This is a genomic window from Streptomyces sp. NBC_01016, from assembly GCF_026341035.1.
In the GTDB taxonomy this organism is placed as follows: Bacteria; Actinomycetota; Actinomycetes; order Streptomycetales; family Streptomycetaceae; genus Streptomyces.
Genome location: NZ_JAPEOQ010000001.1, coordinates 3,303,868 through 3,534,553, shown reverse-complemented (window position 1 = coordinate 3,534,553; position 230,686 = coordinate 3,303,868). Strand labels below are relative to the sequence as shown.

Sequence of the window (230,686 nt, the reverse complement as noted above, 5' to 3'; positions counted from 1 at the left end):
GCGGCGACCGCGGGGCGCGCGCGTACCTCAAGGAGCGCGCGGGGGTGCTGGAGCTCGTGGAGTGCGGGGACATCGCCGAGGCGTACGACATCGACACGGAAGCGGATCTCGAGCACCTTGAGTAACGGGGCGTGGCACGCAGAGCCACGTTCTGTCGACTCTGAGAATCTCGACGTCAACAAACCATTGAACTTCCACAATGAGGAAACTAATATCCACTGTTGAGAAGGGCCGGTCCCCCAAAGCGGGGCCAGCAGCCATACCCACGCGGCCCCGGCACCCAGTGCCGCAGGCGCCGTTCGCTCGCTGAAGGAAGTGACAGCCACATGTCCGCACCAGCGCCGTCCCCGCTGGCCATCGTCGACGCCGAGACCCTGCCCGGACAGGGCGAGGTGCTCACCGAAGCGGCCCTCGCCTTCGTGGCCGAGCTGCACCGCCTTTTCACGCCCCGGCGTGACGAGCTCCTCGCCCGTCGCACCGAGCGCCGCGCCGAGATCGCCCGCACCTCCACGCTCGACTTCCTCCCGGAGACCGCCGCCGTCCGCGCGGACGACACCTGGAAGGTCGCCGAGGCCCCGGCCGCCCTGAACGACCGCCGCGTCGAGATCACCGGGCCGACCGACCGCAAGATGACGATCAACGCGCTCAACTCCGGCGCGAAGATCTGGCTCGCCGACTTCGAGGACGCCTCCGCCCCGACGTGGGAGAACGTCATCGGCGGCCAGCTGAACCTCACCAACGCCTACAACCGCTCCATCGACTTCACGGACGAGCGCTCCGGCAAGTCGTACGCGCTGAAGTCCGCCGACGAGCTCGCCACGGTCGTCATGCGCCCGCGCGGCTGGCACCTGAACGAGCGCCACCTCGTGGACGGGAACGGCAAGGCCGTCCCCGGCGCGCTCGTCGACTTCGGCCTCTACTTCTTCCACAACGCGAAGAAGCTGATCGAGCTCGGCAAGGGCCCGTACTTCTACCTCCCGAAGACGGAGTCGTACCTGGAGGCCCGCCTCTGGAACGAGATCTTCGTCTTCGCGCAGGACTACGTCGGCATCCCGCAGGGCACCGTGCGCGCCACCGTCCTGATCGAGACGATCACGGCCGCGTACGAGATGGAGGAGATCCTCTACGAGCTCCGCGACCACGCCTCCGGCCTGAACGCCGGCCGTTGGGACTACCTCTTCTCGATCGTCAAGAACTTCCGTGACGGCGGCTCGAAGTTCGTCCTGCCGGACCGCAACCTGGTGACGATGACCGCCCCGTTCATGCGGGCGTACACCGAACTCCTCGTCCGCACCTGCCACAAGCGCGGCGCGCACGCGATCGGCGGCATGGCGGCCTTCATCCCGTCCCGCAAGGACGCCGAGGTCAACAAGGTGGCCTTCGCGAAGGTCCGCGACGACAAGGACCGCGAGGCCGGCGACGGCTTCGACGGCTCCTGGGTCGCGCACCCGGACCTCGTCCCGATCGCCATGGAGTCCTTCGACAAGGTCCTCGGCGAGAAGCCGAACCAGAAGGACCGCCTGCGCGAGGACGTCTCGGTGGCCGCCGGCGACCTGATCGCCATCGACTCCCTCGACGCGAAGCCCACCTACGACGGCCTCGTCAACGCCGTTCAGGTCGGCATCCGTTACATCGAGGCGTGGCTGCGCGGCCTCGGCGCCGTCGCGATCTTCAACCTCATGGAGGACGCGGCGACGGCGGAGATCTCCCGCTCCCAGATCTGGCAGTGGATCAACGCGGGCGTCGTCCTCGACAACGGTGAGACCGTCACCGCCGAGCTGGCCCGCAAGGTCGCCTCGGAGGAGCTGGCGAACATCAAGGCCGAGGTCGGCGAGGAGGCCTTCACGGCCGGCAAGTGGCAGCAGGCCCACGACCTCCTCCTCCAGGTCTCCCTGGACGCGGACTACGCGGACTTCCTGACGCTGCCGGCGTACGAGCAGCTCGGCTGACGTTTCGCTGTGTGTGAGGGGCCCGGCGCCGGAGTGGCGCCGGGCCCTTTCGCGTCCTCAGCCCAGGTCGTCGGAGTGGCCCGCCGCGAGGCGCGGCCAGTGCGGGATCGGCCGGCCGTCGGCGCGCAGCCGGATGTCCTCGGCCGGTTCGCCCTGGCCCTGCGGCCAGCCCTCCGGGGAGTCCTCCCACAGCTCCTGGCGCCCGTAGGCCGTGAGGTCCATCAGCCGGTAGCTGTTGTCCACCTGTTCCACGCCGCGCAGCGTGGTCCACCACGTCTCGAAGACGCGGTCGCCGTCCCGCAGATAGCTCACCAGGTGCATCATGCCGACGTGCCTGCCAACCAGCAGCTGCTCCAGGGACGGGACCGCCGAGTACCAGGGCATGTCCCAGCCCATGAAGTCCCGGTAGCGCCTGCTCTCCTCGTACGGACCCTGGCACAGGACCGCGTACGTGATGTCGCGCGAGTGCAGATACGACAGCTCCCTGACCTGGCTCGCGCACCAGGTGCAGCCCTCGCACTGCTCGGCGGCCGGGTGGCCGTCGTGCCACATGAAGTAGTACGCGAGGAGCTGTCGGCGGCCCTCGAAGGCGTCGAGCAGCGTGATCGGCCCGTCGGGCCCGGTCAGTTCGAGGCCGCCGTCCACCTCGACCATGGGAAGCCGCCGCCGGGCGGCGGCGATCGCGTCGCCCTCGCGGGTGTGGGCCTTCTCGCGCAGCCGCAGCTTGTCGATCCCGGCCTCGAATGCGGCCCGGTCGGTCACCGGCGGCAGCGCCGGGGCGTGGTCGGTCATGGCTCCTTCTCCCCTCGTCCGTCCGGCCCTTCGGCCAGTTCCTTGATGCGCAGCAGGCGGGTCTCCCAGGAACGGCCTATTCGGTCGAGCTCCCGGGCGAGCGCGCCGAGCCGGGCGCCGACGGCGATGTGGACCACCTCGCGGCCGCGCTGCTCGGACTCGACGAGCCCGACCTCGCGCAGCACCTCCAGGTGCTTGACGATCGCCTGCCGGCTCACCGGCAGCTCGCGGGCCAGCGCGGACGCCGACATCGGCCCCTGCCCGAGCCGGGTGAGGATCTCCCAGCGGGTCGCGTCGCCGAGCGCGGCACACACGGCGGGCGGCGCGGCGGTCACGCCCCGGCCTCGACGAACTCCTTCGCCGCGGCGAGTTCGGCGAGCCAGCCCTTGTCGTTGCCCTCGCGCTCCTTCAGCCATACGGCCGGGTCGTCGGCGAGACCGGAGAATCCGCTTTCGACGACGCGCAGCGTCACCCCGCCCTCCGCGCGTTCGTCGATCCAGAACTCGACGAGGGTCGAGCCGGTCGTCTCGCCGCGGTGCGGGGTCCCGATCCAGCGGAACGCGGCGTAGCGCGGCTTGTCGAGCTCGACGGTCCTGAACCGGAACTCACCCAGCGAGGCGTGCCGCACGACGGCCACATCCCCCTCGTACCGGATGTCGGGCTCGGCCTCCACGGTGCCGTCGTTGACGTACCAGCCGGGGCGTACGACCAGTTCCCAGACCCGCTCGGCGGGGGCGTCGATGTCGATCCGGCGGGCGATGCGGTCGAGCTCCGCGAGGTCGTCGGCGGTGTGGGTGGCGTGTGCGTCGGACATGGGGTCCTCCTAGCTACGTTGCCTGCAACCCAAGGGTTGCACTTGCCGAGCCGGGATGCAACCCCTCGGTTGCAAGTGGGGCCCGTCGGGGGCTGCGCTTCGCGATGTCGCAGTACGGGCGTCAGCCCACGTGGCGGGACCAGTCCTGTTCTGCCGGGGGCTTTCCGTGGAGGTCCGGGACGCGCTTCAGCCACGCGGGGCGGCCGCGCTCCGTCGCCGCCGCGCGCTTCGCGTCGGCCGCCGCCAGTTCGTCGCGGGACGGGAAGTCCGTGGGCAGCCAGGAGGCGGAGGAGCGGGCGCGGGCGAGGAGGTAGGTGACGTAGGCGTCGCGTGCCTCGTCCGGTGTGGCGAAGTCCGTGAGCCACGCGTCCGGGACGAGGGAGAGGATCTCCCGCAGCAGCTCCTCCGTCACCTTCGGCGCCAGTTCCGCGTCGGCGCCGCGCGTGTCCGGCCCGTACCCACCGAGCGCGTGATGCCGGAAGTCGTACGCCTTCGCCGGGTCCGCGCCGTCCCAGCGGTGGTGGAAGACGAGCGCCGCGCCGTGGTCGATGAGCCACAGCTTCGGTTCGGCGATGCCGAGGGCGGGCCAGACCATGAGGTTCGAACTGTGCACCGTACGGTCCACGTTGACGGTGAGCGCGTCGAGCCAGACGATGCGGCCCGCCTCCAGCGGGTCGACGGGAAACGTCTCCGCGATCTCCGGCGTGAAGTCGACCGCGCCCGGCAGGAAGTCCATGCCGAGATTGAGCCCCGCGCTGGCGTCGAGCAGCTCCTTGACCTCCTGGTGCGGCTCGTCCGCGCCGAGCGCCGGGTCGAAGTGCGCGAGCACCAACTCCGGGAAACGCAGCCCGAACGCGCGCGCAAGCTCGCCCACGACGATCTCCGCGACGAGCGCCTTCACGCCCTGCGCGGACCCGGTGAACTTGACCACGTACGTGCCCAGGTCGTCCGCCTCGACGACACCGGGTACGGAGCCGCCGGTGCGCAGCGGGTTCACATAACGGGTCGCGGTGATTTCTCTCAGCATTTCCTCACCTCACCCCTCCGCCGGCCTTGCAGTCCAAGGTTCTTCCCCAGCAGTCCGTCCATGGCCGTTCGCCCCTTGCTTCCGGCCTCCGGCATGAAGCGAGCATAAACCGAGGGTGATCGCCGGCGAGGAGCGCCCGAGCCCCCCGCCCCGGCCTCAAAGCGGCTGACGCTCGGCCGTGGTGCTCCACGGCCACGTCACGAGGGTGGTGTGCATCAGTCGCGCCGCCGTGGACAGGCGGCTTCCCGACCTGCTGTGCAGGGTGAGGGTGCGGCGGCAGGACGGGGCGTCGACGGCGATCCAGGCGACCGGGCTGACCGTGTCGGCGGTACGGGCCATGGCAGGGATCAGGGTGAAGCCCACCCCGGCGCCGACCAGGGCCGCCGTGGCGGCCGGCTCATCGCCTTCGCAGACGATGCGCGGGGTGAGGTTGGCCGCGGCGAAGAGGTGGTCGAGCAGGTGGCGTTGCCAGTGGCCCGGTCGGGCGATGACGAAGGGCTCGTCGCGCAGTTCCTCGACCGCGACCGAGGACCGGGCAGCGAGGGGGTGGTCGGGCGGGGCGGCCAGCCACACCGGCTCGTCGTGCAGGCGGACGCTGTCCAGGCCGTCACCGGAGATCGGCTGCGAGGCCACGCACAGATCGACCTCTCGGGCGTGCAGCGCGCGGTGCATCTCCGCGGCCGCCATCTGGTGCAGCTGCACATCGATGCCCGGGTGGGCCTGCTTGTACGCCCCCAGCGGACCGGTCACGGTCAGGAACGTCTCCGAGGCCAACCGCACTCCGCCGATCCCCTCGCGGGCGGCCTCGGCCACCGCGCGCCGCCCCTCCTCCAGCTCACCGAGGGCCCGTTCGACGTGGTCGCGGAAGAGGCGGCCGGACTCGTTGAGGCGCAGCCGCCCTCCGCGGTCGAAGAGCGGGGCGCCGAGCTCCGCTTCGAGGCGGGCGATGGTGCGGCTCAACGACGGCTGGGCGACGCGGAGTTGTTCCGCGGCCCGGCTGAGGTGCTCCAGGCGGGCGATCACCAGGAATTGGCGCAGTGCGTGCAGGTCCATGACGTCCCCTTCCCACCTGGGCCCATAGCACCCAGGGCATAACAGATTAGCAATATTGATCTTTGACGGCATATCTCTGCAAGCATGACCGTGGAGGCATGACCAGCACTGATGAAGCTCCGTCGGCCACAGCGGGGCGCGAGGCCCCGAGCACCGGCGTCACCGGCGTCACCGGCGTCACCGGCGTCACCGGCGTCACCGGCGGGATGTTCCGGGCGGCGGTGACACTGCACACCGTCGTGGTCTTCGGCCAGCCGGTGTTCGCCGGCGTGTATCTCTCCGGGGACATCGGCGGGCTCGGCCTCCATGCCCTCGGTGCCGATGCGGCATCTTTCCTGGGTCTCGCCCAGGCCATCGTGGGCGTCACCTACTCCGTGCGGCAGCGCGTGTGGTGGCCGGCGCTGACGTCGCTGCTGCTGGTGGCGGCCGAGTCGGTGCAGTACGTCGCGGGCATGGACGGGGCGCTGTGGCTGCACCTTCCGCTCGGGGTGTCGTTGATCGCCGGGCTGGCGGTGCTCTTCACCGTGGCGTGGACGCGGCCGCTGCGCGGCAGGGGGCGGGGTGGCTCCGATGCGTAGGCAGACGGGCGTACGAGCCGCGCCCTCGCGCCGCCGGATCCTCGCGGTCGGCGGGGCCCTGGGGCTGCTGGCAGGCGGCGGACTCGGCCTCTCGGGCGCGCTCGCCAACCGCCCGGCACTGACCGGCGGAATGCTGCGCAGCGCGGCGCCGCTGCCCGAGCCGTACACCGTGCCGCTGCCGATCCCGAAGGTGCTGACCCCGGCGGCGACCGGGAAGGGCGCCGACCGGTACGAGATCACCCAGCGCGAGACGACCGCGGAGATCCTGCCCGGGACCCGGACCGGGCTGTGGACATACAACGGGACCTTTCCCGGCCCGACGGTCGAGTCCCGCCGCCGCCGTACGGTCCGGGTGCGGCACCGCAACGAGCTGCCGGTGCCGACCGCGGTGCACTTGCACGGCGGCCGCACACCGGCGGACTCCGACGGCTATCCCACCGACCTGATCCTCCCGGACGGCTGGCCGGACCCGGAGCATCATCACGGCGGGGGCCACGGCGCGGGCAGCCACCAGATGGCCGATCCTCGCGCCGTCACCAGCCGCGTCACCCGTGACTACACCTTTCCCAACGACCAGCGTGCCGCGATGCTCTGGTACCACGACCACCGCATGGACTTCACCGCCCCGGCGATCTGGCGCGGTCTCGCCGGGCTTCACATCATCCGCGACGACGTCGAGGACGCCCTGGACCTCCCGCGCGGTGAGTACGAACTGCCACTGCTGATCTGCGACCGCTCCTTCGAGGCGGACGGATCGCTGCGCTACCCGGCCCTCGACCCGGCCCTGCGCGAACGCCCCGGCGTGCAGGGCCCGTACGCGGCCGGAGTGCTCGGGGACGTCATCCTGGTCAACGGTGCCCCCTGGCCGGTGCACGAAGCGGACGCCGCCCGCTACCGGCTGCGGCTGCTCAACGGCTCCAACGCCCGCCACTACGACCTCGAGGCCGTCACCGACGACGGCAGCCGCCTCGACCTGGTGCAGATCGGCTCCGACCAAGGCCTGCTGGCCGCCCCCGTCACCCACACCCGGGTGCCGATGGCGCCGGCGGAACGATACGACGTCGTCGTCGACTTCCGCGGCCTGAAGCCCGGCAGCAGGGTGCGGCTGCGCAACCGGCTGGGCAGCGGGCGCACCCGCGAGGTGATGGCCTTCCGCATCGCACGGAAGGCCAGGGGCGGCGAGCGGAACGGCGGCCGGGTACCCGACCGGCTCGCGGACGACCTGCCAGGCCGGCACCGCTCGCAAGCGACCGCGGTCCGCGAATTCGCCTTCCGCGCCGGGCACATGCAGCACGGCCGCGGCTGGCTGATCGGCGGCCGAGCCTTCGATCCGGTGCGTACGGACGTGTCCACCCGGCTCGGCAGTGTCGAGGTGTGGCGGCTGGTCGCCGACGTCCACCACCCCATCCACCTGCACCTGGTGGGCTTCCGGGTGCTCTCACGCGGCGGCGGCCCACCGCTGCCCCAGGACGCCGGGCTGAAGGACACGGTCTCGCTGCGGCCCGGCGAGTCAGCGGAGATCATCACCCGCTTCGACGGCTACCGGGGGCGCTATCTCTTCCACTGCCACAACGCCGAACACGAGGACATGGGAATGATGGCGAACCTCGAGATCGCCTGACCTCCATTCCGCTTCCCCCCGTCCGAACCGACGACGAACGGATCACCACGCATGCCCACCAACAATGGAATCGCCATCGTCGGCGCCGGCCTCGCCGCCGCCAAGACCGTCGAGGCGCTGCGCCTGACCCACGGCTACGAGGGCCCGCTGACATTGATCGGCGACGAGCCCCACCTGCCGTACGAGCGCCCGGGACTGTCCAAGGGCTATCTCCTCGGCACCGTCGACGCGGCCGGTCTCGATGTCCACCCGGCCGACTTCTACGCCGCGAACGACATCAGCCTGCTCAGGTGCGAACGCGCCACCGACCTCGACCTCGCGGCCCGTCGCGTTCGCACCGACGCCGGCACCGAGATCGCCTTCGACCAGGTCGTCCTCGCCACCGGGGCGCGGGCGCGCCGGCTGGACGTGGCAGGCCGTGGCCTGGCCGGCATCCACTATCTGCGCAACCGCGACGACAGCGACCGGCTGCGCGAAGCGCTCGGCTCCGCCGGCAGCGTGGTGATCGTCGGCGCCGGTTGGATCGGCCTCGAACTCGCCTCGGCCGCCCGCACCCTGGGCCTGACCACCACTGTCATCGAACCGCTGCCCACCCCGCTCTACACCGTGCTCGGCCCCGAGATCGGCGGCTTCTTCGCTCAGCGCCACCGCGACCACGGCGTGAACCTGCGCACCGGGGACGGCGTGGAGAAGTTCCTCGGCACCGGCAGGGTGGAGGCCGTCCGCACCACCACGGGCAAGATCATCCCCGCCGACCTCGTCATCGTCGGCGTCGGCGCGATCCCCAACACCGAACTCGCCGAGCGGGCAGGCCTGAAGACGGACGCGGGCATCCTGGTCGGCCCAGACCTGCGCACCTCGCACCCCGCCGCGCTGGCCACCGGCGACGTCGCTCGCCAGTGGCACCCACGCCACCTCAACCCGATCCGGGTCGACCACTGGGACAACGCCATCGTCCACGGCACCGCCGCCGCGGCCACCCTCACCGGCGTACCGAAGATCGTCGACATGGTGCCGTACTTCTTCTCCACCCAGTACGACTCGACCCTCGAATACGTCGGCCGCCCCCTCCACTGGGACCGCGTCATCACCCGAGGGGACCCGGACGCCCCGGGCTTTACGGCCTTCTGGCTGGACGGCGGGACCCCGGTCGCCGCGATGACGCTGGACAACTGGGGCGCGGCAGAACACCTGCGGGCCCTGGTCGCCGCCGCCCGGCCGACGGACACCGGCCGGCTGGGAGATCCAGGCGTCCCGCTGCCGGCCCTGGCCCGCGCTGCGGCTTGACCGGACGACCTGACGGTGGCAGGTCTCCGTGCCCCGCCCCCCGTTCTCGGAGCGGCCGTCGCCCGCCCGTCCCGCCCGCGAGCCGACCGACTGCGGGAGCGGCCCAGGGGGCGACTTCTTCGCCGGCTTCAAGGCGTGCCTCACGATCAACCGCCAACACGATGAGTTTGTGGCTCGCGGCCGGTCCAAACTCATGACACCTCAGGAAGGGAACCGTCATGTCAGAGCTTCTCGTCGACTTCATCACCTCCCTCGACGGCTATGCATCGGGAGAGGGGTGGCCCGGGTTCTGGGGCCTCGAGGGCCCGGAGTACCTCGCTTGGCTGGGTAAGCAGCCCGAGGTCACCTACCTGATGGGAGCGAACACCTACCGCCTGATGTCGGGCTTCGCCGCAGGCGAGGTCCCGAGTGGCCAGGACGAGTTCAGGCCCGAGGAAGAGGAGTCCGTCGACGAGCTCACGCAAGCGTCCAAGGTGGTGTTCTCCTCCTCACTCAAGGATCCACTGAAGTGGGCCAACTCCACGCTCGTGCGTGACGATGCCGTCGAGGCGGTCCGCGCCATGAAGTCGAGTGGCACGGGGCTCCTCAGCACGATCGGCAGCCTCAGCCTGTGCCGTTCCCTGCTACGAGCCGGACTCGTCGACCGCTTCCGGGTCGTGATGTTCCCGGTGATCACCGGGGCCACGGGTGAAGAACGCATCTACGACGGCTATCCGGACGTCGCCCTCGACATGCTCGACCACCGCACCTTCGACGGCCGCATCCAGCTGGTCGACTACAAGCCCCGCGTCCTCGAACACCCCCCGCTCCACGTCCCTGCGTGACCTCGCCCCGCCCGCCGGCCCGGACGGCCGCGGGTTCACACAACGGGTCGCGGTGATTTCTCTGAGCCTGGGCACCAGGTCAGGCTCATACGGGCGGTCACGCGTCCCGGCGCAGCACCTGCTCGAGGAGCGAGATCAGCGTCTCCTTGCCGGACTCCCTGTCCCGGGCGTCGCACAGCATCACCGGGGTCTCCGGGCCGAGGTCGAGCGCGCGGGAGACCGCTTCCGAGGAGTGGGAACGTACGCCGTCGAAGCAGTTCACCGCGACGATGAACGGGATGCCGCGGCTCTCGAAGTAGTCGACCGCCGGGAAGCAGTCGGCGAGCCGGCGGGTGTCCGCGAGGACGACCGCGCCGAGGCAGCCCGTCGCCAACTCGTCCCACAGGAACCAGAACCGGTCCTGGCCGGGCGTGCCGAACAGATACAGCGCGAGGTCCTCGCGCAGGGTGATGCGGCCGAAGTCCATGGCCACGGTCGTCGTCGACTTGGTGGTGACGCCGTCGAGGTGGTCCACGCCGCGCGAGGCGACCGTGAGCTCCTCCTCGGTGCGCAGCGGGCGGATCTCGCTGACCGACTCCACCATCGTGGTCTTGCCGACGCCGAAGCCACCCGCGATCAGCACCTTCAGGGCCGTGAAGTCGGTGCGGGCGGGTGTGGTCATCGGGTCAGAGTGCGCGAAGGCCATTGATCACTTCTCGGAGGAGGTGGGCGTCTGGGCGGGCGTAGCCGGCGGGTTCACCCGTGGCGGAGTCGGTCGCCGGGGCCTGTGGCGGCGCGACGGTGACGAGGGACTTCGCCGTCAGGTCGCCGAGCAGGACGCGGACGACGCCCAGCGGGAGGCCGGAGTCGGAGGCCAGGTCGACGAGGGGGCGCGGGCCGCGCAGGCACAGGGCGAGCAGCTCGCGCTGTTCGGGCGGCAGCGGACCGTTCGGCCTGGTGTGGGTGGGGCGGACGATGGCCATGAGGTCCATGCGTTCCGCCCCGTTGCCGGTGCGGGCGCGGCCCGAGGTCATGGCGTAGAGCCGGACCAGGGGCCCCGCGTCCTCGTCGTAGCGGTCGGACCAGGCGTCGTCCGTGCGGTCGGGGCGGCGGCCGGGTGGTGGGGGCGGCGTCGTCACGGGGCATCGCCGTCCGAGCGGGTCGGTACGCCGAGGTGTTCGCGCACGCGGTCCACGAGCAGCGCCATCTCGTACGCGACGAGGCCGATGTCGGCGTGTCCGTCGGTGAACACGGCGAGGCAGGAGCCCTCGCCCGCGGCGACCACGAACAGGAAGCCGCCCTCGAGTTCGACCATCGTCTGGACGACGCCGCCCGCGTCGAAGTGGCGGCCCGCGCCCTTGGCGAGGGAGTGGAAGCCGGAGGCGATCGCGCAGAAGCGTTCGGACTCGTCGCGGCCGAGGCCGGTGGAGGCGCCGACGCAGAGGCCGTCGCCGGAGAGCATGACCACGTAGCGGACCTCGGAGACGCGGGCGGCCAGCTCGTCGAGGAGCCAGTCGATGGCCATGGCGCCGCCGGTGTCCCCCAGGCCTGTGACGTTGTACGTCGGGGGCGTCGTGTTCATCGGGGACCTCCGTCGTTCGGGGCGGCCGGGCCGCCTTCCTCGCGTGCGGCGCGGGCGCGTCTGCGGCCCGAGCTCAGCGACGTCATGGTGGCGCGGGCGGCCTCCGGCGAACGGGCGGTCCCGTCCCCCTGCGCGGGCGCGCTGTCCCGCAGCTCGGGGCTGATGCTGGCCTGCCGGACGCGCCGCGGAAGCCCGTCCGGGCCGGTGTCCGGGGTGTGCGCGTGCGGCACCGGGGTCTCGGCCGGGCCGGGGTCGGCGTCCTGGCTGTAGGTGCGCTGCACCGGGGGCTCCGCCGGGCCGGGGTCGGCGTCCTGACTGTGGGTGCGCTGCACCGGGGGCTCCGCCGGGCCGGGGTCGGCGCCTCCCGTGAGGGGCGCGCCGCGCCGGGGTGCCGCCTTGCCCACCCTGCCGCCCAAGGCGGCAGATTGCCCAAGGCGGGTGGGCTGCTGCGGCGCTTCAGGCCCGGCATGGTTCCGCATTTCAAGCCCCTCCGTTTGCCGACGGCGGGTGGGCACATCCAGCCCGCTCTGAGGACGAGAGCCCGCGGGGTCCGGGGCGGAGCCCCGGGGCGTAGGACGGTCGGCCGGTGGGGTCGCGGTGCGTTGTGGGAGGGGGGCCGCCGGTGGCGTCGGGACCGGGCGCAGCCCCGGATGCGACGCCTCCAGAAGGTTCTGCGGGATGAAGACGACCGCGGTGATGCCGCCGTAGATGGAGCGCCGCAGCGTGACGTCCAGGTGCTGCCGCTCCGAGAGCCGGTTGACCACGAAGAGCCCGAGCTTGCGGGAGTCGAGCAGGTCGATGTCGGTGGCGTTGATACGCGCGTTGGCGTCGGCGAGCGCCTCGTCACTCATACCGAGGCCACGATCCTCGATCTCCAGGCAGGCACCCGCGCCGACCGGCTCACCGCGCACCACCACGGGAGTGTGCGGCGGCGAGAACGCCGAGGCGTTCTCGGCGAGTTCGGCGACGAGATGGACCACGTCGGCGACGGCCGAGCCCGCGAGGAGAAGGTCGGGGATGTCCTGGAGCTGGACCCGGTCGAAGTCGGGCGTCTCCGCGAGTCCCGCCCGGATCGCGTCGATCAGCGGCACCGGGTTGCGCCAGGCACGCCCAGGAGCCGAACCGGAGAGGATCAGCAGCGACTCGGCATGCCGCCGCATGCGCGTCGTCAAGTGGTCGATGCGGAACAGGTCTTCGAGGTCCGTGGGGTCCTCCGTACGACGCTCCATCGCGTCGAGGAGGTCGAGCTGGCGGTGCAGCAGCACCTGGCTGCGCCGGGCCAGCGACACGTACACACCGGAGACACCCGTGAGGACCGCCGCCCGGTCCGCGACCGCCCGCAGCGCCGCGCGCTGCACGGTGGTGAGGGCCGCGCCGACCTGCCCGACCTCGTCGCTGTGCGGCGTCTCGTCGAGCGGCGCCTCCTTGTCGAGGTCGACGTCCTCGCCGTTGTGGATGCGCCGCATGGAGGCGGGCAGCCGGTTCGCCGCCATGTCGAGCGCCGTGTTGCGCAGCCCCGTGAGGTCGGCGACGAGGCCGCGCCCGATGCGTACGGAGAGCAGCAGCGACACGATCACACCGAGCAGACCGAGGATCACGGCGATGCCCGAACTGCCCAGGGAGGAAAGGGAGTACGGCTCCGCGCCCGCGGCCTCGTCGATCGCGCGCGACCCGGCCTTGTCCAGGGCGGTCAGGGTGGACCGCGCATCCGACTGCCAGCGCCCGGCGGGCACCGCGTCGACGGCGTTCCGCGCGCCCGCGGCGAGGACCATGTCCTGCACATGGCTCAGGTCCTTGGCGCCCGCGGTGCCGAGCGCGGCACGGAACGCGGTGGCGTCGCGGCCCGACAGGTCGGGCAGCGCGGCCTCCGTGAGGCTGCGCTGCACCGCCACGTCGCCCACGAAATCGCGGTACTGGCCGGCCGTCATCTCCCCGCCGGCCGCGTGCGCGGCACCGAGCAGCGCGTCCTGGCGGCTCAACGCATCGCGCGCGCGGGCGAGTTGGAGCAGCGTACGGGCGGTGTCGCTGTCGGCCGCGGCGAGTCCGGACCGTACGGACATGGCCCGCTGGACCGCGGTGTCGTATCCGCCGATGCCCTCCGCACCGCCCCGCGCCTGCGCCTTCTGACGCGGTCCGGACAGCGAGTCGGCGCTGAACTTCAGCTTCTGGATGCGGTCGGGCAGCGACGCGTCGAGGTCGGCGAGGTCGGTGCTGATGGAGCGCAGACCCGCGTTGAGGGCGTCAACAGCCTTGTCCGTACGGTCCGTTGCCTCGGTGAAGTCCTGCCGCGTGGTGGCGTCGTGCGCCACACGGTACTTCATGGCGGCCGCGCGCTCGTCCTGCACCGCGCCGGTGAACCGTGAAATCGGCGTGACGAGAGCCGAGTTCACCTCTTTCAGCTGTTCCTTGTCGGATATCTGGGACGCCGTGGTCACCGCGGCGTGGCCCCACAGCGCCATCACGGAGACGACGGGGACCGTGAGCAGGGTGACGACCTTGGCTCTGATCGATTTGGAGCGCAGCCGTTCGGGCAGCGGAAAGCGCGCGGGCATGGGGGGACAGCTCCTCGGCCGGACCTGAGTGGTGTGGTGGGGGGGTGGGGAACGCGCGCCTACGTGGCGGGCAGTTCGACCTCGTGCAGCGGACGGGCCGCGGCCTCGCTCCGCGCGCGCTCGTCCGCCGTCGGCGACAGCGCGACGAAGGCGCAGGTGAGGAAGAGGAACGAGCCGAGCACGACGGCCAGCGGCAGGATGAACGCGGTCGCGGTGGCGCCGGACAGCGGCGCGGTTCCCGCGTGCACACTGACCTTCACGGCGGCCATTCCGGTGTAGTGCATGCTGCTCACCGCGAGGCCCATCACGAGCGCGGCGACGGCGGCGACCACGGGCCCGCGCACGGACAGCGCGGCCCACAGTGCGGCGGACGCGGCGACGACGGCGATCACCACGGAGACGGCCACGAGCACGGGGTCGTAGGAGAGGGACCCGTTGAGCCGCACCGCCGACATGCCGATGTAGTGCATCGCGGCGACGCCAAGACCGGTGCCGAGACCGCCGAGCACGACGGAGAGGGCGCGCGACCTGCCGTACCCGGCGACGAACATGCCCGCGCCGACCACCAGGATCGCCACGAGAAGGCTCAGCAGGGTGAGGGGGATGTCGTAACGGATCGCGGTGCCGTCGACGGCGTAGCCGAGCATCGCGATGAAGTGCATCGTCCAGATTCCGGCGCCGATCGCGACGGACGCGGTGAGCAGCCAGTTCCGCTTGGACCGCTGTCCGGCGTCCTGGGCGCGCGCGGTGCAGCGCAGGCCGAGCGCGGATCCCACGACCGCCATCACGTACGACAGGACCGGAGTGATCCAGCCTCCTGCCATGTGGTGCATGTGCCCCATATTCGCTACGGGTCCCTCTCACTCTTCACATCGGCCCCCCGGTCGACCGGGACGCTAACACGCATGTCACGGCTTGATCGGAGCGGTAATTGGCCTGAATGAGAGGGGTTACCGACCGGTAGAGCCCGAGTTCATGGGGTCTTCACAAAGTGGCGCGTCCTGTGACCGCGGATGATGTTGCGACTCTTGTCACGCCGCGCCTCGGGACGGTCCGGACATTGCCGCCGTTCCTCGCGGGACGCCTATGAGGAGAGGTTTCAGGAGGTGCCGCCGCGCCGGGGAGGTGCCGCCTCTCCGGGAGGGGCACGTCACGAAGTTTCGTCACGAAGCCTCGTCACGGAGCCCCGTCACGAAGTCCCGTCGCGCAGCGCCTTCGCCAGCGCGCCCTCGCCCACCACGGCGACGCGCCCGCCGCGCACCGCCTCGACCAGACCGACCGCGCCTCGGGCGACCTCGTCGCACACCTCGGCCTCCAGGGTCAGCCGCACGTCCGGCTCCCCGTCCGGGTACGCCCCCTCCCCGTACACGGGCTCCCCGCCCAGCCGGACATGGAACGCCCCCTCGTCGACCCGGACCTCCACCGCGCCCGACTCCCCCAACGCCTCCAACTGCCGCGACAACGGAAGCGCCAGCCAGTGCGCCCGCACCGCGTCCGTGGGCCGCCGCTCGGCGAGACCCGGCGCGCCCCACTCCCCCAGCGCCTGCAACACGGGCAGCAACTGGCGTCCGCGCGGGGTGAGTTCGTACACGTACACAGAAGCGGGCGGGGGCAGCCGCCGGCGCACGGCGATCCCGTCCCGCTCCATGCCCTTCAGACGCGTGGCCAGCATGTCCGTACTCACACCCGGCAGATCGGCGTGCAGGTCCGTGTAGCGGCGCGCCCCGGCGAGGAGTTCGCGCACGATCAGGAGGGTCCAGCGGTCCCCGACGGCGTCGAGGGCGCGGGCTGCGGCGCAGTACTGGTCGTAACTTCGGCGTGGCATGACGCGCAGTCTATGCAACTTGTTGGACTTTCCAAGCACCCACTTGGTAAAACCAAGCAGCAACGGTTCAGCACAGTGGCACCTGGTCCGCCTGGAGGGCAAGCGCATGGAGTTCCGGCAGTCGAGCAAGCTGAGCGAGGTCTGTTACGAGATCCGCGGCCCGGTGATCGAGCACGCCAACGCGCTGGAAGAGGCGGGCCACAGCGTGCTGCGCCTGAACACCGGCAACCCCGCGCTGTTCGGCTTCGAGGCGCCGGAGGAGATCGTCCAGGACATGATCCGGATGCTCCCGCAGGCGCACGGCTACACGGACTCGCGCGGCATCCTCTCCGCGCGCCGCGCCGTCGCCCAGCGCTACCAGGCGCTCGGCCTCGACGTCGGAGTGGACGACGTCTTCCTCGGCAACGGCGTGTCCGAACTGGTCTCGATGGCGATCCAGGCGCTCCTGGAGGACGGCGACGAAGTCCTCATCCCCGCCCCGGACTTCCCGCTCTGGACCGCCGTCACCACGCTCTCCGGCGGCAAGGCCGTCCACTATCTCTGCGACGAGCAGTCGGACTGGTACCCGGACCTCGCCGACATGGAGTCGAAGATCACCGACCGCACGAAGGCGGTCGTCATCATCAACCCGAACAACCCGACGGGCGCGGTGTATCCGAAGGAAATCATCGAGGGCATCCTCGACCTGGCCCGCCGCCACGGCCTCATGGTCTTCGCCGACGAGATCTACGACCAGATCCTCTACGACGACGCGGTGCACCACACCGCCGCGACCCTCGCCCCGGACCTCGTCGTCCTCACCTTCTCCGGCCTCTCGAAGACGTACCGCGTGGCCGGGTTCCGCTCCGGCTGGATGGTGGTCACGGGCCCGCAGCAGCACGCGCGCAACTACCTGGAGGGCCTGAACATGCTCGCCTCCATGCGCCTGTGCCCGAACGCACCCGCCCAGTACGCCATCCAGGCCGCGCTCGGCGGCCGCCAGTCGATCCATGAACTCACCGCACCCGGCGGGCGGTTGCTGGAGCAGCGCGACAAGGCGTGGGAGAAGCTGAACGAGATCCCCGGTGTCAGCTGCGTGAAGCCCAAGGGCGCGCTGTATGCCTTCCCGCGCATCGACCCCAAGGTGCACAAGATCGTGGACGACGAGAAGTTCGTCCTCGACCTGCTGCTCCGCGAGAAGATCCAGGTCGTCCAGGGCACCGGCTTCAACTGGCCGAGCCCGGACCACTTCCGCATCCTGACCCTCCCGTACGCCGATGATCTCGATGCCGCGATCAGCCGGATCGGTCGCTTCCTGAGCGGATACCGTCAGTGACGTGATCTCTACGACCTCGTGCAGCACCTGTGGGCACGCCAGCCACACCCAGTTCGCCTCCCCCGACCTGGTCGGGCCCATCGTGTCCGGACGCTTCGACCGGGCGCGGGATCCCGCGTGGCGCCAGTCGGGCGCGGCGACGGTAGAGGACTACGCGCGCTGGTGCGGGCACCTGTGCGGGGCGACGTGTCTACGCATGGCGCTCGGCCCCGGCGCCCCTTCGCTCTTCGAGCTGCGCGACGGGGCGCTGAAGTTCGGTGCGTACCGGGTGGACGCCGAGGGCGAGATCCGCGGCATGATCTACGCGCCCGCGGTGGAGTACGTACGGGAGATGCACGGCGTCGACGCGGCGGTGCACCGCACCCTGCGCGCGGACGAGATCGGCGAACTGCTCGACGCGGGACGCCTGGTCATCGCCTCCGTGCACTACGCGATCCGCCGCCCGCACGAGCCGGCTCCCGGCCGCGGCGGCCATCTGGTCCTCGTCACGGCCCGCACACCGGACGGCTCCGGCTACCACTTCCACAACCCCTCGGGCACGGACGCGTCGACGCGCACGGCCGACCTCCCGGTGGAACGCTTCGAGGAGTTCTTCGCCGGGCGCGGCATGTCGCTGGCCCGATCAAGCCCCTGCGGCGTTTGAGCAGCGGGGTCCGGGGCGGACCCCCGATCTTTCCAGCCCCGCCGGCGTTTGAGGCGCGGGGTCCGGGGCGGAGCCCCGTGGTCGGGGGAACGGGTCAGCCTGCGCCCAGTAGGGAGTCCAGCGCCGACACCGGGTCGCGGCCCGGCTCGCCTCGGGGCCACCAGTCGTCGCGGTCCGGCTCGGACTCGTACCCGTACCACCAGCCGTCGCGGCCCAGCCGGAGCTGGACGGACGCCGTCGACAGATGGTTGCGGTGGGGGCGGAAGTCCGGGTGCCCCACGGCAAGGAGGGCGGGGCGGGCGCGGTCGAAGGGGCCCGCCGGCGGGTCCCACTCCTCCTCCAGGACCGAGAGGCCCTCAAGGCCGCCCTGACGCCAGGCGGCGACCGCACGCGCCAGATCGGTGGGCGTACGCCCGGTGCCACGGGACAGCGACGCGTACAGCGCGCGGGTCGCCGCCGTGAGGCCCGAACCCGGGTGGGCCGCGGCGAGCCGGACCGCGTCCTGCCACGGGGAGAGCGGGGCGATCGGGTCGGCACCGGTGGTGAGCAGCGCGTGGGCGCGGACACCCGCCTCCGTGGCGAGGAGGTCGAGCGCGAGCGGGTCCGGGGCGTCCGGCGCCTGCGGGTAGGAGGGCGGGCGCTCGGGATACCGCGGGGCCGGGAACTCCGGTGGAAGTGGCGGCAGTTGACCGCCCCGCGCGCCCGCGTACGCGTCCTTCGCCGGGAGCGAGTCGAGCTCGGGGGCCCGCGCCTTGGACCGCTCCTCCGCCTCGTGCACCGAGCTGCGCCGCGTCAGCTCCCGCAGCAGCTCCTGCTCGCCGCGGCCGCGCAACAGGAACAAGACGAACGGGTCCTCGTCGAGGATCCGGGCCGTCTGGTAGCAGAGCGCCGCCGCGTGCTTGCAGGGGTGGCCGCGGTCCGGGCAGGTGCACTCGGGGGTGATGTCGTCGACCGTGGGCAGCAGATCGGCGGCCGCCGCCAGCGCGTGCGGCACGTCCTTGTCCAGGAGCGACGCCAGGTGCTCGGGGCGGGCCGCGGCCGTGCCCAGGAAGCGGTCCCACGCCTCCTCCGGCAGGGTGCGCAGGCGCAGTTCGGCCCGGTAGGGGCGGGGGCGCGAGCCGTGCACGTACGCGACGACGCGGCCCGGGGTGACCGTGATCGCGTCGACGTGCCCACGGTCCGCGTAGGCGCGACCGCGGGCGAGGCGGCCCTGGTCGAGGGCCGAGTCCTCCAGGGCGTCCACCCAGGCGTTGCCCCACCACGTCAGGGCGAAGCTGCCGCCCGGCTCTGCGCGCGGCGGCAGCGGCGGGAACGTGCGGCGCGCGTCGAGGTGCCGGGCCCGCGCCTGCTCGTCGGCGCCCGCGCGCCCCGGCACGTGCGGCCGGTGCGTCCTGGTGGGCCTGCGCGTCGGGCTCATCGCGTCGCCTCCCTGCGCAGCGTCACGAGGTCCGTGAGCTCCCGGTCGGTCAGCTCGGTGAGCGCCGCCTCGCCGGTGCCGAGCACCGCGTCCGCCAACGCCCGCTTGGTGGCGAGCAGTTCGGCGATCCGGTCCTCCACCGTGCCCTCGGTGATGAGCCGGTGGACCTGCACCGGCTGGGTCTGCCCGATGCGGTACGCACGGTCCGTGGCCTGCTCCTCCACGGCCGGGTTCCACCAGCGGTCGAAGTGGATCACGTGCCCCGCGCGCGTGAGGTTGAGTCCGGTACCGGCCGCCTTCAGGGAGAGCAGGAAGACGGGCACCTCGCCGGACTGGAAACGGTCGACCATGCGCTCCCGCTCGACGATCGTGCTACCGCCGTGCAGAAGCTGGCTGGGAATGCCGCGGGTGGTCAGGTGCGTGGCGAGCAGCTTGGCCATGGCCACGTACTGGGTGAAGACGAGCACCGAGCGGTCCTCGGCCACGATCGTGTCCAACAGCTCGTCCAGGAGGGCGAGTTTTCCGGAGCGGCCCGCCAGGCGCGGCCGGGAACCGTCGCCCTGGCCCTCCTTGAGGTACTGCGCCGGGTGGTTGCAGATCTGCTTCAGCGACGTCAGCAGCTTCATGATCAGGCCGCGCCGGCCGATGCCCTCGGCCTCCTCGATCTGCGCCATCGACTCGCGCACCACGGCCTCGTAGAGCGACACCTGCTCGCGGGTGAGCGGCGCGGGGTGGTCGGACTCGGTCTTCGGGGGCAGTTCGGGGACGATGCCGGGGTCGGACTTCCTGCGGCGCAGGATGAACGGGCGCACCAGCCGGGCGAGGCGCTCGATCGCCTCCGGGTTCGTCCCGCCCTGGCCCTGCAGCGGGACCTCGCCCTCGACCACGCGCGCGTGCCGGGCGCGGAACGCCTTGAGCGGACCGAGCAGCCCGGGTGTCGTCCAGTCGAGCAGGGCCCACAGCTCGGACAGGTCGTTCTCCACCGGAGTGCCGGTGAGCGCCACGCGCGCGGGCGTCCCGATCGTGCGCAACGCCTTCGCCGTCGCCGAGTTGGGGTTCTTCACGTGCTGCGCCTCGTCGGCCACGACCATGCCCCAGGTGTGTCCCGCGAGTTCGCCGGCGCGGGTGCGCAGGGTGCCGTACGTGGTGAGGACGAAGCCGCCCTCGACGCCGGTCAGGGTGCGGTCCACGCCGTGGAAGCGGCGCACCGGGACGCCGGGGGCGAACCGCTCGATCTCCCGCTGCCAGTTGCCGAGCAGCGACGCCGGGCAGACGACGAGCGTGGGCGAGGGCCGGGCGCGGCGCAGGTGCAGCGCGATGAGCGTGACGGTCTTGCCGAGGCCCATGTCGTCGGCGAGGCAGCCGCCGAGGCCGAGCGAGGTCATGAGGTCGAGCCAGGCCAGGCCGCGCAGTTGGTAGTCGCGCAGCGTCGCGTGCAGGCCCTCGGGCGGCTCGACCGTGTCGATGCCCCGGGTGAGCCGGTCGCGCAGCTCGGCGAGGCGGCCCGCGGGCACGGCCGCGACCCGCTCCCCGTCGATCTCGGCCTCGCCGGTCAGCGCGACCGCCAGCGCGTCGACGGGCTCCAGCAGGCCCAACTCCCGCTTTCGGGCCTTGCGTACGAGATCGGGGTCGACGACCACCCACTGGTCGCGCAGCCGCACCACCGCGCGGTGCGACTCGGCGAGCAGGTCCATCTCGCGCTCGGTCAGCGGGTCCCCGTCGAGCGCCACCTGCCAGTTGAACTTCAGCAGTTCGTCGCTGTCGAAGAACGGCGTCCCGTCGGTCGCCGAGCCGGGCGCGGCCTGCGCCCGGACCACGGCGGTCGCGGTGAGGGAGCGGGCGATGTCGCGCGGCCAGTGCAGGGTGACGCCGGCCTTGGCGAGGCGCGCCGCGCCGGGCCCGAGCAGATCCGTCAGCTCACCGTCGGACAGGGCGAGCACGTCCGGCACGTCCTGCTCCAGGAGGCGGCCGAGCGGCGGCCAGGCGAGCGCGGCCCGGCGCACCGCGAGGACCGCGTCGATCCGGGCGCGCGGCCCGAAGTGCTCACCGGCCTCCCCGGCCCACAGTCCGGCGGCGTCGACCACGCGCGTGGGGTCGGCGAGGCTGTGCACCTGGACGATGGCGGCACCCGCGCGGCGTGCGCCCACGCCTTCCTCGGACCCCGACTCCGGCTCTTCCTCCCCGTCGAATTCGTCCCCGTCGAACAATGCGGCCTGCGACAGGTCGAGCCGCAGCGACACCTTCACGCCCGCGTCGAGACCGGCCGCCGCCTCGACCGCCCAGGGACGGGCCCGCGGAATGTGCTGGGCGGCCGCGGCCGCGAACGGCGCGCCCGCCGCGTGCGCCGCGGCCGGGGTGCGCGGCAGCGCGTCCGCCACCGCGTCGAGCAGCGCCCGCACCAGTGCCTCAGGCTGCGGGACCCGCAGCGGTTTGCTCCCCGGCACCGGCGTCGCGTACCCCTCGGGCGGCAGGGCGGCGGCGATGCCCCGCACCTGCGCCACGTCGTCCTCGTCGAGCGGGCCCGCGCGCCACGCGTCGTGGTCGGAGGCGGTGAGGCCCGGCAGCAGGCGGCCCCGCGCCACCAGGTGCAGGGCGTGCGCCGCGGCCGCACCCCAGGCGGCCGCCGCCGGGTGGGCGCCCCGGGTGCGGCGGGCCCGCAGCAGCAGCGGCAGCGCGTCGAGGACCGGCAGCACGAGGGCGGGAACCTTGTGGCTGCGCACAGTGGAGCCGTGCGACCGCACGAGGGTCAGCTCGCCGTCGGCGCCCGCAAGGCCCGACCAGCCCGCCCAGTCCGACCCGCCCTGCCCGTTCGGAGTGTCCGGCGCGTCCGGGGACCAGAAGGCGATCCGCCCCGCGCGGGGCAGCGGATCGGGCAGGAAGACGGCGGCGGCGCTCAGCGGGACACCCGACAGCTCCGGCACGCTCACGCCACCTCCCTTCCATCTCTCCGCTCAGGCCTCGATGACCCCTAAGACCTTACGGGGCGGGTCTGACAATCCTTGATCCCATGCCCAGTGCGCAGCGTCCGGTCCCTGTTGCCCGCTCCCCGGTGCCCGGCGGCCCATGCGGACTGCCCGGACCGGCCCGGTCCGACCCTCCCGCCGGGCCCGTACGCCCCCGCCCGGAGACAATGGACATGCCTCTGCCCACCTCCAAGCGAACAGGCGCGAACCTTGGGTGATCTGCTTCTCGTCCGGCACGGCGAGACCGAATGGGCCCTGACCGGGCAGCACACCGGCCTCACGGACATCCCGCTGACCGACAACGGCCGGGAGGAGGCGCGCCGCGTCGCGCCCCTCGTCGGCAGTTACCACGTGGGGGCGGTCTTCGTGAGCCCCCTCCAGCGCACCCGCGAGACCGCCGAGCTCGCCGGCCTCACGCGCTACACCGTCGATTCGGACCTGCACGAGTGGGACTACGGCGCGTACGAGGGCGTCACCACCCGGGAGATCCAGCGCACCCGGCCCGACTGGTACCTCTTCGACGACGGGGTGCCGCCGGGGCCGCCCGAGCATCCCGGTGAGACGCCGGAGGAGGTGGGCGAGCGGGCCGACCGGATGCTCTCCAAGGTCGACGCGGCGCTCTCCAACTACGAAGGCAGCGTCGTCCTCGTGTCGCACAGCCACTTCCTGCGCGTCCTGACCGCGCGGCGCCTCGGCCTGCCGCCGTCGGGCGGCTCGCACTTCCTGCTGTCGACGGGCACGGTCAGCCGCCTCACCTTCGAGCACGGCAGACCGGTGATCTCCGGCTGGAACCTGCGGCCCTGAGCCCAGCCGCGCGCTCGCCCCGCCCCGCTCGCCCCGGCCCGTTGTCAGACCCGTCGTGCACCATCGACTGGAGAACCACCGGCCGGGGAGCCCGGCCGACGAAGGGATCCAGGGAGCACCGGACGGGAGGCACGCCGTGACCAGACCGCCGACTGCCGCGCAGCGCCGCATCATCGAGGCCGCCGATCCGGAGACCGGCCGGGTATCCGGCAGCCCCGCACAGCTGGCCCGGCTCGTCGTGCTGAAGCTGGCGTTCCGGCACCCGCGTCCCCCGCACGACCACTTCCTGACACCCGCGGGGCACCGGGTGCGCGAGGCCGGGGACGAGCCACCGGCCGCCGAGCCACCCGGTGAACCGGCCGCGCCAGGTGGCCCGTTCGCCGCTCGGCTCGGCGGCGAGCAGGAGGCCGACACGGGCCCCGCGCGGGCGCGCGAAGTACGGACGGCGTGGCAGGGCCTGTTGGAGATACGCCGGATGACCAACCCGGACGGCGCGACGGACCGGCCGTGCGCCTGGGAGCGGGGCCGCCTCGCATCCTCCGCAGCGCTCGCCCTGGAAGCGGCGGGCTGCGCTCCGGCCGGCGGGACCTCGCCCGGTTACCGCGTGCGCGACACCCCGCAGCCGGAGGCCGTCGCCGTACAGGATCCGGAGCCGGACGGGCTTGCGGCGTGCGCGGAGGCGCTGCGGGAAGCGGGCTGGCAGGTGAGCGAGCACGCGCAGCCGCGCGGCGGGGCCCGCTACCTCCTGGCGTCGCCCAGACGTGCGTAACGCACCTCACGGCGGCCGGAATCCCCTCCCCCGCCCGACTGTTGGCATGATCGGCGCAACGCCCCCCATCGAGAGGAACGTCGTGGCAGAGCAGTTTTCCGTGCCGGTCGAGGTGCGCGGGTACGAGATCGACGTCAACGGACACCTCAACCAGGCCGTCTATCTGCAGTACGCGGAGCACGCGCGCTGGTCGTTCCTGCAGCACGCAGGACTCGACGACAAGGCGCTGCTCGGCCGCGGCGTCGGTCCGGTCGTCCTGGAGACGAACATCCGCTATCTGCGGGAGCTGCGCGCGGGCGAGGTCGTCGACGTGAGCTGCGCCTTCGAGTTCGGCGACGGCAAGGTGTTCCGCGTCCACCAGAAGATCCGCAAGGCGGACGGCACGGTGGCGGCCGAGGTGTCCGCGGTGAGCGGCGTCATGGACCTCACCGAACGCAAGCTGGTGAAGAACCCGGGGGAGATCTTCAAGGAGCTGGCCTCCGCCCCGGCCGTCCTCGGCCTCTGACCGGCGCCGCCCCTGCCCCGCCCATGAACATCCGCAGCCGTTCCTACGGACACTCCGACGCGGCCTCGCTCAGCAACCAGGTGCAGGCCGAGTACCGAAAGCGCTTCGGCTACGACGACTTCACCGATCTGCACCCCGCGCACTTCGACCCGCCGCAGGGCCTGTTCCTCGTCGCGTACGACGCCGGGGACCCGGTCGCCTGCGGAGGCTGGCGCGCGCAGGACCGCGACGGCGAGGGCTATGCGGACGGTGACGCCGAGTTGAAGCGGATGTTCGTCGTGGAGCGGGCGCGCGGCCGGGGCCTCGCGCGCCGGATCCTGGCCGCGCTCGAGGGGAGCGCACGGGACGCGGGCCGTACGCGGATGGTCCTGGAGACGGGCGTGCACCTGCCGGAGGCGATCGGCCTGTACGAGGCCGACGGCTACCGCCCGACACCGCCGTTCGGCCCGTTCCGCGCCTACGGCGACAGCCGCTTCTACGCCAAGTCGCTCGCGCTGCCCGGACGTTGAGACGGCCTGCCCCGGCAGTGGGGGCGGCGTCACCCCCTTGCCCCGTATCCCGAAGATCGCTACGGTCCCCGTCGACCCGGTTTTCTACGCGCGTCAACCTCGTGCTCAGCACCGGCCGAACGTCCCCTACGCGAGAGGCCCCCGCCCATGCAGTTGCGCCACAAGTCCCTGCTCTGCGCCGCCTTGGTGACCCTGGCCCTCGCCGCGCCGGCCCGCGCGGACGCCCCGGCGGACACCGCGCCGCGGACCGGCGGTTGGCAGCAGGTCGGCGACGACGCCACCTCCGGGGTCAGCGGGCTCGCGCTCTCCGGCAGGGCCGCGGCGGACGGCGCCGTGGACGCCCTCGTCGTCCACGACAACAAGAAGCCCGGACAGTCGCGGATCAGCCGCGTCACCTTCCACCCGTCGGCGCCGAAGGACACGACGGTCGCCCCGGTCGCGTGGGACGGCATGGAGCCCAAGGACCTGGAGGCGATCGAGGCGGTGCCGGGCACGGACGGCGAGTTCATGGCGCTGGCCAGCAGGGGCCTCGTGTACCGGCTGCACGTCGACGGGAACACCGCGCGGGTGCTCGACCTGACGCCGCTGCCCGCGATCCCCGAGGGCGCGGACTTCGAAGGCTTCGCGCTCGGCACGGCGCACGGGAAGACGGTCGCCGTGTGGGCGGACCGGGGCGCGGGCGCGGACCGCCCGGCGACGGTGTTCGCGGCGCCGTTCTCCCTCAACGAGTACGGGGAGGCGGAGTTCGGGAGCGTACGCAAGGCGGAGTTCCGCGCGGCCTACCCGAAGGGGGATGTGCGGCACGTCTCCGACATATCCATCGCCAAGTCCGGCCGGATCATGGCGAGTTCGGCCTCGGACGCCGGGGACGACGGACCGTTCGCCTCGGCGGTGAGCGAGGCGGGACGGGTGTCGCTGAACGCCTCGGGCAGCGCGGCGACGCTGCGGATCGGCGCGCCGCGGAGCGCGCCGGACAGGTTCGACGGCCGCAAGATCGAGGCGGTGGAGTGCCTGCCGGGCGCGGACGGCCGGGCCCTGCTCGGTACGGACGACGAGAATCTGGGCGGATTCGTCAAGTCGGCGTCCGTGTGCGGCGGTTGAGGCGCGAGCGGGGGTGGCGCCGTCGGCCGCGCCACCCCCGCCGCGTAGCTCAGTGCGCGCCCGCCGCCGTCGGCTCGGTGCGCTGGCTCGCGATGTCGCCGCCCGACTCCATCGGATGCGTGACGTCGTCGGCGTCGCGCCCCTTGCCGATGTGGTTGAACAGCAGGTTGAGGACGACCGCCGCGACACAGCCGGTCGAGATGCCCGAGTCCAGGATGATCTTCGCGTTCTCCGGGAACGCGTGGTAGAACTCCGGGACCGCGATCGGGATCAGGCCCACGGCGAGCGAGACGGCGACGATGAGGACGTTGTTGTCCTTGTCCAGGTTGGCCTTGACCAGGGTCTGGATACCGCTGGCCGCGACCGAGCCGAACAGCACGACGCCGGCGCCGCCGAGCACCGGGCGCGGCACGACGGCGATCAGCGAGGCCGCCATCGGGCACAGGCCCATCAGGACGAGGAAGCCACCGCCGACCGCGACCACGAACCGGCTGCGGATCTTCGTCATCGCGACGAGGCCGATGTTCTGGGCGAACGCACTGCACATGAAGCCGTTGAACAGCGGGCTGATGGCGGTGCCGAGGGTGTCGGCGCGCAGACCGGCCGCGATCGTCTTCTCGTCGGCCGGGCGCTCGACGATCTCACCGAGGGCGAGCATGTCGGCGGTCGACTCGGTCATCGAGACGACCATGACGACGATCATCGAGACGATGGCCGCGCCCGCGAACTGCGGGGCACCGAAGTGGAACGGGGTCGGGAAGCCGACGATGTCCGCCTCGCCGACCGGCGAGAAGTCCGTGACGCCGAACGGGATCGCGATCACCGTGCCGATCACCAGGCCGAGCAGGACCGCGATCTGCTTGACGAAGCCCGCCGTGAAGCGGCGGATGATCAGCACGATCACGAGCGTGATGCCCGCGAGCGCCAGGTTCTTCATCGAGCCGTAGTCCGGCGCCTTGGCGTCGGGCCCCTGTGCCCAGCCGAACGCGACCGGCATCAGCGAGACACCGATGAGCGTGATGACCGTGCCGGTGACGACCGGTGGGAAGAACCGGACCAGCTTGGAGAAGAAGGGTGCGGCTATGAAGCCGAGCACACCCGCGACGATCACCGCGCCGAAGATGATCGGCAGCGCGTCGTCCTTGTCCTTCGTCGAGCCGACGACGGCGAGCATCGGGGCGACGCCCGCGAAGGTCACGCCGTTCACGAACGGCAGCCGGGCGCCGATCTTCCAGATGCCGAGCGTCTGAAGGAAGGTCGCGAGTCCCGCCGTGAACAGGCAGGCGCCGGTCAGGAACGTCAGTTCCTTCGGGCTGAGGCCGATCGCCGCGCCGACGATGAGCGGGGGCGCGACCACGCCCGCGTACATCGCCGCCACGTGCTGGAGGCCGGTCGTCGCCATCTTCAGCGGTGGCAACTTCTCGTCGACCGGATGTTTGGTATGCCCCGCACGCGCCTCTTCGGGCTCGTCGGGGGTGGTGCCTTGCTTGGTGAACCTGGGCTTCGTCGCCACTGCGGCTCCTCCGGTTGTTTTCCAGCCCCGGCAGGCCGCCGGCGCTTTTCGCTTCTGGGAGGTGGTGCAAGGTGCAAGGTCGTACTGGTGGTGCTGCGGTATTCAGTTGTTGTGCGCCCAGGTACTACTGCCGCCCCGGGAACGTGAAGCTTTGGGCCACGTTCCCGGGGCGGCACTCGAGCAGCCCGCTCGGCAGCTCGAGCCCCCGGTCAGGGGCCGTCCCCCCTGACCGGAGTCTCAACAACTCAGCTCTCGGCGGTGATCCGCGCGAGTCGCTGCGCCTCCGCACGCGTGGAGCGTGCGATGGCGTCCTCGTCGACGTGCAGCAGGCGGCTGTCCTCGACCACCGGCTTGCCGTTCACGAGGGAGAGGGTGACCGGTGCGGCCGCGCCGAAGACGAGCGCGGTCACCGGGTCGGCGATCGATGCGTGGGCGAGGGTGTCCATCTTCCACAGCACCAGGTCGGCCAGCTTGCCGGCTTCGAGCGACCCGATCTGGGTTGCCCTGCCGAGGACTTGGGCGCCTCCGTACGTCCCGAGGCGCAGCGCCTGACGGGCGTTCAGGGCCGCCTCGCGGTGCGCGCCGAGGCGGTTGATGAGGAGGGCGTTGCGCAGTTCCGTGTGCAGTTCGCCCGACTCGTTGGAGGCGGTGCCGTCGACGCCGAGGCCGACCGGGACGCCGGCCGCCAGCATGTCGGGTACGCGGGCGATTCCCGCCGCCAGTCGGGCATTTGAGGACGGGCAGTGCGCCACACCCGTCTTCGTACGCCCGAACGCGGCGATGTCGGAGTCGTTCATGTGGACGCTGTGCGCCATCCACACGTCCTCGCCGAGCCAGCCCGTCGACTCGAAGTAGTCGGTCGGGCCCATGCCGAACAGCTCGTGGCAGAACTTCTCCTCCTCGACCGTCTCGCTGCCATGGGTGTGCAGCCGCACCCCGAGGCGGCGCGCCAACTCGGCGCCCTGCTTGAGGAGTTCGGTGGAGACGGAGAACGGCGAGCAGGGGGCCACGGCCACCTGCGTCATCGCGTCGAAGGAGTCGTCGTGGTGCTTCTTGACGGTCTCCTCGGTCGCGGCGAGCGCGCCGTCGAGGGTCTCGACGGCGAAGTCGGGCGGCAGGCCGCCGTCCTTCTCGCTGCGGTCCATGGAGCCGCGCGCCAGGGTGAAGCGCACGCCGGTCTCGGAGGCGGCCCGGATGATCGATCCGGAGAGGTCGCCCGAGCCCTGCGGGAACACGTAGTGGTGGTCCATGGCGGTGGTGACACCGCCGCGGGCCATCATCGCGAGGGAGCCCTGCGCCGCCGCGTATGTCATCTGCTCGTCGATGCGCGCCCACGTCGGGTACAGCGCCACCAGCCAGTTGAACAGGTTGTGGTCCGTCGCCAGGCCACGGGTGATCCACTGGTAGAAGTGGTGGTGCGTGTTGACGAGGCCGGGCGTGGCCAGGTGGCCGGTGCCGTCGATGCGTCGGACCACGTTCTCGAGGCCCTCGGGCGCGGGGCCCGCGCCGATGGACTCGATCTTGTTGTCCGCCACGACGATGTGGCCCGAGGCGTGCTCGGTGTCGTGCGCGTCGACCGTCGCGATGGCGACGTTCTCGATGACGATGCGGTTTGCCGTGGCAGGAGCCATGGTGCTGCTTCCTTCAGTCGGTGTGACGTGTGGGCACGGCAGGACCCTAGGAAGATTTGAGTGCCGCGGCAGGTGCGCCACGGGTGCCGAGATGGTGGAAGAAGAGGTTCAGCGAGACGGCGACGAGCGCGCCTGCGCTGATTCCGGAGCCGAGCACGGTCTGCGCCCAGGCCGGGAAGTCCGCGTAGAAGCTCGGTGCGGCGAGCGGGATGATGCCCGCGCCGAGCGAGACGGCCACCAGGATGATGTTGGAGCTGTCGTCGAGGCCCGCTTCGGAGAGCGTACGGATGCCGCTGACGGCGATCGAGCCGAACAGCACGATGCCCGCGCCGCCCAGGACCGGCATGGGGACCAGGGAGACGACCGCGCCGAGCATCGGGAAGATGCCGAGGATCAGGAGGGTGCCGCCCGCGACGGCGACGACGTAGCGGCTGCGCACCTTGGTCAGCGAGACGACGCCTACGTTCTGGGCGAACGCCGAGGTCGGCAGGCCGCCGAAGATCGGCCCGAGGAAGGTGGCGATGCCGTCGGTGCGCAGGCCCCGGGTGATGGTCTTCCCGTCGCACTCGCGCTCGCAGATCTCACCGATGGCCAGCATGCCGGCGCTCGACTCGGTCATCAGGACGAGCATGACGAGGCAGAGCGAGATGATCGCGGCGGGCTGGAACTCGGGGGCGCCGAAGGCGAACGGCGTCGGGAGCGCGGCCACGGGCGCCGACTTCAACGAAGAGAAGTCCGCCATACCGAAGGGGATCGCGGCGAGTGTTCCGATCAACATGCCGAAGAGCAGGGCGACTTGCTTGACGAAGCCCGTGGCGAAGCGCTGGATCAGCAGGATGACGACGAGCGTGAAGGCGGCGAGGGCGAGGTAGCGCATGTCGCCGTAGTCGGCGGCGGTCTTGTCGCCGCCCTGGGCCCAGCCGACGGGCACGGGCATCAGGGTCACACCGATGAGGGTGATGACGACGCCGGTGACGAGCGGCGGGAAGAACCTGAGCAGCCGGCCGAAGAACGGGCCGATCGCGAGACAGAAGACGCCCGCGACCATGACTGCCCCGTAAATGGCGGGGAGTTGGTCGCCTTTGGCGTTCGTCTCGGCGATGGCGAGCATCGGTGCGATGCCCGCGGAGGACGCGGCGTTGACGAAGGGCAGCCGGTTGCCGACGAAGCCCTTGACGCCGAGCGTCTGGAGCAGGGTGGCAAGACCCGCGATGAGCAGCGACGCGGCGATCAGCCGGGTCTGGCCCGCGGTGTCGAGGCGGACGGCCTGGCCGATGATGAGCGGCGGGGTGACGACGCCGGCGTACATGGCGGCGATGTGCTGGAGTGCGGCGGGCGCGAGCCGCGACGGGTGGAGCTTTTCGTCCACCGGGTGCACCTGCGATGCGGTGCTCTCCGATGGGGTGGAACACGGGCCCTCGGCTTCAGCCGGCCCCTTTGCTGGCACTGCCATTGCTTTATGTTCCCTCCGGGTGCTGCGCGCCCCCGCCTACTGCGGGTGGGAAGGGGCGCGCTGCCGCGTCAACTACGCACAGAGCGTCAGAGGTTGGTCATGTCGACCGGGATGCGCTGGTCCGCGCCGTCCCTGAGGATGGTGGCCTCGATCAGGCCGTAGGGGCGGTCGGCGGCCCAGTACACGGCGCCGTCCTTCGCCTCGTTCTCCAGGCCGAAGGCCGAGAGGTCCTGCCGGAAGTGGTGCTTGTTCGGCGCGGAGAAGCGGATCTCGTCGATCTCGCTGCGGTTGTTGATGACGCGCGAACCCATCTGGAAGAGGGTCTGCTGCAGCGACAGCGAGTACGTCTCGACGAAGGCCTGGAGGATGTGCTTCTTCGACTGCTCGTACGACTTGTTCCAGTTGGGCGTGCGCTCGTCGTCGACGCCCGTCCAGTTGTGCCGCCACCAGGTCGACAGCGACGTCGCGAGGATGCGGTCGTAGTCCTCCTTGAGCGTCGTGTACTTGTCCTTGATGTAGCCCCAGAACTCGGAGTTCGTGGTGTTCATCACGGTCAAGTCCTTGAGCCCGGACAGGACTTCGAACTTCTCACCGTCGTACGTGACCTGTACGAGCCGCGTCTCCTGGCCCTTGCGGACGAAGGAGTGCTTGACCTCGTCGGCGCCGATGAACTTGGAGCCCGCGTCGGAGCCGGCGATGCGCTCCCACGAGTACTCCTCGATGCGGATGCGCGCCCGGTGGATGGACGGCTGGCTCTCGACGAAGTGCCGGGCGAGCTCGATCCCGTACTGCTCCGCCGACTCGATGCCGTGTTCCTTGGCGAAGGCAAAGCAGGTGTTCTTGGTGGTGTCCGTCGGCAGGCAGTTGGCGTTCGACCCGGTGAGGTGCACGTCGTCGAGGTCACCGCTGAGGGCGACCGAGACGTTCAGGTCCTTGATGTGGTGGGTGTCGCCGTCCCGCGTGATCTTTACGACTCGGTTCTCGGCCTTGCCGTACTGGTTGTGACCCAGGATCGTGGGCATGTCTGCTAGCTCCCTCGGTAAACGGAGTAGCCGAACGGGTTGAGCAGCAGCGGCACGTGGTAGTGCTCGCCCGGCTTGACGGCGAACGTGATCGCCACCTCCGGGAAGAACGCTCCGGTCGTGTCGCTGTCCCGATTCGCGGGGGCGTCCTGCGTCGCATCGGCTTGCTGGTTGGCGGACTTCTTGTCGAAGTACGCCTCGGTCTCGAAGTCGAGGCGTACGTGGGTGGTGCCCTCCGGCAGCGCCGGCAGGTCCTTGCAGCGCCCGTCCGCGTCGGTGGCACTGCCGCCGAGCGCCTGCCACTCGGCGCCCGAACCGGCGCGCGCGGCAAGGGAGATGGCGACGCCCTCGGCGGGGCGTCCGATGCTGGTGTCCAGAATGTGCGTGGACACCGATGCCGTGGTCTCGGTGCTCATCAGGCGTTCGCTTCCTGTTCTTACGGTGCTTCTACGATGCGGGTCAGGCGGATGCGGTTGATCTTTCCCAGTTCGGTGCGGACGATCTCCCGCTCCTCCTCGGCCGTGTGGCCGATCCGGTCCTTGAGCGCATCGAGCATCTGCTCCGCGGTCGCGCCGGTGGCGCAGATGAGGAAGACATGACCGAACCTGTCCTGGTACGCCAGGTTGAGCTCGAGCATCTCCTTCTTGAGCTCCTCGGAGGCTCCCGCCATGCCGCGCTGCTCGCGCGAGGACGTCGGGTCGCCGGGCTTCGGGCGGCCGATCGGCGGGTGCCCCGCCATCGCCTCGGCGAGGTCGTCCGCGGTCAGCTCGGCCATCGCGGCGTCACTGGCGGTGAAGAGGGTCTCTGCGGAAGCGAAGGGGCGCTGGGCGAGAAGCTTGCTCCCCCACGCCGATGAAGCACACACCTCGTGGAGCTCGGCCTGGGCCGCGCTCTCGTCCGAGGTGTTGAACCGGGTCAGACCCGGCGTGGAACCTGAAGTCACGGGGTGCCTCCGTGGCCTTGTGCTGGACGGGCTGCAGATAGCTAACGCCCCCGGAAACATCACGTCAACACTTTGTTGAAAACTCGGAGTTACAAAAAACCGCCGTCCGGATATCGGACGGCGGCGTGGAGGCGGGCGCCTGGCTCGGTATCGTCCCAGGTCAGGGGGTCTTGTCCCGGTTGAGATAGTTGTAGACGGTGAAGCGGGAAACGCCGAGGGCGCCGGCCACTGTCTCCACACCGTGCCGCACGGAGAACGCTCCGCGCGCTTCCAGGAGCCGTACCGCCTCCTGCTTCTGCTTGCGGTCGAGCGCGGACAGCGGCATCCCCTTGGTGCGCTCCATGGCGGCCAGGATGTGGTCGAGCGAGTCCGCCAGCTGGGGCAGGCGCACGGCCACGACATCGGCCCCCTGCCACGCCAGCACGACGTCGTCGGGGCCCGCGCCGTCCGGCGGCACCATCTCCCCGCCCATGGCATCGACCAGTGGCTTCACCGCCGTGATGAAGGCGTCCCCGGTGTCGTTCACGCGTCGTCACCCTTCCCCTGGGGGTCCCCCACCACGTTGACCTGCAGCGAGATGCGCGTCGCCCCGCTTCCGAGGCTGCTGCGCAGCAGGGCGTCGACCGCGGTCAGGACCTCGTCCGCACCGCCCTCCGCCGTGTTGCCGAACGGCCCCACGTCGACCTCGTCGAGATCGGCCGCCTCGATGACCCGGCGCGCCGCGAGCGCGTGCTCGGGGGCCTCCTCCAGGTCGAAGGGCTCCGTCGTGAACTCCACTCTCAATCGCACGCGTTCAACCTAACGTGCGTGGGGCGGTCACCGGGAGCCACCGTGGGGATCAGAGCGGAGGTCAAGGCGGGGATCAAGGTGCGGGGCATGTGCTGCTCGCGCTCTCGCAGGTCCGGTAGAGCGGCGTTGCGCGTCCTGCGGGCTGCCATTGCGCAGCTGGGCGTTGGAGGGCGACACCTTGAACAGGTACGGGTTCTCCATGTCGGTGGCGCTCAGCGCGGCACTGACCGGGATCCGCCCATCTCCCCCAACTCCCGTGACCGGCAACGGGCGTTCACCTTCCCCGAACTCCACGGCCAAACACGTGTCACGCACCGGTTTCTTGAGGCCCGGACGAACGCGAGGGCGGGGCGAAATTCGACGACCCCCCTTGACAGCCGCGAGCCCTTGCAGGCAATCTTCCATCAAGTAGAAACGAACTTCCGCAATACGGAATCATCGGGTGGCTCGCACCCGGCCCCGTACCGGACACCGACCGGAAGGGAGCGCCGACCCTGATGGGCTTCGCTGACCAGCGCTTCAACGTCAACCTGTCGATCCTCTTCACCGAGCTCCCGCTCCTGGAGCGCCCCGCGGCCGCCGCCGCGGCGGGCTTCACCGCGGTCGAGCTCTGGTGGCCCTGGGTCGACGCCCCCACCCCCGAGCAGTCCGAGCTCGACGCGCTGCGCGCCGCGATCAACGACGCGGGCGTCCAGCTCACCGGCCTGAACTTCTACGCGGGTCAGCTGCCGGGCCCGGACCGGGGCGCCCTGTCGATCCCCGGCGAGGAGAGCGAGAAGTTCCGCGCGAACATCGACGTCGCGGCCGACTTCGCGCAGTCCCTCGGCTGCACGGCGCTCAACGCGCTGTACGGCAACCGCGTCGACGGCACCTCGGAGCAGGAGCAGGACGAACTCGCCCTGGAGAACCTGGTGTTGGCGGCCCGCGCGGCCGACCGCGTCGGCGCCGTGCTGCTGATCGAGGCGCTCAACGCGCCCGAGTCGCCGAAGTGCCCGATCGTGAGCGCCCCGAAGGCGATCGAGATCGTGGACAAGGTGAACGCGGCGACCGGCCTCGGCAACGCCAAGTTCCTGATGGACCTGTACCACCTGTCCATGAACGGCGAGGACCTGACGGCGATCATCAGCTCCTACACCGACAAGACGGCGCACGTGCAGATCGCCGACAACCCGGGCCGCGGCGCTCCGGGCACCGGCTCGCTGCCGCTGGAAGACCTGCTCGACCAGCTGAAGAAGGCCGGCTACGAGGGCTACGTGGGCCTGGAGTACAAGCCGGGCGACGCCCCGAGCGCCGAGGCCTTCGACTGGCTGCCGCGCGAGCACCGCGCGGCCTGAGCCGAGCCTCCGGCGGACGCGCGGCGGACGCCAACTCATAGACGTATCAACGCTGTTACGGCTACAGCGTTGCAGCTAAAGCCTTAGGAGCAACCCTCATGAGCAACAACCTCCCCAAGGTCGCGTGGATCGGTCTCGGCATCATGGGCTCCCCCATGTCGGAGAACCTGATCAAGGCCGGTTACGACGTCACGGGCTTCACCCTGGAGCAGGACAAGCTGGACCGCCTCACGACCGCGGGCGGCACCGCCGCCAAGTCGATCGCCGAGGCCGTCAAGGACGCCGACGTCGTCGTGACGATGGTTCCGGCCTCCCCGCAGGTCGAGGCGATCGCCTACGGTCCCGACGGGATCCTGGAGAACGCGAAGAGCGGCGCGCTGCTCGTCGACATGTCCTCGATCACCCCGCAGACCTCGGTCGACCTCGCAAAGGCCGCCAAGGACAAGGGAATTCGCGTCCTGGACGCCCCCGTCTCCGGTGGCGAGGCCGGCGCGATCGAGGCCGTCCTGTCCATCATGGTCGGCGGTGAGCAGGCCGAGTTCGACGAGGCCAAGCCGCTGCTCGACGCGCTCGGCAAGACCATCGTGCTGTGCGGTCCGCACGGCTCGGGCCAGACCGTGAAGGCCGCCAACCAGCTGATCGTCGCCGTGAACATCCAGGCGTGCGCCGAGGCCGTGGTCTTCCTGGAGAAGTCCGGCGTCGACCTGAAGGCGGCCCTGGACGTCCTGAACGGCGGCCTCGCCGGCTCCACCGTGCTGACCCGCAAGAAGGACAACTTCCTGAACCGGGACTTCAAGCCGGGCTTCCGCATCGACCTGCACCACAAGGACATGGGCATCGTCACCGACGCCGCCCGCAATGTCGGTGCCGCGCTGCCCGTCGGCGCCACGGTCGCCCAGCTGGTCGCCTCGCTGCGCACCCAGGGCGACGGCGGCCTCGACCACTCGGCGCTGCTGCGCGCGGTGGAGCGCCTGTCGGGCAACGACGTGGCGTAACGCCCAAGACTTCCGGGCCGTGGCGGCGCTGACACCTGTCCTGTCGCGCCCAGGCGTCGCCGCGGCCCGGAACCACATTCGCGTACCCATAACTTCAACAAACTGTTGACGTAGCTGTTCAGAGGTCCTTACGCTCCGAACACCTCAGCAGTCACAGCACGGAAGGTCACGATGTCGAAGCGCGTGCTTACGACCGAGTCCGGCGCCCCCGTCGCCGACAACCAGAACTCCGCCACCGCCGGCGTCGGTGGCCCGCTCCTGCTCCAGGACCAGCACCTCCTGGAGAAGCTCGCCCGCTTCAACCGCGAGCGCATCCCGGAGCGCGTGGTGCACGCCCGTGGCTCCGGCGCCTATGGCTACTTCGAGGTGACGGACGACGTCACCGACTACACGTACGCCGACTTCCTGAACTCGGTCGGCAAGCGCACCGAGGTCTTCCTGCGCTTCTCGACCGTGGCGGACAACCTCGGTGGCGCGGACGCCGTCCGTGACCCGCGCGGCTTCGCGCTCAAGTTCTACACCGAAGAGGGCAATTACGACCTCGTCGGCAACAACACCCCGGTCTTCTTCATCAAGGACCCGCTGAAGTTCCCCGACTTCATCCACTCCCAGAAGCGCGACCCGTTCACGGGCAAGCAGGAGCCGGAGAACGTCTGGGACTTCTGGGCGCACGCCCCCGAGGCCACGCACCAGATCACCTGGCTGATGGGCGACCGCGGCATCCCGGCGTCCTACCGCCACATGAACGGCTACGGTTCGCACACCTACCAGTGGACGAACGACAAGGGCGAGGCCTTCTTCGTCAAGTACCACTTCAAGACGAACCAGGGCATCCGCAGCCTGTCGGCCGAGCAGGGCGCCGAGCTCGCGGGCAAGGATCCGAACTCGCACCAGACGGACCTGCTGCAGGCCATCGAGCGCGGCGTCAACCCGTCCTGGACCGTGCACGTCCAGCTCATGCCGGTGGCCGACGCGGCGGACTACCGCTTCAACCCGTTCGACCTCACCAAGGTGTGGCCGCACAAGGACTACCCGCTGCAGCGGGTGGGCCGCCTGGTCCTGGACCGCAACCCCGACAACGTCTTCGCCGAGGTCGAGCAGGCCGCGTTCTCCCCGAACAACTTCGTTCCGGGCATCGGCCCCTCCCCCGACAAGATGCTGCAGGGCCGCCTGTTCGCCTACGCGGACGCGCACCGCTACCGCCTGGGCGTCAACCACACCCAGCTCGCGGTCAACTCCCCCAAGGCCACGGCCGCGAACAACTACGGCCGCGACGGCGCCATGGCCACGAACGCCTACGCCCGCGCCCACAAGAACTACGAGCCGAACTCCTTCGACGGCCCCGCCGAGACCGGCCGCCCGCTGGCCGCGCCGCTCGCGATCAACGGCCACACCGGCACGCACGAGGCGCCGGCCCACACGAAGGACGACGACTTCTTCCAGGCGGGCGAGCTGTACCGCCTGATGTCGGAGGACGAGAAGGGACGCCTGGTCGCGAACATCGCGGGCGGCCTCTCCCAGGTCTCGCGCGACGACATCGTCGAGAAGAACCTGGCCCACTTCCACGCCGCCGACGCCGACTACGGCAAGCGCGTGGAGGAGGCGGTCCGCGCCCTGCGCGAGGACTGACCTCTTCGGGCTGGGCCCCCAGACTGCGTACGAGGGTCGGCGGGAGGTCTTCCCCCGTACGCAATGGCCCGTGGCGTTCGCGTGACCCGGATGAGGGGTGGTCACGGGAACGGCTACGGGAGGACGAGGACCGCGGCGGCTTGTGCAGCGTACGAGCCAGTGCGGTGGTAATGGTTCCTCCGCTCCCCTTTCGACCTGAGGGAGGGGAACGGGCGAACCGTCGTACGACAGCCGCCGCGGTCCCAGCCAATTCCCTGACGGGGCAAGCCCGTTGGGGTTTCGGTTTCCCCGATCTCCGTCCGGTGGCGCGCATGCATGTTCCGCCAGTCGCGCGCCGTCGGACGGCAACAACTCCTCCTCCCACGGCATCCCGAACCAGAGCCCCGGATACGACGGTCCGTATCCGGGGCTCTTCGCCTGCGTACGGCAGGGACTTACGGCAGGGGCCGGGCAGGCGTCACCTCCTGCGTATGAACGACGACGTCGAACCAACTCGCGAGCGACCCACCCGACAGGTGATGGTCCTCGTCATTACGGGGGTCGTAGAACGGTCCGACCAACCGCGTACGGGTCGGGGCGTCCAGGAAGCGGCGGACCTGCGCGGGGCGCGGGAGGCCCAGATCCAGGAGGTACCCGGCCCGGTTCCCGGCGGCGCTGCCGAGGAAACTGTCCACGAAATCCGCGCTCGGAGCAGGCAGGGCCTGCGCAAGAGAACCCTGCGCAAGCGACCCCTGCGCCATGGTCAGCCCGACGGACCGGTAGTCCTCACCCAGCAATTCACGCAGGTATCCACCCATGTTCCGGTGCGTCTGCGGGGGCTCGGAGGGGGACACGGTGCGCGGGTCGCCGACGGCCGTGTGGGCCATGCCGCCCCAGTAGACGACCTTGTCGCCACTGTGCCGCTGCCACCAGGCCGCACCGTCGGCGAGTTCGCGTTCCAGTCCGGCCAGGCCGTCGAGCCGCGTGGTGTGGCGCACCGGTTCGGCGAGGGGCCGCGCGAAACGTACCGGGTCACCCGGGTGACGCTCGTTGTAGGACCGCATCCAGCGGACGAGTTCGAGGATCTCGGCGGTCCGCAAGAACGACCGCGCCTCGGCCAGCAGAACACGCGGGTCCCCTTCACCGGTGGCGACGTAGGCGTCCAGGCCCAGCCGGCCGGGGTCGTCGCCCTCCAGGGCCAGACTCCGGAACCCCTCCTCCTCCACCAGCAGCCGCACGATGCGGTGTGCCACGTCGGCCAGTTCGCGCGTCTGCCGGGCGGCGGCTCCCAGCGCCACGATCTTGGCGTCGCGCACCAGCGGGGCGAGCGGCCGCAGTTCGTCCAACGGTTCGTCGGGCTTCCTGGACGTGAGCGAGTGCGAGTACCTCTCGATCCACTCGCCGGCCGTCGCCATCGCCGTAGCCGTAGCCGTCTCCATGGGCCTGCCCTTCCCCTCCAAGCTCCGCCTCTTGCGGACCACTTGAGGAGATCGTCCAACCTCAAGATTGCTTGAGGTCAAGCGTGGCGCCGACGCTTCGCCTTGAGTGGAAGGATGCTAGGCAAGGCCGCACACGGTGCCGGGCACCACAACGGAACGCCGCCGACCTCGACACGGATCCGGGCCTCCCCGGAGGGGGCGGGCTGGTGGGAGAGGAGCGGGTGTCGGCGCAGCCGGAGCGTGGGCCGGCGCAGCGCACCGGCGACGCAGACGCCAACCCCGGCACAGGACCAGAACCCCGGTGCCGCGCACCCGCCGCCACAGACGCCAACCGCGGCACGGCTCCAGAACCCCGCCCCCGCGCATCGATGACGGCAGGCGTCCACTCCGGCAAAGCCCCGGTGCCGCACACCGATCACGTAAAGCGCCCACCCCGGCGAAGCCCCCCCCCGGCCCCGCGCAACATACCCACCCGCACAACCAAGCGCGGGCCGCCGGTTCGCGTGGAACCGGCGGCCCGCCCAGGGGCGTACGACTCAGACCTTCAGCGGCCGGATGGCCGTCGGTGCGTGGCCCGGCTCCGTGGCCAGCTCCTCGAACTCCTTGACCGCGCTGATGTCCGCGGTCGGGCTCATGGAGATGTTCGTGATCCGCTCCAGGATCGCCTCGACGACGACCGGGACCTGGAACTCCTGGGCCATCTTCTTGGCCTGCTCGAAGGCCGTACCCAGCTCGTTCGGGTCCGTCACCCGGATCGCCTTGCAGCCGAGCCCCTCGGCCACCTTGACGTGGTCGACACCGTAGACACCCAGCTCGGGGCTGTTCTGGTTCTCGAACTCCAGGTTGACCTGGAAGTTGATGTCGAGGCCGATCTGAGCCTGGCGGATCAGGCCCAAGTAGGCGTTGTTCACCAGGACATGGACGTACGGGATGCGGTGCTGCGCCCCGACCGCCAGCTCCTCGATCATGAACTGGAAGTCGTAGTCGCCGGAGAGGGCGACCACCTGCGTGTCCGGGTCGGCCTTGGAGACGCCGAGCGCGGCCGGGATGGTCCAGCCGAGCGGGCCGGCCTGGCCGCAGTTGATCCAGTGGCGCGGCTTGTAGACGTGCAGCATCTGCGCGCCCGCGATCTGCGACAGACCGATGGTCGTCACGTACCGCGTGTCCTTGCCGAACGCCTTGTTCATCTCCTCGTAGACGCGCTGCGGCTTCATGGGGATGTCGTCGAAGTGCGTACGACGCTGCAGCGTGGACTTGCGCTCCAGGTGCGAGGCGACCCACGCGGAGCGGTCCGGCAGCTTGCCCGCGGCCTTCAGCTCCTTCGCGACCTCGACGAAGAGCTCGAGCGCGACCTTCGCGTCGGAGGCGATCCCGTAGTCCGGCGCGAAGATCTTGCCGATCTGCGTCGGCTCGATGTCGACGTGCACGAACTTGCGCTCGCCCTGGTAGACGTCGAGCTTGTACCCGGTGTGCCGGTTGGCCCACCGGTTGCCGATACCGAGGACGAAGTCCGACTCCAGGAACGTGGCGTTGCCGTACCGGTGACCGGTCTGCTGGCCCACCATGCCCGCGTTCAGCTCGTGGTCGTCGGGGATCGTGCCCCAGCCCATCAGCGTAGGAATGACAGGCGTGTTGGTGACCTCGGCGAACTCGACGAGCAGCTCGCTCGCGTCCGCGTTGATGATGCCGCCGCCCGCGACGATCAGCGGCCGCTCGGACTCGACGAGGAGCTTGACCGCCTTCTCGATCTGCGCGCGGCTCGCGGCCGGCTTGTAGACCGGCAGCGGCTCGTACGTCTCCGGGTCGAACTCGATCTCCGTCTGCTGGACGTCGATGGGGAGGTCGATGAGGACCGGACCCGGACGACCCGAACGCATCAGGTGGAAGGCCTGCTGGAAGATGCCCGGGACCTGCGCGGCCTCCAGGACCGTCACCGCCATCTTCGCGACCGGCTTGGCGATCGAGGCGATGTCGACGGCCTGGAAGTCCTCCTTGTGCAGCAGGTGACTCGGCGCCTGACCCGTGATGCACAGGATCGGGATCGAGTCGCCCGTGGCGGAGTACAGGCCGGTGATCATGTCGGTCCCCGCGGGACCCGAAGTGCCGATGCAGACACCGATGTTGCCCGGGTTGGCCCGGGTGTAGCCCTCGGCCATGTGCGAGGCGCCCTCGACGTGGCGGGCGAGCGTGTGGTCGATGCCACCGCTCTCCTTGAGCTCCTTGTAGAAGGGGTTGATGGCGGCACCGGGCACGCCGAACGCATTGCTGACGCCCTCGCGCTTGAGGATCTCAACGGCCGCGCGGGCGGCGGTCATTCGAGCCATGAGTGCTCCCGACTCCTGCTGTGACTGTGTACGGCTGTGCAGCTGTACAACTACGGCTACGGCTGTGGCTGTCGGATTCGCGCTCCCGTCGCGCCCCGCGGCGAGCTCTGAATTCCGTCGCCTAGTCCCGCGCTCGCTTCCCGATCGATCCCTCGATCACTTTCACGATGCGGAAACTAGGTTCTGCTATATGGAAGCAATGTAGAGGGGCGCTTTGGAGGCCGTCAAGGTGGATGATGAGACAGACGTCGATCCGTTTCCGGGGCAGGACCGAGGGGGAGTTGCCATGGCCGAGCCCACCCACCTGCGCTGCCCCACCTGCCGGCGCGAGCATCTGTACGCACCCCAGGCCCTGCCCTGCGCCTGTGGCGCGCCCGTCGCGCCGCCGATGGTGCGCGGCGCGGCTCCCGTCCCCGTCTCCGAGCGCACCTGGGACGACGACTGGGTGACGCTGCGCTGCCCCATGTGCGGGCGGCACGACCGGTGGCCCCGGCCGGAGCTGGGCTGCGCCTGCGGCTCGGTGCTGCGCGTCCCGGTCCACGACGACCAGGCGCCCGCGCCCGCCCACATCCCGCTGCCGCGCACGGCCGCGCCCCCGCGCCCCGCGTTCCAGCCCGTCGCCATCCGCACCGCGCGCGACGCCGTGACGGCCGTGGCGCTGTATCTGCGCTGGCTCGGCTACGACGACGTACGCAGGGCCGACCAGCGCCCGCCCTCCGGCATCGGACTCGCGGCGCGCGGGGTCGTCGTCCAGGTCGAGCCGTCGGTGCGGCCCGCGACGCTGCGCGACGTGGAGTGCCTGTGGCTGCAGTCGATGACGGAGTCCGCGGCCTGCGCCTATTTCTCGCTGGCCGGTTACGCGGACGAGGCCAGCACCCGCGCCGACGCCCTCGGCGTCCCGCTGTTCGTCCTCGACCTCGCCGGGGTTCCGCAGCCGGTGAACAGCCCGGCGGACGAGCTGATCGCGGGCGGGGCGTAAGCACGTAGGCGCGCGGCACATAGACGCACGACACGTAGGCGCGCCGCACATAGGCACCCGGCACATAATTCCGGTGACCCGGCGCCCCCACCTCGGCATACTCTCCGGGTGATCATTCGCAGCGCCGAGCCCGCCGACCTCCCCCGCCTCCAGGCGATCGAGTCGGCCGCGGGCGAGATCTTCCGTACGGTCGGCATGGCCGCGATCGCCGACGACGCGCCACCCACGGTCGCCGAACTGGAGCGGTTCCGGCGGGCGGGGCACGCCTGGGTCGCGGCCGAGGACACCGGAACCGTGGTCGCCTACCTGGTCGCCGAGGCCGTCGACGGCGCCTTCCACATCGAGCAGGTCACCGTGCACCCGGACGCCGCCCGCCGCGGCGTGGGTCAGACCCTGATCGCGTGCGCCGCCGACTGCGCGCGCGACCAGGGCCTGACCGGCCTCACCCTGACCACGTTCGCCGACGTTCCGTGGAACGCCCCGTACTACGAGCGCCTCGGTTTCCGCCGGCTCTCCGGGGCCGGGCTCACACCGGGGCTGCGCGCGATCCGCGCGGCCGAGGCCGAGCACGGCCTGGACCGGTGGCCCAGGGTGTGCATGCGAAGGGAGCCGTGAGCCCCCTTATTGCGGTTGCCGGTTCTACAACTCCCCGTACCCCTCTCGGAGTTCCACCTTCCGGACCTTCCCGCTGACGGTCATCGGGAACCGTTCGAGAAGACGCAGACGGCTCGGGATTTTGTAGTGCGCGAGCCGGTCGCGACAGAAGGCGCGCACTTCGTCGAGGGTCAGCGCCTCCACGGGGTCGCGCAGGATCACACAGGCGAGCACCTCCTCGCCGTACTTCTCGTGCGGCACGCCCACGACCTGCACGTCGGCGATCTTCGGATGCCCGTAGAGGAACTCCTCGATCTCGCGCGGGGAGATGTTCTCGCCGCCGCGGATGATCATGTCCTTGATGCGCCCGACGATCTGCCCGTAGCCGTCCTCGCGGATGACCGCGAGGTCGCCCGTGTGCATCCACCGGCCGGCGTCGATGACCTCGGCGGTCTTCTCCGGCTCGCCCCAGTAGCCGAGCATCACGCTGTACCCGCGCGTGCACAGCTCACCGGGTTCGCCGCGCGGCAGCGTGACGCCGGTGACCGGGTCGATCACCTTGACCTCGATGTGCGGCAGGACGCGGCCGACGGTGCCGGTGCGGCGCTCCAGGTCGTCGTCGCGGCGCGTCTGCAAGGAGACGGGGGACGTCTCGGTCATGCCGTAACAGATGGAGACCTCAGCCATGTGCATCTCGGCGACGACCCGCTTCATCACCTCGACCGGACACGGGGAGCCCGCCATGATCCCCGTACGCAGACTGCTCAGGTCGTACGTCGCGAAGTCGGGCAGGTTCAACTCCGCGATGAACATGGTCGGTACGCCGTACAGCGACGTGCACCGCTCCTGCTGCACGGCGCGCAGGGTGGCGGCCGGTTCGAAGGACGGGCCGGGGATGACGATGCACGCACCGTGCGAGGTGGCGCCGAGGTTCCCCATCACCATGCCGAAGCAGTGGTAGAAGGGCACGGGCAGACACACCCGGTCCTGCTCGGTGTAGCCGACCGTCTCCCCCACCCAGTACCCGTTGTTGAGGATGTTGTGGTGGGAGAGCGTGGCGCCCTTCGGGAAGCCGGTCGTGCCGGAGGTGTACTGGAGGTTGACCGGGTCGTCGCAGGACAACTCGGTTTCCCTTGCCGCCAGTTGGTCATCCGTGACGCCGTCCGCTGCCGCCACCAGGGCGTCCCAGCTGTCCGTGCCGATGAAGACCGGCTCGCGCAACTGCGGGCATTGGGGAGCCACTTGCCGTACGAGCTCGCGGTAGTCCGTGCCCTTGTGCTCGGTCGACGAGACGAGGAGCGAGACACCCGACTGCTTGAGCACGAACGCCAACTCGTGCGCCCGGTAGGCGGGGTTGATGTTCACCATGATCGCGCCGATCCGCGCGGTCGCGTACTGCACGAGCACCCACTCGGCACAGTTGACCGCCCAGATGCCGACGCGGTCCCCCTTGGCGATCCCCCGGGCCATCAGCCCGCGCGCCAAATTCCCTACCGCGTAGCCGAATTGGGCGTACGTCCAGCGGCGCCCGTCGGCCATGTCGACCAGCGCCTCGTTGTCGGGCCAGGCCTCGACGGCCCGCCGCAGGTTGCGGCCGACGGTGTCGCCGAGGAGCGGCGCCTCGCCGGCCCCGTGCGTGTACGACAACTCCTGCGGTGCGGCGCTCACTTGAAGTCCTCCTCGCGGTACTCGGCGACGGAGCCCTTGGCCGTGGCCTCGCGCAGCTCGATGCGGCGGATCTTCCCGGAGACCGTCTTGGGCAGCTCGGCGAACTCGATGCGGCGCACGCGCTTGTACGGGGCGAGGACCGCGCGGGAGTGCTCGAAGAGCAACTCGGCGGCGTCCGGGCCCGGTTCGAATCCCTCGGCGAGCACGACGTACGCCTTCGGGACGGCGAGCCGCAGTGCGTCGGGGGCGGGCACGACGGCCGCCTCGGCAACCGCCTCGTGTTCGAGCAGTGCGCTCTCCAGCTCGAAGGGGCTGATCTTGTAGTCGCTGGCCTTGAAGACGTCGTCGGCGCGGCCCACATACGTGAGGTAGCCGTCGGCGTCGCGGGAGCCGATGTCGCCGGTGCGGTAGTAGCCGCCCGCCATCGACTCCGCCGTGCGCTCCGGGTCGCCGTGATAGCCGACCATCAGGCCGACGGGGCGGGCGGAGAGGTCCAGGCTGATCTCACCCTCGTCCGCGCCGGGCGCACCGGTCACCGGGTCGAGCAGCTCGACCTTGAAGCCGGGGCTCGGGCGCCCCATGGAGCCGGACTTGAGGCGCTGGCCGGGGCTGTTGGAGACCTGGACGGAGGTCTCGGTCTGCCCGAAGCCGTCGCGGATGGTGATGCCCCAGGCGCGCTCGACCTGCTCGATGACCTCGGGGTTCAGCGGTTCGCCCGCGGCGACGACCTCCCTGGGCGGCGTACGCAGGGCGGTGAGGTCGGCCTGGATGAGCATGCGCCACACGGTGGGCGGCGCACAGAAGGACGTCACTCCCGCGCGGTCCATCGTGGCCATCAGGCGCCCCGCGTCGAAGCGCGTGTAGTTGTAGAGGAAGACGGTCGCCTCGGCGTTCCACGGCGCGAAGAAGTTCGACCAGGCGTGCTTGGCCCAGCCGGGCGAGGAGATGTTGAGGTGGACGTCGCCGGGGCGCAGGCCGATCCAGTACATCGTCGCCAAATGCCCGATGGGGTACGAGACATGGGTGTGCTCGACCAGCTTGGGGCGGGCGGTCGTGCCGGACGTGAAGTACAGGAGCAGCGGGTCCTCGGCGCCGGTCACCCCGTCGGGCTCGAAGGTGTCGGCGGCGCCGGCGGCGTCCTCGTAGGCGAGCCAGCCCTCGTCGGCCGCGGCCGCGCCGACCACGATCCGGGAGTACTCCCCCGGCACCTCGCCGAACTTGGCGACGTCCTCGGGGCGGGCGACGACGTGCCGGGCACGGCCGCGCTCCACGCGGTCGGTCAGATCGGCGGGGCCGAGCAGCGGCGTGGCGGGGATGACGACGGCCCGCAGCTTCATCGCGGCGAGCATCACCTCCCACAGCTCGACCTGGTTGCCGAGCATGAGCAGCACCCGGTCGCCCGCGCCGACCCCGTGCCCGCGCAGCCAGTTGGCGACCTGGTTGGAGCGGCGGCGCATGGTGTCGAAGGAGAACCGCGCCTCGGAGTCGTCCTCCTCGACGATGTGCAGGGCGGTCTTGTCGTTGCCTTCGGCGATGACGTCGAACCAGTCGAGGGCCCAGTTGAAACGCTCGGGGCGGGGCCAGGCGAAGCCCTCGTACGCCGACTCGTAGTCCCGTGCGTGCTGCAACAGGAAGTCACGGGCTGTGCGGAACTGTTCCGTGGATCCGTTCGCCGCGGATCCGTTCGCCGTCGGTCCGTTCGCCGTCGTCATCTGCGCTCCGTATGTCCTTGGGTGGCCCGGGATCCACCGCATGTCCCGCACCGTCGCGGGACGTGTCTGCCATCGTGTAGGGAGTGACGCAGGTCTCACCACCCCCATACGGGGGTGAACAGTGCGCGGCGAGGTGATGGACGGTGGGCGCAGGAACGGCCGAGGCGGTCGAGATGCGGGCTGCGCTGGTGCGGCTGCGCCGGGGCACGGGGCTTCCCGTGGCGTTCGGCGGGCTGACCGCGAGCGCGGGCCGGGCAGCGGGGCAGGTACGGATCGCCGAACTCAGCGGCGCGTCGACCGGCGCGCTGCGCGGCCTCGGCATCACGGCGGGCAACGGTCTCGGCGGCAAGGCCCTGAGCCTCGCCAGGGCGTGCGCCGTCACCGACTACCAGGGCTCGCGGCACATCAGCCACGAGTACGACGCCGCGGTCGCGACCGAGGGCCTGCACTCGGTCCTCGCGGTGCCCGTCGTCGTACGACGCCGGGTGCGGGGCGTCCTGTACGGGGCGCTGCGCGCGGCCCGGCCGCTCGGCGACCGGGCGCTCGACGCGGCGATGGCGGCCGCGCGGGACGTGGAGCAGGCGCTGGTGGTGCGCGACGAGGTCCAGTCCCTGCTGGCCGTGACGCGGGCTCCGGCCGCCGACGACGCCGGGTCGTGGGAGGAGGTCCGGGAGGCGCACGGGGCGCTGCGGGCGCTCGCGCCGAAGCTCGTCGACCCCGGGCTGCGGGGCGAGCTGCTCGCGGTGTGCGGCAAGTTGGCCCTGGCGTCGGATCCGGTGCGGCCCGCGGAGGCGCCGGTGCGGCTCACGCCGCGCGAGGTGGACGTGCTCGCGTGCGTGGCGGCGGGCGCGACGAACGCGGGGGCGGGCGAGCGGCTCGGCCTGCGCCCGGAGACCGTGAAGGGGTATCTCCGCTCCGCCATGCGGAAGTTGGGGACGCACACGCGGGGAGAGGCCGTGGTGGCGGCTCGGCGGGCGGGGATATTGCCGTAGGGGTGACGGCGGGTTGATGGTGGGGCCCGGCGATTGTCAGTGGCGTGGGCTTCAATGGTCTGCGTGGGGTTCTACGTGCGGTTCTGCGTGGGGTTCCGCGTGCGGTGAGGGACGAGGCGGGAGGGGGCGGAGGACCATGGCGGACATGGTGTCGATGGACCGGTACCTGGCGTTCGCGGCGATGTCGCTGCTGGTGATCGTGGTTCCGGGGCCGAGCGTGCTGTTCGTGATCGGGCGGGCGCTCGCGCACGGGCGACGTACAGCGGTGGCGACGGCGCTCGGCAATGTCGTCGGCTCGTACCTGCTGGTGGTGGCGGTGGCGCTCGGTATCGGCGCGCTCGTGGAGCGGTCGGCGTCGCTGTTCCTGGCGGTGAAGTTCGCGGGCGCGGCGTACCTCGTGTACCTGGGCGTGCAGGCGTTCCGGCACCGGCGCGACCTGAAGGCCTCGGACATACGGGGCCCGGCGGGACCACCGCGCGGCGATCTGCGCACCGTGGCCGACGGAGTGCTCGTGGGAGTCACCAACCCGAAGGGCATCGTGTTCTTCGCGGCGGTGCTCCCGCAGTTCGTGAACCACGACGTGGGTCATGTCACCACGCAGATGCTCCTGTTGGGCCTGATCCCGATCTCCATAGGCCTGGTCACCGACACGCTGTGGGGGCTCACCGCGTCGGCGGCGCGCACCTGGTTCGCGCGCTCGGACCGGCGGCTCTCGATGATCGGCGGGACGGGCGGCTTCGCGCTGATAGGCCTCGGCGTGACGGTGGCGGCGACGGGCCGCGCGGACTGAGGAGCGCGTACAGGCCGTGGGTCATGTGCGGACGGTGCCGAAGTCCACGGTGACCGGTCCCGGAGCTTCCAGGACGGCGGCGGTGCGCTCCGCTTCGGCGACGAGTTCGTCCTGCTGGGTGGGCGTGAGCTTCCGGAAGGGTTCGAGGGTGAGCACGCTGCCGACCGCCCCCTCCTTACTCTCCTTGCCCTCCTTGAGGGTCCACAGCCCCGCCAGGAATCCATCGACGAGGAACGTCAAGTAGGCGGTGTTCACCTGCCAGTTGCGGCCCCGGTCGACCTCGTGGATCACTCGGGTGCGGTCGGCGTGCGACAGGAGGAGGTTGTCGAACTCGGCGAGCAGCCGCGGCGGCGCGGGCGTGTCCTCGTCGGGGCGGGGAGCGTCGGGCAGGTCGAACAGTTCGACGCCGTGCTCGTCGCGGAAGGTCACGAGCCGGGGCCGCAGCCGCTCGAAGGCCTCCTTGGTCCGGGTGATGCCGGCCCACTGCTGGAAGTCCTTCACCGAGGCGGGCCCGAAGGCGCCGAGGTAGCGGAGGATCGTGTCGTCCGGGGCGGGCGTCGGCTCGGTGGTCCGGCCGAACCACTGCTCGGCGGTGGTCAGCCGCACCCCGCCGCTGCGCCGCCACAGGCCGCGCGGTGTGACCTGGACGAGGGGGAGGCAGCCGCGGGCCGCGATGGTGAGGGCCTGTGGGTCGGCATCGGGCCAGTGCCCGAGGAGCAGCTCGCGGATCTCCTTCGGGGTGCGCGGCTCCTCCTCGACGTACCGGCGGGTCAGCTCGGTGAGCCGGTCGAGGTCGACGCCGACGAGGCCCTTGCGGAACATCCGCAGCTCGCGGTCGCGGGCGGGCTGCACGAGGGGACGCAGCGTCATGCAGTCGTCGGCGGTGTGCATATGGATGGTGGAGCGCATGGTGACGAGCCGGGCCACGCGGCGCGCTTCCAGGGCGGTGGAGAGCGCGGCGGGGGTGAAGTCGGCGAGGCGCGCGGCGAGCGCGAGATACGGCGGCCGTACCTCCTGCGCCTGCAACCCGACCAGCCGGTCGATGGTGTCCTCGGCACTCAACGGGCGCCGTTCGAGCAGGAGTTGGCGCTCCAGGGTGGCGCGCCCCAGGGCGCGGGCGGACATCGGCTTCGTCGTCATACGGGGAAGGTAACGGGAAATTAGGTCGGATGCGGTCCGCGATGCGCTGCACCGTGATGTCACCTTCGCTGGTTACGCTGCCGGGGACCCGGCAGCGTAACCACGGAGGGAGGCGGCGATGACACGACGGCAGGGACGAGCCGGCCGGAACGAGCACGGTGGGGCGCGCCGCTACTCCTGGCGCCGGTCGGCCGACCAGACGCCCCCACCGTCCGATCCGCCGACCGCGCCCGCGACCGCCCCGGCGCCGCAGGACCAGGACACCGTGGTGAACGCGGCGCTGTACCGGGACGGGGTGCGGGTCGCGACCCCGGAGACCCTCACGGACACCTACCGGCAGCTGCGCGAGAAGCCGCGCACGATGGCGTGGATCGGCCTGGCCCGCCCCTCCGACTCGGAACTCAAGTCGCTGGCCGCCGAGTTCGACCTGCACGACCTCGCGGTCGAGGACGCGCTGGAGGCACATCAGCGCCCGAAGCTGGAGCGCTACGGCGAGACCCTCTTCGTCGTCCTGCGCGCGGCCCGCTATCTGGACGCGCAGGAGGAGGTCGACTTCGGCGAGCTGCACGTGTTCGTGGGCCCCGACTTCGTCATCACGGTCCGGCACGGCGCGGCCCCCGACCTCTCGGCGGTCCGCGGCCGCATGGAGGCCACCCCCGACCTGCTCCGGCTCGGCCCGGAGGCGGTCCTCTACGCCATCCTCGACGCGGTCGTCGACGGCTACGCGCCGGTGGTGTCCGGCGTCCAGAACGACGTCGACGAGATCGAGACGGAGGTCTTCTCCGGCGCCCCCGCCGTCTCGCGCCGCATCTACGAACTCTCCCGGGAAATGGTCGAGTTCCAGCGCGCGACCCGCCCCCTGGTCGGCATGCTGCACGCCCTGATGGCGGGCTTCGCGAAGTACGGCACGGACGAGGAGCTCCAGCGCTACCTCCGCGACGTGGCCGACCACGTCACCCACACCAGCGAACGCGTCGACTCGTTCCGCCAGGCCCTCGCCGACATCCTCACGGTGAACGCGACACTGGTCACCCAGCAGCAGAACGCGGAGATGCGGGCACTCGCGGAGGCCGGCTTCGAACAGAACGAGGAGATCAAGAAGATCTCCAGCTGGGCGGCGATCCTCTTCGCCCCCACCCTCGTCGGCACCGTCTACGGCATGAACTTCGATCACATGCCGGAGTTGCACTGGGTGCTCGGATACCCGCTCTCGATCGCCTTGATGGCCACGGTCTGCGTCAGTCTGTACTTCATCTTCAAGCGACGCGACTGGCTCTGAGCGACCTCTCTCGGCTCACGCCATGAGGCGGCCGATGTCCTGAGGGTCCAGACCGGTCAGCCGGGCGATCCGTTCGCCCGGAACTCCTGCCTCCAGGGCCCGGTGCACGAGCGCCTCCCAGCCCTGCGTCGTCTGCCGGAACTCCAGCAGTTCGCTCTCCATGTCCGTGACCGACTGCGGGGCACACTCCTGCTCGACCCGCAGCGCTTCCTCCTCGCTCAGCGGAACGGGCAAGTGCTCCGCGCCCTCGGGCAGGAAGGCCTTCGCCTGGGCCGGAAGGATCCTGACCTGATCCGACGTCACCGAGACGCCATGCGCCTTCAGCCACCCGCGTACGGCAGGTGTCTCCGCGCACTCCAGGTCGCCGACGACAGCCAGCGGCGCCCCCAGCCGGGGCCGGCGGTCCGGAAGAAGAAACAGGTATGCGTCATCGGACATCTCGCGGAATCGCCTTCTCGATCGGACCTCAGCGGGCTCACTGATGCTAGCGCCCCTGGCCTCCCGCGGGACCGCACCATGGTGCGGCACGGCCGGCCCACCTGAACCTAGGAAGAGCCACCCACCGCCGCGGCAACGGCTCCGCCGATGGCCTTCGAGCCGGCGGCGTTGGGGTGCAGCGGGGCGGCGATGTGGGTCGGGACCAGGCCTTCGAGGTACCGGTCGGCGGGTGCCGCGCAGCTGTCGTGGCCGACGCCGAGGGGGTAGGTGTCGACGAAGGTCGCTCCGTGGTCCTGAGCCGTCTTCTTCAGGGTGGCACCGAGGTGGTTGACCGTGTTCTGGATGTAGGTGGCGTCGACGTCCCAGATGGGCTGGGTGGGGAAACAGCCGCCGGGGCGGATGTAGTTGCCGTATCCGATGACGAACACATCGGCATTGGGGGCCAGTTCGTTGACGCGGTCCAGAGTGGCCGCGAACTTCGGCGCCCAGGCGTCGATGTCGGCCTTCAGTGTGTCGACGCCACCCTTGGTGTAGGCGGCGGCGCAGCTGCTGCCCAGCGGCTTGGCCGCGACGTTGACGCAGCGGAGGGTCGCGGCGACCAGGTTGGTGTCGTTGCCGCCGATGGTGAGGGTGACGAGGTCCGTGTCCTCGTCGAGGGCGTCGAATTGGGGTGCGGTGCCCGGGTGTTGGGAACTGCTGAAGTTCTCGACGGTGGCGCCCGAGCAGCTGACGTCGGTCAGCTTCGCCCCGAGCGCCTTGGCCGCGATGTGCGGGTAGTCGGCCAGGGACCTCAGGCACAGCAGATTCGAGGTGTCGGTCGGGAGCACCAGCGGGGCGGCGGCGTACGAGTCCCCCATCGCCACGTAGTCGAGGGGGTCGGCGGCCGCGGCCGTGGCCGTGGGGACGGCGGCGGGAGTCGCCAGAGCGGATGCGGCGATGACGGCTGTCAGCACGGCGCGCGAACGGGAGAACACGGGGCTCCTTCGAGGGGTTGGCGGTGCGCGCGAACGCACCGGTCGACGCGGCTCTCGCCCGGCGGGCAGACAGACGGGCACGCCGTTTACCGGCCGGTAAGTTTGTGGTGGGATACATCATGTCGGCGCACCGGCTCCCCGCTTCCGGTCGGGAGAACAGCGTTTCGCGAGGTGTTTTGTGGCTGCGTACAAACCCGAAGGCATCACCGTCGGCGGCGAAGACCTCCAGCACTACCTCCTGAGCTCCCTGCACCGGCTCCAGGGGGAGGTCGTGGAACGGCTGCGGGTGCGGCTCCCCGTCTACGGCAAACTTCCCGCCGAACAGCTCACGGGCGATGTCACACGCATGGTCCGGCGCGGGATCAACGGCTTCGCCCAGGTACTGACCGACGGCCAGATGCCCGGCCCCGAGCAGCTCGCCGAGCTGAGCGGCTCGGCCGCACGGCGCGCCGAGGAAGGACTGCCCGCCGAGGCGGTGGTGGCCGCCTACTTCCTCGGCGCCCGCCTGTGCGTGGACGAGGTCGCGGCCAGGGCGCGCGGCGAGGACCTGGCGGCTCTCACCACGCTGCACCGGCTGATCCTCGAATACCTGCAACTCGTCACCACCGCCGTCACGGCCGGCTACCTCCAGGAGATGCGGTCCACGGCCGGTGAGCGGCACAGCGCCCAACAGCTGTTGCTCAACGCCCTGTTGGAGGGCCGGGCCGACTCGGCGACCGCGAGTGGGGCCGGCCCGCCCCTGCCGCCCGGCTACCTGGTCCTCTCCCTCTCCCTGTCCCTCGCCCCGCACCCGGACGAGCGGGCCCCCGACGTCGACCCGGCCGTCGCCGCTCAGCGCAAGCTCCGCCGCGTACGCACCGAACTCGACCTGCACACCCGAGGTGCCGCACTCACCTCACTCACCACCGACGGCGGAATCGCCCTGCTGCCCTGCGAGACCGATCCCGACGGCCTCACCCCGGCCCACTGGGACAACACCGCACAGCTGACAACCCACCTCGAACGGGCCGCCGGCAGCCCCGTCCACGCCGCGGCCGTCCCCGCGCTCCCCCGCGACATCCCCGAGGCCTGCCCCGTCGCCGCCGAACTGACCCACATCGCCACCGCCTCGGCCCGGCCGCCCGGCCTCTACCGGCTGGAAGACCTGGCCATCGAGTACCAGCTCTCCCGACCGGGCCCGGCCCGCGACCACATGGCCCGGCTCCTCGATCCGCTGCACGGTCACCACGACCTGCTGCTCACCCTCAGCACCTACCTGCGGCACGACGCGGACCGACGCCGCACGGCCCAGAACCTCAACGTGCACCCCAACACCGTGCTCTATCGGCTGCGCAGGATCACCGACCTGACAGGCATGGACGCCACCCGCCCCGCCGACGTACCCACCCTCCACGCCGCACTCACCTGCCGCACCCTCCGGCAGGCCCCCGACACCGGGCACCACTGAAGCCGCTCAGAGGTGGCCGTCCAGGACCTTCCGTACCTCGGCGGTGGTCATGGGCCCCGTGCCGTGCGCCACCGCCTCTCCCACCTTCAGCAGGACATACGACGGAGCCCCGGTGACCCCGTACCGCTCGGTCGCGGCCGGACAACGCGTGATGTCAACGCGGACGACCGTCAGGCGGCCCGCGCAGTCGTCGGCGATGCCACCCACGACGAGGTCCATCACGCGGCAGGGCTCGATCGCCTTGGGCCATGTCCCGGTGAAGTATGCGAGGACCGGAACTCCGCTCATCCCGAGGATGAAATCGAACTCCGCGTCCTCACGGGGTCGGTGTATCCGGCTCGCCATGGAAGCTCCTGCTCTCACGTTCCGTCATTCCGTCCCCATCATCCCGCGTCATCCCGTGTCATCCCTCGCGTCACCCCTCACGCAGCCCGACCGCCAGCGTCAGTTCGAGGACCCGGTGCGGCGACGCGAGATCCGGAAACAGCTGCCGCAGCTGCGACATCCGGTACCGGACCGTCTGGGGATGGACGAACAACGCCGCCGCCACCTCGTCCCGCCTGCCCTGGTGCAGCAGCCACTCCCGCAGCGTCTCCTCAAGCCGCCGTGCGGTCGCGACGGGCAAGGTCCCGAGCGGTGCGAGGGCTCGGGCACGCAGGTCCGCGAACGCGTCCGCGTCGGCGCTCAGCACCAACTCCGGCAGGTGGTCCTCGGTGTCGTGAATGTCAGGGGAGAGGGAGCGCGCGCGGACGGCTCGTGCGTACGAGGCGGACGCCCGGGCCCACGGCCGGGCCGGGCCGACCACAGCGGTGCGGTCGGTCAGCTGCCGCAAGAGATGTGACCGGTCGGCATCGGGGACGAGCAGCACACCGGTGGCGTCCGGCAGATCGTCGAGGACGAGGGTGCCCGGGTCGAGCGTGCGGTAGGCGGGCCGGGCCTGGGCGGCGGGCAGCAGGACCGCGGTCAGCGAATCCGGCGGCTGCCACCCGGCCCGTTGAACGGAGGCAAGGAGCACATCCGGGCTCGCGCCGGCGAGGAGGTCGCGGGCCAGGTGTTCCAGGTGGCGCTCGTGGGCCCTCCCCCGGGCGGCCAGCTCGTCGGCGTGGCCCGCGGCGCTCGCGGCGGAGAGCTCGTCGATGTAGGCGAAGGTCAGCTCGGCGAACTTGGCGACCTCGGCGGCGGGCAGACCCGCGGGTACGGCACCCGCTGCCAGGCATCGCCAGGCCACGCGGGCGCCGACGCGATAGGCGCTGAGCAGGGCGTCCATCGAACGGCCGTCGCGCACCTCGCCGCGGCCCAACTCGTAGGCCGCGTCACCGCCGTCGCCGCCCGAGGCGTTCCCGCTCGCGAGGTCCAGGTAGTGCCCCAGGGCGGTGCGGACGGCCCGGCGGATGGTGCCGCCCATGCGGCCCGAAAGGGCGTTGGCGTAGGGAGGGACCTCGTCGATGATCGCCTGGACGACCTCGTCGGCGGTGGTCTTCACCGCGGCCCGAAGCGCGGTGACCGTCGTCTCGTCCAGGGCCAGTTCGCTGGCCCTCCGGATTGCATGGTTCACGTTTTTGTTCCCTGCGAACAATTCGGCCAGCCAGATTTACGTCCTGCGGTCAGGACTTTACGCCTTGCGGCACAGCAGGCTGGAGCCATGACGAGTACGGCCCTCCGTAGCAGGGCTTGGAAACTGCTGGAAATGGTCACGACGCCGCTGCTGCCGTCGGACTACCTCGACCTGGTCAGCCCGCTGCGTGCGGGCGCCGACCTGCGTGGGCGCATCGAAGCCGTGCGCCCCGAGACGGGTGACGCCGCGACCGTCGTGATCAGGCCGGGCCGGGGCTGGCGCGGCCACACGGCCGGTCAGTACGTGCGGATCGGGGTCGACGTCGACGGGGTGCGCCTGTGGCGTGCCTACTCCCTCACCTCGCCGACCGACCGCCACCGCCAGGACGGCCGCCTCACGATCACCGTGAAGGCGATCCCGGACGGCAAGGTCAGCAACCATCTGGTCCGCAAGGCGAAACCGGGCACGCTGATCCACCTCGACCAGCCGACCGGTGACTTCGTGCTGCCGCGGGCCAAGCCCGCCAAGGTGCTCTACCTGACGGCCGGCAGCGGCATCACGCCCGTGATGGGCATGCTGCGCGACACCGAGTTCGACGACGTCGTCATGGTCCACAGTGCGCCCCGGCCGCAGGACGTGATCTTCCGTGACGAACTGCACGCACTGGCCGCGGAGAAGAAGCTTCAGCTCACCGAGGTGCACACCGACACGGACGGCACGCTCGACATCGCCCGACTCGACGAACTCGTGCCCGACTGGGCCGAGCGCGAGACCTGGGCCTGCGGGCCCGCCGGCCTGCTCGACGCCGCCGAAGCGCACTGGACCGAGCACGGCGTCCTAGAGCGCCTGCACACCGAACGCTTCCGCCCCAGCATCGCCGCTGTCGGCGACGGCGGCGAGGTCACGTTCAGCGCCACCGGCAGGACCGCCGACGCGGACGGCGCCACGCCGTTGCTGGACGTCGGCGAGGAGGCCGGCGTACTCATGCCCTCCGGGTGCCGCATGGGCATCTGCTTCGGCTGCGTCACGCCGCTCAAGGCGGGCGCCGTCCGCGACCTGCGCACCGGCGAGATCACCGAGGCCGACCCCGGCGTCCTCATCCAGACCTGCGTGTCCGCCGCGGCGGGCCCCTGCGACATCGAACGGTAGGAGCACCTTGACCGCCATCGACCCCACCGCCCACCTGACCGCGGAGCAGATCGAGGAGCTCGGCCGCGAGCTGGACGCGATCCGCGACGAGGTGATCGCAGGACGCGGAGAGAAGGACGCCGCGTACATCCGCAAGGTCATCTCGGCGCAGCGCACGCTCGAACTGGTCAGCAGGGGCGTCCTGTTGTTCTCAATCTTCCCGCCCGCGTGGCTGCTCGGCACCGCCGGGCTGTCCGTGGCGAAGATCATGGACAACATGGAGATCGGCCACAACATCCTGCACGGCCAGTGGGACTGGATGCGGGACCCGAAGATCCACTCCACCACCTGGGAGTGGGACCACGTCTCGCCGTCCGACCAGTGGAAGCACTCGCACAACGAGCTGCACCACACGTACACGAACGTGATCGGCAAGGACAACGACCTCGGCTACGGCATCATGCGCGTCGACGAGGACCAGAAGTGGCACCCGTTCCACCTCGGCCAGCCGGTGTGGAACTTCATCAACGCCTGCTTCTTCGAGTACGGCATCGCGGCGTACGACCTGGAGCTCGGCAAGAACCTGAACAAGCGCCGCCGCAAGAACCCGGAGTTCCGCGCCCGGGCCAAGGCCGTGGGCCGCAAGATCCGCAAGCAGGTGCTCAAGGACTACGTGATCCACCCGCTGCTTTCGGGCCCGTCGTTCCTCCCCACGCTCGGCGCCACGTTCACCGCGAACCTGGTCCGCAACATCTGGTCCCACTCGGTGATCATGTGCGGGCACTTCCCCGAGGGCGTGCAGGTCTTCGAGCGCCGGTCGATCAAGGGCGAGACGCGTGGCCAGTGGTACCTGCGCCAGATGATGGGCTCGGCGAACATCAGCGGCAGCAAGGCCATGCACTTCATGAGCGGCAACCTGTCGCACCAGATCGAGCACCACCTGTTCCCGGACCTGCCGAGCAACCGGTACGCCGAGGTCGCGGTGAAGGTGCGCGCGCTGTTCGAGAAGTACGAGCTGGACTACGTCACAGGACCGCTGCCCAAGCAGGTGTTCTCCGCGTGGCACAAGGTCTTCCGGCTCTCGCTGCCGAACAAGCCGAACAAGAAGCCCAAGGCCGAAACGCCGGACCGCGAGCGGGAGCTCGTCGCGGTCTGACCCCCGGCACGTATCCGGACAAGTAGCGCCTCTACGACCATCCGGGTACATACATCACCGAACCCCCCGAATGCCGCTCAAAATACAACGGAATATCGCGGATCGGCGTTGACTGTGAACAGATCCCTGTCTGTTCACAGCCGACCGACCGATGGATACGCCCTTGCCCCGCTTCAGTGTGATCGTCCCCGCACATCTGGTTCAGGCGTATCTGCATGCCTGCCTCGATTCCGTGCTCAGCCAGTCCTACACGGACTACGAGCTGATCGCGGTCGACGACGCCTCGCCGGACGCCTGCGGCGAGATCATCGACGCCTACGCGGCGCGCGACGCGCGCGTGCGGGCCGTGCATCTCCCGGAGAACGCCGGGCTCGGCCCGGCCCGCAACGCCGGCCTGGAACGGGCGAGCGGCGAGTACGTCATCTTCCTCGACAGCGACGACACCCTCGCACCCGGCTCGCTCGCCGCCATCGCCGACCGGATCAAGGAGACCGACGACCCGGACATCCTGGTCTACGACTACGCGCGCGCACACTGGGACGGCTCGCTCGCCCGCAACCAGTACGCGCACCTGCTCGAGGAATCCGGCCCGGCCCCCTTCACCCTGGCCGAACGCCCGTCGCTGCTCCGCCTGTTGATGGTCGTGTGGAACAAGGCGTACCGCCGCGAGTTCCTGGTCGACTCCGGCCTGACCTTCCCGCCCGGGTACTACGAGGACACCCCCTGGACGTATCCGGCGCTGATGGCCGCCGGATCGATGGCCACGCTCGACCGGGTCTGTGTCCACTACCGCCAGCGCCGCCAGGGCAACATCCTGTCCACGGTCAGCCCGAAGCACTTCGACATCTTCGACCAGTACGACCGGGTCTTCGCGTTCCTCGACGCGCATCCCGAACTCCCCGCACAGTGGCGGCCATTGATCTTCCGGCGGATGATCGACCACTTCTGCACGATCTTCACCACCCGCGGCCGTCTGCCCCGCGGAAGCCGGGCGGACTTCCTGCGGCGCGCGCGCCGGCACTACGCGCTGTACCGCACGCCGAGCACACCGGGCACCCGCGTGAAGCCCCCCACCCGGATGCGGCACGGCCTGGTCCGGCTCGGCGCGCACCGCTCCTATCGCACCGTCATGGGGACCCGTAACGTACGCGCCCTCGCCCTGCGCCATCTCAGACGCGCGGCCCACGCGGCCCGCGGCGCGACCCTGCAGACCCACTACCGCATCCAGTGCCTGCTGCCCGTCAAGGACGATCTCGCGGTCTTCTCCGCCTACTGGAACCGCGGCTACTCATGCAGCCCCGCGGCGATCGAGTCCATGGTGCGTGACCTGGTCCCCTCGATGCGTACGGCCTGGATCGCACGCCCCGACTACACCCACACCGTGCCGACCGGAACCCACCGCCTGACCCCCGGCACGTTCTCCTACTGGACGGCCCTGGCCCGCGCGAAGTACCTGGTCAACAACGTCAACTTCGACCGCAGGCTGCGCAAGCGCCCCGGTCAGATCCTGCTGCAGACCCACCACGGCACGCCCCTGAAGAAGATGGGCCTCGACCTCCAGGAGCACCCGGCGGCGGCCGGCGGAATGGACTTCGCGACCCTCCTGACGAACGCCGACAAATGGGACTACAGCCTCTCGGCGAACCGGCATTCCACCCTCACCTGGGAACGCGTCTACCCGGCCGGTTACACCACCCTGGAGTACGGCAACCCGCGCAACGACATCTTCGCGAGGGCGAGCGGGGCCGACCGCGACCGCACCCGCGAACTCCTCGGCATCCCCGGGGACGCGACCGTCTTCCTGTACGCCCCCACCCACCGCGATTACCAGCGCACCCAGACACCTCGCCTGGACCTCGCCCGTCTGGCGCGCAACCTGGGACCGTCGCACGTCGTCCTGACCCGCGCCCACTATCTGGCGGCCACCGACAAGAGCGCCGCGGAATCCCACCCGCGCGTGATCGACGTGTCGGACCACCACTCGGTCGAAGAGCTCTGCCTGGCCTCCGACGCGCTGGTCACCGACTACTCGTCCCTGATGTTCGACTACGCGGCCCTGGACCGTCCGATCGTCCTGTTCACCGACGACCACACGGCCTACGAGGCGGCCCGCGGCACCTACTTCGACATCCGCGCCTTCCCGCCGGGCCCGTTCGCCCGGACCCAGGACGAGCTGATCGACGTCCTCGTCACCGGCCACTGGAACGGCTCCCGCTCCACCCAGCTCCGCACCGCCTTCCGCGCGCGCTTCTGCCCGTACGACGACGGACACGCCACGGAGCGGGTGGTGCGCAGGGTGTTCCTGGGAGAGCCGACGCAGCCGCCGGAGCCGTCGGAGCCGAGCCCCGTACAGCGCGAACAGCGCGACACCCCTGCCGACGTGCGTCCGAACCGCTCCCTGTCCTTGGAGCCCTGATGCCCGCGCACATAGCCACGCCGTCGAGCGCTCCTCCACCCGCTCAGTGTTGCCACTGACGTCTGACATCCACTCGGGAAGTACACGTGAAGCTCTTCAAAGCCCTCGCAAGGCCGCAGGCCGCAAAGCCGCAGGCAACCGTCGTCAAGCCGGCGGAGCCCGTACTCAGCGCCGCCGACACCGAACAGGTCCTGCGTGCGCTCCAGCAGCAGACCAAGACGCTGACCGCCGCGCTCACGGGCATCCGCAAGCAGCTCGAGCACCAGCCTTACGTGGTCGCCGAGTTGATGCGCCGCTACAACCACCTCATCGACGGCGACATGCCGATGCCGGTGCTCGGCGCCAACTGGGCGGCGATCGCCCCGACGATCCTGTTCATCGTCGACGAGGTGATGGGCCGGTCCGCCCGGCGCACCATGCTGGAGTGCGGCTCCGGCGCGTCGACCCTGTGGACTGCGGCGGCGCTGCGCAAGTGCGGCGAGGGGCACGTGACCTCCGTCGAGCACGACCGGGAGTTCGCCGAGGTGACCCGGCAACGGCTCGTGGACCACGGCCTGGAGTCGTGGGCGACGGTCGTCGACGCCCCCCTGGTCGACACCGAGGTCCCCGGCCTCGGCACCCAGCCGTGGTACGACCTGTCAGGACTCGGTGACATCGCCGACGTCGACCTGCTCTTCATCGACGGCCCGCCGCGCCCGACGGCGCCGCTCGCCCGCTACCCCGCGGTGCCGCAGCTGCTGCCGCGCCTGGCCAAGGGCGCCCTGGTCGTCCTCGACGACACCAACCGCAAGGTGGAGCGCGACATCACCAAGATGTGGGCGTCCGACGGCGCCTTCGACCGACGCGTCACCTTCGTCAAGGACGTGGCCCGCTCCACCGTCCTCCAACTCGACTGACCGCACCGCTCGCCCGCACCGTGCGTCAAGAGAGTGGAGACATGCGTATCCCCGAGACCGGCTGCGCCCATACGGGAGGCCTTCGCCGGCAATCTGGCAGGCTCCCGACACACTCATGTCTGCGCTGCCTGCGAGGACGCGACCACGCACATCCATAATCGGCCCCGGCACTGCCCGGGCGTCCGGTGCAGCGCCTTCGGTAACTGGAGTGAGGGAACAATGACTTCTAGGGCCATCGACCGCACTGCCATGGCACTCCCGCCAGAGCCGCCTGGCGACCTGAGCGCAGAGATCGCGCGGCTCAAGCTCCGCGTCGCCCAACTGGAGGCCGACAACGACCGGGCCCCACGGCCATCCGGACCACTCACGCTCGAAGAGTTCCTGCGGCCGATCCGCCGCGCCAAAGAAGCCTGTGACCTGCACTGTCCGGCCGACAACTCGGAGTCAAGAACCGTCAAGGTCGTACGGCCGACCGGCATGACGCTCCCGGAAAGCTCCGCGCTGCGCCGTGATCCGCCCCGCGAGCCGGCTGATCGACAGCCTGGATACCTTGACGAGTTCGACAGCCGAACACTGTTTTACGACGCATTTCGGTTTGGCAATGACGTGTGGCTCTGCGGCCCGCCGCTGAACAATCTCAAGTCGGAACTTGAGGGCGCCAACTGGCGATTGGACGGCATGAACGTGAGTGGCTCGCTCCAACTCGGCGACTGGGACCGCACACAGCGCTCGCGGATTGTTGGCGGCCACCCCGGTAAACATTTGTCACTCGACCTGGCGGACTCGCGATTCGACATGGTGATCGCCCCCGACGAATCGGACCTCTTCGCGGGGCAGCGCACCATCATCACAAAATCCAAGGACAACGACCTTGTCTGGATCAAGGATTTCCTGCACTACTACCACGTGGTTCACGGCGTGACAGGCGTGGTCTTCTATGACAACAACTCCACCCAGTACAGCCCCGAAGACGTAGCCGAGGCCATCTCCTCGGTACGCGGAATTTCAACGGCCGTAGTTGTCTCCTGGAATTATCCGTGGGGCCCCGAGGGCGGTCCGAAGAAGGTCTGGGATTCCGACTACTGCCAGTACGGCATGCTCGAACACGGACATTTCCGTTACCTCAGCAAGGCGGCGGGGGTCATCAGCGCGGACATCGACGAACTGGTCCTCACCAGCGATGGCCGGACGGTGTTCGACCATGCCGCCGAGTCGGAGTCCGGCGCTGTGGGCTACCACGGATATTGGATCGCCAAGGCGACCGTCGAGCCGATGCACGCCATGCGCCAGCGCCGGTTCGTCGACTACCGACATCGCACGGGCCGTATGACGACGAAGAAGTGGACCATCATTCCTGGGATGCAGGACTGGCAGACCACACAATGGCGCGTGCACAGCGTCCCCGGCGTCAACGCCGAGATCAGCGAACAGATCCACCACCGCCACTACGAGGGTGTGAACAACGGCTGGAGATACAACCGCACGGAAGACGTGGTAACTCCCGGAACCCACTTCCACGACGTTCGGATGAGTCGTGTCCTTGACATGGTCTTCGGATCGTGACGCATCGCTGTGGGCCGCGAATCTCCCGCTGGCCGAGGGGGCTCGCGTCTGAGCAGGCATATGCGAGGGTCACTTCCAACTCGCGCGTGAATGTGGCTCAGCGTGTATCCAAAAGTTCTGCACGTAAAGGCAGTTGAGGCTACTTGCTGCGCGAGCCATTGACATGACCCTCGCCGGGCAGCGCGGCGCACTGGGCCCCGGCAGGCTCCAACGCCGGTGCGGCCACCGCATCAGCTGCGGCAGCGAATGGCCTGCGGGGTCCGATAGCCGGTCAGCAGAACCAGAGCACCCTTGTGGCTGGAGTAGTCGAAGGCCCGCTCCAGCGAGGGGAAGGCGCCAGTCAGGACGTCCCGCAGCCGATTAATCATCCGGGCCCGGTCGGCAACCATGCCAGTGCGGTGCGCGGTCAACAACGCGAGATCAGCGTCGAGTTGTGTCGGCATGCTAGTCGCGGCGCTGACGGCGGTTTCAGCGATGACGCAGGCGTCGCGAGCGTCGGTCTTGGCCTCGCCCTGACAGGCCCGGACATGCGGCTGACGGTGCGTCCGGGTACGTAGACGGCCTGCTGACCGTAGGCCACGAGTAGCGCCGAGGTGGTGCCGGAGATGGCCACTGCCCAGTGGATCTCGTCCGCGAGTTCGAGAATCTCGCCGATCGCGGTCAGGATCGCAGACTCGTCATTGTCAATCTCATTGGAGCATAGAGCCGCTCCGGTCTCAGCCACCACCGCTCCCCAATGGTGCCCCTTGCCCACATCGATGCCGGCCCATCACCGGACCTGCCTGGTGATGTCCTCTCTGGTGCCTCGTGCCGTGAGACTCACTCGTCGGCCCGAGGAACACCCCGCCGTCAGCTCCGTAAACAGCGACGCGCGTACTTGTCCGCCCGTCGACCGCCGCCACCGACCACCGGGAGATCGGTGGTCGGTGGTCGGTGGCGGCGGCCGACTCCGCGAGCCAGGCCCTGCTCGCGCCGACGCTCGACAGGGCGATGTCCAGGGCTCGCGCACAAGCGTGCGTGACCCTGGACGGAACCGTGCTGCCGATGGGTGGCTCGCCGCTACCGCATCATCCCTGGTACTTGCCTGCCGTGGCCGAGCCGGGAGTGAGGTTCGGCCCACAGCGCTGGAGGTCATGGGTGAAAACCACAGGCAACGTCCGCCGCATCAGGGCGCGTACGGTCGGCAGCTGCTCGGGTTGTCGCACAGCGTCGGCCCGCACCCAAGCGCCGGTGCCGTCAGACGCGCGGTAGAGCGGCACGTAGCCCTTGGAGAGGAGCAGTGGCTCCTTCATGCCGGTCCTGTTGCCCCAGTCGTCGGTGGCGTCCACAAAGGTCGGGCGCAGCTTGTCGAGTGCATATGTCTGCAGTCCCGTGATGTCCTCGGCCGCCAAGTAGTCGGCGATGCGTGGCTCGGTCAGTCCCGCGAGGTCGTAGACCTTGAGCTTGCTGGTGAGCAGCGTACCGCCGAGGCTTGGCACCAGCAGTGACCCGTTCCGCACGCCGAGCCGTTCGGCGATCTCGTTGATGAGTACCCCGTGGCGCTTGACCACGGTACACAAGGACAAGGTCGGCTTGGCACGGAAGTCGGCGGCGGCTTTCCACTGGGCCACGACGGAGAACAGCAGGCTCGCTCCCACGGCGGCCGAGAGCAACGCCCTGCGGTGCGGCACGGCCTGCTCGGCCAGCGATACGGCGGCGAGGCTCAGGGCCATGGCTCCGAGGGCCCATACGGGGGTCGCGAACCGGTACATGCCCATCCAGTCCGGATCCAGGACGCCGAACGCGAACAGGGTCAGGCCGAGGGGGACCAGGACCCCGAGCAGTCCCGCCGCGAGGCGCCCGCGCCGGGCCAGCGCCACCGCGCACACGGCGACGGTGACGACGACGATCGGCCAACCGGCGAAGGAGAGCAGCTCACCGGAGGTCTGCGCGAACGTCCGGATGTCGGGCAGCCCTTGTGACTTGGCCACCGCCGTATTGGGCACGATCCGCCCGAACTCGGCGTGCCGCAGGACGAGGAAGAGGGCATACGGCAGCGCGAAGGCGCCGATGCCGTACGCCGCCGCCCGTAGCCGGGCGGGGAGTTCGGGGCGGCGCAGTGTCACGAGCAGCAGGAGCGGATAGGCGCCCGCGAGGACCACCCCGTCCGGTCGGGTCAGCGCGGCTGCCAGTGCGAGGAGACCGCAGGTGATCGCCGTGCGCCGGGTCAGGAGCGCCCCGCCCGTGACGGCGCGCACGAGGACCGCCGCGAGCACGGCGGCGAGCAGCGCGTACAGCGGGTTCTCCAGACCGGAGAACATCCAGGCCACGAAGGAGAGATTGGCTGCCAGGAGTACGCCGGCGAGTCCGGTCACCACCCAGGGGCGGGCGACCAGCCGGTGCGCCGCCCAGGCGATCGCGAGCAGAATGCCCGCCGCGCACAACACTGCGAGCAGCTTCGGGAACAGCACGAGGTCGGGCACGCCGAACCAGCTGCCGCGGTCGAACAGGCCGAGCCTGCGGCCGATGACCAGCAACGCGAGCCAGGTCGGATTGGAGTAGCCCTCGACCGGCTCGGCCCCGGGCTGTTGCACGGGCCCGAGGCCCTCGTCGATGCTGCGGGCGTACGCGAAGGTGATCGCGGCGTCGTCCACGAGCCAGCGGCCGAGCGACGTGCCGTGCCAGGTGATCAGGAGCGTGCCCACGACGACGGCCACGGCGTCGGGCCAGCGGCGGGTGGGTGCCGGGCGATCAACGGACGGGCCGGCTGTGTGCTCGGACTGCCCCGGGGCCGTGGCGGTGTTCGTTGTGGTCATTGCAGGGCCTTCTTCGGAACGGACAGGACTTGCGGTGCGCTGTGCGCTACACGGGCAGTCGCCGGAACACCGACCGCGGCACATGGCGCAGGCCGGACATGACGTAACGGAGCGCTCCGGGAACCCACACCGTTTCCGTGCGGCGGCGCAGGCCCGTGACGATGGCGTCGGCGACGGCCTGCGGAGTCGTGGCCAGTGGGGCTTCCTCCATGCCGGCCGTCATGCGGGTACGGACGAAGCCGGGGCGGACGATCATGACGTGGACGCCGGAGCCGTGGAGGGCGTCGCCCAGGCCCTGGGTGAAGGCGTCGAGGCCGGCCTTGCTGGAGCCGTAGATGAAGTTGGCGCGGCGGGCGCGTTCACCGGCGACCGAGGAGAGGACGACGAGCGAGCCGTGTCCCTGGCGCCTGAGCGCGTTCGCGCAGATCAGGCTTGCCGACACCGCGCCCGTGTAGTTGGTCTGCGCGACCCGTAGCGCCGACATCGGCTCGACCTCGTCGCGCTCCTGGTGGCCCAGGAGGCCGAAGGCGAGCAGGACCATGTCGATGTCGCTCTCGGCGAAGACCTTGTCGAGGGCCGTCTCGTGGGTGTCGGGGGCCAGGGCGTCGAAGTCGACGATGTGTACGACGGCGCCCAGGTCCCTCAGTTGGGCGGCGCCGTTCTCCAGGGCCGGTGACGGTCGGCCCGCGAGCCAGACGGTGCGGGTGCGGAGGCCGACGAGGCGGCGGGCGGTGGCAAGGCCGATCTCGGAGCTGCCGCCGAGGACGAGCAGGGACTGCGGGGCGCCGAAGGCGTCTTTCATGAGCGTTCTCCAGGGCGTACGGGACGGGCTGCGGCTACAGGTGCAGGCGGCGGGCGAGGTCCGAGGTGAAGACGCCCTCCGGATCCAACTCGGCGCACAGGGACCGGAATTCGGCGAGCTTGGGGTACATGCCGGCGAGCATTTCCGGGCGCACTCGGGAGTCCTTGGCGAGATAGATGCGGCCACCCGCCTGGGCCACTTCGTCGTCGAGCGAGTCGAGGAAGGGGCCGAGCTCCGGGAGGTTCGCGGGGATGTCGAGGGCGAGTGTCCAGCCGGGCGCGGGGAACGACAGCCAGCCCGAGTCCCCCGGCCCGAAGCGCTTCAGCACGGCGAGGAAGGACGGGCAGCGCCGGGCGGAGATGCGCCGCACGATGCGGTGCAGGGCGTTCTCCTGGTCGAGTCCGACGACGAATTGGTACTGCACGAAGCCGCTGCGTCCGTAGATCCGGTTCCAGTGCGGCACACCGTCCAGCGGGTGGAAGAAGGTGGAGATCTTCTGGAGTTCGCCGGTACGCATGCGGGGCGCCTTGCGGTACCAGAGCTCGTTGAAGAGTCCGACGCTCATTCGGCCGAGCAGCCCTTCGGGCACGAAGGCGGGCGGGGCGGGCAGTTGCCCCGGCCGGAAGCGCAGGGGCGCCGCACGCGCCCGTGCGGGCAGCGCCTCCAGGGGCGCGTGGTCGCCGCGGGTGAGGACCGAGCGGCCCAGGGCGGCGCCGTGGGCGAGCAGGTCGATCCAGGCGACCGAGTAGCGGTAGCGGTGGTCGGTGGCTGTGAGGCGGGCCAGCAGGTCGTCGAGGTCCCGGGCGCGCTCGGTGTCGACCGTCATCAACGAGGTCTGCACGGGCAGCAGTTGGACGGTCGCGCGCAGGACGACGCCGGTCAGGCCCATGCCGCCCGCGGTCGCTTCGAAGAGCGGCTCGCCGCGCCGCACCGTGCGCACCGTTCCGTCGGCCGTCAGCAGGTCGAGCGATGTGACGTGCCGTGAGAACGCCCCGGAGACGTGATGGTTCTTGCCGTGGATGTCGGCGCCGATCGCTCCGCCGACCGTCACATAGCGGGTGCCGGGGGTCACGGGGACGAACCAGCCGAGCGGAAGCAGCACTTCCATCAGTCGGTGCAGGCTGACTCCCGCGTCGCACTCCACCACGCCCGCGTCCGCGTCGAAGCGGTGGACGCGGTCGAGCCCGGTCATGTCCCAGACGGCGCCGCCCGCGTTCTGCGCCGCGTCACCGTAGGCCCGCCCCAGGCCGCGGGCGATGCCGCCCCGCGCGCCGCAGCTGAGGACAGCGGCCCTGACCTCGTCGTATGTACGCGGCCGTGCGAGCCGGGCGGTGGTCGGCGCGGTGCGGCCCCAACCGGCGAGCGAAACAGGCAGGTTGGTGGATACGGGTGGATTTGATGTCGTCTGGGATGACATGGGGGCGACAGTAGCCGCCGACGGAATGGAAACCGGCACTACTAGGCCATGCAGGTGGCCACCGGGCGGGTCGCGGTACGGCTCCCGGTACGGACCGCCCACGGTCTGGGTAGATGAAAAGAATCTTTTGGGCTGATTTGGGCAGGTTTTAAGGAAGGCTCCCTTCATGCTCGACCTGGACGACAGACTCCTCGCGGCGCTGCGTGAGTGCGGCGGTGACCGGCATGTGGCGTCCGTGGCCCGCGCACTCTCCCTCAGCGGTGAGCACGGAGCGCTGTGGATCGCCGCCGGACTCACCGGGGCCGTACTCGACCGCGAGCGGCGCGGCTGCTGGCTGCGGGCCACGGCCCTGACGGCGACCGCGCACCTCGCGAGCATGGTCATCAAGCGAGTGGTGCGCCGCGCACGCCCCGAGGTCGAGCCCCTCGTGGCGACGGCCGGCCGGCACTCCTTCCCCAGTTCGCACGCCACATCGGCCGCCGCCGCCGCTGTCGCCTATGGAGCGCTGCGCCCGGCCGGGGCGCGGATCGTGCCCCCGCTCGCGGCCGCGATGTGTGTATCGCGGCTGGTCGTCGGCGTGCACTACCCGAGCGATGTCGCGGCGGGCGCCGCGCTCGGGGCGCTCACCGCGCGCGCGGGCGCCGCATGGGCGGGCCGGGGAGGCGGGCATGCCTGAGCCCACCGCGCTGCTCGATTCCAGCGGCCGCCCGGACGGCACACAGCGCCCCTCCCCGATCGGCCTGCCCCTCGGTCTGCTCAGGACCGCGCGGCCACGCCAGTGGGTCAAGAACGGCTTGGTGGTGGCCGCCCCCATCGCCGCGGGCGAGCTGTTCTCGAGCGGCGCACTCACCCAACTGGCTCTCGTCTTCGCCCTGTTCACGGCCGCCGCGTCCGCGATCTACCTGATCAACGACGCGCGCGACGCCGAAGCCGACCGCGCCCACCCGCAAAAACGTCACCGCCCGGTCGCGGCGGGCCAGGTACCGGTACCCGTCGCGTACGCGGTCGGCGGCGTCCTCGCCGTACTCGCCCCGACAGCGGCGGCGTACCTGTGCACCCCCATGACCGCAGCCCTGCTGGCCGCGTACGTGGGGATGCAACTCGCGTACTGCATCAGCCTCAAGCACGTACTCGTCGTCGATCTCGTCGTCGTCACCACCGGCTTCCTGATGCGCGCGATGATCGGCGGAGTGGCGCTCGAGATCCCGCTGTCGCGCTGGTTCCTGATCACGACGGGCTTCGGGGCGCTCTTCATGGTGTCGGCCAAGCGCTACTCGGAAGCCGTGGGCATGGAGGGGAAGAACGGCGCCACGCGCGCGTTGCTCTCCGAATACTCCACCGGCTACCTGCGGTTCGTATGGCAACTGGCGGCCGGGGTCTCGGTGCTCGCGTACTGCCTGTGGGCGATGGAGTCCAGAGGCTTCTCCGAGGCGACGCTGCTGCCGTGGCGGCAGCTGTCGATGGTGGCCTTCATCGTCGCGGTCCTGCGGTACGCCGTCTTCGCCGACCGGGGCAGCGCGGGCGCACCCGAGGACGTCATCCTGCGGGACAGGCCGTTGGCCCTGATCGGCCTCTTCTGGATCACGCTCTTCGGCCTCGAGGTCGCGAAGCTGTGAGCCCTCACACGAACCGGCGGCCACCATGGCTGTGACGCGCTCGGAGGTCATCGGCTTCGCGGCGGCAGGACTGTGCGCGTACGCCGCCGATCTCGCCGTCTTCGTCTGGCTGCGCGGACCGGCCGGCTGGGATCCGCTCACCGCCAAGGTGGCGGGTTTCGTGGCCGGCTGCACGGTGGCATACGTGGGCAACGCCCTCGGTACCTACCGACGGCGCGGCCGCGAACAGGCTTCCCGCGTCAGGCAGTACGCGGTCTTCTTCGCGGTCAACCTCGCGGGCGCCCTGGTCCAGCTCGCGTGCCTGGCGGTGTCGCACTACGGCCTCGGCTTCACGTCGCAGCGCGCCGACACGATCTCCGGAGCGGGCATCGGCATGGTGCTGGCCACGTTGCTGCGCTTCTGGGGGACCAGGACGCTGGTCTTCCGGGGCGAGCGGCAGCCCGCCTGAGTACGTCGGCGGGCCCGCCCGCTCAGACTTCCGCGGCCTGTTCCAGCATCCGGTCGACGACCCGGGCGGCGGCCCTGCCGTCGTCGAGGTCGCAGAACAGGTGTTGGAAGCGCGCGAACCGGTCCTGGTGCGCGATGTGCACCTTCTCGATGTCACGGATCGCCTCGATCAACTCCGGCGAGGTCCGCAGCAGCGGCCCCGGGGAGTCGGCCTCGAAGTCGAAGTAGAAGCCGCGCAGGGTGTCCCGGTAGTGATCCAGGTCGTACGTGAAGAACAGCATCGGCCGCTCGAGGTGCGCGTAGTCGAACATCACCGAGGAGTAGTCGGTGACCAGGAGGTCGGCGGCCAGGTAGAGGTCGGCGATGTCCGGGTACTCCGAGACGTCCCACACGAAGCCGTCGCCGGCCCCCGGGACGACGTCGACGATGTTGGAGTGGCGGCGGATCAGCAGGACGTGGTCCTCGCCGAGCTGTTCGCGGGCCTCGGCCAGATCGATCCGGAGGTCGAACCTGAACTGGCCGGCGCTGTGCGCCTTGTCGTCACGCCACGTCGGCGCGTAGAGGACGACCTTCTTGCCCTCCGGCAGGCCGAGTTCGCGGCGCACCTGAGCGGCGGCCTGCTCCCGGTCGGGTGCGTAGAGACGGTCGTTGCGGGGGTATCCGGCCTCCAGGATCTCGCCCTGGAAGGAGAAGGCGCGGCGCAGGATCGGGGTGGAGAAGCGGTTGGACGAGACCAGGAGGCTCCAGTTGCCGGCCTCGAGCGCGAGCCGGTTCTGGTACTCGCGGTCGAAGTGCAGGGTCTCGATGTCGTGGCCGATCTTCTTCAGCATGGTGCCGTGCCAGGTCTGGACGATCACCTGTCCGGGCCGGCGCTCGATCCATTCGGGCAGGTGCCCGTTGGTCACGATGTAGCGGCTGGACGCCAGCGCCTCGAACCATTCGCGGCCCCACATCCGGACCTTCTCCGCCCCGTCGGGCAGTTCGATCTGGCCGTCCCTGACCGCCCACAGGTGTCGCAGGCCCGCATCGCGCCGGACCAGTTCCTCGTACATGGCGCGCGGGCTGTCGGAGAACTGCTTGCCGTTGTAGCTGAGGTAGAAGACCTGGTCGCGCAAGGGCTCGTTCGCGCGCATCGGCGCGTAGACCTCGCGGTGCAACTGGAGTTGGCGGTACGGGCCGCGCTCGTCGTCGGCCAGCTCGGAGCGGCAGTTGAGCTGCGGGAAGTCCTCCCACCGGTTTTCCAGCCAGTAGCGGCGGCCCTTCAGTTCGCTGTGCAGGGGGAACCGCGGCAGGGCGAGGCGGTCGATGACGAAGGGGGTCCGCGGCTCGCCGACCTCTCCCACGAGGAAGAGGTTCCAGCGGCCGGCCTTCAACGGGAGACCACCGCCTGCCCCGCCCATGACGGACGGGTCGAAGGAGGCGGTGAAGGTTCCGTCGGGGCGCCAGTCGATGCGGCCCGGGCGCTCGTCGGCACGGTTGCGGGCGCGCAGCACCAGCTCCCTGCCGATGTCCCGCAGGCTCGCCCGGCCGGAGAAGACGATCTCTCCGTCGAGTTCGGCGACACGGTCGATGATCGCGCGCCGGTTCCTGCTGGAGATCTTCAGATAGCCGTTGGCTCCGGCCGTGACGGCGATCTCGGCGCCCTCGCCGGCCGCGCCGAACTCTTCGGACAGGTCGGTGGTCAGGTCCGCGAGACCTTCGCGGACCACAGTGGAGAAGCGGCGCTCCGTACCCTGCTCGTCCGTGGCGACCCACTCGGAGCTCCAACGGCGCTTGCCGGGGCGGGTGTTGCCACCGTCCGGATCGACGAACAGCGCGACCTCCGCCAGCGGGACGGTGACGGCGAGCATCCCGCCCCGGCCGCGGCCGGCCACCTCCGCCGGATAGTCCATCCGGTCTCCGGTCGCGCGATTCCGCAGCCGCAGCGACATGCGCTCGTCCGGGCGCAACTCGGTGCGGAGTTCGCCCTCCACACGCAGGACGTCGCCGTCGAACCGGCGGTCCGTGATCAGTGCGCGGACCCGCTCGACGCGGACCTTCAGAGCGCCCCGGACGCCGTGGGGCACGATCCGGTGGTCGGCGTCCACCCAGTGCACGGGCGGGTAGTTGGCGGAGGCGGCGCCGCGTGTCCACACCGCACCGGCGCGGAACAGGCCCGCCGCGTACACGTGGACGCCGACGTGCCAGAGGCCCTCCTGCCAACGGCCGCGCCTGCGGAACTTGGCGGGGTCGATCTCCACGCGCCAGCCGGCCCAGTCGTAATTGTGGGACTTCTGGCCGGAGTCGGTGGTGGCCTGCGGATGATGGACGTTGGCGGCGGGCAGCAGGGTGCGGCGGCGGCTGCCGTCCCGCTTGAGCTGGATCGCCTTGACGCTGCCGCGGCGGGTGGGCACGTCGATGCGGCTGATCCAGGCGTCGCCCTCCAGGACGAGCTTGCCGCCCTGCCACTCGGCGGCGCGCAGCGGGGAGCGCAGCTCCAGCTCCTTGTCGATGCGCAGCGCCGCCTTGGGCAGCGTGAAGCCGCGGTCGGTGAGCGGGGCGAACTCGGCGTACTTGTGGCGCCGTCCGGTGACGGTCACCGGGTCCTTGCGGCGCCGGGAAGCGAGCAGCGCGAGGAGTTCCGCCATGGCGTGCTTGCGCACCAGGATCCACTGCACCCGCAGCACGGCGGGCAGGCCGAGGACCAGCTTGGGGTCGATCTGGTCGAGGAACCGGTTGGCCTCGTGCAGGAAGGCGCTGCGGAACTCCGCGTCGCCGTCGGGCAGGACGCGCAGGAAGAGCCGGAGGTCGTCGCGCAGCACCCGCTCGTCGTACTCCCGCTTGAACCTCTCGGCGCGCGGGTCGGGCAGCGCGCCGAGGAAGGAGGAGACGGTGAGGACGGCGGCGACCCGGTCTCGGACGGCCTGTGGTTCGGTACGGCGCTGGGTGATCGAGGGGGCGGACTCGCCCTCGCGCAGCCGCCAGTAGTAGACGGGTTCGCCGACGATGTCGACGGCCTCGGCCCGGTAGTAGGCGGTCAGCACGACGGAGATGTCCTCGTGCAGCACGCCCTCCGGGAAGGAGAGGCCGCATCCGTCCCAGAAGGCGCGGCGGAAGACCTTGTTGCAGGCGATCCGGTCGGCGATGAGGCGCGAGTCGTCGGCGATGTGCACCCGGCGGCGGAGGTCACCGGACAGCATCCCGAGGAGCGGCACCTGCCAGGTCTTCTCCCCGCGCAGATGATGCACGTTCCCGGTGGCGAAGTCGGAGCCCGACTCGTCCAGGCTCCCGACCATCGTCCGGTACGCGTCGGGCGGTACGACGTCGTCGCTGTCGACGAAGGTGACGTACTCGCTCGACGGGGAGACGTTCGCGAGACCGGTGTTACGGGCCGCCCCCAGCCCCGCGTTCTCCTTGCGCACCAGCCGGAACCGCCCGTCGCGGGCCGCGTACTCGGCTGCGATGGCGGCCGAGTCGTCCGGTGAACCGTCGTCGACCATGACGACCTCGAGGTCCTTCATGCTCTGCCCGGCGAGCGAGTCCAGGCAGGCGGGCAGGTACTGCTCCACGTCGTAGATGGGGACGATGACACTGAGGCGGGTGCTCATCGGGCTCGTTCTTCCTTCGCTGCCGGAGTGCGTGGGATCTCGGTGCCCACACATGCGGGCCGGGTGGGAGCGGGGGCGACGGGGCGCAGGTCGAGCGGCGTCATCGGCACGGGGGCGTTGTCGTCGAGGAACACCCGGCGCACGACGCGTTCAGCGGCGCGGCCGTCGTCGAACTGGCAGAAGCGGCGGCGGAATCCGGCCCGCAGGGCGGCGGCCTCGGGGCTGTTCCAGATCCCTTCGGTGAGCAGCGCCTCCAGGTCGTCCTGGGTGCGGGCGACGACGCCCGGCGGCTCGTTCAGCAGGTCGAAGTAGGTGCCGCGGACGGCGGAGTAGGTCTCCCAGTCGTCCGCGTAGATCATGATCGGCCGGTCGAGGACCGCGTAGTCGAACATCGCGGAGGAGTAGTCGGTGATCAGGCCGTCGGCGGCCAGGTAGAGGGTCTCGACCCTGGGGTGCCCGCCGACGTCCCTGATCCGGCCGCTGCGCCGCAACTCGCCATAATCCGGGGCGGAGTTGTAGAAGTAGTGGCCGCGCACGAGCAGGACGGTGTCGGGGCCGAGGGTCTCGGCGAGCCTGGCGAGGTCGAGCCGGGGCGCGAAGGAGCTCTCGTACTCGCGGTGCGTCGGCATGTAGAGCAGCGCGGTCACGCCCTCGGTGAGGCCCAACTCCCGTCGCGCCCAGTCCACTTCGGTGGCACCCGCGCGGGCCAGCACGTCGTTGCGCGGGTAGCCGGTCTCCAACGTGGTGTGGGGCGAGGGGTAGACCCGCTCCCAGACGGCCGTGGAGTGGGTGTTGGAGGAGAGGCCGTAGTCCCAGCGGTCGCAGCGCCTGAGCATCCGGTCGAAGTCCATGTCGGTGGAGGCCGGGTAGCGCCGCTGGTCCGTGCCCATCGTCTTCAGCGGGGTGCCGTGATGCGTCTGGACGTGGATCTGGCCGGCCCGTTTGACCACGGAGTCGGCGAAGTTGACGTCGTTGACGAAGTACCTGGCACGGGCCATGACCGACCAGTACGCGCGCGAGCCGACCAGCACGTGATCGGTGCCGTCCGGGACCCGGTCCACGCAGTCCGGCCGGATCAGCCAGACGGGGCGGATGTGCGGGGCGAGTTCGGCGAGCCGGTCGGCGATCGCGGCCGGGTTCCCGGTGACGCCGCGGCTCCAGTACGAGGAGAAGACGGCGAGGTCGTGCTCGACGGGACGGTGCAGCTCGGCCCAGTAGTGGGCGGCCATCGCGGCCCGCTTGGCACCCCGGACCGCGCCCACGGCCCGGCGCTGCGCGGCCCGGGTGCCGCGCACCGTCTCGTGCAGGCCGCGCATGGCCAGGTGGGCGTCCTGTTCGAGGAGCGCGTAGCGGTGGCCGCGTCGGCCGCCGGGCCGCCGGTATCCGTCGGGCCGGCGCGTCCGGTAGTGGCGGGCGGCCTCGTGGAAGAACTCGGCCTTGTCCTGCTCTGGCAGCCGGCCGGGCTTCGTGTAGATGGTGAGGTAGTGGTCGACCATCTTCTCGAACAGCCGCTCCCGCCAGGGTTCGAGCTCCGGGTGCGCGTCGAGGTGTGCGAAGACCAGGTCGTACTGGCCGAAGGCTTCGAAGTGCTTGCGGCTCGTGGCGCTGAGGATGTTGCCGCCCTGGCGGCGCTGGCGGTACTCGATGCACACCCGGTCGAGGACGGCGATCCGCTCGGCGGTGATCAGCGCGGTGAACGTCCACGGGACGTCCTCGTAGTACCCGGCGGGGAAGGTGAAGCCGTGCCGGGAGAGGAATGCGCGCCGGTAGGCCTTGTTCCAGACGACCTGCAACAGCCCGAGCAGGCTGGGGCGGTCCACGAGCAGGAAGACGTCGGGGCCCTTCTCGGCCAGGAGGTGGGCGACGCCGTTGGGCCGTCGGCTGTCGTCCCAGTAGGTGCGCGTGTAGTCGAAGACGAGGAGGTCGGGGTCAGCGGTGGCGTCGAGCCGGGCGGCCATCGCGGAAAGGGCGCCGGGGGCCAGGGTGTCGTCGCCGTCGAGAAAGACGACGTAATCGCCGACGGCGCGCTCGAGACCGGCATTGCGGGCCCGGCCGAGGCCCACGTTCTGCTCAAGGTGTACGGCATGCACGCGCTGGTCGGCCGAGGCGAATTCGTCGAGCAATGCGCCACAGCCGTCGGGCGAGCAGTCGTCGACGGCGATCAATTCGAAGTCGTCGTACTCCTGTCCCAACACCGAGTCCAGGCACTCACGCAGGTATCCCTGCACGCGATGGACCGGGACCACAATGCTGAAACGCGGCATGGGCAACGACTCCTGCCTGTCTGTTGTCGGGTGACCGAATGGCACCTTCCGTAACAAACCGACACATTAACCCATAAATTCGTGCGTAATTCGCTACACGTCGCTACACGCATTGATGCGCCCATTAGGGCGCATATCAAAGACGGAGGCCGTGGCCCGACCCCGGTCACCCCGGGTGTCGCACCACGGCCTCCGCCGCGAACCGCCTCAGCGCGTCAGTGGCTCAGCTCCACGTCCGCGTCGTTCCTGCCGTTGCCGTTGAGAGCCAGCGGGAGGGCCTGCGGACCGTAGCCGCTGGCGACGACGGTGTACTGGCCGGCGTCGAGGTCGTCGAAGGCGTAGGCGCCGTCGATTCCCGTGACGGCCGTGCCGACCGTGTTGCCCGCGGCGTCCAGCAGGGTGACGCGGGCGTCGTTCAGCGGGTCGCCGGACGCGCCGCGGACCACGCCGTGGACGCGGGCGCCGGGGACCAGACGGACCTCGCAGCGGTTGGGGCCGCCGGTGGCGACCTCGACCGCGAGGGCCGTGGGCCGGTGGCCCTCCGCGCTGACGGCGAGGGTGTAGCTGCCGGGGGCCAGGTCGCCGAAGGCGAAGTTGCCCGTGGCGTCTGCGGCGCCGGAGGCGATCACCTCACCGCGCACGTCGGTGGCGATCACCAGCGCGCCGGGCACCGGGAGTTCGCCCGCCGCCTGGACGACGGTGCCGGTCAGGCCCGCCGCCCCGGCCAGCATCAGGTCGAAGTCGAGGAAGCCCTCGCCGACCGTCAGCGTCGTGGCCTGCGGCTGCCGGGAGCCCGCGGAACCGATCAGGACGTACGTGCCACCGGCGGGAGCCGCGAGCAGGTACGCGCCGTCGGAACCCGTGGTCGTACGGCCCAGTTGACCGCCCCTGAGGTCGATCAGCGTGACGACCGCGCCCACGAGCGGCGAGCCGTCGCGTTCACGGGCGTGGCCCTTGATGCCCGAGGTCGCGTCGACCGGCTCGGCCTGCGCGGGTACGGGTGCCGCCTGCGCGGCCGCCGCTGCCGGAGCGGGGACCGGGGAGTCCGCGGCCTCCGATGAGGCCTCGCCCTTCTCCGCCGCTTCACGCGCCTGAAGGCCCGACATCTTGCGCAGCGGGACCTCCTTGGTCCACAGGACCATCAAGAACGCGAGGACGATGACGCACGCCGCGATCAGGAACACCACGTGCATGGCGTCCGCGAAGCCCTGCTTGAACGGCTCCGCGAGGCGCGGGTCGAGGTGCTGGATGAACGAGGAGTCGGACAGCACGTCGCCGCCGCCACCGCCGGAGCCCTTGACCATGTCGAGGACCGGCTTGTTAGCGGGGTCGGAGACGACCGACGGGTCGTGCAGCGCGGCCTGGAAGTCATGCGTCTTCGCGGCCGACTTGAAGGCCTCGGAGATCTTGTCGCCGACGTTCGAGAAGAGAACGGAGAGGAAGATCGCCGTACCGGCGGTGGCGCCCATCTGCCGGAAGAACGTGGACGACGCGGTCGCCACACCCATGTCCTGCGGCGGCACCGCGTTCTGCACCGCGAGCACCAGCGTCTGCATGCAGCAGCCCAGGCCGAGGCCGAAGAGCCCCATATAGAGCATGGTCTCCCACAGCGGGGTGTCCCACTGGACCTGGAAGTGGAAGAGCAGCAGCGCCGCCACCATGAAGAGGGTGCCGATGGTCGGGAAGATCTTGTAGCGGCCCGTCTTCCCGGTGAGCTGACCGGAGATGATGGACGCGATCATCATGCCGGCCATCAGCGGCAGCATCTCGAGACCGGACTTGGTGGGGCTCGCGCCCTTCACGATCTGGAGGTACTGCGGGATCATCAGCATGCCGCCGAACATGCCCGCGCCGATCAGCACGGACAGGAAGCTGGTCTTGCTGAAGATGGCGTTGCGGAACAGCCGCATCGGGATGAGCGCGTCGTCGCCGACCCGGCGCTCCACGAGGATCCACGAGACGATGCCGACGCCGCCGAGGACGTAGCAGACGATCGAGCCGGTCGAGCCCCAGCCCCACTCGCGGCCCTGTTCGGCGACGAGCAGCAGCGGGACGACGCCGAGCGCGATGGTGAACGCGCCCCACCAGTCGATCTTCCGGTCGCGGCGGACGTGCGGGATGTTGAGCACCTTCGCGACGACGAACAGCGCGACGATGGCGATCGGCACGTTCACCAGGAACACCCAGCGCCAGCCGGTGACGCCGAGGATGCTGTCCTGACCTGCGAGGGCGCCGCCGATGAGCGGGCCCGCGACGCTGGACGTGGCGAACGTGGCGAGCATGTAGCCCTGATAGCGGGCCCGTTCACGCGGCGGCACGATGTCGCCGATGATCGCGAGCGCGAGCGACATCAGACCACCGGCACCGATGCCCTGCACCGCGCGGAACGCGGCGAGTTCGGGCATCGACGTCGAGAAGGTGCACAGCGCCGAACCGACGATGAAGATCGTGATCGCCGCGAGGAAGTACGGCTTGCGGCCGTGCAGGTCGGACAGCTTGCCGTAGAGCGGCGTACAGATCGTCGACGTGATCAGGTACGCCGTCGTCGCCCAGGCCTGCTGGCTCAGGCCGTCGAGGTCGTCCGCGATGGTGCGGATCGAGGTGGAGACGATGGTCTGGTCGAGCGCGGCCAGGAACATCCCCAGCATCAGGCCGCTGAGGATGGTCAGGATCTGCCGGTGGCTCAGTCCACCGGACGTCTGTTGAGGGGTGGATATGGCTCGGGTAGCGGTGTCTCCGCGGGACGCGGACACGGCCTCAGTCATTCTTGCGTTGCTCCCTGCTCGCCACCGGGCCCGGGGACTTTCCCGGACTCGGGACGCGCGTATTCAAACTCTTCCAGATCGTCATTGAGGCGGGAGAGCAGCCGGATCAGCTGGTACCGGTCCTCGGCGGGCCAGGTCTCCAGCAGCTCCGCGAGTCTCGCGTCGCGCTGGCGCCGGTACTCCTCGAACGTGGCCCGCCCGGCGGCGGTGGCGCGCAGCAGCGCACCCCGCCGGTCCTCCGGGTCCGGACGCCGTTCGACGAGTCCCTTGTCGACCATGGCCCGCACCTGGCGACTGACCGTCGACAGGTCGAGAAAGGTCTCGGCGGCCAGGTCGGTGGCACGGCGTTCGCCGTCGCGCACCAGCTTTGCCAGCAGTACCCGTTCGCCGGACCGGCTCTCGAGCCTGGCCTTCTGCCGGTAGGCAGTCAGCAGTCTCGAGAACCGCACCAGTTGCGTGCCGAGTCCCGCCGCGGCGTCCTCGGCACTCGCGCTTCCCTTCACTGGGTCGGCGTCCGCTGCTTCACGGCCATGGACCGTCCCCTTGTCCATGTCCCGCCTTCCCGTTCACATTCAATTGCTTGTATCGAGCAAGTGAGTGTAGCCGCCATTCGCGGGTCCCCGACCCAGGGGGTACGAGAGTATTTGCGCAGGTCAAAGCGGGGTCAAGCCCGGGTCAGGCGGAGGTCAGGCAGGGGTCAAGAGCACTGCGGCGTTGTGTCCGCCGAAGCCGAAGGACGTGCTGAGCGCGAGGGAGGTGGGCCGCTGACGGGCCGCGCCCGCGACGGCGTCGATGGCGAACTCCGGGTCGAGTTCGGTGAGCCCGGCCGTGGGCGGCACCACGTCGTCGCGCAGCGCCAGGACCGTGAGTGCCGCCTCGATCGCGCCCGCCGCACCGAGCGTGTGCCCGATGGCGCCCTTAGCGGAGGTGACGGGCGGCCGGTGCGGGAAGACGCGGGAGAACAGGGTGGCCTCCATCGCGTCGCCGCGCGGGGTCGAGGTGCCGTGCGCGTTGATGTGGTCGACGTCACCGGGGGCGGCGCCGGCCTCGGCGAGCGCGGCCCGCACGGCGCGTTCGGCCTCGCGGCCCTCGGGGTGCGGGGCGACCAGGTGGTGGGCGTCGGTGCTGGTGCCGTAGCCGACGAAGGACGCGAGGCGGGGCGCCGAGCGGGCGTCCGCGTGCTCGGCCCGCTCCAGCACGAGGACGCCCGCGCCCTCGCCGATGACGAAGCCGTCGCGGTCCGCGTCGAAGGGGCAGGACCGCCGGTTCGACAGCGCTCCGAGCTGGCCGAACCCGGCCACCATCAGCGGCACCACCGCCGCGTCCACGCCGCACACCACGGCGATGTCGCACTGCCCGGAGGTCAGCAGCTGCCGCGCGACTCCGAGCGCGGTACCCCCGGCCGCGCAGGCCGTCGCGACGGGGAGGGTGGGCCCGGTGATCCCCAGGTGCAGCGCGATGGTGGCACACACCATGTTGGGCAGGAAGCCGGTGAGGAAGTACGCGGAGACGCTGCCCGCCCCGCCGCTCGCGAACCGCTCGGCCGCGGCGATCCGGGTGTGCTCGCCGCCCACGGACGTGCCGGTGACCACGGCGACGCGCGAGCCGTCCCACTCGGCGGGGTCCAGCTTGGCCCGGTCGAGCGCCTCGCCCACGGCGGTCAGCGCCATCCGGGCCGCGGGGTCGATGCGGGTGACGCCGCGCGGCCGTACGGGCAGTTGGTCGGCGCCCTCGACCCGGCAGCTCAGGGTCACCGGGAGCTCCGCGAGCGTCGGGTCGTGGCGGGCGGCGGAGCGCCCCGCCAGGACGGCGGCCCAGGTGCTGTCCGCGTCCCGGCCCGCCGCGGTGACCAGGCCGAGCCCGGTCACCAGGACGGCGTTCACCGGCCGCGCCGCGCGTCGACGCGGGAGCTGAACTCGGCGAAGGGCAGCTCGCGCAGCTCGTCCTCGGTGACGGTGACGCCGAGCTGGTCCTTGAGCGTGACGGCCAGCTCCACGGCCATCAGCGAGTCGACGAGCAGGTCGGTCATCAGGGCGTCCGAGGTGACGGCGGCACGGTCGACCTCGAAGGTGTCGACGAGCATGCCGGTGATCAGGTCGGGGGTCGCGAGGGGTTCCGGGGGCGCGAGGGCCTCGGCAGCCACGGGGGGCTCGGTGGTCGTGGGGGTCTCTGGGGACGCGGGGGTGCTCATGGCCTGAAACAAACCACCCCAACAGGACCCTTAGCCTTGCGCTCGCCCATATTCAGCACAAAGTGGGACTTTGTGAGCAACCTTGAGACCAACGTGGACGACGCCCTCGGCTGGCTGGCCGACGACTATCTGCGCGTCGAGACCTCGGGCATCGAGCACATCCCGGCGACCGGCCCCGCGATCCTGACCGCCAACCACTCCGGAGCCTGGGGGTTCGACGGCTTCGTCCTGAACAAGGTCCTGCGGCGCGAGCTGGCCCGGCCGGTGCACCTCTACGCCGACAAGCTGGTCTTCCGGCTGCCACCGCTCGCCGCGTACGCGCGCCGGCACGGCGTCTTCAGCGACGATCCGACGCTCGGCCGCGACCGGCTGGCGCGGGGCGGGCTGACCGCGATGTTCCCCGAGGGCATGGACGGCGTCGGCAAGGACTTCTCCTCCCGCTATCGGCTACGGCCCTTCAACCCCGGTTTCGCCGCCGTCGCCGTGCTCACCGGGGCGCCGGTCGTGCCGGTGTCCATCGTGGGGGCTGAGGAGACGTTCCCGAAGCTCGGCGAGATCGGGGCGCTCGCCCGACGGTTCGGGCTGCCGTACTTCCCCGTGACCACGCCGCTGCCACTCCCGGCGAAGTGGCTCGTCACGGTCGGCGAGCCGATCCCGGCCCCGGCCGCCGACCCTTCGTACGCCCGGCGCTCGGCCGCGGCGCGGCGGCTGTGCGACGAGGTGTGGTTCACGGTGCAGGCGATGGTGGACCGGGACCGCGGGCGCAGGACGACACCGTTTTGGTAGGCCAACTGCCGCGCCCGCGTGCTTAGTTGGCGAGCCACTCCGCGGCTCTACGGGCGTCGGCGGCGGCCGTGGCGCAGCGTTCCGCGTGCGCGAGCAGGGTCATCCGGCACCGCTCGCCGAAGGCGTCGTGGTTCCAGCCGGGCTGCCGCGCGCAGTCGGCGAGGCGGCGCGCGTGCTCCTGGAGGTTGCGAGCCCCTGCGGTGGCGAGAGCGGCGTAGTGGGCGGGGTCCGCGCCCATGACGGGCCCCGCACTCACGTCGGGCGCCTCGCGCGCACCCGTGGGAGCGTCCGCGCCGGCCCGGTCGGCGAGGGCGCGGACGAGTTCGGTGACGGCGAGCACGCCCAGGTCGGCCGCGGGGCAGGGGACGCGGGCGGCGCACAGGTCGGCCGACAGGTCGTCGAGCGGATCCGCGCTGTCCAGGCCTCCGGAGCCCCAGCCCGCGGTGTCCAGGCCCCCGGAATCCCGGCCCTCACTGTCCGGCCCCTCGGAATCCCGGTCCTCGTCCAGATCCCGCAACCACGCGGTCGCGCACAGGATCTCGGTGTCCGCCCCGACCGTCAGGTCGTCCCACCGGAACGGCGCGACGACCGCGTGGATCGTCGCGGGCAGCGGCGGATGGCGGCGCACCGCCTCGGCCACGCTCCGCTCCACTCCCTCGGTCGCGAGCAGCGCGAAGGCCCGCGGCGCCGTCTCGGCGAGGGCCCGGGTGACGACCTCCAACGCGTGCTCCAGGTAGGCCGCCTCCGGGCCGGCGCCCGCGCCCGCCCGCGCACCCTCATGAACGTACGGCTCGATCCGGCGCCTCAACGCCGCGCTGCGGGCGCCGTGTTCGGCCTGGTCCGCGGAGCGTGCCGTGGCGTCGAGGATCTCGCTGACGAGGGTGTCGTCGGCGGCCCCTGCGCCGAGGACGAGGCGCCGGGCGAGCCGCCGGGTGACGGCGCGCCACTCGGCCCGGCCGAAGGCGCCGTCCGGCTGTCGCGCGGCAAGCAGTGCGGCGGCCGCCTCGGTGGCGGCGGAGCGCACGGCCACCGGGTTGACGGTCGGCGGCGGCGCGGCATGCGGCGTCAGGATCGTGCGCCGCCCTTCGGCGTCGAGGGCGGTGACGGCGCCAAGGGCCCCTGCCTCCTGTGCCCGCCGCAGCAGGGCGTCGGCGTCCGCGCCGGAGAACGGCATCAGGAACGCGCCGAACGCCGTGGCCATCCGCGTCGGCCGCCCCGACCCGGCCCGCCGTGCCTGGGCCAGCGCCTGCCGGGTCAGCTCCCGCCGGGTGAACGACTTGAGACCGAGCGCGCGGGCCGGCGCGTCGATCCAGGAGACACGCTGGGCCGCGAGCGCGGCGCTGACCAGAACGTTCTCCAGGGGCCGGGCCGTCGCGAGCCGACGGGGAGGGGTGCCGGTGTCCATGGCGTTCATCGCCGTTCTCCTACGCGTCGGTGGTGCCGGTGGGTCGGTGGGTTCGGTAGCGGTCTCGGTGGTCGTCACTTGTCGAGCAGTTGGTACGGCTGGTTGCCGACGATCTCGCCGTCGTACGCGGTGATCAGCTCGTTGACGCGGGCGCGGTGCGGAAGGTCGTCGCCGCTCAGGGTGTCGGCGTACGCCTGCGGGGCGTGCGAGAGCGGGTAGTCGTACGTCTCGTCGAGCCAGGCGAGTTCGAGCCAGGTGTCGGGGACGTCGCAGGCGGAGGCGGGTCCGCGTCCGTCGAGCCCCGGGATCACGTCGTGCTTGTTGACGAGGCTGACCACCTGGACCGCGGGGTCGAGCGGGCGCTTGTTGTCGATGGGCGAGCCGACGGTGACCACATGCGTGAGCCGGTACGTCGACACGACGTCGAGGTCGCAGGCGAGGTTCATCGCGGTGATCCCGCCGAGGCTGTGGCCGACGATCATCAGCTCGGACCCGACCGGCACCCCCGCCCGTACCAGCAGGTCCTTGACCGCGCGGCTGTACGTGGTGTCGGTGCGCAGCGCGGCGTCGAACGCGCCGACGAGGTCCTGCGGGGTGCTGTTGCTGACCCGGCCGAAGCTGGTGCCGGGCAGCAGCAGGACGTGCCGCCGGGCGCCGTCGGCGCAGTCGATGCGGCGCAGCAGGGCCAGGCCGTGGTTGCCGAGCGCGGAGATGTCGTCGATATAGCGGACGATGTCGTTGCCGGAGCGGGTCAGGACGCGGCTGAGCATCGCGTCGGGTTCGACGCGTTCGGCCCGGCCAGGACCCGGGTTCAGATGCCGGATGACCCCGGCGGGCAGGCCGAGGAACGGGTCGGTGCCGGGCACTCCGCCGGACAGGGTGACCCAGGAGAAGTCGTCGTTGGCGGGGTTCTCGTCGAGGAGTCCCTGCAGGGCGAGCAGTTCCATCATCACGGGGCTGAACGTGGTGAGGGTGCGGGTGAGGCCGAGCAGATCGATCAACTCCCGTGCGGCGCGCAGCGCTTCGAACCTGCGGCCCGCGATCACCGCGTCGGTGAGCCGCTTGGCGAGCGGCTCGGTCAGGTTCGGGTGCTCGCGGGCGGCGGCCTCGATGCGCAGCGCGAACGCGTCGACGGCCATCGCCACGGCGGCGGGCCTGCGGCGGGCGACGGCGCCGAGGGAGCGGACGGCCTCGCCGACGACGCCGCCGTTCGCGGCGAAGCCGAGCCCGGCCGGGTTCGTCACGGCGCGGGCCGCGGACAGGGCGGCGCCGAACGCCCACGCGGGCCGGCGCACCGCCTGGAGCCCCACTCGCCAGCTGGATCCCGCCGCGGTCAGCTCCGCGCCGGTGCGGCGCGCGGCGAGCGCCGCGTCGGCGAGCAGCACCGACGCCGCGACGAGCAGGTCGGCGTCGGTCCGCTCCGCCGGCACCTGCGCGGCCCTCGCGTCGTCACGCCTTGCCACGTCGCGCGCGTGGACTGTCTGGACTGCCATCCCGGCCACCTCGTCCCTGGAACGCGTCGGCGGGGCCGACCCGCCACTCATCAGCAGTAGACGCAGACCGACCCGGCCCCGGCAGGGCCGCTGCCCCCACTCGGGTGACTCACGGAGCGTGCCCACCGCACCCCCGCGCTGCAAGGCCTCCCACATAACCGCAGGCCACAGCGGCCCACCGAGCCCGGGAGCCGCCCGAGTGAATCACCGAGCGTGTGCGCGCGCCGGTCTCCCACGGGACGCACCCCGCGACAGCATGCCGGTGTGATCATCGGGAGGTTTGTCGAAAGGGCCCCACGGCGGCTGCGTAAGGAGGTGAGCCCTCATCGAGAGCCGGCTTCGGAGGCAAGCCCACATCGCCGGCCGCGTACGGAGGTGAGCCCCATTCAAGCCCGTCCGGCGATCGAGGACCGGGGCCCGGGGCAGAGCCCCGTGAGCGCAAACCCGCCGGGCGCCCCGGTCGCACCGGGGCCGGGACCCACCGTCGGACCACTCGGAGCGACGCGCACCCGCAGGGCACGGCGGCTGCTCACCGCCCTCTGCCTGGCGGCCTGCTGCTGGTCGGCCACGAACTGGTCCACGGCAGGCCCCTCGGCCGCGGAGGCCGCAAGGCCACACCGCACCATCGCCGACGGCACCGGCGCACACGGCCTCGCCCTCGACGTCACCGTCAACACCCGCCCCGGAACCACCGCCCTGCGCCCCGGCATCCGCACCGGCGGCGAGGTCGTCGCCTCGTACCGCCTGACCAACCGCGGCGGCGCCGACCTGCACGACCTGCGGGTGCACGACCCCTCGATGCCGGGCGCCCGGCTCCACTGCCCCGGCGGCCGCGACCTCGTGCCGCTGCTCATCGGCCTCCGTTCGGTGCGCTGCACGGCGACCGGGCCGGCCCGCCCCGGCAGATGGGTCGCACAGGTGCGGGCCGCCGGGCGCCAGCCGTATCTGCGCGCCACCGTGCAGGCGACCGCGCGCTCCGGGTACGCGGGGGTGGGCGCGGCCCTGACGCTCCGTCAATCGGCGCGTCCGACCGGCCCCGACCGGGCCCACGTCACCTACACCGTCACCAACCCCGGCAACCGGCCCCTGCACGACATCCGCGTCACCGACCCGGGCCTCGCCCCCGACCGCATCGACTGCGCCCACGGCCGCCCGGTCGTGCCGCGCCTGGCGCCCGGCGCCACGGCCGAGTGCGGCGGTGACGTGCGGCGCGCCCCCGGCACGTACACCGGTCGTGGGCTCGCCGAGGGCAGCGACCTGATCCGTACCATCGGCGCGCGCGGCGAGGAGGTGGCGCCGCCCCGGTTGTCGGCGCGCGCCACGACGCGGCTCGTGATCCCGGGGGCGCCCGCACCCCGGCCGAAGGAACCGGCGTCACCGAAGCCGCCCGGCGGACCCCCGGCCGAGCCGCCCGCCGCACCACCGCTGCGGCCGCCCGTGCCGGCCGCCGCACTGCTGCTGGTGGCTCCCCCGCCGGGCATCGCCGCGCCGGACCCGGCGCCCCGACCGCCCCGACTCCCCCTCCCCCCAAGGCAACCCCGGCAGCCCGAGCCCCCAACCGAACCCGACCCCGAGGCACGTACGCAGGCGAAGAAGTCCGGCCAGGAGGACCGACTGCCCCCGCTGCTCCGCCGTTTCGTCCACGACAACGGCCGGCCCACCGGGCTCGGCCTCATGGCGGCGCTGTTCCTCGTGCTGCTGCCCGCCGCGATCGCGGCCGCGGTGCTCGGCTCGGCCCGCAGACACTGACCGAACGGCCCCCGAATCGGAGCGGACTCCCGAATGATCGAAAGCCTGGCCATCGTCGTCGGCGTCGCCCTGCTCGCCGCCGCGATCGTCCTCGTCAAGCACCGTTACTGGCCGCTCAGCCCGGACGAGGAGCCCCGCGAGGACGTCGCCGAGTACATCTCGATGATGGTCGGCGTGCTCTACGCGCTGGTGCTCGGCCTCGCCCTCGTGTCGGTCTGGGACACCCACTCCGGGGCCGAGGACCACGCGGCGGCCGAGGCGAGTGCCGCACATCAGATCCATCTGCTCTCGGCCGGTCTGGCACCCACCCAGGGCGAGCGCGTGCGCACGGACATCGAGCGGTACATGACCCACGTGTCCGACACGGAGTGGCCGGCCATGGCCGAGGGCGGTCCGCTGGGGGCGGAGGGCTGGCGGCTGTTGGGCGACGTACGCGCGGCGAGCCAGGTGCCCGCCGACGCCACGCCCTCCCAACAGGCCACCGTTCAGGAGGCTTTGGCACAGCTGAGCGTGCTCGACGAGGCGCGCAGGGGCCGGGAGAGCGACGCGGGCGAGCGGCTCTCGCCGGTGATCTGGTTCGGCCTGATCGTCGGGGGCGGTCTCACGGTCGCCTTCATGTTCATGTTCGGGGTGCAGCGCAGCTTCACCCACGTCGTGATGGTGATGGGCCTGTCCGCCCTGATCACGTTCACCGTGCTCCTGATCTACCAGCTCGACGGCCCGTTCAGCGGTCTGATGGCGGTCGACCCCACCCCGTTCACCCGCACCTTCTGAGCCGCCCCCCTCCCGGACCGGTGGCGCTACAGATCCGCGCCCAGCTCGCTCCTGACCACATAGCTGCACTGCGTGTACGAGTACCCGGACTGGATCCGGCCGCCCGCCGCGCGCCCGCTCGCCGTCGCGTCGCGGCCACCCGGCTTGTGCAGGAAGTGGTACGTGCCCGCGGGCAGCCGCAGCGTCCGCTTCGGGTAGCTCTTGCCGCTCGCCTTGCACGCCTTGCCGCGGCCCGCCGTCTCGGTCGGATACGTCTTGCAGGACCCGCAGGCGGCGATGGTGATCCGGCCGGTGACCGGTCCCGTGTAGAGGACCTCGACCGGGTCGGGCCCGTCGTTGCTGATCACCATGTCCATGCGGGAGCCGCCCGGCGCGCCCTTCGGCGGCAGCCGGTCGCCCGCGGTGGGACGCAGCTTCGCGATCTCGGCGGCGATGGCGACCTGCTGGGCGCGGGCCCGCCGCTCGTCGTTCTTGTACGTGCCCGCGAAGTCGGTCAGTGACGCGTGCGCCGCGCTGAACTTCTTGTCCTTGAACTGGTCGATGCCGCAGGCGTACGCCCCGTCCTCCACGGCCGTCGCGACGCCGCCGCGCAGGTGCGCGGGGACGGGCGCGGGCAGGCGCTTCGCGGTGTCGCCGATGCGGCGCAGCGCCCGGGTGGCGGTGCACGGGTCCGCGCCCTTCAACTCGCCCGCACGCCGCTCGACGGCCGCGCGCACGGCGGGCTCCACCTGGTCCGCCTGCGCCGACTCGGGGAACGTACGCAGGAGTTGGCCGAGTTCGCCGCCCTTGCCGTCGGACTCCGCGGCGCCGAGCTTTCCCGTACCGCACTTCAGGAGGGAGGCGGCGAGCGGCTTGTCGGGCCAGCTCGCGAGGGAGCCGAGGACTGCCCGGTCGACGGTGCCCGGCACCGACCGCAGGTGTTCGAGGGGCGCGACGGCCGCGCAGTGCTCGCCGTCGGCGTACGGCGCGGAGACCGCCTTGTAGTAGGCGTCGAGGCTGTCGTGCACGCGGTGCGCCGCCCTGGAGTCCGGGTGGTCCTCCGCGAGGTCGCGGTACCGGCCGAGCGCGGTGCGGTAGTCGGCGCGCGCCTCGGCGAAGTCTTGACCCGAGGCCTTCTTGACGAGGGCGTCGGCGCTGTCGAGCCGGTCGAGCAGCCGCTGCTCGACGGCGTCGTCGCGCAGACCGCCGTACGCGACGGCTCCCCCTGCGGGCACGGCGAGCAGCGCGAGACCGAGCACGATCGCCGCAACCGGCTTGATCTGTACGGCAGTTGCTGGCGCCCGCAGCCCGATCCGCGCGCCGTCCGCGACCGCGGCGAGCAGCAGCACCCCGTACCCGATCAGCGCCCATCCGGGCACCCCGTCCGGGTCGGCGGGCAGCGCGAGGGTGAGCAGCGCGGCCGTGGCGGCGACGCACAGCAGCGCGAGCAGGCGGCGGCGTACGAGGACGTATCCCAGGCCGAGCCCGCTGAGGTTGAGCAGCCCCGCCGCGACGGCGCGCGCCGGATCGGCGGGCCCGGCGGGCGGCCGGGCAGGGGGACGGTCGGACGGCTGGACAGGGGGTCGGCCGGGCGGCCCGAACGCGACTTCCTGCGCGGGGCCGAAGGCGGGCGGGCCGGCTGCGGGCGGATCGAAGGCGGACGGGCCGGCCGCGGGCGGGCCCGGTGGCATCGGCGGAACCGGCGGTACCGATGGCTCAGGCGGCCCCGATGGCGGTGGCCCCTGTGACGGCGGCACCGATGGCATCTGCGGAGGCGGGCCGAACCCGCCGCTCCCCTGCCGCTCCGCGTCGCCGGACGACGCGCCCCCCTGCCACCTCATCGCGGTCCCCCAACCGTCAGGTGTCACACCCCGAAGCAAACGATCGGGGGCGGCGCCCCGGCTGTCAATCGGTCACAAGTAGCCAACCCGACGCCATCGGGCCGCCAACTCCCTTTACGTTCCGAACCCTTGACGCCCCCACTACGCCCCCTTTAACTCAAGTCTTGAATTTAGAAACGGCACGACGCACCACCAGCACCCGCAACGGGATCACCGGGAGGGCACCTTGCGTCACACCGACACCACCACCAGATCCGGCCGCAGAAGGCGCGGAAGACGCGCGGCCTTACTCACCGTCTCGGCGCTCGCGGCAGGCCTGCTGCCGCTGACCGGCACCGCGTCCGCCTCCGCCGCCGACGACCCCGCACCCACCCCCGTCGACCGCTTCGAGGGCGAGGTGCCCTTCGCCACGCAGCCCGCCGAGGGCATCTTCACCTGGGGCGGTGACACCGACGACCATCCGAAGCTCGAACTCAAGGAGCGCGCGGACGCGCCCGAGGGCGCCAAGGTCCTCGAAGGCGCCTACGACATCAGCGGCTACGGCGGCTTCAGCCACGACTACGCCGCCGACAAGCCGGCCCACGACTGGTCGGCGCACAAGGGCATCCGCCTGTGGTGGTACGGCGACAACTCGGGCCGAAAGCTGACCTACGAGCTCAAGGACGGCGGCGCGCACGGCGAGGCGTCCGAGCTGTGGACGACGTCGTTCACCGACGACTTCACCGGCTGGAAGCAGGTCGAGCTGCCCTTCACTCAGTTCGAGTACCGCACGGACTACCAGCCCGTCGGCGGCATCGACCACGTCCTCGGGCTCGACAAGATGTGGGGCTACGCGGTCACGCTGCCCACCGGCACGAAGAGCCAATTCGCCATGGACGGCGTGGAGTTGTACGGCAAGGCCGACCAGTCGCTGCGCGCGCAGGTGGCGACGGACGCGGCCGTGTACCCGGTGAAGGAGGGCGGTTCGGCGGCGGTGAAGCTGTCGGTCACCACCACAGGGAACGTGCCGATCGAGGACCCCGTCACCATCGAGTACGCCACCGGCGGCGGCACCGCCGACGCGGGCAAGGACTACACACCGGTCACCGGCAAGGTCACCTTCCCGGCGGGCACCGCGTCCGGCGCGGCCAAGACGGTCACGGTCGCCACCAGCAAGGACTCGGCCAGGTCCGAGACCGCCGAGACGATCCCGCTGAAGCTGACCGTCACCGGCGCCAAGCCGCCCGCCGAGTCCCCGCAGGTCGTCATCGACGCGCACGGACTGACGTACCTCGATGCAAAGGCCCCGATCAAGAAGCGCGTCGCCGACCTCGTCTCCCGGATGTCCCTGGAGGAGAAGGTCGGCCAGATGACGCAGGCCGAGCGCGCCGCCCTCAAGTCTCCCGGCGACATCGCGAGCCACAACCTCGGGTCGCTGCTCTCCGGCGGCGGCTCCGTGCCGACACCGAACACGCCCGACGCCTGGGCCAAGATGATCGACGACTACCAACTCCGGGCGCAGGCAACGCGGTTCCAGATCCCGCTGATCTACGGCGTGGACGCGGTGCACGGACACAACAACGTCGTCGGCGCCACGATCATGCCGCACAACATCGGCATCGGCGCGACCCGCGATCCCCAACTGGCCGAGAAAACCGGGGCAGTCACCGCTTCCGAGGTGCGTGCGACCGGCGTCCCGTGGGACTTCGCGCCCTGCCTGTGCGTGAGCCGCGACGAACGCTGGGGCCGCTCCTACGAGGCGTTCGGCGAGGACCCGGCCCTCGTCGAGTCCATGGAGACCGTGATCAAGGGCTTCCAGGGCCGCGCGAACGGCAGCGACCTGGACCGCAACGACAAGGTGCTCGCCACGGCGAAGCACTTCGTCGGCGACGGCGGCACCGAGTACGGCTCCTCCACCACCGGCTCGTACACCATCGACCAGGGCGTCACGAAGGTGACGAAGCAGGAGCTGGAGGCCGTACACCTGGCACCCTTCGGCGACGCCGTGAAGCGCGGTGTCGGCACGGTCATGCCCTCGTACTCCTCGCTCGACATCATCGGCGACGACCAGGGCCCCGTGAAGATGCATGCCAACGCGGCAATGATCAATGGGGAGTTGAAGAAGAAGCTCGGCTTCGAAGGCTTCGTGATCAGCGACTACGCGGGCATCGACCAGATCCCCGGCGACTACGCCTCCGACGTCCGTACGTCGATCAACGCGGGCCTCGACATGATCATGGTGCCGAACGCCTACGCCGACTTCGAGAAGGCCCTGCTCGCCGAGACCACCGCGGGCCGGATCAGCGAGGCGCGCGTGAACGACGCGGTCTCCCGCATCCTCACGCAGAAGTTCAAGCTCGGCCTCTTCGAGGAGCCGTACGCCGACACGAGCAACAGCGACCAGATCGGCGGCGCCGCGCACCGCACCGTGGCACGGGAGGCGGCGGCGAAGTCGCAGGTCCTGCTGAAGAACGACGGGAACGTGCTGCCGCTGAAGAAGTCCCAGAAGGTCTACGTCGCCGGGTCCAACGCCGATGACATCGGCAACCAGACCGGTGGCTGGACCATCTCCTGGCAGGGCTCGTCCGGGAAGATCACGGACGGCACCACGATCCTCCAGGCGATGAAGAAGGCCGCGCCCGGCGCGACGGTCGACTACTCGAAGGACGCCTCGGCGCCCACCGCCGGGCACGACGTCGGTGTGGTGGTCGTCGGCGAGACCCCGTACGCGGAGGGCGTCGGCGACGTCGGCAACGGGCACGACCTGGAGCTCTCCGCGGCCGACAAGGCGGCGGTGGACAAGGTCTGCGGCGCCATGAAGTGCGTCGTGCTCGTGGTCTCGGGGCGGCCGCAGCTGCTCGGCGACCGGCTCGGGGACGTCGACGGGCTCATCGCGTCCTGGCTGCCGGGCACGGAGGGCGACGGCGTCGCCGACGTCCTCTACGGCAAGCGGTCCTTCACCGGCCAACTCCCGGTCACCTGGCCGAAGTCGGAGGCCCAACTCCCCATCAACGTCGGGGACGCAGCGTACGATCCGCAGTTCCCGTACGGGTACGGCCTCACGACGAAGGCGACCGGCGGCGGGAGCGGTGAGCAGGGTCTGGTGGACAAGGCGCGGCTCAAGGTCCAGGAGAAGGCGGGCGGCAAGGTGACGGAGGCGTGGGCCAAGCCGTTCGCCGAGGCCGAGCACCTCGCCCTCACCGGCGACTACAAGGGGGCGCTGAAGAAACTGGCCGCCGCGTACAAGGCGGCCTGACCGGCCGGGGCGGGGCAACTGTGCGCGCGGGGCGCCGAGTTGGGGCTTCGCATTCGGGTCCCGCGCGACACGCCGCCCGATCCCCGGCACGGACCCCGCACCCGGACGTGTGCATACCATCGCGACATGAGCGCCCATATCAGCATCGTCCGTGACACGTCGCTGCGCGCCTCCGAGGCGTGGCGGCGGCTGACCGACTGGGAGCGGCACGGGGATTCCGTGCCGCTCACCCGTGTCACGGTGACGACCCCGCCGCCGGACGCGGCGGGCACGGTGTTCGTGGCACGCACCGGTGTCGGCCGGTTCGGCTTCGACGACCCGATGGAGGTCGTCGCCTGGCAGCCGCCGCGGCGCTGCCGGATGGAGAAGCGCGGCCGGGTCGTCACCGGCTGGGCCGAGTTCGAGGTGCGGGCGCTCGGGGACGGGGGCTCGCGCGTCGAGTGGCGTGAGGAGCTGCGGGTACGCGGAGTGCCCCGCGCCGCGGACCGGGTGGTCGCGGCGGCGGGGCGGTGGGTGTTCGGGCGGGCGGTGGACGGGTTGCTCGACGACACCTTCGACGACGCCCTCGATGTCACCGGGGAGGGCACCACCGGGGACGGCACCACCGGAAACGTCACTGGAGAAACGTCACCGCACGGGCAGTGACCGGGACCAGGTGTGCGTCACTTCGCGGGGAGCAGTGGCGGCTTGGCGTACCGCACCAGTTCGAGCGCCTGCTGCGGGAACCAGTCGCCCGCCTTCGGGTCGACCGTGCCCCGCTCCGGGTCCTCGGGGCCCTCGGTGCCGCGCAGGCACAGGCCGTCCGACTCCCCCGGCGTCTTGATCCACAGGCGGGCGTCCTGCAAGGGGTCGCCGGTGCGCAGGGCCGGGCGGGCGCCGAGGCCACGGTTCGGCGGGTTGCACCAGTCCTGTGCGTCCGTGTACTTGCCGGCGGGCGGGGTCCACGTGCCCTGACCGTTGCGGCTGGAGTCCGTCACGAAGTGCGGCATTCGGGAGGCGGGCACGCGCACGTGGGCGTCGATCCAGGACTGCGCCTCGGTGCGCGGGGTCGATTGGTTCGGGCAGTCGGCGGCGTTCCCTGAGGACTTCTCGACGTACGCGATACAGGACGAAATCAGCTTGCCGTACCAGGAGTTGGCGTCGTCGGTGAAGTAGTTCGAGGCGTTGGTGTAGAAGCCGGCGGCCCGCTCGACGCCGCCCTTGAGCAGGCGGGGCACGATGGAGTTGACGCTGTGCCAGCCCGGGTGGCCGGTGTCGAGGTAGACGCGGGTGCCGCGCAGCGGCTCCAACTCGTCGACGGCGTAGTTCACTTCGGCGTACCGGGCGGCGGTCTTGGTGCCCTGGGCGTCGTCCTGACCGCAGTCGGCGGGGAGCAGGGCCAGCGAGTCGGGTTCGAGGACGACCATGGCGTCGCGGGAGCCGATGCCGCGGGCGACGGCGTCGATCCAGGCCTGGTACTCGGCGGTGGTGGCGGCGCCGCCGGCGGAGTAGTTGGAGCAGTCGCGGCCCGGCACGTTGTAGAGCGCGAACACGGGGAGGGCGTCGCGTCGGTCGGCGTCCCTGACGACGTCACGCGTGAGCTTCTCGACCTCGGCCGGGCTCTGGTCACCGAACCAGACGGCCTGCGGTGTGGCGATCATCGCGGTGACCTTGGCGGCGTCGCGGAACTGTCCCGCGCGGGCGAGCGCGGCGATCTGCCGGAGGGCGTCCGGGTTGGGGTCGGGCGTGTAGAGCTTCGGTCCGTGTCCGCTCGTCGACGTCTGCGGCTGCGACTGCGGCTGGGCCTGCGTCTGCGACTCGGCGCCGGTGGCCGTGGCCTGCGGCGCGGTGATGAGCAGGGTGGAGAGGGTGAGGGCGGTGATCGCGGCGCGTCTGAAGGGTCTTCGCACGGTGACTCCTGGGGGCCGGTCGGGCGGCGGGGCGGCGACGGGTCGGCCTTGCGGGAGGCTCCCGGTCGTCGCTGCGGGAGCGCTCCCACAGCGTCGGGTGCCATACCCCGGACGTCAAGTACGCGGGGCGGGCGGCACGTTGATGTAGCCCGATCCGGCCTACGCCACGGGCTCCGCCCCGGGCCCACGTGGCGCACGGCCAATTCACGTGAGCGCACATGCACCTACGACCGTTCCCGGGAGAGAGCGGTGCGGCAGGCGAAGCTCTGGTGGTTCCCGAGCTTCGAAGGTAGTTGTGTGCCCGTCCGGATTCGGCACCACGTAGCCGGGAAACAGGGATTGGCCGTCGCATCGCGGACAGAATCCGACCTAAATGCCGCCTACTGTCGTCTGCGGCCGGCAACGGGACAGTTCGACCACTGTGCTTGGCGCGGTGCCCGAGCCGCCCATCTCGGGAGACAGCGGACAGGGAGCGACATGACGATTCTGGTGACCGGTGCGACGGGAACTCTGGGGCGCCAGGTGGTCGAGCGGCTTGGGCGAACCGGACACAAGGTTCGAGCACTCACCCGTGACCCGGCCGGGGCGATCTGTCTGCCCGACGGCGTCGAAGTGGTGGCCGGCGATCTCGCGAGGCCGCAGACGCTGGCGGCGGCTCTCGATGGAGTCTCCGCCGTGCACCTGCTGGGGGCAACCGGGCACGACCACACTCCGTTGGCCGCAGGGCCGCAGATCGTGTCGATGGCAGTCGAAGCGGGTGTACGGCGACTGACGGTCCTGTCGCCCGGAGAAGGAGGAGAGTTGGAACAAGCCGTGCGTGACAGCGGCTTGGAGTGGACGTTCATCTGGCCGATCGACTTCATGTCCAACGCATTGGGGTGGGCTGAGGTCATCCGCGAGACCGCAGAGGTCCGTGAGCCGTATGGGAACCGCAGGACCGCTTCCGTCGACGAGGCGGACGTCGCGGATGTCGTCACCGTCGTGCTTGCCAAAGGCGGCTACGCGGGAAGGTGTCTCACCCTGACGGGGCCCGGAGCACTCACCCCGGCCGAGAAGGTCGCCGCTGTCGCGGCGGCGACCGGCCGTGAGATCGGATTCACTGAGCTTACCGACAGCCAGGCGCGTCGGCAGTGGCAGGCTGAGGGCTGGCCCGAGGACGGCATCGAGTTCATGCTCCGCATGTGGGCGACCGTGCCCGACTCGGTGGCCACGGTGACTTCAGCGGTCGAGGAAGTCGCCGGCCGCCCGCCGCGGACCTTCGCGCAATGGGCCGCCGCACACGCCGATGCCTTCCGCCCCTGAGGCCGGCTCGCATGCGCCTCGTTCCGTCGCTCATCGCATTGCCGTTCGTCGTGATCGCTGCGGGAGTAGACCGTAGCGGTACGTGAAACGCATCGGTCACCCCACAGATAGTGGCCATAGATCGAAGAGACACGGCCCAATTGGCCCACCCGGCGCGGGGCCTGAGCGCGCCGACGCCGCCGTGGTGCTTGAGGGTGCCGCCCCTGCCGTGGGGCTTGACGGCGTTCACGCCGTGGGACTTGAGGGGCCGCCACCGCCGTGGCGCTCGAAATGCCCGCCGTCGGATCGCTCATCTCCCACCACCCGCCCCCTCCGGGGGCGTCGGCCCGACGGGGTGCGGGCGACCACCGTCCCGCCACGAGTGAGCGACCGCAACGACGCCTCCCCACCCGCGACGACGGGCCGCCCCCGCCGTGGGCAACCTGCCGCCCACCCCGACTGCCCACCCGTAACGGTCTACCGCCACCGCCATGGACAATCTGCCGCCTGGGGCGCCAGGGTGGGCAAGGCGGCACCCCGGCGCCGCTCACCCGTGACGCGGGGCCCGACCCCGGAACGGCCGGCACCACACACACCGGCCCGGCGAACCCCCGCCCCCGGCCGAAGCCCCCGCAGGGGGCGGGCGGAGGGAGATGACCGGGCACCGGCACAGCCGGACAAGGCCCGGCGCCGCGCGACAGTCACCTCAGACGTCGGCCACGGCACAGCCCCGCACCCACGGTGCCGCGCACTCCTCACCGCAGGGCAGGCGTCTCCGCACGACGGGCGTTGGCCACGTCACAGCCCCGCCCCTCACGAGGGGCCCCGCCCCGGCACAGCAACCCGGACCCCGGGACTGGCCCAAGCCCCCGGCGGGGGCGGGCGGTGGGAGACGAGCGGGCAACGGCGCAGCTGAACAAGGACCGGTACCGCGCGCCGAGCGCATCGGCGTCGACCCCGGCAAGGCTCCAGGACCCGGCGCCGTGTCCCAGCACTACAAGCCCCGGCCCCGGCACAGCAACCCGGCCCCGTGGCTGACCGACGCCCCCGGAGGGGGCGGGCGGTGGGAGACGAGCGGGCAACGGCGCAGCCGGGCCGGGGGGACAGGTGCCGAGCAGGCCGCATCGCAGGCGCCACCCCGCAAACCACGGTGCCGCGCACCGTAGGCGCCACCCCACAGCCACGGTGCCGCGCACCCCGCACCGCAAGCGCCACCCCGCAACCGCGGTGCCGCACGCCCAACACGACAGGCGCCCACCCCGGCACGGCCCCCAAACCCCCGGCTCACGCCACCGAATCGATGCGGCGCGCCGCTCCCGGCTCGTGGTGGATCGGGGTGTGGGCGCCGGTCAGGGACACCCCGGTGCCGCCGCGGCGGTCGGCGACGATCTGCGAGGCGATGGACACCGCCACCTCCTCCGGCGTACGCGCCCCCAGGTCAAGCCCGATCGGGGACCGCAAGCGCGCCAACTCCAGCTCGGTGACCCCCACTTCGCGCAACCGGTCGTTGCGGTCCAGGTGCGTGCGCCGCGAGCCCATCGCCCCCACGTACGCGACCGGCAGCCGCAGCGCGAGCTGGAGCAGCGGCACGTCGAACTTGGCGTCGTGCGTGAGCACGCACAGCACCGTCCGACCGTCGACCCCGGTCCGCTCCAGGTACTTGTGCGGCCACTCGATGACGATCTCGTCGGCGTCGGGGAAGCGTGCCGCCGTCGCGAACACGGGGCGCGCGTCGCACACGGTGACGCGGTAGCCGAGGAATTTACCCATCCGTACCAGCGCCGACGCGAAGTCGATCGCGCCGAAGACGATCATCCGGGGCGCCGGAACGGACGACTCGATCAGGACCGTGAGCGGGGATCCGCATCGCGAGCCCTGTTCGCCGATCTCGACCGTGCCGGTGCGCCCCGCGTCGAGGAACGCCGCCGCCTCCCCCGCCACGGTCCGGTCGAGCTCCGGGTGGCCCCCGAACCCGCCCTCGTACGAGCTCCCGGGGCGGACGAGCAGCGCCCGCCCCGTCAGCTCCCCCGGCCCCGACACGACGCGCGCGAGCGCCGCCGCCTCCCCCGTGGCGGCGGCGCCGAGCGCGCTCGCGAGCACGCCACGTACAGCCGTATCGGACGCCCGTACAGGCGTGACGAGGATGTCGATGACGCCGCCGCAGGTGAGCCCCACGGCGAAGGCGTCGTCGTCGCTGTAGCCGAACCGTTCGAGGACCGGTTCCCCGTCCTCCAGGGCCTGCCGGCACAGCTCGTACACCGCGCCTTCCACGCAGCCGCCGGAGACCGAGCCGATCGCGGTGCCCTCGCTGTCGACGGCGAGCGCCGCGCCCGGCTGCCGGGGCGCGCTGCCGCCGACGGCCACCACGGTGGCCACGGCGAAGTCGCGCCCCTGCTCGACCCACCGGTGCAGCTCATCGGCGATGTCCAGCATGTCTCGGTCTCCTTAACAGCTCGTGGAACGGGCGGGCCGGCAGGGCTACTTGACGCCGAGCCAGCTCTCGATCGGGTGCAGGCCGAAGTACACGAGGAAGACGAGCGTCAGCACCCACATGAAGACGCCGATCTCGCGGAACTTCCCCTGCGCCGCCTTGATCGCCGTGTACGCGATCACTCCGGCTCCGACGCCTGCGGTGATGGAGTACGTGAACGGCATCAGGGCGACCGTGAGGAACACCGGCACGGCCACGGACCTGTCGGACCAGTCCACGTGCCGGGCGTTCTGCATCATCATCGCGCCGATGACGACCAGCGCGGCGGCGGCGACCTGGCCGGGCACGATCTGCGCGAGCGGCGTGAAGAACAGGCCGAGCGCGAAGAGGAAGCCGGTGACCACCGAGGACAGGCCGGTGCGGGCGCCTTCACCGACGCCCGTGGCGGACTCGACGAAGACGGTCTGCCCGGAGGCCCCCGCCACACCGCCGATCGCGCCGCCCGCGCCGTCGATGAACAGCGCCTTGGACAGGCCCGGCATGCGGCCCTTGTCGTCGGCGAGCCCGGCCTCGGTGCCGACGCCGATGATGGTGGCCATCGCGTCGAAGAACCCGGCGAGCACGAGCGTGAACACGATCATTCCGACGGTCATGCCGCCGATGGAGTCCCAGCCGCCGAACTCCACATGTCCGAAGAGCGAGAAGTCGGGCATGGAGACGGCGCTGCCGGTCAGCTCGGGCGGGCTGCCGCCCCAGACCTTCGGGCTGAGGTCGAAGACCGCGTTGACGATGACGGCGAGGACGGTGCCGGCGACGATGCCGATCAGGATCGCGCCCGGGATGTTGCGCGCCTGGAGCATGAAGATGAGCAGCAGGGTGACCGCGAAGAGCAGCACGGGCCAGCCCTTGAGCTGTCCGCCCGTACCCAGGGTGACCGGGTTGCCCTTGCCGACGAACCCGGCGTTGACCAGGCCGATCAGCGCGATGAACATGCCGATGCCGATGGTGATGCCGTGCTTCAGGGCGAGCGGGATCGCGTTCATGATGATCTCGCGCAGGCCGGTGACGACCAGCAGCACGATCACGATGCCGTACATCACGCACATGCCCATGGCCTGCGGCCACGTCATGTTGGGTGCCACCTGGGTGGCGAGCACGCCGGAGACGGACAGGCCCGCGGCGAGCGCCAGCGGCACCTTGCCGAGGAAGCCCATCAGCAGGGTGCACACGGCGGCGGCGAGCGCGGTCGCCGTGATGAGTCCGGCGTGGCTGAGCTTGTCGCCCGCCGCGTCGGGGCCGCCGAGCAGCAGCGGGTTGAGCAGGAGGATGTAACACATCGCCATGAAGGTGGTGATGCCGCCGCGCACTTCGCGCGCGAACGTCGATCCTCTGTCGGATATGTGGAAGTAGCGGTCGAGCCAAGACCTGCCGGCCGGCTGACGCGAGCCCGCGCCCGCGTCGTCGGCGGTGGTCTTCGGCTCCACGGACTGCTGGGTCATGGTGCCTCGTTTCCCAAGGTTCAAAGGGGCTCCCGTGAACTGCCTTACGGCACACGGGGTTTGGGATGGCTGCACGACCCGGGGGACGGCCCGAGACGCTTTGGTACGGACGGGGTGCCGACGCGGCGGCCGGCACCCCTGGGGAGGCCGACTAGGCCTGCGGGCCCGTGCCCGTGAGGTGCTCGGGCCGCACCGGGGTCCGGTCGAGCTCCAGACCCGTCGCGTTCCGGATCGCCGCGAGGACGGCCGGGGTCGACGACAGGGTCGGGGCCTCACCGATACCGCGCAGCCCGTACGGGGCGTGGTCGTCGGCAAGTTCGAGCACGTCGACCGGGATGGTCGGCGTGTCGAGAATCGTGGGGATCAGGTAGTCCGTGAAGGACGGGTTCCTGACCTTGGCGGTCTTCGGGTCGACGACGATCTCCTCCATCACCGCGACGCCGAGGCCCTGTGTGGTGCCGCCCTGGATCTGGCCGATCACGGACAGCGGGTTGAGCGCCTTGCCGACGTCCTGCGCGCAGGCCAGTTCGACGACCTTGACGAGGCCGAGTTCGGTGTCGACCTCGACGACGGCGCGGTGCGCGGCGAAGGAGTACTGCACGTGCCCGATGCCCTGCCCGGTGTGCAGGTCGAAGGCCTCGGTGGGGCGGTGCCGCCACTCCTCCTCGACCTCCACGGCCTCGCCCTCGAGCACCTCGGCGAGGTCGGCGAGGACCTCGCCGCCGTCGGTGACGACCTTGCCGCCCTCCAGGAGGAGTTCGGCGGTCGCCCACGCCGGGTGGTAGGTGCCCATCTTGCGGCGGCCGAGGTCCAGGACCTTCTCGCGGACGAGCTCGCAGGCGTTCTTGACGGCGCCCCCGGTGACGTACGTCTGGCGGGACGCGGACGTCGAACCGGCCGAGCCGACCTGGGTGTTGGCCGGGTGAATGGTCACCTGCGTGACGCCCAGCTCGGTGCGGGCGATCTGCGCGTGCACGGTGACGCCGCCCTGGCCGACCTCGGCCATCGCGGTGTGCACGGTCGCGACGGGTTCGCCGCCGACAACCTCCATACGTACACGGGCGGTTGAGTAGTCGTCGAAGCCCTCGGAGAAGCCGACGTTCTTGATGCCGACGGCGTAGCCGATACCGCGTACGACGCCCTCGCCGTGCGAGGTGTTGGACAGGCCGCCGGGCAGCTGGCGCACGTCGGCGCCCTCGCTGGACTCCCACTGGCGCTCGGGCGGCAGCGGCATCGCCTTGACGCGGCGCAGCAGTTCGGCGACCGGTGCGGGCGAGTCGACGGGCTGGCCCGTCGGCATGATGGTGCCCTGCTCCATGGCGTTGAGCTGCCGGAATTCCACCCGGTCCATGCCCAACTTGTCGGCCAGTTTGTCCATTTGGGCTTCGTACGCGAAGCACGCCTGGACCGCGCCGAAGCCGCGCATGGCGCCGCAGGGCGGGTTGTTGGAGTAGAGCGCGAGGGCCTCGATGTCGACGTCGTCGAGCACGTACGGGCCGACGGCGAGGGACGAGGCGTTGCCGACGACGGCCGGGGAGGCGGAGGCGTAGGCGCCGCCGTCCAGCACGATGCGGCACTTCATGTGCGTCAACTTGCCGTCGCGCGTGGCCCCGTGCTCGTAGTACAGCTTCGCCGGGTGCCGGTGGACGTGCCCGAAGAAGGACTCGAAACGGTTGTAGACGATCTTGACGGGCTTGCCGGTGCGCAGTGCGAGCAGGCACGCGTGGATCTGCATCGACAGGTCCTCGCGGCCGCCGAACGCGCCGCCGACGCCGGACAGCGTCATCCGCACCTTGTCCTCGGGCAGGCCGAGGACGGGGGCGATCTGGCCGAGGTCCGAGTGCAGCCACTGCGTGGCGACGTAGAGGTCGACGCCGCCGTCCTCGGCCGGCACGGCGAGGCCGGACTCGGGGCCGAGGAAGGCCTGGTCCTGCATGCCGAAGGTGTACTCGCCCTTGACGACGAAGTCGGCCTTCTTGGCGGCCTCTTCGGCGTTGCCGCGGATGATCGGCTGGCGGTGCACGATGTTCGGGTGCGGGACGTGGTCCGCGTGGTGGTCGGTGCGGCCCTCGTGCACCAGCACCGCGTCGGGCGCCGTCGCGGAGGCCTCGTCGGTGATGACGGGCAGCTCGCGGTACTCGACCTTGATCTTGGCGGCGGCGCGCCGTGCGGTCTCCGGGTGGTCGGCCGCGATGCAGGCGACCGGCTCGCCGTGGTGGCGGACCTTGCCGTGGGCGAGGACCGGGGTGTCCTTGAACTCCAGGCCGTAGTTCTTCATCGCGGTGGGGAGGTCGTCGTACGTAAGTACCGCGTAGACACCGGGAGTTGCGAGGGCCTCGCCCGTGTCGATCGACACGATCTCGGCGTGCGCGGTGGTGGAGCGCAGAATGTGGCCCCACAGCATGTCCTCGTGCCACATGTCGGACGAGTACGCGAACTCGCCGGTGACCTTGAGGGTGCCGTCCGGGCGGAGCGTGGACTCGCCGATGCCGCCCTTGGTCTGCGACCCCTGGGTGACCTTGCCGGGGATTCCTGTCGTACCCATGCTGCTCAGACCCCTTCCGGCTGCGTCTGGCGCGCGGCGGCGAGCCGGACCGCGTCCATGATCTTCTCGTAGCCGGTGCAGCGGCAGAGGTTCCCGGAGAGCGCCTCGCGGATGTCCGCGTCGGACGGGCTCGGGTTCTGCTCCAGCATCTCGTCGGCCGCGACCAGCAGACCGGGCGTGCAGAAGCCGCACTGGACGGCTCCCGCGTCGATGAACGCCTGCTGGATCGGGGCGAGTTCGTCGCCCTCGCCGGTCTGCGAGTCGGTGCCCTTGGCGGACCAGCTCTGCGCGTCCTGAAGCGTCGTACCGCTTTCATGGGACGCACACGTACGGGACTTGGCGTGGTCGGCGAGCCCCTCGACGGTGACGACCTCGTGGCCCTCGACCTGTCCCGCGGCCACCAGACACGAACACACGGGCACCCCGTCGAGCCGAACGGTGCAGGATCCGCACTCCCCCTGCTCGCACGCGTTCTTCGAGCCCGGAAGCCCCATCCGCTCGCGCAGCACGTACAGAAGGGACTCGCCCTCCCAGACGTCGTCGGCTTCCTGCTTACGGCCGTTGACCGTGAAATTGACGCGCATTACGCGGCTCCCTCCGTGCGAACGCCCGAGCCGCGGTACGACTCCCAGGCCCAGGTCAGCGTGCGGCGTGCCATGACGCCGACCGCGTGACGGCGGTACGAGGCGGTGCCCCGCACGTCGTCGATCGGGTTGCAGGCGCCGGAGCAGAGCGTGGCGAACTGCTTGGCGACCGACGGGGTGATGATCTTGCCGTTGTCCCAGAACCCGCCTTCTTCCAAAGCGGAGTTGAGGAATTCCTCGGCCGCCTTGGCACGGACCGGAGTGGGCGCCGCCGAGCCGATGCCGGTGCGCACGGTCCGGGTCTCCGGGTGCAGGGCGAGGCCGAAGGCGCACACCGCGATGACCATCGCGTTGCGCGTGCCGACCTTGGAGAACTGCTGGGGCCCTTCGGCCTTCTTGATGTGCACGGCGCGGATCAGCTCGTCCTCGGCGAGGGCATTGCGCTTGACCCCCGTGTAGAACTCGTCGATCGGGATGCGCCGCGAACCGCGCACCGACTCCACCTCGACCTCGGCGCCGGAGGCGAGCAGCGCCGGGTGGGCGTCACCGGCCGGCGACGCGGTGCCGAGGTTGCCGCCGACGCCGCCGCGGTTGCGGATCTGCGGCGAGGCGACGGTGTGCGAGGCGAGGGCGAGACCCGGCAGCTCACCGCGCAGGTGCTCCATGATCTTGGTGTACGGGACGGAGGCGCCGAGCCGGACGGTGTCGCTCTGAGGCCCCCCGCCCACCTCCCACTCGTTCAGCTCACCGATGCGGTTGAGGTCGAGCAGGTACTCGGGGCGGCGGTGGTCGAAGTTGATCTCGACCATGACATCGGTGCCGCCTGCGATCGGCACGGCTGTGGGGTGCTCGGCCTTCGCGGCGAGCGCCTCCTCCCAGCTGCCGGGGCGAAGGAAGTCCATAACGGCTCTCTTCTCCGTGAGGTTCGTGGATCGGGCAGGGATCGTGCGTGGTTCGTGCGTCGTGGGGGCGATGCGATCGAGCCACGGGACGTGCGGATCACAGGGGCTCGTTCAGTTCGGTTCCAGGTGCTGTTCACGCGGAGTGAAGCCAGTACACCGCCTGTGCTCCGGCAGTGTCAGTCACGGAAAACATGAACGCGTTGGCTGGCCCACGGGGGTGTCTTGTAGATTCGTATGAACGGGTGGCATCAGTAACCTCACCGTTTTCTTCTGGAAACTACGAACACAGCTCCCCGGGACACCCTGGGCAGCGGTCCGTGGGTTCCACTCCGGTACGACTTCAAGACAGATCGGCGGCGACGAACACATGCGGCTGCGCGCATTGCTGGACACGGACGCGCTGGGCCTCAGCCTCCTCGGCGGCGAGGACGAGCTCGACCGCACCGTCCGCGGCGTGATGACCACGGACCTGCGGGACCCCAGCCGCTACCTGTCCGGCGGCGAGCTGGTCCTCACGGGCCTGGCCTGGCACCGGGAACCGGCCGATTCCGAGCCCTTCGCCCGGCTGATGGCCGCGGCGGGCGTCGCGGCCGTCGCGGCGGGCACCGCCGAGTTCGGCTACGTCCCCGAGGACTTCGTCGAGGCCTGCGCCCGGCACCGCGTCCCGCTGTTCTCGGTGGCCCAGTCCGTGGCGTTCGGGACGATCACCGAGCACGTCGTGCGTCAGGTCTCGGGCGAGCGCGCCGGGGACCTCGCGGCGGTCGTCGACCGGCACCGGCGCCTGATGACCTCGGGGCCCGCGGGCGGCGGCCCCGACGTCGTCCTCGACCTGCTCGGCAGCGACCTGGACCTGCGGGCCTGGGTGCTCTCCCCGACGGGGCGCGCGATAGCGGGCTCGTCGGCGGCCGGGCCCGCGCTGCCCGCGGAGATCCGCACCCGGCTGGCGGCCGAGCACCTGGCGGCCCTGCGCACCGGGCGGCGCAGCCCGCACCGGGTGACGGTCGAGGGGGTCACGTACTCGCTGTTCCCGATCCGCTCGGCGCCGAAGGACGGGCCGGCCGCCGCGCCCTCCGCCGACGCGCGGGCGAGCGTCCTCGCGGACTGGCTGCTCGCCGTCGAAGCGGACGCGGGCGACTGGCCGGAGGAGCGGCTCGACCTGCTCCAGGGCGTCACGCAGCTGATCTCGGTGGAGCGCGAGCGCCGGGACGCGGCGCGCACGGTGCGGCGCAGGCTCGCGCAGGAGGTCCTTGAGCTGGTGCAGGCGGGCGCGGCCCCCGCGGAGATCGCGGCACGCCTTCGCGTCGCGGCGCCCGTGCTGCTGCCGGGGCTCGGCGCGGCCCCGCACTGGCAGGTCGTCGTGGCGCGCGTGGAGTGGGCGGACCAGCAGGGCGAGAAGGCCGGGGGCGGGGCCGTGGCCCAGTCGCTCCTGGAGGAGATCCTCATCGCCCCGGAGGCCGGGGCGCGCCCCGACGCCGCCGAGCCGTCCGACCGGATCGCCGTGGCGCACAGCGGGGACGAGGCGATCGCCCTGGTGCCGCTGCCCGCCGTGGCCGCGGAGCACGACGGCTCGGAGCAGGGCCTGCTCGCGGACACGCTGCTGACCGCCGTACGTGAACCCCTCGCGGCCGGGCTCGCCGACCAGGGGCGCCTGTCGATCGGCGTGAGCGCCGCGGTGCACTCCGCGGAGGGGCTGCGCGGCGCCCTGGAGGAGGCGCGGCACGCACGGCGCGTGGCGGCCGCCCGCACGGGCGTGGTGTGCGCGGCGGGCCACCAGGAGCTGGCGTCCCACGTCCTGCTGCTGCCCTTCGTCCCGGACGACGTACGCCGCGCGTTCACGGCCCGGCTGCTCGACCCCCTTCGTGACTACGACCACAAGCACCGCGCCGAGCTGATCGCGACGCTGGAGGCGTTCCTCGACTGCGACGGCTCGTGGACCCGCTGCGCGTCCCGGCTGCACCTGCACGTGAACACGTTGCGGTACCGCGTGGGCCGCATCGAGCAGCTGACGGGTCGTGATCTGTCGCGCCTGGAGGACAAGTTGGACTTCTTCTTGGCGTTGCGGATGAGCTGACGTCCCATCAAGCCCACGCGCATCCCCTTAGCGATCTTGGGAGCGCTTGGGAACCCCATCCCTTTGTGAAATCTTTCACCCACCCCCTTGGCCGGGCGCCTTGATCCGTGCTGAGATGCCCACGGCAACTCGGCTCGATGGCGTGCTCGGGAGGGCAATGTGGCGTCTACCGCCATGTCTGGTACCGGAACGAACACAGCGGACGATCCACTCCAGACCGCGGTATGGCGGTTGCGTTCGCGCGGCTGCTGGACCGACGCCGCGGCACTCCTCGACCATCACGCGGCGGCGGACGCGGGGGCGGCCCTGCAACGGGCGGCGCTGCTGGTGGAACGGTGCCTGTACACGGAGCAGGGGTGGGCGGACGCGGAGGACGCGTTGCGTGCGGCGGAGGCGCTGGCCCACACGGACGAGGAACGGGGCGCGGCGGCGTGCGAGCGGGGTCAACTCGCGTACGAGGCCACGCTGTTGAAGACGCAGGACCGGTCCGACGAGGCGCGCTCGGCGTTCGGCAGAGCGGCGGCGCTCATCGCTCCGGGTGCGGCAGGGCGCGCGCTGCTCGACTTCCGGCGCGGCCTGATGTCGGAGAACCTGGCGGACTCGCCGCAGGCGGCCCGGTCGGCGTACCGCAGGGCCCACGCGGGCGCGACGGCCCACGGCGACGCGCTCCTGCTCTCCTTCACCTGGCGCCACCTCGCCGGACTCGCCCTACGGGAGGGCGAGTTGGCGGAGGCGCGGCACGGCTTCACGGAGTCCCTGCGCATCCGTGAGGAACTCGGCTACCTGGTGGGCACGGCCCCGGCCCTCGCGTCCCTGGCGGAGGCCGAACCGGAACCGGACACGAAGGCGCGGTTGCGCGCGGAGGCGGGGCGGTTGTTCCGGTTGCTGGACGGTGTGCCGACGTGGTTGGCGGGTGTGTTGCCCGCCGCGGCGTAGGGCTGTCACGTCACGGGACTCCGCCCCGGACCCCGCTGCTCAATCGCCGCAGGGGCTCAAATGGCTGACCCGAACGCCGCAGGGGCTTGATGCACTAACCCGCAACGTGCTCCTGCACCAACAAGGTCACCGCACCGCAGTCCTGCGCCTCCAACGCATCCAGCAACGCGCCATGCTGCCGCGCGTCAACCGCGAGGTCGGACGTCGACCACCCCACCTGCCGATGCAGATCGTCGGCGACCCGGATCACCTGGTCGTTGCCCGCGAACGCGAGAACGGCCCGGTGGAAGGCGCGATCCGCCTCCGCATACCCCGCCCGGTCCCCCATCGCGGCGGCCACCGCCGTCGCACGGACCAGCGGCCGCAGCTCGGCCCACCGCGCGGGCGCCACCGTGCGCGCGAGACGCGTCACCACCGGCACCTCGACGAGCGCCCGCACCTCCGCGAGCTCGGCCAGCTCGCGGTCCGAGCGCCGGGTCACCCGGAACCCCCGGTTGGGCACGACCTCGACCGCACCCTCCCGCGCCAACTGCTGCATCGCCTCGCGCACCGGCGTCGCCGAGACCCCGAAGCGCTCACCCAGGGCCGGCCCCGAGTAGACCTCGCCGGGCGCGAGGTCGCCGGAGACCAGCGCGGCCCGCAGCGCGTCGAGCACCTGGCCGCGCACGGACGTCCGCTCGACCACTCCGCGCGCCACGAGCCCGGGTGCGGGCGGCTCGCTGTGGGTGTGGTCACCACGGCTCTGCTCGGGGACGGAGACCGGTGCGGATACGGGCGCGGAGGGCCGCGGCGCCCAGGCCGGCATCGACCGCTGCTCCGGCACTCCCATGGAGGGGTCGCGTGCCGCGCGTGGTCTCGTCCGCTCCACCCCGGTCATCCCCTTCGCCGCCGTTCCTTGCCGTTTGTCCGAAGCTCAACGACGAACGATAGAGGGCCTTGCCGACAGTTCAAACCCCACCCCGGTCGGGTAAGGTAAGGCTTACCTGTAAACGATCAGGAATCGGTGGCCCCCTCATGCCCCTCACCACGTCGGCGCTCGGCGCGCCTCCCAGCGCGGTCTCGGCCGCGTACGCCCGCCTCACCGAGGTGTTCCCGGGCCTGGGCGTCACCGAGGTACCCGCTGGTCAGGCGCTGCCCGAGGGTGCGGGCTGGGTGCACACCGAGCGGCTCGCCGAGGGCGGCGCCGCGCTCGACGCCTTCCTCGCGTGGGACAACGCACAGGTGCTCAAGGACTACGGCACCGGCGCCCGCCCCGACGTGATCGCGAGCTTCGGCCTGCACCGCTACGCCTGGCCCGCCTGCCTGCTCATCACCCTCCCCTGGTTCCTGCACCGCCGCGTGCCCCGCTTCCCGGCCTCCGAGGTCGCCTTCCAGCGCACGCTCGGCCGGCTCGCCGTCCACGTGACCGAGTTCGCCTGCCTCCCCGACGACCCGGCGGCGAAGCTGCCCGGCGCCCGCGTCGTCCCGGACGAGGAGGCCCTGCGCGCCGAGGTCCGCGCGGCCGTCGCCGAGCACCTGCAGCCCGTGCTGGCCGGCTTCGGACCGCGGATGCGGCGCGGCCCGCGCGCCCTGTGGGGCATGGCGACGGACGAGATCGTCGAGTCCCTCTGGTACGTCGGCCACCTCCTCGGCGAGGAGCGGCGCGCCATGGCCGACCTGGAGGCGCTGCTCCCCGGCGCCACGAAGCCGTACGTCGGGAAGGCCGCGTTCCGCGAACTGACGGGACCCGACGGGGAGTTGCTGCCCACCCGCGACCGCGCGAGCTGCTGCATGTTCTACACGCTGCGCCCGCAGGACACCTGTGTGACGTGCCCGCGCACCTGTGACGCGGACCGGGTCGGCAGGCTCACCGCGGCCGCGGCGGCCTGAACCACCCGTTCGAGTGACGTAATTCGAACTCAACTTCCGTTTTCCCGGCGGGAGTTCGAGCGTACGACCGCTTTACGCGCCCCCTTGCACACCAATGGCGTTCTCTTGCCCCGAAACCCCCTGCGGGGTCGGGCGACTGGGCCAATATGGCGCCGTTCCGCCCTATCGCGATGCAAGGGACCCTTGATGAGACTGACCGACATATCGCTGGACTGGCTGCTTCCGGGCGCCGTACTGCTCCTGGGCATGCTGGCGGCGGTCGCAGTGCTCGCGCGCGGCAGGCGCGCCGGGGGCGCCAAGAAGGACGCGGGGATGTTCTCCGACGATTCGTGGGAACGCACCGAGGAGCGCCGCAGGCGCAAGGAGGCCGTCTACGGCACCGCCTCGTACGTGCTGCTGTTCTGCTGCGCCGCCGTCGCCGCCGCCCTCTCCTTCCACGGCCTGGTCGGATTCGGCAAGCAGAACCTGAACCTGTCCGGGGGCTGGGAGTACCTCGTCCCCTTCGGGCTCGACGGCGCCGCGATGTTCTGCTCGGTGCTCGCGGTGCGCGAGGCCAGCCACGGCGACGCCGCGCTCGGCTCCCGGATACTCGTGTGGACGTTCGCCGGCGCCGCCGCCTGGTTCAACTGGGTGCACGCGCCGAGGGGCCTGGGCCACGCGGGCGCCCCGCACTTCTTCGCGGGGATGTCCCTCTCGGCCGCCGTCCTCTTCGACCGTGCCCTGAAGCAGACGCGCCGCGCGGCGCTGCGCGAACAGGGCCTGGTGCCGAGGCCGTTGCCGCAGATCCGGATCGTGCGCTGGCTGCGCGCACCTCTGGAGACGTACAGCGCCTGGTCGTTGATGCTCCTGGAGAATGTGCGCACCCTCGACGAGGCCGTGGACGAGGTGCGCGAGGACAAGCGGGAGAAGACGCAGAACCGGATGCGCCAGCGCGAGCACCAGAAGCTGGAGCGTGCCCAACTGAAGGCGCTGAGCCGGGGTTTCGGCGCCCGCGACCCCCGGCAGGTGGAGGCCGGCAGCTCCGGGCAGAGCGGCCCGGAGTCCGCCATATCGGGGGCGGCCCCGCAGTCGGAACTACCGCAGGCGGCGCCCGCACCGGAACAGCTTCCGCTGCGCGCCCGCCCCTCCCTCCAGGCCGTCAAGGGAATCCGTAGGTCCCGTGACCAGAAGGCGCCCGTCACCGTCGATCTGACGGCGGAGGACGATACGCAGGCGCTGCCCCGGCTCGACTCTCTGGAGCAGAAGCTCAAGGACCTTGAGCAGCAGCTCGGTTGAGCCCGTCCGTGGTACGGCGGCGTCGTGGGATCACACGACGCCGCCGTCCAGTTCGAACCAGACCACCTTGCCCGTGGCATCCGGGCCGAGCGCCGCGACGCCCCAGGCGTCCGCGAGCGACTGCACCAGGATGAGTCCGCGCCCATTGGTTCCGTGCGTACCGTCGTCGGCGTGCGGTACGCGTGGCTTGGGCCTGCGCGAGACGAAGTCGCGGACCTCGACCCGTAGGGAGCGCGAGCCCACGGTCGCCGTGAGTTCCGCCTCACAGTCCGTGTGCACCAGCGCGTTCGTCACGAGTTCGCTGGTCAGCAGCTCCGCCACCTCCGATCTTCCGGGCCTTCCCCAGTGCAGGAGGAGTTCGCGCAGCGCGCGCCTCACCTCCGGGACGGCCCGCAGGTCCGCCTTGCCGAGCTTGCGCTTGAGCTGCCTCGGCGGCCCGTCCCCCCGATCCGCCGTACTCACGGCGGCCCCCTTCTCGTACGTCATGGAGCCCCTGTCACCCACTGGGGCGCCCCCTCCTCGTATCTGCCGTTTCATGGCCCCCGCCCACACGCGGCTCGCGATGCCTTCCTCGCTCCGGCCTCCTGCCGCTCGGCGTGCCCTCGAACGCGTACACGGGGATGAATGCCCCGCTGCCTGATCGGCACGCTTGTTGATTGGTCCACCAGTTGCCGGGGTGTCCGGCGCCGCGCCGGGTAAGGAAGCGTGGGGACGCCGCCGGGGACCGGCACAGTACGAGCAGCGAACAGCACCGCAGGAGCACCGAAGGAGACGCCGTGCACGACGACCGACACCTCGTGGAAGGCCGACTCGACCGCGCGATGCGCCAATTCGTGCGGCCCGCGCAGTACGGGGCGCGGGTACCGCTGAGCATGAGCGTCTGGCACGCACCGGGGGAACCGGTTCCGGTGGCCGAGGCCCTGGACGGCACGTACGAGCCCTTCGAGACCGGCACCGCGTGGGGAAAGCCGTGGTCGACGAGTTGGTTCCGCCTGGAGGGGCGGGTGCCCGAGGAGTGGGAGGGGCGGCACGTCGAGGCGGTCGTCGACCCCGGATTCTCCGGGCAGGGGCCCGGCTTCCAGGCGGAGGGACTGCTGTACGACGCGTCGGGTGTACCCCTCAAGGGCATCCACCCGCGCAACCGGCATCTGACGATCGCGGCGCGCGCGGCCGGCGGGGAGCCGGTGCATCTGCTCCTCGAGGCGGCGGCCAATCCGACGGTGCTGCGGGACTTCGAACCCACCTTCCTCGGTGACGTACTGACCGCAGGGGATCGCCCCAACTACCGATTCCGCTCTGCCGATCTGGCCGTACTCGACGAGGAGGTCTGGCATCTCGTCCTGGACGTCGAGGTGCTCTCGGAGCTGATGCACGAGCTGGATGCGGACCGGGCCAGGCGCCACGACATCCTGCGCGCCCTGGAGCGGATGCTGGACGCCCTCGATCTGCACGATGTCCCCGGCACCGCGGCGGCGGCCCGCGCCGAGCTGGCCGAGGTGCTGTCCCGTCCCGCGCACGCGAGCGCGCACCGGGTCTCGGCGGCCGGGCACGCGCACATCGACTCGGCGTGGCTGTGGCCGCTGCGCGAGACGGTCCGCAAGGCCTCGCGCACGTTCGCGAACGTCACGGCGCTGGCCCGCGACTACCCGGAGCTGGTCTTCGCCTGCTCGCAGGCGCAGCAGTACGCGTGGGTGAAGGAGCACCAGCCGCACATCTGGGAGCGCATCAAGAAGGCGGTCGCGGACGGGAACTGGTCCCCGGTCGGCTCGATGTGGGTGGAGTCGGACGCCAACATGCCGGGCGGCGAGGCGCTCGCGCGTCAACTGGTGCACGGCAAGCGGTTCTTCCAGGACGAGCTGGGCGTGGAGACGGAGGAGATCTGGCTGCCGGACTCCTTCGGATACACCGCCGCTTTCCCGCAGTTGGCGAAGCTCGCGGGCGCCAAGTGGTTCCTGACGCAGAAGCTGAGCTGGAACCAGACGAACAAGATGCCGCACCACACGTTCTGGTGGGAGGGCATCGACGGCACGCGGGTGTTCACCCACTTCCCGCCCGTGGACACCTACAACGCACAGTTCCACGCGAACGAACTGGCCCGCGCCGAGCGGAACTTCGCGGAGAAGGGCGGCGCGTCCCGCTCCCTCGTCCCGTTCGGCTGGGGCGACGGCGGGGGCGGCCCGACCCGCGAGATGCTGGAGAAGGCGCGCCGGCTGCGCTCGCTGGAGGGATCGCCGCGCGTCGACATCGAGAAGCCGGCCGCGTTCTTCGAGGCCGCGCACGAGGAGTACGGCGCGAAGGCCCCCGTCTGGTCCGGCGAGCTGTACCTGGAGATGCACCGCGCCACGTACACCACGCAGGCGAAGACGAAACAGGGCAACCGCCGCTCCGAACACGCCCTGCGCGAGGCCGAGTTGTGGTGCACGGCCGCCGCCCTGCACGACGCGGACTACGCCTATCCGTACGACGTACTCGACCGGATCTGGAAGACGGTGCTGCTGCACCAGTTCCACGACATCCTGCCGGGCTCGTCGATCGCCTGGGTCCACCGGGAGGCCCGGGAGACCTACGCCCAGGTACTCGCGGAACTGGACGACATCACCACCGGAGCCGTACACCGCCTCGGCGGGTCCGCGCCGTCGGCACTCAACGCCTCGCCGTACCCGCGCAGCGAAGTCGTCGCCCACGACGGGCAGTTGACGCATGTGAACGTCGACGGGCTCGGCGCCCGCTCCCTCACCGAGGCCGCCGGACAGACGCACGGACCGGGCGCGCACGCGGCGGCGACGCGGGAGACGGACTCGATCGTGCTCGCCAACGAGCACCTCACCGTCACGATCGACAGCGACGGACTCCTCAGCTCCGTACGGGACTTGAGGGACGGCGGCCGCGAAACGCTCGCTCCCGGCAGCCGCGGCAACCTGCTGCAACTGCACCCCGACCACCCCACGCAGTACGACGCCTGGGACCTGGACGCCCACTACCGGCACACCCGCACCGACCTCACCCGCGCCGAGTCGGTGGAGCTGGTCGAGGAGGGCCCGCTGCGGGTCTCCGTGCGCGTCACCCGCCACTTCGGGAAGTCCCGGATCACGCAGGAGTACCGGCTCGCCGCGGACAGTCGGCGCCTCGACGTCGTCACGGACATCGACTGGCAGGAGTCGGAGAAGGTCCTGAAGGCGGCGTTCCCGCTGGACGTGCACGCGGAGCGGTCGTCGGCCGAGATCCAGTTCGGCCACGTCAACCGGCCCACGCACGCCAACACCGGCTGGGACGCGGCCCGTTACGAGATCTGCGCGCACCGCTGGCTGCGGGTCGCGGAGGAGGGCTACGGGGTCGCGCTGCTCAACGACTCCACGTACGGCCACGACGTGACGCGCGCCGCGCACGACGAGGGCCTCGGCACCACGGTCCGCCTCACGCTCCTTCGCGCCCCGCACTCCCCCGACCCGGAGACGGACCTGGGCACGCACCGCTTCACGTACGCGCTGCTGCCGGGCGCGACGACCGGCGACGCGGTGGCGGAGGGGCTCGCCCTGAACCTGCCGCTGCGGATCGCGCCCGCGCCCGCCGTGACGCCGCTGGTCGCGGTCGACAACCCGGCGGTCACGGTGGAGTCCGTGAAGCTCGCGGAGGACCGCAGCGGGGATGTCGTGGTGCGGCTCTACGAGTCCCGGGGCGGGCGCGCGAACGCGACGCTCACGGCGGCGTTCCCGGTGGCGGGCGCCGACGAGACGGACCTCCTGGAGCGGCCGCTGCACGCGGCCGACACCTCGGACGCCGGTCTCGCCCTGTCCCTGCGCCCGTTCCAGATCCTGACGCTGCGGCTGCGGCCGGTGTGATGCGGAGGCTTTAGGGACGCGGCATGTTGCGGAGGTTGGAGCGGGCCATCTGCACCATCCGGCCCACTCCGCCGTCGAGGACGATCTTCGAGGCGGAGAGGGCGAAGCCCGTGACCATCTCGGCGCTGATCTTCGGCGGGATGGACAGGGCGTTGGGATCGGTGACGACATCGATCAGCGCGGGCCCCTTGTGCCTGAACGCGTCCTTGAGCGCGCCCGCGAGCTGCTTCGGCTTCTCGACGCGGACGCCGTAGGCACCGGCGGCGCGGGCGATCGCGGCGAAGTCGGGGTTCTTGTTGGTCGTCCCGTACGAGGGGAGCCCGGCCACGAGCATCTCCAACTCGACCATTCCCAAAGAGGAGTTGTTGAAGAGGACGACCTTCACCGGCAGGTCGTACTGGACGAGGGTGAGGAAGTCGCCCATCAGCATCGAGAACCCGCCGTCGCCCGACATCGAGACGACCTGCCGGTTCCGGTCGGTGAACTGGGCGCCGATCGCCATCGGCAGCGCGTTCGCCATCGAGCCGTGCGAGAACGAGCCGATGACGCGGCGGCGCCCGTTGGGCGAGATGTAGCGGGCCGCCCAGACGTTGCACATGCCGGTGTCGACCGTGAACACGGCGTCCTCGGCGGCGAGTTCGTCGACGACGGAGGCGACGTACTCGGGGTGGATGGGGGTGTGCTTCTCGACCTTGCGCGTGTACGCCTTCACGACGCCTTCGAGCGCGTCGGCGTGCTTCTTCAGCATCCGGTCGAGGAACTTGCGGTTCGACTTGGGCTTCACGCGCGGCGTGAGGCAGCGCAGCGTCTCGCGTACGTCGCCCCAGACCGCGAGGTCCAGCTTGGAGCGCCTGCCGAGGTGCTCGGGCCGCACGTCGACCTGGACGATCTTGACGTCCTTCTGCGGCAGGAAGGCGTTGTACGGGAAGTCGGTGCCAAGCAGGATCAGCAGATCGCACTCGTGGGTGGCCTCGTACGCGGCGCCGTACCCGAGCAGCCCGCTCATGCCCACGTCGTACGGGTTGTCGTACTGGATCCACTCCTTGCCGCGCAGCGCGTGGCCGACCGGCGACTTGATCTTCTCGGCGAACTCCATGACCTCGGCGTGCGCGCCCGCGGTGCCGCTGCCGCAGAACAGGGTGACCTTGCCGGCCTCGTCGATCAGCTCGACAAGCTTGTCGATCTCGGCGTCGCCGGGGCGGATGCTCGGCCGGGAGGTGACGATCGCGGTCTCGATGGACGTCTCGGGCGCGGCTTCGTCGGCGACGTCGCCGGGGAGGGTCACGACGCTGACGCCGGACCGGCCGACGGCGTTCTGGATGGCGGTCTGCAGGACGCGCGGCATCTGCTTCGGGCTGGAGATCATCTCGCTGTAGTGCGAGCACTCGGAGAACAGCCGGTCGGGGTGGGTCTCCTGGAAGAAGCCGAGGCCGATCTCGCTGGACGGAATGTGCGAGGCGAGGGCGAGGACCGGGGCCATCGAGCGGTGGGCGTCGTAGAGGCCGTTGATGAGGTGCAGATTGCCGGGCCCGCAGGACCCGGCGCACGCGGTCAGCTTTCCGGTGACCTGCGCTTCCGCGCCTGCGGCGAAGGCGGCGGTCTCCTCGTGCCGTACGTGGACCCAGTCGATCGCGTCGTTGCGCCGGATCGCGTCGACGACCGGGTTGAGGCTGTCGCCCACGACTCCGTACATGCGCTCGACGCCCGCGCGGACGAGGATGTCGACGAACTGCTCGGCGACGTTCTGCTTGGCCATGACTCACGCGCCCTTTCGGAACCCGGTCTCCGCGTTGCTTCTCAGCTCTTCCGTGTTCCATGAATTCATACGGGGCGTGCTCACGCCTCCCAGACGGCCGCAGCCGTTCGATCGTCGGCGTATCCCTTCACCCGGACCTGGGTGTCCGCGAGGAATGTTGCGAGGCCCGGAGGGTCGGCGTCCGCCCACCTGTTCGCCAGGTGGCGGGCGAGATCCGGCTCTCCGCGGAGCGGTTCGGCGAGGCCGGGCGAGCAGAGCAGCAGCGTGTCCCCCGGTCGGGCGACGGAGGCGCGGAACCGGAAGGCGTCGCGGGGCGGCGGGGGCGCGGGCTCGTAGGGGCTCGGGGGCGTCGTGATGTTGAGGTCCATCGTGAGCCGGTCGCCGTCCGGTGTCTCGGCCGGCGGCGTCGAACCGAAGCCGACGACGGGTTCGCCGCTCTGCTCGGCGACGCTCGGCTCTATGTCCCGCCACTCCCCGTCCCGCAACCGGAAGAGTCCGCCCTCGCCGATGCCGAAGAACACGCGGGTGCGGCACGCCGGGTCGGCGGGCAGCAGCAGGCAGCGGAGCGTCGCGGCGTACTGCTCCGGGTCGAGGCCCTGTTCGGTGGCGCCGGCCCGCAGCTTGCCGAGGCTGCGGTCGGTGAGCCGGTGCAGGCCCGACTTGAGGTCGCCCCTGCGGCCCGCCCGCACGTCCTCCGCGAGCCGCGTGTGGCTGAGCCCGACGGCCCGCCCGATCCACTCGCAGACCTCGGCGGCGGCCCGGTGCGCGCCGGGTGTGGCGCGGGCGCCGGTGGCCATCGCCACGAGGATCAGCGCCGTGGACCCGCTCCCGAACCGCGCGGTGAGCAGACTGTCGCGCCGCAGCTCGCCCCGGTACCGCGCGGAGTCCCCCCGCACGGACACGGCCCGCAAGGTCGACACCCCGCACCGCGCCCCGTCGAGCACGGTGTCCGCGACGAGATCGTCCAGGTCCTCCGGATCGGCGAGAGGAAGGGCGCTCGGCTCGGCGTCGTAGGTGGGCGGACCGTCGCCTACGTAGATGACGGGGTCCTCTTGCGGCGGGGCCGGGTGGGTCTCTTCGCCGCGGGGCGCCTCCGGCGGGAGTGGGGGTGCCTCCGGAGGGGCCGGTGGGGCTTCTACGCGGGGTGCTTCCGGCGGAGGGGGAGGCGTCTCTGGCAGGGGCGGTACGGCTACGGACTGAGGCGTCTCCGGCAGGGGTGGCGCGGCTTCGGGCGGGGGCGGAGCCTCCGGCAGGGGTGGCGCAGCTTCCGGAGGTGGCGGTGGTTCCGCCTCGGGTGCGTCGGCGCCGGGTTCGTCCGGGACGGGTGGGGTGGTCCAGACGTGGTGTGTCTCCGGGTACGGGGCGTGGCGGGGCTCCGGCACGGGTGGGTCGTCGACGGCCGGTGGGGCCGGGGGCGGCGGAGAGTGCGGGGACGCGACCGCGCCGGCCGAGCTGAAGCGGTCGTCCAGGGTGTCCGGGGCCGGAGTGGGCCCGGTGTCCTCGGCGGCGGCCTCGTTGTCGTACAACTTCCCCCACCAGTCGTCCCCTTGGGCCGGGTGACCGGTGGGCCTCTCCCCCTGCTGGCTCATGCCCTCATTGTCCACGGCACGGGCCGTACGAAAACGGGGCATCGGGAAAAGCCCACCGAAATGGGCCCGCCGGGCGGCCCTACCCCCCACGGGAGGACCACCCGGCGGACCGGATCGGGTGAGCGTCCGAACTAATGCACGTCGTACGCCCGGTTCACCGTCTGCGTGACCGAGTTGCCCTTCGCGTCCGTCAGTTGGACCTTGAGGGTGACCTGCTTGCCGGAGGCCCCCGCGTGGTCGACCGTCGCGGTCCACTTGCCGTCCCGCTTCGAGGTCTTCGCCTCGGTCCAGGTCTCCCCACCGTCGTACGAGTACGAGAGCGCGGCCTTCGTCAGGGCGCCCGGCTCGTAGCCCGCGTGACCCGTCGCCGTCAGGGCGACCTTCTGGCCGTCCTTCGCGGCGAGCGTCTTCATGCCGTCCTCGGGGAACGTCATCCGCGGGAAGAGCAGCGGGATGCCCTGCGAGTACGTGTTCTCCTCCTCGTGCGAGCGGAACGCCCATGTCGTTGTGGTCTGCGGGGAACGGAGCCAGGTCTTGCCGCCGTTCAACTTCATTGTGTTCAGCGTGAGTTCGTACGCCGCGTCCCCGGACGGGACCGTGAAGGCGCCGTACGGCCAGCCGGTGGAGCCCACGGTCTCCCCGTTCCGCTTGAGCTCGACGCCGCCGACGTCGCCGAACGAGCCCTGGACGCCCTGGTGTTCACCGTCGCCCCAGAATCCGGGGGCGACGCCGATCAGATTGCCCTGGCGTTCCGCGGCGAGCGCCTGCTTGCCAGAGGCGTCGAGCGGCGTGGTGGGGGCCATCGCGCCGCCGTACCACTCCTCGGCGCGCTTCTCCCCCTTCTCGTACGTCCGTACCGGGTCGATCATGAACTCGCCCCACGGGAAGCTGCTGGACACCTGGTGGCCGTAGCCGGTCGCACCGGGCGAGTACAGCTCGGTGCGGGTGGACGGCGCGGCGACCAGGGCGAAGTCCCCGAAGGATGTGGTCAGTCCGGTGGGCCGGGACACCGACGGCAGGTCGACGTAGTCCGTGGCCGCGCCCATCGCCTTGTACGTGGCCTTGTTCGTGGCGAGGTTCCGGTCCGACACCCGGTAGCCGCGGTCGTCGCGGATCTGCCCGGTCTCGGGGAACGCGAGCGTGTAGACGTACGGGCTCTTCGCCGTCGCCTTCCAGCGGAGTGTCGTGGTCCCGGCCGCGATCCGCCCGGCGAGCGCCGCGCCCTCCGCCGCCTCAAGGCCGAGCATCGGGATCTGCGCGCCGACGAAGCCGACGGTCGGGTACCAGCGGCCCGCGGCCTCCCGGTACAGGACGACCCCCTTGACGCCCGCCTTGATCGCGGCCTGCGCGACCGTGCCCGCGGAGCCACCCTCTGGCAGCTTCACCAACGCCAACTTGCCCTTGGCAGCCGCCAGTTCATCGGCGGTTCCGGCCCCCGCGGAGACGACCTCGGAGGTCCCCGTGCCGTCGAGGTTCGAGGAGTTAGTGGAGCTGGTCACCGGGTGCAGCGCGGGCCCGTCGACCACACCGAACTCGCTGATCTGCGGGGCGGCCGCGCGCCAGAAGCTGTCGAACTCGAAGTCGCCGTCGCGGACCTCGCCCTGGACATCGGCGTAGTAGCCGCGCACGGTGCGCGAGCCCTGAATGCTCGCCGCGTGCAGCCAGTTGTCCTCGCCGAAGGTGCGGGCGAACCCGAGGGTGGCGCCGCGCACCTCGCTCTCCCGGTCCGTCTTCACGCTCAGTCTGTGGGCCTTGCGGGCGTCGAGGACGACGGTGGTGTCCTTGGTCAGGTTCAGCTGCGGACGCCCCAGGAACGTCGCGGACCCGATCAGCGTGCCCTCGGTCTCCGGCGTCGCGACGAACGCCGACAGGGCGTACGCACCGGGCCTGACCTGGTACGTCTGGTCGGCGGCGCCGTCGTTGACGCGCCGCTCGCCGGACGCGTCGTCGGTGCCGACGAGGTCGAGCGAGGAACCGGCGGTGGCCGGATTCCCCTGCCGGTCGACGACCTTGACGCGCAGGGTGACGGTCTCCGGCTGGACGTACAGCGAGAACGGGGTGCTCAGGTGCACGCCGCCCGGCCCGGTGGCGAGGATCCGGCCGGTGACGTCGCCGTACTGGGCCTTCGTGAGGTGTGCGGTCGGGTCGACGGTCAGCGGGACCTGAGCGGTGCCGCCCGCCGGGACGGTGACCGTGCGGGCGCCGAGCCGGGCGACCTGGGACTTCACGGCGGAGCCGTCGTTGCCGGTGACGCCGTCGACGTCGAGGCTCAACTTCACCGGTTTGTCAGTGGTGTTGGTGTACGGCACCTGGACGGTGGTGCGGTCGCTGCTGTCCTGCGGCCAGTTGAAGGTGCCGCCCTGCACGGCGCCCGCGCCGAGGACCTTCTGGTCGACGGCGGCCTTCACGTCGAGCCGGCCGCCGCCGGTCTCCCGGGTGTCACCGGGGATGTCGGCGTCGGCGGACGCGACGAGCGCCTGCTTGACCTGCTGCGCCGTCCAGTCGGGGTGGCGCTGCTTGACGAGGGCGGCGGCGCCCGCGACGTGCGGCGTCGCCATCGACGTACCGCTCATGGACTGGTACGCGTACACGCCCCGGCCGCCCGCGGCGGCCGCCTTGATGTCGACGCCCGGCGCGGCGATCTCGGGCTTGAGGGTGTGGGTGCGCCGCACGGGGCTGCGGCTGGAGAAGCTCGCGGTCTCGTCGTCGCTGTCGACGGCGCCGACGGTGAGCACCTCGGGCACGCAGCCCGGCGAGGAGACCGTGTTGAGGCTCGGCCCGGAGTTGCCCGCCGCGATGACGAAGAGCGTGTCCTTCGAGGATCGCGCGAGTTCCTGCGTGGCCTGCGACATGGGGTCGGAGCAGTCCAGCTCGTCCGGGTTGCCCAGCGACATGGACACCACGTCGGCCTTCTGGTCGACGGCCCACTGCATGCCGGCGATGATCCACGAAGTGGCGCCGGAGCCACCGTCGTTGAGGACCTTGCCGTTGAGCAGCGTGGCGCCCGGGGCGACGCCCTTCTCCTTGCCGCCGCTCGCCGCTCCGGAGCCGCCGACCGTGGACGTGGTGTGGGTGCCGTGGCCCTGGTGGTCGTCGGCGTCGGCGGAGTCGGTGAAGTTCTTCGACTCGGCGACGCGGCCCTTGAGGTCGGGGTGTTCGGTGTCGACGCCGGTGTCGAGGACGGCGACCTTGGTGCCCTTGCCGTCGTAGCCCGCGGCCCACGCCTCGTCGGCGTGCACCTGCTTCGTGGAGTCGGCAAGGAGCGACTCGACCTTGGCGTCGAGCCAGAGCTTCTTCAGGTCACCGGCCGCGCGGGAGCGGGGACTTGAGACGTCGTCCCAGAAGTCGGCGGCCTTCTTCTTGTCGGCCTTCAACGCGACGCCGTCGACCGGGTCGAGGACGAGGCCGCGCTGCGCGCCGCGCGGTGCGGCGGGCGCGCTGCGGGCCACGTCGACGGACTTGTCGTAGGTGGCGATGAGCGGCAGCGTCGCGCTGTGCTGGTCGTCGTAGCCCTGCCGGATCAGGCCGGTGACGTTGAAGAGTTCCTCGTCGACGCGGCCCCCGGCGAGCGCCTTCGCGGCGCTGTCCGGGTAGACGTACAGGTCCTTGCCCGACTGCCTGGTCTGCAGCAGCGGGGTGCTGCCGTCGGCGGCGGGCAGGGCCGCCGCCGTGGGGCGCCCTTCGGCGTCGGTGGTGACGACGACGCGGTCGCCTGTGACCAGCGTGACCGTGACCGCGGAGCTCTTGGCAGCGGCGGCGGGGCTGCCGACGAGCGGCCGGCCGCCGTCCGGGGTCCTCCCCTCCAGGGCCCCGGACGGGACGGCCGCGGTGATGCCCAGGACGACGGCGGTCGCCGTGCCCAGGGCCGCACGCGATATCGGGCGCATCGCTCTCCCCAAGTAGAAGCGCGGGTCAATACGGTCCAAAGGCCGTATTCCCGACGGGTGTTGGTGCTGCGGTGGCGCCACATTGGCAGAGTGATGGCCGGTACAGGGAAGATGGGTGCGGCGGGAATGTGCCGTGGCCGTTTCCCGCCACGGGGGGGTGTTGGAACGGTTCACTGGGGAGGGGATCGCCGGATGCTGCACGCGATAGGTCTGGACGAGGGGCACGAGGCGGCCTACCGGGCGCTCGTCGCGGTGGGCGCGGCCGACGTCCCCGACCTGGCACGGCGCCTCACCCGCGCCGAGCACGAGACCGAGCACGCGCTGCGCCGCCTTGAGCAGCACGGGCTCGCCGCCCAGTCGTCGGCGCGCCCCGGGCGCTGGGTCGCGGCGCCGCCCGGGGTCGCGCTCGGCGCGCTGCTCACCCAGCGGCGGCACGAGCTGGACGAGGCGGAGCTTGCGGCCGCCCGGCTCGCCGCGGAGTTCCGGGCGCAGGCCACCGAGCCCGCCGCGCACGACCTGGTCGAGGTGGTGACCGGGGCGGCGGCCGCGGCCCAGCGGTTCCTGCAGATCCAGCTCGGCGCGACCGAGGAGGTGTGCGCGCTGGTCACCGGCAACCCGATCGCGGTGCCCGCCACGGAGAACGACGCGGAGGCGCAGGCCGTCAGCCGGGGCGTCGGCTACCGCGTCGTCCTCGAACGCGAGGTGCTCGCCATGCCGACGGGCCTGACCGAGCTGTCGGCGGCGATCGGCAGGGACGAGCAGGTGCGGGTCGTGGACCGGGTGCCGACGAAGCTGGTGATCGCCGACGGGACGCTCGCCATGGTGCCGCTGACCCGGCACCATGGCGAGCCCGCCGCGCTCGTGGTGCACGCGAGCGGGCTGCTCGAAACACTGAGCGGACTCTTCGAGGCGGTCTGGCGGCAGGCGCTGCCGCTACGCCTTGGCGCGGCGGGCGAGGTGGCGGAGGCCGGCACGGAGGGTCCCGACGGCCTCGACCTGGAGATCCTCTCGCTGCTGCTCGCCGGCCTGACCGACGCGAGCGTGGCCAAGCAGCTGGACCTGGGGCTCAGGACGGTGCAGCGACGGGTGAAACGGCTGATGGAGCTGGCGGGCGTGACCACGCGACTGCAGCTCGGGTGGCATGCGTACGAACGGGGCTGGGTGGCGCGGTGAGCCCGATGCGCCCGATGAGCCCGCCGAGCCCGATGAGACCTCATTGAGACTCTGTTGACCTGCGCTTTCGCCGCACGTGGGGGACCCTGTGCACATGGGAGCGTGGGAACTCCTCCTGGTCGGCGCCGTGATGGTGCTGGGCCTGTGCGGGGTACTGGTGCCGGGCGTACCCGGATCGTGGCTCGTGTGGGCCGCACTCGCCGTGTGGGCGCTGCGGGATCCGAACGGGCTGGCCTGGGGTGTCCTCGTCGGCGCCACCGTCGTCCTGCTGGCCTCCCAGGTGCTGCGCTGGCAGCTGCCACCGCGCCGCCTCCGGCAGGCGGGCGCGACCCGCCGCCTGGAGTTCTGGGCGGGCGCGGGCGCGGTGATCGGGTTCTGCGTGGTGCCGGTGGTCGGGGCGGTGCCGGGGTTCATGGGCGGGATCTACGTATCGGAGCGGCTGCGGCTCGGGGGCCACGGCGACGCGCTCGCGTCGACACGCACGGCCATGCGGGCGGGCGGCTCCAGCGTGCTGGCGGAGCTGTTCGCGTGCCTGCTGATCGTGGGGGCGTGGCTGGGCGCGGTCATCTGGGGGTGAGCCCCGCACCCTGCGGAAAACCGCGGGGTCATGAGTGCGGATCACCGCACTTTGCCAAACGGTTACCCTCGTAGTGGCCATGAGCTGCGGTTCCTAGCCTGGACAGGAGTCGAGGCAGCAGCCTCGGCGTACCGGACCTCCGGTGCCGCGACGCCGGTGCCGGGACGCCCCTGCCAGGAGACCTCGTATGCACCTCGTGACCTCGGTCGCCGCCGCGGAGCCGACCACCGACATCGCGGGCTGGGCGGCCCATCTCGTCGATGTGCTCGGCGGCCCCGGAGCGGGGCTCGCGATCGCCCTGGAGAACCTCTTCCCGCCGCTGCCGAGCGAGGTCATCCTGCCGCTGACCGGCTTCGCCGCGGGCCAGGGCGCGATATCCCTCGCCTCGGCCCTGTTCTGGACGACGCTCGGCTCCGTCGTCGGGGCGGCGGTCCTCTACTGGATCGGCCGGGTCATCGGCCGTGACCGGATGTACGCGCTGTGGGGCCGGCTGCCGCTGGTGAAGGTGTCCGACCTGGAGAAGACGGAGGCGTGGTTCCAGCGGCACGGCACGAAGGCGGTGCTGCTGGGCCGGATGGTGCCGATCTTCCGCAGCCTGATCTCGATCCCGGCGGGCGTCGAACGCATGCCGCTGCCGGTGTTCCTGTCGCTGACGGCGGTCGGCTCGATGGTCTGGAACTCGGTGCTGGTCCTCGCCGGCTACTGGCTGGGCGACCAGTGGGACCTGGTGGAGACGTACGTGGGCGTGATCTCCAAGGTGGTGCTCGGCGCGGCACTCGTCGCGCTGGTGGCGTACCTGGTCGTGCGGCTGCGCGGCCGGGGCCGCCACCGGGACCGGGAGCGTCGGCCGAACGTCCCCCGGTAGGCTCGGCTCCCGTGGGGTGGACGCAGGCGGGGCGCAGGGGGACGGGTGTGCTCCTCGGGTGCGGCACCGCGATCACCGGCCTGCTGTACCTCGCCGTCGCAGGCGCCGCCCTCGGCCCCTTCCTTCTCCGGCCGCTGAGCCGCCCCCGGGCACGGGCCGCGCTGGCGGCGGGCGCCCGCCGGATCGCCGCCCTCGACCGGCGCCGCCGCACCGGCTGCTTCGGCGACCGCTTCCCGCTGCACTACGAGCCCGGCGACAGCGAGGTCCTGCGCTACGTCGCCACCCGCGCCTACGCCGGAACGGTCACCGCCGTGACGCTCGCCCTGATCGGGTTCGGCGTCGTCATCGCCGCCGTGTTCGCCGCCGCCCTGGTCGGCGGCCGGGTCGGGCCCGCCGAACTGCTCTGGCAGGTCCTGCTCGGCGGCGCCCTGCTCTTCCTGGGCGTACAGGGTCTGCGTTCCCTGTACGCGCTGGACGCCCGGCTGGCCCGCGACACCTTCGGCCCCTCCGAGCGCGAACTCCTGCGCCGCCGCATCGACGAACTCGCCACCAGCCGCGCCGCCGTCGTGCACGCCGTCGACGCGGAGCGCCGCCGCATCGAGCGCGATCTGCACGACGGGCTCCAGCAGCGCCTTGTCGCACTCGCGATGCTGCTCGGCCGGGCCCGCCGCCCGGGGCGTACCCCGGAGCAGGCCGAGGCACTGCTGCGGCAGGCCCACGAGGAGTCCCAGGACGTGCTGGCGGAACTGCGCGAGGTGGCCTGGCGGGTGTATCCGTCGGCGCTCGACGGGCCGGGCCTGCGCGAGGCGCTGGGCGGCGTCGCGGAGCGCAGCCCGGTGCCGCTGCGGCTCGCCTACGACGTACCCGGGCCGCTGCCCCAACTCGTGGAGACCGCCGCCTACTTCGTCGTCTCCGAGGCGGTGACGAACGCGGCCAAGCACGCCTGCGCCACCGACGTCGAGGCCCGACTCGCCCTCAAGGCAGGCGTGTTGACCGTCAGGGTGCGGGACGACGGAACCGGCGGCGCCGATCCGGCCGGCACCGGGCTCAGCGGACTGCGCGGACGCGTCGAGGCGCTCGACGGCCGACTGCGCGTCGACAGCCCCTTGGGGGGACCCACCACCGTGACCGCGGAGCTGCCGTGCGCCTGATCATCGCCGAGGACTCGACCCTGTTGCGTGAGGGCCTGGTGCGGCTGCTCGCGGAGGAGGGGCACGAGGTCGTCGCCGCGCTCGGGGACGCCACCGCGCTGCCCGACACCGTCGACGAACTCGCCCCCGACGTCGTGGTCGTCGACATCCGGATGCCCCCGACGCACACCGACGAGGGGCTGCGGGCGGCCCTGGAGATCCGCGAGCGGCGCCCGTCGACGGGCGTGCTGGTCCTCTCCCAGCACGTGGAGCGCACCTATGCGGCGCAGTTGCTCGCGGGCGGCGCCGAGGGCATCGGCTATCTGCTCAAGGACCGCGTCGCACGGGTCGGGGAGTTCCTGGACGCGCTGGACCGGATCCGGGCGGGCAGCGCGGTCATCGACCCTGAAGTCGTACGGCAGTTGGTGGGGCGCAGCACGCGCACCGACTCCCTGTCCGGGCTCACGCCGCGTGAGCGCGACGTCCTGGAGGTGCTGGCGCAGGGCCACACCAACACGGGCATCGGCGAGCGACTGCACCTGTCCCTGAGCGCGGTGGAGAAGCATCTGAACGCGGTCTTCGACAAGCTGGACCTGCCGCGCGCCACCGGCTACAACCGGCGGATCCTCGCGGTCCTGCGCTACTTGGAGGCCTGACGCGTGGACGACGTACGGGAGTTGCCCGCTGCCGGGCCGGTCCGGCTGTGGCTCGTCACGACGGCGGGGAGCGCTCCGCCGGGGGACGGCGCCGGTGTTCTCGACGCCGAGGAGTCGCGTCGCGCCGCCGCCTTCCACTTCGACCGGCACCGGGTGCGCTACGTCGCCGCGCATCTCGCGCTCCGCGGCATCCTGGGCGAACGGCTCGGCCGCGACCCCGGCGACGTACGGTTCACGCGTCTGGCCTGCCCCGGCTGCGGTGGCCCGCACGGCCGGCCGGCCCTCGCGGACGCCCCCGGCCCGCACTTCTCCCTCTCCCACAGCGGTGACCTCGCCCTGGTGGCGCTGGCCCCCGCGCCGGTCGGCGCCGATGTGGAGGAGCTGCCTTCGGCCAAGGTCGCCGAGGACCTCACGGCGGTGCTGCACCCGCGCGAGCGCGCGGAGCTGGCGGCGCTCGCGGGACCGGAGGAGCGCCGGCTCGCCGTGGCCCGCGCCTGGGTCCGCAAGGAGGCCTACCTGAAGGGGCTCGGCACGGGCCTGTCCCGCGGCACCGACCGCGACTACGTGGGCGTACGGGCCGGCTCCCCCGGCGCCCCGGACGGCTGGTCGCTGCGCGACGTGCCGATGCCCGAGGGGTACACGGCGGCGGTCGCGCTCGGTCCGGAGGCGTAGGTCTCCGGTCCCGGAGCGGTCCGGGTCCACGTCCCGATGTGCGCGGGCCGCCGGAGTGCTTGGCTGTCCGCATGACCGAATTCAGCGATGCCGAACGCGCCTACCTGAAGTCGCAGCGCCTGGGCCGGATGGCCACCGTCGACCCGCAGGGGCGGCCGCAGGCCAACCCCGTCGGCTACTTCCCGCAGGACGACGGTACGGTCCTGATCGGCGGTTACTCGATGGGCGCGACCAAGAAGTGGCGCAACCTGGAAGCCAACCCGAACGTCTCGCTCGTGGTCGACGACATCGCGAGCGTCACCCCGTGGCGGGTGCGCGGCGTGGACATCCGCGGCAAGGCCGAACTCCTCGTGGGACCCCACCAGTTGGGGCCCCACATGAGCGAGGAGGTCATCCGGATCCACCCGCGAAAGGTGCACAGCTGGGGCTTGGAGGAGGACGCGGGCTGAGTCGCCACCCCACCTCCACCTCTCAGAGGGAGCCCTCCAGCGTCAGCAGCTCGACCTTGCGCTCCAGGCCTCCCGCGTACCCGGTCAGCGAGCCGTCCGCGCCGATCACCCGGTGACAGGGCCGCACGATCAGCAGCGGGTTGGCGCCGACCGCGCCACCGACGGCCCGGACGGCGGCGCGCGAGGCGCCGATGCGGGCGGCCACGTCGCCGTACGTGGTGGTGGCCCCGTACGGCACGTCGTCGAGCGCGTCCCAGACGCGCCGCCGGAACTCGGTGCCCTCGGGCTTCAACTCCAGCTCGAATTCCTTGAGTTCACCGGCGAAGTACGCGGCGAGCTGCCGCTCGGCCTCCGCGAACCGCGCGGGGTCGCGCACCCACCCCTCGCCGACGACCCGGCCGCCCTTCTGCCCGGGCACGGAGAGGGAGGTGAGGGCACCGGAGGAGTCGGCGGTGAGCAGAAGCTCGCCGAGCGGACTGGCCAGGGTCGTGTAGTAGACCGTACGGAGTTCGGTGTCGGTTTCGGCGTTGACGTTGGCGTTGGCGTTGGCGTTGGCGTTGGCGTTGTTGCTCACAACTGTCCTTCTACGATGAGGTGTTGGCGCGCGTACGAGCGCCAGGGGCGCCACGCGTCATCGGTCATGGAGTCGTCCTCGGGCACACCCACATCCGGGTCGCCCAGGGCACGCAAGCGGATCAGGGCGGCGGTGCGCGGGGACATGCCGGGCAGCGCGCGCAGCGCCGCTTCGGCGTCGTCACGGTCGGCGCCCGGGTCGAGGCGGAGCGCACCGATGTGCAGGGCGCGGGCGAGCGCGCCGAGCGTGCCCGGCTCGTCGGCCAGCTCCCCCGGCGCGGGGAACAGCCGGTCGACGCTGCCACTGGGCGCGTCGAGCCGCTTGCCGTACCGCTCGACGAGCCGCACGGCCTCCGCCGGCCCTGCGACCAGGCGCAGCGCCAGTTCGTCGGGGTCGGCGGCGCCCGGCGAGCGCAGTCCCGGCCGGGCGGCGACCAGCGGGGCGAGCCTCGGGTCGAGGGCGAGCCGCTCGTCGATCGCGTACGGATCGGCGTCGAGGTCGAAGAGGCGGCGCAGCCGGCCGACGACGGTGGTCAGATCGCGCAGATCGGTCAGCTGGAGGCGTGCGTCCAGCCAGCCGCCACGGTTCTCGGCCTGCGCGCCGGGCTGATCGTGCGTGGTCTCGTCGACGCGTACGACACCGGTGCCGTACGGGAGCCGCAGCGCGCGCCGGAAGGTGCGCGCGCCGGGCAGCCCGTTCAACTCCTCGACTCCGTCGAGGAGTTCGGAACCCAGCAGGTCGAAGACGGGACCGGCCTGATAGGCGCCGCGATGGGCGAGGCGCAGCGGGATTCCGGCGGCGGGGGCCACGGCGAATGAGGGAGGCGCGCGAAGCGCTTCCTTGGAAGGGCGGTGGCGGGAGACGGGCGGGCGCTTGTCCGGCGCCTCGGCGCGCAGCTGCGTGGGGGTGCGGGCGTACACCTCGCGGATCGTGTCGTTGAACTGCCTGACGCTCGCGAACCCGGCCGCGAACGCGATCTCGGTGACCGGCAGCGGGGTCGTCTGCAGCAGGACGCGCGCGGTGTGGGCGCGCTGGGCGCGGGCGAGTGCGACCGGGCCTGCGCCCAGCTCGGCGGTGAGCTGGCGCTGCACCTGGCGGGCGCTGTAGCCGAGCCGGGTGGCGAGCCCTCCGACGCCCTCGCGGTCGACGATGCCGTCGCCGATGAGCCGCATCGCGCGGCCCACGACGTCGGCCCGCACGTTCCAGTCGGCCGAGCCCGGCACCGCGTCGGGGCGGCAGCGGCGGCAGGCCCGGAAGCCCGAGCCCTGGGCCGCGGCGGCGGTGGCGTAGTACCGGACGTTGTGCCGCTTCGGCGTGACCGCGGGGCAGCTCGGCCGGCAGTAGATCCCCGTGGTCTCGACAGCGAAGAAGAACTCCCCGTCGAACCGCGCGTCGCGGCTGCGGACGGCTTCGTAGCGCGTGTCTTCGTCGGTCATCACGCATCCAGTGTCCCGCGAGCCACACCACCCGGCTGGCGGGAATCGGACACGACGCTGCCCATCAAGCCTCCGCGGCCGGCGAGCAAATCAAGCACCCGGCGGCGGGTGCCCAAATCAAGCCCCGCTCTGGGACGAGACTCGCGGGGTCCGGGGCGGAGCCCCGAGACCGCGCCCCCGGTGCAGGCCGAACGAGCTAACGGACACGACCCCGTTTCGCCTCCATCGCCGCCCGGCCCTCGGCCCCCCTCTGCTTCCACACCTTCCGCATATCCGCCCGCAACCTCGCATCCGTCCGCGCCGCAAGCCGCTCGTTCTCCCGCAGGAGCTTGCGGTAACTGTCGAGGCGGCGCTGGTGCAACGCCCCGTCCTCCAACGCGGCCAGCACCGCACACCCCGGCTCGACCGTGTGCGCGCAGTCGTGGAACCGGCAGTCCTCCGCCAGTGCCGCGATCTCCGCGAAGACCTGCCCGACGCCTCCTTCCGCGTCGTACAGGCCGACCCCGCGCAGCCCCGGCGTATCGATGAGCACGCCGCCGCCCGGCAGAGCGAACAGGTTGCGGGTGGTCGTGGTGTGACGGCCCTTGCCGTCCATGTCACGGACGGCCCGGACGTCCATCACGTCCTCGCCCATCAGCGCGTTGGCCAGCGTCGACTTTCCGGCCCCGGACTGGCCGAGCAGCACGGACGTACCGTCGGCGACGACCGCCCGCAGCACCTCCGTACCGTCCCCGTCGTGCGCGCTGACGGGCAGCACCTGCACGCCGGGTGCGGCCGTCTCGACGTCGGAGACGAGGTAGGACAGGCCGACCGGATCCGGCACGAGGTCGGCCTTGGTGAGGACGACCAGGGGCTGCGCGCCCGATTCCCAGGCCAGGGCGAGGAACCGTTCGATCCGCCCGAGGTCGAGCTCGGCCGCGAGGGAGACCGCGATGATCGCGTGGTCCACGTTCGCGGCGAGGATCTGGCCCTCGGACCGCTTGGACGACGTGGAGCGTACGAAGGCGGTCCGGCGCGGCAGATACGCCTGTACGTAGCGGGGGTCGGCGCCGGCCGGGTCGACGGCCGCCCAGTCGCCGGTGCAGATGACCTTCATGGGGTCGCGGGGCACGACGTACTCGGTGTCGGCGTGCACGACCCCTTCCGGTGTGACGAGGTCGCACCGCCCGCGGTCGACGCGCAGCACCCGGCCGGGCACGAGGCCGCGCTCGGCATAGGAGGCGAACGTGTCCGCCCAGTCGGCGTCCCAGCCGTACGCGTCGAGAACGGCGGTGGTGGTGACGGGACCAGAAGAAGTGGAACCAGAAGAAGTGGAACCAGAAGAAGTGGGCCCAGAGGACGTGGACCCAGAAGAGATGGAAGACAAGGGGTGACCCTTCAGAGGGTGGCCCCGGCGCAGGTAATGCAGAGAAAAGGGTGAGGTCAGCCGGTGGCCACAGAGGTGGACTTGATGAGCTTCCGGATGCGGGCAGCGCCCGTCGCAACGACAGCCATCGGTCGACACCTCCTCGATCACGCACTCGGCGCGCACTCCACGGTGGCCGCGGCCACCCCTACGCCGACGACGATAACCACGGCCCCCATCCACCCGCCACCGGTTTTTCACGTGGTCGACCCCGGTGTCGGTGGACGCCACACACATCGAACACGCACCATGACACGGTGTCACTTCCCCACCAGCCCCAGCAGCCCGAAGACCCCGAGCAGTCCCAACAGACGCCCCTGCCCCGGCACATGGTCGTGTGCGGCGACGACGCGTTGGCCGAACGGCTCGGCACCGAACTGCGCGAGCTGTACCGCGCCCAGGTCACCATCGTCGTACCGTCGACGCGCGCCGCGGGCGAACCCGCGCAGGGCGGTGGCCGGATGCGGGCCGCCGCGCTGCTGAGCCGGGTGCAGGCCGCGATGGGCCGGTTCGCGCCGTCCGACGACGACTCGCTCGCCGGTCAGGCGCCGCGCGTCATGGAGGCCGCGGTGCTCAGCGAGGACGTGTTGACGGAGGCGGGCGTGGCGCGGGCGGACGCGCTGGCCCTGGTGCACGACGACGACGAGACCAATATCCGCGCCGCGCTGGCGGCCCGCCGCCTCAACCCCCGGCTGCGCCTCGTCATCCGGCTCTTCGACCGCAAGCTCGGCCAGCACCTGGCCCAGCTCCTCGACCAGGCGGCCGCGCTCGCGCAGCCGGACCTCGCCGCGGAGAGCCTCGACACGTCCACCACCATCCTGTCCGACGCGGACACGGCGGCGCCCGCGCTCGCCGCGACCGCCGTGGCGGGCACCGGCAAGGTCGTGCAGGCCGACGGGCTGCTGCTGCGCGCGGTCGAGCGCGCCCCGCGCGGCCGGGGCCGGTCCGCCGCCCCCGGCCTGTGCACGCTCGCGATCCTCTCCTCGTCGAACAACGACCCGTCGGACACGGAGGGTTCGGACACCTCGGGCCAGGAGGAGCCGCTGCTGCTGCCGGACGACCAGGAGATCGCGGCGGCGGTCGGGCGCGGCAGCGTCGTCCTCGACACCGTCACCCCGACGGAACCCGCACTGCCGCCGCGGCGCCTCGCCGCGCGGGCGCTGCCTCTCGGCTCGCTGTTCTCGCGCCGGGTGCGCTGGTCCCTGGCCGTGCTCGTGGTGTGCGTGCTCGGTCTCGCGCTCGCCACCTGGGCGACGACCGAGTCGAACCCGTGGCGGGCCGGCTATCTCACCATGCTCGACCTGTTCGCCATCGACGAACCGGCGATCGGCGAGCCCGCGGCCCGGCAGATCATCCAACTCCTCACCGGATTCGCCGGGTTGCTGCTGCTGCCGGTGCTGATGGCCGCGGTCCTGGAGGCGATGGGCACCTTCCGCACCGCCTCCGCGCTGCGCCGCCCGCCGCGCGGCCTGTCCGGGCACGTCGTGCTGCTCGGCCTCGGCAAGATCGGCACCCGCGTCCTGGCCCGGCTGCACGAACTCGGCGTCCCCGTCGTGTGCGTGGAGGAGAACCCGGAGGCCCGCGGCATCCCGCTCGCCCGCCGGCTGCGCGTGCCGACGGTCATCGGCGACGTACGCGACGAGGGCGTCCTGGAGGCCGCCAAGGTGTCCAGGTCGCACGCCCTCCTCGCCCTCACCAGTCTCGACACCACCAACCTCGAGGCCGCGCTCTACGCCCGCTCGGTCAAGCCGGACCTTCAGGTGAGCCTGCGCCTGTACGACGACGCGTTCGCCACCGCCGTCTACCGCACGCTGCGCGCCGCCCACCCGCGCGCCCTCACCCGCAGCCGCAGCGTCACGACCCTCGCGGCGCCCGCCTTCGCGGGGGCGATGATGGGCCGGGAGGTCCTCGGCGCGATTCCGGTCGAGCGCCGGGTGCTGCTGTTCGCCGCGCTGGACGTGGCGGGCCATCCGCACCTGGAGGGGCGTACGGTCGCCGCGTCGTTCCGGGCCGGTGCCTGGCGTGTGCTCGCCGTCGACTCCACCGCGCCCGGCCAACGGCGGACCGGCCTCGCGGCGGCTCCGGAGGAGGACGAGTCGGCCCCGGGGCCCGGGCCCGTCTGGGAGATGGACCCCGGGTATGTACTGCGGCCCACCGACCGCGTCGTCCTCGCCGCCACCCGCAGGGGCCTCGCCGAACTCCTGGACTCGCAGTCGTCGTACTCCGCGTACGCGTCGCATCAATAGCAGACCCCGGTCCGTCGCGGTCGGCCGTTGCCGCGACGGGCCGGCCGCGCCCCGGCCGGATGGCCGGTATTGCGGGTCCCGCCGGGCTCGCTCCCGCTGTACCCTCGCCCTAGTATCCGTTTCATCCGATTTGATCGGTTTACCCGATACGGCAATCTAGGGAAGGTGCTCGCCCGTGGCCAGTGGCCTCAACGCCGACACCGTCGGTCCGGTGGATGTCGCCGTGATCGCCTTCGACGGCAACCACTTCAGCGGCGATGTCGCGCCCGCGCTGCGTGACCTGCAGAAGGACGGGACCGTACGGATCCTCGACCTGTGCTTCATCCGTAAGGCGGCCGACGGGTCCGTCGATGTCGTCGAGCTCGGCGACCCCGAGGTCACCGAGCTGTTCCAGCAGGTGGCCGACGTACGGTTCGACCTGCTCAGCGACGAGGACCTGAAGACCGTCTCCGACAACCTTCCGGCCGCGTCCTCCGCGCTCGTCCTGGCCTGGGAGAACACCTGGGCCGCGCGTCTCGGCGCCGCCGTGCGGGACTCGAACGGCCAGGTGCTGATGCTCGAGCGCATCCCGCGCGAATCCGTCGACGAGGCCATCGAAGCGCTCGCCACGGCCTGACGACACAGCTACGTACACGTAAGAGAACGAAGAGGACGGTCAGCATGCCGCAACGATTCGGACGGCCCGGACTCCTTGGCACGATCGCGCGCACCGCGGTCATCTCCGGTACCGCCTCCGCGGTCTCCGGCCGGGTGAACCGCAGGATGGCCGATCGTGACATGCGTCACGAGATGGACGCGCAGGCGCAGATGGCGCCGCCCCCTCCGATGCAGCAGGCGGCGCCTGTGGCCGGTGGCACGGATCGGGTTTCGCAGCTTCAGGCGCTTGCCGAGCTGAAGGCGCAAGGGTTGCTCACGGAGCAGGAGTTCGCGGCGGAGAAGGCGCGCGTTCTCAACGGTTGAGTGACACCGGCCGGCCCACCGCCCCACACGGTGGACCGGCCGGAGTTTTGTTGCGGCGGTCCGTGCCTACGCCATGCCCAGCCGCCGCAGGGGCTCGAGGTGCTCAGCCCCGCAGCGCCGACGCGAAGATTCCCGGCAGCTTGGCCGCGGACGGGGCCGTGGTGTACGCCGTGAGGCGCTTCATTGTGGTCAGGCCCGTGCGGTTCGTTACGTAGAACGGGGGGCGCGGGGACAGGGACGGGGAGCCGGTGAAGAGGCCGCGGGGGGACGGGGCGAACGGGGCGCGCACCACCGTCTTCTCGATGTCCTCCAGCATGAACGCGTTGTGCACGAAGCCGATGCCGCTGCCGATGTCCTTGCGGGTGTTGCCGGGGAAGGCGCCCCACGGCGTGTAGCCGAGCAGGAAGCCGAAGGCCGACCAGACGTTGACGCCCAGCGTGCCGTAGCGCAGCGCGGCGATCGCGTCGGCGACCGCGCCGGAGTGGGTGCGCTCGGTCTTCGGGTGCACGAGCAGCGTGGCGCCGAGGGTGCCGGGGAGCTTGTCGTTGGCGAACTCCGTTGCCGCCGCGAGGAAGTGGGGCGCGTCGGCGCCCGGGAGGCGGACCACGCCGAGGGCGCTGGCGAACACCTCGTCCGTGATCATGACGTCGTCCATGCCCTCGATCTCGGGGACGAGGACGCGGCAGGAGTCGTCGATGCCGAGCTTCTCGGCGCCCGGGTGGGCGTCCGTGACCTTGGCGACGCGGTCGGCGGCGCCCGGGTAGTAGTCGGGCCGCGGCGACAGCTCGGCAAGGACCTTGCGGACCTCGGCGAGCAGCTTCTCCGTGCCGTCCCACTCGCGGGGCACGACGAGGACCTGCGTGGCGATGCAGTTGTGGCCCGAGTTGTTGAGCTTGCTGGTGACGATGTTCTCGGCCTGGAAGCGGAAGTCGGCGTCGCTCCACGGGCCCGGCGTCACGATGCAGGGGCTGACGCCGCCGAGCTCGCTGGTGAACGGCTTGCTGATGAGCGGGGCGTCCTCGGCTCGGCGCTGTTCGGCCTGCTCGTCGGTGCCCCACACGATGGCGTCGTGGGTGCGCTCGCTGCCGGTGACGTGGATGGTGTCGATGTCCTCGTGCCCGGTGAGGTACGCGCCCTCGGCGGCGCCGCCGTCGACGAAGCGGACCCAGCCGCGGTCCACGTACTCGGCGAAGACCTTCTCGAAGTGCGGACGTAGATAGGCGTTGACGGGGTTCATCTTGGCGATGACGACCTCGCCCTCCGCGTACAGCTTCTGGAGGATGTCGAGCGGGGTGATCGAGGCGACGTTCCCTGCGCCGAGGACGAGGGAGACGGCCGACTCGCCGGGGCGTCCGCGGTACTCCCCCGCCGCGCGGGCCAGGACCTGCTCGCGGGTGGTGCCGGGCAGCGTCCACACCTGCGCGGTGAAGCCGTTGAGCAGCAGCCGGTCGGAGGTGAGGGTCGGGAAGACGTCGACGACGGTGCGGCCCTCGTGGCTGCGCACGGACTTGGGGTCGATCGGCTCCTTGCCGGCGGCGAGGCGGCGCAGGACGTGCAGGTAGGCGGTGATCGTCTGGGCGAGGGCCCACGGCGCGGTGATCCAGTCCTCGGCGGCCCACTCCGAGGTCTCGGCGTAGCCCTTGGCGGTGGCCGCGTCGGCGACCATCGCGGCGGCCCCGTCGGCGATCCGCGGGAGCGTCCGCTCCAGGAGCGCGATGCGCTCGTCCAGCGGCGTCGCGGTCCAGGACGGTGCGTGCTCGCGCAGGTCGCTGACGGCCTGGTCCAGCGGTGAGGTGTCGAGTGCTGCTGCGGCGCTCACGGGCAACTCCTAGGAAACGCGGGGGGAATGGGGGGTAGTGCCGTCGATCATGTCATCCGGGGGTAACCCCCGGTAAGGGCAGGCTGCGTGACGGAAGGTCAGCCGGTCAACCGGGCGCGGTCGCGCTCCGGGTCGATCAGGGCGAAGGCGAGCACGGCGCCGACCGCGACGAGCACCCCGGTCACGAACACGGCGTGCTGGTACCCGGCGTCGCCCTGCGCGTCGACGAGGGCGCCGACGACGGCGGGCGCGAGCAGCCCGGACACCGTGACGAGGGCGTTCATCAGGCCGAGGGCGCCGCCGCTGCGGGCGGCCGGGGCGAGTTCGGCGACGGTGGTCGCGGCCACGGTGGCGTACGAGCCGCTGAAGCCGAAGCCGAGGGCGACGAGCACGGTCTGCGCGGGCACCGAGTCGACGAACGGCGTCAGGAGGCAGCAGACGGCGCCGATCGCGAGCATGAATCCGCCGACCCAGCCGCGGGCCTTCCTGCTGACGACGCCGCGCCGCATGAGCCGGCCGGTGAGCGCGGCCTGCCCGAGCAGGACGACGGCGCCGACGGCCCAGGGCAGGACGACCAGCTTGCCCGCGGTGGACGCCGAGTAGTCCAGCGCGTTGCGCAGATACGACGGCATCCACACCAGCATCAGCGCCACGGACCAGTAGCTCATGAAGTACGCGAGGGTGGTGCCGATCCACGTACGGCTGGCGAAGATCTTCCGGTACGCGACCTGGGGCGCGGCGTCGCCGGCGGCCTTCGTGGTCGCCGTGGCACGGGCCCGCGGGCTGTCCGCGCCGAACAGCGCCCACAGCACGGCCCACAGCGCGCCGATCCCGGCGAGCACCCACAGGGCCGAGCGCCAGCCGTGGTGCTGGATCATCCAGGACAGGCTCGGCGAGGAGACGATCACGCCGAGCGTGATGCCGATGGTGATCAGCGCGCCGGGCAGGTTCCGCTTGTCGTTGGGGAACCAGGACAGCGTGGCCTGCTGGGCGACGGGGAACGCCGGGCCCTCCGCGGCGCCGAGGAACACCCGCGAGCCGATCAGCACGGCCAGTCCCCCGCCGATGGCCGCGGGCACCTGCGCCACGGACCAGAGCACGGCCATCACCAGGAGCAGCAGCTTCGGCGACACCCGGTCCGCCGCCATCCCCACCACGATCGCGGCGACGGAGAACAGCAGGAAGAACGCGCTGTTGGCGAGTCCGAACTGGGTGGCGCTCAGGTGCAGATCGGCGCGGATCTCGTCGGCGGCGAGGCCGAGCACGGACTTGTCCGCGAAGTTGACCATCATGAAGACCACGAGGAGCGCGGTCACGGTCCAGGCCCGCCGCCCGCCCGGCACAGCCGTCTCAACTGCCGTGCCCGGCACGGCGGATGCGGTGGTCACGAGAGCGGCACTCCGGCGATCGCGATGCGCTCCATCACGCGCTTGGCCGGGAAGTAGTCGTTGACCGCGTAGTGCTGGACGGCGATGTTGTCCCAGATCGCGATCGAGTCCGGCTCCCAGTGGAAGCGGATCTGGAACTCGGGGATGCGCGCCTGGAGCACGAGGATGTCGAGGAGCTCGCGGTTCTCCTCCTCGGACAGGCCCTTGATGTACCGGGTGAACGGCTCGTTCACGTACAGGGTCCTGCGGCCGCTGCGCGGGTGGCGCACCACGACGGGGTGCTCGACCTGCGGCCAGCTCTTGCGGAACTCCGCCTTCTGCTCGTCGTTCATGAGCGCGCCCCAGCTGGCCTCCCAGTCGTGGACCGCGACGAGGTTCTCGATCCGCTCCTTGAGGTCGTCGGGCAGGTTGTCGTACGCGGCGCCCATGTCGCACCACATGGTGTCGCCGCCCGCGGCGGGCACCTCGACGGCGCGCAGCACGGCGCCGAGCGAGGGGTTGACCATGAACGAGTGGTCGCTGTGCCAGATGTTCTTGTTGCCGGCCGCCTTGGCGTCCTTGGCGAGCCGGGAGATGCCGACGGTGTCGGTCTTCCCGAAGAACGGGTTGGGCTCCGGCGGGCCCCAGAGGTTCGAAAGGGCCATGTGGTTCTCGGAGTTGAAGCCGGTCTGCCCCCGGAAGAAGATCACCTTCCACTCGAGGAGCGCCGCGCGCAGCTCGTCGGCGAGCTCGTCGGTGATCGGCTTCGTCAGGTCGACACCGCTGAGCACGGCCCCGAAGTGCGGGGTGAGCGGGTTGACCTCGAACAGCTTGTAGGCCACCTGCTCCGCGCCCGGCGCGAGCCGGTCCAGGACACGGCTCCCGTAACGCATCAGGGGCTTGTCCAGTACGGGCTTGGGGTTCTCGACGGGGGCCGTCGCGACGTCGTGCATGGGGGGTCCTCCCAACAGCGAACGCTATTACGTAACTGGCAGTATCGATATTGGATTCCGGCAGGGCAAGGGGTCTGGGCCCATGGATTTCAGGAATGTCCCGCGGGGCGTGTGCGACGCCCTGCGGGCAGCACAAAAGCCGCACCCGGCGATAACTCGCCCGGCACGTACGGGATATGGCTGTGGGTCAGCTGGCGGCTAAGCCCTCGTTACCGGACGTCGACCGCCCTGCCGATCAGGTCCACCACGGAATCGACCAGCTCCTTCTCCGGCGTCCGCTGCTCGGCGACGAGCCGGAAGACGAGGGACGAGGCGATGAGGGTCGTCACGTCGGTGATCGGGACGTCGGCCCGTACGTCGCCGCGCGCGATGCCCCGCTCCAGCAGATGCCGCGTCTCGCTGGTCACCCGCGTCACGTACGCCCGGAACGCCTCGCGCCCCGAACCCGCCTCCGCCGCCGCGCTGATCACACCGGCGAGCAGGCGGTCGACGCCGGGCTGCCGGTAGGCGCGCACACGCTCCATGAGGACCGCGCGCAGTTCGGCCCTGAAGTCCCCCATGTCGGGCACCGTCAGCGTCCCGACGCGGGACTCGGCGGCGGCGATGATCAGGTCCTGCTTGGTGGGCCAGCGCCGGTACATGGCCGGCTTGCTCACCCCCGCGCGGGTCGCGACGGCGTCCATGGTCAGCGCGCCCATGCCCTGCTCCGCCACCAGCTCGACGACGGCCTCGAGCACGGCCTTGGTGACGTGCTCCTGACGCGGCCGCCCCGGCCCCCTGCGCGCTTGCTGTACCTGCTCATCGGCCATGCCGAGACCCTACAGCCGCGCAGCTCAGGCCAGTTCGGCCCGCAGCACATGCTTGGTGATCTTCCCCGATGGCGTACGCGGAAGGGCCTCGCGCAGGATCAGCTCGCGCGGCACCTTGTAGCGGGCGATCCGCGCCTCCAGCCAGTCGCGCATCCCGTCCCGATCGAGCCCCGCACCCTCGCGCGGCACGACGAAGGCCACCACGGTCTCGCCCCACTGCGGGTGCGGCCGGCCGACGACGGCGACGTCGAGCACGTCCGGGTGGCCCCGCAGCGCGCCCTCGACCTCCTGCGACGCGACGTTCTCGCCGCCGGTGATGATCACATCCTTCATCCGGTCGACGAGCGTGACATAGCCGTCCTCGTCGATCCGGCCCAGGTCACCGCTGCGGTACCAGTCACCGGCGAACACCTCGGCGGTGGCCGCCTCGTCGTCCAGGTAGCCGAGCATGCGGGTGTCGGTGCGCAGCCAGATCTCGCCGCTCTCGCCCGCCTCCGCGTCGCTCCCGTCGGGGCGTACGACGCGCAGGTCCACGCCCGGCATGCCGCCGCGTCCGATCGCGCCCGCCTTGTCGGCGTGCTCGGCCGGGAGGAGCGAGGCGCCCGCGGGCCCGGTCTCGCTCATCCCGTACACCTGCTGGAAGTTCTCGGTGCCGTACGCCTTCATCAGGCGGCGCACGGTGTCCGCGTCGAGGGGGCCCGCGCCGTAGAGCCAGGCGCGGACGGACGACACGTCGTAGTCGGCGTAGTCGGGGACCGCCTGGGTCGGGGCGATGAGCGCGATGGGCGCGCCGAACAGGGCGGTGATCCGCTCGCGCTGGATGACTTCGAGCATGCCGCGGGGCTCGTACTCGCGCTGGAGCACGACGGTGCCGCCCGCGAACAGGGTGCCGAGGGTCATGTTGTTGAGCGGCGCCGCGTGCCAGATCGGCATGCAGATCAGGAAGCGCTCGTCGCCGCGCATCGACATCGTCGCGGCGGAGTACGCGGCGGTCAGGGCGGCGGTGCGGTGCGAGTGGACGCAGCCCTTGGGGGTGCCCGAGGTGCCGGAGGTGTAGAGGATCTCCGCCACGTCGCTGTCCGGGCCCTCCTCGCCGGTCCATGGTTCGGCGGCGGCGACGAGCGCCTCGAAGGCGTCCGCCGGGAGCTGGTCCGCCGGGGTGTCCGGGTGGCTGAGCAGCCAGCGCACGCCCGGTTCGGCGGCGGTCGCGCGCTCGCCGATCTCCGCGTCGACGAGGGCGATCCGCGCCCCGCAGTGCTTCAGCTGGCGCGCCACCTCGGCCGTCTGCAGCTTGTGGTTGACGGGCACGAGGGTCGCGCCGAGCGACCAGGCGCCGAAGGCGGCGAAGAGGAAGGCGGGGGTGTTGTACGTCATCACGGCCAGGCGGTCGCCGGGGCCGAGGCCCGCGTCGCGCAGCACGGCGGCGGAACGGCGCGCGGCGGCACCGAACTCCCGGTAGTTCCACCGCTGTTCGCGGTAGACGACGGCTTCCTTCGTACTGCCCGAGCGAACAGCGCTGTCCAGCAGGGCACTGAGGTGCATCACGTTCTCCTGACGGGCCTTGAGGCCTGTGTCGTGTTGCCCCACCGGCGGAACCGACCGACCATGGCGGGAAACTCTGAATGATGGTTCACTGCTTGCATGGCCTACCGCAAGACCCCCGCCGAAATTCGCCGGCTCGAAGCGGCGCGCGAACACCTCGTCGCGTGCGCCACCTCCGTCGTCGCCGAAGTGGGCTGGGCGCAGGCCTCCGTGACGGCGGTCGCCGACGCCGCCGGGATCGCGGCGGGCTCGGTCTACCAGCACTTTCCGTCGAAGGCGGCGCTCGCGGTCGAAGTGTTCCGTCGGGCCGCGGCGCGGGAGGTGACCGTGGTCGGCGAGGTGCTCCAGGGGGACGGCGACCCGGTGCTGCGGCTGCGGCGCGGGGTGGAGGTGTTCGCCCGGCGCGCGCTGGAGAACCGCGGCCTCGCCCACGCCCTGCTCGTCGCCCCCGCCGACCCCAAGGTCGGCGCCGAGCGCATCGACTACCGGCGCCGCTACCACACCCTGTTCGCCGAAGTCGTGCACGAGGGCATGGCGGCGGGCCTGCTGCCGAAGCAGAACGGCGGGATCACCGCGGCCGCGCTCACCGGCGCGATCGGCGAGGTGCTCGCCGACCCGCTCGCCGCCCACGACGAGGCCGCAGGCAGCGAGTTGATCGCCGAACTCACCGCGATGGCGCTGCGCTGCGCGGGCGCACCGACCGCCGCCTGACCCGCTCCCCCACCCCGCTCACGTTGAAGGAGCCCCTCATGCAGTCGAACCCCTCGCAGACGCACGAAGTGACCAACCAGGCCCCGCCGTTGACCGGACACGACGCCGCCGACGACGCGGTCCTCCTGGAGGGCGTACGTCGCGAGGGCGCCGGGTGGCACATCGACGAGCTGCACCGCTTCGGCCGCTACGTGGGCAGCGAGGAGGCCCGCCTCTGGGCCGACCAGGCCAACCGGCACGAGCCCGAGCTGCGCACGCACGACCGCTACGGCAACCGCGTCGACGAGGTCGACTTCCACCCCTCGTACCACTCACTGATGCGCGCGACGGTGGCCGCGGGCGCGGCGGGCTCCGCGTGGGCGGACGAGCGACCGGGCGCGCACGTGGCCCGCGCGGGCACCTTCATGCTCGCCACGATGCTGGAGCAGGGCCACATGTGCCCGGTCTCCATGACGTACGCGGTGGTGCCCGCGCTGCGCCGCGCGCCCGAACTCGCCAAGGTCTACGAGCCGTTGCTCACGAGCACCGTGTACGAGCCCGGCCTCCGGGCCCCCTCCGAAAAGCGCGGCCTGCTCGCCGGGATGGGCATGACGGAGAAGCAGGGCGGCACGGATGTGCGCGCGAACACGACGGCCGCGGTCGAGCAGGCGGACGGCACGTGGCGCCTGCGCGGCCACAAGTGGTTCACGTCGGCGCCGATGAACGACGTGTTCCTGGTCCTTGCACAAGCCCCCGGTGGTCTGTCCTGCTTCCTGGTCCCCCGCGTCCTGCCCGACGGCAGCCGCAATACGTTCCGCATCCAGCGTCTGAAGGACAAGCTCGGCAACCGGTCGAACGCGTCCAGCGAGCCGGAGTTCGACGACACGGTGGCCTGGCTCGTCGGGGACGAGGGCAAGGGGGTGCGCACCATCATCGACATGGTGACGATGACGCGGCTCGACTGCGTCCTCGGCTCCGCGGCGCACGTGCGCGAGTCGCTGGCGCAGGCGGCGCACCACAGCCGCCACCGTTCCGTGTTCGGGGCGAAGTTGATCGACCAGCCGTTGATGCGGAACGTCCTCGCGGACCTGGCCCTGGAGTCGGAGGCGGCGACGACGCTCGGGCTGCGCCTCGCGGGCGCCGCGGACCGCGCCCAACGCGGGGACTCGGGTGAGCGGGCGTTCCTTCGTCTGGCCACGGCGGTGGGCAAGTACTGGGTGTGCAAGCGGCAGCCGGTGGCGGTCGCGGAGACCCTGGAATGCCTGGGCGGCAACGGTTATGACGAGGCGTCAGGCATGCCGCGCCTCTACCGCGAGGCCCCGCTCAACGGTATCTGGGAGGGCTCCGGCAACGTCAACGCACTCGACATGCTGCGGGCGTTGACCCGCGAGCCGGAGTCCCTGGAGGCGTTCCGGGCGGAGGTCGAGGCGGCGTCCGGCGCGGATGCCCGCCTGGACACCGCGTGGCGTGAACTCCAGGCGGAACTGGCCTCGCCCGAGGACGCGCAGCTCCGCGCCCGCCGCCTCATCGAGCGGGCGGCGCTCGTCCTCCAGGCGTCCCTCCTGGTCCGGCACGCGCCGGCCGCGGTCGCCGACACCTTCTGCGCGACCCGCCTGGCAGGCGACCGCGGCCTGGCCTTCGGCACGCTGCCGCCTGCGGCGGACTTCGGGGGGATTCTGGGGCGGTTGCCGGCGTAGGAGGTCTACGGGGCGGTTTCGGCGGGGGCCGGGGCCCGGGTGCCGGGCCCGGAGGCGTTGCTGGGGCGGCTGCCGGCTTGAGGGGTGGACTGTGACGTGGGCCTACGACGGGGTCGTGGCCTGACGTCACGGTTCCGGTCTCCGGCCTGGCCTGGGCCCCGCCCGGCCCCCGCCCCCTCACTCCGCCCCCTTCACCTCACACGTCACCCCGCCCGCCGCACACCAATGCGTACGTCCGCCCACGAGGTGGAGTTCCAGGTCCGCGTCGGACATGCCGTGGCGGTCGAGCGCGGCGCGCAGGGCCGTGGGGGCCGGCTGCGGCGGGAGCCCGAGGACGCCGACCACCACCACGCCCTGCCGCACCTCCACGGAGGAGATGTCCCAGTTCCGGCCGGCCGCCCACTCCTCCGCGACCGGCCGCGCGTCCGCCGCGAGGTTCCGGTCCCGCCACACCGACGCCGTCCCCGTGGTGAGCGGCACCGCGATCAGCAGCAGGACCCCGACCACCGCCACCAACGTACGACCGTGGAACTCCCCCACGTACCGCTCGGACTCCCGGGCCGCGCCCCGGATCCCGTACACGAGGAAGACCACCGTCCCGGTCGCCACGATCGCGGCGACGTTCGTGGCGAACAGCAGCCCCGACTCGAACGCGTCGTGGAACCGGCCCACCGTGATCAGCAGCCCCGTCACGGCCAGCGGCGGCACCAGCGAGATGGCGATCGCGACGCCCGGCAGCGTGTCGGAGATGTCCGCGCGGACCAGCGCGAACGCGCCGACCGTGCCCGTGGCGAGCGCGGCCAGCAGGTCGATGAGTCGGGGGCTGATCCGCGACGACACCTGCGAGTTGGATGCGAAGTCGTCGGGCGGCGCCGCGATCCACCCCAGCAGCATCCCGATCGCCACCACCGCGAGCGCCCCGCCGAGAACGAGCAGCACGCACCGCACGACCTGCGAACGGTCCGCGAGGACCAGGGCGAGCGCGCTGCCGAGGATCGGCGTCATCAGCGGGGCGACGATCATCGCGCCGATGACCGTGGCCGTCGAGTCGCCCACCACACCGGCGGCCGCGATCACCGAGGCGAGGACCAGCAGCCCCCAGAACCGCGTGGAGCTGGGGCTTTTCAGGGATCGCTCGATGAACAGGGTGTCCGTCATGCGCCGGACAGTGGCCGCGTCGACCCGCCCCATCACCTTCATGACCGGCACTCCCTCAGACCGCGGATGGCGCGGGCGGATTCCCCGCCGCGTCCGGCCCGCCCCCGTCTCCGTCGCCCTCCGCCGCAAGGAACTCCACGACGGCCAGCAGGAACAGCAGGCACAGCGCGATCCCGACGACCACCCAGCCGGTCGGGTACGACCACAGCAGGTAGACGAGGAGCGCGCCCACGACCAGGATCCACCCGATCCAGGTCCGGTGGTGACGCACAAACGGGCCGACCGGCCCCGTGCGGAACCCGGCCCGGTCCGCGGTGAGCCGCGCGCCGTCGATGCCGGAGATCCACAGCCCGCGCACCAGTCGGGCCCGTTTGCCGCGCCCGGTGAGCCACGCGGCGAGCGCGACGACGACGCCGAGTGCGACGACCATCCGGACCATGGTGAAGAGGAAGTGCGTCATGGTGTCGTAGACCGCGGCCGCCGCGTCCTGCGACACACTCGCGGGCAGCCGGTCGAGGTAGATCACGCGGAAGACGCGCAGCCCGATGCCGAGGAGACCGCAACTCACCGCGACCGCGAGCGCGGTGGCGACGACCGTCCTGCGGCGGCGTACGGAGAGCAGCACACCACCGGCGACGAGGACGAGGGCGAGGACCGGCAGCCAGTTGCCCATCACCTGCAGCAGCCGCAGGTACGTCTTGGCCTTGCCGATGTTGTCGTTCGTGACGAGCGTGTAGTCGGTGTGGACCTCGGGGATCCTGGCGGCGACGGTGAGGCCGGAGTCGACGAGGCGCTGCTTGACCTGCTCGACGACCGGGCCGAGGTCGAGGGTGACGGTGTCGCCGCCCTCCAGCTTGACCGCCCCGCCGCCGCTGCCGGTCAGCGCCTTGTCGAGGGCGCTGTGGGCCTTGCGGTTGGTCTGCTTCCAGATGTTCTCGAAGGCGTCGGAGGCGACGACCCCCTGCGCCTTGTCCTGGACGAAGCTGCGGACCGCGTCTTCGAGTGAGTCACCCAGCTTGCCCAGGGACTTCTCGACCAGCGGCCGGTCGTCGGTGGGTACCTCGGAGAGCAGGGACTGCAGGTCGATCCGCTGCATGATCGCGTTCGTGGCGCGGTTCGCGACGGCCTTCTGGATGTCGGGATTCGAGGCGAGCGGGCCGACGGTGTCGACGTAGCGGTCGGTGTCGCCCACTTGATCGGCCGCCCAGGAGGCGACGATGCCGAGCGGCGCGAGGATGCAGCCGATCACGATGAGCACGACGGCGAGGAACGACCGCCCCCGGTGACGCCGACCGCCGCCTCGTACACTCCCGCGCTCGGCCTCCAACTCGGCCACCCGGCCCCGCAGCCGCGCGAGTTCGGCCTGCTCGGCAGGCCCCATGGGCGCCGTCTCCTCCGCCACCGTTGCCTCCTTTTCGGCGCGCCCCCGACGCGCTGATGTGAATGCCAGGGGAACCGCTGCGCCGCCGACGGGCGAGACGGACGGGGCCGGACGAGTGACGGGCCGATGCCGATGAATTCGCGGCGTGTCCACGCCCCGTGTCCGGCCGAAATGCGGGCGCCGGAAAGGCGGGTGATACTGCACCGAACATCCGCCGCGCCGGAGAGAGGGAATCATGGACGACTATCCCCTGCTCGACCTCTTCCTCACCATGCTGTTCCTGTTTCTCTGGGTCATGTGGCTGTTCCTGCTGTTCAGGATCGTCATGGACGTCTTCCGCGACGACTCGCTGACCGGCTGGAGCAAGGCCGGCTGGCTCCTTCTCTGCATTGTGCTGCCGTATATCGGCGTGCTGATCTACGTGATCGCGCGCGGCAACGGGATGGGCCGACGCGACGCCGATCGGGCCAAGCAGGCCGAATCCAGGTTCCAGGACTACATCCGCAGGACGGCGACGGAATCCGGCGGCGGAACCGAGGAATTGGCCCGGCTCGCCGAGCTCCACAAGTCCGGCGCACTCACCGACGAGGAATTCGAGAAGGCGAAGGCAAAACTTCTCGCCTGAACCCCACCGTCATCGGAAAACCCACCGGAAACCCGACCGGAAAGCCAACCGGAAAGCCTCATCGTGGAACCACAGAAATCGCCCTACGGACAGCCCTACGGACAGTACGAGCAGTATCAGCAGTACGGGCAGCCCTATGGACAGCCCGAACCGGCGTACGCACCCGAACCGCAGCCCCGGCTCGACGCGGGAAAGCTGTGGGCGGGCGGCGTGATGACCGCCGTGATCGCCGCCCTCACCGCGGTGGTCGCCCTGCTCCTCGTACGCGGTGTCCTCGACATCCCGGTGTTCGCCCCGGCGGGCGACGGCCTGATGAACATCGCCACCACGGGCACCCTGGCGATGGGCGCGGCCGTGACCGCGCTGCTCGCGACCGCGCTGCTCAACCTGCTGATCGTGGCGACCCCGCGCCCCGGCAGCTTCTTCTCCTGGATCATCGGCCTCGCGACCGCGGTCATGGTGCTGCTGCCGTTCACCACGAGCCTGACCTGGGAGGCGAAGTTCGGCACAGCGGGGGTGTACCTGGTCATCGGAATCGCCATCGGTTCACTGCTCTCGGCGGTGGGCCGAGGCGCGATCCGCCGCGTCTGACCCGGTTTGCACCCGTCCGGTTTCCGCCATGTCGGAAGGCCGCCACCGGACGGTGCTGTGCGCGGCGGGCGGCGCCCGCTAGACCCTCTGCATGAGATCCATATCCAGACGCCGTTCACTGCCGACGGCCACCGCGCTCACCATGGCGCTCATCGGGTGGATGGCGGTGGCCGCTCCGGCATCCGACGCCTCGGACGCGGCCACCGCCGCACCCCGCGGCCGGGCCCACGACATCACGCTGGTCACCGGCGACGTCGTGCACTACACCGATCTGCCGGGCCGTCAGGACGTCGTGACCGTCGACCCTGCCGACGAGAACGGCCGCGGGGTGCAGGTCCGTACCCAGGGCGACGACACGTACGTCGTGCCGGTCGAGGCGATGCCACTGCTGGCCGCCGGGAAGCTGGACCCGCGCCTCTTCGACGTCACGCAACTGGTCGCGGTGGGCTACGACGACGCCCGCACCGGCGGCGTACCGCTGATCGCGTCGGCGCCCGCGACGTCCCGCTCCGCCCGTCCCCCGGCCGCCCCCAAGGGCGCCGAGCCCGTCCGCACGCTCGCGTCGATCGACGCGACGGCGCTGCGCGCGGACAAGGACGAGGCCCGCACGTTTTGGAAGGACATCGCCCCGGGGAAGGCGCCGAAGTCCCTCGACGGCGGCATCGGCAAGCTGTGGCTCGACGGCAGGGTGGAGGCCTCGCTCGCCGACGAGACCGCGCAGATCAAGGCGACCGACGCCTGGCGGAAGGGCTTCGACGGCAAGGACGTGAAGGTCGCGGTGCTCGACACGGGCGCCGACCTCGACCACCCGGACCTGGTGGGCCAGGTCGAGGAGTCCAAGAGCTTCGTCGCCGGCCAGGACGTCGACGACGGCAACGGCCACGGCACGCACACCGCCTCCACCATCGCCGGTACGGGCGCCGCGTCCGACGGCAAGGAGAAGGGCGCGGCCCCCGGCGCCCGTCTCCTCGTCGGCAAGGTGCTGAGCAACGCGGGCACAGGACAGGACTCCGACTCGATCGCCGGCATGGAGTGGGCGAAGGCGCAGGGCGCCGACGTCGTCTCGATGAGCCTCGGCTCCCCCGACGGCTCGGACGGCGAGGATCCGATGTCGCAGGCGGTGAACGCGCTGTCCGCGGACGGCGGTCCGCTGTACGTGATCGCCGCGGGCAACGCCTACGACCCCGGCACCATCGGCACCCCCGGAGCCGCCGCGTCCGCGCTGACCGTCGGCGCGGTCGACGGGGGCGACGAGCGCGCCTCCTTCTCCAGCCAGGGCCCGCTGACCGGCACGCACTCCCTCAAGCCCGACGTCTCCGCGCCCGGCGTGGACGTCACCGCCGCCGCCTCGCAGTCGGTGCCGGGCTGGACCGGTGGCCCGTACCGGACGATGAGCGGCACGTCGATGGCGACGCCGCTGGTGGCGGGCGCCGCCGCGATCCTGAAGCAGCGTCACCCCGACTGGAGCGGCGAGCGCGTCAAGGACGCGCTGATGTCGACGTCGGACAAGACCGGCGAGTCTCCGTACGAGGTCGGCTCCGGGCGCGTCGACGCGGCCGCCGCCGTGGACGCCACGATCGGGGCGACCGGCTCCGTCGCGGCGGCCACCTACGACTGGCCGAACGCCGACGCGAAGGCGACGACGCGCACGGTCACCTACCGCAACGACGGTGACGCGGACGTGGCGCTCGCCCTCTCCCTGGACACGGACGACGACGCGTACGCCCTGTCGGCGTCGAAGGTGTCCGTCCCCGCGCACGGCACCGCCGAGGTGACGCTGAGCCTCGACCCGTCGAAGGTCCCGGCGGGCACCACATTCTCCGGTCATGTCCTGGCCACCGCCTCCGCCTCGGACACCGTGGTCGCCCGGACCGCCTTCGCCCTCTTCAAGGAGGCGGAGATGTACGACTACACGGTCAAAGTGACGGGCCGCGACGGCAAGCCGCTCGCGGACACCGTCGCGCTGTACTCCACCGCCGAGCAGGACCCCACGTACATCAACGTGGACGCCGGCGGCGAGGCGACGCTGCGGCTGCCTCCGGGTCGCTACACCGCGTCCTCGTACGTGGACGTGCCCGGCGGCAGCGACGGTTCGCTCGGCGAGGCGCTGCTGATCTCCGACGAGGTGACACTCGGCGCCGCCCACCCGAAGGGGACGGCCGCACTCGACGCGAGGAAGGCACACAAGGCGTACGCGGTACCGGAGCGGGAGAGCGAGACGGTCCAGACGGTCTTCAACGTCCAACGCACGTACGGTAGTTCGTCGGAGCACGGCTGGTCCTCCTCCGTGCTGCTGGCCGGCAAGTACGACTCGCTGTACCTCACGCCGACGAAGAAGGTGACCGACGGGACGCTGAAGGCGTTCGCCCACTGGCGGATGCGGGAGAAGGCCTTCGACGCCGAGACCGGCACCGGCCGCGACATCACGCTGACCGCCCAGCCGAAGACCGCGTTCCGCGACGGGGTGCGCGCGCTGAAGACCGTGTACGCCGGTCGGGGCGCGGCGTCCGACTATGCGGACCTGGACGCCAAGGGCAAGGCCGTGCTCGTCGACCGCGAAGACGCGGTCACGGCGAGCGCGCGGGCCCAGGCGGCCGCGGACGCCGGCGCCGCCATGCTGATCGTCGTCAACGACGCCCCCGGCCGCCTCTTCCAGTCCTACTCGGGCGCCGCCGGCCTCTCCGTCGCGTCCGTGGAGCAGGGTGACGGCGCCCGCCTCATCGCCGAGGCGAAGCCCGGCCGCGGCACGCTGAAGGTGCGGGCGAAGGAGTACCCGGACTACACGTACGACCTGGCGAAGACCTTCGACGGCGGCATCCCGGACACATCACTGGCCTATGCACCGAAGAACCGCGACCTGGCCCGCGTCGACAACAGCATCTACGCGCAGCCGGGCACGCTCGGCACCGGCGGGCGCTACTTCGTCCCGTCGTGGAGCCCGGCGCTCGGCGGCGACACGTACGACAAGTTCGGCCGCACCACCACCGAGTACGTCTCCGGGGGCACGGGTGCCACCGGGTCCTGGTTCGAGCAGCACACCGGACTCGGCTCGGCCGCGGGCTACTTCGAGAGAGGGCAGACGTCGTCCTACACCGCGGGGAAGCGCTACGACACCGGCTGGTTCAAGCCGGTGCAGGCGCCCCGCTTCGGCGGCACGTACACCGCGTACCAGAACAGCAGCGATCTCTTCCAGTGGAACACCGCGATCTGGTCGGGCTCCGAGGACGGCCACACCGGTGCCGGTGGCGGCGCCAAGCAGACCACGCTCTACCGCGGCGACACCCAAGTGGCCGGGTTCAACGCCCAGTCGGGCCGGGCGGCGAACATGACGGCGGGCTCGTACAAGCTGGTGGCGACCGGACAGCGGGACACCGCCGCCTGGACGACGTCCACGAAGACGGCGACCACGTGGGGCTTCGACTACAAGCCGCTGCCGTCGGGCACGGGCCGCGCCGACCTGCCGCTGCTGAACCTCTCCTACGAGGTCGACACCGATCTGCGGGGCGGCGCCAGGGCGGGCAAGCGCCTCGGACTGGGGCTGCGCTCGGCCGCGTACACCGGTGGCGTCAGCGCCTCCTCGGCGACGCTCCAGGTGTCGTACGACGACGGGGCGAGCTGGCGGGACGCGTCGCTGAAGCGGACCGGTGACGGGCACTGGACGACCGTCCTGAGCACACCGCGCGACGCCGGTTCGGTGTCGCTGCGGGCCACGGCGAAGGCGCCGGGCGGGCTGACGGTCGAGCAGGAGGTGACACGGGCGGTCACTCTCAACTAGGCCGATCACCTTCAACCATACTGATTTCAGACCCAGTTGTGCTGGTGCGCGTACCAGCCCAGTTGCAGCCGTGTCGTCGCCTCCGCGCGCACCATCAGCGCCTGGAGGCGGCGCTGCAACGTCCTTACGGACATGCCGAGTTGACCCGCGACCGCGGTGTCCGTGAACCCGGCGAGCAGCAGCCGGAGAATGTGCGCGTCCAGGGGGTCGAGCGCGTCACCGCCGACGTCCGGCTCCTGGTAGGGCCGGCCGCGCTGCCACACCTGCTCGAACAACTCCCTTGCCACATGGGCGAGTCCGCCGCGCAGCACGACCGCCGGGTCCACGGGCGCGCCCCGCCCGTGCAGCGGCAGCATCGCCACGGCGCCGTCGCACAGGATCAGCTTGTACGGGACCTCGGCGACGGTGCGCACCTGCACGCCGTCGGCGAGGGACTGCGCGACATGCTGGGCGGCGTCCGGCTCCTTGAGGAAGCCCTGGTCGATGACGGCCCGCACCCGCACGTTGCGGCCGATGGCGGTCACCTCCTCGCTGTCGGCGGGGGTGACGGCGGCGGGTTCGCCCGCCGAGAGGATGTCGATGGTGTCGCGGGCGGAGAGCTGGAGCTGGAGATAGCGGGTGCGGATCGCCTCGGCGCCCTCGACGATCTCGACGAGTTCGCGCTGCGCGCGGTCCGCGGTCGCCGTGCGGTACGTCTCCGCCAGCCGCGCGACCGCCAGCTCCGCACGCTGCAACCGCTCGCGCTGGAGGGCGAGTTCGGCGCCGAGGGCGACGGCCGGCGGCGCCGCCGCGTAGCGGGCTCCGTCGCCCGCGCGCACCACGAGCCCGCGCTCCACCAGTGGATCCAGGGCCGCACGCACCCGCGCGTCGGGCAGCCCCGCCGCCGCCACGATCCGCTCGTACGGGGCCGTGGGCAGCGCGATCAGCGCCTGGTACACGGCTTCCTCGTCCGCCGTGAGTCCGAGCTCCTCCAGCCCCACCGCCGCTCTCCCGCCCCTTTGGTCCGCCGACTGCCTGACGGGAAGTCTCGCAGGCGGGCGCGAACTCCACCGTGGGCGGACCCACAGAAAATGCCTGGCCGCGGCCGGGCGGACCGCGTTACCTTCGAGGGCATGGACGTCATGGACCGCAGCACCACCACCGCGACCGCGCGAGCGACCAGCTCGCCGGTTGCCGCCGCCTGACGTACCCACCTCTTCCCACCGGCGACCGGAAACGGCCGCCGGTACTTTTTTGCCCCACCGCGCTTCTTTTTTGCCCCACCGCGCTCCGTCCGGCCGCTTCCGGTGCCTCCCGTCCGCATCACGCGAAGGAGTCACCCCATGCGCACCGACGACGTCATCCGCACGTTCACCGAGTTCTACGAGGACCGCGGCCACCGCCGGATCACCGGCTCGACACTGCTGCCGCCGCCCGGCGACCCGGTCCTGTTCACCACCTCCGGGATGCACCCGCTCACCCCGTACCTGGAGGGCCGCCCCCATCCGCTGGGCCGACGGCTCGTCAACGTACAGCGGTGTCTGCGGACCACGGACCTGGAGAAGGTCGGCGACCCCACGCATCTGACGGTCTTCGAGATGCTCGGCACGTGGTCGCTCGGCGACTACGAGGGGCCGCAGAGTCTGGAGTGGGGATACGAGTTGCTCACCGAGGGCTTCGGTATCGATCCGCGAATGCTGTACGTGACCGTGTTCGGCGGCGACGAGCAGACCGGGCCCGACACCGGTTCGCGGGAGGTGTGGGAGCGGCGCGGGTTGCCGATCGAGGAGACCGTCGAGGACAACTGGTGGGACAACGGGCCGACCGGGCCGTGCGGTCCCGACTCGGAGATCTTCCTGTGGACCGGGGACACCCCGCCGGAGTCGACGCCGACCAAGGACGAGCGCTGGGTGGAGGTGTGGAACCACGTGACGATGCGTTACCGACGCCTGGACGACGGCTCGTTGGTGCCGCTCCCCCCAGCGCAACGTCGACACGGGCCTCGGTCTGGAGCGGCTTTCCACGCTATTGCAGGGCAGGAAGTCCGTCTTCGAGTGCGACGTCTTCGATCCGTGGCGGCGGCTGCTGCCGGGGCTCTGGCCGCTGGACGAGCCGTCGTTCCGGGTGGTCGGCGACCATCTGCGCTCGTCCGTCGTGGTCGTCGGCGACGGGGTGCGGCCGTCGAACACCGGGCGCGGATACGTGCTGCGCCGGCTGATCCGCAGGGTGCTGACCGTGCTGCGCCGCGAGGATCCGACGCGCACGCTCGGGGACCTGCCGGTCGAGCTGATCCGGCACACCCTGGACCACTTCCGCCAGGACGTCGACCCGTCGTACGTCCGCCAGGTACTGCTCGACGAGGAGCTGCGCTTCGACCGGCTCCTGGAGCGCGGCAGGAAGGTGCTGTCGCGGCCGCGGTTCTCGGGCCCGCTGAGCGAGGAGGACCTGCACTATCTGCACGACACCCACGGGCTGCCGCGCGAGCTGGTGCTGAACCTGCGGGAGCGGTAGGGCCGAGCCGAAAGGGCTGCCTTCCTGGATCCTCTAGACCGGCAGCCCCCTCGGCTCCTTGATGCGCTTCATGATGATCTGCGAGTTCACCTCGGTGACCCCGTCGAGCGCGGTGAGCTCCTCGATCCACAGGCGTTCGTACGCGGCGAGGTCGGCGACCGCGATGCGCAGCAGGCAACCGGGGCTGCCGAAGAGGCGGTAGGCCTCGATGACGTCGGGGATGTCCTGGAGCGCGTGCTCGAAGGCCTCGACGGAGGCCCGGTCGCGGCGCACCTCGATGGAGACGAGGACCTCGAAGCCGCGGCCGACGGCGTCCGGGTCGACGATCGCGCGGTAGCCCTGGATGACGCCGTCCTTCTCCAGCTGCCGCACGCGGCGCATGCACGGGGACGGGCTGAGGCCGACGCGGGCGGCCAGGTCCTGATTGCTCAGTCGGCCGTCCTCCTGGAGCTCGCGCAAGATATGCAGGTCGATCCGGTCCATGGCGCAATCATGCACCACGCTTTGCGCGATCATCGGCCAGGATTCGCAATCCGATTGCGCAGATCACGATTTATCCTTGCTGTAGATCGAACATACGCTCCCCACGCGCGCGAGCGCCCACTACGCGAGCGCCGACTATTCGCGAGGCAGGTCACATGGCACGCATCACCCTCATCAGCACCGGCGGCACCATCGCGAGCCGCTGGCAGGGCACCGGCTACGCCGCCGACGCCGGCGGGGACACGGTGCTCGCGTCGGCCGCGCTGCCGGAGGGGGTCGAGGTGGACGTCGTCGACCTGTTCAACGTGAACAGCTCGCGGATGACGACGGAGCTCCAGCTGACGCTGCTGCGCACGGTGCGCGAGGTGCTCGCCGACCCGTCCGTCGACGGCATCGTGGTCACGCACGGCACGGACACCCTTGAGGAGTCCGCGTTCCTGCTCGACCTGCACCACGACGACCCGCGCCCGGTCGTCTTCACCGGCGCCCAGAAGCCGCTCGGCCAGGCCGAGGGCGACGGGCCCGGGAACATGTACGACGCGCTCCAGCTCGCCGCGAACGTGCGTGACCTGGGCGTACTCGTCGCCTTCGACGGAAAGGTGCACGCCGCTCGCGGCACCGTGAAGACACAGACCCTCGCGGCCGACGCCTTCGCCGACCCGTCGGCAGGCCCGCTCGGCCGGCTCGGTTTCGGCCGCGTAGACCTGCGCCACAAGCCGAGCCGCCCGGCCCCGCTGCCGCAGCCGGGGGCCGGAACGGAGATACCGCGCGTCGACATCGTCATGCACCACAGCGACGCCGACGCCACGCTCTTCGAGGCGGCCGTCGCCGCGGGCGCGCGCGGCATCGTGCTGGTGGCCACGGGCGCGGGGAACGCGACGCCGGAGCTGGTCGACGCGGTGTCCTCAGCTGTACGCCGCGGAGTCCTCGTCGCCGTGTCTACGCGCGTATCCGCGGGTCCGCTCGCCGAGATCTACACGGGCGGCGGCGCCGTCGACCTGGTCGCCGCGGGCGCCGTGCTCAGCGGCACGCTGCGCGCGGGCCAGACCCGGATCGCCGTCCTGGCCGCGCTCCTCGCGGACGTCTCCCCCGCCGCCCGGCCCGACCTGCTCGGCCGTCTGATCGACGCGCCGGGCGCACTGCCCGCCGGCACCGAGGCGTCCGGCGAGCAGGCGGCCGCGTAACAGGATCCGCGTAACAGGATCAGAGAGCGGGACTCAGAACTCCACGGCCTCTTCGTTGGGCGCGAGGCTGTCCATGAACGAGCTGACCGAGAACACGGCCCGGCCCGCGCCCGCCGGACCGTACCCGGGAGGCGACGACAGGCCGTACTCGTCCATGGTCGAGCGGTAGGCGTCGAGCAGCCGGATGTGGTACTCCAGCGGCGCGCCGTCCGGGTTCTCCTTGCCGAGCGGCGTCGTCGGCTCGGGGCACCACGTGGTGAAGCGCGGCGTGATGCCGTTCGACATGAAGAAGCGCAGGCCCTCGGTGGTGGAGGCGATGGCCTCGTCGACGGTCTTGAAGCCGAACGGCTCGGCCATCTCGACGCCCGCCACGAAGTTCGGGATCACGTTGCGCGCGCCGAAGACCTCGCGCGAGTCGAGGATCCGCTTGTGCCACTCGTCGCGGCCGACGTAGCGCTCCTTGCCGGGGCAGTACATCTTGAACAGGTACTCGTCCCACACCTCGAAGTTGGGGTGGTAGATCTGCACGCCGTAGTCCTTGAAGCGCTGCACATCGTCCTTGGGCAGCGCCTGGGCGACGACCTTGCCGATCCAGCGGCCCGGGAAGTACTCCTCGATGGCCTTGGCGTACCGCCCGTAGAAGTCCGCCTCGTCCAGGCCCTGGACCTTCGACGTGATCGCGCCGCCGGTGAGCGTGTACGCGGTCGACGCCTTCGCGGTGTCGTACTTGTCGATGATCTCGAGGGCCTCGAGGACCTCGTCCACGTCCTTCACGCCCGTGTACGGCCGGCCGGCCGCCTTGTGCTGGCGCCAGTTGTGGTTGATGTCGCAGTACTGGCACTCCTCCTTGGCGCCGAAGTACTGGCAGACCCGGAACGCGGTCAGGTAGATCAGGTAGCCCCACTGGATCGTGGGCGCCACCTCCATGACCGACTTCCCGTTGGAGAGCTTGTGCCGGTAGTACTCCGGCATCGGCGGCACGCCCACGTCGGAGATGCGCTTGCCGTCGAGGTAGAGGCCGAGCATGCCGTCCTCGTTCGCGGCGACGCGGTACGGGGACTTCGGGTTCACGCGGACCGAGACGACCGTGCGGCGCAGGTCGTAGGGGCCGCCCGTGAGGACGATCTCCTCCGGCGGGCGGCGCAGCGCGGCCTCGCCCAGCTCGGGCAGCGTGCCGTGGTCGAAGGAGAAGATGAAGTACGACTTCGGCTTGACCTCGCCGTCCTCGTTGTCACTCAGCGCCGACGCGTCGAAGGCGACGCCGCCGCGCAGCAGGTCCTCCTTGAAGACCGCTTCCTTCGGAACGTGCGGGAAGCGCTCCATCAGGTCCTCTACCAGCGCCGTTCGGCTCTGCATCCCGTTACTCCTCGACCCTCTGCTGTTCTACGGTTCGACCCTTCACGGTACGCCCCGGCCGCCGGTCAGCCCTGCCGGGTCCCCGCTCGGGCCACCACATGGGCGGGCGCGGTGATGCCGATGGGCAGCAGCGGATCGGCCGTGGGAGCGCCCCAGCGGGCGTTCAGCGGCAGGGTTCCGGCCCAGAGACCGAGCTCCGCGTCGGCCGATTCGCCGTCGTCGGGCGCGCCGGACCGGATCTTCACGGACGCCTCTTCGAGGGAGAGCGCGAGGAGCGTGGTGGCGGCCAGCTCCTTGCGGTTCGGCTGCCGCGCGTACGTCCACTGGCCGGGGGTCGCGTGCTCGGTGAGGCGCCGCAGGCCCTCCAGCTTCTCTGCCTCGTCGGTGATCGTGCGCGGCACGCCGTGCACCATGGCGCTGCGGTAGTTCACACCGTGCTCGAAGACGGAGCGGGCGAGGACCAGACCGTCGACGTGGGTCACCGTCACGCACACCGCCGCGTCCGGGTCGGCCGCGAGGCTGCGGCTGGCCACCGACCCGTGCACGTACAGCCACCGCTCGTCACGCCCGTAGACGGTCGGTACGACGACGGGGGCGCCGTCGACCATGACACCAAGATGGCAGACGAAGCCCGCGTCGAGGATCGCCTCCAGATCGGCGCGGTCGGTACTGCCCTGTTCCCGCAGCCGCCGGTGCGTGGTCCGCTCGGTCTGCGGCAGGGTGCGGGAGTCGTCGGTGTACGTCATGCGCAGGAACGCTACTCCCGTGGGGGCGGCGGTCGTTCATCGGTACCCGTCGGGTTGCGGACGCGGGGCTCCGCCCCGGACCCCGCCTGCTCAATCGCCGCAGGGGCTTGAATGCCGTGGTCCAATTCTCGGCAATCCGCACTCGAGAAAGGCATCCCGTGCCTGCAATCACCAACTGGGCCCGCAACATCACCTTCGCCGCCGACCGGCTGCACCGTCCGGCCACCGTCGACGAGTTGCGTGCCGCCGTCACCAAGAGCGGGCACATACGGGTGCTCGGCAGCGGCCATTCGTTCAACCGGATCGCCGACGTGGACGCGGAGCGCGACGGCGCGCTCGTGTCGCTCGGCGCGCTGCCGAGCCGCATCGACGTCGACACCGCGGAGCGCACCGTCCGGGTCGGCGGCGGTGTGCGCTACGCCGAACTGGCCGCCGAACTGCACGCGCACGGGCTGGCGCTGCCCAATATGGCCTCGCTGCCGCACATCTCCGTCGCCGGTTCGGTGGCCACCGGCACGCACGGATCGGGCAACGGAAACCGGTCGCTGGCCGAGGCCGTACGGGCCGTGGAGATCCTGACCGGGGACGGGGAGCTGGTCACGCTCGCGCGCGGTGACGCCGGTTTCGAGGGGGCGGCCGTCTCGCTGGGCGCGCTTGGTGTGGTGTTGTCGTTGACGCTGGACGTGGAGCCGTCCTTCGATGTCGCGCAGCACGTGTTCCGTGAACTCCCCTTCCAGGGGCTGGACTTCGAGTCCGTGTCGGCCGCCGCGTACAGCGTGAGCCTGTTCACCGACTGGCGCGGTCCGCGCTTCGACCAGGTGTGGGTGAAGCGGCGGATGCCGGAAGCGCTGGACTTCCCGTGGGCCGAGGCCGCCGTCCAGGCGCAGCACCCTGTGCCGGGGATGTCGGCCGTGCACTGCACCGAGCAGTTCGGGGTTCCGGGGCCCTGGCACGAGCGACTGCCGCACTTCCGGGCCGAGTTCACGCCCAGCAACGGCGACGAGCTTCAGTCGGAGTATCTGCTGCCGCGCGAGCACGCCGTCGCCGCGCTCGCCGCCCTCGACGCGGTGCGCGACCGGATCGCCCCCGTGGTCCAGGTCTGCGAGGTGCGCACGGTCGCCGCCGACACGCAGTGGCTGAGCCCTGCGTACGGCCGGGACACGGTCGCGTTCCACTTCACGTGGGTGGCGGACACGGAGCGGGTTCTTCCGGTCGTCTCGCTGGTGGAGGACCGGCTGCGGGAGTTCGCGCCGCGTCCGCACTGGGGGAAGGTGTTCACGGCCGATCCGGCGCGCGTCGCCGCCCGGTATCCGCATGCGGCGGACTTCGTGGCGCTGGCCGAACGGCTGGATCCGCAGGGGAAGTTCAGCAATGCGTTCGTGCGGACCGTGCTTCAGAGTGTTTGAGGAGGGGCTTCTAGAGGACTTTTGAAAGCCCTTTCTCCAACCCCTTGTCGAAGTCCGTCGGGCGCTCCTAGCCTGACGGTATGAAGCGCACGTCCCGCGACATACGGACGGCGAACCGGTACGAGGTGCTGCGCCGCTGCCTCGACCGGTCCGCCGTCTCCCGGCAGGAGTTGGCCGCAGAGACGGGCCTCAGCTCGGCGACCGTCGCCACGCTCGTCGGGGAGCTGCTCGACCTGGGGATCCTGGTCACGGGCGGCTTCGTGGACTCGGCGGGCGGGCGGCCGCGCGGCCTCGTCTCCGTCGACGCGGGCCACGGTTCGCTCGTCGGCGTGGACGTCGCGGAGACGTATGTGCACGCCGAGCTGTTCGACCTGAACCTGCGGGTCGTCGCCCGCGCCGACCGCCAACTGCGGCCCGGTGCGCACGAACCCGGGCACGTGGTCGCCGTGATCGCGGACGCGGTCCGGGCGGTGCTCGACGCCAACACCGGCGGGCCCGTGCTCGGCGCGGGCGTCTGCATGCCGGGGCTCGTCGACCGGCAGGGCGGCATCAGCGTGTACGCCCCCAACTGGGGGTGGCGGGAAGCGGTGCCGCTGCGTGAACTCCTCGCCCAACACCTCGACGTACCCCTGTACTTGGACAATCCGCTGCGCGCTTCCACCGTCGCCGAGTTGTGGTTCGGCGCGGCGCGCGGGCGGGACGACGCGGTCGTCGTCAATCTCGGCACGGGCGTCGGTGCGGGGCTCGCGCTCGGCGGGGCGCTGCACCGGGGTGTCACCAACAGTGCCGGCGAGTGGGGGCACACCACGCTCGTGCTCGACGGGCGGCCGTGCCACTGCGGTGACCGGGGGTGTGTGGAGGCCTATGCGGGGGCGCCGGGCATCATGCGCAACTTGCGGGAGCTGCACCCCGGTTCGCCGCTCCTGCACCCCGACGACCAGACCGCCACGATCGAGGCGATCGGGCGGGCCGCGGCGGAGGGGTCGGCGCAGGCGCTCGATGTGGTGCGGGAGACCGCGCGGTATCTCGGCGCGGCGGTCGCCGATCTCGTCAACCTGCTCAATCCCGAGGTCGTCGTGCTCAGCAGCTGGGTCGCCAGTGCGTTGGGCGGTCCCCTGGTGAGCGAGGTTCGGGGGGTGGTGGAGCGGCATTCGTTGGCGGGGCCGTTCGCCGCGGCGGAGATTGTCCTTTCGCCCGTTCCTACGGATCCGGTGAGTCTGGGTGCGGCGACGTTTGCGCTGGAGGGCGTGTTGAGCGGCACCGCACCCGTTCCTCACCCACATACGGCTTGATTGATTGCCGAATTTGATCTCGACGTAAGGAGCTCCATGCCCACGTCCACGTCCACCTCAATCGCCTACGTAACCGACCCCTCCCCCGGCCACGGCACCTTGCCGCCTCGCGCCTGGTACGCCGAGTCGTCAGCCAACTCACTCTCGCTCAACGGGACTTGGCGTTTCCGGTTGGCGGCGCGGGCCGACGCGCACGACGACTCCTTCGCCTCCCCTGGGTACGACGCCGGCAGCTGGAGTGGCGTCTCCGTGCCCGGGCACTGGGTGATGCAGGGCGACGGGGCGTTCGGTGCGCCGGCCTATACGAACGTCCTCTATCCGTTCCCCGTCGACCCGCCGCGCGTCCCCGACGAGAACCCGACCGGGGATCACCTACGCGTCTTCGACCTGCCCGGCGACTGGCCCGGTGACGGCTCGGCCGTGGTCCGCTTCGACGGGGTGGAGTCCTGCGCGAAGGTGTGGCTGAACGGCACGGAGCTCGGCGAGTTCAAGGGGAGCCGACTGCCGCACGAGTTCGAGGTCGGCCACCTCCTCGCCCCCACCGGCAACGTGCTCGCCGTCCGCGTGCACCAGTGGTCCGCGGGCTCCTATCTGGAGGACCAGGACCAGTGGTGGCTGCCCGGCATCTTCCGCGACGTGACGCTCCTGCACCGCCCCGTCGGCGGCGCCCGGGACTTCTTCACGCACGCCTCGTACGACCACGCCACCGGCCTCGGCACGCTCCGCGTCGACAGTGACGTGGAGGGGCGGATCACCGTGCCTGAGCTGGGTGTTGACGCGGCCACCGGGGAGTCGGTGACCGTCGCCGTCGAGCCGTGGACGGCCGAGACGCCGCGCCTGTACGACGGCGAGCTCGCGACGGCCGGTGAGCGGGTGCCGCTGCGGATCGGCTTCCGCACCGTGGAGCTGTCGGACGGCCTGATCAAGGTCAACGGCACGCCGATCCTCTTCAAGGGCGTCAACCGGCACGAGTGGCACCCGGAGCACGGCCGCGCGCTCGACCTCGAAACCATGCGCCGCGACGTCGAGTTGATGAAGTCCCACAACATCAACGCGGTCCGCACCTCCCACTATCCGCCGCACCCCGCCTTCCTTTCCCTCTGCGACGAGTACGGGCTGTGGGTCATCGACGAGTGCGACCTGGAGACCCACGGCTTCTGCGAACAGGGCTGGCGCGACAACCCGGTCGACGACGAGCGCTGGACCCCCGCACTGCTCGACCGGGCGGCCCGCATGGTCGAGCGCGACAAGAACCATCCGTCCATCGTCCTGTGGTCCCTCGGCAACGAGGCGGGCACCGGGCGCGGGCTCACCGCCATGGCCGAGTGGATCCACGCGCGCGACCCCGAGCGCCTCGTGCACTACGAGGGCGACATCAACTGCCGTGACACCGACGTCTATTCGCGCATGTACGCCGATCACGCAGAGGTCGAGCGGATCGGTCAGGGGATCGACGGCGGCCCGGAGAGGCGGCGCGCCCTCCCCTTCATCCAGTGCGAGTACGCGCACGCCATGGGCAACGGCCCGGGTGGACTCGCCGACTATCAGCGGCTGTTCGAGAAGTACGACCGGCTTCAGGGCGCGTTCGTCTGGGAGTGGATCGACCACGGGGTCGCCGACGAGCGCCACGGGTACGCGTACGGCGGCGACTTCGGCGAGGAGCTGCACGACGGCAACTTCGTGTGCGACGGTCTGCTGTTCCCGGACCGGACGCCGTCGCCGGGGCTCATCGAGTTCAAGAAGGTGATCGAGCCCGTACGGATCGCCGTCGACGGGGACGCCGGATCCGTACGCGTCACCAACCGCTACGACTTCCGCGACCTGTCCCACCTCGCCTTCGACTGGACGTACGAGGTGGAGGGCGAGGCCGTGGAGCGCGGCACGCTCACCGTGCCGCCGCTCACTCCCGGCGAGTCGACGGACGTGAAGCTGTCGGCGCCCGCGGCGGGTGACGCGTCCGGGTACTGGACGATCCGGGCCATGGGCGCCGACGGCCAGGAAGCGGCGTGGGGACAGAGCGCCCCGACGACGCCAAAGTCCGTTGTCAGCACGGTAGTTGGCGAGCGTCCGAGCGCCGCCGGGGACGTACTCACACTCGGCCCGGCCACCTTCGACGCCCGCACAGGCGACCTGCGCACCATCGGCGACGTGGCGCTCGCCTCCGCTCCCCGCCTCGACGTGTGGCGCGCCCCCACGGACAACGACGACGGCGCGAGCTGGCAGAACGACGAGCGGCTCGGCCTGCTGTGGCGACAGTTCGGCCTGCACCGCATGCAACACCGCGTGGACGGCGTGGAGTTGGACGGGAGCGCGTTGACCGTGCACACGCGGGTCGGTCCGGCCAGCCGTGACATCGGGCTGCGCGCGAGCTACCGCTGGACGGCCGACGAGCGGCGGCTGCGGCTGACCGTGTCCGTCACCCCGGAGGGCGACTGGCGGATCCCGCTGCCCCGGCTCGGCGTCCGACTCGGGCTCCCCGTAGGGGACTTGGGCGTGCGCTGGTTCGGCTGCGGGCCCGGCGAGGCGTACCCGGACACGCGCGAGGCGGCGCGACTCGGCCGCTGGGAGTCGGACGTCGACGCCCTGCACACCCCGTACGTACGACCGCAGGAGAACGGGGCGCGGATCGACGTCCGTTGGGCCGAGCTCGGCGGCCTGCGCATCGAGGGCGAGCCCGCCTACGCCCTCACGGCCCGCCGCTGGACGACACAGCAGCTCGACGCGGCCACGCACCGCACGGACCTGACGCCCGGCGACACGCTGTGGGTGCATCTCGACCACGCACAGCAGGGCATCGGCACGCAGTCGTGCGGACCCGGCGTGCTCCCGCAGTACCGGCTGACGCCGAAGCCGGCTGAATTCGGCTTCGCCTTCAGCACGTTGACGTAGCCCCCTCACCCCGTGTCGGCCGGGGCGGCGGTCCCATCGCTGCCCCGGCCGACCTGACGACCGCCCTAGGGGCAGGGGCGTAGCGGCCGTCGTGCACGGAAGTCGCCGCCGGGGGCGGGAAGGTTGCCGCCAGATTCCCGCGCTCTGCTCAGAGTCTCACCGCGAAGGATCAGAGTCTCACCGCGTCAGAGTCTCACCGCGAAGGAGTAGAGCCGCGTCGTCTGCGCCTTGTTGCGGTTGTCGTCCGAGACGAGGAGCAGGTGTCTGCGGCCCTTGTACCGTCCGCTCTTGATGGAGTCGCCGAGGGTCATGCCCTCCACGTTGTCCAGGAGCTCGTTCGACTGGGGGTTCCCGGCGCCGCTTACCTCTCCGGGGCTGCCTTCGGGGCAGCGGGCCAGGTCGAAGAGGGCGCGGCCTGCGATGAAGACGTCGGCGGGCGCCCTGTAGAGCTGCTTCTTGTCGGTCACGTCCTGGGCCTCGGCCAGCGAGAGGTCCTTGACGTGCACCGAGTTCCCGAGCCCGGCCACGTACTGCCGTTCCAGGGCGAGCAGCCTGGTGTCGGAGACCGCCACGAGGTCGGCGAGGCCGAGGCCCTCGTCGCCGCGGTAGGCGAACTGGGCGTCGGGTTCGAAGGTGCCGTCGGCGCGCCGCTCGTAGCGCTGGATGCGCATGAGGTTGCGGCCGCGTTCGTCGCCGTCCCCGGCGAGCGGGGCCTCCACCGCCACGAACAGGTACTTGTCGCTCGGCGACAGGGCCATGGCCTCGATGGTGCGGCCCGCCGTCGCGGCGCCCTTCGGGTAGATCTCGAAGACCTCGGGGATCGGCAGCGGTTCCCCCTTCTGGCGGCCCGTGCGCAGGTCGAACCGGCGGATGGTGGGTTCGGTCTCGCCCGCCACGAGCGCCGTGCCGCCGTCCTTCTCCACGGCGACGGCCTCGGCGTCGAACCAGCCGCTCAGCGGGCCGCCCCCGGCCGCGCGCAGGGTGCGCGCCCGCTGGGCCACCGGTGCCAGTGCGTCGGGCGAGCCGAACCTGATCGGGAAGATCCGCACGGCGTCGTTGTCGGCCACCGCGTACGCCAGCCTCGACTCGTCCGGCGCGTACGCGAGTCCGGACAGGCCCGCCACCGGCTCGTTGTCGACCTCCGTCTTGTCGAGCGCGTCGGAGTGGTCGAGCAGGGCCGCACGCGCGGAACAGGGGCCGCGCGCCTCTTTGTGGGGCTTGGGAGGCGGTTCGTCCAGCCGGTCCTGGAGGTAGGGGATGCCGAGTCCTGCGGTGAGACCGAGAACCAGGCCGATCGCGACGCCTATGGCGATGCGGCCCCGCTTCGGCGGCGGTACCGGTGCCGGGGGTGGGGCCTGGACGGGGCGGCGGGCGGCGTTGCGGACGAAGGCGTACTCCCCCAGCCCGTTCTCGTCCGTGCACAGCGGGGCCGCCGCGTCGCTGCGGTCCTGCTCGGCCACCCACTCCTCGACGCGCGTCCGCACCCGCTGGTAGATGTCCTTCAGGGTGACCGTCTCGCCCGCGCCGGGGTCCGGGTCGCCCTGTTCGAGCACGTCGACGAGGGCGCCGGTGAAGACCGAGCAGCGGTCCGGGTCGGGCGCGTGCGAGGCGCGGTTGTGCGGCGAAGAGGCCATCAGGTAGAGGCCCTTGAGGTCGCGGACGGAGCGCGCAGCGAGGTCGGCGCCGCTCTCTCCCCCGGACATCCGGCTGTCCCTGGCCCACTGGGCGCTGTAGCAGCAGTCCAGGATGAGCACGGTCCGGGGAGCGGGCGACCGGTTGATGGCCTTGCGTACGTACATGGTGTCGACGCAGGTCTCCGGCTGGCCCCGCTCCGTGCCGGGCAGCGTCAGGAACAGCCGGTTGTCCTCGCCCTCGCGCACGCCGTGGCCCGCGTAGTAGACGATGAGCGTGTCCTCGGCGGCGAGCCGGCCCGCGACCTCGATCGCCACGGTCACGTCGCGGGCCGCGACGGGATTGGGCAGGACCTGGACGCGCTCGTCGGGGAAGCCGCCGATGTCCGGGTCGGTCAGCACGTCCCGCAGTCGCCGCAGGTTGTGCTCGACGCTGTCGAGGCGCTCCATCGTGTCGTGCCGGTAGTCGTTGACCCCGATCAGCAGGCAGGCCGACTTCTCCGGGTCGACGCGCCGCGCACCGACGCGCTGCGGGTCCCCGCGTTGCGGGCCGATGCGCTGCGGGTCTGCGCTCCCCGGGTCCGTGCGGCGCGCCCCGTTTCTCGCGGGGCCCTCGGCCTGCGTCATCGGGAGGCTCCGCCGTCACGGTCGCTGCCGCCACTACGGCCACTGTCGCCGTCACGGTCGCTCTCGCCATCGCGGTCGCCATCTCTCAGGCCGGCATCGTGCAGCAGCCCGCGGATCCGGTCGACGTCCTCGCCCCGCACGACGAACGTGATCTCCCCGTCGTGGCCGCGGCTGCGCCACCAGGCGCGCACGCTGTGCGTCACGTCGATCGCCAGGGACGCCGCACCGCAGGCGACGCCGACCCATTCGAGTACGTCGCCCATCGCGCCGGGCCGGTCCGCGTACGCGCTCTCGACGCGCGCTCCCGCGGAGCGCAGCTCGTCGTCGTCCTCCAGCCAGTCCCGGAGCGACGCGAGTTCCTTGGCGCCCTCTCCGCCCTCTCCCCCCGTGTCCCCCACGCCCTGCGGTACCGAGAACCTGATCTCCACGCTTCCCCCTGTTCGCGTGCCCTCCGCCCGCGCCACGAAGACGCTTCCACAATTCCCCTACTGCGTAAGGGAATCGCGGAGAAGTCTCCCCGCACGAGGAGCCTGCCGAACCACTACGGTCACGCCACGATCAGGGAACCGTCGCTTCCCGGCCGACTCCCGACAGAACAGTTCACGAAACGTCCGAAATCCCGAACCCGGGCGCCCGCGCCTCCGCATTCGGGCGCCCGCGCTTCCGAACTCGGACGCCCGCGCCCCGGAGCCCCGCCGTCCGGGGCCCCGCCGCGCACGGCCCCGGCCCGGTTGACATCATGGACGGGTGAACTTCCGGTCGATCTACAGTCACGGTTTCGCGCGGGTCGCCTCGTGCACCGGCCACGCCGCCATCGCCGACCCGCGCACCAACGCGGAGGCCGTCCTGCGGCAGGGCCGCCGCTGCGCAGAGGACGGCGTCGCCGTCGCCCTCTTCCCCGAGATGGGCCTGTGCGGCTACTCCATCGAGGACCTGGTGCTCCAGGACCCGGTCCTGGACGAGGTGGAGGAGGCACTCGCCGACATCGTCACCGGCTCCGCCGACCTCCTGCCGGTCCTCGTGGTCGGCGCCCCGCTGCGCCACCGCAACCGCATCTACAACTGCGCGGTCGTCGTGCACCGCGGCCGGATCCTCGGCGTGGCCCCCAAGTCGTACCTCCCCACCTACCGGGAGTTCTACGAGAAGCGCCAGATCGCGGCGGGCGACGACGAGCGCGGCGGCACGATCCGGATCCGCGGCACCGAGGTCCCCTTCGGCACGGACCTCCTCTTCGCGGCCGAGGACGTCCCCGGCCTGGTCCTGCACGCGGAGATCTGCGAGGACATGTGGGTCCCTGTCCCGCCCAGCGCGGAGGCCGCCCTCGCCGGTGCGACCGTCCTGCTCAACCTCTCCGGCAGCCCGATCACGGTCGGCCGCGCCGAGGACCGCAAGCTGCTGTGCCGCTCGGCGTCGGCCCGCTGCCTGAGCGCCTACGTGTACGCGGCGGCCGGAGCGGGAGAGTCGACCACGGACCTCTCGTGGGACGGCCAGACCATGATCTACGAGAACGGTGTCCTGCTCGCAGAGACCGACCGCTTCCCGCTCGGCGACCAGTACGCCGTCGCCGACATCGACCTCGACCTGCTGCGCCAGGAGCGCCAGCGGATGGGCACGTTCGACGACAACCGTCGCACACACGCCGCGCGCACCGGTGACTTCCGCCGGGTGGACTTCCACCTGGACCCGCCCACGAGCACCGACCTGGGCCTCAAGCGCCGCGTCGAGCGCTTCCCGTTCGTCCCGGCGGACGCCGAGCGCCTCGCCCAGGACTGCTACGAGGCGTACAACATCCAGGTCTCCGGCCTGGTCCAGCGGCTCGGCGCGATCGGCGGCCCGAAGATCGTCATCGGCGTCTCCGGCGGCCTCGACTCCACGCACGCCCTGATCGTCGCGGCCCGCGCGATGGACCGGGCGGGCCGCCCGCGCACCGACATCCTCGCCTTTACGATGCCGGGCTTCGCGACGGGCGAGTACACCAAGTCCAACGCGCACGCGCTCATGAAGTCGCTCGGCGTCACGGCCGCCGAACTGGACATCACCGACACGGCCCGCCTGATGCTCAAGGAGATGGACCACCCGTTCTCGCAGGGCGAGCCGGCGTACGACGTCACCTTCGAGAACGTCCAGGCGGGCCTGCGCACCGACTACCTGTTCCGCCTCGCCAACCAGCGCGGCGGCATCGTCCTCGGCACCGGCGACCTGTCCGAGCTGGCGCTCGGCTGGTGCACGTACGGCGTCGGCGACCAGATGAGCCACTACAACGTCAACGGCGGCGTGCCCAAGACGCTCATCCAGCACCTCATCCGCTGGGTCGTGAGCAGCGACCAGTTCGGCGACGAGGCCGGGAGGATCCTCACCGCGATCCTCGACACGGAGATCAGCCCCGAGCTGGTCCCCGGCGAGGAACTGCAGTCCACCGAGTCGAAGATCGGCCCGTACGCGCTGCACGACTTCACGCTCTACTACGTGCTGCGGTACGGCTTCCGCCCCTCCAAGATCGCGTTCCTGGCGTGGCACGCCTGGCGGGACGTGGAGGCCGGCGCCTGGCCGCCCGGCTTCCCGGAGGAGGACCGCGGTGCGTACGACCTCGCGGAGATCAAGCACTGGCTGGAGTACTTCTGCCGCCGCTTCTTCCAGTTCGCGCAGTTCAAGCGGTCCGCGATGCCGAACGGCCCGAAGGTCTCGGCCGGCGGCTCGCTCTCGCCGCGCGGCGACTGGCGCGCCCCGTCGGACAGCAACGCGCGGGTGTGGCTGAGGGATCTGGAGCGGTGGGAGTGGCCGGAGGGGGCGTGATCGCGTGATCCGGAGGGCGGTCCCGTGATCTCCGGGGACTGTGACGTCTGACCACGATATTTCCGTAGTCAGACGTCACAGTCCCCGCTCACATCGCGCCCCTTGCGTCGCGCCCCTCACGTCGCCCCCACCGGCCCCGCCCGGAACGTGCGGCGGTACGCCTGCGGGGTGACCCCGATGGTGGCGTGCAGGTGCTGGCGCAGGGACGTGCCGGTGGCGAAGCCGACCTCCGCCGCGATGCGGTCCACCGGGAGGTCCGTGGATTCCAGGAGATGGCGGGCGCGGTGCACGCGCTGCAGGATCAGCCAGCGGCCGGGGCTCGTGCCGGTCTCCTCCTGGAAGCGGCGGGCGAACGTGCGCGGGCTCATCCGGGCGTGCGCGGCCAGCTCCCGCAGGGCGAGCGGCCGGTCGAGCCGCTCCAGGGCCCAGGCGCGGGCGGGCGCGGTGCCGGTCTCGCCCTCGTCGGGGACGGGCTGCTCGATGTACTGGGCCTGGCCGCCCTCGCGCCACGGCGGGACGACGCAGCACTTGGCCACGAAGTTGGCGAGGGCGCTGCCGTGGTCGGAGCGCACCAGGTGCAGGCAGACGTCGAGGCCGGAGGCCGCGCCCGCGGACGTCAGTACGTCGCCGTCCTCGACGAACAGCACGTCCGGGTCCAGGGCGACGTACGGGAACATCCGGCGGAAGCGGTCCGCGAGCGACCAGTGCGTGGTGGCGCGCCGACCGTCGAGCATCCCGGCCTCGGCCAGCGCGAACGCGCCCGTGCAGATGGAGACGGTACGGGCGCCGGGCCGGATCCGGGCGAGCGCGGCCCGTTCGGCGGCGGGCAGCGGCTCCGCGATGCGGGACATGTCGTACGGCGGGACGATCACGGTGTCCGCGGTCTCCAGGGCCTCCGGGCCGTGCGCGACGGTGATCGTGAAGTCGGCGTCCGTGCGTACGGTGCGGGTCGATGTCGCGGCGCAGGTCACGACCTCGTAGGCGTCGCCCGCCGAGCCGAAGACCCGCTTCGGGATGCCGAGCTCGAAGGGGTAGACCCCGTCGAGCGCGAGCACGACCACGCGGTGGGGCGGGCCCTCGTGCCGGGCGAGGGGAGATTCGGCACCCAATCCAGTCATGGCACGATTCTATCGCTGGATGACCATCTTGCCATTGTCCGGTTCCGCTTCCGTGGCGCAGGCTGGATTCATGAGCGACGAGAACACCACCACCATGAAGGCCATCAGCCAGGACACCCTCGGGGCGCCCGAGGTGCTCCAGGAAGTCGAGGTTCCGCGCCCGAAGCCGGGCATCGGGCAGATCGTGGTCGCCGTGCACGCGGCGGGCCTCAACCCCACCGACTACAAGCACCGCAGCTCCGGGCTCTTCCTGGGCGAGCCGCCGTTCGTGCTCGGCTGGGACGTGTCCGGGGTCGTCGAGGCCGTGGGTCTCGGCGTCGCCCTGTTCAAGCCGGGCGACGAGGTGCTCGGCATGCTGCCGTATCCGTACGGGGCCGGTTCGCACGCCGAGTACGTGGCCGGGCCCGCCCGCGCCTTCGTGCCGAAGCCCGCGGGGCTGAGCCATGTCGAGGCGGGCGCGCTGCCGCTCGTCGGGCTCACCGCCTGGCAGGCCCTGGTCGACATCGTGCTCGACACCCTGGGCGGCGAGGACCGGCTGCGCTCCCTGGACGTGCTGAAGCCGGGCGGCATTCTCGTCTCGCTGCTGCCGGGCCAGTTCGGGGACGTCGCGGCGCGCGCCGCCGAGCTGGGGGTGCGGGCGACGGACATGCTCGTCGAGCACGATCAGGCGGGGATGCGGGCCGTCACCGAACTCGTCGAGTCGGGCAAGCTCAAGGTGCACGTGGCGGACACGTATCCGCTGGCCGAGGCCGCCAAGGCGCACGCGGAGGGTGACACGGGGCGGGTGACCGGGAAGCTCGTGCTCACGGTGCGGCCGTAGCCCCGGCCCGCTCCGGGGGCGCGCTCAGCGTGGTCAGCGTGGCCCGGATCGTCGACAGGAGGGTGCGGCGGTCCTGGGCCCGGCTCAGCACCCGTAGGCCGTAGTACGCGCTCTGCACCTGGCGGGCCAGGGTGCGCGTGTCGATGTCCGTGCGGAACTCGCCCGCGCCCTGCCCCGCCGCGACGACCGTCCGGATCGCGCCCTCGACCCGGTCGAAGGTGCGGCGCACCACCTGCTTGACGTCGGGGTCGTGCGCCGCCGCCTCGATCGCGGCGTTGATCGCGAAGCAGCCGTGCGGGTCCGCCTCCGCGGCGGCGAGGTCGGTGTCGACGGCGTGCACCATCAGGGCGCGCAGCCGTCGGCCCGCCGGACCGGGCCCGGCGAGGATCTCCATCTGCTCGGCGGTGGCGGTGTCGTGGTAGCGCTCCAGGGCGCGCAGGTACAACTGCCGCTTGCCGCCGAAGGTGTTGTAGAGGCTGGAGGGGCCGAGGCCGGTGCTGTCGCACAGGTCGCGCGTGGACGTCCCCTCGTACCCGTGCCGCCAGAACGTGTCCATCGCCGCGCCGATGACCCGCTCCTCGTCGAACTGCCGTGGCCTCGCCATACCGCAAGACTACGAGTTTTGGAGTACCGGTACAAAACTCTCGGCTCGACGCTCCAGGCGGACTGCCCACAGCACGCCCACCAGACCCACCGCCGCGAGCGCCGCTCCCACCCACGCCACGGACGCGTACCCGAGGCCCGCGTCGATCGCGAGCCCGCCGAGGAGCGGGGCGAGGGTGTTGCCGACGTTGAACGCGGCCGTGTTGGTGGCGCCGACGAGGGTGGGCGCGGCGGGCGCGAGCGTGAACACGCGGGACTGGAGAGCAGGGTTGGTGACGTATCCGGCCACGCCGAGCGCGAAGACGAGGACGACGACCACGACCGCCGTGTGCGCGGCCACCGCGAGCAGCCCCGAGATCACGGCGAGGGCCCCGAGCCCCCACCCGAGCGTGGCCAGCGGGGCGACCTGCGCGGTGCGGCCGCCGATGACGAGACCGAGCAGTCCGCCCGCACCGAAGAGCGCGAGCAGCACGGGCACCCAGGCGTCGCGGATCCCCGTGACATCGGTGAGCAGCGACGCCAGATAGCTGAAGGTCACGATGACCGCGCCGAAGGTGAAGGCGGTGATGGCGTAGGAGAGCCAGAGGGCGGGGCGGGCCATGCCGCGCAGCTCCGCCCGGACCGAGCGGGGCGCCTCCGCGCCCTTCGCGGTGCGGTCGGTCGGCAGCGCGAGGAGCGTGCTGACCGCACTGACCACGGTCGCCGCGGCCACCGCCCAGAACGCGGCGCGCCAACTGGCGTGCTGACTCAGGACGGTTCCGGCGGGGACGCCCACGATCGTGGCGAGGGTGAGACCGCCCGCGACCACGGCGACCGCACGGCTCTTCGCGCTCGCGGGCACCAGGGCGACGGCGGTGGCCACGGCGACGGCCCAGAACCCGGCGTACGCGAGGGCGCCGATCACCCGGGTCGCGAACAGCAGCCCGTAGCCGGGGGCAAGCGCGCCGACGACGTGCGCCGCCACGAACACCACCTGGAGCCCGACGAGCGTGGCGCGGCGCGGCAGGCGCAGCGTCGCCACGGCGAGCAGCGGCGCGCCGACGACCATGCCGAGCGCGAAGGCCGAGATGAGCAGCCCCGCGTCGGGGATCGATACGCCCAGGTCGGCGGCCATGTCCGGGAGCAGCCCGGAGAGCATGAACTCGGACGTGCCCTGCGTGAAGATGCCGAGCCCCAGGACGTAGACGGCGAGTGGCATGGGTTCCCTTCCTTTCCCTGTCGTTCTCGAGCGCGCGCCCCGTCCACTTCTCGCTCCGATGGTTTTGGAGCGTGCGCTTCATAACTAGCGCGGCGACAGTCCGCCGCGCCCTCACCGCAGGACGCTAACACGTTATGTAGCACTCGCTCCAAAACCAGACAGGCAGCCGTGCGGGAATACCCGTGGCGGACCCCCGGTTCGATCACCTCGTACGTATACGGGCGGTCAACTCGCACAGGGGGTCGGCAGAATGAGCGGCATCGAGGTGTACGGAAGCGTCGCGGACGGCTTCGAGGAGGTCCGTGAGGAGTTCGCCGCGGCGGTCGCCGAGGAGACGGCCGAGCCGGGCGCGCAGCTGGCGGCGTACGTCCAGGGGCGGCCCGTCGTCGATCTGTGGGCCGGCGACGACATCGACGGGTCGACGCTGCTGCCCGTCTACTCCAACAGCAAGGGCGCCGCACATCTGGTGGTCGCGCTGCTCGTGCAGGAGGGCGTGCTCGATTTGGATCGCCAAGTGGTGTCCTACTGGCCCGAGTTCGTGGGTGGAGGCAAGGAGCGGCTGACGCTGCGCGAGCTGATCGCGCACCGTTCGGGCCTGATCGGTGTCGACGGCGGGTTCACGCTGGAGGAGCTGGCGGACGACCGTGTCGTCGCCGCCCGTCTCGCCGGGCAGCGGCCGTTCTGGGAGCCGGGGACGGCGTACGGCTATCACGCGCTGACCATCGGGGCCCTGACGGGCGAGGTGGTGCGCAGGGCGACGGGCCGCACGCTCCAGGAGGTCTACGAGGAGCGGATCCGGGCGCCGCACGGCCTCGACCTGTGGCTGGGGCTCCCGGAGGCCGAGGAGGCGCGGCTCCAGCCGACGCGGCCGATGGCGCCGACGCCTGAGCAACAGGCACTCCTGGACGCGAACCGGCCCTCGCCCGAGGGCCTCCTCCCCATCGCGTTCAACCGGGCCGCCGACCCGTCCTTCGCCATCATCGACTACGCCAACTCCCGTACGGTGCGCGCCCTCGGGCCCGCCTCCGGTGGCGGCGTGGGCACCGCGCGGGGCCTCGCCCGGCTGTACGCGGCGGCGCTCAGCGGGGTCGACGGGGCGCCGGCGCTGCTGAAGCCGGAGACGATCGCGGAGTTCACGGAGCGCCGCTGGACGGGTACCGACGCGGTGACGGGCGATCCGGACCACTTCACGCTCGGTTTCGAGACGGAGGGGGTGCGCTACCCGGCCTTGGGGGCCACCGCGTTCGGCCATGCCGGGGCCGCGGGCTCCGAGGCGCTCGCGGACCCGCGCACCGGCCTGGCCTACGGCTACACCCGCCGCCGCTTCGCCTTCCCGGGCTGCCCGGCACCGGAGAACCAGCGACTCGTCGCGGCGGTGGCGCGGGCGGCCGAGGAGAGCGTCCGCTGAGCCCAGCCCTCAGCGGACCAACTCATCCCGCACAAGGCCCTGTTCGCGCAGTTCGTTCCGGACGAACTGCGCGAACTCCGTGGCGCCGCGCACCGACGTGTGCGTGTTGTCGCGCTTCTCGTCGTAGAGGTAGAGCGCCTTCGAGGCCTCCGGGCCCAGCTCCTCCACGCGCGCCTTCGTCAGCGCCGTCAGGTCGATCAGGGGGACCCGCTCCGTCGCCGCCAACTCCCGCACGACAGCAGGGTGGTTGACGCCGAGGCCGTTCACGAGGAGGGCCGTGTCGTTGTTCAGGGTTCCGTCCGCGTTGAACCAGCGGCGCACGATCGGCGTCACGAGGACCGGCCGTCCGCCCCGCGCCCGGACACGGTCGACGAGGGTCTTGAGGTTGGCCCGGTACGTCGCCGCGTCGGTGGTCTTGTCGTTGTGGGCGAGCTGGATCAGGGCCAGGTCGCCGCGGCGGAGCTGCGGTTCGACGGCCGGGAAGAGGGCGGGGTTCTGGAGGTATGTCACTGAACTCTCGCCGCTGTCCGCGTAGTTGGCGACACTCACGCCCCGCTTGAGGAACTGCGGCAGCTCCTGGCCCCAGCCCGTGTACGGGTCCGCCGCCTGGTCGCACACCGTCGAGTCGCCGAGGAGGAAGACGCGTGGGGTGGTGGCGCGTGCCTTCTTGATCTGAATCGATGCAAGGAGCGGGGACGATCCGGCGAAGGTGAGGTCGAGGCCTTCCGTGCCTGTGGGGCCCGTGGGCTCGCCTTCCGGGGTACGGACGTCGACCGTGAAGGAGCGGTGGGCCGTCCGGCCTGCGGCCGTCGGTGTCTCGGCGAGCAGGGCGCGGCGGGCCTCGCCGGATATCGACGTACTGCCCGCTTCGGCACCGCCCAGCGTGACGCGCACGTCGTACTGTCCGGGAGCCACATCGAAGTGGCAGTTCACGGGCGCGGTTCCGGTGCAGTGGTCGAGGCCGGAAGCCGGGGAGGCCCCGGAAGCGGCGTGGGCGGGCGCGAGCCCACCGGCGGACACGGCCGCGGCGAGGCAGGCGGCGACGAGTGCAGGTCTACGGAAGCGGCTCCGGGCACGTCTCACGGGTGGACTCCTTCGGCGGGGCGTACGGCGGACGGACCATAGCCCAGCGGGCAAGCGCTTTCTAGCCCTCCTGCAACGATTCAAAGTTTTCGGCGAGAAACCGGTCGGCGCCTTCAAGTCCCGTTCACCGAAAGGGCTTTCGCGAACGTCGTTCGACTGTCACGCTGCCGAGTCATCCGCACCATCCGCACCTCCCACCTCACTCAGGAGGGCACCCCCATGCCCGAAACCCCCATCGGACGCCGCGCCCTGCTGACGGCGGCCGCCGCGACGGCCGCCACCGCGGCGGTGGCAGGACCCCTCTCCCCCACCGCGTCCGCCGCGACCTTCGGCTACAGCGACGACGGCTCGAACTACGTCGTCGACACCGGCGCCAGCCTTGTGTTCAAGGTCAGCAAGGCGAACGGCGACCTGACGTCCCTGTCCTACAAGGGAGTTGAGTACCAGGGCTACGGCGGCAAGAACTCGCACATCGAGTCGGGGCTCGGCGCGTCCTCGGTCGGCGTCAAGCAGTCCGGTTCGACGATCCTGATCTCCGTGGCGTACGGGACGCTCAAGCACTACTACGCGGCCCGGAGCGGCGAGAACAACGTCTACGTGTGGACCAACAAGGCGGATACCTCCGTCAGCGCCACCCGCTTCATCCTGCGCGTCAAGGCCGGCCTGTTCCTCAACGACCAGCCGGACTCCTACACATACGCGCCGACGACGATCGAGGCGTCCGACGTGTTCGCGAAGGCGGACGGTCAGACCAGGTCGAAGCACTACTCGAAGCTGCGCGTCATCGACTACGACCACGTCGGCTGGAGCGCGGGCGGCGTCGGGTTGTGGGTGGTCCGCTCGAACCACGAGAAGGCGTCCGGCGGGCCGTTCTACCGCTCGCTGCTCAGGCACCAGAGCGCGGACGGCGGCGGGCTCTACGAGATCCTGTACTACGGCCAGAACCAGACGGAGAGCGAGCGGTTCGGCCTCCAGGGCCCGTACGTCATCGCGCTCACGGACGGCGGCGCGCCCTCGTCGTCGCTGTACCCCGGGAACATCGACACGTCGTGGGCGGACGCGCTCGGCATGTCCGGGTACGTCGCCGCGAGCGGGCGCGGGCGGATGGCGGGCGTCGGCATCAGCGGCCGGGACACGTCCCACGCCTACACCGTCGGAATCGCCAACTCCACGGCCCAGTACTGGGGTTCGGCGCGCGCGTCGGACGGCTACTTCTCGATCGTGAAGGTCCTGCCCGGCACCTACACGCTCACCGTCTTCAAGGGCGAACTCGCCGTCCACACAGGGTCGGTGACGGTCACGGCGGGCGCGACGACGACGGTGAACACGATCGCGATCCCCGCGACGAACGACCCCTCCAACGCCACCGCGATCTGGCGCATCAACGACTGGAACGGGACGCCGAGCGGCTTCAAGAACGCCGACCTGATGACGTACGCGCACCCGTCCGACGTACGCGCCGCCACCTGGACCGGCAACGTCGTCGTCGGCAGCGGCACCGAGACCTCGGCCTTCCCCTGCTATCTCTGGAAGGACGTCAACAGCGGGGTCATCGTCTACTTCAAGCTGACCGCCGCGCAGGCCGCCGCCGCGCACACCCTCCGCATCGGCGTGACGACGGCGTACGCCAACGGCCGCCCGCAGGTCGTCGTCAACGACACATGGACGTCCGCGATCCCCACGCCACCGACCCAGCCGGCCACCCGCTCCCTCACGAACGGCTCGTACCGCGGCAACAACCACACGTTCACGTACTCGGTCCCCGCCTCCGCCTGGCAGACGGACACCAGCGCGTACAACACGCTGAAGATCCAGGTGGTGAGCGGCTCAGGGACGACCTCGTACCTGAGCGCCGGGACGGCGATCGACGCGATCGATCTGCTGGCGTAGGGCATTAGGGGCCTCAGGGGCCTCAGAGGCCTTGGAGCCCTTAGGGCCTGACCCGGCCCGCCGCTCGGTCGGTTAGCGTCGACGTCATGACCAGCAACTCCTTCACCCGCGCCCTCGCCGGAGGCACGCTCGTTCTCGACGGCGGCCTGTCCAACCAGCTGGAGGCCGCCGGCCACGATCTGAGCGACGAGCTCTGGTCGGCGCGGCTGCTCGCCGAGGAGCCGGAGGCGATCGTCGCGGCGCACCGCACGTACTACGAGGCGGGCGCGAACGTCGCCATCACGGCCAGCTATCAGGCCACGTTCGACGGGTTCGCACGGCGCGGCATCGGGCACGATCGGGCCGCCGAACTCATGGTCTCCAGCGTCGAGTTGGCGCGCACGGCGGCCACCGCCACCGACACCGACCGGCCCCTGTGGGTGGCCGCCTCCGCGGGGCCGTACGGGGCGATGCTCGCCGACGGGTCGGAGTACCGGGGGCGGTACGGGCTCAGCGAGGAGGAGCTGTACGCCTTCCACCGGCCCCGCCTTGAGGTGCTCGCGGGGGCCGCGCCCGACGTGTTCGCCCTGGAGACCGTGCCCGACGCGGACGAGGCGCGGGCCCTGGTGCGGGCCGTGCGCGGGCTCGGCGTGCCGGCCTGGCTGTCGTACAGCGTCGACGGCGCGCGCACCCGCGCCGGGCAGTCGCTGGAGGAGGCGTTCGCGGTCGCCGCGGACTCGGAGGAGGTCGTCGCGGTCGGCGTCAACTGCTGCGCCCCGCGCGACGTCGAGCCCGCCGTGCGCCTCGCGTCCCGCGTCACCGGCAAGCCGGTCGTCGTCTACCCCAACAGCGGCGAGGAGTGGGACGCCGAGGCGCGCGCCTGGACGGGCAGCGCCACGTCCGCCCCGGAACAGGTGACCGCGTGGCGGGACGCCGGGGCCCGGTTGATCGGCGGCTGCTGCCGGGTCGGGCCGAGCGCGGTGGCGGGGATCGCGGCGGCGCTCGACCGCTGAGCCACGGGCGCGCTGGGCCGCTGAGCCACTGGGACGCTAGTCCCTGCGTGCCGCCCAGTGGATCGCCCCCGCCAGATGCGCCCGGAAGGCCGGGTCGTCGTACGCCTCCGTGGCGTGGCCGAGGGCCGTGTAGAACATGCGGCCCGATGCCTCCGGGTCCCGGCACCACACCAGCGGATGGTCGCCGCCCATGGCCGCCCCCTCGTACGAGGACTCGTCGGCGTACGCGAGTACTCGCACCGTCGGATCCTCGCGCGGGTCGGAGCGGAAGTCGTACCACTCGTCGGTGAACTCCCAATAGGGCGGCAGGTGTTGGGTGGCCGGGTGGTCGTGGTCGGCGATCCGGATGCGGCCCGGCTGGTACACGGGGTGCCGGTCGAAGCGCGCCGCGAGCAGGTCCCCGTAGTACGGCCATCCGTATTCCGTGCACGCCGCCGCGTGCACCCCGACGAAGCCGCCGCCCCCGTCGACGTACCCAGCGAGCCGTTCGCGGCCCCCGCCCGTGAGCACGTCACCGCTGGTGGAGAGGAAGACGACGGCGTCGGGCCCCGCGTCGAGCGCCGCCTCGAAGTCGGCCGGGTCCTCGGTGTGCCGCACGGCGAAGCCGAGTGTGCGCAGGGCCTCGACGGCGCCCGGGATGGAGTCGTGGCGGTAGTCGGTGGTGCGGGTGTACACGAGGAGTGTGGCTGCGGGCATGCCCGGATGTTAGGGCCCCGCGAGCCCGGCCTGATCCAAACGACAGGCCCTAGTGGGGCTCGCGCTCCCCCTGGTCGAGGCGGAACGGCGGATAGATGTCCGTCATCAGCCCCGCGTACGCCGCCACCCGCGCCGCCCAGCGGTGCAGGCCGATGTTGAAGTCGTACATGCCGCGCGGGTAGACGCCGGTGAAGAGCAGGGCGACGGCGGCGAAGAACGTGAGCAGTCCCGCGACGCCGCCCGCCGTGCTGGAGCCGCCGACGAGCAGCGACACGATCAGCAGTTGGGGCAGCACGAGCAGCCACCACTTGACGAGGACCAGTCCGCGCGACAGGTGCTCGGGGTAGGCGACGTCGAGGCGGGCCGGATAGTCGGGGACGGGCGCGAGCGTGAACGGAGGGTAGCGGTCGGTGCCGAGGGTTCCGTACGTGTAGTAGCCGACGCGCCAGGTCCAGCGCATCACCCCGACGTTGAAGTCGAAGAGGAGACGCGGGTAGCGGGTCGTGAACAGGATCGCGAACAGGGCGACGAGCGTGGTGAGACCCGAGGCGATGAAGAGGAAGACGAGAATCAGGTAGTGAGGCAGGGCGAGCAGCCACTTCACCAGCCACAGCCATCGGGACACGGCCGGATCGTAATCGGCTTCCAGGGTGACCGGGTTCGCGGGGACCACCTTGGTGACGAGGAACTCGTTTTCTGCCATATGCCTCGTGTACGGCGGTTTCGGCCCGCGCGCAAGGAGGGACGGAAGGTGTCCGTTTCGTACAAGACCGCGGGCCTGTCCGGTGCCTACGGTGAGGCCATGAACGATGTCACTCCGCGTATGGACGCCATCGGCGTCAGCAGCTCCGACCTGACCGCCTCACTCGCCTTCTACCGGCTCCTCGGCCTCACGTTCCCCGCGGGCGCCGAGGAACTTCCGCATGTGGAGGCCGAGTTGGCCGGCGGTATCCGCTTGATGTTCGATCCCGACCCCAGCGGGGACGACCGGGGCTCCGGCCGTGTCTCGCTCGCGTTCCTCTGCGGCGACGCCGCGGGGGTCGACGCCACGTACGAGAAGCTGACCGCCGTGGGTCACCAGTGCGTGATGAAGCCGTGGGACGCCGAGTGGGGGCAGCGGTACTGCGTGATGCGGGACCCCGACGGCAACCAGGTGGACCTCTTCGCGCCGCTCACGCCCGCCGCCTGAGCTCGCTCAGCGTGCGGCCCGTCAAGTCCCTTACGTCGCGCGCCAGATGGGCCTGGTCCGTATAGCCTGCGCGGGCCGCCGCCTCGGCGAACGGGACGTCGGCGCGGACGAGCGCCAGGGCCCGTTGCAGGCGCAGGACGCGGGCCAGGGTCTTGGGGCCGTAGCCGAACGCGGCCAGCGAGCGGCGGTGCAGGGTGCGGGCGCCCAGGCCCGTCTCGTCGGCGACGGACGTGACGGTGCGGCCCGCGTCGAGCGCCCGCGCCACATGCGTGAGCAGCGGGTCGGGCGGCCCGGCGACGTGGGCGAGGCGGGCCGCCAGGTCCTCCAGTTCGGCGGCCGGGTCGGCGGCGGCGTCCAGGCGCTCGGTCAGCCGCCGGGCCTCGCTCCCCTGCCACAGACGCTCCAACTCGACACGGGTGTCCCGCAGTTCGTGTGCCGGAACGCCCAGGTAGCCGGGCGCCGTGCCGGGTGCGAAGCGGATGCCCGCGTAGCGGCGGCCCTCGCCGGGGTCCGTGGAGTGGGCGCGGGTGTCGGGTCCCGCGACGAAGAGCCGGCCCTCGCTCCAGATCAGGTCCATGCAGCCGTCGGGCAGCACCGGGGCCGCGGCGCTCTCGTCGTCCGCGACGGTCCGGGTCCACACCACCGCGCCCGGCACCCGCGCGGCCCGCTCCGCGTAGCCGCCGCTCATGACCGGTACTCCTGCGGGCTCACCCCGTACTCCCGCTTGAACGCGGTGGACAGGGCGAACGCGCTGCCGTACCCGACGCGCCGGGCGATCGCCGCGACCGTCGCCCCGCCCTCGCGCAGCAGGTCCGCGGCGAGCGCGAGGCGCCAGCCGGTCAGGTACGCCATCGGGGGCTCGCCCACCAGCTCCGTGAAGCGGCGGGCGAGTGCGGCCCGTGAGACGCCGGACCGCTCGGCGAGTTCGACGACCGTCCAGGGGTGGGCGGGGTCGTCCTGGATGAGGCGCAGCGCGCGGCCCACGACCGGGTCGCCCATCGCCCGGTACCAGGCGGGCGCGTCGGCCTCCGGCCGGGAGAACCAGGCGCGCAGTGAGGCGATGAGCAGGAGGTCGAGGAGGCGGTCGAGGACGACGTCCTGGCCGGGCTCGTCCTTCACGATCTCCTCGGCGACCAGCGGGGTGAGCGGGCAGCGCCACACCTCGGTGGGCAGCACGAGCAGCGCGGGCAGCGCGTCGAGCAGCCGCGCGGTCAGCTCGCCGCGCAGCTGGTACGTGCCGATCAGCATCTTGGCCGGGGCGTCCGGGGACTCGCCCCACTCCCGTACACCGAACTCCTTGTAGCGGCCGACGTGCGCGGGGCCCAGCGGGCGGCACTCCTGTCCGGGTCCGATCTCGGCGCGCGGTTCGGTGGCCGGGTCGTCGCAGCAGACGTACGGGTCCGGGCCGCGGGCGATGGCGATGTCGCCGGGGCGGATGTGCCGGGGCTTGTCCTCGTCGCCCTCCGGCAGGATCCACGCCTCGCCCTCCACCATGATCATCACGGAGAGCGGCGCCTCGTCGGCGATCCGCACGGCCCACGGCGGCTCGAAGCAGGCCCGCATCATGAAGGCCCCGCGCGCCCTCGGCCCTTCCAGGAGCCCTGCGAGTACGTCCATGAATGCAGAGTAGACGGCCGCGTATGGCAGCGAGCGGCTCGGCGATGTCGGCGGATGGCGCCCGGCAGTTGAGTGGAGGCATGACGCAGACGGAGCGGAACACACAGACGGTGCTGGTGACCGGGGCCACCGGTCGTACGGGGCGCAGGGTCGCCGACGCGGCGCGCGCCGCCGGGTTGGGCGTCCGGGCGGCCTCCCGGTCGGGCGCGGTGCGGTTCGATTGGGAGGAGCCCGGGACCTGGGACGAGGCGCTGCGCGGCGCCGACGGGGCGTATCTCGCCTTCCCCACGGACATCGGGGCGCCGGACGCCGCCGGCCTGGTGGGCGCGCTGGCGCGGCGGGCGGTGGAACTCGGGGTGACGCGGCTCGTGCTGCTGTCGGCGCGCGGCGAGGACCAGGCGCTGCCTGCGGAGGAGGCGCTGCGGGAGTCGGGGGCGCAGTGGACCGTGCTGCGGTGCGCCTGGTTCCAGCAGAACTTCAGCGAGGGCCACCTCGCGGACCAGGTGCGCGGCGGGGAACTGGCGTTCGCGGCCCCGGAGGCGCTGCGCGAGCCGTTCATCGACGCGACGGACATCGCGGAGGTCGCGGTCGCCGTGCTGCGCGAACCGTCGGGGCGGTACGCGGGTGAGGTCCTGGATCTCACCGGGCCCGCGCTCCTGACGTGGGGCGAGGCGCTCGCGGCCGTCGCGGCGGCCACCGGGACCGAGAAGCGCTATGTCCCGGTTCCGGTGCGGGAGTACGGGGCGGCGCTGGGCGGGTTCGGGGTGCCGGAGGAGGAAGTGGCGTTCCTGATGGAGCTGTTCGGGGCGCTGCTCGACGGGCGGAACGCCGCGGTCACCGGTGACGTGGAGCGGGTGCTCGGGCGCGGGCCGCGCACGTTCGGGGAGTTCGCGGAGCGGGAGGCGGCGGCCGGCGCCTGGAAGTAGCCGGCCGGTGCCGCCCGGCGGCGTCAGTCCTCCTCGTCCTCCGACCCGTCACCGTTCTTCCGGACGTGCGTGCGCAGGCGGGACGTGACGTCCTCCGGGGGCAGGAACTTCGACCAGCGCTCCGGGAACTCGGACGGCATGCCCGGGTCGTCGCCGTCGTCCAGCTCCTCGTCGTCGTCGGGGAAGCCCAGCGCGGCCGCCCGGGCCAACTGCTCGGTGGCGGCCGCCCTGCGCACCCGCTCGTTCGCGGCGCGCGCCGCCGCCGTCGCGACCGACGGCCACACGCGGTCGATCGCGGCGTTCACCGCGGCGCCGACGAGCACCGCGAACGCCGAGACACCGATCCACAGCAGCACGGCGACCGGTGCGGCGAGGGAGCCGTAGATGGTCGGGCCCTCGATGGTGTTGGTGAGGTAGAGCCGCAGCAGGAAGCTGCCGGGAATCCACATCGCCAGCGCCACGAGGGCCCCCGGCACGTCCTCGATCCACGGCGAGCGCACCGGCACGGACACGTGGTACAGAGTCGTCAGGAACGCGATGGACAGCACCAGGACCACGGGCCAGTAGAAGATCTGGACGAGGGACTGGGACCAGGGCACGAGCCCGATCACCGCGTCCGGACCCGCGATCATCAGCGGCAGCGCTATCGCGCCGACGACGAGCCCCACCAGGAAGAGCAGAAAGGCGAGCAGCCGCGTCTTCACGATGCCGCGCACGCCGTCGAGTCCGTACATCACGGTCACCGTGTCCACGAACGTCGACACCGCGCGCGAGCCCGACCAGAGCGAGAGCAGGAAGCCGATGGAGATGACGTCGGGCCTGCCGCCCTTGATGACGTCGTCCAAAATCGGTTCTGCGATCTCCTTCACGCCCTGGTCGGTGAGGACCGTGCGGGAGGCCTCCAGGATGTTGTCGCGGACGCCCGCGATGGTGTCGGCGCCGGTCCAGGTGTCGACGTACGCCAGCAGACCCACCAGGGACAGCAGCAGCGGCGGCACCGACAGGAGCGTGAAGAACGCCGCCTCGGCCGCGAGGCCCAGGATGCGGTACTCCATGCACGAGTTGACGGTGTCCTTCAGGAGCAGCCAGGCAGTCCTGCGCTTGGAGACGTTCTGATAGAGGACGCGAGCCCGATGGAGGCGTCCGGACGTCACTTCCTGGGGGGATTCACTTGCTGGCTGCACGTCTCAAAGGTATCCGTCGCAGGCCGCGGCACCCATCCCCGGTACCGGCGCGGCCCCCGGTCGGGGCTCCTCGTCCTCGACAATCGATCGGTTCTGTCTTCACCGTGGAACCACGGGAAGTAATTGAACCGTCTCTTTGATGAGTCGCCCGGCGAGCCGCACGAAATGATCGGGAGACCGACATGAGCGCGTCAGGAACAGATTATGGAAAATCGCCAATCCCTGACGCCCGCTTGAACCGTTCATGAAATTCCCGAAAGAATCGGGATTGAATGCGGTGCGCTCCTCGGGGGGTCTGCAGAGCGCCTGCGACAAGGGGGATACGGGGGGTCACGGGCCGTGCCCGTTCACTGCGTGCTGCCCGTGATCCGTGTGCTTTCCACGCGGATCACAGCCATTGTGACGCGCCTTTCCCATGCAACGGAAACAACATCAACCATTCATGAGGAGCTGTTGTGGCACAAGGCACGGAGCACGTTCTCGCCGAAGTCCTGGCGGGTGTCGTCCGGGTGGAGCATGTCCCACCAGAAAGCCATTTCTTCGACGATTTATGCGCCAACTCCCTCGTGATGGCTCACTTCTGTGCGCGGGTACGGAAACGGGAGGACCTGCCGTCGGTGTCCATGCGGGACGTCTACGGGTATCCGACGATCCGTTCGCTGGCCGCGGCGATCGACGCCGCCCCGCTGGCCACGAAGTCACCACCGAAGCCACCACCGCCGCCGCCCGAGCCCGGCAGCACACCCCGCTATCTGCTCTGCGGGGCACTGCAGTTCCTGGTGTTCGTCGCGTACTGCGCACTCGCGGGGGTGGCCGCCGGCCGTGGCTACGAGTGGGTCTCGACGGGCAGTGGTGTCGTCGAGGTGTACACGCGCTCCGCGCTCTTCGGCGGCGCCCTGTTCGCGGGCGCTTGCCTGCTGCCCATCGCGGCGAAGTGGCTGCTCGTGGGCCGTTGGCGGGAGACCGAGTTCCCGGTGTGGAGCCTCGCCTACCTCCGCTTCTGGACGGTGAAGGCGCTGCTGCACGCCAACCCCATGATCCTGTTCGTCGGCAGCCCGCTGTACGTGCAGTACCTGCGACTCCTGGGCGCGCGCATCGGCCCGAACGTGACGATCCTGTCCCGTGTCGTGCCGGTCTGTACCGACCTGTTGACGATCGGCGCGGACACCGTCGTCCGTAAAGAGGCCCATTTCCTGGGGTATCGGGCGATCGCGGGACGCATCCGCACCGGCCCCGTGACCCTCGGCCGTGACGTCTTCGTCGGCGAGAAGACCGTCCTCGACATCGGCACGGTGCTGGGCGACGGCGCCCAACTCGGCCATGCCTCCGCCCTGTACGACGGCGCGGCGGTACCGGCGGGCGAGCACTGGCACGGCTCTCCCGCGCAGCCGACCGACGTCGACTACGTCCGCGTACCACCGGCCCGCCCGTCCGCGCCGCGGCGCGCCGGCTTCGCGCTCGCGGGCCTCGCGCACGTGCTCCTCGTGTACACGCCGCTCGCGGTCGGAGGCAGCTATCTCGCGCTGACGGAGCTGCCCACGCTCGATGTGCTGTTGGATCCCGGCTCGCAGGATCTGGGCTCGCCGGCCTTCTACGGCGAGGCGCTCGGCGTGTCCCTCATCGGGTACCTGGCGTTCATCGGGTTCGGCTTCGCGACCGTGGCGTGGCTGCCGCGCGCACTGGCGCCACTGGTGCGGCCGGACCGCACGTATCCGCTGTACGGCTTCCGGTACGGCGTGCAGCGCACCGTCGCACGGCTGACCAACATCAAGTTCTTCAAGTGGCTGTGCGGTGACAGCTCGTACATCGTCGGCTATCTGCAGTCCCTCGGGTACGACCTCTCGCACGTGGAGCAGACGGGCTCGAACTTCGGTACGGAGGTGCAGCACGAGACGCCGTACCTGGCGACGGTCGGCAGCGGCACGATGGTCGCCGACGGGCTCTCGATCATGAACGCGGAGTTCTCGGCGACCTCGTTCCGGGTCAGCCGCGCGACGATCGGGGCGCACAGCTTCCTCGGCAACCACATCGCCTACCCGGCGGGCGGCCGCACCGGCGAGAACGTGCTGCTCGCCACGAAGGTGATGGTGCCGCTCGACGGCGAGGTCCGTTCGAATGTCGGCCTGCTCGGCTCACCGCCGTTCGAGATCCCGCGCACGGTGGAGCGCGACAGCCGCTTCGACCACTTCAAGCAGGGCGCCGAGTTCCGGCGCAGGCTGGCCGCGAAGAACCGCTACAACCTGCGCACGATGGGCCTGTTCCTGTGCGTGCGGTGGCTGCACTGGTTCGCGCTGTCGGTCGTCGCGTTCGGCGCGATCGACCTGTACGGCGGCGCGGGTGTCGCGGGCGGCCTGGTGATCGGTGCGGCGATGGTCTTCGCGCTCGTGTTCAGCACCTGCTTCTACGTCCTCGTGGAGCGGCTGATCTGCCGCTTCCGGCCGCTCGCACCCCAGTTGTGCTCGATCTACGCCCCGTACTTCCGGTGGCACGAGCGGCTGTGGAAGGTGCCGTCCAACCATCTCGTGGTGTTCAACGGGACACCGTTCAAGAACGTGGTGTGGCGGTTGCTCGGTGTGCGGGTCGGGCGCCGGGTCTTCGACGACGGGGCCTCCATCACCGAGCGCACGCTGACGACGATCGGCGACGACTCCACGCTCGGCGCGCACAGCAAGGTGCAGGCCCACTCGCAGGAGGACGGCACCTTCAAGTCGGACCGGATCGTGATCGGTTCGGGCTGCACGGTCGGCACGGGCGCGCTGGTGCACTACGGCGTCGAGATGAGCGACGGCGCCGTGCTCGCGCCCGACTCCTTCCTGATGAAGGGCGAGCAGATGCCGGCGGGCGCCGACTGGGGCGGCAACCCGGCGGTGGAGAGGCAGTCATGACGGACTATCAGTGGGCCCGCAATCCCGCTCCGGGTATCGCGACACACGACGTACCGCTCCCCGTCGGCCTGTCGGTGACCGATGAGGTGCTCGACGCGGCCCACGTGCGGGTACGCGCCGCCCTGTCCCTGCACCCCGATGACCCGGTGTTCGGGGTAGATGTCACGGAGGAGGGCAGCCTGCGGCTGAGCTACCGCACCGACGCCCTCGACGCCGAGGCCGCCGCCCGTGTCGCGGGCTACCACCTGGCCGCGCTGACCGGACCGCCACGCCGGAACCTGCTGTCCGAGGCCGAACTCCGGTACCAGTTGGAGGACTTGGCGGGACCACCGCGCGCCCTGCCGGACCGGCGGGTGCACGAGTTGTTCGAGGAGCGGGTGACCGCCCACCCGGACGCGCCGGCCATCGCGGACGAGTACCGGCAGTGGACATACGCCGAGCTCAACTCCCGTGCGAACCAGGTCAGTCGGGCCCTGCTCGCGCGCGGCCTGCGGCCCGAGGGGGTCGTCGCCGTCGTCATGGAGCGCGGCCTCGACTGGGCGGCCGCCGTCCTCGGCGTCCTCAAGGCCGGCGGGGTGTATCTGCCGGTCGAGCCGCACTTCCCGGCCGAGCGCGTCGCGACGATGCTCGCCCGCGCCGACTGCCGGCTCGTCGTCGCCGACCGGGAGGGCACCCTGTCCGTGGCGGACGCGTACGCCGAGGGCCACCCCGACACCGACCCGGGCGTACCGGTCCACGCGGACCAACTCGCCTATCTGTACTTCACCTCGGGGTCCACCGGCGAGCCCAAGGGGGCACTGTGCGAGCACGCCGGGTTCCTCAACCATGTCCTCGCCAAGGTCGAGGATCTGGGCATCGGCCCGCACGACGTGGTGGCGCAGACGGCTCCGCAGTGCTTCGACATCTCGCTGTGGCAGCTGGTGTCCGCGCTGGTCGTCGGCGGTCGCACCCTCGTCGTCGGGCAGGACACGATCCTCGACGTCGCCCGGTTCGTGGACACGGTCGAGCGGGGTCGGGTGAACGTGCTGCAGGTGGTCCCGTCCTATCTGGAGGCGGTGCTCGCGGAGCTGGCGCTGCGGCCCCGTCCCCTCCCCGCCCTGCACTGTGTGTCGGTCACCGGGGAGGCCGTGAAGGCGGAGCTGGTGCGCCGCTGGTTCGCGGCGCGGCCCGGGGTCAGGCTCGTCAACGCGTACGGCCTCACGGAGACGTCCGACGACACCAACCACGAGGTGATGGACCGCCCGCCGGACGGCGACCGGGTACCGCTCGGGCCGCCGGTCAGGAACGTGCGCGTCTACGTCGTCGACGAGGACCTGCTGCCGGTTCCGCTGGGCGCGCCCGGCGAGATCGTCTTCTCGGGGGTGTGCGTCGGGCGTGGTTATGTCAACGATCCGGAGCGCACGAAGGCGGCGTTCGCCGAGGACCCGTACCGGCCCGGCGAGCGCCTGTACCGCAGCGGCGACCACGGGCGCTGGCGGCCCGACGGAAAGCTGGAGTTCCTCGGGCGCCGCGACGGCCAGGTCAAGATCCGCGGCTTCCGCGTCGAGATCGGTGAGGTCGAGAACGCGCTGACGCGGGTGGACGGCGTCCGCGAGGCGGCGGTGGTCGTGGTGCGGGGCACGCAGTTGGCGGCGTTCTGCACCGGTCCCCGGCCCGTGGACGTGAAGAAGCCGGTGGCGGCCGCGCTGCCCGCATACATGGTGCCGTCGGTCGTGCACTGGCGCGAGCGGCTGCCGCTGACCGCCAACGGCAAGACCGACCGCCGTGCCCTGACCGCGCTCGCCGAGCAGTTGGCGAGCGGAACCGAGCCTCCCCGTACGCAGGTCGAGCGTCGGCTCGCCGTGCTCTGGGCCGATGTGCTCGGCGTGCCGGCCGAACACATCGGCCGGCACGACCACTTCTTCGACCTGGGCGGTACCTCACTGGCCGCCGTGAAGCTGGCGATCTCCCTGGACCGGGCGATCACCCTCAAGGACGTCACACGCCATCCGGTTCTCGCGGACCTGGCCGAGCTGCTCGACCGGTCCCCCTGAACCACCACCACAGCCATCCGAATCACCGGAAAGGAAGCGCACCCGCATGCCGCTCTCGAATCCGTTCCCAGACATCGACACGTCCACCGAAGGCCCTCCTCTGGTGCACGCCGACTGCGCCGGCGACCCGGAGGGGTGGGCCGCCGAGCACCGCGAGGCACTGCACACCGTCGTCGCCGAGCACGGCTGCGCCATGGTGCGCGGCCTCGGCCTCACGACCCCGGACGTCACCGCCGCCGTCTTCAAACAGGCGGCGGACACCCTGATGGCCGACCGCGAGCCGTTCGCGCCGCGCCGCACGTACCCGGACGGCGTGTACTCCGCCACCAAGTGGCCACCCAATCAACCGATGTGCATGCACCATGAGTTGAGCTACTGCCTGGAGTTCCCCGGGCTGCTGCAGTTCGCCTGCCTGGAGGCGTCCGCGAGCGGTGGCGAGACCGGTCTCGCCGACGCGCGGGCCGTCCTGCGCGCACTGCCCGCCCCGCTCGCCGAGCGGTTCGAGCGGGAGGGCTGGATCCTCACGCGGACGTACCACGAGGAGCTCGGCGCGTCGGTGGCCGAGGCGTTCGGCACCGACGACCGCGATGCCGTCGCGGCCTACTGCCGCGCCCACGCCATCGAGTTCGCCTGGCAGGACGACGGCTCGCTGCGCACCCGGCAGCGGCGCAGCGCCGTACTCCGTCATCCGCGCGACGGCGCCCCGGTCTGGTTCAACCAGATCGCGTTCCTGAGCCAGTGGACGATGGAGCCGGAGGTCCGCGAGTACCTCGTCGACGAGTACGGGGCCGACGGGCTGCCCTTCAACACCCTGTACGGCAACGGCGATCCGCTCGACGAGGACGTCGTGCGCACCCTCAACGAGGTGTACGAGGCGCACACCCTGCGCACCCGGTGGCAGCGGGGCGACCTGCTGCTCGTCGACAACATCCGCACCGCGCACAGCCGGGAGCCGTTCGACGGGCCGCGCGAGGTGCTCGTCGCGCTCGCCGACCCGGTCCGGCTCGCGGACTGCAAGCCGACCGTCGAGGCGGTCACCGGATGACCGCCGCCGCACCGCGGTTCGCCGTGATATCCGGCGAACAGGTCCAACGGATCGTAACCGGCCACGAGTTGGAGATCGCCGAGCTGATCGAGGCGGTGTACCGGCTGCACGGGACGGGCGACACCGTGAACCCGCCCTCGTACTTCCTGCGGTTCCCTGACCGACCGAGCGCACGGATCATCGCGCTGCCCGCCTCGCTCGGCGGGCCGCTGCGCACGGACGGCATCAAGTGGATCTCCAGTTTCCCGGAGAACACCCGCTCGGGGCTGCCGCGCGCCTCCGCCGTGCTCATCCTCAACGACCCGGACACCGGCTATCCGTACGCGTGCCTGGAGAGTTCGGTGATCAGCGCGACACGCACGGCGTCGTCCGCGGCACTCGCGGCCGACCGGCTCGGCCGGGGCCGGGCGCGCCCGCGGCGCGTCGGCTTCGTCGGCACCGGACTGATCGCCCGGCACATCCACACCCATCTCGCGGCGACCGGCCAGGAGTTCGAGGACACGGGTGTGCACGACGTGTCGGCGGAGAGCGCGGCCGGGTTCCGCGGCTATCTGGAGCGGGCGGGCACCAAGGGACGGATCACGGTGCACGAGACCGCCGAATCCCTCATCCGCACCAGCGACCTGGTGGTCTTCGCCACGGTCACGGCGAAACCGCACATCCACGACCCGGCCTGGTTCGCACACCATCCACTGGTGCTGCATGTGTCGCTGCGCGATCTCGCACCCGAGATCCTGCTCGAGAGCGCGAACTTCGTGGACGACATCGAGCACTGCCTCAAGGCGGACACCTCACCGCACCTGGCCGAACAACTCACCGGAGGAAGGGACTTCATCGACGGCACGCTCGACGACGTACTGACGGGTCGTGTCGATGTCCCGGGCGACAGGACGGTGGTGTTCTCGCCGTTCGGGCTCGGGGTACTCGACCTGGCCGTCGGGCGGTACGTCCACGACGAAGTGGCCCGGCGCGGCCACCTGCACGTCGTGGACGGCTTCTTCCACGAACTGCGACGGCACGGCTGAAGGGCGGGAAGGACATGGAACACGGGGGACACATGCAGGAGGGGGGCGGCGCACGTCATGCCAGTCATTGACGATCCCGCACAGTTCAACGAGGAAGAGCTGTACGTCGATCTGCGGGGGGCCCTCGGCCTGCCGCTCTTCCTCAAGTGCGAAGGGTTCAACTTCGCCGGATCCATCAAGCTGAAGGCCGCCACCGAGATGGTCGACGCGGCCGAGCGCGACGGTCGGCTGCGGCCCGGCCGGGTCCTCATCGAGTCGTCGTCGGGGAATCTGGGCCTCGCGCTCAGCATCATCGCGGCGCACCGCGGATATCGGTTCCTGTGCGTGACCGACGACCGCTGCAACCAGCCGACGATCCGGCTGATGGAGGCGCTCGGCAGTCATGTGCACGTGGTGCGCGAACCGGCGGCGCACGGCGGTCTGCTGGCGGCCCGGCTCGCGTACGTGCGGGCGCTGTGCGCGACCGACGACCGGTACGTGTGGCTCGACCAGCACAGCAACGAGCACAACTGGCGGGCGCACTTCCGCACCACGGCTCCGGCCATCGCCCACCGCTTCCCGCGCCTGGACGTGCTGTTCGTCGGGGCGGGGACGACGGGCACCCTGATGGGGTGTGCCCGCTGGTTCTGGCAGTGGCGGCGCCCGGTGCGCATCGTCGCCGTCGACAGTGTCGGCTCGGTGAGCTTCGGCCGGCCCGCCGGGCGCCGGCTCATCCCGGGCCTCGGCGCCAGTGTGCGGCCGCCGCTGCTCGACACCTCGTACATCGACGACGTGGTGCACGTCGACGAGGCGGACGCGCTGCACGCGTGCCGCACGCTCGCCGGCCGGGGTTTCCTGTTCGGCGGGTCGACCGGCACCGTGGTGTGCGGCGCCGAGCAGTGGCTGGCCCGGCACGGGCGGCGCGGACTCACCTCGGTGGCGATCGCCCCTGACTTCGGCGAGCGCTACCTCGACACCGTCTACCGCCCCGGCTGGCCGCACGACGACCTCGCGTGGCCGGAACGGGAGCGTGAGACCGCACTGACGCACAGCGGGTGACGTGGTGCCTGCCCTGTCGCGGGTAAGTTCCCGTACATGGCAGGCAGCACACACACGGTCACCAATCAGCCCCCGCCGCTGACCGGGTACGACGTCTACAGCGCCGACGCGGCCCTCGTCGGGGGTGTGCGGCGGCATCTGGCCCCCGACCTGCTGGCCGAGGTCGGGGCCGAGCTCGAACTGCTCGGCCGCACCGCCGGGTCGACGCAGGCCCAGGAGTGGGGCCGGCTCGCGAACGAGAACCCGCCGCGCCTTCGCACCCACGACCGCTACGGCCACCGGATCGACGAGGTGGAGTTCCATCCCGCCTGGCACCGGCTCCTGGGCAAGGGGGTGTCGGCGGGGCTCACGTCGGCGTGGACGCGGCCGGGAGGTCATCTGCGGCGCGCCGCCGCGTTCCTGGTGTGGTCGCAGGTGGAGGCGGGACACCTGTGCCCGCTGTCGATGACGCACGCGGCGGTGCCCGCGCTGCGCGCGGAGCCGGACCTCGCCGCCGTGTGGGAGCCCCTGCTGACGTCCCCGGTCTACGACTCCGGGCTGCGCCCCGCGGGACAGAAGGCCGGTGCGCTCTTCGGCATGGCGATGACGGAGAAGCAGGGCGGCAGCGACGTACGGGCCAATACGACGCGGGCCGTGCCCCTGTCCGAGGACGGGACGTACACGCTCACCGGCCACAAATGGTTCTGCAGCGCGCCGATGTCGGACGGTTTCCTGGTGCTCGCGCAGACCGGCGCGGGCCTCACCTGTTTCCTCGTGCCGCGCGTCCTGGAGGACGGGACCCGCAACCCGTTCGCCCTCCAGCGCCTGAAGGACAAGCTGGGCAACCGGTCCAACGCGTCGGCCGAGGTCGAGTTCGACGGGACGTGGGCGCGCCGGGTCGGCGAGGAGGGGCGCGGGGTGCGCACCATCATCGAGATGGTGTCGGCGACCCGGCTCGACTGCGTGCTCGGCTCCGCGGCCCTGATGCGGCAGGCGGTGGCGCAGGCGACCCACCACTGCGCGTACCGCGAGGCGTTCGGCGCGAAGCTGGCCGACCAGCCGCTGATGAGCAACGTATTGGCGGATCTGGCCCTGGAGTCGGAGGCCGCGACGACACTCGCGCTGCGGCTCGCGGCGGCGTACGACGACGGGGGCGAGCAGGAGCGTGCCTTCCTGCGGATCGCGGTGCCCGCGGCCAAGTACTGGGTGACGAAGCGCTGTACGCCGCTGGTGACGGAGGCCCTCGAATGCCTCGGCGGCAACGGGTACGTGGAGGAGTCCGGCATGCCGAGGCTGCTGCGCGAGTCACCGCTGAACTCGATCTGGGAGGGCGCGGGGAACGTACAGGCCCTGGACGTCCTGCGGGCGTTGCAGCGGGAGCCGCAGGCGCTCAACGCGTTCCTGATCGAGATCGGCAAGGCGCGCGGCGCCGATCACCGGCTCGACGCGGCGGTGAAGGATCTGCTGACCGAACTCGGCGACCTGGACGGCATCGAGGCGCGGGCGCGCCGGATCGCGGAGCGGATCGCGTTGGTACTCCAGGGTTCGCTGCTCGCGCGGTACGGACCCGACGACGTGTCGGACGCGTTCTGCGCGGCGCGGTTCGGGGGCGACAGGGGCGCGGGCTTCGGAACACTGCCGCACACGCTGGACCTGACGGCACTGGCGGAACGGGCCCGCCCACAGATCTGAGCACCTGGAGACTTGCACGGGTCCGGACGCTGATACGAGGTCCGGAAACCGACGCGGGGATGGTGCTGCGCCGACACGGCACCATCCCCACTCATCAGGGCCCCTAGAGGAGCTCGGACGCCGCATCAGCGACGTCGCCCCCATCTTCAAACCCCGCACGGTTGTTCACCAGGGTTGCAGGGGGTTGCAACGTTCTCGGGAAGGCGCACGCCTGCGCGGGTTCTCAGGGCAGGATGGACGCAACTCCCCACAACCGAGGTTCCCCGCATGAACAAGGATTCGACGATCGACCTCGCACGGTTGTCCGCCATGGACGTGGCGCACTCGTCCCGCCTGCTCAAGGGCGTGCGCGACGCCACGCTCTCGGGACAGCGGCCACGGGTACGCCCCCGACCGGTGATCGGCGACTCCTGGCAGCGGATGCTGCGGGACGGCGTCGACCCGGACCGCGACGTCCGGGCGGGGCTGCTCACCGCGGAGGAGCTGGAGGAGAAGCGGCAGGCCTCACCGCTCCTCCCGCTCATCCCGATGCTGCGCGAGGCACTGGTGACGGTGGCCGACGCGGCGCAGCACATCATGGTGATCAGCGACGCCGACGGCCGGATCATGTGGCGCGAGGGACATCCCGGCGTCCTGCGCATGGCCGACAAACTCGGCTTCGAGCTGGGCGCGCACTGGGCGGAGGACGTCGTCGGCACGAACGGGATAGGTACGCCGCTGGTTGCCCGCCGTCCCGTACAGGTCTTCTCCGCCGAGCACTTCGTGCAGTCGCAGCACCCATGGATATGCACGGGCGCCCCGATCACGGACCCGCGCGACGGGCGGGTTCTCGGGGTCGTGGACATCAGCGGGCCGATGGACACGATGCATCCGGCGACGCTGTCGTGGGTGCACTCGGTGGCGCAGCTCGCCGAGGCCCGGCTGCGCGAACAGTTGCAGGGCGGCCTTGAGCGGCTGCGTTCGGTCGCCGCGCCGGTCCTCGCCCGGATGAGCGGGCGGGCGCTCGCGGTCGACCCGTTCGGCTGGACGGCGGCGGTCACCGGAATGGCGCCGGTGGACCGGGTGGCGCTGCCCAAGTCCCTCGCGGAGGGCTGCTGCTGGGTCCCTTCGCTCGGTGCATGCAGCGTGACGCCGCTGCCCGGGGGCTGGCTCCTGATGGTGGACGAGACGCCGCTGCCGCTCGGCGCGACCCGTATCGCGCTCGACGTGGGCCGCCCGCGCCGCTGGTCCCTCGAGGTGTCCGGGGCCGCGGCCACCTGGACCCATGAACTGAGCCCGCGGCACGCCGAGTTGCTGTACGTCCTGGCGCTGCACCCGGCCGGCCGCAGCGCCTCCGCGCTGGCCGACGACCTGTTCGGCGACCGGACCCGTACGGTGACGGTGCGCGCCGAGATGTCCCGCGTACGCCGCTACCTCGGCGCCCTCCTCGCGCACCGCCCGTACCGCTTCGCGGACGACGCGGAGGTGGACGTGCTGCTGCCGGAGGACCTGCGGGACCTGCTTCCGCATTCGGTCGCGCCGGCGGTGGTGGCGGCGCGGGAGGCGGCCGGGGCCTGAAGTTGGTCGCCTTGGGACTGTGACGCCGAACTACGACTCCTTCGTAGGTAGCCGTCACAGTCCCAGAGCGAGCAACTTCAAAAACGCATCCACATCCCAAGCCGCCCGCCCCACGAACAGCCCCTGCACACCTGGCAGCTCAAGCAGCCACGGCGCGTTCGCCAGGTCGACCGATCCCCCGTACAGCACGGCGCGCGCCGGGAGTTCGGCGAGGGTCGCGAGGGCGGGGGCGATCTCCTCGGGGCGGGGCGGCCGGCCGTGTTCGCCGATCGCCCAGACCGGTTCGTAGGCGAGCAGCACCGCTCCCGGGTCCGACTGGCCTTCGAGCGCCGCCTCGGCCTGCGCGCGTACGACGTCGGCGCCGCGCCCCGCGTCCCTGGCCGCCGCGTCCTCGCCGACGCAGACCAGCGGGGTGAGGCCGTGGCGCAGGGCCGCGGCCGTCTTGAGGCGGACCGTCTCATCGGTCTCGGCGAAGTGGGCGCGCCGCTCCGAGTGCCCGATCTCGACGAGCCGGGCGCCCGCGTCGGCGGCCTGCGGCACCGAGATCTCGCCGGTCCAGGCGCCCGCGTCTTCCCAGTGGGCGTTCTGTACGCCGGTCAGGACGGGCGAGCCGGGGCCGAGGGTGTCGGCGACGGCGGAGACGGCGGTCGCCGAGGGGATCAGGAAGGGTTGCACGCCGTCGATGCCGTCGCCGACCGCGGCCCGCACACGTGCCGCGTAACTCGCGGCCTCGGAACGGGTCTTGGTCATCTTGAAACTGGTCCCGATCCAGCGGCTCACGTGCTGTCCTCCTGCTCGTACGTGGTGATGGGGGCGGTCTTCCACCCGGATCACTCCCCGATGCGGGCGCGCAGCACACGTCGCAGGTAGTCGCGGTTGGCGGCCGAGACGCCCAGGCCGTCGCCGCCGTAGTGCTCGACGCAGATCGGGCCGTCGAAGCCGCACTCCAGGGCCATGGCGAGGGCGCGCCGGTAGTCGATGACACCGCCTTCGCAGGGCGCGGGGTGGGTGAAGTAGGCGCCGGTGGCCAGGTCGTGGTCGCGGTAATAGTTCTTGATGTGCCAGTAGTTGGTGTGCGGGAGGGTCTTCCGCAGCATGGACTGCCAGTCCTCGACCGGGCGGTGCAGGCGGACGAGGTTGCCGATGTCGGGGTTGAGGCCGACGTTCGGGAGATCGATGTCGGTGACGAGGGAGACCGCGCTGTCGGCCGTGCCGAGGTAGGTGTCCTCGTACATCTCCAGGGACAGGCGTATGCCGTGCTGGGCGGCGCGTTCGCCGAGTTCGCGCAGGCGGGTGACCGCGCGTTCCCAGGTGCGGAAGTCGCCGATCGGGTCGGTGGCGCCCTGTTCGTGCCAGAACCAGAGTGCTTCCTGTTGCGCTTGCGTCAACTCTCGGTGCAGGCCCACCGATACGACGCCGGTTCCGAGGTCGGCGGCCGCGTCGATCGTGCGCAGGAGGTACGCGAGGTGGGCGCGGGCCGCGTCCTCGTCGGGGTCGATGACGCTGCGGCGGATCGCGGAGATCGCGGTGACGCCGAGGCCCGACTCCTTGAGCGCGCGGGCGAGTTCGGCCCTGCGGTCGGCGTCGAGGTCGCCGGGGCGCACCCAGCTGTCGGTGAGGTCGACGTGGTCGAAGCCCTCGCCCGCCACCTCGCCGAGTACCGAACTCCACTGCGTCGTGGGCGCGTTGTGGGCGTCGGGGAACTGGAGGAGGGCGGCGCCGATGGGCCAGTCACGGGAAGTGCGGGGCGAAGCGCGGTGGACGGTGGGCGGCATGGGCGACTCCCTCGTCGGCCTGAACGGTCCTCACTGAATCGTAGACCCTATAGGATCTATTCTGTCCCCGACAGACTGTCCGCACTCCCCCTCGGATAACCTGGACGGCGAGATGACCCCGAAGAGCACGCACCCACAGAGCCCCAACTCCCCGCTCGTGGAACGCCGCGCGCTGCGCGACGGGGTGTACGACGCGATCCTGGAGAAGCTGCTCGACGGCTCGACGCCGCCCGGCTCCTCGCTCGGCATCGACTCGCTCGCCCGCGAGCTGGGGGTGTCACCAACTCCCGTGCGCGAGGCGCTCGTTCAAATGGAGCACACGGGTCTGGTCAACCGGGTCGCGCTCAAGGGGTACAAGGTGGCGCCGCCACTCTCCCCCGAGCAGGTCACCGAACTCTTCGACGCCCGCATCATGTTGGAACTCGGCGCGGTGGAGCGGGCCCTCGCGCACACCGAGGACCTGGTGCCGGAGCTGCAGGCCGCGCACGCCCGTCATGTGCTCGCGGCGCACCGCGTGCGCAAGCTGCGCGGCGGCGACCAAGCGCACAGCACCACCACCGACAACTCCGATCTGCGCGAGTACTTCGCCGCCGACTGGGCGTTCCACCTGTTGATCATCCAGGCGGCGCAGAACCGGTTCATGGCGGCGATGGCCGAGTCGCTGAGCGCGCACGTGCACCGGATGCGGCAGACCGTCGACCACGGCACGTTCGACATCGACCAGGCCATCGCCGAGCACACCGCGATCCTCGCCGCGTTCGAGTCCGGCGACCCCGAGGCGCCGGCCCGCGCGATGCGCACGCACCTGGAGGGTGTCGAGCGGCGCTCGCTCGATGACGCGTAACAACGGCGCGTAGCGGCGAGACGCACTCCAAGGTCAACTTCCGCTTGCACGGCGGCAATTCACGCACGCCTCTTGTCATGGCTCCTTCGGCACACCTACGGTCACGGCCATATCCCATAGGATCTCGGATCCGCAGGAAGGTCGACGATGACGTCACCACTGCGTGCGGCGTGCCGTCTCGCCGGAGCCACGGCATTGGTCACCGCACTCACCTCGTGCACCTTGCTCAACGCCACCCCCGAGGTGCCGAAGGACTGGCATCCGCGCGGCTCGGTCTCCGCGCTCGTCGCGTTCGCGCCGGGTGGCGGCAGCGACCGCTCGGCGCGTGTGATGGCTCAGGGGCTCAATGAGCTCGACGGCGGCTATCACGTCAACGTCGAGAACAAGGAGGGTGGTTCGGGCGCCGTCGGCTGGGCCGGCTTCCTCGCCGAGGAGGGCAACGGCAACGCGCTGCTCGTCGCGGAGGGCGCCCTCAACACGCTCCCGCTCGTGTACGACGTGCCGTTCACGTACAAGTCGTTCACGCCGTTGATGATGTTCGCGGAGGACTCCCGCATCGTCGTGGCCCGCAAGGACTCCCCGTACAAGACCTGCCCGGACGTGGTGCGGGCCGCGCGCGAGAAGCGTGTCGTCACCGGGTCGAGCGGCAAGACGGGCGCGGACGCGCTGGTGATCGGCAAGTTCAAGAAGCAGGGCGGGAAGTTCGGCGTCGTGCCCTACGGCTCGACCGGCGAGGTGCTGACCGGGCTGCTCGGCAAGCAGATCGACATCGCGCCCTCCAGCGCCTCGTCGGCGAAGCCGTATCTGCAGAGCGGTGACATGAAGGCGCTGTGCACCATGACCGCGAAGCGCTATGACGACCCGGTCCTCGGCAAGGTTCCGACGGCCAAGGAGCAGGGATTGGATGCCGAAGTCACCTTGTGGCGGGGGGTGTTCGCGCCCGCCGGGATCGACGACGTACAGCGCAGGTACTGGATCAGGTCGCTGGAGCGGGCCATGAAGTCGAAGGCGTACCACGCGTACCTGAAGGCCGACATGCTCACGCCCGCCCACCGCAGCGGCCCGGAGTTCGCCGCGTATCTCAAGACGTACGACGCCCAGGTGAAGGAGGACCTCAAGTGACGACCCCCATCCCGGCGCGGGCGCGCCGCCCGGTCCTCATCGCGTACGGCGTACTGACCGCGCTCGGCACGCTGTTCTTCGCGGGCTCCTTCGCCTATCCGTGGACCCAGCCGGAGGACGGCACCATCGGCGCCGGCGTGATGCCTCGCACGGCCGGCCTGCTGCTCGCCGTCCTCGGCCTGCTGCTGGTGCGTCAGGAACTGCGTACGGGCTCGGTGTTGGAGGGCGACGGGCACGTCGAGGAGGCGGCCGAGGTCGGCGCCGAGGAGGCGCAGCGGGTTCGCACGAAGCTGATCGTGGTCGTGGTGACGATGGTGGTCACCGCGCTGCTCGTGCCGTTCCTCGGGCTGCTGCCCGCGCTGACCCTGATGACCTTGTTCCTCACGGCGGTTGTGGAGCGTCAGCCGCTCGCGCGCAGTGTGCTCGTGGCGGTGCTCGTGTTCGCCGTGTCCTATCTGCTGTTCATCACGATCCTCGGCATCCCGCTGCCGTTCGGTCTCTTCGACCCCGCCGTCTGGAGCCAGCTGTGATCGACCATCTCGTCACCGGATTCGGTGCGGCGCTCAGCCCCGAGAACGTCCTGTGGTGCTTCGTCGGCGTGCTCCTCGGCACCGTGATCGGCATTCTGCCGGGGCTCGGTTCGGCGACCGGTGTCGCCATCCTGATCCCGGTCACGCTCACCTTCTCGCCGCTCACCGCGCTGATCATGCTGGCCGGGATCTACCACGGCGCCCAGTTCGGGGCGACGATCACCGCGATCCTCATCGCGACGCCCGGCGAGGCGTCATCGGTGGTCAGCACCCTCGACGGCTATCGCATGGCACGGGCCGGGAGAGCCGGTCCCGCGCTCGCGATCTCGGCGCTCGGCGCGTTCGTCTCGGCGATGGTGTCGCTGATCGCGCTGATGGCGGTGGCCCCGTTCTTCGCGCATCTCGCGCTCGACTTCGGGCCGCCCGAAATGCTCGCCGTGATGATCCTCGGCCTGTGCACGATCGTCGTCTTCTCGGGCCGCAATCTGCTGCTCGGCATGGCGCTCGGCCTCACCGGCGTGCTCATCGGCTGCGTCGGCGTGGACGGCGGCAGCGGCACGCCCCGCTACACGTTCGGCCAGATCGACCTGTTCGGCGGCATCCCGTTCGTCGAGGTCATGATCGGCCTGTTCGCGATCGGCGAGCTGCTCAACCAGCTGCACATCGGCATGGCCGAGCCGATCCGGGCCCGGTTCCGCGATCTGCTCCTGACGAAGGAGGACCTGAAGCGGGCGGCCGCCCCGACCGCGCGCGGCACCGTCCTCGGCTTCCTCCTCGGCTGTCTGCCGGGCGCGGGCACGACGCTCGCGTCGTTCATGGCGTACGGGGCGGAGAAGCGGTTCTCCCGCAACCGCAAGCAGCTCGGCACCGGCGCCATCGAGGGCGTCGTCGCCCCGGACGCGGCCACGAACTCCGCCTCCAACGCCAACTTCGTGCCGACCCTCGTCCTCGGCGTCCCCGGCGGCGCGACGACGGCGGTACTGCTCGGCGCGTTCCTCGTCTACGGGATCCAGCCGGGCCCGCTGCTCTTCGAGAACCAGCCGGAGCTGGTGTGGGGCCTGCTGGTCTCCTTCTTCATCGGCAACCTTCTGCTGCTGATCCTCAACCTGCCGCTGGCGCCGGTCTTCGCCCAACTCCTGCGCGTGCGCTACGCGTTCCTGTACCCGCTGATCATCGTGACCTCGCTGATCGGCGCGTACTCGGTGAAGAACAGCATGTTCAGCATCTGGATCGTGCTGTTCTTCGGGCTCGTCGGCTACGCGATGAAGCGGCTCAACTTCCCCGTGGCGCCGCTCGTCCTCGGCCTGGTCATCGGCCCGCTGTTCGAGAAGGCGCTGGTTCAGACGTCGGCACTGTCGGGCGAGGACTCCCTGCTCATCCTGCACAGCCCGGCCGCGGTGACGATCCTGGCGCTCGCCGTGGTGCTGGTGGCCGGCCCGCCGGTGACCCGCAGGCTGCGCCGCGCACGTACCGTCCCCGAGGCCGCAGAGGCCCCCGAACCCAAGACTCCGGAGAAGACCTCATGAGTACGCAGACTTCTGAACTTCCGCGTGTGGCTGTGACGTTCGGCGACCCGGCCGGAATCGGGCCCGAGCTGGTGGCCCGATTGCTCGACGCCCCGAAGACCCGTGCGGCCGCCGATCTCGTGCTCCTCGCCGACGAAGAGGAGCTGCGCTCGGCGGGCGAGGACGCGGGCGTGGACCTGGGCTGGGCACGGGAGTTGCTGCATCCGGGACCCGCGCCCGAGCGTCCGAGTGGCGGCTTCCAGCGCAAGGCGGCGACGGCGGAGGGCGGGCGCTGGGCGCTCGACCGTCTGAAGACCGGGCTCGATCTGGCGCGGACGGGTGAGGTCGGCGCGATGCTTTTCGCTCCGCTCAACAAGTCGTCGTTGCATCTGGCCGGGATGACGCAGAGCGATGAACTGCGGTGGTTCGAGGAGGAGTTGGGCGTCGACTCCTTCACCTCCGAGCTCAACGTGGTGCCCGGTCTGTGGACCGCGCGCGTCACCTCGCACGTCTCCATCGCCGAGGTCGACGCCGGGATCACATACGAACGGGTCACGGAGGCGGGGCGGCTCCTGGACCGGGTGCTGCGGGGCGCGGGGGTCGGGGTGCCACGTATCGGGGTGTGTGCGCTGAATCCGCACGCGGGTGAGAACGGGCGCTTCGGCCGTCATGAGCTGGACATCATCGCGCCCGCGATTCGCGACCTGCGCGAGGGTGGGCTCGACCTGAGCGGGCCGTTCCCCTCCGACACGATCTTTCTGAAGGCGCGGGCCGGGGAGTTCGACGGGGTGCTGACGATGTACCACGACCAGGGGCAGATCGCGATGAAGCTGATGGGCTTCGACGGGGGTGTGACCATCGCGGGTGGGTTGCCGATTCCGATCTGTACGCCGGCGCATGGCACTGCGTTCGACCTGGTCGGACGGGGGGCGGCCAACACCGGGTCGATCCGGAACGCGTTCGAGTTGGCGGTGCGGTTGGCGCGGCGCTGAGCGGGGCTTGAGAGGCCCGCCACAGAGGCTCAGATTGGTTCGGTACGCTCCGGCCGCATGTCCATGTTCGAACGTATCCCGCGCATCAGACCCAAGGCGGAGCGGCGCTACCGCACACCGCTCACCCTGCACCAGCTCTGGATGGTGTCCCTGAGCGCACCCGTACGCCCGGACAAGGACGCGTCGCGCACCACGCTCTATCCGTTCACCCGCATCGACGACGACAAGGCGCGGCGCCGGCTGGCCGGGCAGTGGGAGAGCGGCACGCGGGACGAGCTGCTGGGGCGGCTCGGCGCGCTGGCGCGGTCGGGGTTCCGCGAGCAGGCCCGCGCCCGGGTCGGCGTGGCACCGCTGGCCTGGGACATCGCCCTGTACGCGGACATCGCGCGCTGCGGCTTCGCCGCGGGGCTGCTCTCCGAGGCGGACGCGTGGAACCTGCTCAAGAACGTGGTGCCGCAGGTGGCGGGCACGTACAACACGTGGCAGGAGTACGCCGACCACTACCTCCTCGGCCTCTCGGTCTGGCACGAAGGCGCGCAGGGGACGCCCTCCGAGTCGCTGATCGCCCCGCGGGACGTCGCCGACGCGCACATGAAGTCCCTGCTCGACCCGGCGAACCGCAAGAGCCCGTGGCACCGGGCGCCGCTGGACGTCATCCGCCGCCCCGACCGGCCCGCCGACCGAAGCCGCACGTCAGGCGCGCCCGGGCGGCCCGAGTAAGCTGGCGCACCCTCGTACAGGATCGAGCGGACGGTGCCGAACGGGCACCGTCCCACGCGAAGGGAACGCAGTGGTGGGCGTGGGTGGACGGGCCGAGAAAGCCGCCGAAGGGGCCGCGTCCGCGCAGGCGGACCTGCGGCATCTCGCGGTGGAGCTGCGCCGCCTCAACGGAGAACTCACGCGGGTGGTGCACGGCTTCGCCACCGGCCAGAGCCTGCACCCCACGGACGTGCAGGCGCTCGCCGTCGTCCTGGACTCCGCGGAGCCCGTCACCCCGAGTGTGCTGCGCCGCCGCCTCGGCCTGACGTCCGGCGCGGTGAGCGCCTGCGTGGACCGGCTCGAACGCGCCGGCCATCTGCGGCGGGTGCGGGAGAGCCAGGACCGGCGGGTGGTTCATCTTCAGTACGTGCCGGGGGCGCAGGCGCGGGCGCGCAAGTACTTCGGGCCGCTCGCCGAGGCGGCCGACCGGGTGCGCGGCGACTTCAGCGCGGCGGAACTGGACGTCGTGGTGCGGTTCCTGGGCTCGCTCAACGAGGAGCTCGCCGCGGTCGAGAGCCCTCGAACCTAGGCAGCCCTCTCACCTGGGCAGCCCTCGGGTCCAGATCCTTTTCGACCGTATCCCCCGCATCCACGGGCCCGGCTTCGGCAGAAGGAACGGCGTATGCCACCATCCGGGTTAACTCAATCATTGAGATACTTTCCAATTGAGATTGTCCGGCCGCCTTCCTTGGGAGACCCATGCCCCGCACCCACCGACGCGCCCGCTGGCTCGTGCCGATCGTCCTGCTGTTCGGCTGGCTCGCCATCGGCGGCACGCTCGGTCCGTACGCCGGGAAACTCGGCGAGGTAGCCACCAACGACCAGGCGGCCTTCCTGCCGCGCAACGCGGAGTCCACGCGCGTGATCGACGCGCAGCGCGCCTTCAGCGAGGACGAGACGCTCCCCGCGGTGGTCGTGTGGACCGCCGACGGCGGGGGCCGGATAACCGACGACCAACAGGCCGCCGCCACGCGCGCGTTGGCCACGCTGAAGGGCGAGCCCGGCGTCGTGGGACAGGTGTCGCCCGCCCTGCCGTCGGACGACCGCGAGGCCCTGCAAGGGGTCGTGCAGCTCCGCCCCGATCTGGGGGACCGACTCGCGCCGACGCTCGACGCGGTCGAGTCCGCGGCGTCGAAGGTGCCGGGCACGACGGTCGCCGTCGCGGGCCCCGCGGCGAGCCAGGCCGACCTGTCCGACGCCTTCGCCGGGATCGACGGGCTGCTCCTGTCGGTCGCGCTCGTGGCGGTCCTGGTGATCCTGATCCTGGTCTACCGCAGCGTTCTGCTCCCCTTCGTGATCATCATCGGGGCGGTCCTCGCCCTCGGCGCCGCCTGCGCCGTCGTCTACGCCCTGGCCGACCACGACGTCGTACGCGTCGACGGGCAGGTGCAGGGCATCCTGTCGATCCTGGTCATCGGCGCCGCGACGGACTACGCGCTGCTGCTCACCGCCCGCTACCGCGAGGAACTCGCCTCGGGCACCGACCGGTTCGCCGCGATGCGGGCCGCGCTGCGCCGCTCCTCCGGGGCGATCGTGGCCAGCGCCGCCACCGTCGCCCTCGGCCTGCTCGCCCTGCTGCTGAGCGATCTCACCAACAACCGGGCGCTCGGCCCGGTCGGCGCCATCGGCATCGGCTGCGCCGTCCTGAGCACCCTCACGTTCCTGCCGGCCGCGCTTGTCCTGCTGGGCGGCGCCGCGTACTGGCCCGCGAAGGTGCGCACCGACAACGGCTCGGGCGCGGGGCACGGTCTGTGGCGGCGCGTCGCGCGGGCGGTGGAGCGGGCGCCGCGCAAGATCTGGGCGATCGCCCTCGCCGGCCTGTTGGCGTGCGCGGCCTTCGCTCCCGCCCTCGACTCGAAGGGCGTGCCGCTCGACGAGATCTTCGTCAACGACGCACCCTCGGTCGCCGCGCAGGCCACGCTGGCCGAGCACTTCCCCGGCGGCTCCGGGAACCCGGCCGTGGTGATCGCGGACGCCGGACACCGGGACGCGGTCGTCTCGCGTGCCGAGAAGGTCGACGGCGTCGCGAGCGCGGCCGTCCTCACCGAGCAGGGACGGCCGGGCGGCGGTTCCCCCCGCGTCGTGGACGGCAAGGTGCGCGTCGACGTCACACTGAAGGACCCGGCCGACAGCGACGCGGCCAAGGAGACGGTCGTCGAACTCCGTACGGCGCTGCACTCCGTCGACGGCGCCGACGCCCTCGTCGGCGGCTACACCGCGCAGCAGTACGACACCCAGCACACCGCAGAACGCGACCGGACGCTGATCGTTCCCGTGGTCCTCGCCATCATCCTGGTGATCCTCATCGGGCTGCTGCGGTCCCTGGTGATGCCGTTGCTCCTGGTGGCGACGGTGGCGCTCAACTTCGTGGCGACGCTGGGCATTTCCGCGCTCGTCTTCAAGCACGTCTTCGGCTTCAGCGGCACCGACGCGTCCGTGCCGCTGTACGGGTTCGTGTTCCTGGTCGCGCTCGGCGTGGACTACAACATCTTCCTGATGTCGAGGGCCCGCGAGGAGTCCCTGGAGCACGGGGTGCGGGACGGGATCCTGCGGGCGCTCGTCGCGACGGGCGGCGTGATCACGTCGGCCGGCGTCGTGCTGGCCGCCACCTTCGCCGCACTCGGCGTGATCCCGCTCGCCTTCCTGGTGCAGATCGCGTTCATCGTGGCCTTCGGCGTCCTGCTCGACACCCTGGTCGTACGGTCGCTGCTGGTCCCCGCACTGGTCCGGGACATCGGCCCGAAGTCCTGGTGGCCCGGCCGCCTCGGCCGCACCCACGACACCGACTGAGAGCCCGGGATGCGGGAGGATCCGGCAGCGCGCTGCCGGATCCTCCCGCATCCTGAGCAGCCCTGGCCATAGCGCGTCGGCCGTGATCCGATGTGCCGCATGAGCAGCAGCAACACCCTCACCGTCACCACGTGGTCGCTGGAGCAGACCGCGCCCTCCGACCTGCGCCCCGCGTCCCCGCCGGAGGGCGACGACGTGCGCGTCGCCCGCGCCGAGGTCCCCTCCCCGGAGTTCAGCCGGTTCCTGTACGCGTCCGTGGGCAGCGACATCCGCTGGCTCGACCGGCTCGGCTGGACCTACGCGCAGTGGCAGGAGCAGCTGTCGCGTCCGGGTGCCGAGACATGGGTCGCGTACGAGAAGGGGACGCCCGCCGGGTACGTGGAGCTGGACGCGCAGGACGACGGCGTGGTGGAGGTCGTCTACTTCGGCCTGATCCCGGCGTTCCGCGGGCGGCGGATCGGCGGCCACCTCTTGTCGTACGCGGTCGCGCGCGCGTGGGATCTCGCCGAGCGGTGGCCCGAGCTGACGCCCACGAAGCGGGTGTGGCTGCACACCTGCAGCAAGGACGGCGAGCACGCGATGGCGAACTACGAGCGGCGCGGGTTCAAGCTGTTCCACACGGCGACCGAAGAGGAGCCGGACCTTCCGACCGCGGGGCCGTGGCCGGGGGCCTTTCCCGCCGCCTGAGCGCGTCCCGCCTGCCCGTCGAGCAAGCCCTCAGCACTGTGACCGGCGCCACTGTCGTCCACGATTCGAGACGATCTCGTCCAGATTACGGACGATGGTGGACCGGGCCCAAAGTCCCGTGACACGCTTTCGTCATGTCTACAGCTGGAACCGCCTTGGTGAGTCGACGTCACGTCGACTTCGGCCGCATGTCCAGCGCCATCTGTCCGGCGCGCTGATCTCTCCAGCACCGCCGATTCCTCGTTACACCTGATCCACTGCGCACCGCCGCGCCTCAGCGCGAAGTGTGCTGGTCAGAGCCGCCCTAAGCCTGCCTGAAGGAAAATCTCCATGGCTGCCACCCCGGATACGCCTACCCCCGTCACGCCCCGCCGCAAGGTGAGCCGTCACCGTGGCGAGGGCCAGTGGGCCGTGGGTCACTTCACTCCGCTCAACGGCAACGAGCAGTTCAAGAAGGACGACGACGGTCTCAATGTACGGACACGTATTGAGACGATCTACTCCAAGCGCGGTTTCGACTCCATCGACCCCCAGGACCTGCGCGGACGCATGCGCTGGTGGGGTCTGTACACCCAGCGCAAGCCCGGCATCGACGGCGGCAAGACGGCCGTCCTGGAGCCGGAGGAGCTGGACGACGAGTACTTCATGCTGCGGGTGCGCGTGGACGGCGGCCGGCTGACCGTGCCGCAGCTGCGCGCGATCGGCGAGGTCTCCGAGCAGTACGCGCGCGGCACCGCCGACATCACCGACCGGCAGAACATCCAGCTGCACTGGATCCGCATCGAGGACGTCCCGGCGATCTGGGACAAGCTGGAGGCCGTGGGCCTGTCCACGACCGAGGCCTGCGGCGACTGCCCGCGCGTGATCATCGGCTCCCCTGTGGCCGGGATCGCCGCCGACGAGATCATCGACGGCACCCCCGCCGTGGACGAGATCCACGAGCGGTACATCGGCAACAAGGAATTCTCCAACCTGCCGCGCAAGTTCAAGACCGCGATCTCCGGCTCTCCTGTCCAGGATGTGGTCCACGAGATCAATGACGTGGCCTTCGTGGGCGTGAACCACCCCGAGCACGGGCCCGGCTTCGACCTGTGGGTCGGCGGCGGCCTGTCCACCAACCCCAAGCTCGCGCAGCGCCTCGGCGCGTGGGTGCCGCTGGACGAGGTCTCCGACGTGTGGGCCGGCGTCGTCGGCATCTTCCGTGACTACGGCTACCGCCGCCTGCGCACCCGCGCCCGCCTGAAGTTCCTGATGGCCGACTGGGGCCCGGAGAAGTTCCGCCAGGTCCTTGAGGACGAGTACCTGAAGCGGAAGCTGGTCGACGGTCCCGCGCCCGAGGAGCCCTCGCACCGGTGGCGCGACCACATCGGCGTCCACCGCCAGCAGGACGGCCGCTTCTACGTCGGGTTCGCGCCGCGCGTCGGCCGGGTGGACGGCACCACGCTCACCAAGATCGCCGAACTGGCCGGTGCGCACGGCTCGGACCGGCTGCGGACCACCGTCGAGCAGAAGATGATCATCCTCGATGTCACCGAGGACCAGATCGACTCACTCGTCGCCGGGCTCGAGGCCCTTGACTTCCAGGTCAAGCCCTCGCCGTTCCGGCGCGGCACGATGGCCTGCACCGGCATCGAGTTCTGCAAGCTCGCCATCGTCGAGACCAAGGCCCGCGGCTCGCAGCTGATCGACGAGCTGGAGAAGCGCCTCCCGGACTTCGACGAGCCGCTCACCATCAACCTCAACGGCTGCCCGAACGCCTGCGCCCGCATCCAGGTCGCGGACATCGGTCTCAAGGGCCAGCTGATGCTCAACAAGGACGGCGAGCAGGTCGAGGGCTACCAGGTGCACCTCGGCGGCGCGCTCGGCCTGGAGGCCGGGTTCGGCCGCAAGGTGCGCGGCCTGAAGGTCACGTCGGCCGAACTGCCCGACTACATCGAGCGCGTGGTCAGGAACTTCGAGGCGGAGCGCGAGGACGGCGAGCGCTTCGCGACCTGGGCCGCCCGTGCGAGTGCGGAGGCCCTGTCGTGAGCGAGCGCGCGGCCCCGTTCTTCTGCCCCTACTGCGGCGACGAGGACCTTCGTCCGAGCGAAGAAGGTCACGGCGCCTGGGAATGCGCGGCCTGCAACCGAGCCTTCACGTTGAAGTTCCGCGGGCTTCTCGCCCGCGGGGTTCAGCGCAACGACGGTGGAGGGGAACAGATATGACGACGACTCAGGTCGCCTCGGATACCGAAGAGTTGAACAACGAAGACGTGAAGGCGCTCGCCGAACAGGCCGGGCGCGACCTGGAGGACGCCACCCCGCTGGAGATCCTCCAGTGGGCGGTGAAGACCTTCGGCAAGAAGTTCTGCGTGACCTCGTCCATGGAGGACGCGGTCGTCGCCCACCTCGCCTCCCGCGCGATGCCCGGCGTCGACGTCGTCTTCCTCGACACCGGCTACCACTTCGAGGAGACGATCGGCACGCGGGACGCCGTCGAGGCCGTGATGGACGTCAACGTCATCACCCTCACCCCGCGGCAGACGGTCGCCGAGCAGGACGCCGAGTTCGGCCCGAAGCTGCACGACCGCGACCCCGACCTGTGCTGCGCGATGCGCAAGGTCAAGCCCCTGGAAGAGGGACTTGCCGGGTACTCCGCGTGGGCCACGGGCCTGCGCCGCGACGAGTCCCCGACCCGCGCCAACACCCCGGTCGTCGGCTGGGACGAGAAGCGCCGGAAGGTCAAGGTCTCGCCGATCGCCCGCTGGACGCAGGACGACGTCGACACCTACGTCGCCGAGCACGGCGTGCTCACCAACCCGCTCCTGATGGACGGCTACGGCTCCGTGGGCTGCGCCCCGTGCACCCGCCGCCTCCTGGAGGGCGAGGACGCACGCGCCGGACGGTGGGCGGGCCAGGCCAAGACCGAGTGCGGACTGCACGGCTGACCGGGCCTGAACTCATGAACGAAACACGGACTTTGGAGAACCAAGTGACCGGAGCCACCATCTGGCTCACGGGTCTGCCGTCCGCCGGCAAGACCACCATCGCGTACGAGCTGGCGAACACGCTGCGCGCCGAGGGCCGCAAGGTCGAGGTGCTGGACGGCGACGAGATCCGCGAGTACCTCTCGGCGGGCCTCGGCTTCAGCCGGGAGGACCGGCACACGAACGTCCAGCGCATCGGCTACCTCGCCGAACTCCTCGCCCGTAACGGCGTGTTGGCGCTCGTCCCGGTCATCGCGCCCTACGCGGACAGCCGCGAGGCCGTCCGCAAGCGCCACCAGACCGGCGGCACCGGGTACCTGGAGGTGCACGTGGCCACGCCCGTGGACGTGTGCTCCGTACGCGATGTGAAGGGCCTGTACGCCAAGCAGGCGGCAGGTGAGCTGTCAGGCCTTACCGGCGTCGACGACCCGTACGAGGCACCCGAATCGCCCGACCTGCGCATCGAGTCGCAGAACCAGACCGTGCAGGAGTCCGCGGCAGCGCTCCGTGCGCTGCTCACCGAGAGGGGTCTCGCCGCATGACGACCGTAGCTTCTTCCGTCTCCGAGGGCTCCGAGGAGACCGACAGCCCTTACGCGCTGAGCCACTTGGACGCTCTTGAGTCCGAGGCGGTGCACATCTTCCGCGAGGTGGCGGGCGAGTTCGAGCGGCCGGTGATTCTCTTCTCCGGCGGCAAGGACTCCATCGTCATGCTGCACCTGGCGCTGAAGGCGTTCGCCCCGGCCGCGATCCCCTTCTCGCTCCTTCACGTGGACACCGGGCACAACTTCCCCGAGGTCATCGAGTACCGCGACCGCGCCGTCGAGAAGCACGGGCTGCGGCTGCACGTCGCGTCCGTGCAGGAGTACATCGACGCCGGCAAGCTGCGCGAGCGTCCGGACGGGACCCGTAACCCGCTCCAGACGGTGCCGCTGACCGAGAAGATCCAGCAGGAGAAGTTCGACGCCGTCTTCGGCGGCGGCCGCCGCGACGAGGAGAAGGCCCGCGCCAAGGAGCGCGTGTTCTCCCTGCGCGACGAGTTCTCCCAGTGGGACCCGCGCCGCCAGCGCCCCGAGCTGTGGCAGCTCTACAACGGCCGGCACGCGCCCGGCGAGCACGTCCGCGTGTTCCCGCTGTCCAACTGGACCGAGCTGGACGTGTGGCAGTACATCGCCCGCGAGAACATCGAACTGCCGCAGATCTACTACGCGCACGAGCGCCCGGTCTTCAAGCGCAGCGGCATGTGGCTGACCGCCGGCGACTGGGGCGGCCCGAAGGACGACGAGACGGTCGAGACGCGGCAGGTCCGCTACCGCACCGTCGGCGACATGTCCTGCACCGGCGCCGTCGACTCCGACGCCACGACCATCGACAAGGTCATCGCCGAGATCGCCGTGTCCCGGCTCACCGAGCGGGGCGCCACCCGCGCCGACGACAAGATGTCCGAGGCCGCGATGGAAGACCGCAAGCGCGAAGGGTACTTCTAGACATGAGCACCACCACCTCCGCCGCCGAAGAGCTGGCCGGGCTTTCGGCGACGACCCTGCTGCGGTTCGCCACGGCCGGCTCGGTCGACGACGGCAAGTCCACGCTCGTCGGCCGCCTGCTGCACGACTCCAAGTCGGTCCTGACCGACCAGCTGGAGGCCGTCGAGCTCGCGTCGCGTTCGCGCGGCGCCGCCGAGCCCGACCTGGCGCTCCTCACGGACGGCCTGCGCGCCGAGCGCGAGCAGGGCATCACGATCGATGTCGCGTACCGCTACTTCGCGACCCCGCGCCGCCGCTTCATCCTCGCGGACACGCCGGGCCACGTGCAGTACACGCGGAACATGGTGACCGGCGCCTCGACCGCCGATCTCGCCGTGGTTCTCGTCGACGCGCGCAACGGCGTCATCGAGCAGACCCGCCGGCACGCCGCCGTCGCCGCGCTGCTCCGTGTCCCGCACGTCGTCCTCGCCGTGAACAAGATGGACCTCGTCGACTACCAGGAGCAGGTCTTCGCGAAGATCGCCGAGGAATTCACCGCGTACGCCGGGCAGTTGGGCGTCCCGGAGATCACCGCCATCCCGATCTCGGCGCTCGCGGGCGACAACGTCGTGGAGCCGTCCGCCAACATGGACTGGTACGGCGGCCCGACGGTCCTGGAGCACCTGGAGACGGTGCCGGTCAGCCACGACCTCACCAGCTGCCACGCGCGCCTGCCCGTCCAGTACGTGATCCGCCCGCAGACCGCCGAGCACCCGGACTACCGGGGCTACGCGGGGCAGATCGCGGCCGGCACCTTCCGCGTCGGCGAGTCCGTCACCGTGCTGCCCTCGGGCCGCACGTCGAAGGTCACCGGAATCGACCTGCTGGGAACGGCAGTTGACGTCGCATGGACGCCGCAGTCGATCACCCTCCTCCTGGAGGACGACATCGACATCTCGCGCGGCGACCTGATCGTGCCGAGCCACGACGCGCCCGCCACCTCGCAGGACATCGAGGCGACGGTGTGCCACGTGGCCGACACCCCGCTCGTCGTCGGCCAGCGGGTGCTGCTCAAGCACACCACCCGTACGGTCAAGGCGATCGTCAAGGAGATCCCGTCGCGGCTCACGCTCGACGACCTCTCCCAGCACCCGGAGCCCGGGCAGCTCGTCGCCAACGACATCGGCCGGGTGAAGGTGCGGATCGCCGAGGCGCTCGCCATCGACTCGTACGCGGACTCGCGCCGGACGGGCTCGTTCCTGCTGGTCGATCCGTCGGACGGCACGACGCTCGCGGCGGGCATGGCCGGCGAGTCCTTCGCCTCGGCCGAGGACCCCAAGGCACTGGTGGACGAGGAGGGTTGGGACTTCTGAGTCCCGAGTCGGCATGAATCCGAGCGCCTGGCTGCCGAGCACGCTCCCCGGCTTCGTCTGGACGAGCGTCTCGCGCGGGCTGCCCGGTTTCCTGCTCGCCCTGGTGATCGGCACGCTGCTCGGGCTCGCCGTCTCCCGCATGCGGTTCGTGCGGGAGACGGTCGGCCCGGTCCTCTCGGGCCTGCGGTCGCTGCCGTCGGTGCTGTGGGTACCGGCCGTGGTGCTGTGGCTCGGCCTGAGCGCCCCGGTGATGTACGGGGTGATCCTGCTGGGCGCGGCCCCCGCGATCGCGGCCGGTGTCGGGTCCTCGCCGCCCGCCTACCTGGCGGGGCTCAAGCAGGGCTGGGCGTTCACGTGGCGCGCGCTGCTGGCGGCACAACTGATCGCCTCGGTGTCGGGCCTCGACCGGTTCCAGGGAAGCGGCCACGCCGCCTCGTCCGTGCCGATGATCCTCCTCGCCGTCCTCCTCATCCCGACCGTCGGCATCGCCGTCGACCTGTTGATCTTCAGCCCGTTGGAGCGGCGCGCACTGCGCGGCCGCGGACTCCTCGTCAAGAACTGAGCGAACGATGAGCCACTCCCCCGCCCTTCTCGTCATAGCCCACGGCAGCCGCGACCCGCGCCATGCCGCGACCGTGCACGCCCTCGTGGGCGAGGTCCGGGCGCAGAACCCCGGCGTGCGGGTGGAGACGGCGTTCCTGGAGTTCAACGTCCCTTCCGTGCATGGGGTGTTGGAGTCGCTCGCGGCGGACGGCGTACGCGACGTGGTCGCGCTGCCCCTCCTGCTGACCCGCGCCTTCCACGCGAAGACGGACATCCCCGCGGTGCTGCGCGAGGCGCCCCGCGGGATGCGCATCCACCAGGCCGAGGTCCTGGGCCCCGACCCGCTCCTGGTGTCGGCCCTCGAACGACGCCTGTACGAGGCGGGGTTGACCCCCGCCGACAAGCCCACGACCGGGGTCGTCCTGGCCTCGGCGGGCTCCTCCGACCCGGAGGCGATCGCAGTGATCGCTGAAATCGCGCGGGAGTGGCGGCACACCGGTTGGTGCGCCGTGCGGCCTGCGTTCGCCTCCGCATCTCTGCCGCGCACTGAGGACGCCGTGCGCGAACTTCGGGCCCTGGGCTGCGAGCGGGTGGCCGTCGCCCCCTACGTCCTCGCGCCGGGCCGCCTCCCGGACCGGATCGCGGCGGGCGCCGCGGACGCCGATGTCCTGGCCGATGTGCTGGGGCCCGCGCCGGAGGTGGCGCGGGTGCTGATGGACCGTTACGAGGCGTCCCTCGTAGGCGAATTGGTGGCAGTGAGCGCCTGAGCCGGGCTCACCCGCACAGCTGCTCCCCCAACTCGCTGCGCGCATACCGCACGCTCCGCCCACTGCGCGTACGCAGCAGAAGACCGGCGTCGTACAGGATCGACAGGTGCTGGCTGACCGCGCCCGGGGTGACGTCGAGGCGGTGGGCGAGTTCCGTCGTCGACGCGGGTTCCGCGAGCAGCCGCAGGATGCGGGCGCGGGCCGCGCCGAGCAGGCGGGTCAGGGCCTCGCTGGTCGCAGGGGGCGGGGCCTCGGAGATGGTGGCGCGGCCGCGGGCCGGGTAGCTGAGCAGCGGCGGAAGACCGGGGTCGATCATGGTGTGGGCGCCGTGGCAGAAGAGTGTGGGGACGAGGACGAGCCCGCGGCCCTCGATGGGGATGTCGGCCCCGGGCCAGGTGTGCAGGCTGTCGGTCTGTACGAGGGTGAGCACGTCGCCGTCCCAGGAAAGCCGCCGGTCGAGACTGGTGAACAGGCCGCCCACGCCCGCGTCCGCGAGCACCTTGCCGCGGTAGGTGAGGTCGGCCTCCAGGACGGACTGCACGCGGGGCCACCAGTCCGGGGCGAGGCACTCGTGCCAGTAGGCCTCCAGCGCGTCGGCGATGCGGTGGCGGAACGCGGCCGGGTCGGCGAGCCCCTCGCGCAGCACCTGCGGCAGACGGTCCGTCACCGTGTCGTAGGCGGCGGTGAATTCGGACTCCAGGGACTCGGGCGGCACGCCACGGATCCGGGCGAGCTGCCCGTCGAACGCGGGGCGCGGGCGCTCCGGGCGCGGGGTGAGGTAGTCCGGTAGCCACAGGTGCGGTGCGACGAGGGCGCCGAGCAGCTCGGTGTCGAGGCGCCGGAAGGCCGGGGCCAGGCGGCGCAGCCAGGGCCGCTGGTGCGGATAGCGGGCGGGGTCGCGCCAGCAGCGCAGCGAGTACACGGCCTCTTGGAGGGGCGAGTACGCGAAGGACGTACGGGCGAGATCGCCGACGACGAACCGGAACTCGATCACGACGCGCCCCCTCCCACCTTGACGACGAGCCGGAACTCGATCACGGCGTCGCCCTCCCACCACCCTTTAGCGCCACGCTAAAGAAATGTCGCGGCGCCCGGAACCCCGCTTCCCTGTGGGCATGACCACTTCACCACCCCGCTCCACCGGTCCCACCACGCGTTTCGCCGGAATGCTGCCGACCGTGCCGGTGCTGCGCCGGCTGTCGCTGCTCACGCTCCTCAACGCGTTCGGGCGCGGGCTCTTCTTCCCGGTCAGCGTCCTGTACTTCACACGGTTCGTGGGCCTGAGCGCGACCTCGGTGGGCGTGGGGCTCTCGGTGGCCGGGGTGTTCGGGCTCGCGGCGGGGGTGCCGGCCGGGCGGGCGTCGGACCGGTGGGGGCGGCGGCCGGTGCTGACCGGGCTGTGGGTCGGGTGCGGAGTGGGCCTCGTGGCGTACACGCTGATCGACTCGTACGCCTCGTTCCTGGTGACGGCGATCTGTTACGCCACGCTGAGCCAGGGCAGCATGGGCGTGCGCAACGCGCTGTACGCGGATGTGCTGCCCGCCGGGGAGCGTGTCGAGGGCCGGGCGCATCTGCGGATGGTCACCAATGCGGGCATGGGCGTGGGCGGCGCGTTCGGCGCGCTCGCGCTTCAGCTCGACAGCCGATCCGGCTACACGGCCCTGATCATCGTCGACGCGGCGGCCTTCGTCGGATCCGCGCTGATGGTGCACCGGCTCCCGGGTGGTGCGGGGCGACGGCCGCTGACCGACACCCCGGCGGAGAGCCGGTGGCGGGCGGTGCGCGATCTGCCGTTCCTGGCGGTGACCTTCCTCAACGCCGTACTGGCCCTGCAATACACCCTGTTGGAGGTGGGCCTGCCGCTGTGGATCGCGCAGCACACCGAGGCGCCGACGTGGACGGCGGCGCTCGTCATGGTCCTCAACTGCGTGCTGGTGGCGCTGCTTCAGGTGCGGGCGACGCGTGGCGTGGAGGACCTGCCCGGTGCGGTGAAGGCGATGCGGCGCTCGGGGCTGCTGCTCGCGCTGTCCTGCGCGTTCTTCGCGTTCTCGGCGGGGGCCTCGCCGCTTTGGGCGCTGGGCATTCTGGTGGTCGGCGCGGTGGTGCAGGTGCTCGCCGAGGTGTTGCAGGCGGCGGGCGGCTGGACCGTCGGCTACGGCCTGGCGGACGCCCGGGCGCAGGGCGTCTACCAGGGCGTGTTCAACTCCGGTCAGGCCGCGGCGACGATGGCCGCGCCCGCCCTCGTGACGGTCACCGCGATCCGGCACGGGACGGCGGGCTGGGCCGTGCTCGGGGTGCTGTTCGTGGTGGCGGGGCTCGGGGTGGGGCCCGCCGTGCGGTGGGCACGGCGGGACTCCCAGTGGCGCGGCGAGTGAGCCCGGCCCCCGTCAGCGCGGGTCGCGGCCGCTGAGGGCGAGGGCCTTCGCGTACACCGATGCGTCGTCCGCCACGTCGACGGGCGCGGCGAAGCCCTCGTACTGGCGGTACAGCTCGGCGTTCGCCTCCACCACCTGGAGGAGCAGGGCCGCCGCGCCGTCCGAGACGCGGAACTCCTGCCCGGTGGCGGTGGCCACGTCCCAGCCGTGCAGGACGAGTTCGGCCCACAGCAGGGCGGCGACCTCGGGTGCGGGCTGCTTGGCAAAGCCGAGGTCGACCTCGCCCTCCCAGACGGCCGGTTCGGCCCAGGCGGCGACCGCCCGGTCGAGGTCGGCGGCGTAGGTCGCCGCCCAGCCCTCGTCGGCCGTGAGGTCGCGCGAGGTCAGCTCCTCGGGCAACTGGGTGCGCAGCGCCCGGTGTTCCATGCCGTGCGAGGTGTACACGGTCCAGTGGTTCACGAGCGTCCGCACGTCCCAGTCGCCGCAGCCCGAGGCCGCGTCGAGCCGGTCGGGCTTGACGCCGGCCGCGACGCGCACGGCTTCGGCGGCGCTCTCGGTGAGGTACGGGTACACGGTGTCCATGCGGAGTTCGTTCATGCCGCTGACGCTACGGCGACCGGTACCCGCTCCTCTTGAACAAACGCGACAGACCTAGGACTCGCGGTGCGCGTCCACCGCCGCGACGAGGTCCGCCACGCTCGTCTCCCCGGCCGAACGCCCTTCCCGCGCCGCCTCGTTGGCGAGTTCCTGGAGGACGTCGTTGACCGGTGTCGGTACGCCGTGCAGGCGGCCGAGCAGGGCGATCTCGCCGTTGAGGTAGTCGGCCTCGATGCTGCCCGCGCCGCGCTGGAGGGACTGCCAGGAGGAGCCGCCGCCGCGCGGGGCGCCGTCGAAGGGCTCGAAGCGGATCTTGTCGGCGCGGGCGGCCTTCTCCTCGTCCTGGCTCGCGTACGCGACACCGGCGGCGTCGAGCACCGCCTCGCCCTCGGCACGGGCGCGGCGGAACAGGGCGAGGGCCTCGTCGCTGGTGAGCACGCCGGACACCGCCTCGATCGCATTGGCGAGGTTGGCGAGGAGCTTGGCGTACTTCCAGCGCATGACGTCGTCGACGACGGGCGCTTCGAGGAGCCCCTTCTCCAGGTCGGCGGAGATCGCCCGCACTGTCCCGTCGCTTCCCGACGGGTAGCGGCCGAGGTGCAGCATGCCGGAGATCGGGGCGCCCGGGGCGCGGACGACGCCCGGCTCGACGAACGTGGCGGGCAGCCACACGCACATCCCGTACACGCGCTGGAAGGTGCGCAGGGCGAGCCGCTCGCTCTCCACCCCGTTCTGCGCGCAGACGAGGGGCAGCCGCCCGGCCGCCGTGCCGCCGCCCTCGACGGGGCGCGGTCCCCACGCGGCGAGCGCCGCCGCGCTGTCCTGCGTCTTCACGGCGAGGATCAGCACGTCGTCGGCGCGCAGCGCCCCGAGCGCCTCCGGGCCGTCCACGACCGGGAGTTGATGGGTGTGCGGCCCGTCGGGCGTCTCGACGCGCAGGCCCTTGTCGCGCAGCGCCTCGTACTGCCTGCCGCGTGCGACGAGCACGACGTCACCGTGCCCCGCCTGCGCGAGCCGCCCACCGATGACGCCGCCGACCGCTCCTGCTCCGATGATTATGTAGCGCATACACCGACCTTTTCACGGACGCGCTCACCGTGGGGCCGTGAGCTCCACGAGCTTCGTCACCGTGTTCCAGTTGCGGCTGGTCGCGATCAGACCCTTGTTGAGCGCAGGACGGGACAGCTGGGCCCCCAGCTTCGAGACGCCGAGGCCCTGGGGCGCGTAGAGGTAGAGGGCGCGGTCGCCGATGCGGAAGTCCTCGGGGGCGTACGCGGCCGGGTCCACGGCGGCGAACCGTTCGGCGGTCACGACCTGCGAGAAGTACGTGACGTGCAGCTGCTTGGCCTCCAGTTCGGCGGCCGGGAACGGGCAGTCCGCCATGACCGCCTTCAGATAGGTGTGGCGGCGCACGAGGACGTCGACGGTGAAGCCGAACTCGCCCTCGATCGCCGTGCCGATCGCAGCCGCGAGCGCCTCCTCGTCGCCGCCGTCGGGCGCGGTGAAGGCGACGTTGCCGCTCTGGAGGTAGGTGCGTACGTCGGTGAGGCCGAGGCCCTCGATCAGCGGCCGCAGCCCGGCCATCGGCACCTTCTTGTTGCCGCCCACATTGATGCCGCGCAGCAGCGCGGCGCAGCCCTCGGCCTTCGTCGTCCCCTGAGTCATGCGCACACGATAAGGCGGCCGCCGTTCCCCGTGGGGGTGGGCACGGCGGCCGCCGGTCATCGAGCCGAAACGTTTACTCGACGACCTTCAGGAGCTTGTTCGCGGTGCCGTCGGACGCGTTCTTGATGGCGTCCGGGGTGGCCCCGTCGGTGAGCGCCTTGGCGACGTCGGCCGGGGCGGCGTCCTTGTGTCCGGCCAGGTAGACGGCTGCCGCGCCGACGACGTGCGGGGTCGCCATCGACGTACCGGAGATGGTGTTGGTGGCGTCGTCACCCGTGTTCCAGTCGGACGTGATGTCCGATCCAGGCGCGTAGATGTCGACGACGGAGCCGTAGTTGGAGAAGTCCGACTGCTCGTCGTCCTTCGTGGAGGAGGCGACCGTGATGGCCTCCGGGACCCGGGCGGGGCTGGACTGCGCGGCGTCCGCCGACTCGTTGCCCGCCGCCACCGCGTAGGTGACACCGGAGTCGATGGACTTCTTGACCGCCGCGTCGAGCGCCTCGTCCACGCCGCCGCCGAGCGACATGTTGGCGACGGAGGGGCCCTGGTGGTTCTCGGTCACCCAGTCGATGCCCGCCACGACCTGCTCGGTGGTGCCGGAGCCCTGGTCGTCGAGGACACGGACGGCGACGATCTTCGCCTTCTTGGCGACACCGTGCGCCTCACCGGCGATGGTGCCGGCGACGTGCGTGCCGTGCCCGTTGCCGTCGTCGGCGTTGTCGTCGTTGTCGATCGCGTCGAAGCCGGAGGAGGCGCGGCCACCGAAGTCCTTGTGGCTGACCCGGACCCCGGTGTCGATGACGTACGCGGTCGCGCCCTCGCCTGCGCTGTCCGGGTACGTGTACTTGCTGTCGCCCGCGGTCTCGGCCTGGTCGATGCGGTCCAGGCCCCACGACGGCGGGCTGTCCTGGGTGGCGTCGATGTGGAACTTCTTGTTCTGGACGACCTTCGACACGGAGCCGTCGGCCGCGAGGCGCTTGGCCTCGGTGTCCGAGAGGCCGCTCGCCGAGAAGCCGTTGACGGAGGAGCTGTAGTTGCGCTTCAGCGTGCCTCCGTACTCCTTGGCCAGGTCCTTCTTGGCGGAGGCGCCCGCCTTCTGGTCGAGCAGCACGATGTAGCTGCCGGACACGGCGCCCTTGGCGTCCTGCCCGTAGACCTTGCCCTCGACGGGGGCCGCGGTGGCGGAGAAGCCGCCGAACATGGTGACGCCCACTGCTGTCGCCGCCGTGGCTATGGCCGCGGTGAGCTTCATCGTGCGCGCATGCTGGTTTGTTGCCATGAAGAGGGATCTCCTCAGTGGTGTGTGGGGGGAATGCCAGCGCCCCAGGACGAACCATCGCGAAGGTTGTCAAACTCCGGAAGATGTCCGGGGGTTGAGACGAAACCCTGACCGATTGACGCGATCAGATCAAGACCTACATGAACCTGTGACGTGCTCAACAAGGTTTCGTAATAACAAATCGGACGGTTGCGGAGATTCGGATCAAGGTCGGACCAAGACCGGTCCAGGGTTCGCCGGTTCATCCCCCGACGGCTCAACCCCCAATAGATGTAGGGGACTCGGGTCATCCTCCGCGGGGACCCCCACCTCCCGGACCTCACCGAACAGCACGACGAACGGGGCTTATCCCGCCCATACCTTCGAATTCGGAGGTGACCTGATGGCCAGGAACGGGGAACAGCGGGACCGCCGGGTGCGCGGGGTCGCGGCGCGGGCCGGCGGCTGGAGCGCCCGGCACCGGTGGGCGGCGGTGGGGATCTGGGTGCTGTTCGTCGTGGTGGCGATGGGCCTGGGGTCCGTCGCGGGACGCGTGGACGTCTCGGAGGACGACCAGCTCAAGGGGGAGACCAGCCAGGCCGCGCGCATCATCGACGACGCGGGCGTCGACGAACCGGCGGGCGAGACCGTGCTCGTGCAGAGCAAGGACGGTCAACTGCGGGCGACCGCACCCGAGTTCAAGGCGGCGGTCGCCGACGTGGTGCGGGCCGTCGAGGGCACGGGCAAGGTGACCGCCGTGCGTTCGCCGTACGCCGCCGACGCCCGGACGATCTCCAAGGACGGCCGCACCGCGCTCGTCCAGTTCGACATGCGGGGCGACCCCGACACCGCGGCCGACCGGGTCGAGCCGGTCCAGAAGGCCGTCGCGGGCGTCGCCGGCGACCATGACGCGCTGCGGATCGAGGAGATCGGCGCCGCGAGCATGAACAAGACCTTCGACGACGCGTTCGGCGAGGACTTCCAGCGCGCCGAGTACTCGGCCGTGCCGGTCGCGCTCGGCATCCTGCTGATCGCGTTCGGCGCGCTCGTCGCGGCGCTGCTCCCGGTGGCGCTCGCCGTCACGGCGATCATGGCGACGATGGGCCTGATGGGCATCGTCAGCCATCTGCAGCCGATGAGCGAGACCGCCAACTCGGTGATGCTGCTCGTCGGCCTGGCGGTCGGCGTCGACTACTGCCTGTTCTATGTGCGGCGCGAGCGCGAGGAACGGATGAAGGGGCACGACCCGCAGACGGCACTGCGCGTCGCGGCGGCCACCAGCGGCCGGGCGATCATCGTCTCCGGGGTCACGGTGTGCGTGGCGATGGCGGGCATGCTGTTCACCGGGCTCGCCGAGTTCCAGGCGATGGGCCTCGCCTCGCTGATGGTGGTGGCGGTCGCGATGGTGGGATCCGTGACCGTGCTTCCGGCGCTGCTCTCGCTGCTCGGGGAGCGGGTGGAGAAGGGGCGGATCCCGTTCCTGCACCCGACGAAGCGGCGCAACGGGAGCAAGGCCAATGGGGAGGGTGGCAGCCGCTTCTGGAGCCGGGTGCTGACCGTCGTACTGGCGCGGCCCGCCGTCTCCGTCGCCGTCGCGGTCGTCGCGCTGCTCGCGATCGCCGCGCCCGCGCTCGGCATGAAGACCCAGAACCTCACCGTGGACCAGGAGTTCGGCGACTCGCTGCCGATCGTGGCGACGTACGACCGGGTCAACGCGGCGTTCCCCGGCGGCTCGGATCCGGCCGAGGTGGTCGTGAAGGCCGACGACATCAACTCCGCCGATGCGCGCGCCGCACTCGCCGACTTCCGCGCGCAGGCCGTGAGCTCGGGCGCCTCGCGCGGCCCTGTCGAGGTCACCGTGCACCGGGACCAGAACGTGGCGATCATCGACGTACCGCTCGTGGGCGGGTCCGATCAGGACAAGGCAGAGAAGAGCCTGGCGCTGCTGCGCGACGAGGTGCGGCCCGCCACGTTCGGCGAGGTCGACGGCGCAGAGGCGCCGATCACCGGACAGGTCGCGGGGTCGAAGGACTTCAACGACCAGATCGTCGGTTCCGTCGTCCCCGTCTTCGCGTTCGTCGTCACGTTCGCGTTCCTGCTGATGCTGCTCTCGTTCCGCTCACTGACGGTCGCGATCACATCGATCGTGCTCAACCTGCTGTCGGTGGGCGCCGCTTACGGGGTCCTCGTCGCCATCTTCCAGCACGGCTGGGGCGCCTCACTGGTCGGCGCGGAGGGAGTGGGCGCCATCATCGCGTGGCTGCCGCTGTTCCTGTTCGTGATCCTGTTCGGCCTGTCGATGGACTACCACGTGTTCGTGGTGTCCCGGATCAAGGAGGCGCGCCTTCAGGGGCGTACGAACCTCGACGCGATCCGGCACGGCGTCGTCACCACCGCGGGCGTGGTCACCAGCGCGGCCGTCATCATGGTCGCCGTGTTCAGCATCTTCGGGACGCTGTCCATGCAGTCGATGAAGCAGATGGGCGTGGGCCTCGCGGCCGCGATCCTGATCGACGCGACCGTCATCCGCGGTGTGCTGCTCCCGGCCGTGATGGCGCTGCTCGGGGAACGCAACTGGTATCTGCCGAAGTGGCTGCACCGGATGCCGGACCTGACGCACGACGAGGCGGGCATGGAGCCCGCCCCGGTCCCGCACGAGGGCGGCGAGGAGGTGCGCGTCTGACGGCGCGCACCGGATCCTCGAACCCACGGCCTGTTCACCGCTCGCGTCACGCGACGGTGGACAGGCCCTTTTCGTGCTCTTCGTCGAAGGCGTCCTTTTCGGCGACGTTCTTTTCCTCGGCGTCGATCTGCGCGGCGTCCTTCTCGGCGGCATCCTGCTCGAAGGCCGCCAGCGTGCGGCCGAAGTCGCGCGTGGACAGCAACAGCTTGTAGACGATGGCGAGTTCGAAGACGAGCAGCAGCGCGCCGGCCACGACGGTCGCGCCGATCACCTGGTCGAGCAGCGGGCCGACGATGAAGACGGCCATCTGGAACTCGATGCCGCTGATCAGGTGCGTACGGATGCGGTGGCGCAGCATGAAGGACCGGAAACGCAGATAGCCCGGGAAACGGCTGCGGAACTCCTGGTGCAGGTCGACGACCTTGGGGCGCGGCGCCGGCTCCACGGCCTCCGCCTGCGTATCGCCCTCGACGTGCTCGTCGTGCTCTACGTTCTCGGCGTGCTCGGCGTTGGCCGCGCCGTGCAGGTCCTGCTCGATGTCCGCGGACGGGTTGGCCCGCAGCAGGTCCTCCATGAAGGCGACGTCGTCCGCGTTCTGCGCGCGACGGGCCGCACGCATGCGGGACTTGATCTGCTTGCGCATCGTGTGCCGGGTCTTGAAGATCTCCAGCGAGTTGATGTAGCGCAGCCCGTCGAGGAAGACGACGACCACGGCGAGCCATACGTAGATCAGGTCGCCGGTGCGCTGGAACTGGCCGCCCATCAGCGCCACGGCACAGGCCATCACGCGGACGCGGTCGAAGATGTAGTCGAGCCAGGCGCCGAACACGGAGCCCTGCCCGGTCAGCCGGGCGACCTTGCCGTCCATGCAGTCGAGCACAAAGCTCAGGTGGTAGATCAGCGCTCCGGCGATCAGCCAGCGCCAGTCCCCCATCGCGAAACAGCCGGCCGCGCCGAGCCCCAGGATCAGGGCGCCCCAAGTGATCTGGTTCGGGGTGATGCGCGTCCAGCGCGCCGTGACCCGTACGAGAGGTGTGGCGATCGGGTCGACGAGCAGCACGGTCCACCACGCGTCGCGCTTTTTCTGGGTGATGCGCCGCACTTCGGGCAACGACGGTATGTCTCGGGGCATGAGGCGCGCCAGCTTCCTTTGTTCAAAAGTAGGTTCACCTCACGGTAAGAATCCGTTCTCGACAAGTTCAAGAACGTAAGTACGCAACCTTTTCTTGAGGTTATTGGTCGTACGTCACAGCGAGTCAATTTCGTTATCCGTTTGGCACACGCTTCGCACGGAACAGTGGAACCGTTCCGTGCGAAATCGCGTCTACCCCACCCCGATGCCAAGGGCTGCCATCAGGGACTGATATCAGGAGCTGGCATCAGGAGCTGACATCAGGGGCGCAGTTCGGCCTCGATGAGGTCGGCCGCCTGCCGCGTTCCGCCCTCGCCCGCCATGTCCTGCTGAATGACGGCAAGACGGCGCGCCACTTCCGGGTCGTCGACCAGCGCGAGGACTGCCTCGCGGAGCGTCTCCGCGTTCGCCTCCTCCATGGGTACGTGTCGGGCGACGCCCAAGCCCTGGAGCATGTCGGCGTTGCCGAACTGGTCGACGGCCTGCGGCACGGCGACCATCGGCGTCGCCGTGGCCAGGCCTTCCTGGCTGCCACCCGCGCCGGCGTGCGTGATGAAGGCGTCGGCCTTCTTGAGGATCGCCAGCTGCGGCACCCACTGCCGCACCTCTACGTTGCCGGGGACCGCCCCGAGGTCCTCGGCGGTGACATGCTTGCCGACCTGGAGCACGACATGCCAGCCCGGCAGATCGCCGAACGCCTTCACGCACTCCCGGTAGAACTCGGGCTGCTTGGTGAACGACGAGCCGAGCGACAAGAGCAGTACGCGCTCGGCGTCGGCGGGGCGTTCCCACTCGCCCTGCGCGGACCGGTCGCCCTGACAGGCACCGACGAAGGTGTTCTTCTTCTCGTCGACCCGGTCGGCATTCGGCTGGAGCGCCTTCGGAATGAGGACGAGGGTGCGGTCGTAGCGGCCCCAGAATTCGTCGGCGGTCTTCGGTACGCCGGACTCCTTGAGCCACGCGTCGAACTTCTCGTAGTAGGCCTTGCCGCGCGGAGTCTTGCGGGGCTCCTCCCACATCGGCTTCGCGACCTCGTCCTCGTATCCCTCCCAGGCGACGAGGTTCGGCGAGAGCGTCACGGCGGGCACGCCCCAGCGGTGGGCGAGGACGCCTGCCGGGTAGGAGGTGATGTCGTGGATGACGAGGTCGGGGACGCCTACGCCCTCGACCTCACCGTTCCCTTCATAGGCCTCGATGAGCTGGGGCAGCGTCTGGATCGCGTCGTTCAGGAACGGCTCCACGTTGTCGAGCAGCGTGGTCCCCCACGCCGCCGGGTCGTCGTCGGGGCCGGGGAGCGTGGTGCGGTAGAGGACCGGCTCGGCGCCGGTCTCGGCGATCTTCTCCTCGAACAGGTGCGGGATCGCGTACGTGACGCGGTGCCCACGGGCGACGAGCTCCCGGATCACTTCGAGACTCGGGTTCACGTGCCCGTGGGCGGCGATGGAGAACATGGCGATGTGGGCACGTTTGCCGTGGCTCGGGTTCGTCATGATCCGACTGTAAGCGAGACGAGACGTCTCGTGCAACTGGTTTGCGGGTGTTTCCTGTCGGCCGGCAATCGTCCGAGGTCAGCATCGGCGTCGCCCTGCGCTCGATACGGAGCACGCCCGCGTCGACCCGTGGGGCCGGGCGGAACGCGGTGCGCGGCACCCGGCCGAGCAGCCGCCACTCGAAGTGCGGCCAGGTGAGGACGGTGCGGCGGGTCCAACTCCCGTAGTCACCCGTGCGTTTGCGGGCGTACTCGAGCTGGGTGAGCAGCACGGCGCGGGTCAGCGCGTCGGCGCGCAGCCCTGAATCTGGCGGGTCGCCGAAACGGCCATCATGGCTGCGCTGCACATGCCCCACATGCAGGTGGAGCGCCCCCGGCCCGTCCACCGAATTTCCGGTGCGAGACTGGCCTCGTACCAGGTGAGACGCGGGGATGCAGGAGGCAGGGCATGGACGAGGCACGGGCACGGGAAGTGCTGGCGCAGGCGGATGTCGTGGACGGCACCGCCGCCACGGCGGAGCTGCTCGCGCTCGGCGAGAACGCGGTGTTCGGCGTCGGCGACCTCGTCGTCAAGGTCGGGCGCAGCATCGAGCACGGCGGCGCCGAACTCCTCGACCGGGCCCGCCGCGAACTGGCCATCGCCTCCTACCTCGCCGGACACGACGTCCCCGCGGTGCGCGCCGCGAAGGACGAGGCGCTCGTCGTGGACGGGCACCCGGTGACCGTGTGGCACCGGATCCCGGCGGCCGTCCGCCCGGCCGAGCCGCGTGATCTGGCGGAGCTGCTCAAGCTGGTGCACGCGTTGCCGACGCCGACCGGTTTCGAGCTGCCGCGGCGGGAGCTGCTCGGCGGGGTCGAGCGCTGGCTGCGGCTCGCGGGCGACGCGATCGACCCGGCCGACGCGGACTATCTGCGCGAGCGGCGGGACGGGTTCGCGGCGGCCGCCGCGGCGCTGACCCCGCAGCTGCCGCCCGGGCCGATCCACGGTGACGCCCTGCCCCGCAATGTGCACATCGGGCCCGAGGGACCCGTCCTCGTCGATCTCGAGACGTTCTCCTCCGATCTGCGGGAGCACGATCTCGTCGTCATGGCCCTGTCGCGCGACCGGTACGGGCTGCCGGCCGACGCGTACGACGGGTTCGTGTCCGCGTATGGGTGGGATGTGCGGGAGTGGGAGGGGTGCGCGGTGCTGCGCGGGGCGCGGGAGACGGCGTCCTGTGCGTGGGTTTCGCAGCACGCGCCGTCCAACCCGAAGGCGTTGGCGGAGTTTCGGCGGCGGGTCGCTTCGCTGCGGGACGGGGATCCTGCGGTGCGGTGGTATCCGTTCTGAGGTCGTCGTGCCTGCAGCAGGCTCGGGGGCTTCGCCCCCGGACCCCCACTCCTCAATCGCCGGAGGGGCTCGATATGGGGATCTGACGCATCGGCCACACCGTGTCGATCACCGCGTCCGGATTGCCCTTCCTGCGAAGGAAGTTCTGGAAGTCGGCCGCCGACTCCGCGAACCACTCCACCTGTCTGCGATGCAGCTCGGCCACCCCGAGCTGCGCGACCTTCGCGTGCCGCTCGCCTATCGCGCGGGCGAGCAGCGCCGCGGCCAGGGCGTCCGCCGAGGCGTCGTGTGCGGCATCGAGCGGGACCCCGTACTCGGTGCAGACCGCTTCGAGGTTGCGCTTGCCCCGCCGGTAGCGGTCGACGGTCCGGTCGATCGTGTACGGGTCGACGACCGGTCCCGGCTCCACCCCCGCGAGGCGCTCGCGCAGGGACGGCAGCCCGTGCCTGGCGAGCTCGGCGGAGAGCAGGGTGAGGTCGAACGTCGCGTTGTACGCGACCACGGGGACGCCCGTGCGCCAGTAGCCCACCAGGATCTCGGCGAGGGCGTCGGCGACCCGGTCGGCCGGCTCGCCCTCGGCTGCCGCCCGCTCGTTGGTGACACCGTGCACCGCGATCGCCTCGTCCGGGATCCGCACTCCGGGGTCGGCCAGCCATTGCCGGTGCCCGAGGACCGCGCCGTCCTTCACCTCTATGACGGCGGCGGTGACGATGCGCGCCTCGCGCGGATCGGTACCGGTCGTCTCCAGGTCGAAGCCGATCATCAGCTCGCGGTGCCAGCCCATGGCAGCCCCCTTCTTCGTGGTGCGTTCCCCCGATGACCAACACCATCGCACGCCCCACTGACAATCAGGCCGGGCACCCGTCGGAGCCCGGCCTGATCCGAACGACAGGCCCTACGAGACCGGCCGCGCGTCCGCCCAGGCCTGCTCGAATTCGTCGCGGTACGTCACGAAAAGGCCGTTCTCCCCTGTGTCCGTCGACGCGCTCGCCTTGACGATGCGTCCCCCGCCGCGCAGCACGAGGACCGGCGCCTCCATCCCCCGCGTCCTGCGCAGATAGGACTGGACGACCGCGATGCCGTCCGATCCGTCGCCGTCGACGAGGTAGGCGTTGAAGCGCGGCGTCTCGTCGAAGACGCGGATCTCGAAGGCATCGGGGTCCTTGAGGCGGGCCCGCACCCGGCGCATGTGCAGGATGTTCATCTCGACGGAGCGGCTCAACTCGCCCCGCTTGATGCCCAGTTCCCGTTCGCGCCGTTTGACCGCGCTGGACGCCGGGTTGAGGAAGAGGAGCCGTATGCGGCAGCCCGACTCGGCGAGGCGGACCAGGCGGCGTCCCGAGAAGTTCTGCGCGAGCAGGTTGAGGCCTATCCCGATGGCGTCCAGGCGCCGCGCCCCGCCGAAGAGGTCCTCGGCAGGGAACTGGCGCAGCAGCCTGACCCGGTCGGAGTGCACCCCCACCACGTCCGCGTACCGGTCGCCGACCAGTTCCTCGACGGCGTCGACGGGCAGTCGGCGGGCCGAGGGCACGTCGGAGCCGGCGCCGAGTATGTCCAGGAGGCGGGAGGAGGCGCGCTCGGCCTGGGCGAGGACCGTCTCCGAGAGGGCGCGGTTGCGGGAGACCACGTTGCGCGTGACCTCCAGCTCGTCCAGGGCGAGCTCGACGTCGCGGCGGTCGTCGAAGTACGGCTCGAAGCACGGCCAGTGCTGCACCATCAGCTCGCGCAGCTGCGGCAGGGTCAGGAACGACAGCACGTTGTCGTCGGCCGGGTCGAGGAGATAGCCCTTGCGGCGGCTGACCTCGCGCACGGCGACGGCCCGCTGCACCCACTCCTGCCCGGCGGGCCCCGCTGCCGCGACCACCCAGTCCTCGCCGTGCACGGGCGCGTAGACGGGGCGGAGCACGGCGGCGACGACGGCGCGCAGCCGCTGCTCCACCAGGTTCAGCCAGATGTAGGCCCGCCCCGCGCGTTGCGCGCGCGTACGGACCTCGCTCCAGGCGTCGGCGCCCCAGTCCAGTTCCGGACCGATCTGGGACGCGACGTCCATGGGCCTGGCCAGCGACACCGCTCCGGGCGGGATCTCCGTGGAGGCTGCCTCCTGGCTGTCCTGGCCCTCGTGACCGTCGTCACCAGGGGGCAGCTCCAGCCCTCCCGAGCTCACCCGCTCCGCACCGCCTTCCGCTCCCCCGAGCTTGTCGAACCCGAACTTGTAGACCCCATCCCCCAGCAACGATCAAGGAAGGGTACTCCGGGAGCGGGTGGCGATGCAGCCGGATGCGGCCGCCGGTTTCTCAACTGCCGTTTCGGGGAACCCCGTTCTGCCCCGCGAGGTCGGCCGGAGTGAGCGGATTCATAGCGGTCACGTCCCTGGGGGCCAGCGAAAAGCCCTGCCAGTGCACCGGCATGGGCTGCTGGTCCTCGTCACGGGCGATGTGGTGGAACCCGATGTTGACCCAGGTGATCGGGTGCTTCAGCGTCTGGCCGTTCACCCACTTGTTGACGCTGGTGCCCCCGCAGTTCGCCGCGGGATTGTCGCTCGCGTACTGCTCGCACTTCTTGTACTCGGTGAAGTAGACGTCGTGCTTGGTGAAGGCGCGTCCCGGGAACCGGTTGGAGCGGCCGGGCACGAACTCGTACGACCTGGGGTGGTTGTCCTTGTTCTTGCCCGCGGTGGAGACCACGCGCCACCACCGCATGTCCTTTACGTCACCGGCGAGTTCCTTGGTGACGGGGGTGCGGGTCGTCTTCGTCGTGGGCGATCCGTCTCCGTTCGGCGGGGTCACCTTGGAGTCGTACTGCTCGACCTTGGCCTTGGGCGAGCCGTCCAGGCCGAAGTTGAGCCGCCAGAAGACGTTGTGACTGTGGCTCTCGGCGTAGGCGCTCGCGCCCTTGCCGATGGGCCAGCCCTTGCCGTCGGTGCCGTCGTAGTCGTACGGGGAGAGGCTGCCGGTGGCGCCGATATTGGACGTGATGGTGCCGTCGGAGGCGAAGCGCCACTCGGTGATGTACTCGTACCAGGACGCCTTGTTGACCGTGTAGACGAGCAGGTCCTTGCCCTGGGCGCTGTAGACCTTGCCGCTGCCGCCGGTCGAGTAGTCGTCGCTGAGCCGGTACGCGTGTCCGCGCGCACGCGTGGTCGTGCACAGCCCCTTCACGTTGCCCATGTCGGGGACCTTGACGGTCTTGATGGTGCCGCCCGGGCACTCGCCGGGCTTCAGGTTCTGCAGGGCCTGCCCGAAGTCGGTGCCGGTGACGTCGTCGTACTCGGCCTCCCCGTCGTCGTACGGGACATGGACCTGTGCGAGCCGGGCGCTGGTGAGGACGCGGATCGGCTGGGCCTCACCCTTGGGCTGGTAGCTGACGTCGTCCAGGACGAGCCCTGCCAGCGTGTTGTAGTGCCAGCACATGCGCCAGGTGGTGCCGCCGTCGAGGGTCTGCTCGATGCGGTACGCGTCCGAGCAGGCGGGCGCGGCGGCAGCGGGCGCCTGTGGCGGTGCGGCCGTGGCGGCGGGTGCGGTGGCGAGGGTGCCGGCGAGCAGCGCGGTGACCGCGAGGCCCGTGGCAACTGCTGCGGGCCGGATGCGGGCGCGCAAGAGTCTTGTGAGGTGCATACGGAAGCGCTCCTTCATGGAGGAGAGGTCGGCGAGGTCCTCAGCCGAGGCGGGAGACGTTGCGGGCGCTCAGGTCGACGATGAGGTCGCGGGTGTCGATCCACGGCCCGTTGACGACCTTGGTGATGACGCGCAGGCAGCGGTGCTCGCCGCATTCCTTGAGTTCTGCGGGGACGTCGGCGACGGTCTTCTTGCGGAACACCATGCCGCTCAGCTGCAGTTGGTCCGGCTTGGTGAGCTGCTTGCCGGTGGCGTCCTTGTAGTCGCCCTTCAGGTCGGCGCCCGACGGGTCCGCGATCAACAGCTGGGCCGCCTCTGCCAGTTCGCCCTGGCTGGGCGGCGGCTGCACGCCCTGGTCGGTCCTGCTGTCCTCGACCTTCCCCGTGTCGAGGTTCACCGTCTTCGTGACGACGGAGTCGCTCTTGTAGTCGTAGTACACGACGTCGGCACGGCGTTCGCCGGCGGCGGCGTCACTGAGGCCGGGGTCGACCTCCGTCAGGTTCGTCGACAGGTGCTGGGGACCTCGGTCGCCCTCCACGTCCCGCGCGTCCATCCGCAGGGCGTTGCCCGCCGTCGCCAACTTCTCTGCGCGCTCCGTCTCGGCGTCCGTGAGCGGATCGCGCCCCACCCCCTTCGCGCCCTGTGCGGGTGCGGGCTCCACGGTGCCCTCGGGGGCCACCGCGTCCTGCTGCGCGGTCCCCGCCCTGGCCAGGTCGCTCCCGTCGTCATCAGGCAGTGTCACGCCGACCGCGACGGCGCCGCCCGCTACCGCGAGCGCCACCACCGCCATCAGCTTCCCCAGATGGCGTCTTACAGCTGTGCGCACATCTTCCCCCAACTTCCCCGGCAGCCCCGGTCGAGGGCATGCCGGACCGACATGGTCGCCGTGTAAGAGGGCGCCAACTCCTGTGTGGTTGCTTCACTTTGGGGCAGAGAGTGTCCGATGCCGCCCGGACCGCCGGGCCAATGGGGTATTCCCTGCTCTTAGGTAGTCGGGAGCTCGGGAAGGAAGAGTCGTCAGCATGCAGGTCTGGCCAGGACAGGCGTATCCACTGGGTGCCGCGTACGACGGCGCCGGGACGAACTTCGCGGTCTTCTCGGAGACCGCCGACCGTATCGAGCTGTGCCTGTTGCACGACGACGGCTCGGAGACCGCGGTGGAGCTGCGGGAGGCCGACGCCTTCGTGCGGCACGCCTATCTGCCGGGGGTCATGCCGGGGCAGCGCTACGGGTACCGGGCGCACGGCCCGTACGAGCCCGCGCGCGGCCTGCGCTGCAACTCGGCGAAGCTGCTCCTCGACCCGTACGCGCGCGCCATCAGCGGGCGGATCGACTGGAACGAGTCGGTGTACGGCTATCCGTTCGACGCACCGGACGAGCGCAACGACCTGGACTCGGCGCCGCACACGATGGCGTCCGTGGTGGTCAATCCGTACTTCGACTGGGGCGACGACCGGCTGCCGCGCACGGAGTACCACGAGACGGTGCTCTACGAGGCGCACGTGAAGGGCCTGACGATGCAACATCCGGCGCTGCCGGAGGAGTTGCGCGGTACGTATGCGGCGCTCGCGCATCCGGCGGTCATCGACCACCTCACGGAACTGGGGGTCACCGCACTGGAGTTGATGCCGGTGCACCAGTTCGTCAACGACCACCGCCTGGTCGATATGGGGCTGAACAACTACTGGGGCTACAACACGATCGGCTTCTTCGCTCCGCACAACACGTATGCGTCGTGGGGCGACCGCGGCGAGCAGGTCCTGGAGTTCAAGTCCGCGGTGCGGGCGCTGCATCAGGCCGGAATCGAAGTCATTCTGGACGTCGTCTACAACCACACGGCCGAGGGGAACCACCTGGGCCCGACGCTGTCCTTCAAGGGGCTCGACAATCCGTCCTACTACAGGCTGACCGACGATCCGCGTTACTACATGGACACCACGGGGACGGGAAACTCGCTCCTGATGCGGTCCCCGCACGTGCTCCAGATGATCATGGATTCGCTGCGCTACTGGGTCGAGGAGATGCACGTCGACGGGTTCCGCTTCGACCTGGCCGCCACCCTGGCCCGGCAGTTCCACGAAGTGGACCGCCTGTCGTCGTTCTTCGACCTCGTACAGCAGGACCCGGTGGTCTCCCGCGTGAAGCTGATCGCGGAGCCCTGGGATGTCGGCGAGGGCGGCTACCAGGTGGGGAACTTCCCGCCCTTGTGGACCGAGTGGAACGGCAAGTACCGCGACACCGTACGGGACTTGTGGCGCGGCGAACCGCGCACGCTCGCCGAGTTCGCGGGCCGGCTGACCGGCTCGTCGGACCTCTACCAGGACGACGGACGCCGCCCGCTCGCCTCCATAAACTTCGTGACCTGCCACGACGGTTTCACCTTGCACGACCTGGTGTCGTACAACGACAAGCACAACGACGCCAACGGGGAGGGCAGTCGCGACGGCGAGAGCCACAACCGGTCGTGGAACTGCGGCGCCGAGGGCGAGACCGACGACCAGGCGGTGCTCGACCTGCGGGCCCGCCAAATGCGCAACTTCATCGCTACGTTGATGCTGTCGCAGGGCGTCCCGATGCTCAGCCACGGCGACGAGTTCGGGCGCACCCAGGGCGGCAACAACAACGCCTACTGCCAGGACAACGAGGTGGCGTGGGTGCGCTGGGCCGACCCCGACGCCGCACCGGACCCGTTCCTGGAGTTCACGCGCGCGATGGTGCGGCTGCGCAGCGACCACCCGGTGTTCCGCAGGCGGCGCTTCTTCCACGGCCGCCCCGTCGAGGGCACGCACGACGACCTGTCGGACATCGCGTGGTTCACCCCGGAGGGCGAGGAGATGACGCAGCAGGACTGGGGCGCGGCGCAGGCCCGCGCCCTGTCCGTGTTCCTCAACGGCAACGCGATCTCGGAGCCCGGAGCGCGCGGCGAGCGCATCCAGGACGACTCGTTCCTGCTGCTGATCAACGCCTCGCCGCAGCCGCTGGATTTCGTGGTCCCGGTCGACCACGGACGCCAGTGGCAGGCCGTCGTCGACACGGCGCTGCCCGAGGGCCTTACGTCGGGCGAGGGCCAGAAGGTACAGGCCGGCGACCGGGTCACCCTGCAGGGCCGCAGCCTCACGGTGTTGCAACGGCCGGCGTAGCCGTCTCGCCGACCGCCTGGAGGGGCCGTACGCGCAGTGCGACGAGGAAGGCGAGCCCGGCGGCCAGGCTGCCCACCGCGAAGGCGGCAGCGGCCCCGTGGGCCTGCGCGAGGCGGCCCGCCACGGCGAGCGTGACGGCCTGTCCGCCGACGAACGCGCTCACGGCGGCCGTCATGCCCTCGCCGAGCCGTTCGCGTGGCACGGCCTGCTCGGTGAGCCCGAACCCGGTGATCAGGTTCGGGGCGAACAGCGCGCCGAAGACGGTCACCGCGACGTACAGGAGCGCCATGGAGTGCGTGACGAGGAGCGGGAGCGACAGGACGGCGGCGGCCGCGGTGGCGACGCGCCAGCGGGCCCGCAGCGTGAACCGGGCGGGCACCGCCGCCATGGACAGGCCGACGACGGCGCTCATGACACCCATGGCGGCGTAGACGAGCCCCGCCTGGTCGCCGTGCCCCAACTCCTCGGTGAGCGCGGTGATTCCGGCGCCGCAGCCGCCGAGCAGGATGCCGAGAAGGACGAGCCCGCCGCGCACCACATGGACCTGGCGCGGCAGTCGTTGCCGCTCCGCATGCGCGCGTGGCCGCGTCCCCGCCGGGGCGGCCGGCACCGCCGTGGCGGTCGGATGCAGGGCGAACGCGGTGCCGCAGACCGCGACGAGGAGCGCGGCCGCGCCGAACGCGTAGGCGGGGTGCGCCACTACGGAGGCGATCCCGATGAGCGCGGGGCCGAGGACGAAGCTGAGCTCGTCCATGGTGGACTCCAGGGACAGTACGGCGTTCACCACCCGCTCGTCGCCGCCCTCACGGCGCACGAGCGCGACACCGCGGGCCCGCGCGAGCGGCCCGATGCCGGGGACCGTGGCGCCCGCGAGGACGCCGAGCGCGATCAGGGCGGGCGTCGGCAGGCCCGCGAGCGCAGCCAGCGTGTAGGCGGCGATCGCGAGTCCGTTGAGGAGCGCGAAGACGAGGACGACGGGGCGCTGGCCGCGCCGGTCCGCGAGCCTCCCGACGAAGGGCCCCATGGCCACCTGGCCGAGCGCGAGGGCGCAGGCGACCACGCCTCCGGTGGCGAGGGAGCCACTGGTGCGGGTCACCAGGAGGACGCTGCCGAACTGGATCACCGCGACCGGCAGCCGCCCTAGGAACGACACGACGGGCAGCGGGCGCCCCGTCGCCGCGAGCACCCTGCGGTAGGCGTCGAGCGTTCCACCGGCCTTGTTGGATGTACCAGGCATCGTCCGACGTTAACGAGGCACGCGTGCGTAGACGCATGCGGTGATGACACGAAAGACGGCGGTGCGGGTACGTACCTTCGCATGACGCCTCAGCAACCGATGCCGCCCGCGACGCCCCCTGCGACACCACCCACGGCGACGTACCGGCTCCAGCTGCAACCGGACTTCGGGTTCGCCGCCGCGGCGGCAGCGGTCCCGTATCTGGCCTCCTTGGGGGTCTCCCATCTGCACCTGTCACCGATCCTGGAGGCGGTCCCTGGTTCGACGCACGGCTACGACGTGGTCGACCACGCGCGCGTGCGCGCCGAGTTGGGCGGCGAGGACGGCCTGCGGGACCTCGCCCGGACGGCGCGCGGGCACGGTCTGGGCCTGGTCGTGGACCTCGTGCCCAACCACATGGCGGCGGCCGTGTCGTACAACCGGCCACTGCGCGACGTGTTGCGCGACGGCCCCTCGTCTCCGTATGCGCGCTGGTTCGACATCGACTGGGAGGCGCAGGACGGCCGGGTGCTGCTGCCGGTCCTGGGCCGCCATATAGGCGATGAGTTACCGCACTTGAAGGTGGACAGCGACGTACTGCGCTACTACGAGCACGCGTTTCCGCTGCGCGAGGGCACGGCGTCCCTGCCGCTCCTCCAGTTGCTCGACGCCCAGTGGTACCGCCTGGCGTGGTGGCGCCTCGCCCGCACCGAGCTCAACTACCGGCGCTTCTTCACCATTTCGGATCTGATCGCCGTGCGGGTGGAGGACCCGGAGGTCTTCGAGGCGACGCACGGCACGCTGCTCGCGCTGCTGCGCGAGGGCGTCGTCGACGGGCTGCGGATCGACCACCCCGACGGACTCGCGGACCCTGGCGCCTACTTGCAGCACCTGAGCGAGGCGGCCGGTGGCCGGTGGACCGTCGTCGAGAAGATCCTGGAGGACGAGGAACGGCTGCCCGCCGCGTGGCCCGTGGCCGGCACCACCGGGTACGACGCGCTGCGGCACATCGACGGGCTGTTCACCGACCCGGCCGGGTCCGACGAACTCCTGGGCCTGTTCCGCCGGTTCACGGGGGCCGCGGCGGACCGGGGCGGGCACTGGCCCGCGACCGTGCGGCGCGCAGCGCACCGCGTCGTCGCGCACGAACTGGCCACCGAGGTGGACCGGCTGACGCGGGAGGCCGCCGCGCTGTGCGCCGAGGAGCCGGGGCTGCGCGACCACGCCCCCTGGGCGCTGCGTACGGCGCTGTGCGAGCTTCTGGTGCGGGTTCCGGTGTACCGGCCGTACGCGACCGGTGGCGTGCCCCCTGAGACCGTTCTGACGGCGTCCGCGGCGCGCGAGGCGAAGGCCGCGTTCACGGTGCCCGAGGAGGCCCGCGCGGTCGACGCCGTACGGGAGTTGGCGCTGGGGCGGCGCGGCACCGGACCCGCGCACACGGCGTTCCGCGCGCGGTTCG

General features: G+C 71.2%; 186 protein-coding genes and 5 pseudogenes (2 of these 191 running past the window's edge). 97 read left to right on the top strand and 94 right to left on the bottom strand.

All coding sequences use genetic code 11. The features are described from left to right. Together OG746_RS16180 and aceB are read left to right on the top strand one after the other, a co-directional pair. A protein-coding gene (locus tag OG746_RS16180; RefSeq protein WP_266715303.1) for a nucleotidyltransferase family protein crosses the window boundary here: on the top strand, positions 1 to 125 show its 3' portion. The gene continues 478 nt to the left of window position 1, outside the view; the window shows 125 of its 603 coding nt (coding positions 479-603); its start codon lies beyond the left edge, outside the window; its stop codon occupies positions 123 to 125. A gap of 201 nt (positions 126 to 326) precedes the next feature. Then, positions 327 to 1,949 (top strand): malate synthase A, encoded by a 1,623-nt coding sequence (gene aceB, locus OG746_RS16175; RefSeq protein WP_266715302.1) that lies wholly within the window; start codon positions 327 to 329, stop codon positions 1,947 to 1,949. A gap of 57 nt (positions 1,950 to 2,006) precedes the next feature. Here aceB and OG746_RS16170 read toward each other — a convergent pair whose 3' ends face one another. From OG746_RS16170 to OG746_RS16150, 5 genes are all read right to left on the bottom strand, one after another. Beyond that, the gene (locus OG746_RS16170; RefSeq protein WP_266715301.1) at positions 2,007 to 2,741 is read right to left on the bottom strand and encodes a DUF899 family protein; all 735 of its coding nucleotides are present in this window, start codon (positions 2,739 to 2,741) and stop codon (positions 2,007 to 2,009) included. After that, the gene (locus OG746_RS16165; RefSeq protein WP_266715300.1) at positions 2,738 to 3,076 is read right to left on the bottom strand and encodes an ArsR/SmtB family transcription factor; all 339 of its coding nucleotides are present in this window, start codon (positions 3,074 to 3,076) and stop codon (positions 2,738 to 2,740) included. The genes OG746_RS16170 and OG746_RS16165 overlap by 4 nt, the downstream gene beginning before the upstream one ends. Beyond that, complete coding sequence (locus tag OG746_RS16160) at positions 3,073 to 3,555, bottom strand: SRPBCC family protein (protein ID WP_266715299.1); 483 nt, start codon at positions 3,553 to 3,555, stop codon at positions 3,073 to 3,075. The genes OG746_RS16165 and OG746_RS16160 overlap by 4 nt, the downstream gene beginning before the upstream one ends. A 121-nt stretch (positions 3,556 to 3,676) precedes the next feature. Continuing rightward, entirely contained in the window at positions 3,677 to 4,582 is a 906-nt protein-coding gene (locus OG746_RS16155; RefSeq protein ID WP_266715298.1) for a HipA family kinase, read from the bottom strand. Between the two features lie 156 nt (positions 4,583 to 4,738). Next, positions 4,739 to 5,635 (bottom strand): LysR family transcriptional regulator, encoded by an 897-nt coding sequence (locus OG746_RS16150; protein ID WP_266715297.1) that lies wholly within the window; start codon positions 5,633 to 5,635, stop codon positions 4,739 to 4,741. A gap of 98 nt (positions 5,636 to 5,733) precedes the next feature. Here OG746_RS16150 and OG746_RS16145 point away from each other — a divergent pair, with 98 nt between their 5' ends. The 4 genes from OG746_RS16145 (at position 5,734) to OG746_RS16130 (ending at position 9,945) form a co-directional block, all read left to right on the top strand. Continuing rightward, positions 5,734 to 6,213, top strand: coding sequence for a hypothetical protein (locus OG746_RS16145; protein ID WP_266715296.1), 480 nt, complete (start codon positions 5,734 to 5,736; stop codon positions 6,211 to 6,213). Next, the gene (locus OG746_RS16140; RefSeq protein ID WP_266715295.1) at positions 6,206 to 7,834 is read left to right on the top strand and encodes a multicopper oxidase family protein; all 1,629 of its coding nucleotides are present in this window, start codon (positions 6,206 to 6,208) and stop codon (positions 7,832 to 7,834) included. Before OG746_RS16145 ends, OG746_RS16140 begins: the two co-directional genes overlap by 8 nt. A gap of 51 nt (positions 7,835 to 7,885) precedes the next feature. After that, on the top strand, positions 7,886 to 9,121 hold the full coding sequence (locus OG746_RS16135) for an NAD(P)/FAD-dependent oxidoreductase (protein ID WP_266715294.1): 1,236 nt from the start codon (positions 7,886 to 7,888) through the stop codon (positions 9,119 to 9,121). A gap of 218 nt (positions 9,122 to 9,339) precedes the next feature. Beyond that, a complete protein-coding gene (locus OG746_RS16130; RefSeq protein ID WP_266715293.1) occupies positions 9,340 to 9,945 on the top strand; it encodes a dihydrofolate reductase family protein in 606 nt (201 codons plus the stop codon). A gap of 97 nt (positions 9,946 to 10,042) precedes the next feature. On the opposite strand, the gene OG746_RS16125 is transcribed toward OG746_RS16130, so the two are convergent. The 6 genes from OG746_RS16125 to OG746_RS16100 all read right to left on the bottom strand — a co-directional run bounded on the left by OG746_RS16125 (position 10,043) and on the right by OG746_RS16100 (position 15,883). Continuing rightward, positions 10,043 to 10,630: a GTP-binding protein gene (locus tag OG746_RS16125; RefSeq protein ID WP_403720000.1), complete on the bottom strand. Its 588-nt coding sequence runs from the start codon at positions 10,628 to 10,630 to the stop codon at positions 10,043 to 10,045. Then, a complete protein-coding gene (locus OG746_RS16120; RefSeq protein WP_266715291.1) occupies positions 10,611 to 11,063 on the bottom strand; it encodes a DUF742 domain-containing protein in 453 nt (150 codons plus the stop codon). The genes OG746_RS16125 and OG746_RS16120 overlap by 20 nt, the downstream gene beginning before the upstream one ends. Then, positions 11,060 to 11,449, bottom strand: a complete 390-nt coding sequence (locus OG746_RS16115; protein WP_266718993.1) for a roadblock/LC7 domain-containing protein — start codon at positions 11,447 to 11,449, stop codon at positions 11,060 to 11,062. The genes OG746_RS16120 and OG746_RS16115 overlap by 4 nt, the downstream gene beginning before the upstream one ends. 53 nt (positions 11,450 to 11,502) lie before the next feature. Further along, the gene (locus OG746_RS16110) at positions 11,503 to 14,058 is read right to left on the bottom strand and encodes a sensor histidine kinase (protein ID WP_266715290.1); all 2,556 of its coding nucleotides are present in this window, start codon (positions 14,056 to 14,058) and stop codon (positions 11,503 to 11,505) included. Between the two features lie 59 nt (positions 14,059 to 14,117). Further along, entirely contained in the window at positions 14,118 to 14,900 is a 783-nt protein-coding gene (locus tag OG746_RS16105) for an MHYT domain-containing protein (RefSeq protein WP_266715289.1), read from the bottom strand. Between the two features lie 347 nt (positions 14,901 to 15,247). After that, entirely contained in the window at positions 15,248 to 15,883 is a 636-nt protein-coding gene (locus OG746_RS16100) for a winged helix-turn-helix transcriptional regulator (RefSeq protein ID WP_266715288.1), read from the bottom strand. A gap of 106 nt (positions 15,884 to 15,989) precedes the next feature. Here OG746_RS16100 and OG746_RS16095 point away from each other — a divergent pair, with 106 nt between their 5' ends. Continuing rightward, positions 15,990 to 17,198: a pyridoxal phosphate-dependent aminotransferase gene (locus OG746_RS16095; RefSeq protein ID WP_266715287.1), complete on the top strand. Its 1,209-nt coding sequence runs from the start codon at positions 15,990 to 15,992 to the stop codon at positions 17,196 to 17,198. 1 nt (position 17,199) lies between these two features. Then, complete coding sequence (locus OG746_RS16090) at positions 17,200 to 17,841, top strand: peptidase (protein WP_524540416.1); 642 nt, start codon at positions 17,200 to 17,202, stop codon at positions 17,839 to 17,841. 94 nt (positions 17,842 to 17,935) lie between these two features. On the opposite strand, the gene OG746_RS16085 is transcribed toward OG746_RS16090, so the two are convergent. Both OG746_RS16085 and OG746_RS16080 read right to left on the bottom strand, forming a co-directional pair. Then, entirely contained in the window at positions 17,936 to 19,258 is a 1,323-nt protein-coding gene (locus OG746_RS16085) for an SWIM zinc finger family protein (RefSeq protein WP_266715286.1), read from the bottom strand. Further along, entirely contained in the window at positions 19,255 to 22,185 is a 2,931-nt protein-coding gene (locus OG746_RS16080) for an SCO1167/SCO6262 family helicase (RefSeq protein WP_266715285.1), read from the bottom strand. The genes OG746_RS16085 and OG746_RS16080 overlap by 4 nt, the downstream gene beginning before the upstream one ends. Before the next feature lie 246 nt (positions 22,186 to 22,431). Here OG746_RS16080 and OG746_RS16075 point away from each other — a divergent pair, with 246 nt between their 5' ends. From OG746_RS16075 to OG746_RS16055, 5 genes are all read left to right on the top strand, one after another. After that, positions 22,432 to 23,025, top strand: a complete 594-nt coding sequence (locus OG746_RS16075) for a histidine phosphatase family protein (protein ID WP_266715284.1) — start codon at positions 22,432 to 22,434, stop codon at positions 23,023 to 23,025. A gap of 136 nt (positions 23,026 to 23,161) precedes the next feature. Further along, complete coding sequence (locus tag OG746_RS16070) at positions 23,162 to 23,794, top strand: hypothetical protein (protein WP_266715283.1); 633 nt, start codon at positions 23,162 to 23,164, stop codon at positions 23,792 to 23,794. Positions 23,795 to 23,876: 82 nt separating this feature from the next. Beyond that, complete coding sequence (locus OG746_RS16065; protein WP_266715282.1) at positions 23,877 to 24,299, top strand: acyl-CoA thioesterase; 423 nt, start codon at positions 23,877 to 23,879, stop codon at positions 24,297 to 24,299. Positions 24,300 to 24,322: 23 nt separating this feature from the next. Further along, entirely contained in the window at positions 24,323 to 24,808 is a 486-nt protein-coding gene (locus OG746_RS16060; RefSeq protein ID WP_266715281.1) for a GNAT family N-acetyltransferase, read from the top strand. Between the two features lie 147 nt (positions 24,809 to 24,955). Beyond that, on the top strand, positions 24,956 to 25,909 hold the full coding sequence (locus OG746_RS16055; RefSeq protein ID WP_266715280.1) for a hypothetical protein: 954 nt from the start codon (positions 24,956 to 24,958) through the stop codon (positions 25,907 to 25,909). Positions 25,910 to 25,958: 49 nt separating this feature from the next. Here the strand turns inward: OG746_RS16055 and OG746_RS16050 are convergent, their stop codons facing one another. The 8 genes from OG746_RS16050 to OG746_RS16015 all read right to left on the bottom strand — a co-directional run bounded on the left by OG746_RS16050 (position 25,959) and on the right by OG746_RS16015 (position 33,260). Continuing rightward, positions 25,959 to 27,311, bottom strand: a complete 1,353-nt coding sequence (locus OG746_RS16050) for a nucleobase:cation symporter-2 family protein (protein WP_266718989.1) — start codon at positions 27,309 to 27,311, stop codon at positions 25,959 to 25,961. Positions 27,312 to 27,667: 356 nt separating this feature from the next. Continuing rightward, positions 27,668 to 29,053, bottom strand: coding sequence for an 8-oxoguanine deaminase (locus OG746_RS16045; protein WP_266715279.1), 1,386 nt, complete (start codon positions 29,051 to 29,053; stop codon positions 27,668 to 27,670). A gap of 46 nt (positions 29,054 to 29,099) precedes the next feature. After that, positions 29,100 to 30,506 carry a nucleobase:cation symporter-2 family protein gene (locus OG746_RS16040; protein ID WP_266715278.1) on the bottom strand — a complete coding sequence of 469 codons (1,407 nt, stop codon included), beginning with the start codon at positions 30,504 to 30,506 and terminating at the stop codon, positions 29,100 to 29,102. An 86-nt stretch (positions 30,507 to 30,592) separates the two neighbouring features. After that, positions 30,593 to 31,528 carry a factor-independent urate hydroxylase gene (pucL, locus tag OG746_RS16035; RefSeq protein WP_266715277.1) on the bottom strand — a complete coding sequence of 312 codons (936 nt, stop codon included), beginning with the start codon at positions 31,526 to 31,528 and terminating at the stop codon, positions 30,593 to 30,595. 5 nt (positions 31,529 to 31,533) lie between these two features. Then, positions 31,534 to 31,944, bottom strand: a complete 411-nt coding sequence (gene uraH, locus OG746_RS16030; RefSeq protein ID WP_266715276.1) for a hydroxyisourate hydrolase — start codon at positions 31,942 to 31,944, stop codon at positions 31,534 to 31,536. Between the two features lie 20 nt (positions 31,945 to 31,964). Further along, complete coding sequence (gene uraD / locus OG746_RS16025) at positions 31,965 to 32,471, bottom strand: 2-oxo-4-hydroxy-4-carboxy-5-ureidoimidazoline decarboxylase (RefSeq protein WP_266715275.1); 507 nt, start codon at positions 32,469 to 32,471, stop codon at positions 31,965 to 31,967. Positions 32,472 to 32,631: 160 nt separating this feature from the next. Continuing rightward, on the bottom strand, positions 32,632 to 32,943 hold the full coding sequence (locus tag OG746_RS16020; RefSeq protein WP_371591162.1) for a helix-turn-helix domain-containing protein: 312 nt from the start codon (positions 32,941 to 32,943) through the stop codon (positions 32,632 to 32,634). 50 nt (positions 32,944 to 32,993) lie between these two features. Further along, a complete protein-coding gene (locus OG746_RS16015) occupies positions 32,994 to 33,260 on the bottom strand; it encodes a hypothetical protein (protein WP_266715273.1) in 267 nt (88 codons plus the stop codon). Between the two features lie 497 nt (positions 33,261 to 33,757). Between OG746_RS16015 and OG746_RS16010 the strand changes: the two genes are divergently transcribed. From OG746_RS16010 to OG746_RS16000, 3 genes are all read left to right on the top strand, one after another. Next, a complete protein-coding gene (locus tag OG746_RS16010) occupies positions 33,758 to 34,594 on the top strand; it encodes a TIM barrel protein (RefSeq protein WP_266715272.1) in 837 nt (278 codons plus the stop codon). Positions 34,595 to 34,692: 98 nt separating this feature from the next. Beyond that, complete coding sequence (locus tag OG746_RS16005) at positions 34,693 to 35,589, top strand: 2-hydroxy-3-oxopropionate reductase (RefSeq protein ID WP_266715271.1); 897 nt, start codon at positions 34,693 to 34,695, stop codon at positions 35,587 to 35,589. Between the two features lie 171 nt (positions 35,590 to 35,760). After that, positions 35,761 to 37,218, top strand: a complete 1,458-nt coding sequence (locus tag OG746_RS16000; protein WP_266715270.1) for a catalase — start codon at positions 35,761 to 35,763, stop codon at positions 37,216 to 37,218. 434 nt (positions 37,219 to 37,652) lie between these two features. On the opposite strand, the gene OG746_RS15995 is transcribed toward OG746_RS16000, so the two are convergent. Further along, positions 37,653 to 38,636: an erythromycin esterase family protein gene (locus OG746_RS15995; RefSeq protein WP_266715269.1), complete on the bottom strand. Its 984-nt coding sequence runs from the start codon at positions 38,634 to 38,636 to the stop codon at positions 37,653 to 37,655. A gap of 536 nt (positions 38,637 to 39,172) precedes the next feature. After that, the gene (gene gcl, locus OG746_RS15990; RefSeq protein WP_266715268.1) at positions 39,173 to 40,960 is read right to left on the bottom strand and encodes a glyoxylate carboligase; all 1,788 of its coding nucleotides are present in this window, start codon (positions 40,958 to 40,960) and stop codon (positions 39,173 to 39,175) included. Between the two features lie 286 nt (positions 40,961 to 41,246). Here gcl and OG746_RS15985 point away from each other — a divergent pair, with 286 nt between their 5' ends. Both OG746_RS15985 and OG746_RS15980 read left to right on the top strand, forming a co-directional pair. Further along, positions 41,247 to 41,939, top strand: coding sequence for a hypothetical protein (locus OG746_RS15985; protein WP_266715267.1), 693 nt, complete (start codon positions 41,247 to 41,249; stop codon positions 41,937 to 41,939). A 108-nt stretch (positions 41,940 to 42,047) separates the two neighbouring features. Further along, positions 42,048 to 42,554 carry a GNAT family N-acetyltransferase gene (locus OG746_RS15980; protein ID WP_266715266.1) on the top strand — a complete coding sequence of 169 codons (507 nt, stop codon included), beginning with the start codon at positions 42,048 to 42,050 and terminating at the stop codon, positions 42,552 to 42,554. A gap of 24 nt (positions 42,555 to 42,578) precedes the next feature. On the opposite strand, the gene OG746_RS15975 is transcribed toward OG746_RS15980, so the two are convergent. After that, complete coding sequence (locus tag OG746_RS15975; protein WP_266715265.1) at positions 42,579 to 44,201, bottom strand: AMP-binding protein; 1,623 nt, start codon at positions 44,199 to 44,201, stop codon at positions 42,579 to 42,581. Then, on the bottom strand, positions 44,198 to 45,913 hold the full coding sequence (locus OG746_RS15970) for an AMP-binding protein (RefSeq protein ID WP_266715264.1): 1,716 nt from the start codon (positions 45,911 to 45,913) through the stop codon (positions 44,198 to 44,200). Before OG746_RS15970 ends, OG746_RS15975 begins: the two co-directional genes overlap by 4 nt. Positions 45,914 to 46,086: 173 nt before the next feature. Between OG746_RS15970 and OG746_RS15965 the strand changes: the two genes are divergently transcribed. Both OG746_RS15965 and OG746_RS15960 read left to right on the top strand, forming a co-directional pair. Further along, positions 46,087 to 46,905: a response regulator transcription factor gene (locus OG746_RS15965; protein ID WP_266718988.1), complete on the top strand. Its 819-nt coding sequence runs from the start codon at positions 46,087 to 46,089 to the stop codon at positions 46,903 to 46,905. Between the two features lie 145 nt (positions 46,906 to 47,050). Continuing rightward, a complete protein-coding gene (locus OG746_RS15960) occupies positions 47,051 to 47,695 on the top strand; it encodes a LysE family translocator (protein ID WP_266718986.1) in 645 nt (214 codons plus the stop codon). 21 nt (positions 47,696 to 47,716) lie between these two features. Here OG746_RS15960 and OG746_RS15955 read toward each other — a convergent pair whose 3' ends face one another. Beyond that, positions 47,717 to 48,835, bottom strand: a complete 1,119-nt coding sequence (locus tag OG746_RS15955; RefSeq protein ID WP_266715263.1) for a winged helix DNA-binding domain-containing protein — start codon at positions 48,833 to 48,835, stop codon at positions 47,717 to 47,719. 118 nt (positions 48,836 to 48,953) lie between these two features. On the opposite strand from OG746_RS15955, the gene OG746_RS15950 reads away from it, so the two are divergent. Continuing rightward, on the top strand, positions 48,954 to 50,114 hold the full coding sequence (locus tag OG746_RS15950; protein WP_266715262.1) for a magnesium and cobalt transport protein CorA: 1,161 nt from the start codon (positions 48,954 to 48,956) through the stop codon (positions 50,112 to 50,114). Positions 50,115 to 50,129: 15 nt separating this feature from the next. Here OG746_RS15950 and OG746_RS15945 read toward each other — a convergent pair whose 3' ends face one another. After that, positions 50,130 to 50,552, bottom strand: coding sequence for a DUF6003 family protein (locus tag OG746_RS15945; protein WP_266715261.1), 423 nt, complete (start codon positions 50,550 to 50,552; stop codon positions 50,130 to 50,132). A gap of 107 nt (positions 50,553 to 50,659) precedes the next feature. Continuing rightward, positions 50,660 to 51,526 carry an SGNH/GDSL hydrolase family protein gene (locus OG746_RS15940; protein ID WP_266715260.1) on the bottom strand — a complete coding sequence of 289 codons (867 nt, stop codon included), beginning with the start codon at positions 51,524 to 51,526 and terminating at the stop codon, positions 50,660 to 50,662. A gap of 178 nt (positions 51,527 to 51,704) precedes the next feature. On the opposite strand from OG746_RS15940, the gene OG746_RS15935 reads away from it, so the two are divergent. Continuing rightward, entirely contained in the window at positions 51,705 to 52,973 is a 1,269-nt protein-coding gene (locus tag OG746_RS15935; RefSeq protein WP_266715259.1) for a PucR family transcriptional regulator, read from the top strand. Between the two features lie 6 nt (positions 52,974 to 52,979). On the opposite strand, the gene OG746_RS15930 is transcribed toward OG746_RS15935, so the two are convergent. Together OG746_RS15930 and OG746_RS15925 are read right to left on the bottom strand one after the other, a co-directional pair. Further along, a complete protein-coding gene (locus tag OG746_RS15930) occupies positions 52,980 to 53,318 on the bottom strand; it encodes a thioredoxin family protein (RefSeq protein ID WP_266715258.1) in 339 nt (112 codons plus the stop codon). Positions 53,319 to 53,388: 70 nt separating this feature from the next. Beyond that, positions 53,389 to 54,528 carry a PucR-like N-terminal domain-containing protein gene (locus tag OG746_RS15925; RefSeq protein WP_266715257.1) on the bottom strand — a complete coding sequence of 380 codons (1,140 nt, stop codon included), beginning with the start codon at positions 54,526 to 54,528 and terminating at the stop codon, positions 53,389 to 53,391. Positions 54,529 to 54,660: 132 nt separating this feature from the next. On the opposite strand from OG746_RS15925, the gene OG746_RS15920 reads away from it, so the two are divergent. From OG746_RS15920 to OG746_RS15900, 5 genes are all read left to right on the top strand, one after another. Next, positions 54,661 to 55,677 carry a ferredoxin reductase gene (locus tag OG746_RS15920; protein ID WP_266715256.1) on the top strand — a complete coding sequence of 339 codons (1,017 nt, stop codon included), beginning with the start codon at positions 54,661 to 54,663 and terminating at the stop codon, positions 55,675 to 55,677. A 7-nt stretch (positions 55,678 to 55,684) separates the two neighbouring features. Next, positions 55,685 to 56,812, top strand: a complete 1,128-nt coding sequence (locus OG746_RS15915; RefSeq protein WP_266715255.1) for a fatty acid desaturase family protein — start codon at positions 55,685 to 55,687, stop codon at positions 56,810 to 56,812. A gap of 163 nt (positions 56,813 to 56,975) precedes the next feature. Continuing rightward, positions 56,976 to 59,228 carry a bifunctional glycosyltransferase/CDP-glycerol:glycerophosphate glycerophosphotransferase gene (locus tag OG746_RS15910; protein ID WP_266715254.1) on the top strand — a complete coding sequence of 751 codons (2,253 nt, stop codon included), beginning with the start codon at positions 56,976 to 56,978 and terminating at the stop codon, positions 59,226 to 59,228. Between the two features lie 86 nt (positions 59,229 to 59,314). Further along, a complete protein-coding gene (locus OG746_RS15905; protein ID WP_266715253.1) occupies positions 59,315 to 60,124 on the top strand; it encodes a class I SAM-dependent methyltransferase in 810 nt (269 codons plus the stop codon). A 249-nt stretch (positions 60,125 to 60,373) separates the two neighbouring features. Further along, complete coding sequence (locus OG746_RS15900; RefSeq protein WP_266715252.1) at positions 60,374 to 61,687, top strand: capsule biosynthesis protein CapZ; 1,314 nt, start codon at positions 60,374 to 60,376, stop codon at positions 61,685 to 61,687. Positions 61,688 to 61,856: 169 nt separating this feature from the next. On the opposite strand, the pseudogene OG746_RS15895 reads toward OG746_RS15900, so the two are convergent. The 4 genes and pseudogenes from OG746_RS15895 to dprE1 all read right to left on the bottom strand — a co-directional run. Beyond that, positions 61,857 to 62,447: pseudogene (locus OG746_RS15895) on the bottom strand (IS110 family transposase); the annotation flags it as partial. Positions 62,448 to 62,754: 307 nt separating this feature from the next. Beyond that, on the bottom strand, positions 62,755 to 64,482 hold the full coding sequence (locus OG746_RS15890) for a hypothetical protein (RefSeq protein WP_266715251.1): 1,728 nt from the start codon (positions 64,480 to 64,482) through the stop codon (positions 62,755 to 62,757). Between the two features lie 46 nt (positions 64,483 to 64,528). After that, complete coding sequence (dprE2, locus tag OG746_RS15885) at positions 64,529 to 65,284, bottom strand: decaprenylphospho-beta-D-erythro-pentofuranosid-2-ulose 2-reductase (RefSeq protein WP_266715250.1); 756 nt, start codon at positions 65,282 to 65,284, stop codon at positions 64,529 to 64,531. 34 nt (positions 65,285 to 65,318) lie between these two features. Further along, positions 65,319 to 66,701 carry a decaprenylphosphoryl-beta-D-ribose oxidase gene (gene dprE1 / locus OG746_RS15880; RefSeq protein WP_266715249.1) on the bottom strand — a complete coding sequence of 461 codons (1,383 nt, stop codon included), beginning with the start codon at positions 66,699 to 66,701 and terminating at the stop codon, positions 65,319 to 65,321. 166 nt (positions 66,702 to 66,867) lie between these two features. On the opposite strand from dprE1, the gene OG746_RS15875 reads away from it, so the two are divergent. The 3 genes from OG746_RS15875 to OG746_RS15865 are packed head-to-tail and all read left to right on the top strand — an operon-like array spanning position 66,868 to position 68,765. Then, on the top strand, positions 66,868 to 67,377 hold the full coding sequence (locus OG746_RS15875; protein ID WP_266715248.1) for a phosphatase PAP2 family protein: 510 nt from the start codon (positions 66,868 to 66,870) through the stop codon (positions 67,375 to 67,377). Next, a complete protein-coding gene (locus OG746_RS15870) occupies positions 67,370 to 68,317 on the top strand; it encodes a decaprenyl-phosphate phosphoribosyltransferase (RefSeq protein ID WP_266715247.1) in 948 nt (315 codons plus the stop codon). Before OG746_RS15875 ends, OG746_RS15870 begins: the two co-directional genes overlap by 8 nt. Before the next feature lie 25 nt (positions 68,318 to 68,342). Beyond that, positions 68,343 to 68,765 (top strand): GtrA family protein, encoded by a 423-nt coding sequence (locus tag OG746_RS15865; protein ID WP_266715246.1) that lies wholly within the window; start codon positions 68,343 to 68,345, stop codon positions 68,763 to 68,765. Positions 68,766 to 68,787: 22 nt separating this feature from the next. Here OG746_RS15865 and OG746_RS15860 read toward each other — a convergent pair whose 3' ends face one another. The 6 genes from OG746_RS15860 to OG746_RS15835 form a co-directional block, all read right to left on the bottom strand. Beyond that, complete coding sequence (locus tag OG746_RS15860; RefSeq protein WP_266715245.1) at positions 68,788 to 72,351, bottom strand: bifunctional glycosyltransferase/CDP-glycerol:glycerophosphate glycerophosphotransferase; 3,564 nt, start codon at positions 72,349 to 72,351, stop codon at positions 68,788 to 68,790. Next, positions 72,348 to 74,615, bottom strand: coding sequence for a bifunctional glycosyltransferase/CDP-glycerol:glycerophosphate glycerophosphotransferase (locus OG746_RS15855; protein WP_266715244.1), 2,268 nt, complete (start codon positions 74,613 to 74,615; stop codon positions 72,348 to 72,350). The genes OG746_RS15860 and OG746_RS15855 overlap by 4 nt, the downstream gene beginning before the upstream one ends. A gap of 215 nt (positions 74,616 to 74,830) precedes the next feature. Further along, positions 74,831 to 77,380, bottom strand: a complete 2,550-nt coding sequence (locus OG746_RS15850; protein WP_266715243.1) for an MFS transporter — start codon at positions 77,378 to 77,380, stop codon at positions 74,831 to 74,833. Continuing rightward, positions 77,377 to 77,931 carry a MarR family winged helix-turn-helix transcriptional regulator gene (locus OG746_RS15845; protein WP_266715242.1) on the bottom strand — a complete coding sequence of 185 codons (555 nt, stop codon included), beginning with the start codon at positions 77,929 to 77,931 and terminating at the stop codon, positions 77,377 to 77,379. The genes OG746_RS15850 and OG746_RS15845 overlap by 4 nt, the downstream gene beginning before the upstream one ends. Before the next feature lie 135 nt (positions 77,932 to 78,066). Then, positions 78,067 to 79,263: a beta-ketoacyl-[acyl-carrier-protein] synthase family protein gene (locus OG746_RS15840; protein WP_266715241.1), complete on the bottom strand. Its 1,197-nt coding sequence runs from the start codon at positions 79,261 to 79,263 to the stop codon at positions 78,067 to 78,069. Next, on the bottom strand, positions 79,260 to 79,523 hold the full coding sequence (locus OG746_RS15835) for an acyl carrier protein (protein WP_266715240.1): 264 nt from the start codon (positions 79,521 to 79,523) through the stop codon (positions 79,260 to 79,262). Before OG746_RS15835 ends, OG746_RS15840 begins: the two co-directional genes overlap by 4 nt. Positions 79,524 to 79,643: 120 nt before the next feature. On the opposite strand from OG746_RS15835, the gene OG746_RS15830 reads away from it, so the two are divergent. Beyond that, a complete protein-coding gene (locus OG746_RS15830) occupies positions 79,644 to 80,357 on the top strand; it encodes a 1-acyl-sn-glycerol-3-phosphate acyltransferase (protein ID WP_266715239.1) in 714 nt (237 codons plus the stop codon). Positions 80,358 to 80,379: 22 nt separating this feature from the next. Here OG746_RS15830 and OG746_RS15825 read toward each other — a convergent pair whose 3' ends face one another. Together OG746_RS15825 and OG746_RS15820 are read right to left on the bottom strand one after the other, a co-directional pair. Further along, entirely contained in the window at positions 80,380 to 81,771 is a 1,392-nt protein-coding gene (locus OG746_RS15825) for a hypothetical protein (RefSeq protein WP_266715238.1), read from the bottom strand. A 65-nt stretch (positions 81,772 to 81,836) separates the two neighbouring features. Then, a complete protein-coding gene (locus OG746_RS15820; RefSeq protein WP_266715237.1) occupies positions 81,837 to 83,255 on the bottom strand; it encodes a lipase family protein in 1,419 nt (472 codons plus the stop codon). A gap of 432 nt (positions 83,256 to 83,687) precedes the next feature. Between OG746_RS15820 and OG746_RS15815 the strand changes: the two genes are divergently transcribed. Both OG746_RS15815 and OG746_RS15810 read left to right on the top strand, forming a co-directional pair. Next, a complete protein-coding gene (locus tag OG746_RS15815; protein ID WP_266715236.1) occupies positions 83,688 to 85,004 on the top strand; it encodes a hypothetical protein in 1,317 nt (438 codons plus the stop codon). Positions 85,005 to 85,037: 33 nt separating this feature from the next. After that, entirely contained in the window at positions 85,038 to 85,778 is a 741-nt protein-coding gene (locus tag OG746_RS15810; RefSeq protein ID WP_266715235.1) for a bestrophin-like domain, read from the top strand. Positions 85,779 to 85,804: 26 nt separating this feature from the next. Here OG746_RS15810 and OG746_RS15805 read toward each other — a convergent pair whose 3' ends face one another. Beyond that, entirely contained in the window at positions 85,805 to 87,448 is a 1,644-nt protein-coding gene (locus OG746_RS15805; RefSeq protein WP_266715234.1) for a hypothetical protein, read from the bottom strand. Positions 87,449 to 87,824: 376 nt separating this feature from the next. Here OG746_RS15805 and OG746_RS15800 point away from each other — a divergent pair, with 376 nt between their 5' ends. Continuing rightward, positions 87,825 to 90,833, top strand: a complete 3,009-nt coding sequence (locus OG746_RS15800) for a glycoside hydrolase family 3 N-terminal domain-containing protein (protein ID WP_524540415.1) — start codon at positions 87,825 to 87,827, stop codon at positions 90,831 to 90,833. Positions 90,834 to 90,959: 126 nt separating this feature from the next. After that, a pseudogene (locus tag OG746_RS15795) lies at positions 90,960 to 91,376 on the top strand (SRPBCC family protein); the annotation flags it as partial. 119 nt (positions 91,377 to 91,495) lie between these two features. On the opposite strand, the gene OG746_RS15790 reads toward OG746_RS15795, so the two are convergent. Next, a complete protein-coding gene (locus OG746_RS15790; protein ID WP_266715233.1) occupies positions 91,496 to 92,722 on the bottom strand; it encodes a glycoside hydrolase family 6 protein in 1,227 nt (408 codons plus the stop codon). A 477-nt stretch (positions 92,723 to 93,199) separates the two neighbouring features. Between OG746_RS15790 and OG746_RS15785 the strand changes: the two genes are divergently transcribed. Beyond that, positions 93,200 to 94,024 (top strand): NmrA family NAD(P)-binding protein, encoded by an 825-nt coding sequence (locus OG746_RS15785; RefSeq protein ID WP_266715232.1) that lies wholly within the window; start codon positions 93,200 to 93,202, stop codon positions 94,022 to 94,024. A gap of 1,263 nt (positions 94,025 to 95,287) precedes the next feature. On the opposite strand, the gene OG746_RS15780 is transcribed toward OG746_RS15785, so the two are convergent. The 5 genes from OG746_RS15780 to OG746_RS15760 all read right to left on the bottom strand — a co-directional run bounded on the left by OG746_RS15780 (position 95,288) and on the right by OG746_RS15760 (position 101,964). Further along, on the bottom strand, positions 95,288 to 96,436 hold the full coding sequence (locus OG746_RS15780) for an XdhC family protein (RefSeq protein WP_266715231.1): 1,149 nt from the start codon (positions 96,434 to 96,436) through the stop codon (positions 95,288 to 95,290). Positions 96,437 to 96,481: 45 nt separating this feature from the next. Beyond that, the gene (locus tag OG746_RS15775) at positions 96,482 to 97,933 is read right to left on the bottom strand and encodes an NCS2 family permease (RefSeq protein WP_266715230.1); all 1,452 of its coding nucleotides are present in this window, start codon (positions 97,931 to 97,933) and stop codon (positions 96,482 to 96,484) included. 151 nt (positions 97,934 to 98,084) lie between these two features. Then, positions 98,085 to 100,478 (bottom strand): xanthine dehydrogenase family protein molybdopterin-binding subunit, encoded by a 2,394-nt coding sequence (locus OG746_RS15770; RefSeq protein WP_266715229.1) that lies wholly within the window; start codon positions 100,476 to 100,478, stop codon positions 98,085 to 98,087. A 5-nt stretch (positions 100,479 to 100,483) separates the two neighbouring features. Beyond that, on the bottom strand, positions 100,484 to 101,062 hold the full coding sequence (locus OG746_RS15765; RefSeq protein ID WP_266715228.1) for a (2Fe-2S)-binding protein: 579 nt from the start codon (positions 101,060 to 101,062) through the stop codon (positions 100,484 to 100,486). Further along, positions 101,062 to 101,964, bottom strand: a complete 903-nt coding sequence (locus tag OG746_RS15760; RefSeq protein ID WP_266715227.1) for an FAD binding domain-containing protein — start codon at positions 101,962 to 101,964, stop codon at positions 101,062 to 101,064. Before OG746_RS15760 ends, OG746_RS15765 begins: the two co-directional genes overlap by 1 nt. A 367-nt stretch (positions 101,965 to 102,331) precedes the next feature. On the opposite strand from OG746_RS15760, the gene OG746_RS15755 reads away from it, so the two are divergent. After that, entirely contained in the window at positions 102,332 to 104,035 is a 1,704-nt protein-coding gene (locus OG746_RS15755) for a PucR family transcriptional regulator (RefSeq protein WP_266715226.1), read from the top strand. Between the two features lie 174 nt (positions 104,036 to 104,209). Further along, entirely contained in the window at positions 104,210 to 104,971 is a 762-nt protein-coding gene (locus tag OG746_RS15750; RefSeq protein ID WP_266715225.1) for a hypothetical protein, read from the top strand. Between the two features lie 94 nt (positions 104,972 to 105,065). Here OG746_RS15750 and OG746_RS15745 read toward each other — a convergent pair whose 3' ends face one another. Further along, positions 105,066 to 105,800 carry a GntR family transcriptional regulator gene (locus OG746_RS15745; protein ID WP_524540466.1) on the bottom strand — a complete coding sequence of 245 codons (735 nt, stop codon included), beginning with the start codon at positions 105,798 to 105,800 and terminating at the stop codon, positions 105,066 to 105,068. Between the two features lie 185 nt (positions 105,801 to 105,985). On the opposite strand from OG746_RS15745, the gene OG746_RS15740 reads away from it, so the two are divergent. Continuing rightward, positions 105,986 to 106,840 (top strand): (2Fe-2S)-binding protein, encoded by an 855-nt coding sequence (locus OG746_RS15740; RefSeq protein ID WP_266715224.1) that lies wholly within the window; start codon positions 105,986 to 105,988, stop codon positions 106,838 to 106,840. Between the two features lie 186 nt (positions 106,841 to 107,026). Continuing rightward, a complete protein-coding gene (locus OG746_RS15735; protein WP_266715223.1) occupies positions 107,027 to 108,115 on the top strand; it encodes a DUF2637 domain-containing protein in 1,089 nt (362 codons plus the stop codon). 30 nt (positions 108,116 to 108,145) lie between these two features. Here OG746_RS15735 and OG746_RS15730 read toward each other — a convergent pair whose 3' ends face one another. Continuing rightward, positions 108,146 to 108,601 (bottom strand): ATP-binding protein, encoded by a 456-nt coding sequence (locus OG746_RS15730; RefSeq protein ID WP_266715222.1) that lies wholly within the window; start codon positions 108,599 to 108,601, stop codon positions 108,146 to 108,148. Positions 108,602 to 108,891: 290 nt separating this feature from the next. Between OG746_RS15730 and OG746_RS15725 the strand changes: the two genes are divergently transcribed. After that, the gene (locus tag OG746_RS15725) at positions 108,892 to 111,954 is read left to right on the top strand and encodes an alpha-mannosidase (protein WP_266715221.1); all 3,063 of its coding nucleotides are present in this window, start codon (positions 108,892 to 108,894) and stop codon (positions 111,952 to 111,954) included. A gap of 10 nt (positions 111,955 to 111,964) precedes the next feature. Here the strand turns inward: OG746_RS15725 and OG746_RS15720 are convergent, their stop codons facing one another. The 3 genes from OG746_RS15720 to OG746_RS15710 form a co-directional block, all read right to left on the bottom strand. Continuing rightward, on the bottom strand, positions 111,965 to 113,710 hold the full coding sequence (locus tag OG746_RS15720) for a pyruvate dehydrogenase (RefSeq protein WP_266715220.1): 1,746 nt from the start codon (positions 113,708 to 113,710) through the stop codon (positions 111,965 to 111,967). Between the two features lie 80 nt (positions 113,711 to 113,790). Next, positions 113,791 to 115,299, bottom strand: a complete 1,509-nt coding sequence (locus OG746_RS15715; RefSeq protein ID WP_266715219.1) for a protein phosphatase 2C domain-containing protein — start codon at positions 115,297 to 115,299, stop codon at positions 113,791 to 113,793. A gap of 131 nt (positions 115,300 to 115,430) precedes the next feature. After that, positions 115,431 to 119,186, bottom strand: a complete 3,756-nt coding sequence (locus tag OG746_RS15710) for a S8 family peptidase (RefSeq protein ID WP_266715218.1) — start codon at positions 119,184 to 119,186, stop codon at positions 115,431 to 115,433. 192 nt (positions 119,187 to 119,378) lie between these two features. Here OG746_RS15710 and OG746_RS15705 point away from each other — a divergent pair, with 192 nt between their 5' ends. The 7 genes from OG746_RS15705 (at position 119,379) to OG746_RS15675 (ending at position 124,708) form a co-directional block, all read left to right on the top strand. After that, positions 119,379 to 120,359 carry a helix-turn-helix transcriptional regulator gene (locus tag OG746_RS15705; protein WP_266715217.1) on the top strand — a complete coding sequence of 327 codons (981 nt, stop codon included), beginning with the start codon at positions 119,379 to 119,381 and terminating at the stop codon, positions 120,357 to 120,359. 94 nt (positions 120,360 to 120,453) lie between these two features. After that, positions 120,454 to 120,936 carry a DUF456 domain-containing protein gene (locus tag OG746_RS15700; protein WP_266715216.1) on the top strand — a complete coding sequence of 161 codons (483 nt, stop codon included), beginning with the start codon at positions 120,454 to 120,456 and terminating at the stop codon, positions 120,934 to 120,936. Between the two features lie 187 nt (positions 120,937 to 121,123). Then, a complete protein-coding gene (locus OG746_RS15695) occupies positions 121,124 to 121,801 on the top strand; it encodes a DedA family protein (protein WP_266715215.1) in 678 nt (225 codons plus the stop codon). An 11-nt stretch (positions 121,802 to 121,812) separates the two neighbouring features. Beyond that, positions 121,813 to 122,952, top strand: a complete 1,140-nt coding sequence (locus tag OG746_RS15690; RefSeq protein WP_266715214.1) for a sensor histidine kinase — start codon at positions 121,813 to 121,815, stop codon at positions 122,950 to 122,952. Then, positions 122,943 to 123,587, top strand: coding sequence for a response regulator transcription factor (locus OG746_RS15685; protein WP_266715213.1), 645 nt, complete (start codon positions 122,943 to 122,945; stop codon positions 123,585 to 123,587). Before OG746_RS15690 ends, OG746_RS15685 begins: the two co-directional genes overlap by 10 nt. Before the next feature lie 3 nt (positions 123,588 to 123,590). Next, positions 123,591 to 124,259, top strand: a complete 669-nt coding sequence (locus tag OG746_RS15680) for a 4'-phosphopantetheinyl transferase family protein (RefSeq protein WP_266715212.1) — start codon at positions 123,591 to 123,593, stop codon at positions 124,257 to 124,259. A gap of 71 nt (positions 124,260 to 124,330) precedes the next feature. Then, positions 124,331 to 124,708 (top strand): PPOX class F420-dependent oxidoreductase, encoded by a 378-nt coding sequence (locus OG746_RS15675; RefSeq protein WP_266715211.1) that lies wholly within the window; start codon positions 124,331 to 124,333, stop codon positions 124,706 to 124,708. Positions 124,709 to 124,730: 22 nt separating this feature from the next. Here the strand turns inward: OG746_RS15675 and OG746_RS15670 are convergent, their stop codons facing one another. The 3 genes from OG746_RS15670 to rsgA form a co-directional block, all read right to left on the bottom strand. Next, positions 124,731 to 125,282, bottom strand: a complete 552-nt coding sequence (locus OG746_RS15670) for a methylated-DNA--[protein]-cysteine S-methyltransferase (protein WP_266715210.1) — start codon at positions 125,280 to 125,282, stop codon at positions 124,731 to 124,733. Then, on the bottom strand, positions 125,279 to 126,718 hold the full coding sequence (locus OG746_RS15665; RefSeq protein WP_266715209.1) for a DNA-3-methyladenine glycosylase 2 family protein: 1,440 nt from the start codon (positions 126,716 to 126,718) through the stop codon (positions 125,279 to 125,281). Before OG746_RS15665 ends, OG746_RS15670 begins: the two co-directional genes overlap by 4 nt. Before the next feature lie 196 nt (positions 126,719 to 126,914). After that, positions 126,915 to 128,084, bottom strand: a complete 1,170-nt coding sequence (gene rsgA / locus OG746_RS15660) for a ribosome small subunit-dependent GTPase A (protein WP_524540414.1) — start codon at positions 128,082 to 128,084, stop codon at positions 126,915 to 126,917. 368 nt (positions 128,085 to 128,452) lie between these two features. On the opposite strand from rsgA, the gene OG746_RS15655 reads away from it, so the two are divergent. From OG746_RS15655 to OG746_RS15645, 3 genes are all read left to right on the top strand, one after another. Further along, complete coding sequence (locus OG746_RS15655) at positions 128,453 to 130,369, top strand: potassium channel family protein (protein WP_266718980.1); 1,917 nt, start codon at positions 128,453 to 128,455, stop codon at positions 130,367 to 130,369. A gap of 175 nt (positions 130,370 to 130,544) precedes the next feature. Next, positions 130,545 to 130,985 carry a DUF6325 family protein gene (locus OG746_RS15650; RefSeq protein ID WP_266715208.1) on the top strand — a complete coding sequence of 147 codons (441 nt, stop codon included), beginning with the start codon at positions 130,545 to 130,547 and terminating at the stop codon, positions 130,983 to 130,985. A gap of 44 nt (positions 130,986 to 131,029) precedes the next feature. Continuing rightward, a complete protein-coding gene (locus OG746_RS15645) occupies positions 131,030 to 131,329 on the top strand; it encodes an SHOCT domain-containing protein (protein ID WP_266715207.1) in 300 nt (99 codons plus the stop codon). A 103-nt stretch (positions 131,330 to 131,432) separates the two neighbouring features. Here the strand turns inward: OG746_RS15645 and OG746_RS15640 are convergent, their stop codons facing one another. The 5 genes from OG746_RS15640 to OG746_RS15620 all read right to left on the bottom strand — a co-directional run bounded on the left by OG746_RS15640 (position 131,433) and on the right by OG746_RS15620 (position 137,819). After that, a complete protein-coding gene (locus OG746_RS15640) occupies positions 131,433 to 133,148 on the bottom strand; it encodes an aldehyde dehydrogenase family protein (protein ID WP_266715206.1) in 1,716 nt (571 codons plus the stop codon). A gap of 98 nt (positions 133,149 to 133,246) precedes the next feature. Next, positions 133,247 to 134,536, bottom strand: a complete 1,290-nt coding sequence (locus OG746_RS15635; protein WP_266715205.1) for an MFS transporter — start codon at positions 134,534 to 134,536, stop codon at positions 133,247 to 133,249. After that, positions 134,533 to 135,468, bottom strand: coding sequence for a TauD/TfdA dioxygenase family protein (locus tag OG746_RS15630; RefSeq protein WP_266715204.1), 936 nt, complete (start codon positions 135,466 to 135,468; stop codon positions 134,533 to 134,535). The genes OG746_RS15635 and OG746_RS15630 overlap by 4 nt, the downstream gene beginning before the upstream one ends. 209 nt (positions 135,469 to 135,677) lie before the next feature. Then, positions 135,678 to 136,277 carry a TetR/AcrR family transcriptional regulator gene (locus OG746_RS15625; protein ID WP_266715203.1) on the bottom strand — a complete coding sequence of 200 codons (600 nt, stop codon included), beginning with the start codon at positions 136,275 to 136,277 and terminating at the stop codon, positions 135,678 to 135,680. A 24-nt stretch (positions 136,278 to 136,301) separates the two neighbouring features. After that, complete coding sequence (locus tag OG746_RS15620) at positions 136,302 to 137,819, bottom strand: class I adenylate-forming enzyme family protein (RefSeq protein WP_266715202.1); 1,518 nt, start codon at positions 137,817 to 137,819, stop codon at positions 136,302 to 136,304. Between the two features lie 99 nt (positions 137,820 to 137,918). On the opposite strand from OG746_RS15620, the gene OG746_RS15615 reads away from it, so the two are divergent. Further along, positions 137,919 to 138,530 (top strand): TetR/AcrR family transcriptional regulator, encoded by a 612-nt coding sequence (locus tag OG746_RS15615; protein ID WP_266715201.1) that lies wholly within the window; start codon positions 137,919 to 137,921, stop codon positions 138,528 to 138,530. A gap of 38 nt (positions 138,531 to 138,568) precedes the next feature. After that, complete coding sequence (locus OG746_RS15610; RefSeq protein ID WP_266715200.1) at positions 138,569 to 140,206, top strand: acyl-CoA dehydrogenase family protein; 1,638 nt, start codon at positions 138,569 to 138,571, stop codon at positions 140,204 to 140,206. A 177-nt stretch (positions 140,207 to 140,383) separates the two neighbouring features. On the opposite strand, the gene OG746_RS15605 is transcribed toward OG746_RS15610, so the two are convergent. Both OG746_RS15605 and OG746_RS15600 read right to left on the bottom strand, forming a co-directional pair. Beyond that, on the bottom strand, positions 140,384 to 141,406 hold the full coding sequence (locus OG746_RS15605; RefSeq protein WP_266715199.1) for a TIGR00341 family protein: 1,023 nt from the start codon (positions 141,404 to 141,406) through the stop codon (positions 140,384 to 140,386). Positions 141,407 to 141,419: 13 nt separating this feature from the next. Beyond that, positions 141,420 to 142,745: a hypothetical protein gene (locus OG746_RS15600; protein WP_266718978.1), complete on the bottom strand. Its 1,326-nt coding sequence runs from the start codon at positions 142,743 to 142,745 to the stop codon at positions 141,420 to 141,422. A 235-nt stretch (positions 142,746 to 142,980) separates the two neighbouring features. On the opposite strand from OG746_RS15600, the gene OG746_RS15595 reads away from it, so the two are divergent. The 3 genes from OG746_RS15595 to OG746_RS15585 all read left to right on the top strand — a co-directional run bounded on the left by OG746_RS15595 (position 142,981) and on the right by OG746_RS15585 (position 147,736). Next, complete coding sequence (locus OG746_RS15595) at positions 142,981 to 143,370, top strand: SHOCT domain-containing protein (protein WP_266715198.1); 390 nt, start codon at positions 142,981 to 142,983, stop codon at positions 143,368 to 143,370. 63 nt (positions 143,371 to 143,433) lie between these two features. After that, the gene (locus OG746_RS15590; protein WP_266715197.1) at positions 143,434 to 143,961 is read left to right on the top strand and encodes a DUF6069 family protein; all 528 of its coding nucleotides are present in this window, start codon (positions 143,434 to 143,436) and stop codon (positions 143,959 to 143,961) included. A gap of 91 nt (positions 143,962 to 144,052) precedes the next feature. Beyond that, positions 144,053 to 147,736, top strand: coding sequence for a S8 family peptidase (locus OG746_RS15585; RefSeq protein ID WP_266715196.1), 3,684 nt, complete (start codon positions 144,053 to 144,055; stop codon positions 147,734 to 147,736). A gap of 26 nt (positions 147,737 to 147,762) precedes the next feature. On the opposite strand, the gene OG746_RS15580 is transcribed toward OG746_RS15585, so the two are convergent. Further along, on the bottom strand, positions 147,763 to 148,716 hold the full coding sequence (locus tag OG746_RS15580) for a helix-turn-helix domain-containing protein (protein WP_266715195.1): 954 nt from the start codon (positions 148,714 to 148,716) through the stop codon (positions 147,763 to 147,765). 342 nt (positions 148,717 to 149,058) lie between these two features. Here OG746_RS15580 and OG746_RS15575 point away from each other — a divergent pair. Then, positions 149,059 to 150,226 (top strand): annotated as a pseudogene (locus tag OG746_RS15575) (alanine--tRNA ligase-related protein). A gap of 33 nt (positions 150,227 to 150,259) precedes the next feature. On the opposite strand, the gene OG746_RS15570 reads toward OG746_RS15575, so the two are convergent. Continuing rightward, a complete protein-coding gene (locus OG746_RS15570; protein WP_266715194.1) occupies positions 150,260 to 150,709 on the bottom strand; it encodes an Lrp/AsnC family transcriptional regulator in 450 nt (149 codons plus the stop codon). 155 nt (positions 150,710 to 150,864) lie between these two features. Here OG746_RS15570 and OG746_RS15565 point away from each other — a divergent pair, with 155 nt between their 5' ends. Continuing rightward, positions 150,865 to 151,893, top strand: a complete 1,029-nt coding sequence (locus OG746_RS15565; RefSeq protein ID WP_266715193.1) for an asparaginase — start codon at positions 150,865 to 150,867, stop codon at positions 151,891 to 151,893. Positions 151,894 to 151,926: 33 nt separating this feature from the next. Here the strand turns inward: OG746_RS15565 and OG746_RS15560 are convergent, their stop codons facing one another. Continuing rightward, positions 151,927 to 153,249 carry a radical SAM protein gene (locus OG746_RS15560; RefSeq protein WP_266715192.1) on the bottom strand — a complete coding sequence of 441 codons (1,323 nt, stop codon included), beginning with the start codon at positions 153,247 to 153,249 and terminating at the stop codon, positions 151,927 to 151,929. 65 nt (positions 153,250 to 153,314) lie between these two features. Further along, positions 153,315 to 153,995: a pyridoxamine 5'-phosphate oxidase family protein gene (locus OG746_RS15555; RefSeq protein WP_266715191.1), complete on the bottom strand. Its 681-nt coding sequence runs from the start codon at positions 153,993 to 153,995 to the stop codon at positions 153,315 to 153,317. Positions 153,996 to 154,153: 158 nt separating this feature from the next. On the opposite strand from OG746_RS15555, the gene OG746_RS15550 reads away from it, so the two are divergent. The 3 genes from OG746_RS15550 to OG746_RS15540 all read left to right on the top strand — a co-directional run bounded on the left by OG746_RS15550 (position 154,154) and on the right by OG746_RS15540 (position 159,582). Next, a complete protein-coding gene (locus OG746_RS15550; protein WP_266715190.1) occupies positions 154,154 to 155,401 on the top strand; it encodes an FAD-binding protein in 1,248 nt (415 codons plus the stop codon). An 80-nt stretch (positions 155,402 to 155,481) separates the two neighbouring features. After that, positions 155,482 to 156,693, top strand: coding sequence for an ROK family protein (locus OG746_RS15545; RefSeq protein ID WP_266715189.1), 1,212 nt, complete (start codon positions 155,482 to 155,484; stop codon positions 156,691 to 156,693). 36 nt (positions 156,694 to 156,729) lie between these two features. Further along, complete coding sequence (locus tag OG746_RS15540; RefSeq protein WP_266715188.1) at positions 156,730 to 159,582, top strand: glycoside hydrolase family 2 TIM barrel-domain containing protein; 2,853 nt, start codon at positions 156,730 to 156,732, stop codon at positions 159,580 to 159,582. Positions 159,583 to 159,767: 185 nt separating this feature from the next. On the opposite strand, the gene OG746_RS15535 is transcribed toward OG746_RS15540, so the two are convergent. Both OG746_RS15535 and OG746_RS15530 read right to left on the bottom strand, forming a co-directional pair. Then, positions 159,768 to 161,840, bottom strand: coding sequence for a caspase, EACC1-associated type (locus OG746_RS15535; RefSeq protein WP_266715187.1), 2,073 nt, complete (start codon positions 161,838 to 161,840; stop codon positions 159,768 to 159,770). After that, positions 161,837 to 162,268 (bottom strand): effector-associated constant component EACC1, encoded by a 432-nt coding sequence (locus OG746_RS15530; protein WP_266715186.1) that lies wholly within the window; start codon positions 162,266 to 162,268, stop codon positions 161,837 to 161,839. The genes OG746_RS15535 and OG746_RS15530 overlap by 4 nt, the downstream gene beginning before the upstream one ends. A gap of 319 nt (positions 162,269 to 162,587) precedes the next feature. Between OG746_RS15530 and OG746_RS15525 the strand changes: the two genes are divergently transcribed. Continuing rightward, positions 162,588 to 164,633, top strand: a complete 2,046-nt coding sequence (locus OG746_RS15525) for an NAD(+) synthase (protein WP_266715185.1) — start codon at positions 162,588 to 162,590, stop codon at positions 164,631 to 164,633. 116 nt (positions 164,634 to 164,749) lie between these two features. On the opposite strand, the gene OG746_RS15520 is transcribed toward OG746_RS15525, so the two are convergent. Beyond that, positions 164,750 to 165,751: a GlxA family transcriptional regulator gene (locus OG746_RS15520; RefSeq protein ID WP_266715184.1), complete on the bottom strand. Its 1,002-nt coding sequence runs from the start codon at positions 165,749 to 165,751 to the stop codon at positions 164,750 to 164,752. 70 nt (positions 165,752 to 165,821) lie between these two features. On the opposite strand from OG746_RS15520, the gene OG746_RS15515 reads away from it, so the two are divergent. Then, the gene (locus OG746_RS15515; protein WP_266715183.1) at positions 165,822 to 166,571 is read left to right on the top strand and encodes an NADP-dependent oxidoreductase; all 750 of its coding nucleotides are present in this window, start codon (positions 165,822 to 165,824) and stop codon (positions 166,569 to 166,571) included. Here OG746_RS15515 and OG746_RS15510 read toward each other — a convergent pair. Both OG746_RS15510 and OG746_RS15505 read right to left on the bottom strand, forming a co-directional pair. Next, on the bottom strand, positions 166,555 to 167,175 hold the full coding sequence (locus tag OG746_RS15510; protein WP_266715182.1) for a TetR/AcrR family transcriptional regulator: 621 nt from the start codon (positions 167,173 to 167,175) through the stop codon (positions 166,555 to 166,557). The two genes, OG746_RS15515 and OG746_RS15510, sit on opposite strands and share 17 nt — an antisense overlap. A 9-nt stretch (positions 167,176 to 167,184) precedes the next feature. Continuing rightward, the gene (locus OG746_RS15505; RefSeq protein WP_266715181.1) at positions 167,185 to 168,372 is read right to left on the bottom strand and encodes a Cmx/CmrA family chloramphenicol efflux MFS transporter; all 1,188 of its coding nucleotides are present in this window, start codon (positions 168,370 to 168,372) and stop codon (positions 167,185 to 167,187) included. A gap of 250 nt (positions 168,373 to 168,622) precedes the next feature. Here OG746_RS15505 and OG746_RS15500 point away from each other — a divergent pair, with 250 nt between their 5' ends. Then, positions 168,623 to 169,780 (top strand): serine hydrolase domain-containing protein, encoded by a 1,158-nt coding sequence (locus OG746_RS15500; RefSeq protein WP_266715180.1) that lies wholly within the window; start codon positions 168,623 to 168,625, stop codon positions 169,778 to 169,780. Positions 169,781 to 169,789: 9 nt separating this feature from the next. On the opposite strand, the gene OG746_RS15495 is transcribed toward OG746_RS15500, so the two are convergent. Further along, positions 169,790 to 170,863: a rhamnogalacturonan acetylesterase gene (locus tag OG746_RS15495; RefSeq protein ID WP_524540413.1), complete on the bottom strand. Its 1,074-nt coding sequence runs from the start codon at positions 170,861 to 170,863 to the stop codon at positions 169,790 to 169,792. Positions 170,864 to 171,082: 219 nt separating this feature from the next. Here OG746_RS15495 and OG746_RS15490 point away from each other — a divergent pair, with 219 nt between their 5' ends. Further along, positions 171,083 to 172,753: a rhamnogalacturonan lyase B N-terminal domain-containing protein gene (locus OG746_RS15490; RefSeq protein WP_266715179.1), complete on the top strand. Its 1,671-nt coding sequence runs from the start codon at positions 171,083 to 171,085 to the stop codon at positions 172,751 to 172,753. Between the two features lie 86 nt (positions 172,754 to 172,839). Continuing rightward, positions 172,840 to 173,745: a homocysteine S-methyltransferase gene (gene mmuM, locus OG746_RS15485; protein ID WP_266715178.1), complete on the top strand. Its 906-nt coding sequence runs from the start codon at positions 172,840 to 172,842 to the stop codon at positions 173,743 to 173,745. A gap of 36 nt (positions 173,746 to 173,781) precedes the next feature. On the opposite strand, the gene OG746_RS15480 is transcribed toward mmuM, so the two are convergent. Continuing rightward, positions 173,782 to 174,441 (bottom strand): ThuA domain-containing protein, encoded by a 660-nt coding sequence (locus tag OG746_RS15480; RefSeq protein WP_266715177.1) that lies wholly within the window; start codon positions 174,439 to 174,441, stop codon positions 173,782 to 173,784. Between the two features lie 49 nt (positions 174,442 to 174,490). Continuing rightward, the gene (locus OG746_RS15475; protein ID WP_266715176.1) at positions 174,491 to 175,144 is read right to left on the bottom strand and encodes a DUF4389 domain-containing protein; all 654 of its coding nucleotides are present in this window, start codon (positions 175,142 to 175,144) and stop codon (positions 174,491 to 174,493) included. A 99-nt stretch (positions 175,145 to 175,243) separates the two neighbouring features. Between OG746_RS15475 and OG746_RS15470 the strand changes: the two genes are divergently transcribed. Next, positions 175,244 to 175,630 carry a VOC family protein gene (locus OG746_RS15470; protein ID WP_266718974.1) on the top strand — a complete coding sequence of 129 codons (387 nt, stop codon included), beginning with the start codon at positions 175,244 to 175,246 and terminating at the stop codon, positions 175,628 to 175,630. Here OG746_RS15470 and OG746_RS15465 read toward each other — a convergent pair. Further along, positions 175,614 to 176,318 (bottom strand): helix-turn-helix transcriptional regulator, encoded by a 705-nt coding sequence (locus OG746_RS15465; protein ID WP_266715175.1) that lies wholly within the window; start codon positions 176,316 to 176,318, stop codon positions 175,614 to 175,616. The two genes, OG746_RS15470 and OG746_RS15465, sit on opposite strands and share 17 nt — an antisense overlap. Beyond that, entirely contained in the window at positions 176,315 to 177,247 is a 933-nt protein-coding gene (locus OG746_RS15460; protein WP_266715174.1) for an AraC family transcriptional regulator, read from the bottom strand. Before OG746_RS15460 ends, OG746_RS15465 begins: the two co-directional genes overlap by 4 nt. 80 nt (positions 177,248 to 177,327) lie before the next feature. Here OG746_RS15460 and OG746_RS15455 point away from each other — a divergent pair, with 80 nt between their 5' ends. Further along, complete coding sequence (locus tag OG746_RS15455; protein ID WP_266715173.1) at positions 177,328 to 178,173, top strand: NmrA family NAD(P)-binding protein; 846 nt, start codon at positions 177,328 to 177,330, stop codon at positions 178,171 to 178,173. Positions 178,174 to 178,196: 23 nt separating this feature from the next. On the opposite strand, the gene OG746_RS15450 is transcribed toward OG746_RS15455, so the two are convergent. Further along, positions 178,197 to 179,357 (bottom strand): YihY/virulence factor BrkB family protein, encoded by a 1,161-nt coding sequence (locus tag OG746_RS15450; RefSeq protein ID WP_266715172.1) that lies wholly within the window; start codon positions 179,355 to 179,357, stop codon positions 178,197 to 178,199. 491 nt (positions 179,358 to 179,848) lie between these two features. On the opposite strand from OG746_RS15450, the gene OG746_RS15445 reads away from it, so the two are divergent. The 7 genes from OG746_RS15445 (at position 179,849) to OG746_RS15415 (ending at position 190,611) form a co-directional block, all read left to right on the top strand. Next, positions 179,849 to 182,242, top strand: a complete 2,394-nt coding sequence (locus tag OG746_RS15445) for a Pls/PosA family non-ribosomal peptide synthetase (RefSeq protein ID WP_266718972.1) — start codon at positions 179,849 to 179,851, stop codon at positions 182,240 to 182,242. Then, positions 182,239 to 184,275, top strand: coding sequence for a non-ribosomal peptide synthetase (locus OG746_RS15440; RefSeq protein ID WP_266715171.1), 2,037 nt, complete (start codon positions 182,239 to 182,241; stop codon positions 184,273 to 184,275). The genes OG746_RS15445 and OG746_RS15440 overlap by 4 nt, the downstream gene beginning before the upstream one ends. Positions 184,276 to 184,321: 46 nt before the next feature. Further along, positions 184,322 to 185,320, top strand: coding sequence for a TauD/TfdA family dioxygenase (locus tag OG746_RS15435; protein WP_266715170.1), 999 nt, complete (start codon positions 184,322 to 184,324; stop codon positions 185,318 to 185,320). Next, a complete protein-coding gene (gene sbnB, locus OG746_RS15430) occupies positions 185,317 to 186,345 on the top strand; it encodes a 2,3-diaminopropionate biosynthesis protein SbnB (RefSeq protein WP_266715169.1) in 1,029 nt (342 codons plus the stop codon). Before OG746_RS15435 ends, sbnB begins: the two co-directional genes overlap by 4 nt. Positions 186,346 to 186,402: 57 nt before the next feature. Beyond that, positions 186,403 to 187,383, top strand: a complete 981-nt coding sequence (gene sbnA, locus OG746_RS15425) for a 2,3-diaminopropionate biosynthesis protein SbnA (RefSeq protein ID WP_266715168.1) — start codon at positions 186,403 to 186,405, stop codon at positions 187,381 to 187,383. Positions 187,384 to 187,419: 36 nt separating this feature from the next. Continuing rightward, positions 187,420 to 189,054: an acyl-CoA dehydrogenase family protein gene (locus OG746_RS15420; RefSeq protein ID WP_266715167.1), complete on the top strand. Its 1,635-nt coding sequence runs from the start codon at positions 187,420 to 187,422 to the stop codon at positions 189,052 to 189,054. A 267-nt stretch (positions 189,055 to 189,321) separates the two neighbouring features. Continuing rightward, positions 189,322 to 190,611, top strand: coding sequence for a helix-turn-helix domain-containing protein (locus OG746_RS15415; protein ID WP_266715166.1), 1,290 nt, complete (start codon positions 189,322 to 189,324; stop codon positions 190,609 to 190,611). A gap of 54 nt (positions 190,612 to 190,665) precedes the next feature. On the opposite strand, the gene OG746_RS15410 is transcribed toward OG746_RS15415, so the two are convergent. After that, entirely contained in the window at positions 190,666 to 191,391 is a 726-nt protein-coding gene (locus tag OG746_RS15410; RefSeq protein ID WP_266715165.1) for a triose-phosphate isomerase, read from the bottom strand. A gap of 50 nt (positions 191,392 to 191,441) precedes the next feature. After that, positions 191,442 to 192,386, bottom strand: coding sequence for a sugar phosphate isomerase/epimerase family protein (locus OG746_RS15405; protein WP_266715164.1), 945 nt, complete (start codon positions 192,384 to 192,386; stop codon positions 191,442 to 191,444). Between the two features lie 112 nt (positions 192,387 to 192,498). Here OG746_RS15405 and OG746_RS15400 point away from each other — a divergent pair, with 112 nt between their 5' ends. From OG746_RS15400 to OG746_RS15320, 17 genes and pseudogenes are all read left to right on the top strand, one after another. Beyond that, positions 192,499 to 193,230: a GntR family transcriptional regulator gene (locus OG746_RS15400; protein ID WP_266715163.1), complete on the top strand. Its 732-nt coding sequence runs from the start codon at positions 192,499 to 192,501 to the stop codon at positions 193,228 to 193,230. Positions 193,231 to 193,377: 147 nt separating this feature from the next. After that, positions 193,378 to 194,352, top strand: coding sequence for a tripartite tricarboxylate transporter substrate binding protein (locus tag OG746_RS15395; RefSeq protein WP_266715162.1), 975 nt, complete (start codon positions 193,378 to 193,380; stop codon positions 194,350 to 194,352). Further along, the gene (locus OG746_RS15390; protein WP_266715161.1) at positions 194,349 to 194,882 is read left to right on the top strand and encodes a tripartite tricarboxylate transporter TctB family protein; all 534 of its coding nucleotides are present in this window, start codon (positions 194,349 to 194,351) and stop codon (positions 194,880 to 194,882) included. Before OG746_RS15395 ends, OG746_RS15390 begins: the two co-directional genes overlap by 4 nt. Continuing rightward, positions 194,879 to 196,408, top strand: coding sequence for a tripartite tricarboxylate transporter permease (locus OG746_RS15385; RefSeq protein WP_266715160.1), 1,530 nt, complete (start codon positions 194,879 to 194,881; stop codon positions 196,406 to 196,408). Before OG746_RS15390 ends, OG746_RS15385 begins: the two co-directional genes overlap by 4 nt. Then, positions 196,405 to 197,379 (top strand): 4-hydroxythreonine-4-phosphate dehydrogenase PdxA, encoded by a 975-nt coding sequence (locus OG746_RS15380; protein ID WP_266715159.1) that lies wholly within the window; start codon positions 196,405 to 196,407, stop codon positions 197,377 to 197,379. Before OG746_RS15385 ends, OG746_RS15380 begins: the two co-directional genes overlap by 4 nt. Positions 197,380 to 197,436: 57 nt before the next feature. Further along, entirely contained in the window at positions 197,437 to 198,099 is a 663-nt protein-coding gene (locus OG746_RS15375; RefSeq protein WP_266715158.1) for a DUF1266 domain-containing protein, read from the top strand. 79 nt (positions 198,100 to 198,178) lie between these two features. Continuing rightward, entirely contained in the window at positions 198,179 to 198,667 is a 489-nt protein-coding gene (locus OG746_RS15370; RefSeq protein ID WP_266715157.1) for a MarR family winged helix-turn-helix transcriptional regulator, read from the top strand. Positions 198,668 to 198,837: 170 nt separating this feature from the next. Next, a complete protein-coding gene (locus OG746_RS15365) occupies positions 198,838 to 200,928 on the top strand; it encodes an MMPL family transporter (RefSeq protein ID WP_266715156.1) in 2,091 nt (696 codons plus the stop codon). A 99-nt stretch (positions 200,929 to 201,027) separates the two neighbouring features. After that, positions 201,028 to 201,615: a GNAT family N-acetyltransferase gene (locus tag OG746_RS15360; protein WP_266715155.1), complete on the top strand. Its 588-nt coding sequence runs from the start codon at positions 201,028 to 201,030 to the stop codon at positions 201,613 to 201,615. A gap of 330 nt (positions 201,616 to 201,945) precedes the next feature. Next, on the top strand, positions 201,946 to 203,643 hold the full coding sequence (locus OG746_RS15355) for a nitrite/sulfite reductase (RefSeq protein WP_266715154.1): 1,698 nt from the start codon (positions 201,946 to 201,948) through the stop codon (positions 203,641 to 203,643). Further along, positions 203,640 to 203,819, top strand: a complete 180-nt coding sequence (locus tag OG746_RS15350) for a hypothetical protein (protein WP_266715153.1) — start codon at positions 203,640 to 203,642, stop codon at positions 203,817 to 203,819. The genes OG746_RS15355 and OG746_RS15350 overlap by 4 nt, the downstream gene beginning before the upstream one ends. Then, positions 203,816 to 204,541 (top strand): phosphoadenylyl-sulfate reductase, encoded by a 726-nt coding sequence (locus tag OG746_RS15345; RefSeq protein ID WP_266715152.1) that lies wholly within the window; start codon positions 203,816 to 203,818, stop codon positions 204,539 to 204,541. The genes OG746_RS15350 and OG746_RS15345 overlap by 4 nt, the downstream gene beginning before the upstream one ends. A gap of 14 nt (positions 204,542 to 204,555) precedes the next feature. Beyond that, positions 204,556 to 205,122 (top strand): adenylyl-sulfate kinase, encoded by a 567-nt coding sequence (gene cysC, locus OG746_RS15340; RefSeq protein ID WP_266715151.1) that lies wholly within the window; start codon positions 204,556 to 204,558, stop codon positions 205,120 to 205,122. Beyond that, positions 205,119 to 206,066, top strand: a complete 948-nt coding sequence (gene cysD / locus OG746_RS15335) for a sulfate adenylyltransferase subunit CysD (RefSeq protein WP_266715150.1) — start codon at positions 205,119 to 205,121, stop codon at positions 206,064 to 206,066. The genes cysC and cysD overlap by 4 nt, the downstream gene beginning before the upstream one ends. A 2-nt stretch (positions 206,067 to 206,068) precedes the next feature. Continuing rightward, positions 206,069 to 207,418, top strand: a complete 1,350-nt coding sequence (gene cysN / locus OG746_RS15330) for a sulfate adenylyltransferase subunit CysN (RefSeq protein ID WP_266715149.1) — start codon at positions 206,069 to 206,071, stop codon at positions 207,416 to 207,418. A gap of 22 nt (positions 207,419 to 207,440) precedes the next feature. Beyond that, positions 207,441 to 207,980, top strand: a pseudogene (locus OG746_RS15325) (ABC transporter permease); the annotation flags it as partial. Positions 207,981 to 207,987: 7 nt separating this feature from the next. Beyond that, a complete protein-coding gene (locus tag OG746_RS15320) occupies positions 207,988 to 208,728 on the top strand; it encodes a sirohydrochlorin chelatase (protein WP_266715148.1) in 741 nt (246 codons plus the stop codon). A gap of 7 nt (positions 208,729 to 208,735) precedes the next feature. On the opposite strand, the gene OG746_RS15315 is transcribed toward OG746_RS15320, so the two are convergent. After that, entirely contained in the window at positions 208,736 to 209,722 is a 987-nt protein-coding gene (locus OG746_RS15315; RefSeq protein ID WP_266715147.1) for an ArsR/SmtB family transcription factor, read from the bottom strand. A 121-nt stretch (positions 209,723 to 209,843) separates the two neighbouring features. Here OG746_RS15315 and OG746_RS15310 point away from each other — a divergent pair, with 121 nt between their 5' ends. Continuing rightward, positions 209,844 to 211,103, top strand: coding sequence for an MFS transporter (locus OG746_RS15310; RefSeq protein ID WP_266715146.1), 1,260 nt, complete (start codon positions 209,844 to 209,846; stop codon positions 211,101 to 211,103). A 12-nt stretch (positions 211,104 to 211,115) separates the two neighbouring features. Here OG746_RS15310 and OG746_RS15305 read toward each other — a convergent pair whose 3' ends face one another. The 4 genes from OG746_RS15305 to OG746_RS15290 form a co-directional block, all read right to left on the bottom strand. After that, positions 211,116 to 211,700 carry a TIGR03086 family metal-binding protein gene (locus tag OG746_RS15305; RefSeq protein ID WP_266715145.1) on the bottom strand — a complete coding sequence of 195 codons (585 nt, stop codon included), beginning with the start codon at positions 211,698 to 211,700 and terminating at the stop codon, positions 211,116 to 211,118. 54 nt (positions 211,701 to 211,754) lie between these two features. After that, positions 211,755 to 212,768 (bottom strand): ketopantoate reductase family protein, encoded by a 1,014-nt coding sequence (locus OG746_RS15300; protein WP_266715144.1) that lies wholly within the window; start codon positions 212,766 to 212,768, stop codon positions 211,755 to 211,757. A gap of 24 nt (positions 212,769 to 212,792) precedes the next feature. Further along, positions 212,793 to 213,365 (bottom strand): DUF1697 domain-containing protein, encoded by a 573-nt coding sequence (locus OG746_RS15295; RefSeq protein ID WP_266715143.1) that lies wholly within the window; start codon positions 213,363 to 213,365, stop codon positions 212,793 to 212,795. Positions 213,366 to 213,438: 73 nt separating this feature from the next. Then, the gene (locus OG746_RS15290; RefSeq protein WP_266715142.1) at positions 213,439 to 214,644 is read right to left on the bottom strand and encodes a S8 family peptidase; all 1,206 of its coding nucleotides are present in this window, start codon (positions 214,642 to 214,644) and stop codon (positions 213,439 to 213,441) included. A 382-nt stretch (positions 214,645 to 215,026) separates the two neighbouring features. On the opposite strand from OG746_RS15290, the gene OG746_RS15285 reads away from it, so the two are divergent. Next, positions 215,027 to 217,306, top strand: coding sequence for an MMPL family transporter (locus tag OG746_RS15285; RefSeq protein ID WP_266715141.1), 2,280 nt, complete (start codon positions 215,027 to 215,029; stop codon positions 217,304 to 217,306). A 46-nt stretch (positions 217,307 to 217,352) separates the two neighbouring features. On the opposite strand, the gene OG746_RS15280 is transcribed toward OG746_RS15285, so the two are convergent. From OG746_RS15280 to OG746_RS15270, 3 genes and pseudogenes are all read right to left on the bottom strand, one after another. Next, entirely contained in the window at positions 217,353 to 218,438 is a 1,086-nt protein-coding gene (locus tag OG746_RS15280; RefSeq protein ID WP_266715140.1) for a CDP-alcohol phosphatidyltransferase family protein, read from the bottom strand. A 260-nt stretch (positions 218,439 to 218,698) separates the two neighbouring features. Then, positions 218,699 to 219,928 (bottom strand): macrolide-inactivating glycosyltransferase, encoded by a 1,230-nt coding sequence (mgt, locus tag OG746_RS15275; protein ID WP_266715139.1) that lies wholly within the window; start codon positions 219,926 to 219,928, stop codon positions 218,699 to 218,701. 79 nt (positions 219,929 to 220,007) lie between these two features. Further along, positions 220,008 to 220,226, bottom strand: a pseudogene (locus tag OG746_RS15270) (rRNA adenine N-6-methyltransferase family protein); the annotation flags it as partial. Positions 220,227 to 220,375: 149 nt separating this feature from the next. Here OG746_RS15270 and OG746_RS15265 point away from each other — a divergent pair. Continuing rightward, a complete protein-coding gene (locus OG746_RS15265; RefSeq protein ID WP_266715138.1) occupies positions 220,376 to 221,257 on the top strand; it encodes a phosphotransferase enzyme family protein in 882 nt (293 codons plus the stop codon). A gap of 52 nt (positions 221,258 to 221,309) precedes the next feature. On the opposite strand, the gene OG746_RS15260 is transcribed toward OG746_RS15265, so the two are convergent. From OG746_RS15260 to OG746_RS15245, 4 genes are all read right to left on the bottom strand, one after another. Continuing rightward, complete coding sequence (locus OG746_RS15260) at positions 221,310 to 222,041, bottom strand: 3'-5' exonuclease (protein ID WP_266715137.1); 732 nt, start codon at positions 222,039 to 222,041, stop codon at positions 221,310 to 221,312. Positions 222,042 to 222,152: 111 nt separating this feature from the next. Continuing rightward, complete coding sequence (locus OG746_RS15255) at positions 222,153 to 223,421, bottom strand: DUF5919 domain-containing protein (protein WP_266718970.1); 1,269 nt, start codon at positions 223,419 to 223,421, stop codon at positions 222,153 to 222,155. A gap of 130 nt (positions 223,422 to 223,551) precedes the next feature. After that, positions 223,552 to 224,871, bottom strand: coding sequence for a copper amine oxidase (locus OG746_RS15250; protein WP_266715136.1), 1,320 nt, complete (start codon positions 224,869 to 224,871; stop codon positions 223,552 to 223,554). Positions 224,872 to 224,911: 40 nt separating this feature from the next. Next, positions 224,912 to 225,697, bottom strand: coding sequence for a Tat pathway signal sequence domain protein (locus OG746_RS15245; RefSeq protein ID WP_266715135.1), 786 nt, complete (start codon positions 225,695 to 225,697; stop codon positions 224,912 to 224,914). 196 nt (positions 225,698 to 225,893) lie between these two features. On the opposite strand from OG746_RS15245, the gene glgX reads away from it, so the two are divergent. After that, positions 225,894 to 228,011 carry a glycogen debranching protein GlgX gene (glgX, locus tag OG746_RS15240; RefSeq protein WP_266715134.1) on the top strand — a complete coding sequence of 706 codons (2,118 nt, stop codon included), beginning with the start codon at positions 225,894 to 225,896 and terminating at the stop codon, positions 228,009 to 228,011. Here glgX and OG746_RS15235 read toward each other — a convergent pair. Beyond that, positions 227,986 to 229,248: an MFS transporter gene (locus OG746_RS15235; RefSeq protein WP_266715133.1), complete on the bottom strand. Its 1,263-nt coding sequence runs from the start codon at positions 229,246 to 229,248 to the stop codon at positions 227,986 to 227,988. The genes glgX and OG746_RS15235 overlap by 26 nt on opposite strands. Positions 229,249 to 229,329: 81 nt before the next feature. On the opposite strand from OG746_RS15235, the gene treY reads away from it, so the two are divergent. Continuing rightward, positions 229,330 to 230,686 carry the 5' portion of a malto-oligosyltrehalose synthase gene (gene treY, locus OG746_RS15230; protein WP_266715132.1) on the top strand. The gene runs 1,115 nt beyond the window's last position, so only the first 1,357 of its 2,472 coding nucleotides appear in the window; its start codon is at positions 229,330 to 229,332; its stop codon lies off the right edge, out of view.

What these genes read in the sequence shown, in the direction of transcription:
- OG746_RS15515 (WP_266715183.1), top strand. Translation starts at nt 165,822, where the DNA reads ATGAGCGACGAGAACACCACCACCATGAAGGCCATCAGCCAGGACACC.
- OG746_RS15845 (WP_266715242.1), bottom strand. Translation starts at nt 77,931, where the DNA reads ATGGACAAGGGGACGGTCCATGGCCGTGAAGCAGCGGACGCCGACCCA.
- OG746_RS15320 (WP_266715148.1), top strand. Translation starts at nt 207,988, where the DNA reads ATGAGCCACTCCCCCGCCCTTCTCGTCATAGCCCACGGCAGCCGCGAC.
- OG746_RS15750 (WP_266715225.1), top strand. Translation starts at nt 104,210, where the DNA reads ATGTCTGGTACCGGAACGAACACAGCGGACGATCCACTCCAGACCGCG.
- OG746_RS16130 (WP_266715293.1), top strand. Translation starts at nt 9,340, where the DNA reads ATGTCAGAGCTTCTCGTCGACTTCATCACCTCCCTCGACGGCTATGCA.
- OG746_RS15355 (WP_266715154.1), top strand. Translation starts at nt 201,946, where the DNA reads ATGGCTGCCACCCCGGATACGCCTACCCCCGTCACGCCCCGCCGCAAG.
- OG746_RS16000 (WP_266715270.1), top strand. Translation starts at nt 35,761, where the DNA reads ATGTCGAAGCGCGTGCTTACGACCGAGTCCGGCGCCCCCGTCGCCGAC.
- OG746_RS15365 (WP_266715156.1), top strand. Translation starts at nt 198,838, where the DNA reads ATGCCCCGCACCCACCGACGCGCCCGCTGGCTCGTGCCGATCGTCCTG.
- OG746_RS15455 (WP_266715173.1), top strand. Translation starts at nt 177,328, where the DNA reads ATGACGCAGACGGAGCGGAACACACAGACGGTGCTGGTGACCGGGGCC.
- OG746_RS15345 (WP_266715152.1), top strand. Translation starts at nt 203,816, where the DNA reads ATGACGACGACTCAGGTCGCCTCGGATACCGAAGAGTTGAACAACGAA.
- OG746_RS15405 (WP_266715164.1), bottom strand. Translation starts at nt 192,386, where the DNA reads ATGCCGCCCACCGTCCACCGCGCTTCGCCCCGCACTTCCCGTGACTGG.
- OG746_RS16100 (WP_266715288.1), bottom strand. Translation starts at nt 15,883, where the DNA reads ATGCCACGCCGAAGTTACGACCAGTACTGCGCCGCAGCCCGCGCCCTC.
- OG746_RS16160 (WP_266715299.1), bottom strand. Translation starts at nt 3,555, where the DNA reads ATGTCCGACGCACACGCCACCCACACCGCCGACGACCTCGCGGAGCTC.
- uraH (WP_266715276.1), bottom strand. Translation starts at nt 31,944, where the DNA reads ATGAGCACCGAGACCACGGCATCGGTGTCCACGCACATTCTGGACACC.
- OG746_RS15265 (WP_266715138.1), top strand. Translation starts at nt 220,376, where the DNA reads ATGGACGAGGCACGGGCACGGGAAGTGCTGGCGCAGGCGGATGTCGTG.
- OG746_RS16135 (WP_266715294.1), top strand. Translation starts at nt 7,886, where the DNA reads ATGCCCACCAACAATGGAATCGCCATCGTCGGCGCCGGCCTCGCCGCC.
- OG746_RS15945 (WP_266715261.1), bottom strand. Translation starts at nt 50,552, where the DNA reads ATGTCCGATGACGCATACCTGTTTCTTCTTCCGGACCGCCGGCCCCGG.
- OG746_RS15535 (WP_266715187.1), bottom strand. Translation starts at nt 161,840, where the DNA reads ATGACGCAGGCCGAGGGCCCCGCGAGAAACGGGGCGCGCCGCACGGAC.
- OG746_RS15710 (WP_266715218.1), bottom strand. Translation starts at nt 119,186, where the DNA reads ATGCGCCCGATATCGCGTGCGGCCCTGGGCACGGCGACCGCCGTCGTC.
- OG746_RS15600 (WP_266718978.1), bottom strand. Translation starts at nt 142,745, where the DNA reads ATGGGGCCTGCCGAGCAGGCCGAACTCGCGCGGCTGCGGGGCCGGGTG.
- OG746_RS15310 (WP_266715146.1), top strand. Translation starts at nt 209,844, where the DNA reads ATGACCACTTCACCACCCCGCTCCACCGGTCCCACCACGCGTTTCGCC.
- OG746_RS15850 (WP_266715243.1), bottom strand. Translation starts at nt 77,380, where the DNA reads ATGACTGAGGCCGTGTCCGCGTCCCGCGGAGACACCGCTACCCGAGCC.
- OG746_RS15460 (WP_266715174.1), bottom strand. Translation starts at nt 177,247, where the DNA reads ATGGACGTACTCGCAGGGCTCCTGGAAGGGCCGAGGGCGCGCGGGGCC.
- OG746_RS16115 (WP_266718993.1), bottom strand. Translation starts at nt 11,449, where the DNA reads ATGGCCATCGACTGGCTCCTCGACGAGCTGGCCGCCCGCGTCTCCGAG.
- OG746_RS15855 (WP_266715244.1), bottom strand. Translation starts at nt 74,615, where the DNA reads ATGCCGCGTTTCAGCATTGTGGTCCCGGTCCATCGCGTGCAGGGATAC.
- OG746_RS15740 (WP_266715224.1), top strand. Translation starts at nt 105,986, where the DNA reads ATGCCCCTCACCACGTCGGCGCTCGGCGCGCCTCCCAGCGCGGTCTCG.
- OG746_RS15775 (WP_266715230.1), bottom strand. Translation starts at nt 97,933, where the DNA reads ATGACCCAGCAGTCCGTGGAGCCGAAGACCACCGCCGACGACGCGGGC.
- OG746_RS15825 (WP_266715238.1), bottom strand. Translation starts at nt 81,771, where the DNA reads ATGAACGCCATGGACACCGGCACCCCTCCCCGTCGGCTCGCGACGGCC.
- mgt (WP_266715139.1), bottom strand. Translation starts at nt 219,928, where the DNA reads ATGACGAACCCGAGCCACGGCAAACGTGCCCACATCGCCATGTTCTCC.
- OG746_RS16050 (WP_266718989.1), bottom strand. Translation starts at nt 27,311, where the DNA reads ATGGCGACGACCGGCCTCCAGCACGTGGCGGCGATGTACGCGGGCGTG.
- OG746_RS15395 (WP_266715162.1), top strand. Translation starts at nt 193,378, where the DNA reads ATGACGTCACCACTGCGTGCGGCGTGCCGTCTCGCCGGAGCCACGGCA.
- OG746_RS15665 (WP_266715209.1), bottom strand. Translation starts at nt 126,718, where the DNA reads ATGACCGACGAAGACACGCGCTACGAAGCCGTCCGCAGCCGCGACGCG.
- OG746_RS15560 (WP_266715192.1), bottom strand. Translation starts at nt 153,249, where the DNA reads ATGCAGAGCCGAACGGCGCTGGTAGAGGACCTGATGGAGCGCTTCCCG.
- dprE1 (WP_266715249.1), bottom strand. Translation starts at nt 66,701, where the DNA reads ATGTCATCCCAGACGACATCAAATCCACCCGTATCCACCAACCTGCCT.
- OG746_RS15380 (WP_266715159.1), top strand. Translation starts at nt 196,405, where the DNA reads ATGAGTACGCAGACTTCTGAACTTCCGCGTGTGGCTGTGACGTTCGGC.
- OG746_RS15585 (WP_266715196.1), top strand. Translation starts at nt 144,053, where the DNA reads ATGAGATCCATATCCAGACGCCGTTCACTGCCGACGGCCACCGCGCTC.
- OG746_RS16085 (WP_266715286.1), bottom strand. Translation starts at nt 19,258, where the DNA reads ATGAGCCCGACGCGCAGGCCCACCAGGACGCACCGGCCGCACGTGCCG.
- OG746_RS15985 (WP_266715267.1), top strand. Translation starts at nt 41,247, where the DNA reads ATGGCCGAGCCCACCCACCTGCGCTGCCCCACCTGCCGGCGCGAGCAT.
- OG746_RS15260 (WP_266715137.1), bottom strand. Translation starts at nt 222,041, where the DNA reads ATGGGCTGGCACCGCGAGCTGATGATCGGCTTCGACCTGGAGACGACC.
- OG746_RS16055 (WP_266715280.1), top strand. Translation starts at nt 24,956, where the DNA reads ATGCAGTTGCGCCACAAGTCCCTGCTCTGCGCCGCCTTGGTGACCCTG.
- cysN (WP_266715149.1), top strand. Translation starts at nt 206,069, where the DNA reads ATGAGCACCACCACCTCCGCCGCCGAAGAGCTGGCCGGGCTTTCGGCG.
- OG746_RS15995 (WP_266715269.1), bottom strand. Translation starts at nt 38,636, where the DNA reads ATGGAGACGGCTACGGCTACGGCGATGGCGACGGCCGGCGAGTGGATC.
- OG746_RS15950 (WP_266715262.1), top strand. Translation starts at nt 48,954, where the DNA reads ATGACACGACGGCAGGGACGAGCCGGCCGGAACGAGCACGGTGGGGCG.
- OG746_RS16095 (WP_266715287.1), top strand. Translation starts at nt 15,990, where the DNA reads ATGGAGTTCCGGCAGTCGAGCAAGCTGAGCGAGGTCTGTTACGAGATC.
- OG746_RS15290 (WP_266715142.1), bottom strand. Translation starts at nt 214,644, where the DNA reads ATGGCAACAAACCAGCATGCGCGCACGATGAAGCTCACCGCGGCCATA.
- OG746_RS15900 (WP_266715252.1), top strand. Translation starts at nt 60,374, where the DNA reads ATGGCACTCCCGCCAGAGCCGCCTGGCGACCTGAGCGCAGAGATCGCG.
- OG746_RS15770 (WP_266715229.1), bottom strand. Translation starts at nt 100,478, where the DNA reads ATGGGTACGACAGGAATCCCCGGCAAGGTCACCCAGGGGTCGCAGACC.
- OG746_RS15415 (WP_266715166.1), top strand. Translation starts at nt 189,322, where the DNA reads ATGAACAAGGATTCGACGATCGACCTCGCACGGTTGTCCGCCATGGAC.
- OG746_RS15615 (WP_266715201.1), top strand. Translation starts at nt 137,919, where the DNA reads ATGGCCTACCGCAAGACCCCCGCCGAAATTCGCCGGCTCGAAGCGGCG.
- OG746_RS15565 (WP_266715193.1), top strand. Translation starts at nt 150,865, where the DNA reads ATGGCACGCATCACCCTCATCAGCACCGGCGGCACCATCGCGAGCCGC.
- OG746_RS15735 (WP_266715223.1), top strand. Translation starts at nt 107,027, where the DNA reads ATGAGACTGACCGACATATCGCTGGACTGGCTGCTTCCGGGCGCCGTA.
- OG746_RS15400 (WP_266715163.1), top strand. Translation starts at nt 192,499, where the DNA reads ATGACCCCGAAGAGCACGCACCCACAGAGCCCCAACTCCCCGCTCGTG.
- OG746_RS15705 (WP_266715217.1), top strand. Translation starts at nt 119,379, where the DNA reads ATGCTGCACGCGATAGGTCTGGACGAGGGGCACGAGGCGGCCTACCGG.
- OG746_RS15720 (WP_266715220.1), bottom strand. Translation starts at nt 113,710, where the DNA reads ATGGCCAAGCAGAACGTCGCCGAGCAGTTCGTCGACATCCTCGTCCGC.
- OG746_RS15620 (WP_266715202.1), bottom strand. Translation starts at nt 137,819, where the DNA reads ATGCACCTCAGTGCCCTGCTGGACAGCGCTGTTCGCTCGGGCAGTACG.
- OG746_RS15475 (WP_266715176.1), bottom strand. Translation starts at nt 175,144, where the DNA reads ATGGCAGAAAACGAGTTCCTCGTCACCAAGGTGGTCCCCGCGAACCCG.
- OG746_RS15295 (WP_266715143.1), bottom strand. Translation starts at nt 213,365, where the DNA reads ATGACTCAGGGGACGACGAAGGCCGAGGGCTGCGCCGCGCTGCTGCGC.
- OG746_RS15745 (WP_524540466.1), bottom strand. Translation starts at nt 105,800, where the DNA reads ATGGGAGTGCCGGAGCAGCGGTCGATGCCGGCCTGGGCGCCGCGGCCC.
- OG746_RS15870 (WP_266715247.1), top strand. Translation starts at nt 67,370, where the DNA reads ATGCCTGAGCCCACCGCGCTGCTCGATTCCAGCGGCCGCCCGGACGGC.
- OG746_RS15890 (WP_266715251.1), bottom strand. Translation starts at nt 64,482, where the DNA reads ATGACCACAACGAACACCGCCACGGCCCCGGGGCAGTCCGAGCACACA.
- OG746_RS16145 (WP_266715296.1), top strand. Translation starts at nt 5,734, where the DNA reads ATGACCAGCACTGATGAAGCTCCGTCGGCCACAGCGGGGCGCGAGGCC.
- OG746_RS15630 (WP_266715204.1), bottom strand. Translation starts at nt 135,468, where the DNA reads ATGCACGACGTCGCGACGGCCCCCGTCGAGAACCCCAAGCCCGTACTG.
- OG746_RS15480 (WP_266715177.1), bottom strand. Translation starts at nt 174,441, where the DNA reads ATGCCCGCAGCCACACTCCTCGTGTACACCCGCACCACCGACTACCGC.
- OG746_RS16110 (WP_266715290.1), bottom strand. Translation starts at nt 14,058, where the DNA reads ATGCCCGCGCGCTTTCCGCTGCCCGAACGGCTGCGCTCCAAATCGATC.
- cysD (WP_266715150.1), top strand. Translation starts at nt 205,119, where the DNA reads ATGACGACCGTAGCTTCTTCCGTCTCCGAGGGCTCCGAGGAGACCGAC.
- OG746_RS15470 (WP_266718974.1), top strand. Translation starts at nt 175,244, where the DNA reads ATGAACGATGTCACTCCGCGTATGGACGCCATCGGCGTCAGCAGCTCC.
- OG746_RS15930 (WP_266715258.1), bottom strand. Translation starts at nt 53,318, where the DNA reads ATGGCGAGCCGGATACACCGACCCCGTGAGGACGCGGAGTTCGATTTC.
- OG746_RS15510 (WP_266715182.1), bottom strand. Translation starts at nt 167,175, where the DNA reads ATGGCGAGGCCACGGCAGTTCGACGAGGAGCGGGTCATCGGCGCGGCG.
- OG746_RS16140 (WP_266715295.1), top strand. Translation starts at nt 6,206, where the DNA reads ATGCGTAGGCAGACGGGCGTACGAGCCGCGCCCTCGCGCCGCCGGATC.
- OG746_RS16170 (WP_266715301.1), bottom strand. Translation starts at nt 2,741, where the DNA reads ATGACCGACCACGCCCCGGCGCTGCCGCCGGTGACCGACCGGGCCGCA.
- OG746_RS16155 (WP_266715298.1), bottom strand. Translation starts at nt 4,582, where the DNA reads ATGCTGAGAGAAATCACCGCGACCCGTTATGTGAACCCGCTGCGCACC.
- OG746_RS16125 (WP_403720000.1), bottom strand. Translation starts at nt 10,630, where the DNA reads ATGGCCTTCGCGCACTCTGACCCGATGACCACACCCGCCCGCACCGAC.
- OG746_RS15555 (WP_266715191.1), bottom strand. Translation starts at nt 153,995, where the DNA reads ATGACGTACACCGACGACTCCCGCACCCTGCCGCAGACCGAGCGGACC.
- OG746_RS15605 (WP_266715199.1), bottom strand. Translation starts at nt 141,406, where the DNA reads ATGAAGGTGATGGGGCGGGTCGACGCGGCCACTGTCCGGCGCATGACG.
- dprE2 (WP_266715250.1), bottom strand. Translation starts at nt 65,284, where the DNA reads ATGAAAGACGCCTTCGGCGCCCCGCAGTCCCTGCTCGTCCTCGGCGGC.
- OG746_RS15865 (WP_266715246.1), top strand. Translation starts at nt 68,343, where the DNA reads ATGGCTGTGACGCGCTCGGAGGTCATCGGCTTCGCGGCGGCAGGACTG.
- OG746_RS16150 (WP_266715297.1), bottom strand. Translation starts at nt 5,635, where the DNA reads ATGGACCTGCACGCACTGCGCCAATTCCTGGTGATCGCCCGCCTGGAG.
- OG746_RS16040 (WP_266715278.1), bottom strand. Translation starts at nt 30,506, where the DNA reads ATGGCAGTGCCAGCAAAGGGGCCGGCTGAAGCCGAGGGCCCGTGTTCC.
- OG746_RS15645 (WP_266715207.1), top strand. Translation starts at nt 131,030, where the DNA reads ATGCCGCAACGATTCGGACGGCCCGGACTCCTTGGCACGATCGCGCGC.
- OG746_RS15970 (WP_266715264.1), bottom strand. Translation starts at nt 45,913, where the DNA reads ATGACGACGGCGAACGGACCGACGGCGAACGGATCCGCGGCGAACGGA.
- mmuM (WP_266715178.1), top strand. Translation starts at nt 172,840, where the DNA reads ATGACCAGCAACTCCTTCACCCGCGCCCTCGCCGGAGGCACGCTCGTT.
- OG746_RS15730 (WP_266715222.1), bottom strand. Translation starts at nt 108,601, where the DNA reads ATGACGTACGAGAAGGGGGCCGCCGTGAGTACGGCGGATCGGGGGGAC.
- OG746_RS15785 (WP_266715232.1), top strand. Translation starts at nt 93,200, where the DNA reads ATGACGATTCTGGTGACCGGTGCGACGGGAACTCTGGGGCGCCAGGTG.
- OG746_RS15920 (WP_266715256.1), top strand. Translation starts at nt 54,661, where the DNA reads ATGGTCACGACGCCGCTGCTGCCGTCGGACTACCTCGACCTGGTCAGC.
- OG746_RS15420 (WP_266715167.1), top strand. Translation starts at nt 187,420, where the DNA reads ATGGCAGGCAGCACACACACGGTCACCAATCAGCCCCCGCCGCTGACC.
- OG746_RS15280 (WP_266715140.1), bottom strand. Translation starts at nt 218,438, where the DNA reads ATGCCCCGAGACATACCGTCGTTGCCCGAAGTGCGGCGCATCACCCAG.
- OG746_RS15540 (WP_266715188.1), top strand. Translation starts at nt 156,730, where the DNA reads ATGCCCACGTCCACGTCCACCTCAATCGCCTACGTAACCGACCCCTCC.
- OG746_RS16020 (WP_371591162.1), bottom strand. Translation starts at nt 32,943, where the DNA reads ATGGGCGGGGAGATGGTGCCGCCGGACGGCGCGGGCCCCGACGACGTC.
- OG746_RS15285 (WP_266715141.1), top strand. Translation starts at nt 215,027, where the DNA reads ATGGCCAGGAACGGGGAACAGCGGGACCGCCGGGTGCGCGGGGTCGCG.
- OG746_RS15250 (WP_266715136.1), bottom strand. Translation starts at nt 224,871, where the DNA reads ATGCACCTCACAAGACTCTTGCGCGCCCGCATCCGGCCCGCAGCAGTT.
- OG746_RS15955 (WP_266715263.1), bottom strand. Translation starts at nt 48,835, where the DNA reads ATGACGACGAAGCCGATGTCCGCCCGCGCCCTGGGGCGCGCCACCCTG.
- OG746_RS15760 (WP_266715227.1), bottom strand. Translation starts at nt 101,964, where the DNA reads ATGGACTTCCTTCGCCCCGGCAGCTGGGAGGAGGCGCTCGCCGCGAAG.
- OG746_RS15435 (WP_266715170.1), top strand. Translation starts at nt 184,322, where the DNA reads ATGCCGCTCTCGAATCCGTTCCCAGACATCGACACGTCCACCGAAGGC.
- gcl (WP_266715268.1), bottom strand. Translation starts at nt 40,960, where the DNA reads ATGGCTCGAATGACCGCCGCCCGCGCGGCCGTTGAGATCCTCAAGCGC.
- OG746_RS15360 (WP_266715155.1), top strand. Translation starts at nt 201,028, where the DNA reads ATGAGCAGCAGCAACACCCTCACCGTCACCACGTGGTCGCTGGAGCAG.
- sbnB (WP_266715169.1), top strand. Translation starts at nt 185,317, where the DNA reads ATGACCGCCGCCGCACCGCGGTTCGCCGTGATATCCGGCGAACAGGTC.
- OG746_RS15675 (WP_266715211.1), top strand. Translation starts at nt 124,331, where the DNA reads ATGACCGAATTCAGCGATGCCGAACGCGCCTACCTGAAGTCGCAGCGC.
- OG746_RS15300 (WP_266715144.1), bottom strand. Translation starts at nt 212,768, where the DNA reads ATGCGCTACATAATCATCGGAGCAGGAGCGGTCGGCGGCGTCATCGGT.
- OG746_RS15490 (WP_266715179.1), top strand. Translation starts at nt 171,083, where the DNA reads ATGCCCGAAACCCCCATCGGACGCCGCGCCCTGCTGACGGCGGCCGCC.
- OG746_RS15545 (WP_266715189.1), top strand. Translation starts at nt 155,482, where the DNA reads ATGAAGCGCACGTCCCGCGACATACGGACGGCGAACCGGTACGAGGTG.
- OG746_RS15755 (WP_266715226.1), top strand. Translation starts at nt 102,332, where the DNA reads ATGCGGCTGCGCGCATTGCTGGACACGGACGCGCTGGGCCTCAGCCTC.
- pucL (WP_266715277.1), bottom strand. Translation starts at nt 31,528, where the DNA reads ATGCCCACGATCCTGGGTCACAACCAGTACGGCAAGGCCGAGAACCGA.
- OG746_RS15715 (WP_266715219.1), bottom strand. Translation starts at nt 115,299, where the DNA reads ATGAGCCAGCAGGGGGAGAGGCCCACCGGTCACCCGGCCCAAGGGGAC.
- OG746_RS15695 (WP_266715215.1), top strand. Translation starts at nt 121,124, where the DNA reads ATGCACCTCGTGACCTCGGTCGCCGCCGCGGAGCCGACCACCGACATC.
- OG746_RS15305 (WP_266715145.1), bottom strand. Translation starts at nt 211,700, where the DNA reads ATGAACGAACTCCGCATGGACACCGTGTACCCGTACCTCACCGAGAGC.
- OG746_RS15820 (WP_266715237.1), bottom strand. Translation starts at nt 83,255, where the DNA reads ATGGCAGTCCAGACAGTCCACGCGCGCGACGTGGCAAGGCGTGACGAC.
- OG746_RS15520 (WP_266715184.1), bottom strand. Translation starts at nt 165,751, where the DNA reads ATGACTGGATTGGGTGCCGAATCTCCCCTCGCCCGGCACGAGGGCCCG.
- glgX (WP_266715134.1), top strand. Translation starts at nt 225,894, where the DNA reads ATGCAGGTCTGGCCAGGACAGGCGTATCCACTGGGTGCCGCGTACGAC.
- OG746_RS15440 (WP_266715171.1), top strand. Translation starts at nt 182,239, where the DNA reads ATGACGGACTATCAGTGGGCCCGCAATCCCGCTCCGGGTATCGCGACA.
- OG746_RS15700 (WP_266715216.1), top strand. Translation starts at nt 120,454, where the DNA reads ATGGGAGCGTGGGAACTCCTCCTGGTCGGCGCCGTGATGGTGCTGGGC.
- OG746_RS16105 (WP_266715289.1), bottom strand. Translation starts at nt 14,900, where the DNA reads ATGGGGCACATGCACCACATGGCAGGAGGCTGGATCACTCCGGTCCTG.
- OG746_RS15960 (WP_266718986.1), top strand. Translation starts at nt 47,051, where the DNA reads ATGGTGTCGATGGACCGGTACCTGGCGTTCGCGGCGATGTCGCTGCTG.
- OG746_RS15805 (WP_266715234.1), bottom strand. Translation starts at nt 87,448, where the DNA reads ATGCCACCGGGCCCGCCCGCGGCCGGCCCGTCCGCCTTCGATCCGCCC.
- OG746_RS15965 (WP_266718988.1), top strand. Translation starts at nt 46,087, where the DNA reads ATGCGGGCTGCGCTGGTGCGGCTGCGCCGGGGCACGGGGCTTCCCGTG.
- cysC (WP_266715151.1), top strand. Translation starts at nt 204,556, where the DNA reads ATGAACGAAACACGGACTTTGGAGAACCAAGTGACCGGAGCCACCATC.
- OG746_RS15875 (WP_266715248.1), top strand. Translation starts at nt 66,868, where the DNA reads ATGCTCGACCTGGACGACAGACTCCTCGCGGCGCTGCGTGAGTGCGGC.
- OG746_RS15625 (WP_266715203.1), bottom strand. Translation starts at nt 136,277, where the DNA reads ATGGCCGATGAGCAGGTACAGCAAGCGCGCAGGGGGCCGGGGCGGCCG.
- OG746_RS16010 (WP_266715272.1), top strand. Translation starts at nt 33,758, where the DNA reads ATGGGCTTCGCTGACCAGCGCTTCAACGTCAACCTGTCGATCCTCTTC.
- OG746_RS15610 (WP_266715200.1), top strand. Translation starts at nt 138,569, where the DNA reads ATGCAGTCGAACCCCTCGCAGACGCACGAAGTGACCAACCAGGCCCCG.
- OG746_RS15780 (WP_266715231.1), bottom strand. Translation starts at nt 96,436, where the DNA reads ATGCTGGACATCGCCGATGAGCTGCACCGGTGGGTCGAGCAGGGGCGC.
- OG746_RS15765 (WP_266715228.1), bottom strand. Translation starts at nt 101,062, where the DNA reads ATGCGCGTCAATTTCACGGTCAACGGCCGTAAGCAGGAAGCCGACGAC.
- aceB (WP_266715302.1), top strand. Translation starts at nt 327, where the DNA reads ATGTCCGCACCAGCGCCGTCCCCGCTGGCCATCGTCGACGCCGAGACC.
- OG746_RS15595 (WP_266715198.1), top strand. Translation starts at nt 142,981, where the DNA reads ATGGACGACTATCCCCTGCTCGACCTCTTCCTCACCATGCTGTTCCTG.
- OG746_RS15465 (WP_266715175.1), bottom strand. Translation starts at nt 176,318, where the DNA reads ATGAGCGGCGGCTACGCGGAGCGGGCCGCGCGGGTGCCGGGCGCGGTG.
- OG746_RS15500 (WP_266715180.1), top strand. Translation starts at nt 168,623, where the DNA reads ATGAGCGGCATCGAGGTGTACGGAAGCGTCGCGGACGGCTTCGAGGAG.
- OG746_RS15655 (WP_266718980.1), top strand. Translation starts at nt 128,453, where the DNA reads ATGGTCGTGTGCGGCGACGACGCGTTGGCCGAACGGCTCGGCACCGAA.
- OG746_RS15570 (WP_266715194.1), bottom strand. Translation starts at nt 150,709, where the DNA reads ATGGACCGGATCGACCTGCATATCTTGCGCGAGCTCCAGGAGGACGGC.
- sbnA (WP_266715168.1), top strand. Translation starts at nt 186,403, where the DNA reads ATGCCAGTCATTGACGATCCCGCACAGTTCAACGAGGAAGAGCTGTAC.
- OG746_RS15505 (WP_266715181.1), bottom strand. Translation starts at nt 168,372, where the DNA reads ATGCCACTCGCCGTCTACGTCCTGGGGCTCGGCATCTTCACGCAGGGC.
- OG746_RS16060 (WP_266715281.1), top strand. Translation starts at nt 24,323, where the DNA reads ATGAACATCCGCAGCCGTTCCTACGGACACTCCGACGCGGCCTCGCTC.
- OG746_RS16045 (WP_266715279.1), bottom strand. Translation starts at nt 29,053, where the DNA reads ATGGCTCCTGCCACGGCAAACCGCATCGTCATCGAGAACGTCGCCATC.
- OG746_RS16005 (WP_266715271.1), top strand. Translation starts at nt 34,693, where the DNA reads ATGAGCAACAACCTCCCCAAGGTCGCGTGGATCGGTCTCGGCATCATG.
- OG746_RS15375 (WP_266715158.1), top strand. Translation starts at nt 197,437, where the DNA reads ATGTCCATGTTCGAACGTATCCCGCGCATCAGACCCAAGGCGGAGCGG.
- OG746_RS15235 (WP_266715133.1), bottom strand. Translation starts at nt 229,248, where the DNA reads ATGCCTGGTACATCCAACAAGGCCGGTGGAACGCTCGACGCCTACCGC.
- OG746_RS15810 (WP_266715235.1), top strand. Translation starts at nt 85,038, where the DNA reads ATGATCGAAAGCCTGGCCATCGTCGTCGGCGTCGCCCTGCTCGCCGCC.
- OG746_RS15860 (WP_266715245.1), bottom strand. Translation starts at nt 72,351, where the DNA reads ATGAGCACCCGCCTCAGTGTCATCGTCCCCATCTACGACGTGGAGCAG.